We start from the raw sequence: 227075 nt of genomic DNA, 5'->3' as shown, positions 1-227075 counted from the left end.
TCGGCTGCGAACTCGACTGAAGCCCCGGACATCGGCAGCGTCTGGGTGCATGGGTACGACGCGGCCCAGCATCTCGGGCTACGGAAGTGACCAGCTGTCGGCGAACGCACTGGAGGTCGGTCCAGCGGCGCTTTCTCGGTCTCGGGACACCCGGCCAGTCCGCGGCCAGTCCGCGGGACACGCTGTCTCGGGGCGATCTGCACGTGCTCAGAGCTGGGGCTTCCGGGGTGCCGTATGAGGCCGGACAGAACGAAGGGCGCACCTGGGGAGGGGCACGGAAGCCCGGCACGCATGGGGAAGCGGTGCCGGACAGGATGGGGGAGTGGCTGACCTGGTGCGGGATGACGTCAGAGGGTTCCTTGACCCTGATCTGGTGGGCGCGCTGCCGGACGTGCTCGTTTCTGAGGGCCTCGGTCGAGGAGTGGCAGGCTGTCCTCGACCTTGCGAACTGGCGCCGAAGGTGGTGTGAGTCAGGCGACTGGCGACGCGCACGCCAGGAATGGCCCGGCCGCCTTACTCCAGGACTCGCCCCGTGCGAGTGCGGCTGCTCCCTCCGTACGTAGCGACTCGACGACGGGCGAGAGGAAGTCGGTACGCCAGTGTCGTACGGCTTGCTCCTGCATCCCGCTCGCGTCGACGACCGCACCCACCTTCGCTTCGAGCACGGCCACGCCCTCTGCGACGTCTTCACCGGTCCACTCGTCCATGCGGTCGGCCACCAGGGCCCAGGTCAGCTTGATCATGCGCCGGATCGTAGAGGCGACGGCGGCGAGCAGGGAGAGGTTGGTGACGCCGTCGCGCTGACGACCGAGCGGGACGTCCCTGCCCCGACGGGCCCATGGTCGCTCGGCGAGGCCCCTGCGTACGCCCTCGGCCAGGTTCTCGCAAAGGCGGCACTCAGCCCTTTCCCCGTGGGGCAGTGGCCGGGAACCGTCGGGTGTGGGTGGGGCGTGGTTTTCTGGGAAAGCGCGTTGTTGTCGATGTCGGGGAGGCAATGAAGTGCGTGACGAGACTGCGCTCGCCGAGCAGATCGCCGAGCGGCGGGCCGGGACGGGCGATCCGCGGGCGCTCCTCGGGGAGTTGAGACGGGCCCGGGTGCTCGTGCCGCTGGACCGGGGTGGGCTGTGGACGGGGCACTTCGGCGGTGTGCGCTGGGTGTTCGCGTTCACCGGCGAGGAGGCCCTCGCCCGCTTCGCGCGGTCGCGGGCGCGGGAGTCCGGGAACGCCCAGGACAGCGCGCGGCCCTGGGAGTACGCCGAACTGCTCGGCGCCCGGCTGCTCGACGAGATCATCCCGGCGATGGGCGAGCCCGCGGGCATCGCCGTCGACGTCGCCGACCCCGACGGGTCCATGCTCTTCCCGCCCGCCATGGGCATCGTTCCGGACGAGGCCGCCGTCGACACGCCGGACAAGCTCGCAGGGGGTGCCGCCTGATGGGTGACGGGGCGAAGGACCTCGGTATCGACAACTACACCGTCCAGCGGCTCACCCAGGGCCTGCGCAACGCGGTCGGTGAGCTGAAGGAGATCGGTACGAGCACCGGAGCGGTGCTCGGCAAGGGCTTCTCCGAACTGGCGATGACCGGCATGGAAGCCGGGCACCACGGCCTGTCCGTGGACTTCGAGGACTTCTGCGAGCGGTGGGAGTGGGGCGTACGGGCGCTGGTCCAGGACGCCAACACCATCGCGGCGAAGCTTGGCCTGGCCGCGGGCGTGCTGTGGGAGGAGGACCAGTACGTCCAGAGTTCGCTGAAGTTCGGCGTCAACTCGATCGCCGGCGGCAGCCCGTACGCCTCCGAGGAGGACATCGCCAAGCAGGACTGGGGCGATGTGTTCACACCGGACGCGCTGAACCCGGACTGGAGCTCCGAGTCGTGGGACCGCGCCGGTGACGAGATGGCCCAGACCTGGAAGGACACCGGGCGTTCGCTGCTCACCGAGGGGCAGGGCGGCGAGCGGTCGCGGATGCTGAACGACCTCCTCGGCATCGACCAGGAACAGTTCGACGAGGCCGTCGACGACACCTTCGGGCCGTCGCCCGAGGAGCGCGCCCAGCAGCAGGAACAAGAGCCGGAACAACAGCCGCGGAACGACGGCGGGGGGAACTGACGTATGGGCATCGGGGATTTCGTCAGTGACATCACGCCGGATGTCGTCGAGGACGCGGTCGAGGACGGCGTCGAGTGGGTCGGCAACCGCGTCGAGGACGCCGGCAACTGGACGGCGGACCGGCTCGAGGACGTCGGCTGGGAGTCCGGTGCGGACTGGGTGCGCGAGCAGTCGCGTTCACTGGCGAACAGGATGGGCGCCGAGGTCGACGAGATGGACCTCGGGCAGACCGAGGACAAGACCAAGCTCGTCTACGGCTCGCCGAGCAAGCTGCGCTCCACCGCGTCCCACCTGCGCGACTTCACGAATGCGTTCAACGACGTCGGGCTCGGTCTCGAAGGGCTCGACTCGGACTCCCTGCAGGGGCAGGCGGCGGACGCGTTCCGCAGGACGGTGAAACTGGAACCGCCCAAGTGGTACAAGGGCGCGGACGCGTTCGAGGGGGCGGCGAAGGCGCTGGAGTCGTTCGCGGACACGGTGACCTGGGCGCAGAGCCAGGCGCAGCTCGCGATCGACAAGTGGAAGGAAGGCACGAAGGCCTCGGCGGACGCCCTGGACGCGCACAACAACAAGGTCGACGACTACAACAACGCCGTCGACAAGTACAACGCGACGCCCGCCGACAAGCGCGACCCCGCCACACTGCCGGCGAAGCCGGGCGAGTTCTCCGACCCCGGCAAGGCGAAGATGCAGGAGGCGCAGGACATCCTCGCCGAGGCGCGCAAGCAGCGGAACACCGCCGCCGAGACCGCCCGCAAAGCCGTGCAGAAGGCCCGGGACGCCGCCCCGCCCAAGCCCTCCTACGGCGAACAGCTGAAGGACGGGCTCGACGAGCTCGAACTGATGAAGACCCACTTCACCATGGGCGCGGTCAAGGGCACCGCGGGCATCGTGAACTTCGTCCGGGGCGTCAATCCGCTGGACCCGTACAACATCACGCATCCTGCCGAGTACGTCACCAATCTCAACAGCACCGTCGCCGGACTCGTCCAGGTCGCCAACGATCCCTGGGGCACCGGCAAGCAGATGCTGGACAACTTCATGAAGGACCCCGCGGAAGGGCTCGGCACGCTTGTGCCGGACGCGATCCTCACCGCCGCGACGGCGGGCGCCGGAGCGGCCGTGAAGGGCGTGAGGCTCACGGACGAGCTCGCGGACGCCGCCAAGGCGCGCCGCGCCGACGACCTCAGGGAGACCGTCCGCAGGCCCGACGGCAAGCAGTGCGGCCGTGAGCCCGTCGACTTCGCGACCGGCCGCATGTTCCTGCCGCAGGAGGACGTGCTGCTGCCGGGCAGCCTGCCGCTGCTGTTCCGCAGGGACTTCGAGTCCTCGTACCGGGCGGGCCGCTGGTTCGGCGAGAGCTGGTCCTCGACGATCGACCAGCGCCTGACCGTCGACCCGATCGGTGTCGTCTTCCACGGTGAGGACAACCTGCTGGTCCCGTATCCGCACCCCGCCCCCGGCACGCCGGTGCTCCCCGAGGCCGGGCCGCGCTGGCCGCTGGAGCGGCACACCGACGGCAGTTACACGCTCACCGATCCGAACACGGGCATCGTCCGGCACTTTCTCGCCCCGCCCGGCGCCGAGCCGGGAGACGACGGCTCCGCGCCGCTCGCCGAGATCGCCGACCGCAACGGGCGCACGATCACCGCCGAGTACGACGAGGACGGCGCCCCGCTCGCCCTCACCCACTCGGGGGGCTACCGCCTCACGTTCACCACGGAGAACCGCCGGATCACCTCGCTGAGCCTCGGCGGCACCGAGATCGCCCGATACGGATACAGCGAGGAAGGCCATCTCACCGAGGTCACCAAGTCCTCCGGCATTCCCACCCGGTTCGCCTACGACACCGAAGGCCGCATCCTCGCCTGGACCGACACGAACGGCTCCAGCTACAGCTTCGTGTACGACGACAGGGACCGGTGCGTGTCCCAGACCGGTGTCGAGGGGCATCTGGCCTCGGAGTTCCACTACAGCGACCCGCACCCCGACACCGGCCTGACCACGACCACGGTCACCGACTCCCTCGGCCACACCTGGCGCTACACGGTCAACAGCCACCTCCAGGTCGTCGCCGAGACCTGGCCCACGGGCGGGACGATCCGGTACGCCTACGACCGCGACGACCGGCTGTTGTCCCGTACCGACCAGCTCGGCGCGCGCACCGAGTTCCGCTGGGACGACGAGGGTCGTCTCGTCTCGACGACCCGCCCCGACGGCAGTGTGCAGACGGCGGCCTACGGCAGCGACGGCCGCCCGGTCGAGCTGGTCCAGCCGGGCGGGCTGCGCTGGCAGCAGGAGTTCGACGAGCGCGGCGACCGTGTCGCGGTCACCGACCCCGCCGGGCGCACCACCCGCTACACCCACGACGCGCTCGGCCACGTCACCTCGGTCACCGGCCCTCCCCCGCGAGCGGGGGGACCCCCAGGCGCCACGACCCTGCTGCGCCACAACGCCGCGGGCCTTCTCATGGCCCAGACGGCCCCGGACGGCGGTACGACGTCGTACGTGCGGGACGCCTTCGGCCGGATCACCGAGCGCACCGGACCGAGCGGCGGCACCGCCCGCTTCGAGTGGACCCCTGAGGGCCGGCTCGCGCGGTTCACGGGCCCGGACGGGGCCGTGGAGTCGTGGACGTACGACGGCGAGGGCAACTGCCTCAGCCACACCGACCCCGAGGGCGGCACCACGACCTTCGAGTACACCCACTTCGACCTGCTCACGGCTCGCACCGACCCGGACGGCACCCGCCACGAGTTCACGCACGACACCGAACTGCGCCTCACCGAGGTCAGCAACCCGCTGGGCCTGCGGTGGAGCTACACCTACGACGCGGCCGGCAACCTCGTCGCCGAGACCGACTTCGACGGCCGCACCGTCGCCTACGACGTCGATCCGCTCGGCCGGGTGCTGACCCGCACCACCCCGCTCGGCGCGGCCGTCCGCTACGAGCGGGACGTGCTCGGCCGGGTCGTCCGCAAGGACGCCGGCGGCGCCGTGACGACGTACGCGTACGACCCCGCCGGCCGGCTGCTGCGGGCCATCGGGCCCGACGCGGAGCTGACGTACACGTACGACCGCCGGGGCCACGTCAAGACCGAACTGGTCGACGGGCGTGCGCTGTCGTTCTCCTACGACGCGGCCGGGCGCCGCACCCGGCGCGTCACCCCGAGCGGCCATGTCACCTCGTACACGCACGACAGCGCGGGCCGTGCCGCCGCGCTGACCGTCGCGGGCCACGCCATCGTGTTCACGCGTGACGCCGCGGGGCGCGAGCTGACCCGCAGCGTCGGGGAGACGCTGACGCTGACGTCGGACTGGGACGCCGCGGGCCGGCTCACCGCCCAGGAGATCGCGCGTGGCGGCCACCGGCTGAACCTGCGGACGTACGCGTACCGCGAGGACGGCCATCTCGTCGCGGTCGACGACGCCCTGCGCGGCCCGCGCCGCTTCGGTCTTGACGCGACGGGCCGGGTCACCGCCGTCACGGCCGACCAGTGGACCGAGTCCTACGCGTACGACAGCGGCGGCAACACCATCTCCGCCGCCTGGCCGGACCGCCACGCGAGTGGCGACGCGCGCGGCAGGCGCTCCTACACCGGCACCCGGATCACGGAGGCCGGGGCCAACCGCTACGTGTACGACGAGGCCGGCCGGCTGATCCGCCGCACGAAGACCCGGCTGTCGAAGAAGCGTGACGTGTGGACGTACGCGTACGACGCCGAGGACCGGCTCACCGAGGTCAGGACCCCGGACGGCACTCTGTGGCGCTACCGGTACGACCCGCTCGGCCGGCGCATCGCGAAGGAGCGCATGGCCGAGGAGCGCACGGCCGAGGAGCGCACGGCCAAGGAGCGCATCGCCAAGGAGCGCATCGCCAAGGAGCGCCTGGCGGCCGACGGCATGGCGGTGGCCGACGGCGAGGCGGCCGACGGCGAGGTAGCCGACGGCCTGGCGGTGGCCGACGGCCTGGCGGTCGCCGACGGCTTGGCGGTGGCCGAGCGCACGCGCTTCGTCTGGGACGGTCCCGTGCTCGCGGAGCAGACCACGGAGATCCCCGGCGAGCTGCCCCACCACACCACGCTGAGCTGGGACCACGAGGGCCTGACCCCTGTCGCCCAGACCGAACGGCTGACCGACGCGGCCACCCAGCGGGAGATCGACGCGCGGTTCTTCGCGATCGCGACCGACCTCATCGGCACCCCGACCGAGCTCATCGACGAGGACGGGCGCGTCGCCTGGCAGAGCCGCACCACGCTGTGGGGCATCACGACGTGGAACGCCGACGCGTCCGCGTACACACCGCTGCGGTTCCCCGGCCAGTACTTCGACCCGGAGACCGGCTTCCACTACAACCACCACCGCTACTACGACCCGCAGACCGCCCGGTACACCACGCCCGACCCGCTGGGCCTCGCGCCCGCGCCCAACCCGACGGCGTACGTGCACAACCCGCACCGGTTCAGCGATCCGCTGGGCCTCGCGCCGTACGAGGACAACGGAGGGCTCGGCGACCTCATCGAGGTCAACAAGCCCGACGCCGACGCGGACAAGCTGGCCGAGAAGCTCGGCGGAGAGCCCCGAAGGCGGTTCGCGAACGACCCGGACGGACGCGAGTTCGACGCGATCAGCGACGAGTACGTGGCCCAGGCGAAGCCCGCGGACTTCACCCTGAACAAGAAGTTCCGCAAGCAGGCGCAAGCCACGTTCGAGGCGGCGATCCAGAGTGGCCGCACGCCGTACTTCCAGTTCGACGGACCGCCCGGACCAGGCGTGATCGATAAGCTCCAGGAGTACGGACGCCGGTACGGCGTCGAGCCGGTGATCGACACGACTCCGCTGGAGTGAGGGCATGTACGAGTTCCATGGCTGGTTCGGTATCTCGGAGGACCCGTACGAGGACGACTCGCAGTCCCTGAGGGCGGGCATCGAGGAGCTGCGCGCGCGGATCGACGCGGTCCAGTGGTCCTCCAGCTGCAAGGTCGCGCTCGACGTCTTCAACGGGCTCGACGTCGTCACGGCCACCGGCCACACGAACCACATCGGCTACGAGGCCGGGCAGCTGGACGAACTGGTGGCGTACATCGCGCGCCGCTTCCCCGGCTCGTGGGGGCTGCTCCACGACCGCTCCGACGAAGGCGACATCCCGAACGCCGACAACGCGTTCCGGGTACGGGTCATACGCAGGGGGGTCGTCGAGGAGCGCCTGGATCCGTTCCTCTCGCCGTGCAATCCGGTGATCGAGGACTGAGCCCTCCTCCCGGATGCCGTCCGGGCCCGGTCTGGTCGATCCACGGAAAGGGCCGGGCTCTGCCGAGTCCGGCCCTTTCCGTGCCCGTGCCCGTGCCCGTGCCCGTGCCCGTGCCTGTGTCCGTGTGCGTGTCCGGCCGCGGCGCGGTGTCAGTCGCCCATGCCCGGGCCGAGGCCGGGGCCCGGGCGGTGGTGGTCCGGTGGCGGCTGGTGCGGCTGCTGGGCGGGGCCGGCTGGGCGTGCCCTGCGGGCCTGGGGCACGCCCAGCTGCCACAGATGCGCGTCGGGCGCGCCCCGGCCGGGTGCCGGTCCGGGGGTGGGGGGTGCCGGCCGGCGGGGGACCTCGGCCGTCTGTGCGGGGGCCGGGGGCGGCGTGCCGGGACCGCCTCCGGGCTGCTCGGCCTCCGCGGTCGGTTCCGGCCGTTCCGGCCGCTTCCAGCGTTCCGGGACGGTTGCCAGCCGTTGTACGGCGTGCTCGTCACCCGCCTGCGCCGCCGCCACGGCACGCGCTCGCAGCGCGCTCTGCCGGGCGATGGGGGAGAAGCCCGGCGAGGCGTTACCGGTCTCGGCCGGCAGTGCGCGGGCGCCCATCTGGTTCAACTGCCCCTGGGTGCCCGGAGAGAACACCTCACGCGGAAGCTGCCAGGAGGCCGCGCCGTCCACGTCCACCTGGTGCTGCCGGCCGTCCTTGGTACGGAAGGTCAGTCCGTAGCCGATGTACTGGTCGTCCTTGTCGAACAGCAGGTCGCCGTCGATCTCTCCCCCGAGGTCCCGCACCTCGTTGGCGAGCACCTGCAACGCGGGAGGCAGGGGGTTCGTACGGCCCAGGCTGGCGACGTAGCCGTCGGCCTCGAGCGTCTTGCTTTCCTTGGTCTTCTCGTCCACGTAGGGCACCCGGAAGCAGGTCCGGCCGTTCTCGTCCCGGTAGGTGTCGATCGCTCTCACGTCCGCGTTGATCAGTGTCAGGCGGCCGTCTCCTCCCTCCTTTGCGACGTGCTTGCGCTCCATGGCCGGGTACTGGACCTGGTGCGCCAGCGCGGGCGGGGGCGGCATGCGGCCGACGATCGTGACCCTCGCGTGAGGGTTCTCCTTCAGGATGATCTCCGCGTTGGCGACACCGGTGCCGCCCGAACCCGCGATGATCCAGTGCTTCGCGTCCCCCGGGTCGAAGCGGTTCTCGGCGACCTCGTCGCCCATGAGCGCCCGCCCCGGTGCCGCCTCGCGCGCGGCCTCCCATTTCTGGGTCGCCTTGAGGGCGATGAAGCAGTTGTCCATGCGGGTGGCCGCCCCGTCCTCAAGGCCCGCCTTCAGGGCCTCCCGCAGAGGGGAGGGCTCCAGAGTGTCCAACACCGTCGCGGTGTCCGCCCCGCCCCGCTCGGCCTGGGTCAGCGACGCGCGCAGCTCCGCCGCTCCGGTGACGCCCTGCCCCTCCAGGTCCCGCAGCCGCTCGCAGATCAGCCGTACGGCCTCGCCGCGGCTCTCCACCCCGGAGGCGCCGCGCTCCATCCCCGGGACCACCTCCGGCGTCAGGCCGGTCGCGATGCTGGGCGTCCCGTCGCACGCCACCCACAGGGGCTTCGCGCTCGCCTTGCCGTCCTGGTCGAACGGCCTCACTTCCGCGAGCAGTTCGCCGTTCCGGCCGAGCCTCAGCCGGGCGTGGCCGTTCACCACGTCGCCCTGGGTGGCGAGTTGGTCCTCCCAGAGCCGTACCGCCTCGATCGGCACCCGTTGCCTGGGGTCCTCGACAGCCTGGTACGGGTCGACGCCCATCCACTGCGCCAGGTCCCGGTCCTGGTCCGCCGACTGCACGATCCCGGCCCCGGGGTCCAGGTGCCACCGGCCCGCGCCGTCCACCAGCAACGCCTCCGGGTTGCGCCCGGTCAGGCTCGCCCCGCCGCCGATCACCACCTGGCGCAGCGGCATCTGCTGGGCCGCCAGCCGGCCCTCCAACGCCTGCACGGTCCGGTCACTGACCTGCGCGCGGTAGTCGGCCCACTGCTCGGCGGCGGTCCCCAACTGGTCGCGGGGGAGCGGCAGCCCGTTCTGGTCGTATCCGGGCAGGGGCATGGTCATGTTCCGGCGCCCGATGAACGCCTCGACCTGCCGCTGGGCCAGGAGGGCGGCGTCCCGGGAGGCCTGGAGGGCGGCGGCGTCGGTGGGGTCGAGTTGTTCGATGGGGCGGGCGAGATCTCGAACCAGGCGCTTGGCATGGGACGAGAGGAAATCCCTCGACACATAGCGCCGGGATTCGGCCGCTTCGAGCTCGCCCGCATGTGCTTCCAGCTCGGCCATGGGGGCGACCGGTCGAAGACCGCAATGGTCGAGAAGGGCGGAGAGCTCGGCACGTGACTCAGTCCGTTGCTGTTCCGGAAGGCTCATGTCGGCGGCACGGTCGGCAAGCCAGTTCAGTTCACCGATGCGCCCGTGGTCCTGGCTTGACAGCTCATTCCGCGCACCGAATTCCGCTCCTTGTTCCAGGAGGCTCTCGCGTACGGGTGCCATCCCCTGGCTGGACCGGTCGCGTACGGCGACGAGTTCACCCACCTCGTGGGCGAGAACTCGGGTCAGATGCTCGCTCGGCAGACGATCGGATATCTGCACGATGTACTGGTCCGAGGCGGTGTTCGTCACCGTATTGGCGATCGAGCCAGTCGCCATCGGAATGGCATCCACCCAGAGTGTCGCCGAATTGCCTTGGGTGTCCTGCAGGACGAAATACTCCCGCTGGGCCCGGTCCTCCGTCCGTTTCATGTGGAGCGAACCGAACCGCTCTCCCAGGACCACGGAAGCCACATTGCTCAGCTCGCGTCCGGCTGCTGCCACGAGTGCTGCCTGCTGCGCACGCAACTGGTCCTTTTGGGTGGCCTCCTCGGCCTCCGGCGACAGCACATCCGCCGGCAAGCGAGGATCGACCGGCCTGTCCACGTGATGCTCCTCCCCCGCACGCTTCCTGTACGCATTCATCGAACAGCCCGTAGGATCATGTCATGTTGACAGCGCGCTCTTCGTTCGAAGCACATCTGTACATGGATCTGCACCCCTGCGAGTGCGGATCCGGCGACTTCGACCGCCGGCACCGGCTGGAACAGCACGGCGACGACATCGTGGCGGTGTACGAGGGCGCTTGCCGACAGTGCGGTAACACCCGCCGTTTCGTCTTCCGCATGGCGGAGGAAATTCCCCCGCCGCCCCCCGCCTTCGGCGGATCCGAGCCGTCACAGATCATCGACCCCGGGGAGTTCGCCGAGGTCGCTGCCCGCATCTCGCAATCCGCTGGAATCCAGCTCCTCAACACTCCGAAGTCGGAGCACTACAAGCTGCGCGATGCGGTGGCTTACACGGTTGCGGCGTTCGAGGAGATGCTCAAGTTCCTTCCGCCTGGCCAGGATTCCATTCCGGCCAGTGCCTTCACCTCCGAAGTGGGCAAGGCCCGCTACCGGCGTGATCCCGGAAACTTCGACCGCGACATCCTCGAAGGCAACGTCGAGGACGCGCGCGCCGTCCTCGCCAACATCGACGAGGCCGGCCGCCCCCCGCACGCCCCCCGGTGACCCCAGCGGCGGGGCCCCCGCCCCGCCGCTCAAGCCCCCGTCGCGATCAGCCCCTCAGCGCCGCGCCCCCGGGTCGTACGTCGCCAGGGAGTGCTTCACGGACTGGGCGTGCGGGCCCTCCCACCACGGGATCGTCTCGACCAGGACCGGCTTCGTGCCGGAGGCCAGGACCAGGGCGCGGCCCGGAGGCATCGAGCCCAGGTCCGAGACGTGGAGGACGCGTTCGCGGCGTACGGACTCGTTCACGGTGCGGTTGCCGGACCAGTGGCCGTGCTCCGACTCGCGGGTCGTGGAGTACTCGCGCAGCTCGTACTCGCCCGCCAGGTCCGACAGGTCGCCGAGGAAGCGCGTGTCGGACACGCCGCCGCCGTAGACCCGGATGTTGGCGGCGGACCACAGCTTCTCCATGCCGCGGTCACCCCACACCTCGACGCCCTGCGCCCAGGACTGAAGGATCGTCATCAGGATGATGCCGCGCGAGCCGTAGTGCGAGTACAGGTCGGGCAGGGCCCGCCAGCGGCAGACGTTGGCCGCCTCGTCCAGGACGCCGACCAGGGGCTGCGGGAGCCGGCCGCCGCGCTGGGTCGTGGCGTACTCCTCGGCGGCCTCGACCACCGCCACGGTCAGGGCCGTGACCAGGGGGCCCGCCGAGTCGCTGCCCTCACGGGACAGGGAGTAGAGCGTGCCTCCGGTACGGACGAACTCGTGCGGGTCGAACCGGGGGCGTGCGTCCTCCGGACCCGACGGGGTGACCCACTTGTTGATCTCGGGGTTGATCAGGCACGACGCCATCTGCTGGGCCACGCCGTAGATGCCGCTGCGCTGCTTGTCGGGGGCGGTGATGACCCCGTTCAGGGCGTCGGCGGGCATCGTGTGCCCGGCGCCGCGCAGGACGCGCTCCGGGGTGTCGTCCTTGGGGTTGGCCAGCCAGGTGTAGATCTGGGTGACCGGGGCGTTCGCGGTGGCCGCGGCGAGCAGCAGGTTGGCGAGCAGGTCCTGGCCCGCCGGGTCGAAGTACGCGTCGGTGGAGGCGTTCGGGTCGCGCGAGCCGGACGCGAAGTGGTCGGCCATCTTGCGGGCCTTGGCGACATCGGTGACGTACGACAGGGGGTTCCACCACCAGGCGGGCGGCTCCGTCGCCACCTGCTGCGGGTCGAACACCCAGACGGGGCCGCGGGCCTGGCGCGGGCCGCGGGTGGCGTCCACGATGTCCCGCTTGTTGGAGGTCACGAGGACCGCACCGGGGCCGTCGAGGATCGCCGGGATCGCGCGACGCGTGGTCTTGCCCGTACGGGGACCCCAGATGTCGACGTGCATGTCCTCGAAGGAACCGAACAGCGGCTGGCGGCCCCGTACGGAGCGGCCGATGAAGACGCCCGGGATGTTGCTCAGCACGCCGAGACGCTCGGCGATGGCCGCCGCGCCCTTCATCGTGAGCTTGCCGAGCTGCTCGCCCTGCGCGAGGTGGCGGGCGGCCGCGTCGACGTCCGGCTTCCGCTTCGCGCGCTGACGCAGCCGGTAGGCCCAGAGGACGAGGATGCCGAGCAGCAGCGCCTCGCCGGCGGCGACGGCGCTCGCCGCGCTGCCCGGCCAGCTGTAGTCGCCCTTCACGAGGGCGACGGTGAACGAGAAGGGGTTGCCCGGCGGGGCCGGCGCGTCGTCGAAGGACGCGCCGAGGTACGCGGCGCCCCAGGCGCCGCACAGCACGACGAGTACGACGGCGACGAGACCGGCTATCTCGTACGTCCAGTCGTCCTCGGCGCGCGGCTTCTTCTTCTGTTCAGCGGCCATCTTTCTTCCAGACCTTCCTCACGTCATGCATCTTTGTGGCCGCCCTCGCCGCCGGCCTCGGCCGGGTTGGTGCCGGCCGGGATCGGCACCCGGAACACACCGGTGATCTCGCCTTGTACGTCCCAGGTGCTGAACTCGACGTTCTTGTCCTTACGCGGCGCGTGCAGGATCTTCTTGCCCTTCGGGTCCCAGACGATCCCGACGTGCTCCGAGCCGTTGGGGCCGGGACGGAAGAAGATCAGGTCGCCGGGCTGTGTCTTCCCGAGGTCGACCTTGGACGCGGCGAGCTTGTCCTCCTGCACGTACGTCGTCGCCCCGATGTTGATCTTGCCGCCACTCGCCTGGTAGTACGCCCACTGCGTGAAGCTGGAACAGTCGAACGACACGGGGTTGTCGCCCTGGAGGCGCGGCGCGCCCCACACGTAAGGCAGGCCGATGCCCCGCTGTGCCCAGCCGAGCGCCGCGCGGACCACCGGGTCGTCGGAGTCGGGCAGGACGCCCGTCACTCCGGCGCCGTCGGGGGCGACCGGGGTTCCGCCGCTGCCCTTGGCGCACTCGGCGAACTCGGCGTCCCGCCCGTTGCCATCGCCGCCCGGCACGCTGCCGTAGTCGGGATTGGCGGTGATCTTCCCGTTCAGCCAGTCCTCGGGGTCGACCATGCCGGGCCCGCGGTCCTGGCCCGCGACGAACGGGTTGTCGACGCCGGGGACGCGGACCTCCCAGTGCAGGTGGGGTCCGGAGGTGTTGCCGGTGACGCCGACGGCCCCGATCCGGTCGCCGCGCTTGACCTGGTCGCCGACCTTGACGTCGAACCGGGACTGGTGGGCGTACTGGGTGATGACGCCGTTCGCGTGCTCGATGTGGGTCTCGTTGCCGTACGCGCCGCCGCTCCCGGCCTTTACGATCTTGCCGTCGGCCGGAGCGTAGATGGCCGTGCCGACGGAGGCCTCCAGATCGAGCCCGGTGTGGTAGCCGAGGCTCCACATGCTGCCGGTCTTGCGGTACTTGGTGCCGACCGTGTATGTGCCCTCCTTCATCGGCCACTGCCAGTCCTTGCCGGTCGCGGGCGCGGGCTCCAGCGGTGCGGCGGCCAGGGAGAGCGGCACCATGCCGGACCCTCCCTGGGAGTCCTGGAGCCGGTAGGAGGCTGCCATCGCCGTCGTGGTCGTGGCCCCGTCGCCCTTCAGCGGCGGCGTGGACCAGGAGCGGGCCGGGGAGCTCGGGATGCTCAGTGCCGTGGTCGGGTCCGCGTTGTTGCCGACGGGCTCCGGGATGTCCGACTGCTGTCCGAGCGTGGGGAAGGCGGGGTTCTTCTCGACGGTGGCCTTCAGATGCGCGTACCAGTCCTGGATCAGGTCCTTGTCGCCGGTCAGGTTGCCCCGGTAGCGGGCGGCCTGGGTGAGGACGACGCGCATGTAGATGGTGTTGCTGGGGCGGGAGCCCGAGTACACCATCAGCGCCTTCCAGGCGTTGGTCTCCGCCTTCTGGGCGTGCAGGAAGTTGGCGGCGGCGAAGGCCGCGTCGTCGATGTTGTACAGGTCCTTCTTGCCGTCGCCGTTGCCGTCCGCGCCGTAGTCGGTCCAGGCCGGCGTGCCGAACTGGAGGATGCCCATGTACCCGGCGCTGTTCTTGCCGCCGGGCGCCGCCGACGGGTCCTGCCCGTACTTGGTCTCCTGGTACATCTGTCCGGCGATGAGCGTCCAGTCGAGCCCGTCGTAGCGGGCGGCCGCGCGCATGGCGGCGAGGATCATCTTCGGCGGTATCTCGTGCCGGGCCGTCTCACTCGGCATGTACACCTTGCCGGCCGGCATGATCGGCGAAGTGGCGGCCGCGTCGCCGGTGTTGCCGGCCTCGGTGTTCTCGCCGTAGTCACCGCAGGCCGCGGCCGCGGCACCGCCGCCCATGGCGCCGATCAGGCCGCCGATCAGGACGAGGATGACGAAGCCGAGGCCACCGATCGGCAGCAGTCCGCCGCCGCCGAGGAGCAGCCACAGCTTGAGGTTGCTCTTCTTCCCGCCGCCGGGGCCCTGTCCGCCGCCGCCTCCGCCTCCACGTGCGGACTGGGCGACGTCCTTGGCGGCCTTCGCCGCCTTGGCGACCTTGGCGGCCTTGGCGGCGGCCGCGAGAACGGCAGGAGCCACCATCGGTGCCTACTCTCCCGCCTGGTCGGAGGCGCCCACGTTGCCGAGGCCGAAGAGGGAGACCGAGGACACCTGCCAACTGCCGCCGCCGGCGCGGACCGTCACGAGCCAGGAGTTGGTCTCCGTACCGGTCTCCTTGCCGTCCTCGCTCCGGGTCGCCTTCACCTCGACGAGGCTGGAGACCGTCTTGCCACCGCCGCGTACGAGATCGTCGGCGACCATCGCGTCGCGGAGCACGGTGGCCGTACCGCGCGAGGCGCACCGCGTGGCCACGCAGGTCGCCCACGCCTTGCCCGTGGGCAGAGCCGTGTCCTGCTTCAGCTGCGGGTCGCCGTTGGTCAGCGCGAGCAGTGGCTCGGCCCAGGCGGCGCTCTCGTCGGTGTGGGTGTAGGTGTTGATGCCGACCATGTACTCGGTCATCCGCTGGTGCGCCGCGGCGGCCTCGGCCTGGGTGAGGATGGGCTTGACCGCGCCGGAGGCGTCGCTGCCCGAGGGCTTGCCGTCGGAGGATCCGGATGCCCCGGTGTTCCCGTCCGCGGGCGTGCTCGTGACGGCCGGCTCCCCGGCGTCCGAGGACTCGTCGTCCCCGTCGAAGACGGTCAGCACGACGAGGGCGCCGACCATCAGGAGCCCCAGTATCGCCAGGGCGAGTGCCGCAGTTCGCTTGTTGTCGGCAGGTGACTCCACCGTCCCGGGCCTCCCTCAGTCAGGTTGCCGGGACACGGTAGGGGGAGAGGCGGCCGGTCGATCGGTTGTTTTCCTCGCCGGGGAAAGTGGGGGAAAGGCGCAGGGAAACGGGGAGCGGGCGGGGGGAAGCCGGGGAAAGGCAGGCAGGAACGTCGGCGGACATCATGGGGAATCGATTCTTCCCCGCGTGGTTCTCAGAGCAGCGGGTCCTGGCTTGCGTCGTACGGCTCCAGCGGCAGCGGGTCGAAGGGGTAGGCCGTGTGCCCGTCCTTCGGCGAACAGGCTGCGAACGGCCCCATGTCCGGGTCCATCAGCACCCGCAGATGCGGGTCCGCGTGGTGCAGCCACCACGTGGACATGGCCGCGCCCGGCTCCTGCCGAAGCTGCTCCCACGCCAGCCAGAGCGCCGACAGCCGTGCTCCCGCCTCGGGGTGCGCCCACCAGCGGGGACACCAGGTGGCGGAGGAGCCGTTGATCCTGCGGCGGACCATCGGGGAGAGGTACTCGGTGACGAACGCGAAGACGTCCGCGTAGTAGAACTCGGCCTCCTCCGGTGGCTGGGCCGCCGCCGCGGACTCGGTGAGCAGCGGGAAGGCCTGGATCAGGTGCTCCAGGGCGTCGCCGCGGTTGCGGAGTTCGGCCAGAACGAGGGCGCCGAGTTCGGCCTGGAGGGTCGTGTCGGCGGCCGCGTCGCCGGCGGCGCGGGCGGCGAGCAGCCGGGCCTTCCAGTCGTGGAGCTGCCGGCTGCGATGGTCCTCCTCATTGGACGAGCGGGCGCCGGCCAGGAAGAACGTGAGCTTCATGTGCATGGGGTCCCAGGCCTTGGTGTCCGCGAAGAACACCGCCTTCTCCGCCAGGGCCTGCACGATGCGGTCGAATTCGTTGTCGCTGCTCATGAGGGCTGCTTCTCCTGCTGTTCAGCGTTCGACACCCGGCTGTGCCGGGGTGAGGGCGGGTGCCGGCGGTGCGATCGCCGGGTTGTACACGCCGTGTCCCGTGGGGCCGCGGGGGGCTGCGGTGCGGGAGGCGGGGCGGGTGGTCATGCCGGGGGTGAAGGCGGAGGTCTTCTGCTGCGGGATCGCGTTCTGTTCGGCGCGTGTGGTGAGTTCGTCGTAGGTGTTCGCGGTCGAGAGCCGCCACAGCGCGGCTTCGTGCGCTTCCCGTTGGTTCTCGGGGATGTCGAGGGCGGCGAGTTTCGCGGCGAAGTCCTTCGGCGACTTGTCGGGGTCGTGGTCCTCCATGCGCACCTGCGCCCGGAGGGGCGGGTTCGCGATCAACGCGTCTATCTCCGGGGGGAGATGCTCGTGTCGGGGCATCTCCAGGGGGAAGCTCACAGCGTCCTTGCCGACCTTCTCGTGGGCGAGCACGATCGGCATCTCGTTCGCGCCGAGTATGGACCCCTCGGTGATGTCGGTCGCGAAGATCACCACCGGCCCTTCGGCGGCCAGGGCGTAGCGGTCCGAAACGGTCTTCCACGCGTAGCTGTTCACCTTGGCCACGTCCTGCACGTCCACCTCGTAGTCTTTGGCTAACGCGGCCTGCACGAGCGGATTCGAGAGGTGGTACGAGTCGAGCCGTCCGCCTGCCGGAGTCTCCTCAAGCACCTGGTACCCCCTGGTCTGCCCGCAGGCCTGCGCGAGGAACTGGTGCCTCACTGCCCTCGGCGCCCCCTCCGGCTGCGAGCGGTACGACCAGAACGCGCGAATCATTCCGCGATCCGGGTTGGTGACGCTTCCGTTGTCGGCCAGGTCGCGAACATAGGACAGGAGGTCAGGAACCTGGCGGTCCGGGGGGTTGTTCTCCCTGGCCGCCTGCCAGTCGGCGTAGATGCGAGAGGCCACAGCCATGGCCTCGGCGGGGGTGCCGGGCTTTCCCCGGTCGAATTCCTCCTGAAGCCTCAGGGCGTTCTCGATCTCCGCCTGCGTGGGAGGTGCCGCTGTCATCCGTGAGCCGACAGGAACTCGACGGGAGCCCAGAGTTCGAGATGCAGACGGGATCCGCCGGGTGTGGTCGTGGTCCACGTGGGAAAGGACACCGACTGGCTCAGCATGATGTGGGGACGCCCCTGTGCGTCACCGGCAGGCGCCCAGTGAGCGAACTGATACGGCCGGCGGCTCTCGAGCCGGAACGTCCGGTCGGGCCAGTACGCAGGGTGCGGGGGCTCGGGGAAGTCCGCCGCGTCCCACGGTCCGGCCCAGGTCGGCGCGCCGAGCACGGACTCGACGGCCTTCAAATAGACCGGCCAGTCCTCGGCGGCGCGGGCGAGGACGGCGCCGTTCTCGGACGGGTCACCGGCCTTCACGTGCCACGCATAGTGGCTCACGTTCTGGATGCCCCAGAGGGTGCCCAGTCCGATGGTCAGGTGGGCACCCGTGCGGGTGTGCACGGTCACGCTCTCGCGTTCATGGACCGGGACCTCGTACTCCCAGCCGTATGAGTCGAAGAGCCTCCGGAACTCCGGCCCGCCAAGCTGAGGCAGCCCTCGCCACGCCGGCAGCCAGTCCACCGCCAGCTCGTCCTTCAGCTCGGCGACCAGGTCCTGAGGGGTACGCCTCGTGGTCTCTGTCAGCATCTCGATTCCTTGGTTCGATCCACTCACTCGATACACCGGCTCGACCGTAACCCGGTCAGGCCAGGAAGATTCCGATGAGCAGGAGGACGACCACCACGCCGCCCATGATCAGGCGGGCCTTCGGGTCCTCGCGTTCCCACAGGTCGTGGACCACCGCCCAGCCCGTCAGGCGGGCGGCGCGGCCGTCGTGGATGCTCTGGGCGGACGACGCGTCGGAGGTGCCGTCGCCCGCCTGGCCGTCGGACATGTCCGGGGCGTCCTGGGTGAGGTCGCCCGTGATGCCCTGCTGCTCCTGGGCCACCATCACCAGGCCCTCGAGGAGTTCGGGCATCGTGTTCGGGGTGAGGGGGTACGCGACGGTGCCGAACTCGGTCTGGAAGCAGAGGCGCGACTGCCAGGGGTTGCCGGGTTCGTAGCCGTCGATCCAGGCGTGCTGGGCGTTGTACGTGGGTATGGGCGCGGCGGTCGCGGAGGACACGGCCGGATCGGCCGGTGCTGCGGGTGTCTGATCGCTCAACTCTCGTCCTTGGCAAGGTCGGGGACGGTACGGCGCGCCCGGCGCGCGGGCACAACCCCCGCATTGTGCCGAGCCGTCGGGAACGGGGCCCCGAGGCGTCGGTCACGTGACACGTCCGCTTTCCTCGCTCCTCCTCGGCTTTCCTCGCTCCTTCCTCGGCGAGGAAATGGCGGTGTTCCCGTCCGGTCCGTTTGCCACACTGCCCTCCGCACCTGGCCTCACCAGGGCCCGCCGCGTCCGAATCCGGCCGGCCGGGGATCAGGGGATCACACGCGGGGGGAGACCGAGCCGATGACGGACCACAGCAGTCCCGCCGGTGGTGCCGGCGGAAACCAACCGCCCGCGCAGCCGGGCCAGTTCGGGCCGCCTCACATGGCCGCCGGGCAGCAGCCGCCCGCTCCGCAGCAGCCGCACCAGGCCCAGCAGCCGCACCAGGCTCAACCGCCTCAGCAGGCCCAGCAGAAACCGACCCAGGCTCCGGCGCCGTACGGCTACCCGGCGGCCCACCCGCAGGCCGCTCCGGCCCCCGCGGCGGCCCAGCCGCCGATGGCGTCCGAGGCCGCGCGCGCCCAGGTGGCCGCCGCGTGGACGCGACGCGCCCCGCAGGCCGCCGTACCGCCCGCCGAAGCCGCGGTACCGGCCCTTCCGCCGCGCCAGAGCCCGTCCTCGGACGCCGCGAAGCAGAACAAGAAGGACCGCCGCGAGCAGGCCAGGGCCGAGCGGAAGGCCGCGTACGAGGCGAAGAAGGCGGAACGGGAGAGCCGTAAGCGCGGTGGAACCCCGGCGCCCGCGCCCGTCGCCGCCTCCGCCCCGGTCGCCGCCTCCGCCCCGGGCGGCACGCCCGCGCCCGTCGCAGCCTCCGCCCCGGGCGGCACGCCCGCGCCCGTCGCCACCTCCGTACCGGCGTCCGGCCGTGTCTCCGGGCAGGCGCCCGCAGCCGCCGGGTCCGCCTCACCCTCCTCCACGGGTGCCGGATTCGACATACCCCGCCCCGGTGGCCGACTGCCCGCGACGGGCCGTGGCACGCACGTCGCTCTGCGGGCCACCCTCCTCTTCACCACCTGCGCCTTCGCCCTCGGCTCGTGCGGCGTCGTCGGGATCGCGATCGGGAACTCCTCCACCGCGCCGACCGCCGCCCTCGACGCCAAGGACGTACAGCGGTACCGGCTCACCGAGTACCCGACCCAGGCGGCGGGGACGTTCGCCGAGAAGTACGCGACGCTCTGTCTGACGTACGACCCGAAGACGGCCGAACAGCGCCGCGATGAGCTGGCCCGCTACGCCACGTCCGGGGTCGACCGCGACTGCGGCTGGAACGGCCAGGGCGTGCAGACCGTCACGGCCGCCACCTGGGACGGCAGCGTCGAAGAGCTTCCCGAGTACGGAAAGAACGGCCGGTACCTGGGCGTTCAGGTCACACTGTCGACCGGGCGGGTCACCACCGTCTCCGTCCCCGTGTACGTGGCGAACCCGGCCACCGGGTCGGGGCTGCGGATCGTCGGCGACATCGGCGAGATGCCGCTGCCCGGCCGCGGCACCGCGCCCGAGGTCGACCGGGACGCCGAGATCGTCGACGACGTGCTCTCGGACCAGCTCAAGGCACAGGTGATGCCCGGCTACTTCACGGCCTGGGGCGCCTCCGACTCCACCGCGATGTCCCGCTTCACGACCCCCGACGCCACCGCCGCCGCGACCTCCGGACTCTCGGGCGCGCTGTCCGCGCCCGAGGTCGCGACGGTCGAGGCCCTGGCCCCGGCCGGTACGGAGGACGGCGACACGATCACGTACAAGTACGGGCAGTCCGTGCGGGTGCGGGTGACGGTCGTCTGGGGCGGGGCCGGTGCCGGGGACGCCACCGGTGAGGCCTCCGCGCCGCAGGTGAAGCGTTCGTACCGGCTGACCGTCGTGAACACCGCCCAGGGCTGGTTCATCAAGGACGTGCGGGGCGCGGTCCTCGATCCGGCGGGCGGGAGCGGCGCCGGCGACGAGCCGAGCGCCTCCCCGTCCCCGGGACAGGAGACCCCGGCGGCCGGGACCACCACGCCGCCGGCCACGGGGGCCACCACGCCGCCCGCCACCGGCGCCGCCAAGCCGCCGGCCACGAAGCCCGCGACCAAGCCCACCACGAAGCCGGCCGGCCAGTAGTCGGGACGGGGAACCACCGGTTCCCCGTCCCTCCCCGCCTCTTCGGCCGTTCCCTCCTCACCACCCCCATGAGCGGACCCCAGCACTCCGCAGAACGAAAGGACACCCCATGTACCTGGCAGCGACGACGCTGAAGGACATGTTCACGGAGATCCAGGAGATCCTCCGCAACGCAGGAACGATGGTCGCGGTGATCGCCCTGCTCATCCTCGGCATCCGGATGCTGATGTCCATGAAGCGTGGCGACGGCATGCGCGAGGCCTTCCAGGGCTTCGGCATGATCGCGCTGGCCGCCCTGATCATCGGTGGCGCGACCGGCCTCGCCGGTGTGCTGATCGGCCTCGGCGGTCAGATCGGTGGCGGTGGCGGTAGCTGAGCCACCCGACCGGGACCGTGCCGTCCCGGCCAAGGAGTGGACCAGGCCGTCGACACAGGTCGACAGAGGTCGGCAGAGGTCGGCAGAGGTCGAGAGAGGTCGCGAGAGAGAGGGGAGTGACCCATGGCGCAGGAAGTACCGGGCGAGCCGGAGCCGATGGTCGCGTACGACCACACGGATCTGCTCAACCGGCCCAAGCGCATCTGGAACTGGGGCAACATCCCGCTCCCCGGACTGCTGTTGCCCGCGCTCGGCGCGGCGTTCGGCTTCGGTGTGGTGTGGATGGTGGCGCTGCTCTCCCTCTCCGCCTTCGTGCCCTTCCTGGGCATGTCGATACTGACGTCGGTGCTCTACTTCGGGCCGCCCGTCGGCGTGTACTTCGTCTGGGGCCGGCCGCTCCCCTCCGCGCTCACCCTCAGCCAGCAGCTGGTGGTGTGGGCCGACTACTGGTGGCAGCCCAAGCGGCTCCAGGGTCTGGCCGCCGACCGTGAGCCGGGGGAGCTGCACTGGCAGGTGATCCTCTGGCAGCCGGGTTCGCGGCGTTGGCAGCAGAGTTACGAGCAGGCGCTGAGCGAGGCCGCGCGACACGGTTCGTCGTACGGCGGTACGGCACCCCCGATTCCCGCACCCGCCGCGCACGCCGACCCCGCGGGATCCTCCGCATCGGTCGTACCCCCGGCGCACACCGCCGCACCCTCCCCCTCCAAGACCGCAGGATGACTCCTCCATGTTCATGATGATCCTTCTGGGCGGGGCGGTCGCCTTCTTCGTGATCGCCATGATCATGGCCGCCTCCTCCTCCAAGGCCAAGGCCGCCAACGGCAACCAGGGCGGCGACGGAAAGTCCGGCTCCGGTTCACGCGGCGGCTCCGGCAACCGCGGCCGCTCCCAGGGCGACCGCGGGCAGGCCCGGCGCGAGGAGATGCGGCTGCCGTACCGCTACGCCGACGACATGATCTTCGTCCACGGCGACTCGGTCTGGACCGGCATCGTCCTGCCCACCTCCATCGACGAGTACCTCAACGCCACCGAGCTGCAGGCGATGGCCGAGGCCCCGGCCCGCGCCCTGCTCAACCTCGCGCGGGGCGACCGGAACGTCGAGTGCCACTACCGCAAGGTGTACCGGCCGATCACCGCCGTCGGCTGGGCCGAGGAGCTCAACGCCGTCGCCTGGGACCCGACCGAGAACTACAAGGCGTACAACTTCCGCAAGGCGGAGTACCAGGAGCGCATCGGGGCGATGCGCGAGCGGAACATCCTGCTGGTCAAGCTGGGTTCGCTGAAGCGCGGTTCCGGTGACGGCAGCGGTGTGCTGCCCGGCGGCGACGACCCGGTCGAGGAGCTGGCCCTGTCCCGTGCCCTGACCGGCGCGGCCGACAAGGCGGCGGCGAGCGCGACCGGTGTCCACGGCGAGTACCTGTCGCCGGGTCTGCTGGCCCAGTGGACCCAGGTGGCGCGTGAGGTGCACGAGAGCCTGGAGAGCCTCGGCGGTACGCCGCTGGCCCGCGAGGAGCTGGTCTGGCTGATCCGCAAGCCCCTCCACGGCGACCTGCCGGTGCCGCCCGAGCCGGTGCTCGGTTCGCGGTCGTGGGGTCCGGACCAGTTCGACCTGGTGGTCGACTTCTCCGGTGAGAACCGCAAGACGCACATCGTGCTGCACCAGTACGACGAGGTCACCGGCGAGCAGCACACCAGCTACACGACGACGCTGGTCGCCGCCAACTGGCCGACGGAGACCCGGTTCCGCCAGTCGACCGCCTGGGCGCGGTACGCGGCGCAGAACGTGGAGTTCCCGGTCGAGATCGACATGCGCTTCACCCTCATCCCGTACATGAAGTTCAAGGATCGCGCCGGAAAGATCAGCGGCAACCTCCTGGACGAGATGAACGACATGGCCAACTCCGGCCGTTCGCCCGACACCAAGCTCGCCAACCAGGTCACCCGCGCCCAGCACCTCGTCGACGACATCGAGGAGCACAAGATGCCGGGCATGGAGGCGCAGATCCGTTTCACGGTCTCCGCGTCCGACCCGGCGGAGCTGGAGCGGCGCCGGCGCATCCTGGAGATGCAGTTCAAGCAGGACCTGAAGGTCACGCTGCTGCGCCCGACGCGTCAGCAGTGGCGGCTGCTCCAGTCGCAGCTGCCGGGCAACGCCCCGAAGCTGCCCATCGCGCCGTACCTGCGGCTGCAGGAGGTGGAGCAGCTCGGCGCCGGGCTGCCGACGGCCGGCACGGAGCTGGGCGACAACCCCGAGCAGCGGTCCGGCAAGAAGCTCGGCTGGGTGGGCAACCTGGTCGGGTGGGCGGGCAAGATGCCGGTCCACTACTCGCTGCACGTCGGCCCGGCCCGTAACGACGGCGGTGGTCTCGCCATCGTCGGCGCGTCCGGTGGTGGAAAGTCGTCGCTGGCGCTGCAGAAGTTCTACGAGGAGTCGGAGTCGGGCGTCCGTTGCCTGGTCATCGACCCGAAGACGGACTTCGCGCAGCTCTGTTACTACCTGGGCTTCGGCGCCCAGGTGAACGATCCGGAGTTCGCGGCGGACGCGGAGCGGGGTGTGCTCGGGACGCCGGAGAGCCGGTTCCAGCCGGTGAACCCGGAGTTCTGGGCGGAGACGGAGGTCGTCGACCTTCTCAAGGGCCAGGCGGGCGTGCTCGATCCGTGGGTGATCGCCCGCGACGTGCCGTCGGGCCGGCTGCTCGCCGAATCGATGCTGCGGGGATTCCTGGGCGACGAGGACTACCAGCGGGTGCGGCTGCCCGTCATCGAGGCGATGGCGACGGTCGTCGGCTGGTACAACTCGGCGATCCGGCAGGCGACGGAGCAGGGCCTGAGCGCGCGGGACGCCGAGGACCGGGTGCCGAGGCCGACGCTGTGGCAGGTCGTCGACGAGGTCGTACGGGCCTATGACCACGCGGTGGCGACGAACGACCGCGAGGCCGCGAAGGACCTGAAGCTGGCGCAGATGCTGCTGACCGAGCTGAGGACGCTGCCGTACGCGCGACTGGCGTTCGCGGAGAAGCCGCAGACCCTGTCGGCGATGCGGAAGCGTCGTACGGTCATCACCCTGCGCGGATTCCAGTCACCCGCGGCCTCCGACCCGCGCAACTGGAACCCGGCCGAGCGGCTCGCGGCGACGGCGCTGATGGCGGTCGTCGAGCTGGGCAGCCAGATGCTGGACGTCGGGTACGAGAAGAACCCGGTGACGGGCGAGATCGGACTGCGTCCGAAGGCGCTGTTCGTGGACGAGGCGTACGTCGTCACGGCGACGGAGAGCGGCCGGGACCTGATGCGCCGGGCGCTGAAGCAGGGCCGTTCGTACCTGGCGGTGACGGTACTGATCACCCAGCAGGCCATCGACCTGGTCCAGATCGAGGACTCCGAGGCGCGCAGCGGTGGCGCGAACCAGATCCACACGGTGTTCGCGTTCAAGCAGAAGTCCGCTCAGGAGGCGTCGCTTGTGGCGCCATTGCTCGGCCGCCCCGAGACCGACGCGAAGGTCGTCGCCGCTCTGCAGGAGCTCCGCACGGGTGTCTGCCTCCAGCGCGACGCGGACAAGCGGGTGGGGACGGTGGCGGTGGACCTGGTCTTCAAGGAGATCCTCGCGGCCACGGACACGAACGGCACGACCCGCCCGTCGAGGCAGGGCGTGAACCCCCCGCTGAGCGTCTGGGACTGGACGTTCCTGCAGGAGACGAACGACCTGGACCCGACGCCGAGCCCGGCCCAGGAAGCCACGGCCGCGGTCTGACCTGCCCCGGCCCGCGAGACCCGATCCGACCCAAGGAGAATTCCATGCGCCTGTCCAAGACCCTCGCTGCTGGAGCCGTCGCGCTGACGGCGCTCGTGACGCTGACGGGGTGCGGGGACGACGGCGGGGATGCCGCCGCCGGTCCGCTGAGCGGCCTGCCGCAGGCGAACACCATGGCCGAACTTCAGAAGTTCATCACGGGGACCGGGGCCCAGTGCAGTGAGCTTCGGCCGTCCGACGTCGACGGCATGATTGATGAATCCAAGGACCCCGCCTGGAGCATCAAAGAACGCGAAGTCTGCGATGACGATCTGATTCTGCTGTTGATCGACGACATGGCGAAGTTCCAGGAGGCCACCGCGAAGGCAGAGGCGAATGGCGGTTTCGGCAGGGACTTCCTGATCGGCCAGAACTTCGCCCTCACCGCCGTCGGCGACGAGGCCAGCCAGCTTCTGATGCAGGGCGGCCTCACGCGCATGTCGTGCAACCCGGGGGACCGAGAGAGCCTCCCCACCGGCTTCACGGCCAAGGACGGCCTGGCCAAGGGCTGCTTCACCACGGACTACATGCCCGACTAGCCGACGCCCACCCCACCCACACGGAGAAGCCGACTCCGGGCACCTCAGCCGCGGTCCATTCCTCATCGCTTGCCACAACCCCAAGGGGAGTTCCATGCGCCTGTCCAAGACCCTCGCAGCCGGAGCCGTCGCGCTGAGCGCGCTCGTGACCCTGACGGGCTGCGGCGACGACGGCGGGGAAGCCGCCAGCGGTCCACTGAGCAACCTGCCGAAGGCGAGCACGATGGCCGACGTCCAGAAGGCCGTCGTGGAGCGCGGGGTCTCGTGCGACCAGCTTCGGAAGAGCAGCCAGGAGAACGACTACATGGAGGATGAGGCCAAGGACCCCGCCTGGGGAATCCAGGAGCGTGCCCTCTGCCAGGACGGCGCGGGCAGGTGGGTCACCATGCTGCTCATCGGTGACATGGCGAAGTTCCAGGGGGCGCTGGCCAAGGGCAGCGGTTCCTTTTCGGTCGGCCAGAACTTCGCGATCTCTGCCGTGAGTGACTACGCCGGCCAGAGCCTGGTGCAGAACGGTCTGCTCGTACTGTCCTGCAACCCGGATCGTCGTGAAAAGGTGCCCAGCGGCTTCGAGATCCACGAGGGTCTGGTCAAGGGCTGCTTCACCACGAATTACGACCTGTAGCCGCTCCCCGCCCCGGTACCCCGGATCCTGGAAGGAAACCTAACCCGTGCGCCGTAGGGCCATGTCACGCGGAACTCGTACCGTCCCCCGCTCGCCGGGCAACCTGGTGCGCGGTGCCGGGCGGATCGTCAGAACAGGCCTGTTCCTCGTTTTCGCGCTGGTCGCGCTGACGCTCTCCGTCCCGAACACGGCGCAGGCCATCGAATTCGACATCAGCTGCAAGGTCACCGGGGATGACAGCTACACCCGCGACAGTCCGGGTGCGAACGGCGAGTCCATCATTCCCGCGGTCAATCAGTGGGAAAAGGATAAGAGTAAACGCGCCAAGAACCTCAATGACACGAGTGGCATGATCACCGGCGCCGTTGAGATGCGCAACAGCCCCGACAGGTACACGTTCTACGAGATCAACGGCATGCGGGGCCTGAACTGGTCCATGACCTTCCTCGGGAGAGGCAACGCCTCCGAACCCAACCCGGATGGCGACGAGGCCGACAAGTGTTCGGTCATGGACATGGTCAACAATGGTGTCGCCAACATGGTCTTCAACGGCACTAAGATTCTTTCTCGTGCGGCCATCTCCATCAAGGAACTGGCTTCGAATCCGAGCCCTCTCAGTGGTCTGTATACGGGGCGTGACAACGCTATTGGCGCGCTGCGGGACAACCTCTTCAAGCCTGCCGTGCCCGCCATGATCCTGCTCACCGGTATCTGGGTGTTCACCAAGTGGCGCCAGCAGCAGATGCGCGAGGTCTGGTCAGGTGTCGGATGGGCCTGCCTGACGACCATCGCCGTAGTCGCCCTGCTTGCCGGTAGCGGTGACAACCGCGACAGCAATTATCACAAGGTCATCGAACAGGCCGACGTCGGCATCGCCAACTTCAACTCGCTGCTGGCCGAGGCGGTCCTGTCGGGCATGTCCGGAGAGCTGCAGTCGCCTTGCGACCTCAACCAGGATGAGAAGACCAATCGAGGGCTTCGCGCCTCGAGTTGCACCATGTACGACACCCTCGTCTTCCGACCCTGGGCCCTGGGCCAGTTCGGGGAAAATGGTGCGAACTGCATCTTCAAGAACGATGGCGACGGTAAGGTCGAGAACGGCACGTGCTTCCCGGACAGCACGGGCACCGAGTGCGACTACGGTCGAGGCGTGCGCTGCGAGGATCTCAGGGTCAAGCACGCCGTGTCGCAGTCCACGACCAACATCGACGAGTTCCCCGAGGATAAGCCGGAGATCGACAAGGAAAAGGAGCAATGGGTCCCCATTCGGATAGACATCGCCGGCGGCACGGGAAAGGGCTATCCGAATCGGGCGAATTCTGTCGCGGACCAGCACGTTTACCCAGTTCCCTTCAATGACTGGGCAGGGCAAAACGCCGGCACTCGCGTCGGACTCGCCTTCTATTCCCTGGTCGCCGCTCTCATCGCCGGCGTCATGGTCATCGTGCTCAGTGCCCTCACTCTGCTCTGGCACGCGGTGACGCTCATCCTGATCATCATGCTGCCGCTGGTCGCCACGATCGGCATCCACCCCTCCCAGCAGAAGCTGCTCAAAGGCTGGCTGCAGACGTTCATCCACAGCTTCGTGCTACGGGCCGGCTTCGGGATCATCCTCACCGTGCTGCTCGTGCTCTACCAGATGATCCTGCCTGCCCGGATCTCGCTGGGCATGCAGCTCCTCATGCTCATCCTCGTCACCGTCGCCGTCGTGATGATGCTCAAGAAGCTCATCGGAGGGGCGTACAGCCCGAAGATCGCCGGAGCTGAGGATGCCCTCGGCGTGGGCGACATGCCGGGTGCGGTGGCCGCGAAGGCCGTTCCGATGATGGGGTCGGTCGCTCGGGGCGGGGCTTCGGTGACCGGCAGGGTGGCCGCGGGAACCGGGCGGGTCGCGGGGGGCGCCGCGAAGCGTGTCGGAGGCATGGTCGGTCGGGGGTTGGACAAGAAGGTCTTCGACGAGAAGCTGCAGAAGGGTGGCTGGCTCGCGATCAACAACTCCAAGCGCCAGCAGCGCAAGAGCGCCTACCAGGCACGTACGGTCCAGCAGGACTCGTACGACAGGGCGGCCTCGAACGCAGACAACGGTCCCGCTTCGGGGGAGACCGCTCAGCAGGCCCCCCGTCGTACCGGCCGCGTCAGTCAGCGCAACACCACTCCGCCCCCGGCTGCGACGCCGGCGCCGCAGCAGCAGCCGGCACCGCAGCCCGTGCCGCAGCAGTCCGCGCCGCCGGCCGCGGCGCCCCGCCCCCCGCGCGTCCAGCCGCCCCAGCAGCCGGTGGTGCAGCAGCCCGCGCAGCCGAACCCGCCGCAGCTGCCCCCGCAGCGGCCGCCGGGTGACGGCAACCGCATGCCCCGATAGGAGGACCGTTCATGTCACGAACCGACTCGGTCGTCGGGGCCGTACGGCGCCTCGTCCGGCAGGAGAAGAGCGACGCCTGGGCCGTTCGGCTGCTGCCCAGGCTCGTCCTCGGGCTCGCCGGGGCGTACACGCTCTTCCTCCTCGCCTCCTCCAGCATGAGCTCGTTCATCACGATCTGCGCGCTGCTGGTGCTCGGCCTGCTGGTGTTCCTGCTGCGCAGGCGCGGCCAGTTGCTCCTGGCGCTCGGGTCGACGGTCCTGACCGCCGCGTTCGCGGGGTATCTCGCGGCCGTGGCGGACATCGCCCGGGGCATTCCGGCCGGGTGGGCGAGCGGGCAGGCCGTCTTCGGGCACTGGGCGATCGCCGGGATGGCGTTGCTCGGCGCGTGGATGGTCAAGGACCATCCCGGGCGGCGCGGTCTCACCGTCGTGATCGCCGACGTCGTGCTCCTCGTGGCGGCCGGCGTGGGGACGGTCGCGCCCCCGGCCGCCGTGCCGCTCGGGTTCGCGGGCGTGGTCGCCGTGCTCATGGTCCGGGGTGGGGGCGCCGCCGCGCTCCGGCGTGTCACGCGGCGGGCCGTGAGGCGCGTCACGCGGCGCGCCAAGGGAGCCTGATGTCACATCAGAAAGCTTCTGACCATCTTGCTTACAGTTCGGAACCGCTTTGCTGTCGCCATTTGCACTGCTCTAGAGTCCCCAGGTATCAAATTTTGCCACGGGGGGCACTTTCATGGTCACAACCATGCGCAGGACTCACGCTGCGTCCATATCGGCAACGCCAGGCGCGGCCGCCGCTTCGCTGCCCTGCCACCGCCGGCCGGACGTCTTCCGGCATCCGCTTCTGGAGAACCCGCCCGTCAGCTCCGCCGAACTGCCCATCCAGGGACGGCGCATCCAGGCCCTGGCCCACGCGGCTCGGCAGCTCTGCGCCTCCTGCCCGCTCCGGCGGGAGTGCCTGGAGGACTCCGTCCTCCGCCCGGATCCGGGCGGGTACCTCGCCGGGACCACCGAGCAGGACCGGCGGCTCATCCGCCGCCGGCTCGGCATCGGCACCCCGCAAGGGGACCTGACGACCCCGGTGGACCTCAGGCAGCGGTCCGCCGACTTCGAGGCCGAACTCGATGCCGTACTGGACGCGTTCGCGCCCGGACACACGTCCCGGCACCTGCGCCCGCGCCCGCGTACGCCGGTCCGGCCGGGGCCGCGGTCCACGGTCCCAACCCAGAAGACACATCACGTAGCAGAGGTATCAATGGCGGCGCCGGCAGGTGAACGGATCACCTTCGCTCTCGACGATCCCGTGCTCGCCGTGCAGCAGGCCGTCCTCACTCCGCTGCTGCTCGCCGCGCTGCCCGCGCTCGAAGCATCCGAGCGGCTCGCCGGGATGCTGGCGCACGCGCCGTCCGCCGGTCTCGCGCCGGAGCTGGCCGAGTCGTGCCGGCGGGCGCGCCTCGGCCTGGAGGCCTGGCGGGCCGAGCAGCCCGAGGACGCTTCCCGCATTCCGGCGGACACCGGGCTCGTCGGCTCGGTCAGCGTCGAGCTCGCGACCAGCGACCCGATCACCGCACTGCGTCAGGACCTCTTCGAGCCTCTGCTGCGGCGGGTCGCGGACTCGATCGTCCGGATCGAGGAGGTCATGTCGGTTCTCATGACCGGGCCGGACGGCGGCATCGACGCGGACACGGGCATGGACCCGAACGCGGATCGCACGAAGGGCGGCGCGTCCGGACGCGCGATGCTGGCGGACCTCCGGGCCGCGCTGCGCGAACTCGCCGCGCACATCGAGGCGTACGAGGCGGTCGCTCCGGCCGCCGGCTTCCCGGCCTCTGGAGGCCCTGGCCGCCCCGGCGCCCCGGACACCGGGGGCGCGGTGGTGCGCGCCCTCCACCCCTCGACGAGCCTGCGCCAGGCCGTGGACCGGGCTGTCGCCTCGCTGCCCGGTCCGTTCACCGCCCGCGACGTGCTGATCGCGCTGCCCCCGGAGGTGTTCCAGGAGTCGGCGAAGTCGATCAGCAACATCCTGTCCGCCATGGTCAAGTCCGCACGGCTCCGGCGCGTGTCCCGTGGTACGTACACCCTTGACCCCACGGAATCCCCCGTCGTTCCGTTCGCCCGTGACGACCTCGCCGAACACTCCTGAAAGGACCTGAGTCGTGCAGCCCACGCCCCCGGCGGCCGAAGTCCGCATCTTCTCGCCCAACGCCGGCCTGATCGACGGCGTCCCCGTCACGGCGCCCCCGTACGGTGACATCCAGGAGGTCGTCATCTCGATCCTCCAGCAGCGCGCCCAGCAGTTCGGCGCGCCGGCCCCGGCATCCATCACCGACGACCGGTACGGCGGCGCGATCCGCCTCCTCATCCACGCGGACGGCACCACCGAAGCCCTGGACTGACCAGCCCAGTCAGAAGCCGTTGTCATACCGATCATGAAGAGAGGGCGGCAGTCATGACCGACAAGCCATCGCTGCGTGACTACATCGACCGCTACGCGGCAGGCGAGATCCCCCGCGACGAGGCACTGGCGACCATCGCCGCCTGGGACTTCGAGGTGGTGTGGTACGCCCCCGAGCCGCCGGGCCAGGACAACACGATGGCCGTGATCAACGAGGCCCGGGAGCTCGGCAAGCTGACGATCGAGGACATCCACGAGATCCTTAGGCGCATTGCGCGGGGAGGTATCAGGACCGACGGGAAGCCGTCGCTGCGTGCGTACATCGAGCGTTACGCGGCGGGCGAGATCCCGCGCGACGAGGCACTGGCGACCATCGCCGCCTGGGACTTCGAGGAGGAGTGGTTCGACCCGATGCACACGGCGCCGACGCATCAGGACAACACCCTGGCCGTGGTCAACCAGGGCTGGGCGCTCGGCCAGCTGACGGATGAAGACATCGAAGTGATCCGGTCGGTTCTCAAGCAACGTGGGTTCTGACCTCAGAACTCCGGTCTGTCTCGGGCAGCGATAGGAATGAAGAGCTCTTGACGGGGGAATACGCTCAGTTCTACGAGGAGCTGCAGCAGCGGATGGGCCCTGGTGGGGACCTGGCGATGGCAGGGGAGTACGACACCAAGAATCGCCATATGGAAGCGGGAGCGTGGACTCGCCAACGTAAAGGTCTGCACGTCGCGCTCATCGAGCGGTTCAAGGAGCAGTGCAAGGGGAAGTCCCGAGACGGTCACGCCGTGCTCTTCACGGGTGGAGCGCCCGGGTCGGGTAAGGGCAGGGCACAGCGCGGTCTATCGCAGTGGGAGGCGCAGGATTCGGCGCTCGGTGACGAGCTGCGGCGCGTGCACGGTGTGAGCCTCGACGACTACGTCGTCCTCGATCCGGACGAATTCAAGGTGCTGCTCTTCGAGCAGGGCGGCGCACCGCAGCTTCCCGCCGGGCTCGACCGGCTGTCCGACGGCCGCCCGCTGTCCCCTTCGGAGAAAGCGTCCCTGGTCCACCGGGAGTCGGGCCATGTCCAGGACCTGATCGAGAAGTGGGCCCGTGGCGAGGGCTACAACCTGCTCTACGACCAGTCCCTGCGGGCCCTCGGGTGGACCGCGAACCTGCTCACGGAACTTCAGCGCGAGGGCTACGACCAGCGTGTGGTGCTGTCGGTGGAGGTCCCCGAGGAGCAGTGCCTGGAGCAGAACGCGTCCCGCTGGCTGGCAGGCCGCCGCGAGTTCGATGCTGGGCGTGACTGGTACGGCGGCCGCATGGCGCCCGAGGGCTTCATCCGTGGCCTGTACGCGAACAGCGGCACGGGCCGTGGCTATTCCATCGGCCGGGAGAACGCCGAGATACTTGCCGAGCAGGGCCTGGCCACCGGGCTGATCACGACCGACCGGGGCGACTTCGGCCCGAAGCCGGCACCGGAGGCAGCGACTCCGGCCGCGAACCGGGCCTTCCAGCAGGGCGATGCCACGGTACGGGTGAGCAGAGGCGCCCAGTTCATGCCCGGCGTGGACATCACCGCCACCCGCGCCCCGACCCCACGAGGCGTCCCCACCCCGACGACTCCCCCTCCGCCCGCGCCGGGCCCCCGGCGCGGCCCCGGCTTCGGTCTCTGACCGACTTCGACAGGGCCGGTGCCGGCGCTTCGGCAGCTGCCACCGGCGCCCTGGCCGCGTTCGTACCTACAAGTGGTCGGACATGCCGGGTCATCCTGGCTGTAGAGGTATTCGCAGGAGTTTGTTGGTTACCGCTCGATGTCCGTGGACTTGGGGGCGGCCTCGATCGTCGGGTTGATCACGCCGTGGGTGCTGGCGCTCGCGGTGCGGCGGGCCGGGACGGTGATGGCGCGGGGCATGGTCACACCGGGCATGAACGCGTTGGCCGGTGTGGGCTGCTTGACCTCGGGCTGTTTGACCTCGGGCTGCTTGGGCACGGTTTGAGCGGGCGCCGGCACCTTCGTTTCGGGCTCCGTGAGCGCTGGTTCGTTGAGTTCGGGCTGCTTGGGCTCCGCAGTCGGTGCGGCCAGCTCCTCGTATTTCTCGACTGCCGACAGTTGTGCGACGGCGGCGGCGAGCGCTTCCTTCTGGTGTTCCGGGACGTGGAGGGTGGCGAGCTTGGCGGCGAACTGGGCGGGGGTCGACGAGTTTGGTTGGTAGTCCTCCCTGCGCAGGTCGCAGCGAACCGCCGGGTCCGCCATCAGGTCGTGCATGTCCGCCGGCAGATGCGCCTGCTGAGGGAAGTCGATCGGGAACCCCACGGCTTCCCTGCCGACACCCTCGGGGCCGACGACCCTCGGCATCTCCGTCCCGCCCAGGATGGATCCGGCACCGATCTCGGCCGCGAAGACCGCGACTGGTCCGGTGGCCGCTTTGGCGTACTCCGCCGAGGCGGCGTCCCATATCTTCGCGGGGGCCTCGTTGACGTAGTCCTCGTCCAGAGCGAACCGGTCAGCGAGTGTCGCTTTCACGTCCTCATCCCACAGCTCGTACGATTCGAGCCTGCGGCCGACCGGTGTGTCCTCCAGGACCTGGTACCCACGGCTCTCGCCGCATGCCTGGGCCAGGAACCGGTGCCCCACCTCACGTGGCGCTCCCTCCGGTTGGGACTTCCAGGACCAGAGGGCGCGGACTTCCCCGCGGTTCTCAGCGGTGGCCGACTCGGTCTTCGCGACACTGGCGCTGAATGCCAGCACGTCAGGGAACTTCGCCGGACCTCCCGCCGCCTGCCAGTCCCTGTACAGGAGGTCGACGGCCTGCCTGACCTTGGCTGGAGGGAGAGGGTCGCGGCCTGCCTTGTACTCCTCCTCAAGGACCATGGCACGCTCGATCTCGGCTTGTGTCGGCGGAGCGAATTCCGTCACAGGCCGCTCTCCAGGAACTCAGCGGGCGGAACCACCCGAAGTGAGATGGCCGAGCCGCCCGGCATGTCGGTGGTCCAGGTGGGGAACGCAATCGTCTGGGACAGCATGATGAACGGCTGTCCTGGAACGCCACTTTCAGGCGCCCAGTAAGCGAATCGATAGGGCTCGCGGTTGAGCACCCGCTCCTCGCGGTCGTTCCAGCACCGGGGGTGAGGGGGCTCGGGGAAGTCGGCGGCATCCCAGGGGCCGGTCCACGTGGGCGCACCGAAAACGCCCTCGGCGGCCTTGAGATACGCCGGCCACGTCTCGGCCGCAGTGTCGAAAACCGCACCGTTCTCCGTGGCGGCGCCAGCTCGCAGCTGCCAGGTGTAGTGCCTCAAGGTCACCAGCGGGCTCCACATTCCGCCCATCCGGTCGTAGAACGTCCAGCGTCCCCCACCCGGCGTCCGCACGCGCAACTGCCGGTCGAACGTCAGCGGCTCCCAGCCGTACCGCCCGCACCATTCGTTGAACTCGTCCGACCCGCCCTGTGGCGGTCCCGACCACACCGACGGCCAGTCGTCGACGGCCCGCATGTTCGCCAGTTCGGCGGCAAGGTCCTGTGGCGTCCGACCGGTGGTCTCCGTCAGCATCTTCATCTCCCTCGTACGTGGTGTGTTCGACCGTACCTCGCCAGAAAATGAAGATCACCAGCACGAAGGGGAAAGCGCGATCGCGCCCATGATGCTGCGGAACCTCGGACCCCCTCCACTCCTACAGGTCGTGGACCACAGCCCCGCCCGCGCGGCACGGCCGCTGTGCACACCGAGCCCCACCGCGCTCACTCCGCCCGCGACTGGGACCCGTCTGCGCTGAGCGCCGGGGTGTGTCAGTCAGCGGACTCGTCGCCCTCGGGATCGCCGACGGGCTGCAGTACGTCGACGACGCACGAGCCCTTTGGCGGCGTCGCCACCGCAGTGAAGGCGTGTACCGTTCCTGGCCGCCCCGCGTCCACGTTCATGGGAGTGCTGCGAGAGCGCGGAAGGTGAGCCCGGTCCGACCCGTATGAGGGTCCCGAAGAGGGAGATCCGTTGCCCCTCTCACCGTAGGTCGAAGTGGTCAGCCTCTCGACACCCCCGCGGACGTCCTCACCGATGTCGCTCGGGCTATGAGTGGGCGTCGTACGTCTCCAGAGGAAGCGGGTCGAAGGGGTAGGCCGTGTGTCCGCCGACCTTGGGGGAGCAGGCCGCGAACGGACCCAGGTCCGTGTCCATGAGCACCCGCAGGTGCGGATCGGCGTGGTGCAGCCACCACGTCGACATGCCCAGGGCCGGATCGTGGCGCAGATGCTCCCAGGCCAGCCACAGGGCGGAGAGCCGCGCCCCGGCCTCGGGGTGCTCCCACCATCGGGGGCACCAGGTGGCGGAGGATCCGTTCACTCGGCGGCAGATCGTCGGGGAGAGGTATTCGGAGACGAAGGCGAAGACGTCCGCGAAGTAGAACTCCACTTCCTCGCCGGTCTCCGGCCCGTCTTGGGGGATCGTGCTCACGTACTGCCCTTTCGTGGGGAGGCTGTCGGTTACCGCTCGATGTCCGTGGACTTGGGGGCGGCCTCGATCGTCGGGTTGATCACGCCGTGGGTGCTGGCGCTCGCGGTGCGGCGGGCCGGGACGGTGATGGCGCGGGGCATGGTCACACCGGGCATGAACGCGTTGGCCGGTGTGGGCTGTTTGACCTCGGGCTGCTTGACCTCGGGCTGCTTGGGCACGGTTTGAGCGGGCGCCGGCACCTTCGCCTCGGGCTCCGTGAGTGTCGGCTCCATGAGCTCGGGCTGTTTCAGCTCGGGTTGCGTGAGCGCCGGTTCCTTGAGCTCGGGCTGCTCGGTCTCCGCCGACGGTGCGGTCAGCTCCTCGTAGCTCTTGGCTGTCGACAGTCTCGCGACCACGGCTTCGAGGGCCGCCTTCTGCCGCTCGGGGACGTCGATGGCGGCGAGCTTCTCGGCGAACTCTTTCGGCGACGACTTCTTTGGGTCGTAGTCCTCCATCCGCATCTGGCACCGCACGGCCTCGTCCGACATCAACCCATCGACTTCCGCAGGAAGATGCTCATGACGGGGAAAGGGGAGTGCGAACCTCACTCCTTCCTTGCCGACGTTCTTGTGCTTGAGAAGCTCCGGCATCTCGGTTGCACCGAGGACGGAGCCCTGGCCGATATCGGCGGCGAAGGCAACGACCGGCCCCGTGGCCTCTTTGGCATAGTGCAGCGAGGCCGTCTTCCAGACCTCCGGAGCGAATTCCTTCATCTCCGCAATGTCCACGCCGAGGTCTCGGGCCAGCGCCTTCTGCACTTCGGGCTGCCACAAGTGGTAGGAGTCAAGCTGTCGGCCTGCTTCTGTGTCCTCCAGCACCTGGTACTGCCGGGACTCACCACATGCCTGCGCGACGAACCTGTGCCCCACTTCCTGCGTCGCGCCTTCCGGCTGGGACCGAAAGGACCAGAACGCGCGGACGTCACCCCGGCCCTCGATGGTGACCGGTCGAGTGGCGGCGACCTCCCTGATGAACGACAGCAGAGGTGGCCTGGTCTGCTCGTCCGGGTATGCCGCTTCCCAGTCCCCCCATATTCGGGCCGTCACTTCCTCCACCTGGTCCGGTGTGCGCGGCTTCGCTGCCTCGTACGCTTCCTCAAGCGCCACGGCACGCGCGAGCTCGGCCGGAGTGGGCGGCGCCACACCCGTCATCGGCGAGCTTCCCGGAACTCGCCGGGCGCGTACACATCAAGAGCGATCGCCGACCCGCCCGCCATGGTGGAGGTCCAGGTCGGGAACGTCACCGACTGGCTCAGCACGATGTACGGCTGCCCGGGAACGTCTCCGCCCGGAGCCCAATACGCGAACTCGTACGGGCGGCGGCTCCGCATACGCGCTTCGCGTCCCTGCCAGTACGACGGATGGGGCGGCTCCGGAAAGTCGGCGGCGTCCCAGGAACCGCTCCACGTGGGCGCGCCCAGGACGCTCGCAGCCGCCTCCAGATGCGTCGGCCAGATCTCGGCGGCGGTCGCGAGGACCGCACTGTTCTCGGCCGGGGAGTCAGCCCTCACCTGCCACGCGTAGTGCGTCAGGCTCTCCACAGGGCTCCACTCGCCGCCCAAGCGGTCGTAGAACGTCCAGTGACCGCCGCTAGGTGTCAGCACTTCCAACTGCCGGTCGAACGTCTGCGGCTCCCAGCCGTACCGCCCGCACCACTCGTCGAACTCCCCGGACCCGCCCTGCGGCGGTCCCGACCACACCGACGGCCAGTCGTCGACGGCCCGCATGTTCGCCAGTTCGGCGGCAAGGTCCTGCGGCGTCCGACCGGTGGTCTCCGTCAGCATCTTCATCTCCCTCGTACGTGGTGTGTTCGACCGTACCTCGCCAGAAAATGAAGATCCCCAGCACGAAGGGGCGAAGACGTCCGTGAAGTAGAGCTCTACTTCCTCGCCGGTCTCCGGCCCGTCTTCGGGGGTCGTGCTCTCGTACGCCCCTTTGTGGGGAGTTTGTTGGTTACCGCTCGATGTCCGTGGACTTGGGGGCGGCCTCGCGGCTGTTTGACCTCGGGCTGCATGATCTCGGGCTGCTCGGTCTCCGCAGCCGGCGCGGTTAGCTCCTTCAGCACCTGGTACCCACGGCTGTCACCGCATGCCTGGGCCAGGAACCGGTGCCCCACTTCACGTAGTGCTCCCTCCGGGCCCTCCCGCCGCCTGCCCATCCCTGTCCTCAAGGACCATGGCACGGTCGATCTCGGCTTGTGTCGGCGGAGCTATCTCCGTCACAGGCCGCTCTCCAGGAACTCAGCGGGCGGATGCACCTCGAGTGAGATGGCCGAGCCGCCCGGCATGTCGGTGGTCCAGGTGCCGAACGTGACCGTCTGGTCCAGCACCATGTACGGCTGTCCTGGAACGCCACTTTCAGGTGCCCAGTAGGCGAATCGGTAGGGCTCGCGGTTGAGCGCCCGCTCCTCGCGGTCGTTCCAGCACCGGGGGTGAGGGGGCTCGGGGAAGTCGGCGGCATCCCAGGGGCCGGTCCACGTGGGCGCACCGAGCACGCCCTCGGCGGCCTTGAGGAATGCCGGCCACGTTTCGTTCACGGTGTCGAAAACCGCACCGTTCTCCGCGGCGGTGTCAGCTCGCAGCTGCCAGGTGTAGTGCCTCAAGGTCACCAGCGGGCTCCACATTCCGCCCATCCGGTCGTAGAACGTCCAGCGTCCCCCACCCGGCGTCCGCACGTGCAACTGCCGGTCGAAGGTCAGCGGCTCCCAGCCGTACCGCCCGCACCACTCGTTGAACTCCCCGGACCCGCCCTGCGGCGGTCCCGACCACACCGACGGCCAGTCGTCGACGGCCCGCATGTTCGCCAGTTCGGCCGCAAGGTCCTGCGGCGTCCGATTGGTTGTCACCGTCAGCACTTTCATCCCCTCGTACGTGGTGTTTTTGACCGTACCTGGTCAGGAAGGGGAGGTTGCCGACACGAACCGGCCAGCTCGATCATGTGCATGAAGGTGCGAAGGTGCGAAGGTGCGAAGGTGCGGAGGTGCGCGGCCGCGGCTCACTCCCGCCCGCTGCTCAGGCCCGTCTTCGCCCCCGCCCCGCACAGCGGGACCACCGTCAGTCCCGGCCGTTGTGGTGTGGCGCGCACCGCCGCCCAGCAGGCCACGCCCGTCGACTCGACGAAGAGCCCCCGTCGTGCCAGGTCCACCTGGGCGGCGTGGAGCTGATCCTCCGTCACAGTCAGGAAGGTTCCGCCCGTCGCCCGTACCGCCCGCAGGATCTGGGCGGCGCGGGGCGGGTTCGGGATCGCGATGCCCTCGGCGAGGGTGGGGTGTACGGGTGCGGGCGCGAGGAGGGCGTCGGCGCCCGCGTGGAACGCCTCGGCCAGTGGGGACACCGCCTCGGCCTGTACGGCGACCAGGGCGGGGCGCGTGTCGACGAGCCCGTGGCCGTACAGCTCCTCGATGGCCAGGGCGGCGCCCAGGAGCAGGGTGCCGTTGCCGACGGGGACCACGAGCGTGTCCGGGAGCACGCCGCCGAGGTCCTCCCAGAGCTCGTACACGTACGTCTTGGTGCCGTGCAGGAAGTGCGGGTTGTAGACATGCGAGGCGTAGAACGTGCCGGGCTCGTCGGCGGCCGCGCGCGCCGCACGCGCGGTGGCCTCACGGTCGCCCGGGACGAGGTTCAGCAGCGCGCCGTGCGCCCGGATCTGCTCCAGCTTCTTCGGGGAGGTGGCCTCCGGTACGAAGACGGTGCAGTCGAGGCCGGCCCGCGCGCAGTAGGCGGCGATCGCCGTGCCCGCGTTGCCGCTGCTGTCGGCGAGGACGCGGCGTGGGGCCAGCCGGCGGGCGAGCTCGGCGAGCATGACCGCGCCGCGGTCCTTGAAGGACAACGTCGGCATGAGGAAGTCGAGTTTGGCCGAAACCGTATCGGTGAGCGGGACCAGGGGCGTGCGGCCCTCGCCGAGGGTCACCTGCGGGGTCTCGGTCGCCAGCGGCAGCACTTCCTCGTAACGCCACAATGAATTCACGCGTGACGCAAGGGACTCGAGTGACACGGGTGCGCCGGCGAACTCCAGATCCCAGGGGCCTCGGCACTGCGGACAACACCAGGTGAGGGCGTCGGCGGGGGCGTGGACCCGGCATCGCGGGCAGACGTAGGCGGTCATGGTCGTCAGCATGGCAGCGGTGTCGCGCACGTGTTAACGGACGCTCGGAGGCCTTGTGTGATTCCTATGGATCCGTCAATCTTTCGCTCGGCAGCCGGACGTTCGAAACGGTGTGGACACCTCGCGTCGTTTTGACATGTCCCTGCCGTTCCCCCACAGCAACGCACCACCTATGAGGAGGATCCCTCACATGTCAGTGATGCGTGACTCGCGGCGCAGACTCGTCGCCGCCAGCGCCATAGCCGTCGCCGCCCTCGCTCTCGGCACCGCCTCCGCTCTCCCGGCCACCGCGGCCGAGGCCGCCCCGGAAGGCGTCATCCAGAACGCCGGGGCACCCGGGACGATCGCGGGCAGCTACATCGTCACCCTGAAGGAGTCCGCCCCGGCGGAGACCTCCAAGGGCCGGGCGGTCGCGGCCAAGCACGGCGCGACGATCAAGAAGACGTACACCTCCGCGCTCAACGGCTACAACGTCGAGCTCTCGGAGACGCAGGCGAAGCAGCTCGCCGCCGACCCAGCGGTCGAGTCCGTCGTGCAGAACCGCGTCTTCACGGTCAGCGGCACGCAGCCCTCCCCGCCGTCCTGGGGCCTGGACCGGATCGACCAGAAGGCCCTCCCGCTGAACCAGAGCTACAGCTACCCGGACACCGCGGGCCAGGGCGTCACGGCGTACATCATCGACACCGGTGTCCGCATCAGCCACAGCGACTTCGGCGGCCGCGCCTTCAACGGCTACGACGCCATCGACAACGACAACGTCGCCCAGGACGGCCACGGCCACGGCACACACGTCGCGGGCACCGTCGCCGGTTCCTCCTACGGTGTCGCCAAGAAGGCCAAGATCGTCGGCGTCCGCGTGCTCAACAACCAGGGCTCCGGCACGACCGCGCAGGTCGTCGCCGGCATCGACTGGGTGACGCGGAACGCCGTCAAGCCGGCCGTCGCCAACATGAGCCTCGGCGGTGGCGTCGACTCGGCCCTCGACACGGCCGTGCGCAACTCGATCGCCTCGGGCGTCACCTACGCCGTGGCGGCGGGCAACGACAACTCCAACGCCTCCAACTACTCGCCCGCGCGGGTCTCCGAGGCCATCACGGTCGGCTCCACGACCAGCAGCGACGCCCGCTCCAGCTTCTCCAACTACGGCAGCGTGCTCGACATCTTCGCCCCGGGCTCCTCCATCACCTCGGCCTGGAACAGCAGCGACACCGCCACCAACACCATCTCCGGTACGTCGATGGCGACCCCGCACGTCGCGGGCGCGGCGGCGGTCTACCTCGGGGACAACCCGACGTCCACCCCGGCGCAGGTGTCGACGGCGCTGACCAACGCCGCCACGACGGGCGTGGTGACCAACCCGGGTACCGGCTCGCCGAACAGGCTGCTGTTCGTCGGTGGGGGCGGCACGACCCCGCCGCCCGGCCCGAAGTTCGAGAACACCGCGGACTACGCCATCGCCGACCACTCGACGGTCGAGTCCCCGGTCACCGTCAGCGGCGTCGCGGGCAACGCGCCCTCCGCGCTGCAGGTGCCTGTGAACATCGTTCACACGTACATCGGTGACCTGCAGGTGCAGCTCATCGCTCCCGACGGTACGGCGTACACGCTGAAGGGCTTCGGCACCGGCGGCAGCTCCGACAACATCAACACCACCTACACGGTCAACGCCTCCTCCGAGGTCGCGAACGGCACGTGGAAGCTGCGGGTGACGGACAACGCGAGCTGGGACACCGGGAAGATCGACTCCTGGGCGCTCCAGTTCTGAACAGCGGTACGTGAGTGAGGGGGCGGTCGCCGACGGGCGGCCGCCCCCTTCGTCGAGCGCTCTCTGTCACCCGGCGAGCAGGGCGCGCATCGCCTCGACCGGCAGAGCCGGGTTGGCGGCCGCCTCCTTGGACAGCTCGTCATCTTCAAGGAGTTGAAGAAGCCGTTCTTGAGGGAGGGCGGGGTTGCGGGCAGCCCCGGCACGCACGCGTGCGTCCGTATCCCGGGTGAGCGCCTCGGCGAGCCCGGGGTCGAGCCCCGGATCGAGCGTGGCCAGCAGGCGTACGGCGGGGTCCTCGGCGGTCCCGAAGCGGGCGCCGAGCCCGCCGACCGGGAACTGCGGCAGCCCGAGGAGCCGGTCGCGGTTCGCCCCCTCGTACTCCAGGTAGCAGCGCAGGAGCAGCTCCGGGGGCGCATCCGGGTGGTACTGCGCGAGGAGGACACGTACCCCCAGGTCGTCGTCGGCGGCGAGGAGTTCGACGATCTCCTCGGGCAGCTCCGGGTTGTGCGCGACGCGACGGCGCAGCAGGGGATGGGCCGACCGGGCGTAGGAGAGGGGTGCCCGGTAGGGATCCGCGCCCAGCCGGACGATCTCATCCGGCTCGACGACGTAGTCGATGGAGGCCCGCTCGGCCTCCGTGAGCTCGGGGCGTACGGAGACGGTGGTACGGACGGCGGGGTCCGCGTCGCGCGCGAGGAGGTCCACCAGGTCGCGGGGGAGGTCCGCCCGCCCCGCGACCTCACGGCGCGTCTTGGCGTCGGCGACCCGGGCTACGTGCGCCACGACGTCCGGTGGGGTGCTGTAGTTGTGCGCGAGGCACCACAGGTCGTCGTCCAGGCGCTCCTGGAGGAGCTCGTCGACGACCGCCCGGGAGAGCCGGCAGTTGACGAGGATGTGGGTGTGGGCGTGCGAACAGGCCCCGGGCAGCGCCCGCAACTGCCGTTCCATCTCCTCCGCGTCGTCCTCCGCCGCCCTCCGCTCGGCGGAGGCGCGGACGTCGGGGTGCGGGTCGGCGAGCAGGGCGGCGCGCCGCTCCTCGGACAACCCGGACCACATCTGCGTTCCGGTCCGCCTGACGGACGCCATGGGGTGCGTGGCGAGCGCGGAGTAGACCCGGGGCGGGATCTGGCCGGAGGAGAAGAGTGACTGCAGGTCGTCGTTCTCGTACGTCGTGAACATCCGGTCGATCACCCAGTCCGGCAGATACCGGGGCCATGTGTCCCACCCCGGTCCGTCGGCCAGCGTGGCCCGCACGAGCCAGTTCTCGTCGTCGACAAGCCGCCCGCGCACGTCCCCCGCCATGTGCGGGTTGCGGGCGAGGGCGCGCCGCACACGGGGCTCCGGATGGGCGAGGATCGCTTCCACCACCTCGTCCGGGAACGCACGTCGTTGCCGGCACAGAGCGGAGATCACGGCCCCGTCCTCGGAGTCGAGGAGCCTCAGGAGTACGTCAGCGGGTGCCGCCGGATTGAGCGCGAGTCCGCTCAGGACCATCAGCGCTTCCCCTCCCCTTTTCGCATCCCCTTCGAATCCCTTCGAATCCCCTTCGAAGACGTCGCCCGGATCGTCGCAGATGTCACCCGCGTACCGTCCCCGCTCCCGGACCACGTACGATGCGCGCGCCCGTTCGCATGTTCGCATCAGCCGCCCCCAACAGGAGCACCGTACTCGTGGAGCCCTCGCAGCCGCCCCAGGATCCTCAGCCGCCGCAGCAGGGCTGGCCCGCGCCTGAGCCGTCGAACCCGTACGGAGCCCCGGTCGGCGGCGCACTCGGTCCCTACGCGCCGTACGGGCCCTACGGACCCGGCGCCGTTCCCGGCCCCTACGGGACCCCGCCGCCCGGCACCAACGGTCTGGCCATCGCCTCCCTCGTCTCCGGCGTCGTCTGCTGCCTGCCGCCCCTCGGCCTGATCTTCGGCCTGATCGCCCTTCCGCAGATCAAGAAGAAGAACCAGACGGGCAAGGGACTCGCGATCGCGGGCATCGTCCTGTCCTCCATCAGCTGCCTCCTGCTGGTCCTCGGGCTGGTCACCGGCGGCTTCGGTGAGGCGTGGAAGGGCTTCAAGGAGGGCATGGACGAGGCGTCGCGCGCGGATTCCGCCTTCTCGCTGCGTACGGGCCAGTGCTACAACGTCGACGGCGACGTGGAGGCGTACACCTCGGACGTCGAGGTCGTCGACTGCGCACAGCCGCACGAGGGCGAGGTCACCGGCGGTTTCTCGCTCAAAGGCTTCACCAAGTGGCCCGGCGACAAGGCGATCGACGACCTCGCGACGGGGCGCTGCGAGACGATCGGCGCGGCGTACGCGATGGACACCTGGGCGTTCCCCGACGACGTCTACGACTTCTACTACTACCCCAGCAGGGCAAGTTGGCGGGCCGGCGACCGCACCGTCACCTGCTCGTTCATCGTCGACGGGGGCGATCCCCTCAAGGGCTCGCTGCGCAGTGACGCGACCACCCTCGACGCCCATCAGTTCCACTTCCTGCGGTCCGTGAACCCCATCGACACGGCCCTGACGATCGAGCCGGAAGAGGACGCGGACGTCGACCTCGCGGTGAACACCGCCTGGGCTCGGGAGGTCCACACCGCTGTCGTCCGCGCGGCCAGGGACCTGAAGACGCACCAGTGGCCGGGGGCTTCCGCCACTCAGGTCGCCGGCCTCGTCAAGGAGTTGGAGGCGTCCGCAGGGGCGTGGGACAAGCTGGCCCTGGCGGCGGACGAGGACGCCTTCTGGGAGCGGTACGACACCGCGTACGACTCCCTGCCCTCGCCCCTCGGCGGCGACGCGCGTACGGCCCTCGGGCTGGCCGGCGGCGAGGAGAGCGCCAAGACGGTCTGACGCGTCTCGCACAGCGAGCGGCGAGCGGCGCACGGCGCACGTCGAGCGGCGAGCGGCGAGCGGCGAGTGGCGAACGGCCGACGGGGCCGGGTCTCCTTCTTCAGGAGACCCGGCCCCGTCGTGTGCGGGCCGGAGCGGTGTGCCGGGTGCCGGCGGCCCGTGACCAGCCGCCGCCCCGCGGCCCACCGTCGGTGGCGGGCCGGCCCGCGGTCTAGCGGCGCCCGAGCCCCCGGTCGACCGCCGTGATCAGCTCGCCGTCGGGGGTGTCCCCGTCAAGCGACCAGAACATCGCGCCGCCGAGCCCCCGCGCGCGCACGTACGCCGACTTGGTGCGCAGCACCTGCGGGTCGTCGTACGTCCACAGGGTCGTCCCGTCGAACAGCCAGGCGTGGCCGTTCCTCCGGTCGCGGTGCACGGTGTACGTCCCCGAGTCCGCGAGCTTCTTGAGCGCCTTGTAGTCCTCGTAGCCGTTCGCCCAGGTCGCCGGGGCGGGGCCGGTCGCCGGCCGGCCGAGGCCGTCGCCGCCGCCCGTGACGCCCGTCCAGCCCTGGCCGTAGAACGGCATGCCCACGACGAGCTTGTGGGCGGGCGCGCCGCGGCGCAGCCAGTCGTTCACGGTCTGGTCGACGCTGAAGTCGTCCTTCGCGAAGAGCGCGGACTGCTGGGCGGTGGTGGACTCCCAGGAGCCGTGGAAGTCGTATCCCTGGAGGTTCACGAAGTCGAGATCCCGCATGATCCGGGGGACTTCGAAGCCCGCGTCGATCTTGGCGGGGGCGGTGGGGACGAACGCGGTCAGTTCGTAGTGCCCGCGCTTCTTCGTCGACCTGGCGTACGCGTCGAGCTGGGTGCGGAACTCCCGTACGAGCGCGGTGAAGTTCTGCTTGTCCTCGGGGCGGAACACCGTGTCGGTGTCGCCCGCCGAGGCCGGCCACTCCCAGTCGAGGTCGATGCCGTCGAAGAGACCCGCGGCGGCTCCCGCGCCGCCACGGGCGCCGTCGGCGGGCAGGTTGCCCTTGATGTAGAGGTCGATGCAGGAGGCGACGAAGGCCTTGCGGGAGGCGGGGGTGCGGGCCGCGTCGGAGAAGTGGGTCGACCAGCTCCAACCGCCCAGCGAGATCAGCACCTTGAGGCCGGGGTGTTTGGCCTTGAGCTCGCGCAGTTGGTTGAAGTTGCCGGCGAGCGGCTGGTCGGCGGTGTCGGCGACGCCGTCCACGGAGCCCGCCGCGTCGAGCGGGCGTACGTAGTCGGCCCAGGCGTCGGCCTCGCCGGGCACGTTGCCCGTGAAGCACTTTCCGTCCGGACTCACGTTGCCGAAGGCGTAGTTGATGTGGGTCAGCTTGGCCGCCGTGCCACTTGTCTCCAGGTCCTTGACCTGGAAGTTCCGTCCGTAGACGCCCCATTGGGTGAAGTAGCCGACCCGCTTGAGCGCGGGTTTCGCCGGGGTGGGGTGGTGGTCGGGGGCGCTCGCGCCGGCCGCCGGCGCGAGCGTGGCGAGCAGACCGAGGGAGACGGCGGCGATCGTCAGCCGGGAAAGGGTTCTACGACGCATGAGGCTCGTTCCTGTGCGTGTGCCGGAAGGGAGCTGTGCTCACAGGAACGTATTGGTCTGGACCATTGGGGTCAAGGCTTCGGTGCGTCATCGATGACTTTCGGCGGCTATACCTGCGGTAAGCGCAGGCGTAAAGGTAAGTCATCACTTCGGGTGAAACTTTGGCCCATGCTTGCGGCTGGACACCGAGGGTTGTCACTCTGTAGCTGTCCGTCAACCTGAGGGGAGTGTCCAGTGACGTTCGGTGAGCAGCCCGCCTATCTGCGTGTGGCGAGCGATCTCCGGGAGAAGATCGCCAACGGCTCGCTTCCGCCGCATACCCGGCTTCCTTCGCAGGCGCGCATCCGCGAGGAGTACGGGGTCTCGGACACTGTGGCGCTGGAGGCCCGCAAGGTGCTGATGGCCGAGGGGCTCGTCGAGGGCCGCTCGGGCTCGGGGACGTACGTACGGGAGAGGCCGGTGCCGCGCCGGATCGCCCGCTCCGGGTACCGGCCGCCGTCCGGCGCCAACCCCTTCCGGCAGGAGCAGGCGGCCGAGGGCGCGCGCGGCACCTGGGAATCCAGCAGCGAGCAGGAGCAGGCGAGCGCCACCGTGGCCGAGCGGCTCGGCATCGAGCCGGGGGAGCGGGTGATGCGCACGCGGTACGTGTACCGGGACGGGGGCGAGCCGATGATGCTCTCCACCTCCTGGGAGCCGCTCGCGGTCACCGGCCGGACGCCCGTGATGCTCCCCGAGGAAGGTCCGTTGGGAGGCTGCGGGGTCGTCGAGCGGATGGCGGCGATCGATGTGGTGGTCGACAACGTGGTGGAGGAGGTCGGCGCCCGCCCGGGGCTCGCTGAGGAGCTTCTCGCGCTGGGCGGTGTGCCCGGCCATGTGGTGATGGTGGTCGAGCGGACGTACTACGCGTCGGGGCGTGCGGTGGAGACGGCCGACGTCGTCGTCCCGGCCGACCGATACCGGATCGCCTACCACCTGCCGGTGCGGTGAAGCCTGTGGGGTGAAGCCTGTGGGGTGAAGCCCGGGGTGTGAAGCCCCGTGGGGTGAAGCCCGGGGCGCGAAGGCGCCGTTTCCCGGAGTTTACGGGGCGTCAACTGTCGTAACCCTCAGGCAATCGCGCGCTGCGACAGATTGTCATGCCCGGCTCCTACCTTCCACGTCCGTACCCGCAACCGGTCGGACGACAGGAGCCCTCATGACGGAAACGGTCACCACCGCCGAGTCCCCGGCGGCCGCCCCGCCTCCCCGCCGCAGCTACGCCAAACTGGCCGCCGACGAGAGCCGCGAGGACTACTCGCTGCGCTATGCGCCGCACTCCTTCCGGCGCTGGTCGCCCTCCATGGTGGCGGGCACCGCTCTCGGCGGCATCGCGTATCTCGCCGACTTCGCCATCGGCGCCTCGATCGTCTTCACCTACGGCTTCACCAGCGGCCTCGCCTCGATCCTCACCGCCGCGGTGATCATCTTCCTCACCGGCATCCCCATCGCCCGGGCCTGCGCGAAGTACGGCCTCGATATGGACCTGGTCACCCGCGGCGCCGGCTTCGGCTACTTCGGCTCCACCCTCACCTCCCTCATCTACGCCTCCTTCACCTTCATCTTCTTCGCGCTCGAGGGCTCGATCATGGCCCAGGCCATGCATCAGGCCGTCGGGCTGCCGGTCGAGATCGGCTACCTGGTCACGACCCTGATCGTGATCCCGATCGTCTTCCGGGGCATGGGCGCGCTCGCGAAGGTGCAGGCATGGACCCAGCCGATCTGGATCATCGGCATGGTGCTGCCCTTCGTCGTGCTCGCCTTCGAGGCCCCGGACGCCTGGGGCGCCTTCGGCTCCTTCGGCGGTACGGAAGGGGCCGGGGCGGGCTTCTCCTGGATCGGCTTCGGCCTCGGCACGGGCGTCGCCCTCTCCCTCATCGCCCAGATCGGCGAGCAGGCCGACTACCTGCGGTTCATGCCGGCCAAGACCGAGGCCAACAAGCGCCGCTGGAACCTCGCCGTGCTCGCCGCCGGCCCCGGCTGGGTGATCATCGGCGCGGCCAAGCAGCTCGGTGGCGCGTTCCTGGCCTTCGTCGCCCTGGAGGCCGTCGGCAAGACCCACGCCCTGGAGCCGATCGCCCCGCAGATCGAGGCGCTCAAGCCCTGGCTCGGCTCCTTCGCCCTGCCCGCGGCGGCGGTCTTCGTCATCGTCTCGCAGATCAAGATCAACGTGACCAACGCCTACAGCGGCTCGCTGTCCTGGTCGAACTTCTTCTCCCGCATCACGCACAAGCACCCCGGCCGGGTCTGGTACATCTTCCTCAACCTCGCCATCGCGCTGACGCTGATGGAGATGAACATGTTCGCGGCGCTGGGCAAGCTGCTCGGCTTCTACTCCAACGTCGGCATCGCCTGGATCGCCGCCGTCGCCGCCGACCTCGTCATCAACAAGCGGGCCGGCTGGAGCCCGCCGTACATCGAGTTCAAGCGCGCCTACCTCTACGCCGTGAACCCGGCCGGCTTCGGCGCCATGGTGATCGCCTCGACCGTCTCGATCCTCGCCTTCTTCGGTCTCTTCGGTACGTACGCGGAGGCGTTCTCGACGTTCATCGCCGCCGGTCTCGCGCTGGTCCTCTGCCCGCTGATCGCCTGGGCGACCAAGGGCAGGTACTACCTGGCCCGCCCCAACCCGGTGAACGGCCCCGACGTCGAGGTCGCGGAGGTGACGGCGACTCATGTCTGCGCGGTCTGCGAGACGGCGTACGAGCTGCCGGACATCGCCGACTGCCCGGTCCAGTCCGGGCCGATCTGCTCGCTGTGCTGCTCCCTGGACGCCGAGTGCGGCGACGTCTGCCGCAAGGACCCGGCGGCGGCCGGTCCGGTCCTGATGCCGGTGCCGACCGTCCCCAGGAGGGCCCCCGAGACGGCCCCCAAGGCCTGATCTTCGGCCTCCCTTCGTCGGTTCCCGGCCGGATCCGTACCTCTTTGTGAAAACCCGTATCCGCTGTGTAAAGGTCAGGCGTAAGGTCGGGCATATGCGGATTGCCATTTCAGGGAGATCCTTAGAGACGTCCGGACCGGCGGAGGGAGAAGCCCGATGACCGACAGTGGCCCTGTCCTTCCCTGGCTGGTCATACGCCAGGACGACAACGGCAACCGCTATCGCGTCGGGCGGTACGCGACAGAGGACGAGGCGCAGAAGGTGGCCGACAGCCTCGACGACCGCGGACACAAGCAGCTCTACTGGGTGGAGCGCATCGGCCAGCCCGCGATCTGACCACCGCGGGTACTCTCCGGCCATGACAGATCGCAGTGCGAGCGACCGCGTGGGCGACCGCGTGGTCGTGGTCGCCGGAGCCGTGTACGACCGGGGGCGTCTGCTGGCCGCGCGCCGCAGCGCCCCCGCCGAGCTGGCGGGGCGCTGGGAGTTGCCCGGCGGCAAGCAGGAGCCGGGCGAGAGTGCCCAGGAGGCCCTGGTTCGGGAGTTGCGCGAGGAGCTCGGCGTGGAGACGGAGCCGGGTGAGCGCATCCCCGGGGAGTGGCCGCTGAAGCCCGGCTACGTACTCCAGGTGTGGACCGCCCGGCTGCTCTCCGGCGAACCGCGCCCGCTGCAGGACCACGACGAGCTGCGCTGGCTGGCCCGCCGGGAGCTGGACTCCGTCGACTGGCTCGACCAGGACCGGCCCGCCGTCGCCGAGGCCGCGCGGCGGCTGCCGGCCGTCCCCGCGGACGGAGTGCGCGGCTGACGCTCTACGCCGTTCGTGCCACCGTGCGCCCGCTGGTCCACTCCCCGCGATATCCCGCCCTGAATATCGGGTATGTGCTGACTAACCCCCCGAAATAGGACGTGGGCCTTCCTTCTGGTGATGGGCTGGGGAAGTGATCGGGCGTGATCGACACCGAAGGCGACTGCGCCGAGTGGAACTTCCCGGCGGAGGCCAATGCCGTACGTACGGCGCGTCACGCGGTGCGCGACACGCTCCGTGCCTGGCGGATCGACACAGCGGTCGGTGATGTCACGGTCCTGCTGGTGAGCGAGCTGGTGACCAATTCCCTGCGCTACGCCTCCGGCCCCATCGGCGTCCGGCTGGTGCACCTCCAGCCGGACGGGGGCGACACCGCCCACCTCCCCGCCCTTCTCGTGGAAGTCTCCGATCCGCTTCCGGATCCGCCCACCGAACGCGCCGCCGGCCCCGATGACGAAGGCGGTCGCGGACTCCAGCTCGTGGCCTGTTCTGCTCGCCGCTGGGGTACACGCAAGGGCAGGACGGGCAAGACGGTGTGGTTCGAGCTGGCCCTGCCGGGTGAGTAAAGAGGGGTAGGGACGATCAACGGGGGCTCGGCCGGAAATGAACGAGACCAGCCTGTGATCGTGAACGTCGTGCCGTCGGGGGCCGTAGTGCTGAATACTGCGGGCATGGCCGGTCCGGTGCGGTGAGCTGGAGGGGACGGTCGCGTGAGCGAGATACCTGAGACGGCGAGCGGCGTCGTGTGGCAGAGCAGCCCGCCTGGCTCGATCTATGACTACATTCGAGTCGCCTCTTTCTCGATAGGGCCCGACGGGCTCGTCGACCAGTGGAGCCGACGGGCCGTCGAGCTCTTCGGCGTGCCCGCCGAACAGGCGATGGGCAAGGATCCGGTCGAGGCCTTCATGCCCGCCGACCTGCGGGAGCGTGGCCGTCGCCGGGTCGCGCAGATCCTCGACGGCAAGGAGTGGACGGGCCTCGTCCCCTTCCGCATTCCCGGGCAGGACCGCCGCGAGGGAATCGCCGAGATGTACGTCATGCCGAGCCAGACCCCGGCGGGGGAGCGGGCCGCGCTGTGCATCGTCGTCGACGTCCGCGCCCTGCGGCACATCGAGACCGACCTCGCCGCCTCGCAGGCTATTTTCGGCCAATCCCCCTTCGGCTTTCTCCTCTTCGGCACCGACCTCACCGTCAAGCGGGCCAATCAGCGCTTCGCCGCCGTCTTCGGCGGATCTGCCGACGACCACCGGGGCCGTACCGTCCACGACTACCTCACGCGCCCCGAGGCCGAGCGGATGACCGCCGCCCTCCAGCGCGTCCTGGAGACGGGCGAGTCCGTCACCGAGCTGCAGATCGTCGGAGCCCCTCCCGGCACCAGGGAGCGGCGCCACTGGTCGATCAACCTCTACCGCGTGCACAGTGGCTCCGGCCGCCCCGTCGGCGTCGCCGGACTCGGCATCGACGTGACCCGCCGCCACAACGCCGCCCGGGAGGCGGCCAGTGCCCGCCGCAACCTCGCCCTGCTCAACGAGGCCGGCGCCCGCATCGGCAACTCCCTCGACCTGGAGGCCACCGCCCGCGAACTGCTCGCCGTCGCCGTCCCCGGCTTCTGCGACCTGGCCTCCGTCGACCTCTACCAGGGCCTGCTGACCGGAGACGAGGCCCCGCCCGGACGGTGGGGGACCTCCCACGACGTCGGCTACGGGGCCGGCAGCGCCGAGCTGCGCAGGGTCGCCTTCGCCAGCGCCGTCTCCGACACCCCGCTCCGCACGCCCGACCCGGCCGACGGCACCGGCGAGGACGCCGGCTGCTGCGGCCCCGGGCCCGTCGAGGTCGGGTCCGTCCACCGCTACCCGTTCAACTCGCCCTGCGCCGGAGCGCTGCGCACCCGACAGGTGAGGACGGTCCCCGGCGGCGACGGCAGCCTCGTCCACTCCACCCTCGTCGTGCCGATGGTCGCCCACGACACCGTCGTCGGCCTCGTCCAGTTCTCCCGTACCAAGGGCAGCGAGTCCTTCGGGGAACGGGACCGCGCCCTCGCCGTCGAGCTCGCCGCCCGCGCGGCGGTCTGCATCGACAACGCCCGCCTCTACCGCCGCGAACACGAGCGGGCCCTCATCCTGCAGCGCAGCCTGCTCCCGCCCGGCGACCCCGAGGCCGCGGGCCTGGACATCGCCTGCCGCTACCTCCCCGGCACCACCGCCACCGAGGTCGGCGGCGACTGGTTCGACGTCATCGAACTCCCCGGCCACCGCACCGCACTGGTCATCGGGGACGTCATGGGCCGCGGGCTGCGCGCCGCCGTGGCCATGGGCGAACTGCGCACCGCCGTCCGCACCCTGGCCCAGCTCGACCTCGAACCCGCCGAGGTCCTCTCCCACCTCGACGAGATCGCCCGCGGACTCGGCGCCCCCGCGGGCGCCCAGCAGAGCGCCCGCGCCCACAAGGCCCGTGGGCCGGAACTCTCCGAGGTCTACCTCGCCACCTGCGTCTACGCCGTCTACGACCCCGTCACCCGGCGCTGCACCTTCGCCAACGCCGGCCATCTGCCCCCGGTCCTCGTCGAACCAGGCGAGAAGGCCCTGCTGCTCGACGTGCCCCCGGGGATGCCGCTCGGTGTCGGCGGCGAACCCTTCGAGGAGGTGGAGGTCGAACTGCCCGAGGGCTCGCTGCTCGCCCTCTACACCGACGGACTCGTCGAGTCCCGCGACCATCCTCTCGACGAGGGGCTGTGCGCCTTCCGCAGCGCGCTCACGGACGCGGCGCTTCCTCTCGAGGACGTCTGCGACCGCGTCCTGACCACCCTCGACACCCAGCACGGCGAGGACGACATCGCCCTGCTCATGGCCCGTATCCAGGGACTGCCGGGCGACGCGGTGGGGGACTGGCGGCTGTCCAGGGAACCCCGCTCGGTCGGCCGGGCCCGCGAACTGGCCCGCGCCCAGCTCACCGCCTGGGGCCTCGAACCGCTGGTGGACACCGTCGAACTGCTCGTCAGCGAACTGGTCACCAACGCCCTGCGCTACGGCGAGGGCGAGATCCGGCTGCGGCTGCTGCGCGACCGCACCCTGGTCTGCGAGGTCTGGGACGCCGGCCTGGTCCAGCCGAGGCGCCGCCGGGCCCGGGACACCGACGAGGGCGGCCGCGGACTGCAGCTGGTCGGACTCCTCAGCGAGGCCTGGGGCTCGCGCCGCACGCCCCGCGGCAAGACCGTCTGGTTCGAACTGCCCCTGCCGGACGGCGACGACGTCGCCGAACCGACCGTGGAGCAGCTGCTGAGCATGTTCTGACCAGTGCCGCACCATCCCGCGGGCCCGGCCGCACACCGCCCGGGCCCGCCGCAGGGCGACTCCTAGCCCTTGAGCGCCGCGAGCCGCGCCTCGATCTCCGCGCTGTCGCCGAGAGCGTCCAACTGCTCGAACTGGGCGTCCAGCGAGGAGGCGGCCAGCTCCTGCTTGCCCATCGCCTTCGCCTCCTCGCGGCGCACCTTGTCCTCGAACCGGCTCAGCTCGCTCGTCGGGTCCAGGACGTCGATGTTCTTCACCGCGTCCATCATCTGGTTCTGCGCCCGGGCGGACGTGGCCCGCGCCACCAGCTCGTCGCGCTTCGCCCCGAGCGCGTCCAGCTTGGCCTTCATCTGCTCCAGACCGCTCTTGAGCTTCTCCACCACCTCGGTCTGCGCGGCGATCGTCGGCTCGGCCGTCCTCGCCTCCTTCTCCGACTGGAGCTGGCGTCCCAGCGCCACCTTCGCCAGGTTGTCGAACCGGTCCGCCTCCGCCGTCTGCCCGCCGGCCCGCAGCCCGTCCGCCTTCCTGCTCGCGGCCAGGGCCTTCTCGCCCCACTCCTTCGCCGCGTCCACGTCCTCCTGGTGGTCCTGCTCCATCAGGCGCAGATTGCCGATGGTCGCCGCCACCGCCTGCTCCGCCTCCGCGATGTTGCCGGTGTAGTCGCGGATCAGCTGGTCGAGCATCTTCTGCGGGTCCTCGGCCTGGTCCAGCAGGGCGTTGATGTTGGCCTTCGCCAGCTGGGCGACCCGGCCGAGGACGGTCTGCTTGGTCATGCTTGTTCTCCTTGGACGCGATGCGCGTGACATGGTCAGAAACGGCCGCCGCCGCCCAGCCGGCCGCGCGTGCCGCCGCCGCCGAAGCTGCCGGGCCCGCCGCCGAAACCTCCACCCCCGAAACCTCCACCACCGAAACCCCCTCCGCCTCTGCCGGAGCCTCCGGAGCCTCCTCCGGAACCTCCGCCGAACAGTCCGCCGAGGATGATGCCGCCGAGCACCGCACCGCCGAGCCCGCCGCCGCCTCCTCCTGCCTCTGTTACACCGCCCAGGCCGTTCGGGTTCCCGAACATGCGGACGTCCTGCTCGGCGAGGTCCTGTGCCCGCCGCGCCAGCGCGTCCGCCTGCTGGGCCTCGGCGAGCGCGGCCTGCGGGTCCCCGGCGGCCGCGAGGTCCGTGGCCTTCTCCAGCCGGCGCTGCGCCTCGGCCAGCCGGGTACGGGCCTCCGCTCCGACGGCCCCGCGATGCGTCGTGATGTAGTCGGTGGCCGCCCCGATCGTGGAACGGGCGGTCAGCATCGCCTGGTCGAGGAGCGCGCGGGCGCGCCGCGTGCCCGACTCGCGCTCCCGCGCGCCCTCCAGCGCCTCGTCGAGCGCCGCGTCGGCCTCCTCGACCCGGCGCAGCGCGTCGATCGGGTCGTAGTGGCCCGCCTCCACCATCTGCCGTACGTCGGCGACGACCGACTCCGCGCGGGCGATACGGCCCCGCAGGTCGGCGGTGGAGACCCCCTCGGGCGTCCCCTCCAGCAGGCCGTGCGCGTCGGCGAGGTCGGCCTCGGTCTCGGTGAGCGCGTTGGGCAGAGCGCCCACGGCCTCCGCGAGTTCCTGGGCCCGCCGGTCGACGGCCTCGCCGAGCCGGGACGCCTGGTCGACGGCGCCCTCGGCCGCGCGGATGTGGACCGCCGCGACGCCGTTGTCGCCCGTGTCGACGGACTGCCGGGCCTGGTTCAGATGGGTCGTCGCGAACACCAGCCGGTCCTTGGCCTGTTCGACGGCGCTCGCGACGGGGGAGGCCGCCGACTCGGCGTATCGCTCCCGCATCGCGGCCAGCGCCGCCTCCGCCGTGCTCACCCGCCCGGTCTGTTCGCGGAACGCGGCCTCGGCGGTGGTCAGGGCCTGCGGGGCGTTGCGCTCCAGGGCCCGCAGGCGGTCGAAGTCCTCGGACTCCGCGTCCAGCCGGGTGTTCGCCTCGGCGCAGCGCCCGAGGATCTCGTCGAGCATCGAGCGGCGGGTCGCGTCGTCCTCCGGGAACGCGTCGTCGAGCTGCTGCCGCAGCCGGAACGCGGCCGTCAGCTCCTCCTTCGCGAACGCCACCGCCTCGGTGAACGGCTGCACCGCCTCCTCGCCGAACTGGGCGGTCGCGAAGCCGAGTTCCTCCTGGCTCGTACGGACGGCGTCGTCGGTGGCGACCAGAGCGTGCCGGGCCTGCCCGTCCAGATCGGACAGCGGGAGCTCCGCCGGCTCCTTCGGTGTGCCCCGGCCAGGCGCGCCCCGGCCCGGTTCGCCCTTCGGCTTCGTGACGGGTGGCCGGCTCTGCCGGCGGCGCTTGGTCCAGGCGTACGCCGCGACGGCGCCCGCCACACCGACGAGGACGACCGGGAGGATGAGGTCCGACCCGGGGCTTCCCTCGTCGGCCGCGGTGCCGGGGTCGGCGGCGCCGGGGGTGATGGTGGGTGCGGGCACGGGCTCACCGGCGAGCACGGCGTCGTAGCCGTTCGCCGCGCCGATCGCGGCTCCGGCCCAGTCGTTCCGGCGCAGCGCGGGCTCGATCGCGGTCTGTGCCACGTCGTCGAGCTGTGCCTGGGTGAAGCGGGAGCCGGTGTCCGCCGAGTAGCCGTACTGCCGGTCGTGCGTGGCCACCGCGAGCAGGACGTCGTTGACGCCCAGGCCGTTGCGGTCGGCCGTGGCGTCGGCCCAGCTCTGGGCCTGCCGGCCGGAGAAGTCCCGTACGTAGACGACGAAGAGCTGGACCCTCTGGTCGTCGTAGAGCCGGTCGAGGGCCCGGACGACCGCGCTGCGCCGGTCACCCAGCGCGTCCACCGTGTCGGTGATCTGCCCTTCGCGGGACAGCACGACGGGGTCGTCGGCACGGGCGTCGTGAACGGCGGGCACGACCAGCCACCACGCCGCCACCAGCACCGCGAGGAGGGCTCGGGTGGCTATTCGCGTCACATGGGGAGGTTATGTCCCGTACTGTCCCCTCGCGACCCGGCGGAAACCGTTTCGCCGGGCCCGACGTCACTGTCGGTAGCCACATCTAAGGTGGCGATCACACCACGACGACGATCTTGGGGGGCTCCGGTGGGCGGACGTGTACGAGGCTGGTGGCGGCGGGGACGCTGGGTCGTTCTCGGCCTCGTCCTGCTTCTGGTCCTGCCTCCGGCAGGCAGCGCCCTCGCGCTGCGGATCAACTACGCGGGCGACCTGCGCGAGGGGACGCAGAGCCGCGGCAAGGACGCCATCTGGCTGGGCCATGCCTGGGTGGACGGGCGGAAGAAGGACGCCGACCTCGCGGCGTTCGCCGCCCGGATCAAGGGGACCGGGATACGCGACCTCTACGTCCACGCCGGTCCGCTGGAGCACGACGGCACCCTTCCCGCGGCCCGCTACCCCCGCGCGAAGTGGCTGATCGAGAGCGTGCACCGGACGATGCCCGGGATACGGGTGCACGCGTGGCTGGGAGACATCCTGGCCACCGAGGGACCTGAGGGGCTGCGGCTGGAGAACGCGGTCTCGCGGGCGGCCGTCGTGGGCTCGGCCCGGCAGATCCTGGACGCCGGCTTCGACGGCGTCCACTTCGACCTGGAGCCCCTGCTCTCGGACGACGGGAACTACCTGTCCCTGCTCGACGACCTGGGCGAGCTGACGAGGGCCCGCAAGGTGCCTCTCTCCGTCGCCGCCCACCAGATCGACCCGCTGCCGGCCGCCCACACGGTGAACGGCGCGCTCAGCGGCAGCGAGAAGTGGTGGTCGCAGGAGTTCTTCGGGCAGGTCGCCCGCCGCGTCGACCAGATAGCCGTCATGTCGTACGACACCTGGATGCCGCTGGAGAGTCTGTACGGCGGTTACGTCGCCCAGCAGACCAGCCTCGCCCTCGAGGTCACGCCGGAGGACACCGACCTCCTCATGGGCCTGCCGTTCTTCCACGAGGACGACCTCGGCCACCACGACTCGGCGGAGACCGTCGCGGCGGCGATCCGCGGCACCCGGCTGGGCCTGGGGCGCACGGACCCCGACCGCGAACGGTTCGGCGTCGCGCTCTACGTCGACTTCGCCGCGAAGGAGGGCGACTGGGCGGCCTACCGCGAGGGCTGGCACTGACCGGGGGCGGAATGCACCCCGCCAGAGATCCGGCCAGAGATCCGGCCAGAGACCCGGCCAGAGACCCCCGGCCAGAGGAGGCACCCCACCCAAGGGACCCGCGGCCTACTCTCCCCGCCTGCGGATCTTGTTCCCCAGCCACACCAGCGGGTCGTACTTCCGGTCGACGGCCCGCTCCTTCAGCGGGATCAGCGCGTTGTCGGTGATCTTGATGTTCTCCGGGCACACCTCGGTGCAGCACTTCGTGATGTTGCAGTACCCGAGCCCGTGCTCGTCCTGCGCGGTCCGCTTCCGGTCGAGGCCCGCCTCCGGGGCGGCGTCCAGCGGGTGCATGTCCAGTTCGGCCACCCGCATCAGGAAGCGGGGCCCGGCGAACGCCGTCTTGTTCTCCTCGTGGTCCCGCACCACATGGCAGGTGTCCTGGCACAGGAAGCACTCGATGCACTTGCGGAACTCCTGCGAGCGCTCCACGTCCATCTGCCGCATCCGGTACTCGCCCGGAGCGAGCCCCTCCGGCGGCACGAAGGCCGGGATCTCGCGCGCCTTCGCGTAGTTGAAGGACACGTCCGTCACCAGGTCGCGCACCACGGGGAAGGCCCGCAGGGGCGTGACGGTGATGGTCTCCGTACGGTCGAAGACCGACATCCGGGTCATGCACATCAGGCGCGGACGGCCGTTGATCTCGGCGGAGCACGAACCGCACTTGCCTGCCTTGCAGTTCCAGCGCACAGCGAGATCCGGTGCCTGTGTGGCCTGCAACCGGTGGATGATGTCGAGCACGACCTCGCCGTCGTTCACCTCGACCGTGAAATCCCGCAGGTCCCCGCCGCCCGTATCGCCGCGCCACACCTTGAAGGCGGCCTGATAGCTGCTCATTCGTAGAGCTCCTCTTCGGCCAGGTACTTGCCCAGCTCCTCCTTCTCGAAGAGGGCGAGCAGGTCGGCTCGGATGGGTTCCGTACGGGTCCGCTCCAGGGCGACCGCGGCCGGACCGCCGTCGTCCACCAGGTGGCACAGCAGGTTCACCGGCCGCCACTCCCGGTCCATCGACGGGTAGTCCTCCCGGGTGTGCCCGCCGCGGCTCTCGGTCCGCGCCAGCGCCGCCCGGGCCACGCACTCGCTCACCAGGAGCATGTTGCGCAGGTCGAGCGCCAGGTGCCAGCCGGGGTTGAACTGCCGGTGCCCCTCGACCCCGGCCCGCCGCGCCCGCTCGCGCAGCTCCGCGATCCGCTCCAGGGCCTCGGCCATCTCGCCCTCCCGCCGGATGATGCCGACGAGGTCGTTCATCGTCTGCTGGAGCTCCTGGTGCAGCGTGTACGGGTTCTCGGCGGACGGCTCCCCGGACGCGCCGAACGGGGCCAGCGCCTCGGCGGCCGCGGCCTCGATCCCCGCCTCCGCCTCGATCCCCGCCTCCGCCACCACCGTCCGGCCGACGCCGGTCGCGTACTCGGCCGCGTGCCACCCCGCCCGCCGCCCGAAGACCAGCAGGTCGGAGAGCGAGTTGCCGCCCAGCCGGTTGGAGCCGTGCATGCCGCCCGCGACCTCACCGGCCGCGTAGAGCCCCGGGACGCCCACCGTCGCCGCCGTGTCCGAGTCGACCGCGACGCCGCCCATCACGTAGTGGCAGGTCGGCCCGACCTCCATGGCCTCCGCCGTGATGTCCACGTCCGCCAGCTCCTTGAACTGGTGGTACATCGACGGAAGCCGCCGCTTGATCACCTCGGCGGGCATCCGCGTCGACACGTCCAGGAACACCCCGCCGTGCGGCGAGCCCCGCCCAGCCTTCACCTCGGCGTTGATGGCCCGCGCCACCTCGTCGCGCGGCAGCAGCTCGGGCGGGCGCCGGTTGTTCTCCGGATCCTCGTACCAGCGGTCGCCCTCCTCCTCCGTCTGCGCGTACTTCTCCTTGAAGACGTCGGGGACGTAGTCGAACATGAACCGCTTGCCCTCGGAGTTGCGCAGCACACCGCCGTCGCCGCGCACCGATTCGGTGACCAGGATCCCCTTCACGGACGGCGGCCAGACCATCCCGGTCGGATGGAACTGCACGAACTCCATGTTCACCAGCGGCGCGCCCGCGAGCAGCGCGAGGGCGTGCCCGTCGCCGGTGTACTCCCACGAGTTGGAGGTCACCTTGAAGGACTTGCCGATCCCGCCGGTCGCCAGGATCACCGCCGGCGCCTCCAGGACGAAGAAGCGGCCGGTCTCCCGCTCGTAGCAGAACACCCCGGTGACCCGGCCGCCGTCGTCCTTGAGGACCCGGGTGACCGTGCACTCCTGGAAGACCTTCAGCCGGGCCTCGTAGTCCCCGGTCTCGCGGTGGTCCTCCTGCTGCAGGGCGACGGTCTTCTGCTGGAGCGTGCGGATCAGCTCCAGGCCGGTCCGGTCGCCGACGTGCGCGAGCCGCGGGTACTCGTGACCGCCGAAGTTGCGCTGGGAGATCCGGCCGTCCGGCGTGCGGTCGAAGAGCGCGCCCCAGGCCTCCAGCTCCCACACCCGCTCGGGAGCCTCGCGCGCGTGCAGCTCGGCCATCCGCCACTGGTTGAGGAACTTCCCGCCGCGCATGGTGTCGCGGAAGTGGACCTGCCAGTTGTCGTGGGCGTTGACGTTGGCCATGGACGCGGCAATGCCCCCTTCGGCCATCACCGTGTGGGCCTTGCCGAAGAGCGACTTGCAGATCACCGCCGTACGGGCGCCGCGCTCGCGCGCCTCGATCGCCGCGCGCAGCCCGGCGCCCCCCGCGCCGACCACGACCACGTCCCACTGCTGCCGTTCGACTTGGGCCATGTCAGAAGATCCTCGGGTCGTCGAAGGTGCCGGTGGCGAGCAGGTACACGTACAGGTCGCAGAGCGCGACCGTGATCAACGAGGCCCAGGCGAGCAGCATGTGGCGGGCGTTCAGCTTCCCGACCAGAGTCCACAGGCGGTAGCGCACCGGATGCCGGGAGAAGTGCCGGAGCCGCCCGCCGACGATGTGCCGGCAGGAGTGGCAGGAGAGCGTGTACGCCCAGATCAGCACGATGTTGACCAGGAAGATCACGGTCCCCAGGCCCGCGTGGCCCCAGGCGTAGGAGGCGTCCCGGAAGGTCAGCGCGGTGTCGTAGGTGAGGATCGCGGCGACCGGGAGCGCGGCGTAGAAGAAGTACCGGTGGATGTTCTGCAGGATCAGCGGGAAGCGGGTCTCACCGGTGTACGTCGTGTGCGGTTCGGCGACCGCGCAGGCCGGGGGCGAGGCCCAGAAACCCCGGTAGTACGCCTTGCGGTAGTAGTAGCAGGTCAGCCGGAAGCCGAGCGGGAAGACCAGGATCAGCAGGGCGGGGGAGAGGCCCCACCAGCTGCCGAAGATCTCCCAGTTGGGCCCGTCCTTCATCGGGACGCAGTTCTCCGCGAGACAGGGCGAGTAGAACGGCGAGACGTAAGGCGCGGCGTAGTAGTCGCTGTTGGCTAACGCCCGCCAGGTCGAGTAGACGACGAAGGCGAGCAGTCCGGCGGCGGTGGCCGCGGGCGCCAGCCACCAGCGGTCCGTACGCAGATGGCGGGGGGCGATGGCCGCACGTGTCGGACCATGCACCCCCGCGCCGAGAGAAGGCGGTTCGGTTCCTGTGGCCAACGTCGGTCTCCTAGGGGGCGTGCCGGTCGCGTGCTCCCAGGCCCTCGTCGTCCGTATCCGTCCACAGCCCGCTGTCGTACGGGGTGTCGGGGATCGTCACGAGGTTCTCGGCCGGGGCCTTGGGCGGCGGCGAGGTGACGCCCCGCTCCGCCGCGAGGCTGCGTTCGAGCTGTCCGACCGTACGGACCAGGTCTTCCAGGCAGCGCTTGACGGCCGCCAAATCATCCTGAAGGGACATGGATTGCCCTCACTTCCGCGATTGCGGGTGGCGAACACGCGCCTGTGAGTGTCGCGCGTCACATCCCGCTTGTGAAGCCATGTGTACGGGATTCCACTCGTCCGGAGAGCCGCGCCGCCCGGTGATTGGGCCGCACGGGTGGGGTTTGGCCGCCGTGCCGCCGTGTCGCCGTCGCCGGATCCGATCCTTCCTTTTCAGTGTATGAGCAATAGGTGTGATCATCCCCAAATGGCATAAAACTGGACGAAGGGGTACAAGTCATGTCCCAGGTCGGCGCCCCTCGCGGGAGGACATGCTCCAGGAGCCCCCGCTCCCGCACGCTCCGCTCCGTCGCCACCCTCACGAGCGCGGTGCTCGCCGTCTCCGTCCTGGCCGGATGCAGCTCCGGCGACCCGGCCGACGAGGCCCGGCCCGCCGCCCCGGACCACGCGCCCGCGGCGCGCGACCAGGTCGCCGACGGCGGGACGCTGAACTGGGCCGTGGACGCGATGCCCACCACGCTCAACGCCTTCCAGGCCGACGCCGACGGCAGCACCTCGCGCATCACCGGGGCCGTACTCCCCTCCCTCTACACCCTCGACGAGCGCGGCAGGCCCCAGCGGAACCCGGACTACCTGGAGTCCGCCCAGGTGGTCGAGACGGAGCCCAAGCAGGTCGTCCTCTACAAGCTCAACCAGCAGGCCGTCTGGAGCGACGGCCGGGAGATCGGCGCCCCCGACTTCGTCGCCCAGTGGCGCGCCCTCAGCGGCCGGGACACCGCGTACTGGACCGCACGCAACTCCGGGTACGAGCGCATCGAGAAGATCGAGCGCGGCAAGAACGACCTGGAGGTGCGGGTCACCTTCGCCAAGCCGTACGCCGACTGGCAGTCCCTCTTCACCCCCCTCTACCCGAAGGAGGTGATGGGGTCCCCGAACAGCTTCAACGACGGCGCGCGCACGACCCTGAAGTCGACCGCAGGACCGTTCCTGCTGAAGGCGACCGACCGCAAGGCCGGCACCGTCACGCTCGCCCGCAACCCCCGCTGGTGGGGCCAGGCCGCCAAGCTCGACCAGCTCGTCCTGAAGGCCGTACCCCGCGCCGACCGCATCGCCGCGCTCGCCGCCGGCAACCTCGATCTGGCCGAAATCGATCGGGCCGCCGCGGACCGCATCGCGCTCGCGGTACGGGACGCCCGCGCCGGCCGGAACGGCTCGCAGGCGCTCGCGCACGGCCCCGGCGCCGCGATCACCCCGTCGGCGGCCCTGAAGTCCTGGGCGCTCGCGTACGGCTCCGACGAAGAGCGGGCGGAGGTCGTTCAGACCGCCCGGAAGAAGAACCAGCAGGCCATCGAGCGGTACGCGGCCGAGCAGCGGGCGCTCGGGAAGCTCGTGGTGCGCAAGTCGCTGGAGCCCGTGTACACGCAGCTCTCGCTGAACGGCGAGTCCGGCCCGCTCGCCGACGAGCGGGTACGCAGGGCGGTGGCCCGCGCGCTCGACCGCCGGGAACTGGCCGAATCCGTACTCAAGCCGCTGGGGCTGCCCGCCGAGCCGCCCGGCAGTCACCTGGCCCTGGCGGGGCAGGCGGCGTACGCGGACGGCAGCGACGCGCTCGGCGACCAGGACACCAAGGAGGCGCGGGCGCTGCTCGCGGACGCGGGCTGGGTGCCGGGCGGCGCGAACAAGAAGCCGGCCGGGACGAAGGCCGGCAGCGAGGCGGAGGGCGCCGAGAAGAAGGACGCCGAGAAGAAGGACGCCGAGAAGAAGCCGGGCGAGAAGCCGAGCGAGAAGCCGAGCGCGAAGGCAGGGGAGAAGCAGGGCGCCAAGCCCGGCGGGGAGAAGGACCCGGGGGCCGACGCCGCCTCCAACGACGGCCTCTACGTCGTCGGCGACGACAAGCCGGGAGGCACCGCCGCCCGCGAGGACGGCAAGGCCGGCGAGCCCGTCATCGGCGCCGCGGGCCCCGAGAACGGCACCAACATCCTCGCCCCGGCCTCCGGCGCGGCCCTGCAGACCGCAGCGCTGCTGCGCCAGGCCGCCGCTCTGAACCGCGACACCGGTACCGGCAGCGGCACCGACACCGGTGCCGGCACCGCCTCCGGCACCACGACCGAGGCCAAGGGCCAGAACCCGGCCAGGCCCGACCAGGGCGTCCCCGGTGCCTACGCCCCGCGCGGCACCGCCGCCCCCGCCCCCGCCCCCGCCGTCCCGGCGGCCGAGACCCAGGCCCTGGGCAAGGACGGCAAGCCGCTCAGCCTGCGCTTCGTCCTCCCCTCCGGCCCCGGCTCGGAGTCGCTCCGCACGGTCGGCGACAGGATCGTCCGGATGCTCGACGAGGTCGGCATCCGGACCGAGATCACCAAGGTCGCCGACGAGAGCTTCTTCAAGGACCACATCGCCTCCGGCGACTACGACCTGGCCCTCTACTCATGGCCCGCGTCCGCCTTCCCCGCGACCGACGCCCGGCCGATCTTCGCCAAGCCCGAGCCCGCCTCGGACGGCTCCCTCCTGGTCGAGCAGAACTACGCCCGGGTCGGCACCGACCGTATCGACCAACTGTTCGATCAGGCGGTGGCCACGCTCGACGAGGAGGAGGCCCGCGAGCTGGTCCGCCAGGCCGACGCCCGGATCTGGGCCGCCGCCGGATCGATTCCCCTCTATCAGCGCCCCCAGCTGGTGGCGGCCAAGCCCGAGGTGGTGAACGCCGGCGCCTGGGGCTTCGCGGCCCCCCGCTACCAGGACATCGGGTTCAAGAAGCCCGAATCGACCAAGGGCGCGGAGCGCAACACCGGGAAATAGCCGAAAGTTCTGATCACAACCTCAGATGCAGCTCAAGTTCCTTGCCCGCCGGTGATCCCGGCGGGCAGGATCACGTCCGGCCCCTTGACCCGGCCGGCTCGATCACGCATCAGCAGTGCCCCCAGTGCCACCCAGCGCCCCCAGCGCTTCCTTCGCTCCCAGTGCATCGCATCACAGAGGCATCCCAAAACCTCCTAGTAGACCCTCTCGAATCCGGGCGGGGAAGCCCCTTGCGCGGCGGCCCCGTACCATAGGACATAGCCGTGGCGCGTCCGCCCGGCGGGCGTAAGAGGAACTGACGCCGCATCCCACGATCCGAGAGAAGCGCAAGCACCCATGCCCACGCGCCACGACATCCGTAACGTCGCCATCGTCGCCCACGTCGACCATGGCAAGACGACCATCGTCGACGCCATGCTCAAGCAGGCCGGTGCCTTCGCCGCCCACCAGCAGCTCGACGACCGCATGATGGACTCGAACGACCTGGAGCGTGAGAAGGGCATCACGATCCTCGCCAAGAACACGGCGGTGAAGTATCACCCCAAGGACGGCGGGGCCCCGATCACGATCAACATCATCGACACCCCCGGCCACGCCGACTTCGGTGGCGAGGTCGAGCGCGGTCTGTCGATGGTGGACGCGGTCGTCCTCCTCGTGGACGCCTCCGAGGGTCCGCTCCCGCAGACCCGCTTCGTGCTGCGCAAGGCCCTCCAGCAGCGCAAGCCCGTCATCCTCTGCATCAACAAGACGGACCGCCCGGACTCCCGGATCGACGAGGTCGTCAACGAGACCTACGACCTCTTCCTCGACCTGGACGCGGACGAGGACCAGATCGAGTTCCCGATCGTCTACGCCTGCGGCCGCGACGGCATCGCCTCGCTGACCAAGCCGGCGGACGGCACGGTCCCGCAGGACTCCGAGAACCTGGAGCCGTTCTTCTCCACGATCCTGGAGCACGTCCCGGCCCCGTCGTACGACGAGGAGGCCCCCCTCCAGGCGCACGTCACCAACCTGGACGCCGACAACTTCCTCGGCCGCATCGCGCTGCTCCGCGTCGAGCAGGGCGAGCTGCGCAAGGGCCAGACGGTCGCGTGGATCAAGCGGGACGGCACGATCTCCAACGTCCGCATCACCGAGCTGATGATGACCGAGGCGCTGACCCGCAAGCCGGCCGAGGTCGCCGGCCCCGGTGACATCTGCGCCGTCGCCGGTATCCCGGACATCATGATCGGCGAGACCCTGGCCGACCCGGAGAACCCGATCGCGCTGCCGCTGATCACGGTCGACCAGCCCGCCATCTCCATGACCATCGGTACGAACACCTCGCCGCTCGTCGGCCGCGGTGGCACCGGCAAGGGCGCGGACGCCAAGTCCGCCGTGAAGGACCGCAAGGTCACCGCCCGCCAGGTCAAGGACCGTCTGGACCGCGAGCTCGTCGGTAACGTCTCGCTCCGCGTCCTCGACACCGAGCGTCCGGACGCCTGGGAGGTCCAGGGCCGTGGTGAGCTCGCGCTCGCCATCCTGGTCGAGCAGATGCGCCGTGAGGGCTTCGAGCTCACCATCGGCAAGCCGCAGGTCGTCACCAAGGAGGTCGACGGCAAGATCCACGAGCCCGTCGAGCGCCTGACGGTCGACGTGCCCGAGGAGCACATGGGCGCGGTCACGCAGCTCATGGGCGTCCGCAAGGGCCGCATGGACAACATGTCCAACCACGGCTCCGGCTGGGTCCGCATGGAGTTCGTCGTCCCGTCCCGCGGCCTCATCGGCTTCCGTACGGAGTTCCTGACCAACACCCGCGGTACGGGTATCGCCCACTCGATCCACGAGGGCCACGAGCCGTGGTTCGGCCAGCTCACCACCCGTAACAACGGCTCGCTGGTCGCGGACCGCGCGGGTGCGGTCACCGGCTTCGCCATGACCAACCTGCAGGAGCGCGGTGTGCTCTTCGTCGACCCCGGCACCGAGGTGTACGAGGGCATGATCGTCGGCGAGAACTCCCGCTCCGACGACATGGACGTGAACATCACCAAGGAGAAGAAGCTCACCAACATGCGCTCCGCCTCGGCCGACTCCTTCGAGGCGATCGTGCCGCCGCGCAAGCTCTCCCTGGAGCAGTCGCTGGAGTTCTGCCGCGACGACGAGTGCGTCGAGGTGACCCCGGAGGCCGTGCGCATCCGTAAGGTCGTCCTGGACCAGAAGGAGCGCGGCCGCTCGGCCTCGCGCGCCAAGAACGGCTGACGCGTCGCCGACACACGGCTGACATAGCGTCAGAGACAAGGTCCGGCTCCCCGCACGCAGTGTGGGGAGCCGGACCTTTCGTCAAATCGGTTTCAAGGTCACAGTGTCCGGATATCGAGCGTCGCTCTCCGGAACGTGTGTTAACGGTCCGTTTCGCGGGTGTCTGTCTGTGATCGCTTTGTCCGGATTTCGGTCTCAAGGCCCCTGATGATGTTGCCAAAACGAGACCGCTTAAGTGTGGTTTACAGCTCGGCCGTACTTACTGATCGTTTCAGAATGAAGCGCTTGGCCAGAGAGTTAGGCGCTGCGATGATGCGAACTCGACTGGGCGGTGGGGGACGGGGACACCAGATGACGCGGTGGCAGCTCTTGCAGGGAGACGTCCTGGTCGGTGAGCTCAGTGAGTACGGCTGTGATCAGCCGTTCTTCCTGGCGCGCTTCACCCCGGGACCTGGCTGGGAGAGCGTGAGGCCGTTGTTCGAGGCATGGGCGACCTACAGGGGCCCGGACCCGGATGGGCTCAGGTTCGTCTCCCTGGCCAAGCCGTTGCAGGATTTGGGGCTCACACTGGCTCCGGTTGACGGCCAGCAGACTCCGTTGCAGCTCTTCAAGGACTGCATGGTGCGTATCAATGGGGCTGAAGCCCACCTCCGCTACTGACCGAGCAATTGGCCGTTCGTGGGAGTCGGCGCAGGCATATGAGGCTGCAGGCCAGGTCGAGCAGGCCCTGGTGGATGTCAGTGCGTCGTTCGTAGCGGGTGCGGAGTCGTTTGAACTGGTGCAGCCAGGCGAAGGTGCGCTCGACGACCCAGCGCACCTTGCCCAGTCCGGAGCCGTGAGCGACGCCGCGTCGGGCGATCAGCGGTTTGATGCCGCGCTTCCACAGCAGGCGGCGGTACTTGTCGAAGTCGTAGCCCCGGTCGGCATACAGGCGCCGGGGCTTGCGGCGTGGACGTCCCCGCCTGCCCCGGATCGACGGGACGGCGTCGAGCAGCGGCAGGAGCTGGGTGACGTCGTGCCGGTTGCCGCCGGTGAGCGTGACGGCAAGCGGGGTTCCGTGCCGGTCGACGATCAGGTGATGCTTGGAACCGGGGCGGGCACGGTCGACGGGCGAGGGCCGACGTGATCCCCCTTTGAGGGCCCGGACATGTGATCCGTCCACGGAGCAGTCGTCCAGGTCCAGCAAGTCGGCGCGGCGCAGTTCGGTCAGCAGGGCGGCGTGCAGGCGTGGCCAGACGCCGGCCTCGGTCCAGTCCCGCAACCGGCGCCAGGCCGTCACCCCTGAACAGCCCACGGTCTCGGCCGGGACGTCGCGCCAGGCGACGCCGGTCCGCAGAACGTACATGATGCCCGCGAGAGCCGCCCGGTCCGGAACGCGAAGCCGCCCGGGATGCCGGCGGCGCCGTTCGGGGCGGGCGGCAGCAGCGGGGCCACCCGCTCCCACAGGTCGTCAGGAACAAGATCAGCACGCACCCGGACACCCTGCCGACCAAGATCGGCAAGTGCAAGACCCGCAGCTCAACTCATTCTGAAACGATCAGTTAATAGTTGGCTGCATTGAGCTCGGGTCAATGGGTCACGCACTGTGGGGAGTGCCGACTCACGAGCACACTCGGGGCACCTGAGTGAATCGCCGTCAGGGGTGTCGGCGTACTCGAAGTGCCCCCTCTTGTAGTGACAAAAGTGGACTCATGAGGAGGAACCCATGCGCGGTGCCAAGAGCGCCAAGTGGGTAGTGGGCGCGATCGTCGTCGCCCTGGCAGCGACCGCCTGTGGCGGGGGTAAGAGCGACGGTGGCAGCGACGCCAAGGGCGCTGTGGACCCGAACGGGATCTTCTCCATCGAGCTCGGTGAGCCGGAGAAGCCCCTGCTCACCGGTGACACGATGGAGTCCAACGGCTCCGCCGTCATGGCCGGCCTGTTCTCGACCCTGGTCGACTACAAGGCCGACGGCTCGCTGGAGATGATCAACGCCGAGTCGGTCACCACCACCGACTCGAAGACCTGGACCGTCAAGCTCAAGTCGGGCTGGACCTTCCACGACGGCACCCCGGTGACCTCGAAGTCCTTCGTGGACGCGTGGAACTGGAACGCCAACATCACGAACGCCCAGGGTCTGGCGTCCTGGTTCGCCGACATCAAGGGCTTCGAGAAGCTCCACCCGGAGGCGGAGGGCGCCAAGCCGACCGCCGACAAGCTCGACGGCCTCAAGGTCGTCGACGACAACACCTTCACCATCGAGCTCACGAAGGCCGTTCCGTACTTCGGCCACAAGCTCGCCTACATCGTCTTCGCTCCGCTCCCGGAGTCCTTCTACAAGGACCCGGCCGCGGGCGGCGAGAAGCCGGTCGGCAACGGTCCCTACAAGTTCAAGAGCTGGGACCACAAGAAGCAGATCGAGATCGTCCGCTTCGACGGCTACAAGGGCCCGAACAAGGCGAAGAACGGCGGTGTGGTCTTCAAGAACTACACCACCGTCGAGGCCGCCTACGAGGACCTGAAGTCGGGCAACGTCGACGTCCTGCGGACGATCGGCCCGAAGGACCTCCCGGTCTACCGTCAGGACCTCGGCGACCGCGCCGTGGACCAGGCGTACTCCGCCATCCAGACGCTCGCCATCGCCTTCTACGCCGACCAGTGGAAGAAGCCGAAGCAGGTCGACCCGCGCGTCATCCAGGGTCTGTCCATGGCGATCGACCGCGCCACCATCACCAAGACGGTGCTCAACGGCACCCGTGAGCCCGCCACCGGCTGGGTCGCCAAGGGTGTTCTCGGCTACCAGCCGAACGCGGTCGAGGTCACCAAGTTCGACCCGGCCAAGGCCAAGGAGCTCATCAAGGCCGGCGGCGGCGTCCCGAACAACGAGATCTTCATCCAGTTCAACGCGGATGGCGGTCACAAGGAGTGGGTCGACGCGGTCTGCAACAGCATCACGCAGGCGACCCAGGTCAAGTGCACCGGCGACAGCAAGCCGGACTTCCAGGCCGACCTGACCGCTCGTAAGAGCAAGCAGGTCAAGTCGATCTACCGCTCCGGCTGGGTGCTCGACTACCCGGTCAACGCCAACTTCATCAGCGACCTGTTCCGCACGGGCGCGGGTGGCAACCAGGGCGGCTTCTCCAACGCGGAGCTGGACGCCAAGATCGCGGCCGCCGACACCGCCGCCACGCTCGACGAGTCGGTGAAGGCGTACCAGGCCATCGAGAAGGACCTGGTCAACTACATGCCGTCGATCCCGCTCTGGTACTACAAGGTCAACGCGGGCTACTCGGAGAAGGTCTCCGGCGTTCAGTACGGCCAGGACGGCGACCCGATCCTGACCGGCGTCGAGGTCAAGAAGTAATCACCCACACGTAGTCCGCAAGCCGCTGCGGGGCTGACGAACGAACCGTCGGCCCCGCCCCGGCGCCTTACGCAGTGGCTGGGGGGCCCTTCCGTGGTGCCCGCGTCCCATCGGGGCGCGATCGCCGGGGGAGGGCCTGTCGGCTGCCGCCGTCACATCTCAACGGAGGCATGATGGGGCGTTATGTCGCACGACGACTGCTCCAGATGATCCCGGTATTCCTCGGGACGACCCTGCTGATCTTCCTCATGGTCTACAGCCTGCCCGGCGACCCCGTGGCGGGGCTGTTCGGCGACAAGGGTGTCGATCCGGCGACGCTCGCCGCGAAGAAGAAGGAACTGGGACTGGATCTGCCACTCTGGCAGCAGTACTGGAACTACATGACCAATATCATCCTGCACTTCGACTTCGGGACGCAGATCCGTAACGGGCGCCCGGTCACCGAAGTGCTGGGTGACGCGTTCCCCATCACCCTGCAGCTCGCCGCGCTGGCCTTCGCCTTCGAGATGATCTTCGGTCTCGGCCTCGGCGTCATCGCCGGTCTGCGGGCGGGGCGCCTGGCCGACAACGCCGTCCTGATCTTCACGCTGCTGATCATCTCGATCCCGGTCTTCGTGCTCGGCTTCATCGTCAAGATGGTGTTCGCCTTCGAGCTGGGCTGGATCGCGCCGAACGTCAGCAACGAGCAGCTGTGGTCCGAGCTGATCGCGCCCGCCATCGTGCTCGGCGGTCTCTCCCTCGCCTACGTCGCGCGGCTCACCCGCACGTCCATGGCGGAGAACCTGCGCGCCGACTACATGCGTACGGCCGTCGCCAAGGGCCTCCCGAAGCGGCGCGTCATCGGTGTCCACCTGATGCGCAACTCGATGATCCCCGTCGTCACCTTCCTCGGCACCGACATCGGCGCCCTGATGGGCGGCGCGATCGTCACCGAGCGCATCTTCAACGTCAAGGGTGTCGGCGGTCTGATCGCCGAGTCGATCACCCGGCGTGAAGGTACGACCCTGGTCGGCCTCGTCACCATCCTGGTGATCATCTACCTCGTCACCAGCCTGCTCATCGACCTGCTGTACGCGGTCCTGGACCCGAGGATCCGTTATGCCTGACGTGACCAAGACCGCAGCCACCGCTGTCGAGGACGCCGTCGCACCCCCCTCCGCGGCGGAGCCCACCCCGCCGGCGAAGAAGGAGAAGGCCCGCAGCCTCTGGGGCGACGCCTGGGCGGACCTGCGCCGCAACCCGTACTTCATCGTCGCGTCGGTGCTGATCTTCTTCCTGCTGACGATCGCCGCCTTCCCGACGCTGTTCACCAGCGCCTCGCCCACGACCGGCGACCTCGTCAAGCACTTCCTGGGCAAGCCCGAACTGGGCCAGATCGGCTCCGAGGGCTGGCTCGGCTACGACCAGCAGGGCCGCTCCGTCTACGCCCGGCTGATCTACGGCACGCGTGCCTCGGTCATCGTCGGCATCTGCGTCACCGCGATGGTCACCGTCGTCGGCGGCATCATGGGCATGCTCGCCGGCTACTTCGGCGGTGTCATCGACGCGATCCTCTCCCGGATCACCGACATCTTCTTCGGCATCCCGTTCCTGCTCGGCGCCATGGTCGTGCTGCAGTCCTTCGTCGACCGCACCGTCTGGGTGGTCGTCTTCGCCCTGGCGTTCCTCGGCTGGACCCAGATGGCCCGTGTCATGCGCGGTGCCGTGATCACCGTCAAGCAGGCCGACTACGTCCACGCGGCGAAGGCGCTCGGCGCCGGCACGACCCGGATCCTGTTCCGGCACATCCTGCCGAACGCCATGGCTCCGGTCATCGTCGTCGCGACCATCGCCCTGGGCGGCTACATCTCCGCCGAGGCCACCCTGTCGTACCTCGGCCTGGGCCTGGCGGCCCCGACCGTCTCCTGGGGTGTGGACATCTCCACCGGTGTCGACCAGATCCGCGTCGCGCAGCACATCCTGCTGTACCCGTCGATCATGCTCAGCATCACCGTTCTGGCGTTCATCATGCTCGGCGAAGCCGTCCGCAACGCCCTCGACCCCAAGCTGCGCTGAGGAGGGCGTACAACGTGAGCATCATCGACAAGACCGCGAGCGTCCCCGCTCCGCGCGAGGGCAACGAATACAACGGGCCGCTGCTCGAAGTCCGCGACCTGCACGTGGAGTTCCACACCCGCGACGGTGTCGCCAAGGCGGTCAACGGCGTCAACTACAGCGTGAGCGCGGGCGAGACGCTGGCCGTGCTCGGCGAGTCCGGCTCCGGCAAGTCCGTCACCGCGCAGGCCATCATGGGCATCCTCGACATGCCGCCCGGCAAGATCCCGCAGGGCGAGATCTTCTTCCGCGGCGAGGACATGCTCAAGATGTCCTACGAGGAGCGCCGGAAGATCCGCGGCCGGAAGATCGCGATGATCTTCCAGGACGCGCTGTCCTCCCTCAACCCGGTCCTCACCGTCGGCTACCAGCTCGGCGAGATGTTCCGGGTGCACCACGGCCTGTCCAAGAAGGCGGCCAAGGCCAAGGCCATCGAGCTGATGGACAAGGTCAAGATCCCCGCCGCCGCGGCGCGGGTCAACGACTACCCCCACCAGTTCTCCGGCGGTATGCGCCAGCGCATCATGATCGCCATGGCGCTCGCCCTGGAGCCGGACCTGATCATCGCGGACGAGCCCACCACGGCGCTCGACGTGACGGTCCAGGCCCAGGTCATGGACCTCCTCGCGGAGCTCCAGCGCGAATACAACATGGGCCTGATCCTGATCACCCACGACCTCGGCGTCGTCGCCGACGTCGCGGACAAGATCGCGGTCATGTACGCCGGCCGGATCGTCGAGCAGGCGCCGGTGCACGAGCTGTACAAGCGCCCCGCCCACCCGTACACCCGGGGTCTGCTCGACTCGATCCCGCGCCTGGACCAGAAGGGCCAGGAGCTGTACGCGATCAAGGGCCTGCCGCCCAACCTGCTCCGTGTGCCCACCGGTTGCGCCTTCAACCCGCGCTGCCCCAAGGCCGACGACATCTGCCGCACGGAGATCCCGGCGCTCGCGCCGGTGACCGAGCAGGACGGCACGGAGCTGCCGGGCCGCGGCAGCGCCTGCCACTTCTGGAAGGAGACGATCCATGGCTGAGCTCAGCAAGAACGGTGAGGCCGCGGACGCGACTCCGAACGTCACCGAGGTGCACACGGTGGACGCCGCGAGCGAGGCGGAGGCCGTAGCCGCCCTCGAGGCGCCGGTCGAGCGCGGTGAGCCGATCCTGCAGGTGCGCAACCTGGTCAAGCACTTCCCGCTGACCCAGGGCATCCTGTTCAAGAAGCAGGTCGGCGCGGTCAAGGCCGTGGACGGGGTCTCCTTCGACCTCTACCAGGGCGAGACCCTCGGCATCGTCGGCGAGTCCGGCTGTGGCAAGTCCACCGTCGCCAAGCTACTGATGAACCTGGAGCGTGCCACCGCGGGCGAGGTCTTCTACAAGGGCCAGGACATCACCAAGCTGTCCGGGCGCGCGCTGAAGGCCGTCCGCCGGAACATCCAGATGGTGTTCCAGGACCCGTACACCTCGCTCAACCCGCGTATGACCGTGGGCGACATCATCGGCGAGCCCTTCGACATCCACCCCGAGGTGGCCCCGAAGGGCGACCGGCGCCGCAAGGTGCAGGAGCTGCTCGATGTGGTCGGTCTGAACCCCGAGTACATCAACCGCTACCCGCACCAGTTCTCCGGCGGTCAGCGCCAGCGCATCGGCATCGCCCGAGGCCTCGCGCTCAACCCGGAGATCATCATCTGCGACGAGCCGGTCTCGGCCCTGGACGTCTCCGTCCAGGCGCAGGTCATCAACCTGATGGAGAAGCTGCAGGACGAGTTCAACCTCTCCTACGTCTTCATCGCGCACGACCTGTCGATCGTCCGGCACATCTCCGACCGGGTCGGCGTGATGTACCTCGGCAAGATGGCCGAGATCGGTACGGACTCGCAGATCTACGACCACCCGACGCACCCCTACACCCAGGCGCTGCTGTCGGCGGTCCCGGTCCCGGACCCGGAGGCCCGTGAGGGCCGCGAGCGGATCATCCTCACCGGTGACGTCCCCTCGCCGGCCAACCCGCCGTCGGGCTGCCGCTTCCGCACCCGATGCTGGAAGGCGCAGGAGAAGTGCTCGACCGAGGTTCCGCTCCTCGCCATCCCGGAGCGCTTCCAGGGTCTGGACACCCTGGCCGCGCACGAGTCGGCGTGCCACTTCGCCGAGGAGAAGGACGTCGTGCACGCGTCCTGACGCCCGCTCGATCTCCTGATCCGCTGATCTCCTGATCACCAAGGCCGGTCCCCGGCGCCCTCCCGGCGCCGGGGACCGGCCTTTGCGGGTCGTCCAACCCTGAACGGGTGCGGACGGAGTGCGCCGTGTCCCGTTCGAGGTGATATTGGGGCCTAAGTCACGCTCAGGACACTCAGGAGGCACCTCATGCGCGGAGCCACCCACGCCAAGTGGGCCGCACTCGCCGTCGCCGTCGCCCTCACGGCCACGGCCTGCGGCGGGGGAGACGACGGCGGAGGTGGTGGCGCCGACGGCATCGTGAGTTCCTCGTGGGGCGACCCGCAGAACCCCCTGGAGCCGGCGAACACCAACGAGGTCCAGGGCGGCAAGGTCCTCTCCATGATCTTCCGCGGTCTCAAACAGTACGACCCGAAGACCGGCGAGGCCCTGAACATGCTCGCCGAGAACATCGAGACGACCGACTCGACCAACTTCACGATCGTCGTGAAGGACGGCTGGACCTTCTCCAACGGCGAGAAAGTGACCGCCAAGTCCTTCGTGGACGCCTGGAACTACGGCGCCCATCTGAAGAACAACCAGAAGAACGCCTCCTTCTTCGGCCAGATCGAGGGCTACGACCAGGTCCACCCCGAGAGCGGCGAGGCCACCGCCGAGACCATGTCCGGCCTCAAGGTCGTCAACGACACGACCTTCACGGTCAAGCTCACCCAGAAGTTCTCGACCTGGCCCGAGACCCTCGGCTACGCCGCCTTCGCCCCGCTGCCCTCGACGTTCTTCAGCGACCACGACGCCTGGCTCTCCAAGCCCGTCGGCAACGGCCCGTACACCGTCGACTCGTACGCCAAGGGCTCCCAGATGGAGCTGAAGCGCTGGGACGGCTACCCCGGCAACGACAAGGCACAGAACGGCGGCGTGACCCTCAAGGTCTACACCGACAACAACACCGCCTACACCGATCTGACGGCCGGCAACCTCGACCTCGTCGACGACGTGCCCGCCTCCCAGCTCAAGAACGTCCAGGCGGACCTCGGCGACCGGTACATCAACACCCCCGCCGGCATCATCCAGACCCTCGGCTTCCCGTTCTACGACCCCGCCTGGAACAAGCCCGGCCAGGAGAAACTCCGCCAGGGCCTGTCCATGGCGATCAACCGCCAGCAGATCACCGAGACGATCTTCCAGAAGACCCGCACCCCCGCCGTCGACTGGACCTCCCCGGTCCTCGGCGAGGAGGGCGGCTTCAGCGAGCTCTGCGGCGACTTCTGCGAGTACAACGCGGACGAGGCCAAGAAGCTGGTCGCAGAGGGCGGCGGCATCCCCGGCGGCACGATGACGATCTCGTACAACGCCGACACCGGCTCCCACAAGGAGTGGGTGGACGCCGTGTGCAACTCCATCAACAACGCGCTCGGCAACAACAGGGCCTGCGTCGGCAACCCGATCGGCACCTTCGCCGACTTCCGCAGCCAGGTCAGCACGCAGAAGATGAAGGGCCCGTTCCGCGCCGGCTGGCAGATGGACTACCCGCTCATCCAGAACTTCCTCCAGCCGCTCTACTACACCAACGCCTCGTCCAACGACGGCAAGTGGAGCAATCAGGACTTCGACAGGCTCGTCAACCAGGCCAACGCCGAGTCCGACACGGCGAAGGCCGTCGAGACCTTCCAGCAGGCCGAGGAAGTCCTGCGGGACGACATGGGCGCCATCCCGCTCTGGTACCAGAACGGCAGCGCCGGCTACTCGGAGCGGATCTCCGACGTGACCCTGAACCCCTTCAGCGTCCCCGTCTACAACGAGATCAAGGTCTCCTGACGCAGGTCGGCTGCGTACGGCCCGGCCCGGCGCTCCCCAGCGCGCCGGGCCGTACGCCTTCCCCACACCCCCGGAGCCCCTCATGGGACGTTATGTGATCCGGCGTCTGCTGCAGATGATCCCGGTCTTCATCGGCGCCACGCTGCTGATCTTCCTGATGGTGAACGTGATGGGCGACCCCATCGCCGGCCTCTGCGGCGACCGTGCCTGCGACCCGGCGACCGCCGCCCAGCTGGAGAAGGAGTTCGGCCTCGACAAGCCCGTCTGGCAGCAATACCTGATCTACATGGGCAACCTCTTCACCGGCGACTTCGGTACGGCCTTCAACGGCCAGCCGGTGACCGAGTTGATGGCCAGCGCCTTCCCCGTCACCATCCGGCTCACCATCGTCGCGATCCTCTTCGAGATCGTCATCGGCATCAGCCTCGGCGTCCTGACGGGCCTGAAGCGCGGCCGTCCCGTCGACACCACCGTGCTGCTGCTGACGCTCGTCGTCCTCTCCGTCCCGACCTTCGTCACCGGTCTGCTGCTCCAGCTGCTGCTCGGCGTGGAGTGGGGCTGGATCAAGCCCGCCGTCTCGTCCGACGCCCCCTTCAACGAGCTGATCGTCCCCGGCCTGGTCCTCGCCTCCGTGTCCCTCGCGTACGTCACCCGGCTCACCCGGACCTCGATCGCCGAGAACAAGCGCGCCGACTACGTCCGAACCGCCGTCGCCAAGGGCCTGCCGCGCCAACGGGTCATCACCCGCCATCTGCTGCGCAACTCGCTCATCCCGGTGGTCACCTTCATCGGCGCCGACATCGGCGCGCTGATGGGCGGAGCCATCGTCACCGAGCGGATCTTCAACATCCATGGCGTCGGCTACCAGCTCTACCAGGGCATCGTCCGCCAGAACACCCAGACCGTCGTCGGCTTCGTGACCGTCCTCGTCATCGTCTTCCTGGTGGCCAACCTGCTCGTCGACCTCCTGTACGCCGTCCTTGACCCGAGGATCCGCTATGCCTGAGCCGCTTGTGCCGTTCGACGACGGCCGTGCGATCGACCACACCGGTGCCGGAGCCCCGAACGATCTCGCGATGGAGGAAGGCGAGTCCCTGGAGAAGACCCCCGGCGGCCCCCTGGGCACAGGCCCCGCAAGCAAACCCCGCTCCCTTTGGTCCGACGCCTGGCACGACCTGCGGCGCAACCCGGTCTTCATCATCTCGGGCCTGATCATCCTCTTCCTGGTGATCATCGCGATCTGGCCCCAGCTGATCGCCGGCGGCGACCCCCTCCAGTGCGATCTCGCCAAGGCGCAGGAAGGCTCCCAGCCCGGCCACCCCTTCGGCTTCAACGGCCAGGGCTGCGATGTGTACACGCGTACGGTGTACGGTGCCAGGGCCTCCGTGCAGGTCGGAGTGTTCGCCACCCTCGGAGTCACCATCCTCGGCGGCGTCCTCGGCGGCCTGGCCGGCTTCTACGGCGGTGGCTGGGACGGGCTCCTCTCCCGGCTCACCGACGTCTTCTTCGCCATCCCGGTCGTCCTCGGCGGTCTGGTCCTGCTGTCGGTCGTCACCAGCACCACCGTCTGGCCCGTCATCGGCTTCATGGTGCTGCTCGGCTGGCCCCAGCTCTCCCGCATCGCCCGCGGCTCGGTCATCACCGCCAAGCAGAACGACTACGTCCAGGCGGCCCGGGCACTCGGCGCCTCCAACTCCCGCCTCCTGCTGCGCCACATCACTCCCAACGCGCTGGCGCCGGTCATCGTCGTCGCGACCATCGCCCTCGGCACGTTCATCTCCCTGGAGGCGACCCTGTCCTTCCTCGGTGTCGGGCTGAAGCCGCCGACCGTCTCCTGGGGCATCGACATCTCCTCGGCCTCGCCGTACATCCGCAACGCCCCGCACATGCTGCTCTGGCCGGCGGGCGCGCTCGCCATCACCGTGCTCGCGTTCATCATGCTCGGCGACGCGGTGCGCGACGCCCTCGACCCGAAGCTGAGGTAGGCGCCCATGCTGCTCGAAGTGCACGACCTGCACGTGGAGTTCCACACCCGGGACGGCGTGGCCAAGGCGGTCAACGGGGTCAGCTACTCGGTCGACGAGGGCGAGACGCTGGCCGTGCTCGGCGAGTCCGGCTCCGGCAAGTCCGTCACCGCCCAGGCCGTCATGGGCATCCTCGACATCCCGCCGGGGAAGATCACCGGCGGTGAGATCCGCTTCCAGGGCCAGGACCTGCTGAAGCTCAAGGAGGACGAGCGGCGCAAGGTCCGCGGCGCGAAGATGGCGATGATCTTCCAGGACGCGCTGTCCTCCCTCAACCCCGTCATCAGCGTCGGCGACCAGCTCGGCGAGATGTTCCAGGTCCACCGGGGGATGTCGCGCAAGGACTCCCGGGCCAAGGCTGTCGAGCTCATGGACCGGGTGCGCATCCCGGCGGCCAAGGAGAGGGTCGGGCAGTACCCCCACCAGTTCTCCGGCGGCATGCGCCAGCGCATCATGATCGCGATGGCGCTCTCCCTCGAACCGGACCTGATCATCGCCGACGAGCCCACCACGGCCCTCGACGTCACCGTCCAGGCCCAGGTGATGGAGCTCCTGGCCGAGCTCCAGCGCGAGCTCAACATGGGCCTCATCCTCATCACCCACGACCTCGGCGTCGTCGCCGACGTCGCCGACAAGATCGCGGTGATGTACGCCGGCCGGATCGTCGAGACCGCCCCCGTCCACGAGATCTACAAGGCACCCGCTCATCCCTACACCCGGGGCCTGCTCGACTCGATCCCGCGGCTGGACCAGAAGGGCCAGGAGCTGTACGCGATCAAGGGCCTCCCCCCGAACCTGCTGGCCATCCCGCCGGGCTGCTCCTTCAACCCGCGCTGCCCGCTGGCCCGGGACCGGTGCCGCGTCGAGGAGCCGCCGCTGTACGAGGTGTCGGAGGAACGCCGCAGCGCGTGTCACTACTGGCAGGAGGCCATCCGTGGCTGAACCGATTCTCGAGGTCCGGGACCTGCACAAGCATTACCCGCTGACCCAGGGCGTCATCTTCAAGAAACAGGTCGGCGCGGTCAAGGCCGTCGACGGCGTCGACTTCGACCTGGCGGCGGGAGAGACCCTGGGCATCGTCGGAGAGTCCGGCTGCGGCAAGTCCACCGTGGCCAAGATGCTGGTCAACCTGGAGAGCCCGACCTCGGGGTCGATCCGCTACAAGGGCGACGACATCACCAAGCTGGCGCCGCGGGCCCTGCGGGCGGTCCGCCGGAACATCCAGATGGTGTTCCAGGACCCGTACACCTCGCTCAACCCGCGCATGACGGTCGGCGACATCATCGGAGAGCCGTACGAGATCCACCCCGAGGTGGCCCCGAAGGGCGACCGGCGGCGCAAGGTCCAGGACCTGCTGGACGTCGTCGGCCTCAACCCGGAGTACATCAACCGCTATCCGCACCAGTTCTCCGGCGGCCAGCGCCAGCGCATCGGCATCGCCCGCGGCCTGGCCCTCCAGCCGGAGATCATCGTCGCCGACGAGCCGGTCTCGGCGCTCGACGTCTCCGTCCAGGCCCAGGTGGTGAACCTCCTGGCGAAGCTCCAGGACGAGTTCTCGCTCAGCTTCGTCTTCATCGCGCACGACCTGTCGATCGTCCGGCACATCTCCGACCGGGTCGGCGTCATGTACCTCGGCCGGATCATCGAGATCGGCACGGACGCGGAGATCTACGACCACCCGACGCACCCCTACACCCAGGCGCTGCTCTCGGCGGTCCCGGTGCCCGACCCGGACGCCCGGGAGCACCGCGAGCGCATCATCCTCAGCGGCGACGTGCCCTCCCCGGCCAACATCCCCTCCGGCTGCCGCTTCCGCACCCGCTGCTGGAAGGCGCAGGAACGGTGCGCGCTGGAGGTCCCCCTGCTGGCCGTTCCGGCGGTCTTCCGGCTGACGGACTCCCCGGCGAAGCACGACTCCGCCTGCCACTTCGCGGAGGAGAAGCAGGTGGTCCCGACGGAGGAGGAGCCGGAGGAGCCGGAGTAAGCGGCTTAACGCGCAGGCAACTTGGCCGACCCCACTCCGATATACGAACACGCCAAGCTCGACAGCGTACGGCCGTGCGGGTGCCGTAGGCCGGCCGGGACGCGCCATGTCGTCCCGGCCGGCCGCCCGCCCCGCTTTCTTTCGGCTCGGTTCACCTCCGGGGCGCCTTGTGCGTGCGTCGACGGTCGATCGTGCTCGATCCCTCGTTCCTCGGGACCTCCGCGCGTTCTCCCTTTCGACGCACGCGCGCCCCTTCGGCTCACTCGCCAGGGCGCCCCGTCCCTCCGGGGGCTGCGCGCGCTCGGGGCTGTTCCCCCGGCGCTCCCCCTACCTTCGGTGGGGGACCCCATTCGGTTCACTCGCCGGACCGGCGTTCGTACGTGACGGGCACACACCCCGCCCGCATATGCGGAACCGCTTGTTTCGGGCGGACGCAACCGTGAGTATCGGCTTCGTGACAGTGACTCGCGCAGCACGTCTCACCGGCGCCGCCCTCTCCGTCGCGCTCGCCCTGACCGCCGCCGTCTGGATCGTCCGGGATCTCGCCGCCACCGGATCGCCCGCCGAACTCGCCTGGTTATGGGCCGGCGATCACCGCTTCCTCCTGCAGAGCCGGACCGCCACCTCCGGGCTCGACCCGCTCCTCCTCCTCGTCCACCTCGCCACCGCCGTCGCCGCCCTCCGCTCCCCGCTCGCCGCCTCCGCCCTCGCCGCCTCCGGGGCCGTCACGCTCGCGCTGCGGATCCCCGGACTCTGGGCCACGTCCGCCGGCACGGCCGCCCTCGTCACCACGCTCGTCGACCTCGCCCTCGCCGCGGCCCTCCTCGTGACCGCCGCCGTCGGCCGCCGGCCCGCCGATTCCACGTACGAGCCCCTCCCGGCCCGCCCGCGCCCCGGACCCGCCGTCGCCGCCGGCGTCCTCCTGCTGGCCGCCGGCCTCGCCTGGACGGCCTGGGAGGTCCACTGGGCGCTCGAGTTCCCCGCCGAGGTCACCGTCGACCGGTACACCGGCGGCCGCTCCCTGCTCGCGCCGCTGCTCGCACCCCCGCCCGGCTGGCTCAGCGCCGTCCTCGTCCTGCTCCTGCTGACCGCCGCCGGCAGCGCGTTCGCCCGGCCCCCGTACTCCCGCCCGCTCGGCCTCGTCGCCGGGGCGCTGCTGTGGGGCGGGGGACTCATGGGCGTCGCCGTGGCCGTACGGTACGAGCTCTTCGCGCGCTTCCCCGACCTCTCCGGCGTCCAGCAACTCACCTTCCTCACCTCGCTGTTCGAGATGCTCGCCGGAGCCGCCGTGCTCGCCGTCCTGGCGGCGCCGGGCGAGCGCCGGGTCGCGCCCGCCCCGCCCGGCACCCCGGCCCTGGCTCCCGCCCCGCCCTCCCCGCGCCCGCCCGGCTGGTGAGCGCCGTGACGCATGCGACCAACGGACCTACGTGACCTACGGGCCTACGTGACCTACGGACCTACGTGACCTACGGGCCTACGTGACCTACGGGGCCAGTCCCAGCGAGCGCCTCAGGAACTCCACCTGGAGCAGGAGCAGGTTCTCCGCCACCTGCTCCTGCGGCGTCATGTGCGTCACGCCCGTCAGCGGCAGCACCTCATGGGGCCGCCCCGCCGCGAGCAGCGCCGAGGACAGCCGCAGCGTATGGGCCATCACCACGTTGTCGTCCGCCAGACCATGGATGATCATCAGCGGCCGCGCCGGGTCCTCCGGCGCCGAGAGACCGTCGTCGGTGACGAGCGAGTTCGCCGCGTACACCTCCGGACCGTCCTGCGGCATCCCCAGATACCGCTCCGTGTAGTGCGTGTCGTACAGCCGGAAGTCGGTCACCGGCGCCCCCGCGATCGCGGCGTGGAACACATCCGGCCGCCGCAGCACCCCGAGCGCGGCGAGATAACCGCCGTACGACCAGCCCCGGATCGCCACCCGCCCCAGATCGAGCGGGAAGTCCTTCGCCAGCGCGTGCAGCGCCTCGATCTGGTCGTCGAGGGTCGGCGTCAGATCGTCCCGGATCGCCTTCTCCCAGGCGGGGGACCGGCCGGGCGCGCCGCGCCCGTCGGCCACGATCACCGCGAAGCCCTGGTCGGCGAACCACTGTGACGTCAGATGCGGGTTGTGCGCGGCGACCACCCGCTGGCCGTGCGGACCGCCGTACGGATCCATCAGGACCGGGAGAAGTCCGTCACCTTCCCCGTACCCCGAGGGGAGCAGGACGGCGCACGGAATCCGCCGTGCGCCCCCCTCCAGGAGGCGCACCCTGGCGGAGAGCACCGGAGTCTCCGCGTGCGAGGCGATCACCGCCACCTGCTCGCCGTCGCGCAGCACCCGCGCGACGCTCCCCGGCGTGTCGGGCCGGGCGGAGGACAGCACGGTCACCGCCCCGCCGCGCACCGCCGAATGCACCCCGACCCCCTCCGAGACCCGCTCCACGCCCAGCTCGTTGACCCGGTAGACATGGATCTCCCCGGTCTCCGGCTCCGCCGCCTCCTCGCCGGCCGACGCCGCCACCAGGACGTCGTTCTCCCCGATGTCGAGGACGCTTCTGAGGTGGAGCGCCCCACCCGTCAGCGCCCGGTCCCCGACCGCAAGGACCCGGGCGCCCCCCTCGTCGGCGATACGGACCAGCCGCCCGTCCGGAGCCCAGGCCGGCACCCCCGGCAGCAGCTCCAGCCACACCGGGTCCTCGTCCACATGCACCGTCCGGGTCGCCCCGGTCGTCGTGTCCACCGCCAGATGCAGCTGAGTCCGCTGGTCACGCGCCTGTACGAGAATCAGCGGAGCCCCGTCCGCCGACCAGTGCACCCGGGCCAGATACGGATACCGCTCCCGGTCCCACGTGACCTCCGTCCGCTCACCAGCCAGATCCACCACGTAGAGCCACACGTCCGCGTTCGGCGTCCCCGCCGCCGGATACGCCACCACCTGCGGCTCGCGGTCCGGATGCGCCGGGTCCGAGATCCACCACCGCCGCACCGCACGGTCGTGCGCCCGCGCCACCAGCAGCCGTTCCGAGTCCGGTGACCACCAGTAGCCCCGGGAGCGCCCCATCTCCTCGGCCGCGACGAACTCCGCGAGACCGTACGTGGTGTGCGCGTCCTCCGGCTCCGCGAGCGCCCGGTCCCCCTCCCCGTCCGCGCCCGTCACCCGCAGCGCGCCCTTCGCCACGTAGGCCACGTGCCGCCCGTCCGGCGACGGCCGCGGGTCGATCACCGGCCCGGGCACCTCGAGCTCCCGCGCGGTCCCGGCCCGCAGCTCCGCCGCGAACAGCCGCCCCGAGAGCGCGAACGCCGCCAACTCCACGGCGCTGTCCACCGCGTAGGCCACGATCCCGCCCGAGCCCTCCCGGCTCCGTTCCCGCCGGGCCCGCTCCTCGGCCGACAACTCCTCGGCCGCGCCCGCGAGCAGCGTCTCCGGGTCGGCCGCGAGCCGCTCCTCGGGCTCGCCCTCGCGGCCTTCGAGATCGAGGACCCAGAGCGCGTGCGAGCGGTCCGTGCCCGAAGCCGAGCGCAGGAACACCACCCGCTCACCGTCGGGGGAGACCGTGAACGCACGGGGGACGCCCAGGGTGAAGCGCTGCGTCCGGGCGTACTGACGAGGGAACGAGAGCGGGAACGACCGCTGTTGCCTGGAGGTCATGCGACCGAACCTAGCGCTGTGCGCCCCCCTGTGCCCCCGTACACCATCAATGCGGAGCCACACATAGTTATGATCCGTAGCGCTAGGTGGGTAGGGGACACCTGACATCTGGCACATGCTCGCCGACCTGACCGTCCGAATATCCAACCGAAGAAGTGTGGAGGTGAACCGCCGTGGCACTCTCGATTTCGGCGGTGGTGCTGCTGGCGATCGTCGTCTTCCTGCTGATCCGGAAATCCGGGCTCAAGGCTGGACATGCGGCGGTCTGCGCGCTCCTGGGCTTCTACCTGGCGAGCTCGTCCATCGCCCCGTCCATCAGCACCCTCACCACGAATGTGGCGGGCATGATCGGCGGCCTCAAGTTCTGACCTGCCGGGCCGACTGTCGGGCCGGCGTCCCGATCCCGGCCCCGCCTCGTAGGGTGGGGCCATGACGGTTCTCCCAGCCCGTCGTCTGCTCCTGGTGCACGCGCACCCGGACGACGAGTCGATCAACAACGGCGCCACGATGGCCAGGTACGCGGCCGAGGGCGCCCAGGTCACCCTGGTGACCTGCACGCTCGGCGAGGAGGGCGAGGTCATCCCGCCCGAGCTCGCCCACCTCGCACCCGACCGGGAGGACCGGCTGGGCGACCATCGCGTCGGCGAGCTCGCCGACGCGATGAAGGAACTCGGCGTCACCGACCACCGCTTCCTCGGCGGCCCCGGCCGCTTCCGCGACTCCGGAATGATGGGAGTCGAGCAGAACCGGCGCGAGAACGCCTTCTGGAACACGGACGTCGACACCGCCGCCCCGTACCTCGTCGAGGTGATCCGCGAGACCCGCCCGCAGGTCCTGGTGACCTACGACCCCGACGGCGGCTACGGCCACCCCGACCACATCCAGGCCCACCGCGTCGCCATGCGCGCCGCGGAGCTGGCGGCGGACGCCTCGTACCGTCCCGAGCTCGGCCCGGCGCACGCGATCGCGAAGATCTACTGGAACCGGGTCCCGCGCCCGGTCGCCGAGGCCGCCTTCGCCCGGCTGCGCGCCGAGGGCGCCGGCTTCCCCGGCATCGCCGACGTCGGCGACGTACCGGGCGTGGTCGAGGAGTCCCTCATCACTGCCGAGATCGACGGCGGCACGGCGTACGCGGCCCGCAAGACCGCCGCGATGCGGGCGCATGCCACACAAATCGCCGTCGAGGGCCCCTTCTTCGCGCTCTCGAACGATCTGGGACAGCCGATCTTCACCACGGAGTACTACCAGTTGGTCAGTGGTACGCCGGGCGCACCGGCGGGCGCGCGCGAGACCGACCTGTTCGCGGGCGTGACCGCATGAGTATCCGGATTGTCTGGTACGCGGTCTTCCTCGTCCTCGGAGCGCTGGTCGGAGCGGCCGGCTCGCTCGCCCAAGCCGCCTGGGTCCCGGGCGGGTTGATCCTCGCGCTGCTCGCCACCGCCGGCGTCTTCTACGGCGGACTGCGGGCCACCGACACACAGCTCGGGATCGCCGCCCCGGGTGTGGGCTGGCTCGTCACGATCGTGCTGCTCAGCCTCGGACGGCCGGAAGGGGACGGGGTCTTCGGTGGCGGGATCGTCGAGATGATCTACATTCTCGGTGGCATGGGCATCGCTGTGATGTGTGCCACGATGTCGCGGCTTCCTCGACCGGCCCCGTGAACAGGCCGACTTGAGTGGAGCTTCGGCGAAGGGTGCCCGGACTTCGGCCGGAATGCCCCTTGCTCGATCCCCGGCCGTCGGGTGCCTGGCGGCGACGGCCAGTATGGTGGTGCGCGCCGCCGAGCCGCCCGGGTACACGAGCACTAGCAAGAGCGGGCGGTGGAGCCAACCGGGAGAACCTGCTTTGAGTCGTGAAACTGGTCGAGAGACTGACAGTTCGTCCTCCGGCGCCCAGGGGCGCGGTGGAGCCGCGTACCCCTCGGGTACACCGCCGTACGGATCCCGCCAGTATCCGTCGCTCCACCCCACGCAGGACACGCACGAGGAGACCGCGCCCGCCGCGCCCGCTCCGCCGCTGCCGGAGGAGCCGAAGACCGAGACCACGCTGACGACGCGGATCCGGATCAACATCCCGGGTTCGCGGCCGATCCCGCCCGTGGTGGTCCGCACGCCGGTCGCGGAAGCGCAGGCGGAGGCGCAGTCGCAGGCCGCCTCGGAGCCCGAGCCGGTGGTGGAGCCGGAGCCCGAGGCGCCGGCCCCGGTGGAGCCCCCGAAGGCGGAGGAGAAGCCGGCCAGCGACTGGTTCGCCCCGCGCAAGCCGGCCACCCCGGCCGCGCCTGCCGCGCCCTCCGGTCCGGCTGGGCCTTCCGCCCCGGCCGCGCCCGCCGCTCCTTCTGCGTCGGCCGCTCCCTCCGCGCTGTCCTCTCTCGATGCGCCCTCGGGCCCCGGTGCTGGTGCTGGTGCCCGTCCCGGTGCCGGTTCCGGTGCCCGTCCTGGCGCCGGTGCGCCCGGGCGTACGCCTCCGGCCGGCGTGAGGCCCCCGTCCAAGGGTGGCCCGGCCCGCGGCTCCGGTTTCGCCGGCCCCGCGACCGGCGCGATCCCGACCGTCGGCGGCGCCTCGATCTCGGCCACCCCCTCCGCCGGCAAGCCGTCGTACCTCGCGACACCGCAGGACGAGCCCACGTACGGCACGCCCGCGGGCGACCCGTTCTACGCGGGCCCCCCGCAGCCCCCGACCGGCCCGACGAGCGGCCCGGTCACCGGCAGCAGCCCCATCGGCTCCCCGGCGGGCGGCGCACCGCGCATGTCCGACGACACCGCCGTCCTCACCCCGCAGCCCCCGGCGCCCGCCGCCCCGGCCTCCGGGCCGCTGTCCCCGTTCGCCCCGGGCGCCTCGTCCGACGGCGGCCGTGGCCACGTCTCCGGTGACACGCTCACCAGCGGCATCCCGGTCGTGCCCCCGGCCCCGGAGCCCGGCTTCTCGGCCCCGGAGGTCATGGGCGGCGCCCCGGCGCCTGCCGCTCCGCGCCCCGCACGTCCTTCCCCCGCCTCGCGCCCCGCCTCCGCCGCCCCGGCGAAGAAGGGCCGCTCCAAGCTCGTCCTCGTCGGTGCGGGCGTGTTCGGCCTCCTCGGTGTCGCCTACGGCGCCGGACTGCTCCTCAACCACTCCGACGTCCCCAAGGGCACGACCGTCCTCGGCGTCGACATCGGCGGCGGTACGAAGGACGAGGCGGTCAACAAGCTGGAGAGCACCCTCGGCAAGCGCGCCCACGCGCCGCTCCAGCTCAGCGTCGGCGGGAAGAAGGTCGAGCTCGCCCCGGACAAGGCGGGCCTCGCCCTCGACAGCCAGGAGACCGTCCGCGCCGCCGCGGGCAGCGACTACAACCCCGTCTCCGTGATCGGCTCACTCTTCGGCGGAGAGCGCGTCGCCGAGCCGAAGCTCCCGGTCGACGAGGAGAAGCTGGCCGTCGCCCTCAGGGACGTCTCCGGCGCGTCCGGCTCGGCCACCGAGGGCACGATCGTCTTCTCCCCGGGCAAGGTCACGGCGGTGGAGGGCAAGCCGGGCAAGGGCCTGGACGTCGGCCGTTCGATGATCTTCGTCAAGGACGCGTTCCGCGCCCAGGTCCAGACGGGCCAGTCGAACGTCGTCGAGCTGCCCGTGGTCACCCGGCAGCCCACGATCACCAAGACGGAGCTCGACCGGGCGATGAAGGAGTTCGCCCAGCCCGCGATGTCGGACCTGATCACGATCAAGGCGGGGACGAAGGAGATCAAGTTCGGCCCGGCGCGGTCCCTGCCGAAGATCCTCTCCATGAAGGCCGTCAACGGCCGCCTGATCGAGGTCTACGACAAGAAGGCGATCGACGAGCTCCTCGACGGCGTCTTCGACGGCATCATGATCACCAAGGGCGACGGCAAGAAGCACCAGGTCTCCGCCGACGACGTCGCCTTCGTGATGCGCGACGCCCTGATGGGCAAGACCCCGGCCGAGCGAACGAAGACCATCGACCTGGACCCGCAGGGCTGACGCTCCGTACGGGGCGAACGAGAGGACCCACCCGGCACGACCGGGTGGGTCTCGTCGCGCATTTAGACCCGGAGCGGAAGTACCGAGTGGCCGCCGGGCAGCACATCCAGATAGGCCTGGATGTCGTCCGGATCCGACGTGGCGACGGCTGCCGCCCCGACTTGCGTGGCAGTGAGCGCCACCAGCCCGTCAAGGGGATCAGGCCGCTTCTTCGAAGGGAGAGAGGCCTCCCCGATGAGCTCGCCCACGCGGCGCCACTCCGCCTCTGTGTAGCAGCAGATGACCGCGCAGTCTTTGAGGGCGCGCGCGAGGTGGGCTTTGCTGGTGCCGCCCCGCCATGCTTGGGCGATGACGGGAGCGGGGACGACGGGCAGTCCGTGCAGGCCGAATTCTCTGTGTCGGGGGGTCGTGAGGCCGGGCCGAGGGGTCGCGAGGGCGATCAGCATGCCCGCGTCGTAGACGACGTCCCCCAGCGTGCTGAGGTCAGGGCAGGTGGGGCATCCGATGTTCACGCGGCGGCACCTCGGCGGCGAGCGGCTGAGAGGGCCCGGGCCGCCGCGATCTCGGCTTCCACGCGCGTGACTTCCGCCGGGTCGAGGTCTTCCACCGGCGGCCACTCCAGCGATTCCGCTTCGGCCTCGGCCGCCGCGATGCGGGCGTCGATCTCGGCGAAGGCGGCGGCCACCTCGGCCAGCCGCTTGGCCTCCTTGCGCCCCGCCATCACGAGGAAGGCGGACACGTCGAGGCCGTTCTCGGCCGCGATCTTGCGGATCAGCTCGGCGTCTTCGGACTTGAGGCTGATGGAGATACGCGTCTTGGCCATGTCATCAACGTAACACGTCGTATTACGCATCGATAGGGGTTCCTTTCCTGAGTGCGGCGCGGGCGAGAGCCGGGCCGAAGGTGGCGGGGGAGGGGTGGTCGAGCGGGCTGGTCGCGGAGCTCTCGCGGCAGGTCTCGCAGATCTCCTCGTCGGCCAGGGGCCGGAACAAGAACGGCTGGGTGTGCCGGCCGCTCTCGCACTCGCGCAGGGTGGCCAACCGGGGCGGCGGTGCGGGCATGGGCGGTGGGGCGACCGGAGGCACCTCGCGCAGGATGTACCGCAGGAGGCCGCCGGGGCGGTGGATGGTGCTGCCCCGCCCTGGCAGGCAACGGGTGATGGCATCCCGTACGGACTCGGCCACGTGCCCCGCCTCGAGCCAGCGGGCCGCGAGACCCGCAAGCTCGGGCAGCATGGCGCGGGGGATGCTCAGCCGGGCGTCGAGGGACGGCAGGGCCTCCACCAGTCGCCGCGCCTCGGGGACCTCGGGCGGGGGAGGGTTGGAGGTGTTCTCCCCGGAGGTCTTCTCTGGATGACGGCCGACGGCCCGTACCGTCGGCTCACCGGCGGCCGGACGGGTGTCCGCCGGAGGTCCGCACCTCAGCGTCGAGGCCTCGGCCGGGCTGAGCGGCACGTTGGAGACAAGCTGCCGGGTGGCCCAGAGTCCGCGTGCGCCCTGCTCGCGCCACTCGTGGAGATAGCCGGCGGCCTTCAACTGCCCCTTGGCGCGCAGGAAGGCGACCTTGCGGATGCCCGCCCGTTCGGCGGTCTTGGAGAGCGGCTCGTCGACCCCGTCGGGGAGGGAGAGCTGCCAGCAGAGGAGCCGTACGGCGTCCGCGTTGAGGTCCGGGTGGCGCAGGATCTCGTGGGGGATCTGGGTGAAGCGCCGCGCAGGCGCGATAACATGCCGAAGCATTCCGGGTGCTCCTTGCTAAGCACTCGAAGTGAAGGCCCTCGCTGCTGGCTGCAACCAGCTCGGGGGCCGCTTTGCGCTCACCGTACCGCAACCTCCGTGACCGGCCCGTCACTTGATGTGATGAAGCAGCGGGTGCAACGGCACGGCGGCCAGCGCAGAACCGATTCGACCGGCACTTCTCCCCGCCGGGGCGTAAATCTCCTGGTCCCGGACCAGGTCCGGCCCCCGTCCCGGGAGACGCGGAGCGTCATCACCACTCGCCCCCGTACCGCAGCTGCTTCGCCCGGAGCCAGTCCTGGATCTCCTGGGCCTCGACGGGCGAGGCGGCCCGCAGGTCCTCGGCCCGGATCGTCGCGACGAAGTGCGTGAACCGCACGCGCCGATGGGCGCCGTCCACTCCGATGACCTTGCCGGGGCCGTAGACGTCGGTGCCGCGGTGGGCGACGTACGCGCCCGGGGCGTGGGGGCTTTCCATCATGCGCCTTTCGCTCTGTGTGTGGGTCCGGTCACACAGTGGCGTGGTCGGCGTTACGCTCGATAGGGGGCTTTGCGTGACAACGCGACCAGCACATGGGGGTGTTGACCATGGCGATCGAGGACAACCCGGAGTCCCGCCGCAAGTACGGCGAGGAACTGAAGCGGCGGCGGGAGGCGGCGGGCCTGACGCAGGAGAGGCTGAGCGAACTGACGATCATCAGCCGAACCCACCTGGCCCACATGGAGGCGGGGAGACGACGCCCGGACGTGGCGGACGCGAGGCGGCTGGACCGGGTGTTGGAGGCGGGGGGTTTCTTCGAGCGGTTCCTGCCGACGCTGGACGGGAAGGCGGTGGCGGAGCACTTCGCGGAGGCGCTGGAGTTCGAGGGCCAGGCGACGGTGATTCGCGTGTACGGCCAGACGCTGATCCCCGGCATCCTCCAGACCCGGGCGTATGCCGAGGACGTGCTCAGCACGGGACCCGAACCACAGAGCGACGAGGAGCGTGACAAGCTCCTGGTCACAAGGCTTGAGCGAGCGCGCATCCTGGAGAACTTCGACTCTCCGATGGTCTGGACGATCCTGGACGAGGCCGTAATCCGAAGGAACATCGGCGGGCCGGCGGTAATGTGCGAGCAACTGCGGCACATCGTGCGGTTGGCGGAGCGGCGCCGTATCCGCGTGCACGTCCTGCCGTTCAGCGCGGGCGCTCACGCCCTGCTGGAGGGCTTCGTCTCGCTCATGTGGTTCGAGGACCAGCCCCCGATCGCGTACGTGGAAGGGCTCAACAGCGGCCGCGTCTGGGAGAATCCGGCCATGGTTCGCGAATGCCAGCTGGACTACGATCACGCTCTGGGTGACGCGCTCTCCCATAGCGAGTCGCTAGCTCTGATCAGGACTGTCGCGGAGGAATACGAGCATGCAGCACGGTAATTACGCCAACGCCTGGCGCAAGTCCTCGTACAGCGGCGGCGACAGCGGCAACTGCCTCGAAGTGAACGAGGCGTACGCCACCTGGCGCAAGTCCTCCTACAGCGGCGGCAGCAGCGGCGACTGCCTCGAAGTGAACGACGCCTGCACCGCCTGCGTCCCCGTCCGCGACAGCAAGAACCCCACCGGCCCCGCCGTCGTCTTCGCCACCACCGCCTGGGCGGCGTTCGTCGACGGGGTGAAGGGATCACTCGGGCATCGCTGACACGGCGGTCTTGGCGATCGTCCTGGCCTCCTGTTCGCAGGCTCCGTAGGGGTGCCGGTCGCCGGTCAGCATGACCCAGACCACGAGGTTGCCGTCGCGGACGTTCAGGGAGCAGTACCTGTCCGAGGCGGACGCGTCCCAGTGCGCCTCGTCGCCGAAGTCGAGACTCTCGTCTCGGCGGCCCGGGGAGGCCTCCTTGTCGAAGGCCTCGTCCTGGCGTTCCGTCGCGTTCCCGTTCGTGTCGGCGGTCCGTCGCAGGGTCCATCGGACGACCGCGTGCGGGGTGACTGCCCAGTTCGCCACGACATCTTCCTCGTACCAGGAGCAGCGGGTCACCGTGACAGGGCCGTTCTGCACGTTGATGTCCTCGCTCTTCAGCCGGTCCGGCAGGGGAAGCTTCGGGGCCGCGTCCTCGCAGACCGGCACCTTCGCGTACTTGTCGGGCGGACCCTCGTTCCGGAGCATCAGATACGTGCCGACTCCCGCACCTGCCAGGGCGAGCGCACCTGTGGCGACGAGGGCCACGAGCCTGCCGTGCCTTCGATGAGGGCGGGAGGGTGCAGGCGCGGGTGAATGGGCCGTCGCCGTGACGGTCTCGGCGTCCGGGGCGGGTACCGGTTCGGGTTCGGGCGGCGACGGGGTGGACGTACGCTCCTGGGCCACGCTTTCGTCGCCACCCCCGCCCAGCACTGCTTCCAGGCGGTCCTTCTGGTCGGCGATCAGCCGGTGGACCACGGGCGGCCACGGCCGGGCCGCAGGAGAGACCGGGCCCAGCAGGCCGTGGAGCTCGGTCAGGGTCGGTCGGGCCGTCGGGTCCTTGGCGAGGCACCGGGCCACGATCTCGCGCAGTTCCTCCGGCACCTTGTCGAGGTCGGGCTCGGCATGGACGACGTTGGAGAGCGTCTTGAAGACCGAGTCGGCGGCGAACGGCGCGCGGCCGGTCGCCGCGAGGGCGAGGACCGAGCCGAGCGAGAACACATCGCTCGCCGGGGTGAGTTCCGCGCTTTCGGCCTGCTCGGGCGACATGAACGGAGGTGAGCCGATCACCCAGCCGGTCTGTGTCAGCGCGGTCGCCCCCAGGGGCTCCGCCGCCCGGGCGATGCCGAAGTCGATCACGCGGACGCCGTCCTCGGCGAGCAGGACGTTCTCCGGTTTGAGGTCGCGGTGGATGAGGCCCGCCCGGTGGATCTCGTGCAGCGCCGTCACCAGCCCCACCGCCAGTCGGCGCACGGTCTCCGCCGGCAGCGCCCCGGTGGCCTCCACCGCCGCGCCCAGCGAGGGGCCGGCGACGAACACCGAGGCCAGCCAGGGGAGATCGGCGTCCGCGTCGGCGTCCATCACGGCGGCCGTATAGGCGCCCGAGACCTTGCCCGAGGCGGCGACCTCGCGTCGGAACCGGGTTCGGAAGCCGTCCTCGGCGGCGAACCGGTGGTGCACCTGCTTGACGGCGGCGAGGCGTCCGTCAGGAGCCGCGCCGAGAAACACCCGCCCCATGCCGCCACTGCCGAGCTCGGTGAGCAGACGGTACGGCCCGGCTTCCGTCGGCATGGATGCATCGAGCGGCCTCATACCGGGTCCCCCTCGTTCTCCCCTGAACGCGGACGATCTTATGGCCCGTGCCCCTCCGACGGCCGGCCAACCCCCCATCATCCCCCGCTGGTTCCGGGTCGGAACGGTTCGACGGGGGAGCCAGGGTCTCGGGGCGCGTGGTGCTCGTGGGTTTCTGGTTCGGCCGGTTGGGGGGCGTGGCCGCCGGGACGGCCGGGGATCGCTGCCCTGTGTGGGCGGGGTGCGGGTGTGTGGGTGGGGGCCGGGAATTCGGGTCCGGCCGGCCCCGCGTCCGCCTTGATCGCGTGCGGGCTGACAAGGCGTACGCCTCCCGGAAGAACCGGGCATGCCTGCGCCGCCGGGGGATCCGCTGCACCATCCCGGACAAGGCAGACCAGGCGCGCAACCGTCAGAAGCTCGGCTCGCGCGGCGGTCGGTCTCCGCATTTCGACTCGGTGGACTCTCGCGAGCGTCATGCGGTCGAGTGCGGGATCAACCGCCTCAAGAGGAACCGCGCTGTCGCCACCCGGTACGACAACTCGCGGTCCGCTACGAGACGACCGTGGTGGTCGCGGCCATCAACGAATGGCTGTGACCGCCACGTGGCCACATCTCAAGCCCACACCGCTTTGACCACGGCGTGGCCTGCCGAAGCCGCCTGCCCGTAGAACTCTTGGAGGTCCCTGTGGTGGTCGAGGTATTCCTCCCTGGTCCCGCCAAGGACACTGAACCTGGCACCGACAACGTTCCACAGCGCGTCGAAAGAGACAGTCGTAAGAAAACGCGCGGCCTGTGACACCCCCGGCGGCTCCAGAAGCATCAGCGGAGGATCGGAGGGGTCGGCGCCGGCGCTGTGGGGCACGGGGCGGCCGCCGTAGATCGGCAGATTCCAAGGCTCGTCGGCGTCTGCATAGCGCGCATCGGCTACAGAGTAGAGGTCGCTGACAGCGTCCCAGCCCTTGTTGATCGAGTGCGCGATGCCCGCTTCGTACTCGGCGATGTCGTTTTCCCAAGCCTCAGACATGAACGCGGCCAGCCAGGCGTGGTCGTCCCGGATCTCGGACTCAGCCACGGCACGAAAGTGCAGGTAGATGCTCACTACGACGAATCCCTCAGCTCGACGACCCACCTGTCGGGGCGAACGGGCAGAACCTACTTGAGGGCACTGACAACCACGTGTCGCCGATAGCGGCTTGCGCCATCCGGCAGGTCTTTCCCTTCACGGCCTAGTTCAGCAGCGCCCGCGCGGCCTGCGCCCTGTTCCTGATCGACGCCGCCGCGCTCGGTTCGACCGCGTCCACGACCGTGGCGTACGCCTCCATCTCCGCCGCCCCCGCCAGGAACTCGCCCCGCTGCACCAGCAGCTCGGCGTGTTCGTAGCGCAGCCGCGCCGGGTGGGAGGGGAGCAGGAGGGAGAGTTCCACCGCCCACAGCGCGACCTCCGAGCGCTCCGGCCGGGGCGCGGCCCAGGCGCGGATGTTGTTCAGGATGCGCAGCACGATGTCCAGGGGGTCCGTCGGGCGGAGCATCGACGGCTCCAGGGGCTCGCCCGTCGCGCCCGCCACCAGCAGTTCCGCGTCCATGCCCGTCATCGCCCGGCCGCCCGCGAAGGGGTCCGCCAGGACCTGGTCCGCCGGGTCGCCGAAGCCGACCACGAAGTGGCCCGGGAGGCCGAGCCCGTACACCGGCGCACCCGCCCGGCGGGCCACCTCCATCCAGACCACCGAGAGGAGGATCGGCAGGCCGCGGCGGCGCCGCAGGACCTCGTGGAGCAGGGAGGACTCCAGGCGCTGGTAGTCGGCCGGGACACCCTGGAAGCCGTACCGTCCGCCGAGCAGCCGCGCCAGGGCCGCAACCCAGCCCGCCGGGTCCCGCACGCCGTACGGGAGCTCGCCTGCCAGCCGGTCCAGCTCGATCTCCGCCGCGTCGAGATCGGCCTCGGTCACGTCCGGGTCCGCCTCGGCGCCGATCAGCAGACAGAGCCGCGCGAGGTCCGGACGTCGCGAGCGGGCCTCGTTCGCGAACTCCCGCCGCCAGTCGGTCACGCTGGTCACGTCGGTCACGCCTCCGCCGCTCGGTAGTGGTGGTAGTGGTGATGGACCGCGAAGCCCATGCCCTCGTACAGCGCCCGGGCCCCGGCGTTGTCCGTCTCGACCTGGAGCCAGGCCGCCGAGGCGCCCTCGTCCAGGGCCTGCCGGGCGAGCGCCGTCATGACGGCCGTGGCCAGGCCCTGGCGCCGGTACGCGGGGTCGACCTCCACCGCCATGAATCCGGCCCAGCGACCGTCCACCACACAGCGTCCGATCGCCGCCGGTACCTCTCCGGTGCCCGGTACGGACGCGAACCACACACTCGGACCGCTGGAGAGGACGCTCAGCACATGGGGGCCGGGCACATCGGAGCGGTTGTAGAGGTGGAGCCAGGACGCGTCCGGGGACCGGGATAGCCGGACGGTGGAGATGTCCGCGTCGAGGTCGGCGATCGGGGCGAGGCCGGCGATCCGTACCTCCGCCGAGACCTCCCGACGCCAGCCGTGCCGCTCCAGCTCCGCGCAGAGCAGCTCCTGCGTGCCCTCGGCGCCGGTCGCGGCCTGGACGTACGCGGGAAGGCCGCGGGCCGCGTACCAGGCCCGTACCCGCTCAAGGGCCTCGTCCAGCGGCACGCCCGGGTCTCCGAGGGGAAGGACGGAGTTGGCCCGGCGCGTGAACCCCGCCGCCGCCCGCAGCGTCCACGCTCCGAGCGCCTCGCTCTCCACCGGCTCCCACGCGCGCGCGGTGACCCGCGCCAGCTCCTCGAAGGAGGCCGCCGGGCCGCGCCTGCGGGCCGGGGCGGCGGGCACGACCTTGCCCGCGACCAGGGCGGATTCCGCGATCCGGACACGTTCACCGGTCCGGCGTGTGATCAGCAGCACACCTTCGTCCCAGGATGTGAGAACGCCGACCGCGTCGGTGAACTTCGCGCCGGGGGCAGCCACGTCCGTCACGTACCGAACTGAGACACGTTTTCCCACGTCAGCGCGGGTAATACGTACGTCAAGGCGCCCTCCAGCGGTGAATTCCACAGCTTCTCCGCCCCTCCTGTTCGGATCGTCCCCAAGAACGGAGATACTAGGGGCGGGCATCGACGACGCCGCGCTCCCGCGCAGACCAGCCCTACCGAGGAGGAACGACAGCGTGACCTACGTCATCGCGCAGCCTTGTGTCGACGTCAAGGACAAGGCTTGCATCGAGGAGTGCCCCGTCGACTGCATCTACGAGGGCTCCCGGTCCTTGTACATCCACCCGGACGAATGCGTCGACTGTGGTGCTTGTGAGCCGGTGTGCCCGGTCGAGGCCATCTTCTACGAGGACGACACCCCGGAGGAGTGGAAGGACTACTACAAGGCGAACGTCGAGTTCTTCGACGAGCTCGGTTCGCCCGGTGGTGCCTCCAAGCTCGGCCTGATCGAGCGCGACCACCCCTTCATCGCCGCTCTGCCGCCGCAGAACGGCTGATCAACCCGCCCTCGGTCCCGTACGGCCTCGCCCGCTGTACGGGACCGACGCGTTTCCCGTACGTACGAGGAAGTGAGCCAACTCGTGAGCGCAGTCTCGGGCGCCGTCTCTTCGCGCCTGCCCGTCTTCCCCTGGGACAAGCTGGAGCCGTACAAGAAGACGGCGGCCGCCCACCCGGACGGCATCGTGGACCTGTCCGTGGGCACGCCGGTCGACCCGGTGCCGGAGCTGATCCAGCGGGCGCTGGTCGCGGCGGCCGACTCCCCGGGCTATCCCACGGTGTGGGGCACCACCGAGCTGCGGGACGCGCTGACGGGCTGGTGCGAGCGGCGCCTGGGCGCGGTCGGTTTCACGCACCGGAACGTGCTGCCGGTCGTCGGCTCCAAGGAGCTGGTGGCCTGGCTGCCGACCCAGCTGGGGCTCGGGGCCGGGGACAAGGTCGCCTACCCGCGGCTCGCCTACCCGACGTACGAGGTCGGCGCGCGGCTCTGCGGCGCCGAGCCCGTCGTCTACGACGACCCCACCGAGCTCGACCCGGCCGGTCTGAAGCTGCTCTGGCTCAACTCGCCGTCCAACCCGACCGGCAAGGTCCTCGGCAAGGACGAGCTGGTCCGGATCGTGGCCTGGGCGCGTGAGCACGGCGTGCTGGTCTTCTCCGACGAGTGCTACCTGGAGCTTGGCTGGGAGGCCGACCCGGTCTCCGTCCTGCACCCGGATGTCTGCGGCGGCTCGTACGAGGGAATCGTCGCCGTCCACTCGCTCTCCAAGCGCTCCAACCTGGCCGGCTACCGCGCCGCGTTCATCGCGGGCGACGCGGCCGTCCTCGGGGAGCTGCTGCAGATCCGCAAGCACGGCGGGATGATGACGGCCGCGCCGGTGCAGGCGGCGACGGTGGCGGCGCTCGGCGACGACGCGCACGTGGCCGAGCAGCGCGAGCGGTACGCGGCCCGGCGGGCGGCCCTGCGGACCGCCCTGGAGGCGCACGGCTTCCGGATCGAGCACAGCGAGGCGAGCCTCTACCTGTGGGCGACCCGGGACGAGCCGTGCTGGGAGACGGTGGCGTACCTGGCCGAGAAGGGCATCCTGGTCGCGCCCGGCGACTTCTACGGGGCGGCGGGGGAGCGGTTCATCCGCGTGGCCTTCACCGCGACCGACGAGCGCGTCGAGGCGGCGGTCAAGCGCCTGGGCTGAGCAGCCGCGTGTGTGTACGCGAAGGGGCCCGGGGAGCACATGCTCCCCGGGCCCCTTCGCGTACGTGTGACCGGTGGGTCAGCCGCCGATCGGCAGGCCGCCCATCAGGCCGCCGGTGGGCAGGCTGCCCACGGCGCCACCGGTCGGGGCCTCGGCGCTCTCGGTGGCCGCGCCGGCGGTCTCGCCGAGGACCTCGCCCGCCTCGCCCGCGACCTTCTTCGCGGTCGGGGTGGCGCTCTTGCCGGCCTTGCCGACGGTCTTGCCGGCCTTGTCGACGCTCTTGCCGCCGGTCTTGCCGACCACGTCGGTCGTGGCCTGCGAGGCGCCGTCGACGGTGTTGCCGAGGCTCGCGCTGTCGACGGCGGTCAGACCGGAGAGGGCCCCGGTCGGCGCGAGGCTGTGGTCCATGGCGCTTGCGGAGCCGGCCGCACCGACCACGGGGGTTGCTCCGGCCGCGACGAGGAGTGCGGCGCGGGCGATCCGACGGGTCAGGGGGAGGGACATGGTGCTCCTTAGACGGAGAGGACGTTCTGACGTCGTGAACAACCGCCTTGGGGGAGGGAGAGGTTGCGGCGAACAAAGGTAAAGGATCGGTAACGCATCGCATTATCGGGCGGGGAGAAAGCGGACGAAGGCGCCGAAGATCCAACCGTGCCGAACCGTCACTTCCCTTGTCCCGCAAGGGGGTGGAGGAGCGGCGAGAGGGGCGTCGGCGCCGTCGGGCGTGGATGCCCCGGACGGGTGAAGTTCCGTACGGGTGCCCGGATGGCCAAAGCTCGGCCGTCGCACTCCGCCGGCGCGCACTCCGCCGGCGCGCACTCCGCCGGTGCGCGCCCGGCTACCGCGCGAGACGGATGCGGACGGTGCCGTCCCCGGCGGCGGCGGCCGTCTTCGTCCACGTCCCCGAGGCATCGCTCGCGCGCCAGAGCTTGTCCGCGTACGCGACTTCCACGATCCGCAGCGCGTCCGCACGCGCCACCGCCCAGTGGGCGAGCTCCCAGCCGCGCCGCGCGTCCGTGCCGCCGGTCGCGAGGACGGGCACGGAGAGCAGATCGGGGGTGGCGCCCGCGTGCACGCCGGAGCGCCCCGCGCTCCCCGCGCCCTGGGTCGCCGCCTTCGGCGCGGCCTTCTCGCCGAACGCCCGGACCAGCTCCGCCCGCACCTTCGCCGGATCGCCCGGCAGCCCCTTCTTCGCCGGGCTCGCCGTACAGCTGAGGGACGCCGCCGAGCGGCCGGTGAGCGCGGCCGCCAGCAGCGCCGCGTCCGGCTCGTGCTTCGCGTACGCCTGCGGGAAACCGCTGCGCTGCACCTTCTGCGCCGCCACCGTCAGCGGCAGCCGCGAATAGCCCGGAACCTTGTCGAGTCCCTCGTAGAACTTCCCCGAGGAGTACACCGGGTCCATGATCTGCTCCGGAGTGCCCCAGCCCTGCGAGGGACGCTGCTGGAAGAGGCCGAGCGAATCCCGGTCGCCGTGCGCGATGTTCCGCAGCGCGGACTCCTGGAGCGCCGTGGCCAGGGCGATCGTCACCGCCCGCTCCGGCATCCGGCGGGTCGTGCCGACGGCGGAGATGGTGGCGGCGTTCGACGCCTGCTCCGGTGTGAACGTGTAGGTGTGCCCGCCGGTGCCCACGACGCACCGCGGGGCTCCCCTGGAGCCCGTCACGTGGTGCACGGCCACATAGGCGGCCAGACCGAGGAGCACGGCGAAGGCGGCCGTGAACCTGGTCAGGCGGCCGCTGCGGGAGGTACGGGTGGGCTCGGACACGGGCCCACCGTACTGGAGGCCGGGTTAGGGTCGGCACATGGCTGACTACGCACCCCTCGACCTGACGCTGGACGGTCCGGCGCTCACCGCCGCGCTCGTCGACTTCCCCTCCGTCAGCGGGACCGAGAAGCCGCTCGCCGACGCCATCGAGCAGGCCCTGCGCGCCCTGCCGCACCTCACCGTCGACCGCCACGGCAACAACGTCGTGGCCCGTACGCGGCTCGGCCGCGCGGAGCGCGTGGTCCTCGCCGGGCACATCGACACCGTGCCGATCGCCGACAACGTGCCCTCGCGCCTCGACGAGAACGGCATCCTCTGGGGCTGCGGCACCTCCGACATGAAGTCGGGCGTCGCCGTCCAGCTCCGGATCGCCGCCACCGTCCCCGAGCCCAACCGCGACCTCACGTTCGTCTTCTACGACAACGAGGAGGTCGCCGCCGACCTCAACGGCCTGGGGAAGGTCGCCGAGGCGCACCCCGACTGGCTGGAGGGCGACTTCGCCGTCCTCCTGGAGCCCTCCAGCGGCCAGGTCGAGGGCGGCTGCCAGGGCACGCTGCGGGTCTTCCTGCGTACGGAGGGCGAGCGCGCCCACTCCGCGCGCTCCTGGATGGGCTCCAACGCCATCCACGCCGCCGCCCCGATCCTCGCCCGGCTCGCCGCGTACGAGCCCCGCAAGCCGGTCATCGACGGCCTGGAGTACCACGAGGGCCTCAACGCGGTGCGGATCGAGGGCGGCGTCGCCAACAACGTCATCCCCGACGCCTGCACGGTCGTCGTCAACTACCGCTACGCCCCCGACCGCTCCCCGGCCGAGGCCCTGGCGCACGTCCACGAGGTCTTCGCCGACTGCGGGGTCGCCGAGTTCGTGGTCGACGACGAGAGCCCCGGCGCCCTGCCCGGCCTCTCGCACCCGGCGGCGGCCGCCTTCATGAAGGCCGTCGGCGGCACCGCCCAGCCCAAGTTCGGCTGGACGGACGTGTCCCGCTTCAGCGCGGTCGGCGTGCCCGCCGTCAACTACGGTCCCGGTGACCCTCTGTACGCGCACAAGCGCGACGAGCACGTGGCCGTCGAGACGATCAGGCACTGCGAGGACCGGCTCCGCGACTGGCTTACTGCCTGACAGCCGGAATTTCGCTTTTTGTCACGCCTGTGGACCTACGCTGACCGGACTGGAAGATCGATCGTCGGATCGATGGATCGGTGGAGGGAGCAGGCCATGGGTATCCCCGAGGGAGCGTCGAAGCCCGAGGAGCAGCGGCTGGGACCGGTGTTCAGGCGCCGCGATCAGGTCCAGGCGGGCACCACGGATCAGCGTCTGCTGGACACCGAGGGCGACTCGGAGTGGGTGCACACCGACCCCTGGCGGGTCATGCGCATCCAGTCCGAGTTCGTGGAGGGCTTCGGCGCGCTCGCCGAACTGCCGAGCGCGATCAGCGTCTTCGGCTCGGCCCGCACAAAGCCGGGCTCGCCGGAGTACGAGGCGGGCGTCCGTATCGGCCGCGCGCTGGTCGAGGCCGGCTTCGCGGTGATCACGGGCGGCGGCCCGGGGTCGATGGAGGCGGCGAACAAGGGCGCGCGGGAGGCCAACGGCATCTCGGTGGGCCTGGGCATCGAGCTCCCCTTCGAGCAGGGGATCAACCCGCACGTCGACATCGGCGTGAACTTCCGCTACTTCTTCGTCCGCAAGACGATGTTCGTGAAGTACGCGCAGGGCTTCGTGGTCCTCCCCGGCGGCCTCGGCACCCTGGACGAGCTCTTCGAGGCGCTCACGCTGGTCCAGACGCGGAAGGTGACCCGCTTCCCGATCGTGCTCTTCGGTACGGAGTACTGGGGCGGCCTCGTCGACTGGCTGCGCGACTCGGTCGTGGCGGGCGGCAAGGCGTCGGAACGGGACCTGCTGCTCTTCCACGTGACGGACGACGTGGAGGAGACGGTGGCCATGGTGTCGAAGGAGATCGGCCACTGACAGGCCCGTTGTGGGCATCTGTTCCTCCCCCGGACTTCGTCCGGGGGTGCCGCCAGGCGGAACGGGTGGGCACAACCCACGGGACCGGGTGCCATGGCTTGGGCCCCGGCCCCGAGGGCCTGCCTCAGGCGAGGCCCCGCCGCGCCACCGCCGGGGGCCGGTGCCCGGCGATGGACGCGACCATGTCCAGCACCTGGCGCGTCTCGGCCACCTCGTGCACCCGGTACACCCGCGCACCCAGCCACGCGGACACCGCCGTCGTCGCCAGAGTGCCGAGCACCCGCTCCTTCACCGGCCGGTCCAGCGTCTCCCCGACGAAGTCCTTGTTCGACAGGGACACCAGCACCGGCCACCCCGTCCGCGCCATCTCGCCGAGGCGCCGGGTCGCCTCCAGGCTGTGGCGGGTGTTCTTCCCGAAGTCGTGACCCGGGTCGATCATGATCCCGTCCCGGCGCACCCCCAGGTCGACCGCCCGCTCGGCGAGACCCACGGTGACCCGCAGGATGTCGGCCATCACGTCCTCGTACTCGACCCGGTGCGGCCGCGTGCGCGGCTCCGCGCCCCCCGCGTGGGTGCAGACGAGGCCGGCGCCGTACCGGGCGGCGACCTCCGCGAGGCGCGGATCCACGCCGCCCCACGCGTCGTTGAGGACGTCCGCGCCGGCCTCGCAGACCGCCTCGCCGACATCGGCGCGCCAGGTGTCGACGCTGATGACGACGTCCGGGTGGCGCCGCCGTACCTCCGCGACGAAACCGACCGTGCGGCGCGCCTCCTCCTCGGCCGTGACCTCCTCGCCGGGGCCCGCCTTCACGCCGCCGATGTCGATGATGGCGGCGCCCTCGGCCACCGCCTGCTCGACGCGGGCGAGGGCGGGCTCGTCGCGGAAGGTGGCGCCCTGGTCGTAGAAGGAATCGGGCGTCCGGTTCACGATCGCCATGATCACCGGCTCGTGCGGCCCGAATTCACGCCGTCCCAAGCGCAGCATCCCGTATGTCCTCCCTCGCGTCCGTTCGCCTGCGACCCTAACTGTCGGTCGCGCATGGCACGATCGACTCGGGACGGTTTCCACTCCGGGGAGAGGCGCGCTGGTGTTCTGGTTTTTGCTGATCGCGATGGTCGTGGTCGTCGCTGCGGTCACCCTCGCGGTGGTCGGCGGAGGGGACAGCGAGGTGCTGCCCGAGGTGGCGCCTGAGCAGTTGGTGGACCCGCTGCCCACCGGCCGGCCGGTCGACCGCGACGACATCGAGGAGCTCCGGCTGCCGGTGACCGCGCGGGGGTACCGCATGGCGGACGTGGACGACGTCCTGGGACGCCTGGCCGCGGAGCTCGCCGAGCGGGACGAGCGGATCGCGGAGCTCGAGGCGGCGCTGGCCGCGGGCGGCGGCCGGCCGGGACCTTCGATGCGGAAGGACGACGGCCAGTGACCGGCGGGGCGATCCCGGGACCGGACGGGCGGCTCCGCTGCCCGTGGGGCCTGTCGACCGAGGACTACGTCACGTACCACGACGAGGAGTGGGGCCGGCCGGTCCACGGGGATGACGCGCTGTTCGAGCGCCTCTGCCTTGAGGCCTTCCAGTCCGGTCTGTCGTGGATCACGATCCTGCGCCGCCGCGAGGGCTTCCGCCGGGCCTTCGCCGACTTCAAGATCGCCGCGGTGGCGGAGTTCGGCGAGGCGGACCGGGAGCGTCTCCTCGCGGACGAGGGCATCATCCGCAACCGCGCGAAGATCGACGCGACGATGGCGAACGCCAGGACGCTCCTCGGGTGGGCCCCCGGCGAACTGGACGCCCTGATCTGGTCCTACGCCCCGGACCCGGTGACCCGCCCGGTCCCGCGGACGATCGGCGACGTCCCGGCCGTGACGGACGAGTCGACCGCCCTGTCCAAGGCCCTGAAGAAGCGCGGCGTGCGGTTCGTGGGCCCGACGACGGCGTACGCCCTGATGCAGGCCTGCGGCCTGGTCGACGACCACGTGGCCGGGTGCGTGGCCCGGGGCGCCCGCTAAGGCGCTCCCGGGGGCCCCACGCCCCTTCAGGGGCGCGGGGAAGGCGCGACCAGCCACCGGACTGCCCGCACCTTCCGCGGGGCGCTCAGCGGCCCACGTACCGCGGCTTCTCCTTCGCGAGGAAAGCCTGGACCGCGATCGTGTGGTCCTCCGACGCGCCCGCCTCCGTCTGGAGCTCGTCCTCCTTCTCCAGCGCCTCCGCGAGCGAGTGGTCCGCGCCGTACGCCATCGACGCCTTCAGCGCCGCGTACGCCACCGTCGGACCCTCGGCCAGCGCGCGGGCCACCTTCAGGGCCTCCTGCGCGAGGTCGGCGGCGGGCACCAGCTTGTTCACGATGCCGAGCTCGTACGCCTCCTGGGCGCTGATCGAGCGCGGGAAGAGGAGCAGGTCGGACGCCCGGCTCGCGCCGATCAGCCGGGGCAGCGTCCACGACATGCCGGAGTCGGCGGTCAGCGCGACCCCCGCGAAGGACGTGTTGAACGCGGCGGTGTCGGCGACCACGCGGTAGTCCGCCGCCAGCGCGAAGCCGAAGCCCGCCCCCGCCGCGACGCCGTTCACGCCCGCCACCACCGGCTTCTTCATACCGGTCAGTGCCTTCACGATCGGGTTGTAGTGGTCCCGCACGGTGTTCATCGTGTCCCGCGACCCGGACTCCTTGTCCGACATCAGCAGGCCCACGTGCTCCTTGAGGTCCTGGCCCACACAGAACGCCCGGTCGCCCGCCGCCGTCAGCAGTACCGCCCGTACGGCCGTGTCCGCCGCCGCCGCTTCCGCCGCGTCCCGCAGCGCGACCTTCGCCTCGACGTTCATCGCGTTCATGGCCTCGGGCCGGTTGAGCGTGATCGTGGCGAGTCCGTCGGTCACTTCGTACAGCACGGTGTCGGCCATCGCGGCTTCCCTTCGCGTCTTTGCGTCCCTGTCCCGCTCAGCATGGCGGAGATCACGCACCCCGCACATGTGACCTGCGTCAAAGGCCGACGGCGAAGTGGCGGCGAAGTATCGCAGGCCGATCGCCGAAATAGGCGGTTTTGCGGAAGCGCGTTGCGCAAGCGATGCAACCCGATGTTGGTCATCGGGTCCTGTGATGCGGGATAATGACCTGGAAGCAATGTGTTCGATGCCGGTGACGTGTGCTCCCGATCAGGGGCCGTCGGCTGACGAAGAGCTGGTTTCAGGAAGGGGAACAAGCATGGCGGCCATGAAGCCGCGGACGGGCGACGGCCCGCTCGAGGTGACCAAGGAGGGGCGGGGCATCGTCATGCGCGTTCCGCTCGAAGGCGGCGGTCGGCTTGTCGTCGAGCTGACCCCGGACGAGGCCGAAGCACTCGGCGACGCCCTGAAGCAGGTAGTCGGCTGACGCGACAAGCCAGGATTGTCCGCTCCTGCCCCGGCACGGTACCCACCGCGCCGGGGCAGGAGTGTTTACGGGCTCCGGGGCTCTAGCGGTTCCGAGGCTCTACGGGCTCCGAGCCCCGGGGGCGGCACGTCGGCCTCAGCCGCGGCGCACCGCGCACAGCAGACCGTCTCCCACGGGCAGCAGCGCCGGGAGCAGCTCCTGGCTCTCCCGGACCGCCCGCAGCAGCTCCCGTATCCGCAGCACCTCCGCCGGCTGCGCCGCCGAGTCGACCGTGCGGCCGTCCGCGAAGACGCCCTCGAAGCAGACCAGACCCCCTGGTCGCAGCAGGCGCAACGATTCAGCGAGGTAGTCCAGGCTCTCCAGCGGGTCGCCGTCGCAGAAGACGAGGTCGTACCCGCCGTCCGCGAGCCGCGGCAGGACGTCCAGGGCCCGGCCCGGGATGAATCGCGCCCGGTTCCCGGCGAAACCGGCAGCCCGGAACGCCGTCTTCGCGAACTGCTGGCGCTCCGGCTCCAGGTCCACCGTCGTCAGGACCCCGTCCGGCCGCATCCCGTACAGGAGATAGATGCCGGACACGCCCGTGCCGGTACCGATTTCGGCCACCGCTTTCGCGTCCGCCGTGGCGGCCAGCAGGCGCAGAGCGGCGCCGGTGCCCGGTGACACCGAGGGCAGCCCTGCCTCCCGGGCCCGCTCACGGGCCCAGCGCAGCGCGTCGTCCTCGGCGACAAAGGCGTCGGCGAACGCCCAGCTCGTCTGCCGGTTGGCGGTAATGGCCCTCTCCTGTCCCCGTAGTTGGCGCAACGGTGACTGTATCCGCTGCACGCGGGAACCCGCAGATGGGACCGCGCGTTCAGAGAAGGCAGGACGCGATGCGGAGCGCCGGGTGAGCCGACCCCAAATTCGCGTAAAGATTCTTATCCGGAGCTAACGGGCGAGGTGGCTATGGTAGGGGCTCCACTGGACACCACCAGAGCCGACAGGGGAGGTGCGGCTGCGCCTGTGGATCGGGGAGGAGTGCTTCGGCGTCTTCTCAGGTCGGCGGGTGAGCCGAAATCCGTGACCGACACCGCTGACCGAATCCGCACCGCCGACTCCGCTCCCACCACCGCGACCTTCGCATCGGATGCGGAATCGCAGGCGTGGACTCCGCCCACCTGGGAGGAGATCGTCAGCACGCACAGTGGCCGGGTCTATCGCCTCGCCTACCGTCTGACCGGCAACCAGCACGACGCCGAGGACCTCACCCAGGAGGTCTTCGTCCGTGTCTTCCGCTCGCTGTCGACGTACACGCCGGGCACGTTCGAGGGCTGGCTCCACCGCATCACCACCAACCTCTTCCTCGACATGGTCCGCCGCAAGCAGCGGATCCGGTTCGACGCGCTCGCCGACGACGCCGCCGAGCGGCTGCCCAGCCGCGAGCCCTCGCCGCAGCAGGTGTTCAACGACACCCACTTCGACGCCGATGTCCAGCAGGCCCTCGACACCCTCGCGCCCGAGTTCCGTGCCGCGGTCGTCCTCTGCGACATCGAAGGACTGTCGTACGAGGAGATCGCCGCCACGCTCGGCGTGAAGCTCGGCACGGTCCGCAGCCGTATCCACCGCGGGCGCTCGCATCTGCGCAAGGCGCTGAAGCACCGTTCGCCCGAGGCCCGGGCGGAGCGTGCGCTGGCCACCGTCGGCTGGGAGGGCGGAACGGCGTGAGCATCAGTCCTGCCGGCCCGACCCCCGCGGAGCAGCATCTCGGGGACCGGCTCGCCGCGCTGGTCGACGGGGAGCTCGGCCACGACGCCCGCGAGCGGGTCCTCGCGCACCTCGCGACCTGCGCCAAATGCAAGGCGGAGGCCGACGCCCAGCGCAAGCTGAAGAGCGTCTTCGCCTCCACCGCACCCCCTCCGCCCTCGGAGGGGTTCCTCGCACGCCTCCAGGGACTGCCCGGGGGACCCGGTGATCCGGGGGGTGAGGACCGCCGGGGGGGACCTTTCGACGGCCTCTTCGGCCTGGGCGGGGTCGGCGGTGCCAACGGAATCAACGGCGTCGGCGAGGTGAGGTCCGACGGCTTCGCCACGGCCGTACCGGTCTCCCCGCACTCCGGCTTCCGTATCCACGCCGTCGGCGGACGGCCCGACCAGGACCGCTCGTCCTGGCGCGGCCGGCGCTTCGGCATCGCGGCGGCCAGCGCCGTCTCCTTCGCCGCCATCGCGCTCGGCGGCGCCCTGCCGCTGGAGTCGACGGTGACCGCCGGCGCGCGCGGTGACGGCTCGGGCAACAACGTGACTCCGCTGCGGGCCGCGGCCCCCGGCGGCGGCATGGGTACCGGCGCGGGCACGGGCGCGGGGACGAACGCGGGCTCGGCCACCGGGCGCGGCGGGCGCTCGGGGGAGCGGCAGACCACCGACTCCTCGACGACGCGTGGGGGCGCGAGTTCGACCCCCGACACCGTGGTGCCCGGTCCCTTGGTGCCCGGTGAGGACAAGGCCGCGGTGACCGTCCAGCTCAAGGGGGCGGCGGCGCAGTCGGTCCTCGAGCTGTCCCCGTTCATACGACCCACGGGGCCCGCGCTGCACCTGGCGTTCGCGTCCGGGTTCAACCCGGTGGGCAGGCCGGCCGTCGCTCCTGCCGGCACCCCGAGCCCGTCGACGACGCCGCTCACCTCCCACCGCTGACCCGGGACCTGGTTGAATCCAGGGGACGGGCGCCCGACGCAGGCGGGCGCGGCCAGGTCAGCTGTTGCGGGGAGAGCATGAACGACGGGAAGCCCACCGGCCAGAAGCCGAAGTGGTGGAGCCGGCCTACGAGTACGCCGCCGGCTGGGGGTCCTTCCGGACGAAGTCTGGGGGAGATACCGGAGCCGCCGGTCGCGGACGAGGGGGACTTCACCCTGGCCGCACCCGCGGCCCCGGAGGCCCCGGAGGCCCCGGAGGCCCCCGAGACCCCCGAGGTCCCCGAGACCCCGGCCGCCCCACCCGTACCGCAGCAGCAGACGCAGGCGCAGCCGCTGCACGAGCCCGACGAGTACCGGACCCCGCCGTACGGCGAGCCCGGTCCCTGGGCGCCCGCGCCGCCCGTGCAGCGGCCGGTGACGACTCCGGCCCACGGAGTCCCCGTACCGCCGCAGCCGGTTCCGCAGCCGGCCGCCGCCCATCCGGCGCCGCAGCCGGCCGCCCCGCATCCGGCGCCGCAGCCCGCGCAGTGGGTGCAGTACGACCCCTGGGGTGCTCCCGGTGCTCCCGGCGCCCCGCTGACCATCGGCGCCGAGCCGCCCGCCAAGCCGCGCCGGGCGCGGCGCGGGCTCGCGCTCGCGGGCGCCCTGGTCCTCGCCCTGACCACCGGCGTCCTCGGCGGCGTGGTCGGCGCGTTCGTCGAGCGCAACGGCGGCATCAGCACCATCGAGCTGCCCCAGGCCGGCCCCGAGGACTCCGGCCGGGCCCCCGACAGCGTCGCGGGGATCGCGGCCAGCGCCCTGCCCAGCGTGGTCACCCTCCACGTCAGCGGCGGCGGTTCCTCGGGCACCGGCACGGGCTTCGTCCTGGACACCCAGGGCCACATCCTGACCAACAACCACGTGGTCGACGGGGCGGGCACCTCCGGCGGCATCACGGTGACCTTCAGCAGCGGTGAGACCGCGAGCGCCAAGCTGGTCGGCAAGGACAGCGGCTACGACCTCGCCGTCGTCCGGGTCACCGGCGTCTCGGGCCTCAAGCCCCTGCCGCTCGGCAACTCCGACAACGTCCGCGTCGGCGACCCGGTCGTGGCCATCGGCGCCCCCTTCGACCTCCAGAACACCGTCACCTCCGGCATCATCAGCGCCAAGGAGCGGCCCATCACCGCCGGCGGCGAGAAGGGCGACGGCAGTGACATCAGCTATGTCGACGCCCTGCAGACCGACGCCCCGATAAACCCGGGCAATTCGGGCGGTCCGTTGGTCGACTCCAAGGCCCGGGTCATCGGCATCAACAGCGCCATCCGCGCGGCGGGCAACGGTTCGGGCGGCGAGAGCGGCGCCCAGTCCGGCTCCATCGGCCTCGGTTTCGCCATCCCGATCAACCAGGGCAAGCGCGTCGCCGAGGAGCTCATCAACACCGGCAAGGCCACCCACCCCGTCATCGGTGTCAGCCTCGACATGCAGTTCAACGGCGACGGCGCGCGCGTCGGGGAGAAGGGCAAGGACGGCAGCGCCTCGGTCACCCCGGGCGGCCCGGCGGCCAAGGCGGGCGTCCAGGCCGGCGACGTCATCACCAAGGTCGACGGCCAGCGGGTCCACAGCGGCGAGGAACTGATCGTGAAGATCCGCGCCCACCGCCCGGGCGACCAGCTGGAGCTGACGCTGCTGCGCGGCGGCAAAGAGCAGACCAAGACGCTGACCCTCGGTTCCTCGCAGGGCGACTGAGCGCCATGTGAGGGACACCGCGAGGTACCCGCCCGACAGTTTCGGCGGGTACCGTGGAGCGGGCCCCGGACCCCGCGTAAGGAGCAGCAAGGTGTTCAACGACCTAGGCATACTCGAGCTCGTGACGCTCGTGGTCCTCGCCGTGCTCGTTTTCGGCCCGGACAAGCTGCCGAAGGTCATCCAGGACGTGTCGCGGTTCATCCGCAAGGTGCGCGACTTCTCCGAGAGCGCGAAGCAGGACATCCGGACCGAGCTGGGACCGGAGTTCAAGGACTTCGAGTTCGAGGACCTCAACCCGAAGACCTTCCTCCGCAAGCAGCTGGACGGGAACGAGGACTTCAAGGAGTTGAAGGAGCTGCGCAGCAGCTTCGACCTCAAGAAGGAGATGAACGAGGTCGCCGACGCGGTGCACGGTCGTGAGCCGGAGGCTCCGTCGGTGCCGGCGGCCGTCAACGGCTCGCCCGACCTGCTGAAGAAGCCCGGCAAGCCGGCCGCCGATGAGCGTCCGCCGTACGACTCCGACGCGACCTGACACAACCTGGCGCAACCCGGTGGCTATCCTCGTCTGTTGTCCGCCGACGCGGGCATGAATCGAGGAGGCGGCCGAGATGGAGACGACGAGTCGGGTGGAGGGAGTGCCCACAGCCCGGCGTACGGCCGAAGGCTACCTGCGCGCACCCTTCGCCTGGTACGGGCTTGACGAGGCGTTCACCGGACCGCGCTGGCTGATGCAGGTCGGCACGGCGGCGGACGGGACCGTCCAGCACGGGTCGATGGGCCACGGTGACGAGCCGTCCATAAAGTCCGACGCGAGCGGTGCCGAGAAGGAGCGCTTCGCCGTCGTCGTGACGGTCGCGGCGAGCCCCGTACGGCGCACGGGTGACGGTACGGGCGTCCTGGACGCCACCACGGTCGCCTCCGCCGCCTGGCTGGCCGGCTCGGGGCTCCTCGCGTACACGTGGCCCGCGCAGCTGGACCACACGCTGCGGGACGACTGGCTGGACCAGCAGACGGAGACGGCGTTCGAGCTCGCGGACGACCTCGAAGGCCCCGCGTGGTCGACGCTGTCGCTGCCGGTGGACGGCGTCCCGGTGCCGTTCCACTACCGGGAGTCGGAGTTCGGGTGGGTACTGGCCGGCTCCGCGGGTGAGGTGCACATCGGGGCGTTCGGTCGGGGGATGAGCGCGTACGGCTTGGGGTTCTCCGCGGTGGAGGACCTCGGGCTGTACGCCTGACGGCACGACGAAGGGGCACCCCGGACGGGGTGCCCCTTTACGCTGCGCGGTCGCTGCCGGCCGGTGGTCGGCGTTGTGTCCCCCTAGGACTCCGTCCTGGGGGGACCCCCATGCGGAACGATTGCCCACAACCCGCCGGAGGCGGTCCTGGGGTCTAGAACTTGTTCCGGGGGGTGATGCCCAGGCTCATGCCCGAGAGGCCGCGCTGGCGGCCGCCGAGCTTGCCCGCGATGGCGCGCAGGGCCGAGCCCGCCGGGGAGTCCGGGTCCGTCAGGACGACCGGCTTGCCCTCGTCGCCGCCTTCGCGCAGGCGGACGTCGATCGGGATCGAGCCGAGGACCGGGACCGTCGCGCCCGTGGTCCTCGTCAGGCCGTCCGCGACCCTCTGGCCACCGCCCGTACCGAAGACGTCGACCATCTCGTCGCAGTGCGGGCACGGCAGGCCCGACATGTTCTCGACGACACCGACGATCTTCTGGTGGGTCTGCACGGCGATCGAGCCGGCCCGCTCGGCGACCTCGGCCGCCGCCTGCTGCGGGGTCGTGACGACGAGGATCTCCGCGTTCGGGACCAGCTGGGCCACCGAGATCGCGATGTCGCCCGTGCCCGGGGGCAGGTCGAGCAGCAGGACGTCCAGGTCGCCCCAGTACACGTCCGCGAGGAACTGCTGGAGTGCGCGGTGGAGCATCGGGCCGCGCCACACCACCGGGGCGTTGCCCGGGGTGAACATGCCGATGGAGATGACCTTCACGCCGTTCGCGGACGGTGGCATGATCATGTTCTCGACCTGGGTCGGACGGCCGTCCGCGCCCAGCATGCGGGGCACCGAGTGCCCGTAGATGTCGGCGTCGACGACACCGACCTTCAGCCCGTCGGCGGCCATCGCCGCGGCCAGGTTCACGGTCACGGAGGACTTGCCGACGCCGCCCTTGCCGGAGGCGACCGCGTACACCCGGGTCAGCGATCCGGGCTTGGCGAACGGCACCTCGCGCTCGGCCGTCGTGCCCCGCAGGGCCGCGGCCAGCTCCTTGCGCTGCTCGTCGCTCATCACGTCCAGCGACACGTCGACACCGGTCACGCCCTCCACGCGGGAGACCGCGTCGGTGACGCGCTGGGTGATCGTGTCGCGCATCGGGCAGCCGGAGACGGTGAGATAGACCGTGACGGCGACCACGCCGTCTGCTCCGATCTCCACCGACTTGACCATGCCGAGCTCAGTGATCGGCTTGTTGATCTCGGGGTCGTTCACCGTCGCCAGTGCTTCAAGCACCGCGTCTTCCGTAGCCATACGGAGATGGTACGGCGCCGACCACCGGCGCCGGAAAGCCCGTCAGCGGTCGGGTACGTCACTTCTGTGACCCTCACCCGGGGGGAATAGATCCCGGTGCCCGTTCTGGAGCTCCTCCATGTCCTTGATCAGGTCCTGCAGCTCCGAGCGGATCCAGTCACGGGTCGCCACCTCTCCCAGCCCCATCCGCAGCGCCGCGAGCTCCCGGGTCAGGTACTCGGTGTCCGCGATCGACCGCTCGTTCTGCTTCCTGTCCTGTTCGAGGTTGACCCGGTCGCGGTCGTCCTGCCGGTTCTGGGCGAGGAGGATCAGCGGGGCCGCGTACGAGGCCTGGAGCGACAGCGCGAGCGTCAGGAAGATGAACGGGTACTCGTCGAACTTCAGCGAGGCCGGGGCGAAGATGTTCCACAGCACCCAGACGATGATCGTCACCGTCATCCAGACGATGAACCGCCCCGTCCCCAGGAAGCGCGCGATCCGTTCCGAGACCCGGCCGAAGGCCTCGGGGTCGTACTCCGGCAGCAGCCTGAGCCGTCGCTCCCGCGGCAGGTCGAGCCGGATCCGGGGCATGGCCCGCTCTCGTTCTCGCTCCCTCTCCTGAGTGCGCTCAGCTGCCATGCACGGGCCTCCCCTCGTGGAACTCCGTGTCCCGCCAGTCCTCCGGCAGCAGATGGTCGAGTACGTCGTCCACGGTGACCGCACCGAGCAATGACCCGCTCTCGTCCACGACCGGCGCCGCGACCATGTTGTACGCGGCGAGGTAGCTGGTCACGGCCGGCAGCGGGGTGTCCGGGGCGAGCGGCGGCAGGTCGCTGTCGACCAGCGAGCTGACCAGCGTGAACGGCGGATCCCGCAGCAGCCGCTGGAAGTGCACCATGCCCAGGTACTTGCCCGTCGGCGTCTCGTCCGGCGGCCGGCACACGTACACCTGCGCCGCCAGCGCGGGGGACAGATCCTGCTGCCGTACGCGGGCCAGCGCGTCCGCGACCGTGGCGTCGGGCCGCAGCACGATCGGCTCCGTGGTCATCAGACCGCCCGCGGTCCGCTCCTCGTACGCCAGGAGCCGGCGCACGTCGGCGGCGTCGTCGGGCCGCATGAGGGTCAGGAGCCGTTCCTTGTCCTCCTCCGGCAGCTCCGAGAGCAGGTCGGCCGCGTCGTCCGGGTCCATCGCCTCCAGGACGTCCGCGGCGCGCTCCTCCTTCAGCTTCCCGAGGATCTCGATCTGGTCGTCCTCCGGCAGCTCCTCCAGGACGTCGGCGAGCCGGTCGTCGTCGAGGGCGGCGGCGACCTCGGCCCGCCGCTTGGGGGAGAGGTGGTGCAGCACGTTGGCGAGGTCGGCGGGGCGCAGCCGCTCGAAGGTGGCGACCAGGTTCTCGGCGCCCTGGCCCTCCTCCTCCAGCGAGAAGCCGGTGACGGCCGACCACTCCACCGTCAGCGTCTCGCCCTTGCGGCGCAGCGCCCCGCCCTTGCCGCGCCGCACGAAGACCTTGTCGATCTCCCAGTCGCGGCGGGCCGGCAGCTGCTGGATGGCCACGTCGAGGACGGTGACCTCCTCGTCCGACTCGACAAGCCGTACCCGGCGGTCGAGCAGCTCGCCGAGGACGAGCCGCTCGGTGGGGCGCTGCTCGAAGCGGCGCATGTTCACCACGCCCGTGGTGATGACCTGCCCGGACTCGACGCCGGTGATCCGGGTCATGGGGACGAAGACCCGGCGGCGGCTGAGCACCTCCACCACCATGCCGAGCAGCCGGGGCGGGCGGCGGCCCACCCGGAGCATGGCGACGAGGTCGCTGACCCGGCCGACCTGGTCTCCGTTGGGGTCGAAGACCGGGACACCGGCGAGATGCGAGACGAAGATCCGGGGGGCGCCTGCCGCCATGCCACGCGCCTCCTCGGTGTCGCACGATTCGGGTCATTGCTGAGGTATGCCGGATTCAGGCTAGCCCGTGGCCTTCCGTGGCGCCCCGGCAGAGCGCCCGTACGGCTGCCTGCGGCGTTGGCTCCCGGCCCGGGTACGCTGCGGTCTGCCGTCCCCCCACCGACGACGTTCGAGAGGCAGCGCAGGTGACCGCACTTCCCACTGCATCGCGCATCCGCCGGGCCGTCCTGCCCGTGGCACTCTGCGCCGGTCTCGCGGCCGGGCTCACCGCCTGCGCGTCGGATCCGGACGAGGGGACGAACGGGGTCGGGAAGCTCGACGCGACCGCCATCGAGCAGAAGGCGCAGTCCGCGGCCGACGCGGCGAAGGCGGTGCGACTGGCCGGGACCCTGGTCAGCAAGGGCGGCACGTACAAGCTGAACATGCGGCTCAAGCAGGACGGCGCGAGCGGCTCCGTGACGACGAAGAACAGCACCTTCGAGCTGCTGCGGATCGGTGACGCGCTCTATCTGAAGGCCGACGCCGGCTTCTGGGCGCATGGCGCCGACAAAGCGACCGCGACCCCCTCGGAAGCGGACAGTGAGGCCGCCGACAAGCTGGACGACAAGTACGTGAAGGTGCCGCAGGACGACCCCTCGTACAAGCAGCTGCGCGGCTTCACCGACATGGACATGCTTCTCAACGGGCTCATCGGTCTGCACGGGGACATCGTCAAGGGTGACCGCGACAAGATCGGCGGCATCCGTACGGTCAAGGTCAAGGGCGGCCAGGACGGCGAGGGCGGCACGCTGGACGTCGCGCTGGAGGGCCTGCCGTTCCCGCTCCAGTTCGCGCGCGGCGGCGGAGCGGGCGTGGTGGTGCTGTCCGAGTGGGACAAGGACTTCCCGCTGGAGGCCCCGGCGCCGGGCCAGACCCTGGACTACGGCAAGCAGCTGCCGCGTACCTAGCCGAGGGCGGCGCCTGCTCAGGGCAGAGGGCGGCGCCTGCTCAGGGCAGAGGGCGGCGCCTGCTCAGGGCTGGTTCAGGGCTTCTTCAGGGCTGGTTCAGGGCTGCTTCAGCGCTTGCGCCGCTTGAACAGCAGGCGTGGAAGCCCTGCCGGTGCGGGACGCCTCGTGACCGCGTCCGACCGCTGCGGGACCGCCGCGAGGGACCCGTCCGGGAGGTCCGTCGTGGAGTCCAGCGGCTCCAGCCGCAGCACCCGGCACTCCCGCGCCCAGCGCTCCGGCATCGCCTCGCCGTCCGTCGCGTTCAGCCGCTTGCCCTTCAGCTCGGCGACCGCCGCGTCCCACGCCTCCGTACCCGGGGCCAGCTCGCTCACCGCAGCCGTCCAGGCGACGATCCGGCCGCCCTTGTCCTTGCTGCGGACCGTCACCTCGGCCGTGGAGCCCGCGACGAGACCCGGCAGCGGCTGCTCGCCCGGGCCGTCGCCCACGACGTGGGCCGCGCCCTCGTGCCAGACGTGCCACAGCGCCCGGGCCGTGGGGGCGTCGCCCCGGACCCAGATGAGACCGGACTTCTTCGTGGCCTCCTCGACGAGGGCGGGGCCGAGCAGCGTGTCTGTCATGTCCCGCAGCCTAGCGCCAGCCCGGCTACAGCCAGCCGTTGCGCTTGAGGGTGCGGTGGATGGCGAAACAGATCACGGTGATGCCGACGAGCACCATCGGGTAGCCGTACTTCCACTCCAACTCGGGCATGTGCTCGAAGTTCATGCCGTACACGCCGCAGACCGCCGTCGGGACGGCGATGATCGCCGCCCAGGAGGTGATCTTGCGCATGTCCTCGTTCTGCGTGACGGTCGCCTGCGCCAGGTTGGCCTGGAGGATCGAGTTGAGGAGCTCGTCGAAGCCGACGACCTGCTCCTGCACGCGCGCGAGGTGGTCGGCGACATCGCGGAAGTACTTCTGGATGTCCGGGTCCACCAGCCGCATCGGGCGCTCGCTCAGCAGCTGCATCGGGCGCAGCAGCGGGGTGACGGCCCGCTTGAACTCCAGTACCTCACGCTTGAGCTGGTAGATCCGCCCGGTGTCGGTGCCGCGCGTGGAGCCCTTGGCCGGCGGGGAGAAGACGTCGATCTCGATCTGGTCGATGTCGAGCTCGACCGCGTCGGCGACCGCGATGTAGCCGTCGACGACATGGTCGGCGATGGCGTGCAGGACGGCCGAGGGGCCCTTGGCGAGCAGCTCGGGCTCGCCCTGGAGGCGGTGGCGGAGGTTGCGCAGCGAGCCCTGCCCGCCGTGCCGGACCGTGATGACGAAGTCGGGGCCGGTGAAGCACATCACCTCGCCGGTCTCGACGACCTCGCTGGTGGCGGTGAGTTCGGCGTGCTCGACGTAGTGGATCGTCTTGAAGACGGTGAAGAGGGTGTCGTCGTACCGCTCCAGCTTGGGCCGCTGGTGGGCGTGGACGGCGTCCTCCACGGCGAGCGGGTGCAGCCCGAACTCGGCGGCGATACCGGCGAATTCGGCCTCGGTCGGCTCGTGCAGGCCGATCCAGGCGAAGCCGCCGCTCTCCCGCACCTGGCGCATCGCGCCCCGCGGGGTGAGGCAGGCGCGGTCGTCCACGCGGCGGCCGTCGCGGTAGACGGCGCAGTCGACGACGGCGCTGGAGGCGGAAGGGTCGCGCGTGAAGTCGTACGCGGCGTAGGGGGCGCTGGGCTTGCGCAGAGAGGGGCGCAGGGAGGGGCGGACCGCGGCGCGCAGGTCACGGATCATCGACATTTGGCATGCTCCTTCACGGAGAAGCCGCCGGCGAGGCGTGGCACAGCCCGGAATGAGGACGTGGAGCTACGTCGTCCACAAAGCGGGCGGCACCGCGGGATCGCGGTGACGGCGTTCGCTACAGACAGGCAAAGGCGAAGTGCTCTTCCGTCGTGCGAGATGCCGGGTGACCGGGGAAGGCCTCAGATCACCGGGAGGAACGCACCGGGCTCGGGTGCGGGGCGGAAGAGCGGTTGGTACTGCCCGATCGACTTCGATCCACGCAGCCCCACCTCCTCCGGCCGGTCCCCCGTGGGGGATGACGAGTAGTCGGGAGTCCCGACCAGCGGCCAAGACTATCAGCCGACAGAGGGTCAATCCCTTCCTTTGCCCCTTCCATACGCGCTTTATGCTCGCTGCATGGGAGAAGTTCTTGCTCTGGTCGAAGCCCGTCTGCGTTCGGCGCTCGGCGAACCGGACGCGCGGGCCGCGGTGACGTTCCTCGGCACGGACCGGATCGAGGTGCTCCGCTTCATCGACGGCGACGTCGTGCGGTACGCCACGCTCGGCATGTCCGCGCACCCGATGACCGACCCGACGTCCGCGCTCGCCGACCCCGTGAAGGGTCCGCGCGCCGAACTGGTGCTCTCGGTACGGGCCGGGGTCGCCGACACCGACAAGGTGCTGCGCCCGCTCGCCGTCCTCGCCTCGACCCCGCAGGTCGAGGGCGTGGTGGTGGCGCCCGGCGCCTCGCTGGACGTGGGTGAACCCCTGTGGCCCGGGGCCCCGTTCAGCTCGGTGCTCGTCGCGGAGTCGGGCGGCCTGGTGGAGGACCTGGAACTCGACGAGCCCATGGATCCCGTCCGCTTCCTGCCGCTGCTGCCGATGACGTCGAACGAGGCCGCGTGGAAGCGGGTCCACGGGGCGCAGGCCCTGGAGGAGCGCTGGCTGGCGAACGGCACGGATGTGCGCGATCCGCTGCGCAGGTCCGTGACGCTGGACTGACGTCCGGACCGACGTCCGGACCGAGGCCCCTCGACGGTGGTTGCCGCGTACACGAAATGCAGGCCGCATCTATCACTCGGGGTGAACTGGTCGGGCCGGACGGGTGATCGTCCTTGACGCGGGCGCGGAGGGGTAGGACCGTTGGGCTCTATGAGGGGCGAACCCAGTTGCCCGAAGTGCGGTGGCCGGGTCAGGGCGCCCGGTCTCTTTGCCGACTCCTGGCAGTGCGACGTGCACGGCTCGGTGCACCCGCTGCAACCCGTGATCCCGCCCAGCGTCGAGGCCCTCGGTGTCGTCGTGCACCGGGCCCAGGTGCCGGTGTGGATGCCGTGGCCCCTGCCCGTCGGATGGCTCTTCACCGGGGTCGCGTACGCCGGTGACGACCGGAGCGGCGGACGCGCGACGGCCGTCGCCTGCTCCGGCCCCGGGCCGCTCGGCGGGATCGGCGAGCTGCTGCTCATCGCGGAGGAGCTCGGCGTCGGACTCGGCGCGCGCTACGCCGGGATCGACGGGCCCGACCCCGGTGCCGGCATGTCCATAGAGAAGCCGGCCCAGACGAAGGTGCTCGCCGCCGGACGGCCGACACCGCTGTGGCACGTGAACGGCACCCCGCAGGACCGCGCGGTCTTCGCGGGAGAGGCCCGCGGGCTGTGGCTGTGGGCGATCGTGTGGCCCGAGCAGTCCGGGCTGCTGATGTACGACGAGCTGGTGCTGACGGACCTGCGGGACGCGGGCGCGGAGGTGGAACTGCTGCCGTGCGGGGCGCTGACGCCACGTCTGCTGACGTAGAGGCGTGCCGGGGCGGTAGGGCTGGGCGAGGGGCCCGGCCCGGGGGCGGGTGTGTTCGATTCGCCCGTTATGCTGGAGCGTCCCCTTCGTCCGCCCCGAGCCTTGGAGCAACGCGTCGTGCGCATCGATCTGCACACCCACTCCACGGCGTCGGACGGTACGGACACCCCGGCCGAGCTGGTGCGCAACGCCGCCGCCGCCGGGCTGGACGTCGTCGCCCTCACCGACCATGACACGACCCGCGGACACGCCGAGGCGATCGCGGCGCTCCCCGAGGGGCTGACCCTCGTCACCGGAGCCGAGCTGTCCTGCCGGCTCGACGGGGTCGGCCTGCACATGCTCGCGTACCTCTTCGACCCCGAGGAGCCCGAACTGGCCGCCGAGCGCGAGCTGGTCCGGGACGACCGGGTGCCGCGCGCCCAGGCGATGGTCACCAAGCTCCAGGACCTGGGCGTCCCGGTCACCTGGGACCAGGTCGCCCGGATCGCCGGGGACGGCTCGGTGGGCCGCCCGCACGTCGCGGAGGCGCTGGTCGAACTCGGCGTCGTACCGGACGTGTCCGGGGCGTTCACGCCGCAGTGGCTGGCGGACGGCGGACGGGCGTACGTGCGGAAGCACGAGCTCGACCCCTTCGACGCGATCCGGCTCGTCAAGGCGGCCGGCGGCGTCACGGTCTTCGCGCACCCGCTGGCCGTCAAGCGCGGCGAGGTCGTACCGGAGTCCGCGATCGCGCGGCTCGCGGAGGCCGGCCTCGACGGCATCGAGGTCGACCACATGGACCACGACGACGCGACGCGGGCGAGGCTGCGCGGGCTGGCGAAGGAGCTCGGGCTGCTGGCCACGGGCTCCAGCGACTACCACGGCAGCCGCAAGACCTGCCGCCTCGGCGAGTACACCACCGACCCCGAGATCTACGGCGAGATCACCCGCCGCGCCGCAGGGGCCTTCCCGGTCCCCGGCGCGGGAGGACGCGCCTAGCCCTCACGGACTGGCCCCGGTCACTCCAACTCGACCGATGCCAGCTCGGCCCCTCGGGCACCAGCCCGGCCGACCCCGGCGGGAAACCTCCGGCGCGACTCCGGTCAGCCCCCGACGGGAAGCCTCGGGCGGCAGCCCGGTCGGGTCCTCGGCGGGAAGGCCTCGGGCGGCAGCCCGGTCGGTTCCCCGGCGGGAAGGCCTCGGAGGGCAGCCTCAGGCGCCTCCGGCCGGTTCGCCGGCGGGAAGCCTCGGGCGCTAGTCCGGCCGGGTTCCCGGCGGGAAGGCCTCGGAGGCCAGCCTCCGGCGCCTCCGGTCGGGTCCGTCGGCGGGAGCCCTCCGTGGGACCCCGGTCAGGCTCTCGGCGTGAGGCCCTGGGCGGCAGTCCGGTCGGGTTCCCGGCTGGGAGCCTCGGAGGGCAGCCCGGTCGGTTCCCCGGTGGGAAGGCCTCGGAGGGCAGCCTCCGGTGCGACTCCGGTCGTCTGCCGGCGGGAGCCCTTCGTGGGGCTCCTGTCAGGCTCTCGGCGTGGGGCCCCGGGCGGCAGTCCGGCCGGTCCCCCGGCGGGAAGCCTCCGGTGCCACTTCGGTCAGCCCCCGGCGAAGCTCGGCGGGAAGCCTCGGAGGCCAGCCTCCGGCGCTCCGGTCGGGGCTGTCGGCGGGAGTCCTCCGTGGGGCTCCGGTCAGGCTCTCGGCGTGGAGCCCGGGCGCGAGTCCGGCCGGTTCCCCGGCTGGGAGCCTCGGGCACCAGTCCGGTCGGGTTCCCAGCGGGAAGGCCTCGGAGGCCAGCCTCCGGCGCCTCCGGTCGGGTTCGTCGGCGGGAGCCCTCCGTGGGACCCCGGTCAGGCCCCGGGCGGCAGTCCGGTCGGCACGCACCGGAAGGCAGACTCCGGCGGCTCCGGTCGGATCCCCCGGCGGGGAACCTCCGGGGCCGGTCCTGGCGGGGCGTCCCGGAGCCCCGACAGGCCCCTGGAGGCCCGGCCGTGGTCGCCCGGGGCGCCGTCCCGTGAGGGCATCCACACCCCAACCCCCTATCCCCTCGTACACCCCACATCGCAAGGCTCACCGTGTTCGACGTCGCCGTCTTCGGCTCGCTCTTTCTGACCCTTTTTGTGATCATGGATCCCCCCGGGATCACCCCGATCTTCCTCGCCCTCACCTCCGGCCGCCCCGCCAAGGTCCAGCGGCGGATGGCCTGGCAGGCCGTCGCCGTGGCCTTCGGTGTCATCACCGTCTTCGGGATCCTCGGGCAGCAGATCCTCGCCTACCTCCACGTGTCCGTCCCCGCGCTGATGATCGCCGGCGGTCTCCTCCTGCTGCTCATCGCGCTCGACCTGCTCACCGGCAAGACCGACGAGCCCAAGCAGACCAAGGACGTCAACGTCGCCCTCGTCCCCCTCGGCATGCCGCTGCTCGCCGGGCCGGGCGCCATCGTGTCGGTGATTCTCGCCGTGCAGCACGCCGACGGGGTCGGCGCGCAGGTCTCGGTCTGGGCCGCGATCGTCGCCATGCACGTCGTCCTCTGGCTGACCATGCGGTACTCGCTGCTGATCATCCGTGTCATCAAGGACGGCGGTGTCGTGCTCGTGACCCGGCTCGCCGGCATGATGCTCTCGGCCATCGCCGTGCAGCAGATCATCAACGGCGTCACCCAGGTGATCCAGGGGGCCTAGCCAGGGTCCAGGCTCCAGGCTCCACACACCACTGCGCCCCCGTACGGATTCCGGTTCACGGAGTCCATGCGGGGGCGCGGTGCGCTCAAGCGGCTGCCTGTTATGAGGCCGAGGTCTCGGCCGGGCGGATCCAGATGCGCTGGCCGATCGAAGCGGCCTGCTGCACGATCCGATTGACGGAGGCGGCGTCCACGACGGTCCGATCGACAGGCGTGCCGTCGATGTCGTCGAGTCGCAGGATTTCGAAGCGCATGGGCTTCTCCCTTCGTCTGGAGTTGATCCTCCTGTTGGAGAACTGCGGTGCGTGATACGTACAGGTCCAACGAGATGCATCCTGCAAACATTCCCTACGCTAAGGAAATTTTTCGGATGACTAACTACTAACGGGTACGAGGGTTGGCCGCAGGGCCGGGACCGGCGGAGAATGAGGCCGGTATGAACGACGCAGAGACACCTCAGACGACGCCCGGCGACCCGCTCCGCGGCCAGGTCCGTGACCTCGGCGCCCGCCTGGAGCGCACCAATGAGCTCCTCCAGCGGATGCTGGCCGAAGTAGCCAAAACCCCTTCGACTCATGCCATCTTCGTCGACGCAGGTTATGTCTATGCTGCGGCCGGGTTGCTGGTCGCGGGCACCGAGGACCGGCGCTCCTTCGACCTCGACGCCGAGGGGATGATCGAGGCCTTCATCGACAAGGCCCGCACGATCTTCGCGGACAGCCGGCTGCTGCGCGTCTACTGGTACGACGGCGCCCGCCGCCGCATCCACACCCCCGAGCAGCAGTCGATCGCCGAGCTCCCCGACGTCAAGGTCCGGCTCGGCAACCTCAACGCCAACAACCAGCAGAAGGGCGTCGACTCCCTCATCCGCACGGATCTGGAGTCCCTCGCCCGCCACCGCGCCATCAGCGACGCCGCCCTCGTCGGCGGCGACGAGGACCTCGTCTCGGCCGTCGAGGCGGCCCAGGGGTACGGGGCGCGCGTCCACCTCTGGGGCATCGAGGCCGCCGAGGGGCGCAACCAGGCGGAGCCGCTGCTCTGGGAGGTCGACAGCCAGCGCACCTTCGACCTCGACTTCTGCCGCCCGTACGTCACCCGACGGCCCGTCACCACGTACGAGAACGAGGGCGAGCCGCCGCCCTCGCGCGACGAGGTCCGCTTCATCGGCGCCCAGATCGCGGCGACCTGGCTCGCCGAGCGCGGCCGCGACGCGCTGGCGGAGCTGCTGCCCGGACATCCGTATCTGCCGGGGCCGGTCGACCAGGACCTGCTCATCGAGGCGGAGAAGCTCCTCAGCCGCTCCCTGCGCGGGCACGCGGCGCTGCGCCGGGCGCTGCGGGACGGCTTCTGGCAGCACGTTCAGGCACAGTTCTAGTGCTGTGACCGGAAGCGATCACCGGGTTGCTGCTGACTGACCTTGCGACGGTTGGATATGACGACACGTCCGATCGGTGTGGGGAGGCGGAATGGCAGGGCCGGTCAGGGCGCGCCGCGGGCTGACGGAGCAGGAGGGGCAGAAGCTGCAGCGGATCGTGCGGCGGGCGGTACCAGTACGGTGCGGTTCCGCCGGGCGATGATGCAGCTGGCCTCGGCGGGCGGGAACAGCGTCCCGGGTGATCGCGAGGCTCGCGCAGGCGAACGAGGACACGGTCCGCGACGTGATCCATCGCTTCAACGAGATCGGCCTGGCCTGCCTGGACCCTCGGTGGGCGGCAGTCCGTCGCCGCCTGCTGACTCCGGCGATGAGGAGTTCGTCTTCCAGACGGCCACCACCCGGCCGACCAAGCTGGGCAAGCCCTTCACGTGTTGATCGGTCCGCAAGCCTGCCGCTCACCTGCGGCGCAATCGGGCCCGTCCGATACGGATCGGCGACCTTCACCGCACCCACGGAGTGACGTAACCCACCTGGGCCGCGCTCAGGTCGATCCGCGTGGCCCGCCCGGACGGACGGCCACTGGTCGCCTCGGCCTGACGGTCGGCCTGGCCTTTCCCTCACGGGGGTGGGTCGGAGAAGTAGCCACGCAGGGCGCGGGCGACGCGGCCGGGCTGTCCGCCGTTGTCGGCGGCGAGGTGGCCGACGCCGCGCAGCCGGGTTGTGCGGCTGCGGGGGATGGCGGCGTGCAGTGCGTCGAGGGCGTCCTTGAGGTAGCGGGGGCTGCGGCCGCCGCCGAGCAGGAGCACGTCGGCGCGCACGGCCGTGGACGCCGCGATGAGCCCTTCCGCGCCGAGGACGAGCTGGGCGTCGTGGTGCATGGTCGCGATGAGGTCGATGAGCGGTACCTCGTCGGTGTGGGCCTGCCTGGCCTGGGCGCGCATCGCGAAGTCCATCAGGGGCACGGCCACAGGCCTGGGCAGGACCTGCAGGAGGCGCGAGTCTTTGGTGCCCTTGGCGACGGTAACCATGGCGGCACCCGGGCGATTGTGGTGCATCTCGCTGTCGTAGCGGGGCAGCCAGGCGGCGAGCCGTGAGCCGCCCACGGGCAAGGGCGGCTCGTAGAGGGCGATCTTGCACTCCTCCGGTGCGGTGAGTGCCCACTGCAGGACAGCGTTGGCGCCGGCACTGAGGGCGAAGACGCGGCGGGCGTGGGCGGCGTCCATGAGGGCCTGCACGTCCTCGGCGGCCCGCTGCAGTGTGAAGGCCGGTCCGTAGGGCCCGCTCAGGCCCCGGCCTCTGCGGTCGGGAAGGTAGACGGTGAAGTCCCGAGCAAGGGCCGTACCCAACTTCATGAAGTTGTACGAGGACATCATCGATCCGTGCACAAGCACGACCGGCGGACCATCACCCAGCCGCCGGTAGCCGAGGACCGTGCCATCCTTCGAGACCACCGAACCAGTGACGTAGGCGGTCCTGTCGCGATTCATGATCCCTCACACCTGGACTCGGAGCCTCGGGCCGCAGAGCGAATCTACCGTCCGACCACCCGCAAGAGGGCCATGAGGAGCATCAGCCCCAACCCGGTGATCGTTTCCGGTCGCAGCACTAGCGGCGGGCTACGGGCACCGCTCCCAGAACGCGACGAGCCGGTCCGCCAGTTCCTGGGGATGGGACACGTTGGGGGAGTGGCCCGCGCCCACGACCACCGTGTGATGGGCCCCCGTCCGCAGCGCCACCTCCGCGAGGCCGACCACGGGCCAGACCATCTCCTCGTCCCCGTACGCGATGTGCAGCGGCACGGTGAGCTGGGCCAGCTGGGCGTGCCCGTCCCGGTCGCGCCTCAACAGCCGCCCCGCCACCGCGAGTTGGACGACCCGGGTACGCATCCAGCGGCGCCGCAGGAACATCACGATCTCCGGCGGGTCCGTCACCCCGGGCTCCTCGCCGCGGCTGTCCAGCCACCGCGTCGCCCGCCACACCCGCTCCTTGGGCAGCACCGCGAGCGCGCCGCGCAGCACCCGGACCCGGATGCGCTGCGGGCGGGCGACCGGGCCGGGGCCTGAGGAGAGCAGGGTCAGCGAGCGGAACGACTCCGGCGCAAGCAGCGCCGCCCCCCGCGCCACCACCCCGCCGAACGAGTGCCCCAGCAGATGCACGGAACCGTCCCCGAGCGCGGCCGCCTGGGAGATGGCGTCGAGCGCCAGCGCGCGCCGGGTGTACGCGGACCGGTGCCGCGGCCCCGGGCTCTCGTGCTGTCCCCGGCCGTCGACCGCGACCGCCCGGTACCCGGCGTCGCTCAGCGGGCCGAGCAGCGCGAGGAAGTCCTCCTTGCTGCCGGTGTAGCCGGGCAGCAGCAGCACCGTGCCACGGGGCTCGCCCTGGGGCGCGGTGTCCAGGACGGCGAAGTCGCCGCGCGCGGTCACGAGCCGGTAGGCACGGGTGCGCGGTGGCAGTGCCAGGGACCGGGGCTTGCTCATAGAGGGACTTTAACCGCTGTTCAGAAGGGCCCGGACAGCACGGCGGCCCGGCCCCCGGGGAGGGGCCGGGCCGCTGAAGGGCGGTGCGACGACGCGTCAGCTCTCGGTCTTGGCGGCCGCGGCCTTCTTGGTCGTGCGACGGCGCGGGGACTTGGGAGCCTCGGCGGCGGTCCCGGTGGTCTCGGCGGTCTCGGTGGCCTCCGCCGGAGCGGCGGTCGCCTTCTTCACCGTACGGCGGCGCGGGGCCGCCTTCGGCTCCGAGGCGTCGGGGGCCTCGGCGGCGACGGCCTTCTTGGTCGTACGGCGACGGGGGGCCTTGGGGGCCTCCTCGACAGCCTCGACGACCGCGACGGCCTCGGCAGCCTCGACCGCAGGGGCCTCGACCGCAGGGGCCTCGGCGGCGACGGCCTTCTTGGCGGTACGGCGGCGGGGAGCCTTCTTGGGCTCCTCGACGACCGCGACGGCCTCGGCAGCCTCGACGGCCGGGGCCTCGGCGGCGACGGCCTTCTTGGCGGTACGGCGGCGCGGGGCCTTCTTGGGCTCCTCGGCGACCGTCTCGGCCACCGGTGCGACGACCGGCTCGACGACCGGCTCGGCCACCGCGAGGGCGGCGGCGGCCGTCTCCACGGTCTGGAAGGACACGCTCTCCTCGGGCTTCACGACACGCGCACGGCGACGGCGCGGGGCCTTGGGGGCCTCGTCCACCGGCGTGGCCTGCGCGACCACGGAGGCCACCTGAGCCACCTGAGCCACGCGAGTCACCGGAGCGGCGGAGGCCTTCGGGGCCTCGACGACCGGCGCGCTCGACGCGGCGCCCGTACGGGTACGGCGACGGCGGCGCGGGGTGCGCGGCTCCGCGGGGGCGTCCTCCGCGACCGGGGCGGCGGTGGTGGTGGTGACGGCAGCCGCCGACTCCTCCAGCGCGGTGCCTCCACGCGTACGGCGGCGCTGACGCGGGGCGCGCGTACGGGCCGGGCGCTCCTCGGCCACCGGGGCGGCGGCCTGCTTGCGGCCACGGCCACCACGGCCACCGGGCTCGCCCAGGTCCTCCAGCTCCTCCGCGCCCAGACCCGCACGGGTCCGCTCGGTGCGGGGCAGGACGCCCTTGGTGCCCGCGGGGATGTCCAGCTCCTCGTAGAGGTGCGGGGAGCTGGAGTAGGTCTCGACCGGGTCGTGGAAGTCCAGACCCAGCGCCTTGTTGATCAGCTGCCAGCGCGGGATGTCGTCCCAGTCGACCAGCGTCACCGCCGTACCCTTCGCGCCCGCGCGGCCGGTGCGGCCCACGCGGTGGAGGAACGTCTTCTCGTCCTCCGGCGACTGGTAGTTGATGACGTGCGTGACGCCCTCGACGTCGATGCCGCGCGCGGCGACGTCGGTGCAGACGAGCACGTCGACCTTGCCGTTGCGGAACGCGCGCAGGGCCTGCTCGCGGGCGCCCTGACCGAGGTCGCCGTGGACCGCGCCGGACGCGAAGCCGCGCCGCTCCAGCTGCTCGGCGATGTCGGCCGCCGTGCGCTTCGTACGGCAGAAGATCATCGCGAGCCCGCGGCCGTTGGCCTGCAGGACACGGGAGATCAGCTCCGGCTTGTCCATGGAGTGCGCGCGGTAGACGCGCTGCGTGATGTTGGCGACGGTCACGCCCTCGTCGTCCGGCGCGGTGGCGCGGATGTGCGTGGGCTGCGACATGTAGCGACGGGCCAGACCGATGACGGCGCCCGGCATGGTCGCCGAGAACAGCATGGTCTGACGCTTCGCCGGAAGCATGTTGATGATCTTCTCGACGTCGGGCAGGAAGCCCAGGTCGAGCATCTCGTCGGCCTCGTCCAGGACGAGGGCCTTGACGTGCGACAGGTCGAGCTTGCGCTGGCCGGCCAGGTCGAGCAGGCGGCCCGGGGTGCCGACGATCACGTCGACGCCCTTCTTGAGCGCCTCGACCTGGGGCTCGTACGCCCGGCCGCCGTAGATGGCGAGCACGCGGACGTTACGGACCTTGCCGGCGGTCAGCAGGTCGTTGGTGACCTGGGTGCACAGCTCACGGGTCGGAACGACGACCAGCGCCTGCGGGGCGTCGGTCAGCTGCTCGGGCTTGGCCCGGCCGGCCTCGACGTCCGCGGGGACGGTGACGCGCTCCAGGAGCGGCAGACCGAAGCCGAGCGTCTTGCCGGTGCCGGTCTTGGCTTGGCCGATGACGTCGGAGCCGGAGAGCGCGACCGGGAGGGTCATCTCCTGGATGGGAAAGGGGGAGACGATGCCGACGGCTTCAAGCGCCTCGGCCGTCTCGGGAAGGATTCCGAGGTCTCGGAAAGTCGTAGTCAGGGTGCTGCCTCTTCTGTGAGACGCGGCGCGAGGCGAACGCTGGGGGTCGTACCGTGCCGAGTCACTTCCGGCCGGATCGACGAATGGATCACAGCCGGGTGGCGCGGGACCACTGCCGTCGCTCGAGCGTCGTGCCGCTGAGGGTCCCTCCTGCGGGTGCGCGGGGAGGGTTGTCGGGTCGGAGCCAGTCGGGCCACCGACCGGGCATCCTCATTCATGAGTCGGCCCACCGAATACGTCCGAACGTGCGAAAGCATGTCCGCATACTCAGCAGGCGCTTTACCACTGTACCCCGGATTCGCGCATGTGTGTTGGGAGAATTCGTGATGAGGGCGCGGTCACAGTGACTGACCAGGGCCTTCCCCGGGCCGGAGAGCGGGCTATTGTGCGCTTCATGGAGACGTCTGACAACGCCACACCAGCCGAAGAGCCCACCGGGATCGCCGCCCAGGACTGGGCCACGGCATCCGCCGAGCCGCAGTACCGCGCCGCGGTCGTCGACCTGCTCGGCGCGCTGGCCTACGGCGAGCTGGCGGCCTTCGAGCGGCTCGCCGAGGACGCCAAGCTCGCGCCGACCCTCGCGGACAAGGCGGAGCTGGCGAAGATGGCCTCCGCCGAGTTCCACCACTTCGAGCAGCTCCGCGACCGGCTGGCCGCCGTGGACGCCGAGCCGACCGCCGCGATGGAGCCCTTCGCCAAGGCGCTGGACGACTTCCACCGCCAGACCGCTCCGTCCGACTGGCTGGAGGGCCTGGTCAAGGCCTATGTCGGCGACTCGATCGCCAGTGACTTCTACCGGGAGGTCGCGGCCCGCCTGGACTCCGACACGCGCCGGCTCGTGCTGTCGGTGCTCGACGACACGGGCCACGGCAACTTCGCCGTGGAGAAGGTCCGCGCCGCGATCGAGGCCGACCCGCGGGTCGGCGGGCGGCTCGCGCTGTGGGCGCGCCGGCTGATGGGCGAGGCGCTCTCCCAGGCCCAGCGCGTGGTCGCCGAGCGCGACGCGCTCTCCACGATGCTCGTCGGTGGTGTGGCGGACGGCTTCGACCTCGCGGAGGTCGGCCGGATGTTCTCCCGGATCACCGAGGCCCACACCAAGCGCATGGCGGCGCTCGGCCTGGCGGCCTAGCCGTTTCGTCGCAGTCGCAGTCGCAGTCGCAGTCGCAGGCGCAGTCAGCGGCGGCGCGGTTCACGCCGCCGCTGATCGGCGCAGGCGGCGAGCGGCGGGACGGATCAGCAGCGAGAGCAGGACCGCCGCGATCGCGATCGCGCCGATGAGCGTGGCCAGGGCGTGACCCGGGCCCAGGGCTCCATGGGTCACCAGGGCGCCGAAGACGGCGCCCAGCGAGCCCGTCGTGAGGACGACCCCCCGTGCGGGGAGGCGGTCGGGCAGCCGGTGCACGGCGGCCCAGGCCAGGGCGAGTCCGAGCAGGGCGGAGCCGAGGGCTTCCAGGAACACGGGTCACCTCGCGTGCGGTGCGGGGCGGGCAATTCGGTCGTAGGCCGTACTACCCGGGCCGACTCGAACGCAATCCTCTTCCGCCCCCCTCACCAGGACATTCGCCCGAAGCACAGGAACCACGTCCCACCCGGACGGACGAAGGGCCCGGCGGATCGAATCCGCCGGGCCCTTCGCCTTGTCCTGACGTACGTCTCAGAGAGCGCCGAAGCCCACCCGGCGGACCGCCGGCTCGCCGATCTCCACGTACGCGATCTTCTCGGCCGGGACCAGGACCTTACGGCCCTTCTCGTCCGTGAGGCTGAGCAGCTGCGCCTTGCCGGCCAGCGCGTCGGCCACGGCGCGCTCGACCTCCTCGGCGGACTGCCCGCTCTCCAGAACGATCTCCCGGGGTGCGTGCTGCACGCCGATCTTGACCTCCACGGCTATGTCCCTCCGAACGGTCAGCGTTGCGCGTTTCCCCGCGCCGTACGCTGCACACATTAGCCCGGAGAGGGGACAAGCACGGCGCAGCGGCGGAACGCCAGGAGCGAACAGCGGGCGAGCACGCCGGTACGAGGGGTCAGTGGCCCTCGGCGCTCAGCTGACCCTCCGTCGGGTGCAGGGGGAAGCCCGCGATACCCCGCCAGGCCAGCGAGGTCAGCAGCGCGACCGCCTTGTCGCGGGGGATGGCGGACTCGCTGGAGAGCCAGTAGCGCGCCACGACCTGGGAGACGCCGCCGAGGCCCACGGCGAGCAGCATCGACTCGTCCTTGGACAGGCCGGTGTCCTCCGCGATCACGTCCGAGATCGCCTCGGCGCACTGCAGGCTGACCCGGTCCACGCGCTCGCGCACGGCCGGCTCGTTGGTCAGGTCGGACTCGAAGACCAGCCGGAACGCGCCGCCCTCGTCCTCCACGTACGCGAAGTACGCGTCCATCGTGGCGGCGACCCGGAGCTTGTTGTCCGTCGTGGACGCCAGGGCTGTGCGTACAGCCTGGAGCAGCGACTCGCAGTGCTGGTCGAGCAGAGCCAGGTAGAGCTCCAGCTTGCCCGGGAAGTGCTGGTAGAGCACGGGCTTGCTGACGCCCGCCCGTTCGGCGATGTCGTCCATCGCGGCGGAGTGGTAGCCCTGTGCGACGAACACCTCCTGGGCCGCCCCCAGGAGCTGGTTCCGTCGGGCTCGGCGCGGCAGGCGCGTGCCCCGAGGGCGTGCTGCCTCTGTCTGCTCGATGGCTGTCACGCCGCCTCCCAAAAATCGATCCATGCGCGCTGTGGCGCCGCGCCCGCCATCGTACTTTTGGGTAACCCGGCTGTGCGCGGTGCGGACGCAGAATTTCACGGACCGGACGCCCAGGGCGATAGGAGATTCAACATTAAACCGAACAAATCAGCGGTAGTCGTCTTCGTTCTGGACGACCACCCGCGTCTGTTCGGCGGCGTCCGCCGGGTTCGCGCTGTCCTGCTCGACATGCGTGGGCTGCTCGTCCTCCTCCTGCTGGAGGTCCGTGTGCTGCTCGGCGGCGTCGGCCTCAGGAATTTCCTCGTCGAGCACGGCTTCCTCTTCCTCGGCGAATGTGTCCGGCTCGTTCGGATCGACAGTCATGCGGTTCCTTCCGGCATGCGGGTCCTCTCCGAAGGCCCTCTCTACGAGCGTAGGAGCACACTCCGCGCGGCGCACCCGTACCTGTGACGCCACACACACGCGCCGCCGCGTGATCGTCTCGTAATATTGCGGCCATGTCGTCGACCGAGCTGCCGGAAACCCGGACCGCCGCCGCCCCGCCCTCGTCGCGGACCCGCGCCGTGCGGGTCGCCGACGGCGAGGAGCTGCGCTCCGTCGCGCTGCCCGGGCTCACGCTCACCGTGCGCGCCCGGCCCGGCAACCGGCCGGGGCTCGCGCCCGCGCTCTACGTCCACGGCCTCGGCGGCTCCTCGCTGAACTGGTCGGCGCTGATGCCGCTGCTCGCGGACCATCTCGACGGCGAGGCGGTCGACCTGCCCGGCTTCGGCGACTCGCCGCCGCCCGACGACGGCAACTACTCGGTCACCGGACACGCCCGGGCGGTCATCCGGCTGCTCGACGCCGCCGGCCGCGGACCGGTCCACCTGATCGGCAACTCGCTCGGCGGCGCCGTCTCCACCCGCGTCGCCGCCGTCCGTCCCGACCTGGTCCGCACTCTCACCCTGGTCTCTCCGGCCCTGCCCGAGCTGCGCGCCCAGCGCAGCGCCTGGCCGACCGCGCTGCTCGCCCTGCCGGGCGTGGCACCTCTCTTCTCCAAGATGACCAGGGACTGGACGCCGGAGCAGAGGGTCCGCGGGGTCCTCGCCCTCTGTTACGGAGACCCCGGCCGGGTCTCCGACGAGGGCTTCCGGCACGCCGTGGAGGAGATGGAACGGCGCCTGGAGCTTCCGTACTTCTGGGACGCCATGGCCCGTTCCTCGCGCGGGATCGTAGACGCGTACACGCTCGGCGGTCAGCACGGTCTGTGGCGGCAGGCGGAGCGGGTGCTCGCGCCGACCCTGCTCGTCTACGGCGGCCGTGACCAGCTCGTCTCCTACAGAATGGCGCGCAAGGCGGCCGCCGCGTTCCGCGGCTCGCGGCTCCTGACGCTCCCGGACGCCGGGCACGTGGCCATGATGGAGTACCCCGAGACGGTCGCCCAGGCCGTCCGGGAACTGATCGAGGCCGACACGGTCGGCAAAGACGGCACAGACGGTAAACACGGCACAGACGACAGCGGCGGGAGCTGATCCGGGGCGTGGGACGACATAGTCGCAAGGGCCCCGCGCCCGCTCCCCCCGTGGATACGGGGCGGAAGCCGGAGGCGGCCGCGCCGGGGACGGGACGCCGCAGGCGCGCGCCGGGCCAGGACGGGTACGGCCAGAGGCCGAACGGACAGGACGCGTACGGGCAGGACCCGTACGGACAAGGCGCGTACGGACAGACCGGGTACGCCCAGGGGGCGTACGGTCAACAGGGGCCCGGCAGGCAGCCGGGCGCGTACGGACAGAGCCCGAGCCCGAGCCCGAGCCCGTACGGACAGGGCGGCGGCCGGCCCGTCTGGGACACGCCGATGCACGGCACGCCGATGTACACCGCCCCCGCCGACCCGGTTGTACGGGGCGGGCATCCCGAGCACATCGAGACGGCGCCGCGACCGGAGCGGTACGGCGACTGGCAGGGGGCGCGCAGGCCCGCCCCGGACGAGGCCGCCCCGCAGGCCTCCGCTCCACAGGCCCCCTTCATTCCGGCCCCGCGGCGGGAGACCGCCCCTGAGGATCTCCCCGAGGAGCGTCCCGACGAGCCCGAGGAAGCGCCGACCAGGACCGGCGGCAGGGGCCGTACGTTCACCGGTATCGCGGCAGCCGCCGTCACCACCGTCCTCGCCGTCGTCGTGGCCGGTCAGGTGGCCGACCGGGACTCCGGCAACCCCCTCGCCCGCTCGGCCGACGGCTCCGCCGACCGGGCCGTCGAGGACGGCACCGCCTCACGCTCCGACGACCGGCTGACGCCCTCGGCCCCCGCGACGGCCGTGCCGTCCACCCCGCCGCCCACGTACGAGCAGCTGATGACGCGCCAGTTCCCCATCGACCCCAAGCTCAAGGGCTCGGGCGAGTTCGAGGCCGTGGCCGGTTTCGACAAGGCGCCGGGCAAGGGACGCAAGATCCGCTACCGCGTCGACGTCGAGAAGGGGCTCGGGCTCGACCCGAAGCTCTTCGCGCAGGCCGTGCAGAAGACCCTCAACGACGAGCGGAGCTGGGCCGGCAAGGGCGAGATGACCTTCGAGCGGATCTCCAGCGGAGAGCCGGAGTTCGTGATCACGCTCGCCAGCCCCGGAACGACCGGCACCTGGTGTGCGAAGTCCGGCCTGGACACCACCATCGACAACGTCTCCTGCGACTCCGCGTCCACGTCCCGCGTGATGATCAACGCGTTCCGCTGGGCACAGGGCTCGGAGACCTTCGGCGACAAGGCGATGTTCGCCTATCGCCAGATGCTCATCAATCACGAGGTCGGACACCGGCTCGGGCACAGGCATGTGAGCTGCCGTACGCCCGGCGCCCTCGCGCCCGTGATGCAGCAGCAGACCAAGACCCTGGAGATCGACGGCATCGCCTGCCGCCCCAACCCCTGGGTGCACCCGGGGAGCTGACGCCCCGAGCCAGTGCAGGGGCTGGCCGTAGCGTGACGCTCCGTAGGCGAATCACCCCGTAGCGCGACAGAACGCGACCGCGGTGGGAAAGTTACGTGCATTCACCCCTTCCAGTGGCGCGACGGACAACCGTCCATCGCGCCACCGGTATATCCGCTTACGTTCTTCCCGCCGCGAGTCGCCGGGCCACGGCGCCGGCCAGTCAACGGAGATCGGGGGTGTGCTCATGCGGATCGGACTGCTTACGGAGGGTGGCTACCCGTACGCCACGGGTGAGTCCAGGCTCTGGTGCGACCGGCTCGTGCGCGGGCTCTCGGCGCACGAGTTCGACCTGTACGCCCTCAGCCGCAGCGCCCTCCAGGAGGACGCCGGCTGGGTGGACCTGCCCCCGCAGGTCCAGCGCGTACGCACGGCACCCCTCTGGGCACCCGAGGACGACGGCCGCACGTACGGGCGGCGCGAGCGGCGGACCTTCGTCGGTCGCTTCCACGCCCTCGCGACCGACATCTGCGCCGAGGAGGACACGGGTGACTTCGCCGAGGGGCTCTACGGCCTCGCCGAACTCGCCCGCGAGCGCGGCGGTCTCTACGCCGCCCTGCGCTCCGAACTCGCCGTCCGCACACTGGAGTCCGCCTGTCGCGCCCCCGGCGCACGCCGGGGCGTGGCCGCCGCCACCGTCCCCGACTACCTCGCGTTCGTCGACCACGTGGAGCGCGCCCTGCGCCCGCTGTCGCTCGACTGGTACGGCGAGGACGGGCTCGGCGCGGTCGACCTCTGCCACGCCGCGTCCGGCGGATCCGCGGCGCTTCCCGGCCTGTTGGCCAAACGCTTCTTCGGGACTCCGCTGCTGGTCACCGAGTACGGCGTCCAGCTGCGCGCGCACTACCTGGCCGCCACCGACGCGCCGCTGTCCGCGCCGGTACGCGCGCTGCTCGCCGCCTTCCATGGCCGGCTCGCCGCCGAGGTCTACCGGCAGGCCGCGCTCCTCACGCCCGGCAACACGCACGCGCGGCGCTGGCAGGAGAAGTGCGGGGCGGACCGGGCCAAGCTGCGCACGGTCTACCCCGGCATGGAGTCCGAGCGGTTCACCGAGGTCGGCGAGGACGAGGAGACCGGGGACCCGGCCACGCTCGTCTGGGTCGGCCGGGTCGAACCCGCCAAGGACCTGATCGCGCTCCTGCACGCCTTCGCGGAGGTGCGCAAGGCCCAGCCCGACGTCCGGCTGCGGATCATCGCCGCGCCGGTGCGCGAGCCCGGCGCGGACGCGTACGTCGCGCACTGCAGGGCGCTCGCGGCGCAGCTCTTCCCCGACGAGGCGCCGGGGGCGCACGCCGTCGGCGAGAACCCGGTCTCCTTCGAGGAGCTCGGCGGACCGGAGGCCCCGACGCTCGCCGAGGCGTACGCGGCGGGCGCGGTCGTCGTCCTGTCCAGCGTGGTCGAGGGCTTCCCGATCAGCCTGGTCGAGGCGATGTTCTGCGCCCGGGCGACCGTCTCGACGGACGTGGGCGCGGTCGTCGAGGTCATCGGCGGCACCGGGCTCGTCGTGCCCCCGCGCAATCCACGGGCGCTCGCGGACGCGTGCCTCGCGCTGTTGCGCGACCCCGAGCGCCGCTACCGGCTGGGCGCCGCCGCGCGCGCCCGCGCGCTCGAACTCTTCACCGTCGAGCAGAACCTCGCGGCGTTCCGCGGCATCTACCTGGAACTTCTCTCCCACTCACCCGTGCGCCGCCGCGCCGCCGAGGGCGTCCCGTTCGCCCATCCCGCGGAGGCGTACGTGCCCGGCACCTGGGCGGACCAGCCGGTGAGCGCCGCCGCCGGAGCGGGAGACCCCGATGCCTGAAGGAGGCACCCCCATGCGCGGCCCCGCCGCCCCCACGAGCCCCGGCCCCTGGGACTCCCACTCCGAGGCGCTGCTCGAGACGACGGCGCTGACCGTGGCCGTGACAGTCTCCGTGACAACCGACGGACCACCCTCCGAGCCCTCGAAGCCCACCCCTCCGACCCCTGCACGTGCCGCACACTTCGCCACGGACCTCGACCTTCGATCACCGGCCGGACCGGACCGGGCGGGACCCGCCGACCCGCTCACGCTGCACGACACGAGCCGGGTACCACACCCGACGTCCGCGTCCCCCGAGGCCGACCGGCCTCGGGCGGGAACGGTCACCGTTCCCGGCCAGGAGGCCGGCGATGCGCCGCGGGCGCAGCCCGCGCGGGAGTCCGGCGCGGAAGCCCGCGCGGGCTTCGGGCCGGGGGCCGAGGCGGCGCGGCTGACGGCCGCCGCCGTCGAGGAGGGCCGGCCTCGGGCGGGAACGGCCGCTGTTCCCGGACCGGAGGCCGGGGACGCGCCGCGGACGCAGCCCGCGCGGGGACCCGGTGCGGAAGCCGACGCCGGCTTCGTGGCGCCGGCTGAGGCTGCGCGGCCGTCGGCCGCGATCGTCGAGGGCGACTGGCGTCAGGAGGGATCGGCCACCGTTCCCGGACCGGAGGACGGGGACGCGCCGCGGACGCAGCCCACGCGAGGATCCGGCGCGGAAGCCCGCGAGGGCTTCGAGCCGAGGGCCGACGCAGCGCGGCCGTCGGCCGCGATCGTCGAGGACGACCGGCCTCAGGCGCCGGAGGTCGGCGATGCGCCGCGGGCGCGGCCCGCGCGGGGATCCGGCGTGGAGGCCCGCGCGGGCCTCGGGACGCAGGCCGAGGCGGTCGAAGGGGTCAGGCCTGGCGCCCCGGTGGGCGGCGTTGCCGACCGGGTGGAGGCCCAGTCCGCGCCCGTGGTGGGCGGACGGCGGGGGCCCGCTGACCCCGTCAAGGCGCTGATGCATCGGCATCGGGAGCTGTGTGAGCGGGCCGTGGATCCGCTGGAGATCGCCGCGGGGCTCGAAGCCCACGGGGTCACCGACCGGACCGCCGCGCGGTTTCGGCACCGGGACGTGTTCTCGCTCGCCGAGGAGCTGTACGCGCGCGTGCCGCGGGGGAACGGAGCGCCCGTGCGCCCCGCGCGGGAGGACGGGGCGAGCGCCGGGTGGGCGGGGTGGACCCTGGCCGCCCTCGCGCCCGGCGCCGTCGCCGCCCTCACCGTCACCGGACTCGCGCTCACCGAAGGGCCCGTGCGCCTCGCCGTCGGCGCGGCCGGGGCCCTCGGCCTGGCCGCCGCGCTCGCCGTCGCCGTCCGGCGCGGCCCCCTGCGCGCCGCAGGCCGTACCGTCCCCGCCGCCCGCGTCTGGACCCTCTGGCTCCTCGCGTACGCGCTCGGCGGGGACGGCCTTCTCGAAGCGACGCTGGCCGGCGGACCCGACGAGCCCTGGCCCCTCACCCCCGGCCCCCTCCTCGGTCTCGCCCTCGCCGTCGCCCCCGCCGCCTGGTGCGCCCGGCTCTTCGCCGCCAAGGCCCGCCGCAGGCTGGCCGCCAGCCGGGGCCTCGAGGACTTCGCCGCCGGCACCCGCCCCCTGCTCCTCGCCGCCGTCGCACTCCATCTGGCCGTCCTCGCGGGCCTGTTGAGCCTGACCGGCTTCGCCTCCGGCGCCCTCGCGCTCGGCGCCCTGCTCCTGCTCGCCCGGCTCCTCACCGTCCACGGCTTCCCCGAGACCGCCTCCGGCGGCCTCGCCGCCGCCTGCGCCGCCGAGGCCCTCGCCCTCGCGACGGTCCTGGCCGCCCGGGTCCCCGGCTGCGACGTCCTCGCCGTCCCGGTCCGCGCCCTCGTCGACGCCTGGGGCCCCGGCGCCGTCCCCATCCTCGTCTGCGGCGCCGCGGCGCTCGGCCTGCTGGCCCACGCCACCGCCGCCCTCTCCCGGGCCTCGGCCCACGCCAACCCCTAGGGGTGTCATGCCGAACAGCCCGGACCCGCGTGCCCCTGGCCCTCCAGGTGCCCCCACCGCGTCGCCTGCCACCCGCTCGCCCCGCGGCGGCCGAACCGGCCACCCCTGAACCCCGGCGCACCCGCGGAGCCGACGCCGCGGGCGCACCCCTCGCGCAGGACCCATCCCAAGGAGACGAAAGAGACATGACCCCCCAACGCTCAGCAACGGCCGGTCGGCACGAAGGGGCCGCACGATGAGGGTGCTGCTGCTCGGAGGCAACGGATTCCTCGGCCGGTTCGTCGCCGACCGGCTGCTCGCCGACCCGGCCGTCCACCTCACCGCCCTCGGGCGCGGTGACGACGCCGACGTACGGTTCGACCTCGCCGGCGGCAGCCCCGGCGCGCTGACCCGGTTCCTGGACGCCGTCCACCCCGGAGTCGTCGTCAACTGCGCCGGCGCCACCCGTGGCGGAGCCCGCGACCTGACCCGGCACAACACCGTCGCCGTCGCCACCGTCTGCGAGGCCCTGCGCCGCAGCGGCTGCGGCGCCCGGCTCGTCCAGGTCGGCTGCGCCTCCGAGTACGGGCCCTCCCAGCCCGGCTCCTCCACCGCCGAGGACGCCGTGCCCCGCCCCGGAGGCCCGTACGGCGTCTCCAAGCTCGCCGCGACCGAGCTCGTCCTCGGCTCCGGCCTCGACGCGGTCGTCCTGCGGGTCTTCTCCCCGGTGGGCCCCGGCACCCCCGCGGGATCCCCGCTCGGCCGCCTCGCCGAAGCGATGCGCCGCGCCATGCAGGCCGGCGACGGCGAGCTCAAGCTCTCCGGCCTCGGCGTGCAGCGCGACTTCGTCGACGTACGGGACGTGGCGCGCGCCGTCCACGCGGCCTCGCTCTCCGCCGCCCAGGGCGTCGTCAACATCGGCACCGGCCGGGCGGTCAAGCTCCGCGACGCCGCCGCCGTCCTGGCCCGGGTCGCCGGATACGCCGGGACCCTGCACGAAATCGACGGCCCGCCCCAGCGGCCCGTCATCGGCGCCCCGCGCACCGAGTCCATCGCCGAGCAGCTGGCCGCCGCGCCCTACCCGTACCCCGACGGCTGCGGCAGCTGGCAGCAGGCCGACGTCCGCACCGCCCGCGACCGGCTCGGCTGGCGGCCCCGGATCAACCTCGAGGAATCCCTCGCCGACATCTGGATGGAGGCGGCATGCCGCATCTGACCACGACCACGACCGGGGCCGTCGAGGAAGCGGAGATGGGCTTCGGCGTCCCCGGCTACGCACACCCGCTGCTCGCCCCCGTCGAATGGGCCGAACTGGCCCGCCCCGGCACCCCCCTGCACTGGGCCGTGCTCAATGTCGCCGACGGGCCGGGGGCCCGCCCCGACCCGCACTGCCTGGAGGCGGCGGGCCGGCTCAGGAACGCGCGCGTGAAGGTCCTCGGGCACCTGGACCTCTGCCACGGCTCGCGCGACTTCGGCGAGATCGTCTCCGACGCCCACCGCTTCCTCGACTGGTACAAGGTCGACGGCTTCTATCTGGACCGCTGTCCCACGGACCGGGCCGACCTGCCCGAGGTGCGGCGCGTCACGGCCACCCTGGAGGCGGTGCTCGACGGCGAGGCCCACCTCGTCCTGGGCCATGGCACCCACCCGTATCCGGGCTATGCCGAGACCGCCGACCAGCTGGTCACGTTCTCCGGGCCGTGGGCGGACTATCGCTGGTCACAGGTGGCGGAGTGGACGGCCGATCACCCGCCGGAGAAGTTCGTCCATCTCGTCCACGGGGTGCCCCGCAGCCATCTCGACGAGGCGATGCGGATCGCCCGCTGGCAGGGAGCGGGGACGATCTTCTTCACCGACCGCTCCGCCCACACGGAGCACGCCGGACAAACCGACCCATTTCAAACTCTGCCCGGCTACTGGGACGAAATCGTCTCGCGCATTGGACCGGGTGTCTCGGAATGAGAAGGGGCGTGGCAGTGTTACGGGGAGAACAACCGTACTGACATACCGACCAACGGAGCCCCCGTGTCGCTGCCACCCCTGGTCGAGCCGGCTGCCGAGCTCACCGTAGACGAGGTCCGCAGGTACTCCCGCCACCTGATCATCCCGGATGTCGGGATGGACGGGCAGAAGCGGCTGAAGAACGCGAAGGTGCTGTGTGTGGGCGCCGGCGGCCTCGGCTCGCCGGCCCTGATGTACCTGGCCGCGGCCGGTGTGGGCACGCTCGGCATCGTGGAGTTCGACGAGGTCGACGAGTCGAACCTGCAGCGCCAGATCATCCACAGCCAGTCCGACATCGGCCGCTCCAAGGCGGAGTCCGCCAAGGACTCGGTCCTCGGCATCAACCCGTACGTGAACGTGATCCTCCACGAAGAGCGGCTCGAGGCCGAGAACGTGATGGACATCTTCAGCCAGTACGACCTGATCGTCGACGGCACGGACAACTTCGCCACGCGCTACCTCGTCAACGACGCGTGCGTGCTGCTGAACAAGCCGTACGTCTGGGGTTCGATCTACCGCTTCGACGGCCAGGCCTCCGTCTTCTGGTCCGAGTACGGCCCCTGCTACCGCTGCCTCTACCCGGAGCCCCCGCCGCCGGGCATGGTCCCCTCCTGCGCCGAGGGCGGCGTCCTGGGCGTGCTCTGCGCGTCCATCGGCTCCATCCAGGTCACCGAGGCCATCAAGGTCCTGGCCGGCGTCGGCGACCCGCTGGTCGGCCGGCTGATGATCTACGACGCCCTGGAGATGCAGTACCGCCAGGTCAAGGTCCGCAAGGACCCGAACTGCGCGGTCTGCGGCGAGAACCCGACCCTCACCGAGCTCATCGACTACGAGGCCTTCTGCGGCGTCGTGTCCGAGGAGGCCCAGGAGGCGGCGCTCGGCTCGACGATCACTCCCAAGCAGCTCAAGGAGTGGATCGACGCGGACGAGAAGATCGAGATCATCGATGTCCGCGAGGTCAACGAGTACGAGATCGTCTCCATCCCCGGCGCCAAGCTGATCCCCAAGAACGAGTTCCTGATGGGCAACGCCCTCCAGGACCTCCCGCAGGACAAGCGCATCGTCTTGCACTGCAAGACGGGTGTCCGCAGTGCGGAAGTCCTCGCCGTGCTCAAGTCCGCGGGCTTCGCGGACGCGGTGCACGTCGGCGGCGGCGTCATCGGCTGGGTGAACCAGATCGAGCCCGAGAAGCCGGTCTACTAGACCCGCATACGTGTCTCTGTGAGAAGGGGCCCGGACCTGACCTCAGGTCCGGGCCCCTTCTGCTCATGCCCCGCTGCGGGCCGACCCGCTGGAGCAGGTCGTGCCGTACGCGGGGACCTTGCCGTCCAGGAGATACGCGTCGATCGTCCCCGTCACGCAGGACGACGTGCCGTACGCGCCGTGCCCCTCGCCCTCGTTGCCGAGCAGGATGCCGACGCCCTTGCCGAGCTCCTTCGCCATCCGCTCGGCGCCCTCGAACGGGGTCGCCGGGTCACCCGTCGTACCCACGACCAGGATCGGGCCGGCTCCGGGCGCGCTCGCGTCCGGGTTCGCGTGCTCGCCCTTGACCGGCCAGTTCGCGCACCAGCCTGCCGTGTCCCAGGCGAGGAAAGGGCCGAAGACCGGGGAGAGCCCCCGGAACTCCGGCAGCAGGGCCTTCGCCTGCGCGGCCGTGGGCCGCTCCGAGGAGTCGGCGCAGGAGATCGCCCGCTGGGAGTGGGACTGCGTGGAGTAGTGACCGTTCTCGTCCCGGTCGTTGTACCAGTCGGCGAGGCGCAGCAGCTCGGTGCCGTCGCCGCGCTCGGCCTGCTCCAGGGCGGAGGTCAGCAGGGACCAGTTGCTCTGCGAGTAGAGCGTGATCGCGATACCCGTCAGCGCCAGGCCGTCGGTCAGCTTCCGGTCGCCGACGGGCAGCGGCTCCCGGTCCAGCTGCTCCAGGAGCCGGACGATCCGTGCCGTGCCCTTCTTCGAGCCCTCGCCGGTGCTCTTCAGGTAGTTGTCCAGGGCCCGCTGGAAGCCGATCGTCTGGTTGCGGGCGTGGCCCGTGCTGTCGGCGGTCGGGTCGACGACGGCGTCGAGGACGGTCCGGCCGACGTTCCGGGGGAAGAGATGGGCGTAGGCGGCGCCGAGCTGGGTGCCGTAGGAGATACCGAAGTAGTTCAGCTTCTCGTCGCCGAGGACGTGCCGGACCAGGTCCAGGTCGCGGGCGGTGTTGCTCGTCGTCGTGTGCGCGATGACCGTGCCGGAGCGGCGGGCGCACCCGGCGCCGAAGTCGGTGCCGTCCTTGAGGTACGCGGCCTCCTCGGCCGCCGTGTCCGGGGTGAGGTCGACCGAGGCCTCCGCGGCGGCCTGCTCGGCGTCGTCCCGGCACACCACGCCGCTGCTCCGCTCGACGCCCCGGGGGTCGAAGCCGACCAGGTCGTAACGGCCGTTGAGCTTCCCGTACTCGGTGGCGGCGCGCGGCAGGATGTCGACACCCGAGGCGCCGGGGCCGCCGAAGTTGAAGAGCAGCGAGCCGATCCGCCTGCTCTTGTCGCGGGCCTCCTTGCGGATCAGCGCGACCGGGATCGTCTCGCCGTCGGGCTTCGCGTAGTCGAGGGGGACCCGGACGCTCGCGCAGCGCCAGTCCGCGCCGGGCCGCTCGCCGCCCTCGGGGGCCTTGCAGCGCTTCCACTGAGGCTGCTGCCCGGTGAGGGAGGCGGGGAGAGCCGGGGCCTCGCCGGGCTTGGCGTCCGCGGCGGGCGGGGTCGTACGGGGAGTGTCGGTGCCGTTGCCGTTGCCGGCGTCGGTGCTCGTGCAGCCGGTGAGCAGTAGTCCGGTGACGGCCGCCGCGGCCGCCACCCGTATCCGTAGAACCAAGACAACCCCCGTGATCCGGACCCGAAAACCGCCATCCTAGGCGCCGGTCCGCGGGCTACCTGCAGACGGTCCCGGAGGCCGGCACCTTCCCCTCCAGGAAGTACGCGTTGACCGTCTCCTGCACGCACGCGTTGCCGCTGTTGTACGCGCCGTGGCCCTCGCCCTCGTACGTCAGCTCCACGCCGACGCCCTTGCCCAGCGCCTCCGCCATCGCCCGGGCGCCCTCGTACGGGGTCGCCGGGTCGCCGGTCGTGCCGAGCACGAGGATGGGGGCGGCCCCGGGGGCGGAGACGTCCGGGTGCTCCCAGGTGCCGGGGACCGGCCACTGGGAGCAACTCGCCAGCGCCCAGCCCATGAAGTCGCCGAAGACGGCCGAGGCCTCCCGGAACTCCGGGAGCCGCTCCTTGGCCTGGCCCAGCGTGTAGCGCTCCTTGAAGTCGACGCAGTTGATGGCCGCGTTCGCCGCCTGGATGTTGCTGTAACTGCCGTTCTGGTCCCGCCCGTTCATGGAGTCGGAGAGGGCGAGCAGCAGCGCCCCGTCGCCGCCGTCGGCCGAGTCCAGGCCCTGCTCCAGGTACTGCCAGAACTCCTTGGAGTACAGGGCCTGGGCGATGCCGTTGGTGGCCTGCGTCTGGGTGAGCTCGCGGTCGCCGATGCCGGGGATCGGCTTCTTGTCGAGCTCGGCGAGCAGCCCGGTGATGAAGGCCTCGATCTCGGCGACCGTCGAACCGGGCAGCGTGCAGGCGTCGCCGCGGGCCACGCAGTCCTTCGCGAAGTTGTCGAGCGCGAGCTGGAAGCCCCTGGCCTGGCCGAGAGCGCCGTCCTCGGTGCTGGAGTTCGGGTCGACGACCGCGTCGAAGAGCGCCCGGCCGACCTTCTCCGGGAACAAGTGGGCGTACACGCCGCCGAGCTCCGTGCCGTAGGAGATGCCGAAGTAGTGGAGCTTGTCGTCGCCGAGGACCTGGCGCATCAGATCCAGGTCGCGGGCCGCGTTGCTGGTGCCGACGTGGGGGAGCACCGTGCCGGAGTCCTTCTCGCAGCCGGCGGCGTACTTCTTCTGCGCGTCGGAGAGGGTCCGCTCCTCGGCGGCGTCGTCCGGGGTGAAGTCCAGGGCGTAGTACGCGTCCAGTTCCTTGTCGGTCGCGCACTCGACGTCCTCGCTGCGGCCGACGCCCCGGGGGTCGAAGGAGACCAGGTCGTAGCGGGAGCGGAGCTTCTCGTACGCCGGTGCGAAGGACGGCAGACCGGTGATGCCGGAGCCACCGGGACCGCCGAAGTTGTAGATCAGGGAGCCGATCCGCCGGCTCTGGTCGCGGGCCGGGGCGCGGATCAGGGCCAGCTCGATCGTCTCGCCGCCGGGCTTCTCGTAGTCGAGCGGCGCGTCCATGAAGGCGCACTCCCAGGCGGCGCCGCCGGGCAGCGGCGAGGGCGCCGTACCGCCGCCCTCCGCGGCGGACGGGGGCGGGCAGGCGGACCACTCCAGCTCCTGCGCGGCGAGCCCGGCGAGATCGGTGGGGGAGTCGGCGGCGCCGCCCTCGCCTCCGCCGTCCGAACACCCGGCGCATCCGGCGGCGAGCAGCACGGTGGTCGCGGTGAGCAGGGCGGCGCGCTGCGCGGCGGAGATCGGCATGAGCCCATGGTGGGCCGCCCGGGGCGCCCCCGCGCGGGCGAGTGGGCCAGGCGGGGGAGCGTCCCACTGGGGGCGCGGGGAACCGCGCGATCACCCACGACCGGCCCGAGCCTTCGTGCCGAGCGGCGCCCTGTCGTCCCTCTCCTGCCGGACGGCCAGTGCGCGCCCTGTCCGCCCCCGCCCCCGCTCTCGCCGGACGGCTAGAGCGCGTCCTGTCCTCCCGCTCCTGCCGGACGGCCAGTGCGCGCCCTGTCGCCCCCGCTCCCGCCGGACGGCTAGAGCGCCCCCCGCTTCGTCAGCCAGTTGAAGCAGAGCCATCCCGGCAGCACCGGCAGCCACAGCGTCAGGAGCCGGTACAGCAGCACCGCCGGGGTCGCGACCTCCAGCGGGAGGCCGACCGCCACCAGACCGAAGGTCAGCGCGCCCTCGACCGCGCCGACGCCGCCCGGGGTCGGCGCAGCCGAGCCGAGCGCGTTGCCCGCGAGGAAGACGACGGCCACGCTCGCGTAGCTGATCCCCTGGCTCTCGTGGCCGAACGCGCGGATCGACGCGTCCAGGCAGAGCACGAACACACCGGTCAGGAGCAGCATGCCCCCGATGCCGGTGAGCAGCTTCAGCGGCCGCTGGAGCACGTCCAGCATGCGCGGCACGACGCCCGCGAAGAGCGAGCGCAGCCGGGTCGAGACGAACTTGCGCATGAACGGGATCGCGGTGACCACCAGGACCAGGACCGCCACCGTCAGCAGACCGGCGATGACCGTCCTCGACGGGGTGAACGACTGCGACTTCTCCGTACCCGTCAGATAGCCGAAGGCGAGCAGCAGCAGGATGTGCGCGCCCAGACCGAAGAGCTGCGAGGCGCCGACGCTCGCCACCGCGAGCCCCGGCCGCACTCCCGAGCGCTGGAGGAAGCGCGTGTTCAGCGCGACACCGCCGACCGCCGCCGGGGCGACGATCTTCACGAACGACCCGGCGACCTGCGCGATCACGGTCCGCCAGAACCCCACCCGCTCCGGTACGAAGCCGAGCAGGCTCATCGCGGCCGCGACATAGCTGAGCGCCGAGAACAGCACGGCCGCCGCCACCCACCGCCAGTCGGCCTGGCTGATCGTGGACATCGGCGTGCGGGCGATCTGCGAGAGCAGGAAGTACGCGGCGACGGCGCCGGCGATGAGACTGATGAGCGTGCGCGGCTTGATCCGCTCCAGACGGACCGGTTCGACCGGTGCCTGCGGCCGGATCAACAGCACCTGCTGACGGATCTGGGCCAGCAGATCCTCCTCGCGGGCGTCGTCGAGCGCCTCGTCGAGCGCTCGCTTCTCGGCTTGCTTCTCCGCCTTCTCGAGCTTCCGGTCGGACTTGCGGGCAGCCTTCCCGCCGGCCTTCGAGACGTCCGCGCCCTCGTGGGCCTCGACCCGCGCCTGCTTCGCCGCCTCCGAGGCCTTGAGAACGGCCTCGCGCTCCCGCTTCGACCGCTCCCGCGCGATCTTCCGCAGCGTCGCGCGCGTGGAGCGGCTCAGCGCGATCGGCTGGAGGAGGGGGAGACAGTCCGCGATCGCGTCCGGGCCGAGCACCTCCACGGCCGCGGCGACCGCCCGCTGGGCGCCCACCCGCAGACCGAGGGTGGTGAGGAGCTGGGCGATGTCCATCCGCAGGATCAGATCGCCCGCGGCGATCTCGCCGCCCCGCAGATCCGTGAGGATCACCTTGCCGGAACGATCCACCAGAATCGCGTCCCCCGCGAGCCTCCGGTGCGCGATCCGGCGCGACTGCAGCGCCCGCACCTGACGCCAGGCGCTGCGCACCAGCTCGTCGGTGATCTCCTCGTCCTCCAGCGAGTCCAGGCTCCGGCCGCCCAGGTGCTCGTACACGAGCATGACGGCGTCCGGGCCGAGCTCCGAGGTGGCGATCAGCTTCGGCGCGTTGGCCCCGGCGGCGATCGCCGCGTACGCGAGGAGGGCCTCCTGCTCCAGGGCCTGGCGCAGGGAGACGATCGAGCGGCGGGTGGTGATGGCCCGCAGCGTGATCCGGCGCCAGACGCGGTAGAAGAAGCCGTGCGCCTGCTGCTCGCGGTCCACGACCGTGACATCGAGCGGAGGCCCGTCCTCCAGCGTGACGATGTACCGGCGGCCGCGGTCCCCGCTGTCGGCCGAGTCGGGCACCCCGGCGCCCTCGGCGCGCAGCGCCGTGACCGGCCGGAAGCCGACCCTGCGCAGGCCCGCGAGGAGGGTCTGGCCGGTGGGGCGGACGTTGGGGGAGCCGACCGCGTACAGCGTTCCGTACGCGACGGTCCAGCCGATCAGTACGGTCAGGATGATCGAGAACGCGGTGGTGTACCCGGCGACCAGCATGGTGAACGCGTCGAGCAGCAGCACCGTCCACAGGCCCAGCCGCCAGCGTGGCCTGCGGGCCATGCCGACCGCCGTCATGTACGCGATGACGGGGGCGAGGTAGTTGTGGACCGGGTCGGTGAGACCGCCCCCGGAGGCCGGCTGGGTCAGCGCGTCCTGGATGGTGCCGGGCGCGGCCTTGGCGACCCAGAGGTCGGTGGCGAGGGTGACGCCGTGGGCGAGGACGGCGGCGAGGACGCCGTCGGCGATCCGCAGGCCGTCGCGTTTGATGAGCCGCTCGATGGCGAAGGCGACCGGCACGAGCAGGACGGCGATGCTGGAGACCAGGCCGGCGATCTTGACGAAGACGTCGGGGGCGCCGCCGGCGCCCTTGTTGATGTCCTGCTCGAGGCCGGAGGTGGTGCCGTGGGCGAAGGCGGCGATGGCGATGACGAGGCCGATCGCGAGCACGCCGACGAGCAGCCGCATCAGGTCCGAGGGCCGGTGCACGCGGGCGGCGAGCAGGGGCTCGTCCTGGGAGACGCGCTCGTTGGGCTCTCCGTCGGCGGCGGGCATGCCGGGGTGCGCCTCCTCCTCAGGAGGCTGAGCGTCGTGCCCCATCACCATGTCCGTCTCTGCCTGTGCAGCGCGTACCACGCGTGCCGCGCACTCATTGCCTTGTTCGAATTGTTGTTCTTCTTGGTCTTCTTGTCGCTCTTGATCTCGTATCACCAGTCACCGCCCGGACGATGGTGGCACGAAGCAACGCCCGAAGGAGGCATCAGGGCGTTGTCGGTGGGGTGAGGCAGGATGGGGCGGATGAGCGTGGAGGAGCTTCCGGAGTACGCGGAGCGGGTCCTTGAGGTCGCGGAGCTGATCCCGGCGGGCCGGGTGATGACCTACGGCGACGTGGCCGAGTGGCTGGGCGAGGGAGGGCCGCGCCAGGTCGGCCGGGTGATGGCCCTGTACGGGGGTGCCGTGCCGTGGTGGCGCGTGGTGCGCGCCGACGGCACGCTGCTGCCCGGCCACGAGCTGCGCGCCCTCGGCCACTACCGCGAGGAGGGCACTCCGCTGCGCGAGGCGGGGCGCACGGCGGAGGGGCACGTGCCGAAGCTCGACATGCGGCGGGCGCGGTGGGACGGCGCGGGCGCGGACGGCGCGGGCGCGGACGGGGGTCCGCGTGCGGGAACTCACACGTGACAGCTTTGCCCATGGTGGGAGGGGCCGGGCGGCCCGATGACGGTACGGAGCCCCGTACGGAGTACGACTCGGGTGCCCTCCGTTTCCCGTAACGTCGTCGTTCGCCCCGTACACCTCTCCGCCTCTCCACCTCTTCGCTCAGGACCGGTCGATCCACGTGAGTTCCTCCTCCACCACCCGGCGTACGCCGTACCAGGGGCGGACCACGGGCGCGTACCGACTGCTGCGTACCGCCCCGGCCCGGGTGGATCCCCCTGTCCTTGACGCAGCGCAGCGGGAAGTGGTTGACCACGCGGGCGGACCGCTGCTCGTCCTTGCCGGACCGGGCACCGGGAAGACGACGACGCTGGTGGAGGCGGTGGCGGCCCGCGTCGAGAAGGGGGCGGACCCGGAGCGGATCCTGGTCCTCACCTTCAGCCGCAAGGCGGCCGTGGAGCTGCGCGACCGGATGGCGGCGCGGCTGGGAGGTTCGCGGCCCCCGCAGGCGACCACCTTCCACTCGTACTGCTACGCCCTGATCCGCGCACACCAGGACGCCGAGCTGTTCGCGGAGCCGCTGCGGCTGCTGTCCGGACCGGAGCAGGACCTGTTCGTACGGGAGCTGCTGGCGGGCCAGCTCGACCTGGAGAAGTCGGGTCTCGCGGGGATCCGCTGGCCCGACGAGCTGCGGGCCTGCCTGACGACGCGGGGCTTCGCCGACGAGGTACGGGCCGTCCTCGCGCGCTCGCGGGAGCTGGGGCTCGGGCCGCGGGCGCTGGCGGAGTTCGCCCAGCGGGTGGGGCGGCCGGACTGGAAGGCGGCGGCCGGGTTCCTGGCGGAGTACCTGGACGTCCTGGACCTGCAGGGGGTCCTCGACTACACGGAGCTGGTGCACCGGGCCGTGCTGCTGTCGGAGCGCGTGACGCTGCCCGACTACGACGCGGTCTTCGTGGACGAGTACCAGGACACGGACCCGGCGCAGGTACGGCTGCTGCGCGCGCTGGCGGGCCATTCGACAGGGGCCGCCGGAAGGGCGTCCGTGGGGGGCGGTGGTCGGGCGACGGGCGGGAGCACGGTGGTCGCCTTCGGCGACCCGGACCAGTCGATCTACGCGTTCCGGGGCGCCGACGTCAACGGCATCCTCGACTTCCCCGACACGTTCGTGGGGGTGGACGGCAGGCCGGCGGAGGTCCGCGTCCTGACGGCCTCCCGCCGCTCCGGCGCGGGCCTGCTCGCGGCGACCCGCGAACTCACCCGGCGCATGCCGCTGCCCCGGCTGCCCGCCGACAAGGTCCGCGCCCACCGGGACCTGGCGGCGGTGCGCGGGGGCGGCCGGCTGGAGGTGTACACCTACCCGACCGCGTCCACCGAGACCGACAACATCGCCGACCTGCTGCGCCGGGCCCACCTGGAGGACGGCGTCCCCTGGCACGACATGGCGGTCCTGGTCCGCGCCACGTCCTCCGTCCCCTCCCTCCGCCGCGCCCTGACCTCGGCCGGCGTCCCCCTGGAAACCGACACCACCGACACCCCCCTCCGCCACGAACCGGCGGTCGCCCCTCTCCTCCTCGCCCTCCGCGCGGCGGCGACACCCGCTGACGCGGGGGAGTTCCGGGCCGCGCCGCCCGACGTGCAAACCGACGGACCTCCCGGCGGCCAAGGGCAGCCGGTCGTGCCCGCCGATGCGGCGAAGGCCCCCGGGGAGACCTCGTCCGCGTCGCCCGACGTGCCTGCGGGCGGCCAGGAGGCCGGGGCGTCTGCCGGCGACCAGGAGCAGCCGGATGCCGCGCAGCCGGCCTCGTCCGCCGATGTGGGCGCTGACGGCCAGGCCGCGGGCGGAGACGTGCCCCTGGGTGGTTCCGGTGTGCCCGGGCGAAGCCCTGGGCCCGTGGCGGGGGTCGATGGCTCCGTCCCCGCGTCTGCCGACGGGTCTGGCGGCGGCCAGGAGCCGGATGCCGCGCAGCTGGCCTCGTCCGCCGACGTGGACGCTGATGGCCACGCGGCGGGCGTCGATGGCTCCGTCCCCGGAGGGGACGAGATGAGGGCCCGGGGGGCTGCCCCCGCGTCTGCCGACGGCGTCGGCGTCGGAGGGGCCTGGCTCGATGTCGATACCGCGCTCAGCCTTCTCGCGTCGCCCCTCGCCGGGATGGACCCCGCCGACCTCCGGCGGCTCGGGCGGGCCCTGCGGGACGAGGAGCGGGCCGGGGGGAACAAGGTGCCGCCGCCGTCCGACGTTCTGCTCGCACGGGCTCTCGCCGAGCCCGAGCGGCTCGCCGCCCATGACCAGTCGTACGCCCGCGGCGCCAGGCGGCTCGGTGAGCTGCTCCGGCAGGCCCGCGCACGGCTCGCCGCCGGCGGCACCGCCGAAGAGGCCCTCTGGCTGCTCTGGGACGGCACCCCCTGGCCCGGCCGGCTCGAGCGCGCCGCGCTCCGCGGCGGCGCGGCCGGCCGCAACGCCGACCGCGACCTCGACGCCGTCTGCGCCCTTTTCGAGACCGCCGCCCGCGCCGAGGACCGCGTCGGCGGCCGCGGCGCGCTCAACTTCCTCGAAGAGCTCGACGCCCAGGACATCGCCGCCGACACCCTTTCCAAGCGCCAGACCCGCCCCGACGCCGTCCGCCTCATGACCGCCCACCGCTCCAAGGGCCTCGAATGGGGCCTCGTCGTCGTCGCCGGCGTCCAGGAAGGCCTCTGGCCCGACCTGCGCCGCCGCGGCTCCCTCCTCGAAGCCGACCGCATCGGCCGCGACGGACTCGCCGAACCCCTCACCCCCGGCGCCCTCCTCGCCGAGGAGCGCCGCCTCTTCTACGTCGCCGCCACCCGCGCCCGCCACCGACTCGTCGTCACCGCCGTCAAGGCCCCCGCCGACGACGGCGACCAGCCCTCCCGCTTCCTCACCGAACTCGGCACCGAGCCCAAGGACGTCCCCGGCCGCCCCCGCCGCCCCCTCGCCGTCGCCGCCCTCGTCGCCGAACTGCGCGCCACCACCGTCGACCCCGCCGCCTCCGACGCGCTCCGCGACGCCGCCGCCCAGCGCCTCGCCCAGCTCGCCGCGCTCACCGACGACGAGGGCCAGCCACTGGTCCCGGCCGCCCACCCGGACCGCTGGTGGGGCCTGTTCGAGCCCACCCGCAGCCAGGTCCCGCTCCGCGACCGCGACCACCCCGTCGCCCTCTCCGGCTCCGCCCTCGACCAGCTCGCCAACACCTGCGCCCTCCAGTGGTTCCTCGGCCGCGAGGTCAAGGCCGCCGCCCCCGCCACCGCCGCCCAGGGCTTCGGGAACGTCGTCCACGTCCTCGCCGACGAGGTCGCCTCCGGCCGTACCCCCGCCGACCTCGACGTCCTCATGGCCCGCCTCGACTCCGTCTGGGACGCGCTCGCCTTCGACGCCCCCTGGAAGTCCGCGCAGGAGAAGGAGCACGCGCGCGTGGCGCTGGAACGCTTCCTGCGCTGGCACGTCATGGACCGCGGCGGCCGTACCCCCGCCGCCACCGAGCACGACTTCGACGTCACCCTCGAAGCCGGCGCGTACGAGGTCCGTATCCGCGGCTCCATGGACCGCGTCGAGACCGACGAGCAGGGCCGCGCCTACGTCGTCGACTTCAAGACCGGCAAGTCCGCCCCGACCAGGGACGAGGTCGCCCACCACCCCCAGCTCGCCGTCTACCAGCTCGCGGTACGCGAAGGAGCCCTCGACGAGGTCTTCGACGGCCGCCGCCCCGAACCCGGCGGCGCCGAACTCGTACAGCTGCGCCAGCCCGCCCCCAAGAAGGAGGGCGGGGACGCGCTGCCGAAGATCCAGGCGCAGGAACCCCTGGCGGGCGAGTGGGTCGGCGACCTGCTCGCGACCGCGGCCGGCCGGGTCCTCGACGAGCGCTTCACCCCCACCACCGGCCAGCACTGCACCCACTGCACCTTCCGGGCCTCGTGCAGCGCGCAGCCGGAGGGCCGCCACATCGTGGAGTGAGCCGGGACCACCGTGCCCGCCGCGGCTGCCATGGCCGATGTGGGACAGGTCACCCGCCCGCCCGACGCAACCTTTCGGACCGCTCGACAGTCGGTAAGGCCGCGGTAAAGAGAACCTGTGAGAGTGGAGAGCAAGATGACGGTCAACCCCAAGCTCTGGGCCGTGGCGCTGGTCTGCGCGGCGACGGCGGTCGGCGTGACCGGCTGCGGCAAGAAGGCTGACGACGGCGGCGCCAAGGCCGACAAGAGCACGCCCTCTGCCGCGCCGACCCCCACCAAGCCCGCCGACCCGTTCGCGGGGCTGACCGCCGACGAGATCGCCGACAAGGCCGTGAAGGCCACCGAGGGCGCGACCTCGCTCCACATGGTCGGCAACGGCAAGGCCGACGGCCAGAGCATGACGATCGACCTCGCCCTCGACAGCAAGGGCGCCTGCACCGGCAAGATCGGCATCAAGGAGGCCACCGCGGACCTCCTCCGGGCCGACGGCATCATGTACATGAAGGGCGACGAGAAGTTCTGGCAGGTCTCCGCCGGCGAGGAGGGCGCCTCCGCCGAGGAGGGGAAGGCCATGGCCGAGCTCTTCAAGGGCCGCTGGATGAAGATGACCGACAAGAACGCGGGCGAACTGGCCGACCTCTGCGACCTCGACAAGATGGTCAAGGAGATGGACAAGGACCGGGCGGACCGCAAGGGCATGACCAAGGGCGCCGACGCCGACGTCAACGGTCAGCCCGCCGTCACCCTGACCAAGAAGAAGAGCAACGGCGAGACGCTCACCATGTACGTCGCCAAGGAGGGCGAGCCCTACGTCCTCAAGACGGTCGAGGTGGGCGGCGACGAGCCGGGCACCCTCGTCTTCTCCGACTTCAACAAGCCGGTCACGGTCACCGCGCCGCCGGCGGACCAGGTCATGGACCCGGACAAGCTCGGCGGCTGACGTACCGGCCTCCGCTCCGTGCGCCCGCTGCCCCCGAAGTAGCGGGCGCACGCCCCCGGGGTGACCCTGGTGATCAGGGGAATTCCCGCGAGGAGGCTCGCATGGCGCCCCAGCGAAACCCGCGGAGCCGCAAGCTCCGGATCGCGACCACCCTCTGCGCGGCCGTGGTCGTCGGTGCCGGCGCGGGCGCAGGACTGACCGGCTGGACCGCGCCGGCGCCCGCCGCACAGGAGGCCGCGCGGGACGTACGGGCGGTTGCCGCCGCCCCTTCCGACGTACGGGCGGTTGCCGCCGCCCCTTCCCCCTCCCCGGACCCCTTCGAGGACCTGACCGCCGACGAGATCGCCGACCGGGCCGTCACCGCCACCCAGTCCGCGACCTCCCTCCGGATGAGCGGCCGGATCGTCTCCGACGGCCAGCCCCTCGACATCGACTTCTCCGTCAACGACAAGAACCAGTGCACGGGGCGCGTGAAGGTCGAGGGCGGCACGGCGGAGCTGCGCCAGGCCGACAAGATCACGTACATGAAGGGCGACGAGAAGTTCTGGCGCGCCTCCATGACCTCGCAGGGCATGCCGGAGGCGCAGATCGACGCCACCATCGAGCTCCTGAAGGGCCGCTGGCTGAAGATCACGCCCGGCCAGGAGGGCAGCGAGGACCTCAGCGGAGTCTGCGACCTGACCTCGCTCCTCGCCGAGCTGGACAAGGACCCGGAGGAACGCAGGGGCCTGACCAGGGGGCCGGACGCCGAGGTCGAGGAGACGCCCGTCGCCACGCTCGTGAAGAAGAAGACGGACGGCGGCACGACGCCGGACACGACACCCGACACGACGACGCCGGACACGACGACCGTCTCCGTCTCCCAGAAGGGCAAGCCCTACATCCTCAAGATCGTCAAGACGGGCGGCGAGGAGCCGGGGACGATGCTCCTCTCCGACTACGACAAGCCCGTGAAGGTGGTCGTACCGCCCGCGGACGAGACGGTCGACATCTCGAAGCTGGAGCAGGCCACACCGGTCTGAGCCCCGCGGCGGTCCTGGCTGTCGGTGGTCGCCGTTAGCCTCTTTGAGGTGACCGCACGCATCACCGACCCCGAGCAGCTCAAGGAGCTCCTCGGCATCCCGTTCACCCCGGAGCAGACGGCCTGCATCATCGCGCCGCCCGCCCCGCAGGTCATCGTGGCCGGAGCCGGTTCCGGCAAGACGACGGTGATGGCCGCCCGGGTGGTCTGGCTGGTCGGCACGGGTCAGGTCGCGCCCGAACAGGTCCTCGGCCTGACCTTCACCAACAAGGCCGCCGGAGAGCTCGCCGAGCGCGTCCGCACGGCGCTCGTACGGGCCGGGGTCACCGACCCCGACGCCATCGACCCCGACAATCCTCCCGGCGAGCCCCGCATCTCGACGTACCACGCCTTCGCCGGGCAGCTCCTGACCGACCACGGCCTGCGCATCGGCCTGGAGCCCACCTCCCGCCTCCTCGCCGACGCCACCCGCTACCAGCTCGCCGCGCGTGTCCTGCGCGAGGCGCCCGGACCGTACCCCGCCCTGACCAAGTCCTTCCCGACCCTGGTCAGCGACCTCCTCGCCCTCGACGCCGAGCTCGCCGAACATCTCGTACGCCCCGAGGACCTGAAGGCGTACGACTCCGAGCTGCTCACCGCCCTCGCCGGTGCCAAGCTCTCCAACGCCGACCTGCGCAAGGTCCCCGAGACGGCCGCGGCCCGCCGCGAACTGCTCGACCTCGTCGTCCGCTACCGCGCGGCCAAGCGCTCCCGCGACCTGCTCGACTTCGGCGACCAGATCGCCCTCTCCGCCGAGCTCGCCACCACGCGCGCGGAGGTCGGCGCGATCCTGCGCGAGGAGTTCCGGGTGGTGCTCCTCGACGAGTACCAGGACACCTCCGTGGCCCAGCGGCTGCTCCTCTCCGGCCTCTTCGGTTCGGGCACCGGGCACGCCGTGACCGCGGTCGGGGACCCCTGCCAGGCCATCTACGGCTGGCGCGGCGCGTCCGTCGCCAACCTGGACGACTTCCCCGCCCACTTCCCGTACGAGGACGGCAGCCCCGCCACCCGGTACGCGCTCTCCGAGAACCGGCGCAGCGGCGGCCGCCTCCTCGACCTCGCCAACGGACTCGCCGAGCCCCTGCGGGCCATGCACGCGGGCGTGGAGGCGCTGCGCCCGGCGCCCGGCGCGGAGCGCGACGGCTCGGTACGGATCGCCCTCCACGCCACCCACGCCGAGGAGATCGACTGGCTCGCCGACTCCCTCGCCCACCTGGTCCGCACGGGCCGGGAGCCCGGCGAGATCGCGGTCCTGTGCCGGACGGCGACCGACTTCCCCGCCATCCAGGCCGCCCTGGTCGCCCGTGACGTGCCCGTCGAGGTCGTCGGCCTGTCGGGCCTGCTGCACCTGCCCGAGATCGCCGACCTGGTCGCGGTGTGCGAGGTCCTCCAGGACCCCGGCGCCAACGCCTCCCTGGTCCGCCTCCTCACCGGCCCGCGCTGGCGTATCGGCCCCCGCGACCTCGCCCTCCTCGGCCGCCGCGCCCGGCTGCTCGTCCACCGCGCCACCGAGGACCCCGACGCGGACGCCGACCAGCGGCTCGCGGCGGCGGTCGAGGGCGTCGACCCGGCCGAGGTGATCTCGCTCGCCGACGCGCTCGACACCTTCCTCGACTCCGGCGGCGAGGACGACGGCCTGCCGTTCTCCGCCGAGGCCCGGGTCCGCTTCGCCCGGCTCGCCGCCGAGCTGCGCTCCCTGCGCTCCTCGCTCGCCGACCCGCTGATGGACGTCCTGCACCGGGTCCTCGCCACCACGGGCCTGGAGGTCGAACTCTCCGCCTCCCCGAACGCGCTGGCCGCCCGCCGGCGCGAGACCCTGTCGAACTTCCTCGACATAGCGGCCGGCTTCGCCTCCCTGGACGGCGAGGCGACCCTCCTGGCCTTCCTCGGCTTCCTGCGCACGGCCGCGCAGTACGAGAAGGGGCTCGACAACGCGCTCCCGGGCGGCGAGAACACCGTCAAGGTCCTCACCGCGCACAAGTCCAAGGGCCTGGAATGGGACGTGGTCGCGGTGCCGGGGCTCGTCGCCTCCCAGTTCCCGAGCACCAGGTCCCGCGAGTCGTGGACCTCCCAGCCTCAGGTGCTGCCGCACGCCCTGCGCGGCGACGCGGCGACGCTGCCGGAGATCGACACCTGGGACGCCGCCTCTCTGAAGACCTTCAAGGAGGCGATGCGCGCGCACCAGCACACCGAGGAGCTCCGCCTCGGATACGTGACCTTCACCCGCCCCCGCTCCCTCCTCCTCGGCTCCGCCCACTGGTGGGGCCCGGCCCAGAAGAAGCCCCGGGGCCCGTCGGCCTTCCTCCAGGCCCTGTACGACCACTGCGCGGCGGGCTACGGCGAGATCGAGGCCTGGGCGGAGGAACCGGAGAAGGACGCGGAGAACCCGTCCCTCCAGGACCGTACGGCGGACCAGGCCTGGCCCCTCCCCTTGGACGAGACGTCCCTCCAGCGCCGCAGGAAGGCGGCGGAGCGCGTGATGACGGCGTTGTGGGCATACGTTCCGCCGGGGCGGAACGGGTGGGCACAACCCACGGACGCGCTGCCCGCGCAAGGGCCCGCCCCTCAGGACCCCGAGGACCTCTGGCCCGACGAGGAGCCTGTCTGGGACGAGGACCCCGTCTGGGACGAGGAGCCTGCCCGGGGCGGCGAGCCTCACTGGGACGAGGAGCCTCCCCGGGACGAGGAGCCCCCGGCTGACGGGATCCCCGCCCCACGGGCACCGGAGCAGGCGCTCGCCCCCGAGGACCGGAAAACCCTCGCCTCCTGGGACCGCGACCTCACCGCGCTCACCACCGAGCTCCGCCGCGCCCGCGCCACCACCCGCGACGTCCTCCTGCCCGCCTACCTCTCCGCCTCCCAGGTCCTCCGCCTCGCCGCCGACCCCGACGGCTTCGCCCAGGACCTGGCCCGCCCCATGCCCCGCCCCCCACAGCCCGCCGCCCGCCGCGGCACGCGGTTCCACGCGTGGGTGGAGTCCAGGTTCGAGGAGCTCCCGCTCCCCATGCTCGGCCCCGACGAGCTCCCCGGCGGCGAGGACTTCGCCGGCGAACCGGAGATCGCCGACGAGCGGGACCTCGACGCGCTCAAGGACGCCTTCGCCCTCACCCCGTACGCCCACCGCACCCCGTACCGCGTCGAGGTCCCCGTCCATCTCTCCCTCGCCGGCCGGGTCGTCCGAGGCCGGATCGACGCCGTCTACCGGGACCCGGAGTCCGGCGCGTACGAGATCGTCGACTGGAAGACCAGCCACCTGCGCACGGCCGACCCCCTCCAGCTCGCGATCTACCGCCTCGCCTGGGCCGAACAGCACGGCCTCGACCCCGACGAGGTCGCGGCCGCCTTCGTCTACGTACGGACGGGTGACGTCGTACGCCCGCGGCGCCTGCCCGGCCGTGCCGAGCTGGAGGGGATCCTGCTGGGCAGACCCACTCCGGACGCCGGATAGGCTCAGGAGCATGAGCGAGACCCCGGACAGCGCCGTCCAGACCGTACGTACCCAGGCGGTGCGCACGTACATCGAGCAGCACAGTGCCGCCTTCCTCGACGACCTCGTCGAGTGGCTGCGCATCCCCTCCGTGTCGGCGCAGCCCGCCCACGCCGAGGACGTACGGCGCAGTGCGCGGTGGCTCGCCGACAAGCTCACCGAGACCGGCTTCCGTACGGTCGAGATCTGGGAGACGGACGGCGCCCCGGCGGTCTTCGCCGAGTGGCCCTCCGGCGACCCGGACGCCCCGACCGTGCTCGTCTACGGCCACCACGACGTCCAGCCCGCCGCCCGCGAGGACGGCTGGCACACCGACCCGTTCGAGCCGCACATCACCGAAGGACGGATGTACGCGCGCGGTGCCGCCGACGACAAGGGCCAGGTGTTCTTCCACACCCTCGGCGTCCGCGCCCACCTCGCCGCGACCGGACGCACCGCCCCCGCCGTCAACCTCAAGCTGATCGTCGAGGGCGAGGAGGAGTCCGGCTCCCCGCACTTCCGCGCCCTCGTCGAGGCCCACGCGGACCGGCTCGCCGCCGACGCCGTGATCGTCTCCGACACCGGCATGTGGTCCGAGGACACCCCGACCGTCTGCACCGGCATGCGCGGCGTCGCCGACTGCGAGATCGAGCTGTACGGCCCCGACCAGGACATCCACTCCGGTTCCTTCGGCGGCGCCGTGCCCAATCCGGCCACCGTCGCGGGCCGTGTCGTCGCCGCCCTGCACGACGAGCACGAGCACGTCGCCGTCCCGGGCTTCTACGACGGTGTCACCGAGCTCTCCGACGCCGAGCGCGCCCTCATCGCCGAACTGCCCTTCGACGAGGCCGCCTGGCTGAACACCGCCAAGTCCCACGGCACGCTCGGCGAGGCCGGCTTCTCCACCCTGGAGCGCGTCTGGGCCCGTCCCACCGCCGAGGTCAACGGCATCGGCGGCGGCTACCAGGGCCCCGGCGGCAAGACGATCGTCCCCGCCTCCGCCCAGCTGAAGCTCTCCTTCCGGCTGGTCGCGGGCCAGGACCCGGCCAAGATCGAACTCGCCGTACGCGACTGGCTCGCCGGCCTGGTCCCTGCGGGCATCCGGTACGAGATCGTCTTCGGCGCCCCGACCCGGCCCTGCCTCACCCCGCTGGACCACCCGGCCCTCAAGGCGGTCGCGGGAGCGATGAGCCGCGCCTTCGACGGCGCCAAGGTCCGCTACACCCGCGAGGGCGGCTCGGGCCCCGCCGCCGACCTCCAGGACGTCCTGGACGCGCCGGTGCTGTTCCTCGGCATCTCCGTACCGTCCGACGGCTGGCACGCCCCCAACGAGAAGATCGAACTCGGTCTCCTCCTCAAGGGTGTCGAGACCGCCGCCCACCTGTGGGGGGACCTGCCCACCGCCCTCCACACCGCCGTGCGATGAACCCACACACCGATCCGGGGGAGTTGGAAGTACCTGTGTCCACCTTGAACAACGAGTTCGCGGACCGGCCGATCTCGCTCACCGCCCCGAGCGGCATCGACCGGGCGGCCCACCACCGCCTCGACGAGGCCTGGCTCGCGGCCGCCTGGAGCCACCCCACGACCCGCGTGTTCGTGGTCTCGGGCGGCCAGGTGCTGATCGACGACACTCCCGACGGTCGCACGGAGCTCGTCATGACCCCGGCCTTCGAGGCCCCGGTCACCGAGACCCACCGCTACTTCCTGGGCACGGACGCCGACGGCGTCTCCTACTTCGCCCTGCAGAAGGACTCCCTGCCCGGCCGCATGGACCAGTCCGCCCGGCCGGCCGGACTGCGCGAGGCGGGCCTGCTGCTCTCGCCCCGGGACGCGGGCCTCATGGTGCACGCCGTCGCCCTGGAGAACTGGCAGCGGCTCCACCGCTTCTGCTCCCGCTGCGGAGAGCGCACGGTCATCGCCGCCGCGGGCCACATCCGCCGCTGCCAGGCCTGCGGCGCCGAGCACTACCCGCGTACCGACCCGGCCGTGATCATGGCCGTCATGGACGACGAGGACCGGATCCTGCTCGGCCGCCAGGTCCACTGGCCCGAAGGCCGCTTCTCGACCCTCGCCGGCTTCGTCGAGCCCGGCGAGTCGATCGAGCAGGCGGTGGTCCGCGAGGTCTTCGAGGAGGCCGGTGTCACCGTCGGCGAGGTCGAGTACATCGCCAGCCAGCCCTGGCCCTTCCCGTCCAGCCTGATGCTGGGCTTCTTCGCCCACGCCACCTCCTCGGAGATAAGCGTGGACGGCGAGGAGATCCACGAGGCCCGCTGGTTCTCCCGCGAGGAGCTGACCGCCGCCTTCGAGTCGGGCGAGGTCCTGCCCCCGTACGGCATCTCGATCGCGTCGCGCCTGATCGAGCTCTGGTACGGCAAGCCGCTCCCGAAGCCGGGCGACGTCGTCTGACGAACGGCCTGTGACACACAACAGCCCCCGCCCGGCACCGCCGGACGGGGGCTGTTTTCGGCCAGGCGTCAGACGCCGACCTTCTGCTTGACCTGGGCGAGCGACGGGTTCGTCAGCGTCGTCCCGTCCGCGAAGAGCACGGTCGGGACGGTCTGGTTGCCTCCGTTGGCCTTCTCCACGAACGCGGCCGACTCGGGGTCCTGCTCGATGTTGATCTCCGTGTACGCGATGCCCTCGCGGTCCATCTGGCTCTTCAGCCGACGGCAGTAGCCGCACCACTCGGTGCTGTACATCGTCACAGTCCCCTGCATGGCCTGGCGCTCCTCTGTTCGCGGGTGGGTGCCGAGGGAAAGAACGTACGCGGTCGTGCGGCCATTCCCGAATTCGTATGACCGCGGGCACGGGCCTGTGGACAACGCGCCGCACCCACCCCTCCGAACCTGGCAGCATGGCGGGGTGACAGCAGCAACGCACTCCACTCTCTTCCCGCGGGTCCCCGAGTCCGCCGACGCGGTGCTCGACGGGCTCGACCCCGAGCAGCGCGAGGTCGCCCTCGCCCTGCACGGGCCCGTGTGCGTCCTTGCGGGAGCCGGCACGGGCAAGACGCGGGCGATCACGCACCGCATCGCGTACGGAGTGCGGGCGGGGATACTCCAGCCCGGCAGCATCCTGGCCGTCACGTTCACCAACCGGGCCGCGGGGGAGATGCGCGGCCGCCTGCGGGAGCTCGGCGCGGGCGGCGTCCAGGCCCGCACCTTCCACTCCGCCGCCCTGCGCCAGCTTCAGTATTTCTGGCCGAAAGTCGTCGGTGGTGATCTTCCCCGGCTCCTGGAGCGCAAGATCCAGCTCGTCGCCGAGGCCGCCGCGCGCTGCCGCGTCCGGCTCGACCGCAACGAGCTGCGCGATGTCACCGGCGAGATCGAGTGGGCCAAGGTCACCCAGACCGTCCCCGCCGACTATCCGGCGGCCGTCGCCAAATCGGTCCGTGAAGCCCCCCGCGACCCGGCCGAGATCGGCCAGATCTACGGGATGTACGAGCAGCTCAAGCGCGACCGCTCGGTGATCGACTTCGAGGACGTGCTGCTGCTCACCGTCGGCATCCTCCAGGACCGTCACGACATCGCCGACCAGATCCGCCGCCAGTACCAGCACTTCGTCGTGGACGAGTACCAGGACGTCTCCCCGCTCCAGCAGCGGCTGCTCGATCTGTGGCTCGGCGACCGCGACAGCCTCTGCGTGGTCGGCGACGCCAGCCAGACCATCTACTCCTTCACCGGCGCCACCCCCGACCACCTGCTGAACTTCCGCACCCGGCACCCGAACGCCACGGTCGTCAAGCTCGTCCGGGACTACCGCTCCACCCCCCAGGTCGTCCACCTCGCCAACGGACTGCTCAGCCAGGCCCGCGGCCGGGCCGCCGAGCACCGCCTGGAGCTGATCTCCCAGCGCGACCCGGGACCCGAGCCCGCCTACACCGAGTACGCGGACGAGCCCGCCGAGGCCGAGGGCACCGCCCGCCGCATCCGCGATCTGATCGCCGCCGGCGTCCCGGCGGGCGAGATCGCCGTGCTCTACCGCATCAACGCCCAGTCCGAGGTCTACGAGCAGGCCCTCGCCGACGCCGGCGTGCCCTACCAGCTGCGCGGCGCCGAGCGCTTCTTCGAGCGCCAGGAGGTACGGGAGGCCGGCATCGCCCTGCGCGGCGCGGCCCGCGCCGGCGGCAACGACTCCCTCCTCGACGACGCCGAGGACCTGCCCTCCCAGGTCCGGGCCGTGCTCTCCACCAAGGGCTGGACCACCGAGCCGCCCGCCGGCTCCGGCGCCGTCCGCGACCGCTGGGAATCCCTCGCCGCCCTGGTCCGCCTCGCCGAGGACTTCGCCCGGGCCAAGCCCGGCGCCACCCTCTCCGACCTGGTCGCCGAGCTCGACGAGCGGGCCGCCGCCCAGCACGCCCCGACCGTCCAGGGCGTCACGCTCGCCTCGCTGCACGCCGCCAAGGGCCTGGAGTGGGACGCCGTCTTCCTGGTCGGCCTCACCGAGGGCATGATGCCGATCACGTACGCCAAGACCGACGAGCAGGTCGAGGAGGAGCGCCGCCTGCTGTACGTCGGCGTCACCCGCGCCCGGCTCCACCTCTCCCTCTCCTGGGCGCTCTCCCGCTCCCCGGGCGGCCGCGCCTCCCGCCGCCCCACCCGCTTCCTCAAGGGACTGCGGCCCGGCTCCGGCGCCCTCGGCGCCGGCAGCGCGGGCGGTGGCGGCTCCGTCGAGCGCGGCGCCGGCGGCAGCCGGCGCAAGCGGCGCGGCCCGGTGCTCTGCCGTGTCTGCGGCGCCACGCTCACCGAAGCCGGCGAGATGAAACTGATGCGCTGCGAGGACTGCCCCTCCGACATGGACGAGGCGCTCTTCGAGCGGCTGCGCGAGTGGCGCTCCGAGCAGGCCAAGCAACTCGGGCAGCCCGCGTACTGCGTGTTCACCGACAAGACGCTGATGGCGATCGCCGAGTGCGTGCCCTCCACCGACGGTGAACTCGCCGGGATCTCCGGGGTCGGCGCGCGCAAGCTCGACCGGTTCGGAGCCGACGTCCTCGCCATCTGCGCGGGCGAAGAGCCAGGTGAGGAGCCTGGAGGAGACGACGAGGACGCCTGAGGAAAACTCGTCGAAAAAATAGTTTGCGCACGCCCCGTCAAGCCCCATAGGTTCTTAACCACGGAAACAGCGGCTTCTTTGAAGCCCTGTCTTCGTGCTGTACTTGTCCAAATGAACATGAGGGTCCGGCTCACACCGAGCCCTCCGAGACGCCGAGAGGAGGCGATTCCAGTGATCAGCAACATCAACAGCACCAACGTCAGCTTCGTCAGCACCGACAAAATGACCGATCGCTCGGTCGTCTCCGCCTGCTCGCTCGGCCTCTCCGGTTCGGCGTTCATCGGCAGCGGTCTTCCTGGCACCGGTCTGTCCGGCGCCGGTATCGCCGGCCTTGCCTCCCTGCGGCCGGCGGCCGCCCTGGCGGGTCTCCCCGTCATGGAGCGCATCGAGCGACCGACCAAGGCACTGGAAGCAGGAGTAGCAGCAGTCAAGGCCACGGCCTACGGCTTTGCGGCGACCGGTGCCGAAACCAAGCAGCAGACGACGCAGCACCACACGATGTGGGCCTTCCGTGGGCTCGAACCCTGGAGTGATCCAGCCTGATCCAGATCAGGCCGGCGCCTTCAGGGCCGCGGAACCCCACCCGGGATCCGCGGCCCTTCTGTTTGTCCTCGAACGGGGATGACAGAGCGAAGGGGCCTCGGGACCAGCACCACCCGGTACCAGCCGAAACCCCGGCCCAACAGGCCGGAACGACCAGACGAGGAAAGACAACCGTGCAACTCGAAGCGCACGCCCCGTCCGTACCGCCTTCCGAAACGATCCCCCCGCCCGGCCTCACGGAGGACTCCACCTTGACCCCCCTCACCGCGCTCACCGCGCTCGACGACGCCATCGAGAACCTCGGCGTACCCGTCCCCTGCCGCTCGTTCGACCCGGAGGTCTTCTTCGCCGAGTCCCCGGCCGATGTCGAGTACGCCAAGTCCCTCTGCCGCACCTGCCCGCTGATGGAGGCCTGCCTCGCCGGTGCGAAGGAGCGGCGTGAGCCGTGGGGCGTCTGGGGTGGCGAGCTGTTCGTCCAGGGTGTCGTCGTGGCCCGCAAGCGGCCGCGTGGTCGCCCGCGCAAGAACCCGGTCGCGGCATGAACGTCACCGGAACCATCGACCGACCCCTCACGCACGATCCCCAGAAGCAGGCCCCGATGACCTCTTCCACGAGCGAGCCGTCCGGCTCCGCGACCCCAGACGTTTCCATCACCGGCGCGAACGCCTCGCGTCAGAACAGGACCCGCGAGATGCAACTCATTCCAGAAGCCCTGGCTCGTGCGCATATGCACGACCGCATGCGTGAAGCCGACGCGGAACGCCAGGCTCAGCGCCTGGTCGCCGCCCGGCGGATGCAGCGGCGAGCCGAGCGTGTCTCCCTGCGCGCCCGGCGCGCGCTGGCCATGGCCGTCATGCACTGACCTGAAAGAACCCCGCGGGGGCCGGTCCTAACGGACCGGCCCCCGCGGTGCGTTGCGAGGCGCCCCCGGCCTTGTCGGACTATCGTCATGAGCGTGAACGACGCCCGGACACCCGACGAGCCCATCGTGTGCGCCCGCTGCGGCAAGACCGCGCAGAGCGTTCCGGTGACCTGGACCTGCTCAGTGGAGAACGGCACCCGCCAGTACATCTGCGACACGTGCGCCCGGGAGAACATCCGCTCCATCGAGGGCCGCCTCGACTCCTCCTGGTGGTGACGGCGCCTCCGGGCCCGTCCGCTCACTCCGCCGCGACGAAGCCCGGCAGCCACTCCTCCAGTTCGCCGCGCAGCCGCACCGACGCGTTCAGCTGGCAGAGCACGCCGATCGTGCTCAGGGTCACGCGGTGTATCAGCAGGTACGACGGCGGCAGGTTGAGCTGCTTGCCCAGCTGGTGCGCGGGGGAGCGGGGGTCGGCGATCCGGGCCGCCTGCGTACGCATCCAGCCCCGGGTGAAACCGAAGACCTCCGCCTCGGCCGGCTCGATGATCGGCAGGAGATACTCCAGCACCGCGTCCGGGTCGAGAGCGATGGACTCCTTGACGAACCCCTCCTCGCGCAGCAGCTCGTAGACCATATCGGCGTCGCCCTCCAGGGTCAGCCGCAGACACGTGCCGATCGTCTCGGGCAGCCCGCCCGGCAGCCGGTCCACCGTGCCGAAGTCGAGCACCCCGAGCCGCCAGCTCTCCGGACCCTCCTCCTCGCCGGCGCCCGGCAGCAGCCGGAAGTTCCCCGGATGCGGATCGGCGTGGAGGAGGCCCGTACGGGCCGGCCCCGAGAAGAGGAAGCGCGCCAGGAGCTGACCGGCCCGGTCCCGCTGCTCCTCGGTGCCGTCCGCGATCACCTCGGACAGCGGGATCCCGTCGATCCACTCCGTCACCAGGACCTGCTCGCACTGGTGCACCACCCGCGGCACCACCACATCGGGATCGTCCGCGAACTCCTCCGCGTGCTCCCGCTGGGCCTGCGCCTCCAGGCCGTAGTCGAGCTCCTCGGAGACCCGGTCGCGCAACTCGTTGATCAGCGGCTTGATGTCCATGCCGGGGATCAGCGGGCCGAGCAGCCGGGCGAAGCGGCTGAGCTGCGTCAGGTCGGAGAGGAGCGCCTCGCCCGCCCCCGGGTACTGCACCTTCACCGCGACCTCGCGGCCGTCGTGCCACACCGCCCGGTGTACCTGCCCGATGGAGGCCGCGGCGGAGGGCTTGTCCTCGAACTCCAGGAACAGCTCCCGCCACTCGTCGCCGAGCCGCTCCTCCAGCACGCCGTGCACCGTGCGGGTCGGCATCGGAGGCGCCGCCTCCTGAAGCTTGGTCAGCGCCGCCCGGTACGGCCCAGCCACCTCCTCGGGCAGCGCCGACTCGAAGACGGACAGCGCCTGCCCGAACTTCATCGCCCCGCCCTTGAGCTCGCCGAGCACCTTGAACAGCTGCTCCGCCGTGCGCTGTTGCAGCTCGCGCGCGACTATCTCGGCGGACTTGCCGCCGATCCGCTTGCCCAGGCCCCAGGTCGCCCGTCCGGCGAAGCCCAGGGGCAACGCGGCCAACCTGGCGGTCCGGGTGACCGCCTTCCGGGGAAGATCAGACATAAGCCCCTCCAAATCCCAGACTGCCGTGCCGCACAGGGCCGTTACCCCGCCATTGTGTCCTGCGGGGATTCCACCCCCGAGGCATGCTCCCCCTCCGTGCGACGGACCGCGCCGCACGGACACGCCGGGTGCGGTCTCATCCGTTCCACACGCCACTCGAGAAGAGGCAGCGAGACCTCCCATCGTGCCCCCGTACTCGCGGGCAACTCTCCGTCCAGGAAGGCCAGCGCATGGGCCGCGGCCAGCCCCGCCACCGCCGTCGCGAGACCCAGGTCACAGGCCGGCAGGGGGTGGGGAGCTCCCGAGCGCCACTGTGCCAGCATCCGGGGCCACACGGGCTCCCGGTCCGCCCGCTCCTCCTGCAGGCACCGCGCGCACGCCGTGCCGCCCGGCAGCACCAGCGGTCCGACCACGCCGGTGGCCTCCAGCACGCCGGCATAGAGATGAGGAGTGCCGGTGGTGATCCAGCTCTGGGCGGGGACCGGATCGGGGAGGTAGGCGGCGAGGCCGTCCCTCGGTGTCACCACGACGAGTGAGAGCGCGGGCTCGTGTCCGCTCTCACCCGCACCACGCCCGGACGCCCTCGGCGACCGGCCGGCCGGGGCCGAGCGCCCCACGAGCCGGCGTGCCGCCACGGCCCGGCGTTCGCCCACCGCCTCGGGCGGCAGTCCGCCCGGCGACACCTCCCAGGGCTCCACCGATCCGGAGTCCAGCACCTCCACCGTGCCCACCCCGGACGCCGAGAGGAGCGCGGCGACCGCGGCCCCGACCCGGCCCGCGCCCCGGACCTGGACGCGCTGGGCCCGCCGGGCGGCCAGCCGACGTAACGCCCCGTCCGGTTCCGGGTGGACCACGGAGAGTGAGGCCAGGTCGGCGCGGAGCGGATCGAGGGCGCGGTCCGCCGGCCCGGGGGCGCCGGCCTTTCCGGGGCGGCCGGCCGAGGCGTCCGCGATCAGTCCCGCCTCCCCGAGCCTGCGGAGCAGCGCCTCGAGCCGCCCGTCCGGCAGTCCCAGGGCCCGAGCCTCGGCCCGCAGCAGTTCCATGCCGCGGGTGCCGTCGAGCAGGCCGAGCAGGCTGCCCGTGGTCGTGTCGACCGGGCCCACCACCACCGCGTGCGCGGACGTGGCCCCGAACTGCACGCTCTGCAGATTCCGCCAGGCGCGTCGCAGCGCCGGTTTCAGCATCGGATGCATTTCCGCCCCCGTGATCTTGATCGGTCTTCTTCTTCGCTCCCGGCCGTTCCCCTCCGGTGATGTCAGATTGCCCGCGAGTCGAGGCGGACGCGCAAAGTTGTCCACAAGGGCGGGGTATTAATCATTCAAATGGTGCACCGTGTGACGGGATCCCCGCCGAACCGTCCCGGAGGCGGGACTTCCCCCGCTGACAGCGGGTAACGTCGGGCCCGTGCCCGCCGACCCACAGCGCAGCGTGACAAGCAAACCGCCCCGCGGCTCGGGGACGAGTGCGGTCGAGGTCCGCAGAAGCTCCCGGCGGAGCAGAACCGTCTCCGCCTACCGCGAGGGCGACCGGACCATCGTGCTCATCCCGGCCCGGATGTCCGAGGCGGAGGAGCAACGCTGGGTGACGGTCATGCTGGACAAGCTCGCCGCCCAGGAGAGCAAGCGCGTCCTTGGGGACAGCGAACTCACCGAGCGCGCCGAGCGGTTGTCGGACCAGTATTTCGGCGGCCGGGCACGGCCGACGTCCGTGCGGTGGGTGACCAACCAGAACACCCGCTGGGGCTCGTGCACCCCGTCCGAGGGCAGCATCCGCCTCTCGCACCGGCTCCAGGGCATGCCCGAGTACGTCGTCGACTACGTCCTCGTCCACGAGCTGGCCCATCTCCTGGTCCCCGGACACGGACCCCGGTTCTGGCGGCTCCTGGAGGCGTACCCGCGCACCGAGCGTGCGCGCGGGTACCTCGAAGGCGTGGTCGCCGCGGACCGTCTGCCGCACCTGCCCGCCGCGCGCGGAGAGTAGCCGGGACCGCGTCGATCCTGTACCGAATTCGTACCAGCTTGGCTCGATGTCGCAGCCAGCCGTTAGCCTGGCGCGAGGCATTCACATTTCGGGATGGGGGACGGTCGTTACGCATGGCCAGGGAATTCCAACGCGGCCACAAGGCCAAGATCAGTGATCTCACACCGGGGACCGATCTGTACGTGGGTGTGCAGATCGCGGCGCCCGGACTGACCTTCGACATCAGCTGCTTCGGCCTCGACGCCAACGAACAGCTCTCGGACGACCGGTACTTCATCTTCTTCAACCAGCCGAAGTCGCCGGAGGAGTCCATCCAGCTGCTCGGCGCGCAGTCGGGCGACACCGAGTCCTTCCGCGTCACGCTGGACCGCATCCCGGCGAACATCCACAAGCTGTCGTTCACCGCGACCATCGACGGTGCCGGCCAGATGTCGCAGATCGGCCCCGGCTACATCCGGATCGTCGCGGGCGGCGAAGAGGTCGTCCGATACCCGTTCACGGGCACGGAGTTCTCCACCGAGCGCGCCGTCATGCTCGGCGACTTCTATCTCAAGGACGTCTGGCGCTTCGCGGCCATCGGCCAGGGCTTCGACGGCGGCCTGGAGGCGCTGCTGAAGAACTTCGGCGGCGAGGTCGCCGAGGAGCAGCCCGCCGCCCAGGCCACCCCGCAGGCGGCCCCCGGCTTCGGTCCGCCCGCGCAGGCTGCCGCACCGCCCGCGTTCGGTGCGCCCGCCGCGCCGCAGGTGCCCCAGCCCGCCCCGGCGTTCGGCGCGCCGCAGGCCGCTCCGGCGCCCGCACCGCAGGCCCCGGTCCAGCCGATCCACGCGGCGCCCACCATGGCCGCGCCGATGGCCCCGCCCGCCCCGGCCCCGGCCCCCTCGCCGTACGGCCAGCCGCAGCCTCAGCAGCCACAGTTCGGGCAGGTCCCGGGCCAGGTCCCGCCGCCCGGCGCGCCCGCGCCGTACGGCCAGCCCGCCCCGGCCCCGTACGGTCAGCCGCAGTTCGGCCAGCAGCCCCCCGGCATGCCCCCGGGCCAGATGGGCGTCCCGCAGGGCGTCCCCCAGGGCGTTCCGGCCACCGGCGCCGGACTCGCCGCCGCGCTCCAGCCGTACAAGGAGACCGCGACCGGCGCCCGTTGGACCCCGCAGAACCAGCAGCTCATGCGGGTCGACCTGGCCATGGGCGGCGTCCCCGTCCTCGCCCGCCAGGGCAGCATGGTCATGTACCAGGGCAAGGTCGAATTCGCCCACAAGGGCGCCGGGTTCACCGGCCGGATCATCGGCAACGCCACCGGCCAGGAGATGCAGCTGATGCGCTGCACCGGCCGCGGCCAGGTCTTCCTCGCGGAGGAAGGCGCCCATCTCCACCCGATCGAGCTCCAGGGCGACGGCATCTGCGTCTCCGCCGAGAACGTGCTCGCCTTCGACGAGTCCCTGCAGTACGAGGTCCGCCGGATCGAGGGCCACGGCATCCCCGGCGGCGCCCTGTTCACCATGCAGTTCCAGGGCACCGGCACCGTCGTCGTCAAGACGCACGGCATCCCCGTCGTCCTGCCCGTCACGCCGACCACCTTCGCCGACTGCAACGCCGTCGTCGCCTGGTCGTCCGCGTCCCAGGTGATCCTCTCCAGCCAGGTCCGGCTGCGCCGCAACGCGTACCCCGGCCACAGCGGAGAGACCGTCAACCTCCAGTTCCGGGGCGCTCCCGGAAACTTCATCGTCGTCCAGCCGTACGAGGTCTGAGGGAGCCCGAACAATGAACCAGCAACTCGCGGGCTTCGCCCCGACCCCGATGGCGGCCCGGATGGAGAACCACGGCAGCGCGATGCTCAAGGTCGCCATGGCCTCCGGCCAGGACCTGTACGCGCGCACCGGCTCCATGGTCGCCTACGAGGGCTTCATCACCTACGAGCCCAACCCGCCCGCCGCCCGCCAGGTCGCGCAGGCGTGGCTCACCGGCGAGGGCGCGCCCGTCATGAAGTGCTCCGGCGACGGACTGCTCTACCTCGCCGACTACGGCGCGGACGTCGTCGTGATCAACCTCCAGAACGACTCGCTCTCGGTCAACGGCACCAACCTGCTGGCCTTCGACGCCCACCTCCAGTGGGGCGTCGAGAAGGTCAAGGGTCTCGCCAAGTTCGCCGGCCAGGGCATGTTCAACGTCGAGATCGCGGGCACCGGCTGGGTCGCGCTGACCTCGCGCGGCACGCCGATCGTCGTCGACTGCGGCCGCGGCGAGGACGAGACGTACGTCGACCCGGACGCGCTCGTCGCCTGGTCTCCGGCGCTCAAGGTCAAGGGCAAGCGCAGCTTCAAGGCCTCCTCCCTGATCGGGCGGGGCAGCGGCGAGGCGTACCAGATGGCCTTCTCCGGCCAGGGCATCGTCGTCGTACAGCCGAGCGAGGACAGCACCGACCGCCTGCGGGTCCGGGGCTGAGGGGGAGCGAGAACACATCATGCAGAGCCCGCTTTTCAACTACGCCGAGCAGCAGAGCCAGGACCGGTACGTCATCCAGAACCCGCAGCTGCTGCGGGTCGCCCTGACCGGCTCGGACGACGTCCTCGCCCGCAAGGGCGCCATGGTCGCCTACCAGGGGCTCGTCGACTTCGACGGCGAGTACCAGACGCCCAGCCAGCGCCGCGCCCAGGCCCGGACCGGTGAGGGCCTCGACCTCATGCGCTGCTCCGGCCAGGGCACGGTCTACTTCGCCAACCTCGCCCAGTACATCCACGTCGTGGAGGTCGAGCAGGAGGGCATGACCGTCGACAGCGCCTACGTCCTGGCGCTGGACTCGACCCTGCACACCGAGGTCATCGCCGTGGACAGCCAGTACGGCATCTCCGGCTCCGGCAAGTACCAGCTGAACATCTCCGGCCGCGGCAAGGTCGCCCTGATGACCTCCGGTCAGCCGCTGATGATGCACGTCACGCCGGACAAGTACGTCAACGTCGACGCGGACGCGATCGTCGCCTGGTCCAGCGGGCTGCGGGTGCAGATGCAGGCGCAGACGACCAACTCCAGCGTCCGCCGCCGCCGCGGCGACACGGGCGAGGGCTGGGAGCTCAGCTTCCTCGGACAGGGCTTCGCCCTCGTCCAGCCCAGCGAGGTCATGCCGCCGCAGCACGCCGCCATCGGGCAGGGCATCGCCGCCCAGTTCGGTGCCGGCCAGCACGGCTCGCACGCCCAGAACCAGAACAACGTCTGGAACTGAGCATGCGTAAGGGGCGGCCTCCCTGGGGGCCGCCCCTTACCGCTGTCACGCGAGCCGTGCCCGCGTCTCCTCCGTCAGCCGCACCACCGAGGCGTCGGCCACCCCCGCCACCTCGTCGTACGCGAACCAGCGCAGGTCCAGCGACTCCTCGCTGATCGCCTCCACCGCGCCGGCCGGCGCCAGCGCCGCGTACTGCACATCCAGATGCCAGTGGCACGGCCCCGGAATCGGGTGCCGGTCCAGGCGCACCGGGCCGCCCGGCAGCAGCGTCAGACCGGGGATCCCCGACTCCTCCGTCGCCTCGCGCAGTGCCGCCGCCGCGAGCGTCGCGTCGCCCGGCTCGCAGTGGCCGCCCATCTGCAGCCACATGCCCAGCTTCTTGTGCAGCGTCAGCAGCACCCGGCCGCGCTCCGGGTCCACGACCAGCGCACTGGCCGTCAGATGCCCGGCCTCGCACGCCTTCCACATGCCGTCCTCGTGGGCGGCCAAGTGGTCCAGGTAGGTCTGACGCAACTCGTCCTGGCTCTCGTACGCCTTCAGTGCGAGAACCGCGTCGTCGTGCAGGCTCACTTCTCGGTGTCGTCCTCGTCGTCCTCGGCGCGCTCCCGCTTGCCGGCCGCCTCGCCCAGCATCTTGTCGATCTCCGAGAAGTCGAGCTGCTCGCGGTGGACGAAGCCGTCAGGGTCGTCCAGGTCGGACGCCGTCGGCAGCATGTCCGGGTGCTCCCACAGGTCGTCGCGGCCGTCGACACCGCGCGCGTCCGTGAGCGAGGCCCACAGCCGCGAGGCGTCCCGCAGCCGGCGCGGACGCAGCTCGAGACCGATCAGCGTCGCGAAGGTCTGCTCGGCGGGACCACCGCTCGCCCGGCGCCTGCGCAGCGTCTCGCGCAGCGCGTCCGCCGAGGTCAGCCGGGACTTCGCGGCCTCGTGGACCACCGCGTCCACCCAGCCCTCGACCAGCGCGAGCGCCGTCTCCAGGCGCGCGAGAGCCGCCTTCTGCTCCGGCGTGTCCTCGGGCTGGAACATGCCCTGCTGCAGTGCCTCCTGCAGCTGCTCCGGGTGCGTCGGGTCCAGCTGGCCGACCGCCTCCTCCAGCTTCGAGGTGTCGACCTTGATCCCGCGGGCGTAGCCCTCGACCGCACCGAACAGATGCGCGCGCAGCCACGGCACATGCGCGAAGAGCCGCTGGTGGGCGGCCTCACGCAGGGCCAGGTACAGCCGCACCTCGTCCTTCGGGACACCCAGGTCCTTGCCGAGCGCCTCGATGTTCAGCGGCAGCAGCGCCGCCTTGCCGGCCGGGCCGAGCGGCAGACCGACATCGGTCGAACCGACGACCTCGCCCGCGAGCGCACCCACGGCCTGGCCGATCTGCTGGCCGAACATGGCGCCGCCCATCGAGCGCATCATGCCGATCAGCGGGCCCGCCATGGCCTGCATCTCCTCGGGCAGCACATCGCCCATCGCCGCACCGACCCGCTCGGCGACCGGGTCGACCAGCTGCTGCCAGGCCGGGAGGGTCGCCTCGACCCACTCCGCGCGGCTCCACGCCACGGCCGTGTTCGCCCCGGAGGGCAGCGAGGTCACGCCGTCCAGCCACAGGTCGGCCAGGCGCACGGCCTCCTCGACCGCGGACTTCTCCGCCGGACCCACACTGGCGTCCTTGGTGCCGTCGGGCGTGCCCTGCGCGACCACCTGGCGGGCGATCTGCTTGGCCATGTCCCAGTTCACGGGACCGCCCTCGTACGAGAGCATCTGGCCGAGCTGCTGGAAGGCCGCGCCCAGGTCGTTGGGGTTCAGCGAGCCGAACATCGCGGCGAAGGGGTTGTCAGCGCCGCCGGGGCCGCCCATACCGGGCAGACCGCCGAAGCCGAACGGATTGGCGCCGAACGGATTGTCGCCGCCCTGGCCGCCGGACCCCTGGCCACCTCCGGCGGGGTCCTTCTTCTTGCCCTCGTCGCCGTTCTCCGGCTCCTCCGGCGGAAGGCCGAATCCGAATGGGGTGTCACTCACAGGTTTCCTCGGCTCGTAGGGCCGCCGGCCTCCTGCCGACGGCGACTGCCCGCTGCACACCACCAGCGTAGACATCCGGGCCGGATATGGGCTCGGTGCTCCGCCGGGCCGTGGGCTGCGGCAGGATGGACGCCACCTGGTACGTACGCGTCATTCGGGTACGTACTGAAGACAACCGCTGGAGACGCCCGGTGAGTTCCCCAGATCCTCAGGTTCGCGCAGCGCGAAACATCTCAACCCGGTCCGCCGGGCGCGGCCCCGTGGTCGCGGTCACCGGCGCCGCTTCCGGGGTCGGCGACCTGCTGACCAGGCGCCTCGCCGCCTCCGAGGAGATCAAGCAGGTCATCGCCATCGACGAGCGCCGGGGCGAGGTCTCCGAGGCGCAGTGGCACATCCTCGACGTCCGCGACCCGGCGATCGCCGAGAAGCTGCGGGGCGCCGACGTGGTCGTGCACCTCGCCCTCGACCTCGACCTCGAATCGGACGCCGCCGCCCGAACGGCCTACAACGTGCGCGGCGCGCAGACCGTGCTCACGGCCGCCGCGGCCGCCGGCGTGCACCGCGTGGTGCTCTGCACCTCCGCGATGGTCTACGGCGCGCTGCCCGACAACGACATCCCGCTCTCCGAGGACGCCGAGCTGCGAGCGACCGCCGAGGCCACCGGCGTCGGCGACATGCTGGAGATCGAGCGGCTCGGCCGCCGCGCGCCCCGCGCCCACCCCGGTCTGCACGTCACCGTGGTCCGGCCGGCCGTCCTGGTCGGCGGTACGGACACGGCCCTGACCCGCTACTTCGAGTCGCCCCGGCTGCTCGTCGTCGCCGGATCCCGTCCCACGTGGCAGTTCTGCCACGTCGAGGACCTGGTCAGCGCGCTGGAGTACGCGGCCCTTGAGAAGGTCGACGGGGAGTTCGCGGTCGGCTGCGACGGATGGCTGGAGCAGGAGGAGGTGGAGGAGCTCTCCGGGATCCGGCGCATGGAGCTGCCCTCCGCCGTCGCGCTCGGCGCGGCCGCCCGGCTGCACCGGATCGGGCTCACGCCGTCGCCGGCCGGTGACCTCGCGTACACGATGCACCCCTGGGTGGTCAGCGTCGGACGGCTGCACGACGCGGGCTGGCGCCCGCAGTGGACCAACGAGGAGGTGCTCGCGGCGCTCCTGGAGGAGGTCGAGGGCCGGCACACGGTCGCGGGCCGCCGGCTCGGCCGCAAGGACGCCACGGCGGCGGGCGCGGCCGGTGCGACGGTGGCGCTGCTGGGCACGGCGGCGCTGGTCAGGCAGATGCGGAAGCGGCGCGGCATGTAGGACCCTCCTACGGAGGGTCCGTCCCACCGGTCGAAAACGCTATTCCGCGCTGTCCGTGCGGTACGGCACCATGGGCACCATGGCACGCACCCACGAGCACCCCGGCGAGCAGGCCGCAGCCGACCCCATCAAGCTCCTCGCGATCCGCGACACCCCGCTCTCGGTCGACGAGGTCTTCCGCGCCGTCGGCGACGACGCGGCCGGCGGCACGACCCTCTTCGTGGGCACCGTGCGCAACCACGACGGCGGCGCGGACGTCGACGCGCTCGGGTACTCCTGCCACCCCTCCGCCGAGGCCGAGCTGCGCCGGGTCGCCGAGAAGGTCGTCGCCGACTACCCGGTCCGCGCGCTGGCGGCCGTCCACCGGGTGGGCGATCTGGAGGTCGGCGATCTCGCGGTCGTCGTCGCCGTCTCCTGCCCCCACCGCGGCGAGGCCTTCGAGGCCTGCCGCAAGCTCATCGACGACCTCAAGCACGAGGTCCCCATCTGGAAGCACCAGAAGTTCTCCGACGGCACCGAGGAGTGGGTCGGCTCCTGTTGAGCCCCAGGCACGGGTTTGGGGGTCCCCCCGGACGGAGTCTGGGGGAGGGTCGGCTCCTGCTGAGCGCAAGGCGCCGCTCCTGTCGAGCACAAGGCGCCGCGCCGACTCTGGGTAGTCGAACGCCCGATTTGCGTAACCGCCCCCCTGGCGGCAGCGTTGTTGCTGCAGATCGTTAGTCTGCTGATCGGCCGGTTCCGGTCGGTTGCGGTCGCTCATTGGGGATGGGAGGTCGGGATGGCGGCGCTTGCCTGGTTGCTGATTCCGGTTTTCGCGGTCGTCGGCGCGGCGATATGGGGAAGCTGGGCATCGAGGAACAAGACCATCGGGGACGTTGCCGAGCTCGCCGGCTACGCGCGGTTCAGGGACGCCATGGAGCGGTCCCATTCCGGTACCGAGAGCGAGATGGCCCCGGCCACACCGGCGTCCCCCGTACGCAGTAGCCACGTCTCCGGCTGATTTCCCCCCGTCGGGCGCCTCGTACGGACCCGCCCCACGGGTGCACTCACAGACCGGTCCCGTACTGTCGTTCCATGCCACGCCGCACTGCGACGATGCTCGCCTCCACCCTGGTCCTGATCACTCTGCTCTGTGTGGGCGTCCTGGTCCCGGTGCCGTACGCGGAGATGAGCCCGGGGCCCACGTTCAACACCCTCGGCGAGGCCCGCGGGGAGTCCGTGCTCCAGATCTCGGGCACGCAGACGTACCCGACCGACGGCCACCTCAACATGACGACGGTGCGCGTCACCAGTGCCGACTACCGGATGAACATGGTCGAGGCCGTCTACGGCTGGCTCGCCCACGACAACGTCGTCGTCCCCAAGGAGACCCTCTACCCGGACGGCAAGACGGAGGAGGAGTCGAGCCAGGAGAACGCCGAGGAGTTCAGCCAGTCGCAGGAGAGTGCCAAGGTCGCCGCCCTCGGTGAGCTGAACATCCCGGTGACCACCCGGGTCGTCGTCGCCTCCGTCGTGAAGGACAGCCCCGCCCAGGGCAAGCTGCACGCCGGGGACGTCATCAAGTCCGTCGACGGCGTCCCCGTGAAGGAGCCGGGGGACGTCGCCAAGCAGGTGACCAAGCGCGAGCCGGGGGAGAGGGTCGAGTTCACGATCGTCCCCGCCAAGGAGGCCGCCGCGGCCGAGAAGGCCGGCAAGGAGCCCACCGCGACCGAGAAGGTCACCGTCACCACCGTGAAGTCCGAGGAGGGCGACCGGGCGATCGTCGGCATCCAGGCCGGCACCGACCACGTCTTCCCGTTCACCGTCGACATCAAGCTCGCCGACGTCGGCGGCCCCAGCGCCGGTCTGATGTTCGCGCTCGGCATCGTCGACAAGCTGACGCCCGAGAGCCTCACCGACGGCAAGTTCATCGCCGGCACGGGAACCATCGACGAGAAGGGCAAGGTGGGCCCGATCGGCGGTATCGAGATGAAGCTCGTCGGCGCGCGCAACGCCGGCGCCGAGTTCTTCCTCACCCCGGCCGACAACTGCGAGGCCGCCGCCTCCGACATCCCCGACGGCCTCACCCTGATCAAGGTGGACACCATCGACGACGCGAGGAAGTCGCTGGAGAAGCTCAGCAAGGGCGACACGAAGAACCTGCCCAGCTGCTCCACGAGCTAGGGGTACGCAAGCCGAAGGGGCGGCCCCGGTCACCGACCGGGGCCGCCCCTTTGTCACGTATGCCTCAGGACTCGAACGTCGCCGCCAGGGCGTCTGCGAGGCCCGGCACCAGGTCGGCGCCGGTCAGCACCTCGCTCGGGGAGTCCTTCTCCCGCAGCCGGATCGCCGCCTCGCGGGCGCCGTTGCGGAGCACGGCCACGGTCATCCGGACCTCCTGGCGGTCCGGGTGCCGGGCCACCCACTTCGCCAGGCCGGCCTCGTCAAGGCCGTCCGGCACGGACGCCTCGGCCGACGGGGGCAGCATCAGCCGCTCCACCGTCAGCGCGCAGCCGGCCACGGCGTCGGGCCAGGCGATGGTGCCGAGGAACTCGTCGAGGGGCTTCCCGGCCGGCAGCTCCTCCTGTTCGATAGGGGTGAAGGCGGCGGCTTCCGCGCCTTCGAGGCCGAGCTGGGAGGCGAGTCCCGGCTCCTGGGCGCGCAGTCGGGCGGTGTCGACCAGGGCGAAGAGCCGGGCGGGCCGGTCCCAGCCGAGGCCGGAGGCGTACTCGTCGATCTCGAGCACCGCGCGGGTGAGGGGGCTCGCGGCCATCGGGGTGCCGGAGGAGGAAAGGTTGGACATGACCAACATCCTGCCTCCTCTCCCCCCGAAGACGGGAACTAGGTAAAGCCTCAGTAAGTTGCACCAGTGGGCTCTACGATCGCGGGGCCTGCTTATCGACGCATCAACCTCGAGGGGCGCACGTTGGCTTTCCAGATGCCGGACCGCGGAGGCGGCGGAGGCCCGTCCGGGCCAAGGATCAGAGTCGGCCGGCCGTCCCGGCGGGCCCGCACCCTGCTCATGACGCTGGGCGTGCTGGCCGTCCTGGCCATGGCGTTCACCATGTTCGCCGGGTTCTGGACGGACTGGCTCTGGTACCGCTCGGTCCGTTACTCGTCCGTGTTCACCACGACCCTGTGGACCAAGATCGGCCTGTTCGCCGTCTTCGGTCTGCTCATGGGGCTCGCCGTCGGCCTGAACATCTGGCTGGCGCACCGGCTGCGGCCGCCGCTGAGCGCGATGTCGCTGGAACAGCAGAGCCTCGACCGGTACCGGATGGGCCTGGCCCCGTACAAGAAGTGGGTGCTGCTCGCGATCACCGCCCTGGTGGGCCTGATCGCCGGCGCCTCGGCCTCCGGCCAGTGGCGGACCTGGCTCATGTGGGTGAACGGGGTGCAGTTCGGCCAGAAGGACCCGCAGTTCCAGCTGGACGTGGCGTTCTACGCCTTCGACCTGCCCTGGTACCGCTTCCTGCTCGCCTTCGGCTTCGCCGCCACCGTCCTGTCGCTGATCGCCGCCGCGCTGACCCACTACCTGTACGGCGGATTGCGCGTCACCAGCCCCGGTGCGCGCGCCACCGCCGCCGCCACGGGTCACCTGTCGGTGCTGCTCGGCATCTTCGTCTCGCTGAAGGCCGTGGCGTACTGGCTCGACCGGTACGGCCTCGCCGTGAAGTCCAGCGACTTCAAGGCGGCCGGCAACTGGACGGGCCTGCGGTACGTCGACGCCAACGCCTATCTGCCGGCGAAGACGATCCTCTTCTGCATCGCCGCGATCTGTGCCGTGCTCTTCTTCGCGACGCTGTGGCGCCGCACCTGGCAGCTGCCCGTGATCGGCTTCGGCCTCATGGTCCTGTCGGCGATCCTGATCGGTGGCCTGTACCCGGCCATCGTGCAGAAGTTCCAGGTCCAGCCGAACGAGCAGGCCAAGGAAGCGCCGTACATCCAGAAGAACATCGACGCGACCCGCAAGGCGTACGCGATCGACTCGACGAAGCCGGAGAACTACTCCGGCGAGTCCACGGTCAAGAACAAGGACACGCTGCGCACCGACTCCGACACGGCGGCCAGCTACCGACTCCTCGACCCGAACATCGTCTCGCCGACGTTCCAGCAGCTGGAGCAGAAGCGGAAGTACTACCAGTTCCCGACGACCCTCGACATCGACCGCTACAAGGGCCAGGACACGGTCGTCGGCCTGCGTGAGCTCAACATCAAGGGCATCCCGAAGCGGAACTGGATCAACGACCACTTCACGTACACCCACGGCTACGGCGCGATCATGGCCGCGGGTACGCAGACGGACGCCAACGGCTCCCCGGTCTTCACCGAGGCCGGCCTGCCGACCACGGGACAGGTCGGCCCGTACCAGCAGCGGATCTACTACGGCGAGAAGACCGATCAGTACTCGATCGTCGGCGGGCCGCAGAAGGAGCTGGACTACGAGGAGAACGGCGAGAAGACCACCAGCTACGAGGGCAAGAGCGGGATCAACCTCTCCAACGCCTTCAACCGCGCCGCCTACGCCGTCGCGTTCAGCGAGCCGCAGATCCTCTACTCGGGGGCCATCGGCGAGGGCTCGCGGATTCTCTACAACCGCACGCCCAAGGAGCGCGTCGAGGCGGTCGCACCCTGGCTGACCATCGACGGCGACGCCTACCCGGCGGTCGTCGACGGCAGGATCCAGTGGATCGTCGACGCGTACACGACCACCAACGGCTACCCGTACGCCTCGCGTACGACGCTGGGGGAGACCACGGCCGACGCGCTGACGGTCGGGAACCAGCAGCGCGCGGTGGTGGCGCAGCAGAACCAGGTCAACTACATCCGCAACTCGGTGAAGGCCACCGTCGACGCCTACGACGGCACGGTCAAGCTCTACCAGTGGGACGAGGCGGACCCGGTCCTCAAGACGTGGATGAAGGCGTTCCCGGGCACCGTGGAGCCGCGTGAGGCGATCAAGGACAGCCTCATGCAGCACCTGCGCTACCCGCAGGACATGTTCAAGGTCCAGCGCGAGCTGCTGACCCGCTACCACGTCACGAACCCGGCGCAGTTCTACAGCGGTTCGGACGCCTGGCAGGTGCCGGACGACCCGACCAACAAGGACGGCAACGCGGTCCCGCCGTACTACCTGAGCCTGAAGATGCCCGCGGACACGCAGCAGCGGTTCTCGCTCACGACGACGTTCACGCCGAACGGGCGGCCCAACCTGGGCGGCTTCATGGCGGTCGACGCCGACGCGAAGAGCAAGGACTACGGGCGGATAAGGCTGCTGCGCGTGACCTCCGACGTACCCGGTCCCGCGCAGGTGCAGAGCAAGCTCAACGGTCTTCCGGACGTGGCCCAGTTCGTCCGGGACATGAAGGGCGCGGACTCCGACATCCAGTACGGAAACCTGCTCACGGTCCCGCTCGACGGCGGCTTCCTCTACGTGGAGCCGGTGTACGCCCAGGGCCGCAACGCGCTCTACCCGCTCCTGAAGAAGGTCGCGGTGTCGTACGTGGACGCGGACCAGCCGGACGGTGACACGACCAAGGACACCACGGTGTTCAAGGACAACCTCACCGAGGCGCTGAACGCGGTCTTCGGGGTGGAGGGCGTGACGCCGCCGCAGCCGGAGCAGCCCGGCACCAAGCCGCCGACGACGCCGAGCACCAACGACGCGGCCCTGAAGCAGGCCATCGCGGACGCGCAGAAGGCGTACGACGACGGTCAGGCGGCGCTGCAGAAGGGCGACTGGACCGCCTACGGCAAGGCCCAGGAGAGCCTGCAGGAGGCGCTCCAGCGGGCGGCTGACGCCGGCGCCAAGCTGCAGTCGGACCAGAAGCCCGCCGACCAGAAGCCGACGGACCAGAAGCCGACGGACCAGAACCCGGCGGGCAACGCGCCCAAGCCGGGGTCGACGCCGTCGACGAGCGCGAGCCCGCCGAGCGGCTGACGGCCGTGGTCGGGCACCACCCCGCGTCGTGATACCTTTACGGAACAACGACGCGGGGTGGAGCAGCTCGGTAGCTCGCTGGGCTCATAACCCAGAGGTCGCAGGTTCAAATCCTGTCCCCGCTACTGAAGACAAGGGCCCGGATCCATCAGGATCCGGGCCCTTGTCGTGCGCGGGGGGACGCGCCGACGCCCCGAAGACCGGTGGGGATGGGGCGAGTTGGAGTGAGACGTGTTTGACTTATCTCTCTGTGGGCATGTCGACAAAACGCTGAAGTGACCTCACTGGCTGCGGTATACCAGGTGTACGCGCGTTGCGGGTGGTGCGACGATGGATTTTATGGGGGACAGGGCAACTCTGTTGGAGACAGGGCGGTTTGTGCAACGGCATGCCAAGAATGCCGCCGATGACATCATCGAGGCCGTCGTGGCCGTCGATGCGACCGTCGACACCACCGCCGAGACCGATACCGAGACCGAGGCACGCCACCGGCGCGCCGCCGAGAACGGCGACGCCGCTTCGATGAGCGTGCTCGGCGCGCTGCTGCTGCGCCGCGGGGACCTGGACGGCGCGGAGCCGTACCTGCGCGCCGCCACCGCCGAGGGAGACCGCGCGGCCGCCAACAACCTGGGCGTGCTGCTGCACCAGCGCGGCTACGCGGAGGAGGCCGCGGGCTGGTGGCGGGTCGCCGCCGTCGCGGGCTCCGCGCCCGCCGCCCACGCGCTCGGCCGCCACCACCGCGAGCGCGGTGACGAACCCGCCGCCGAATACTGGCTGCGCCAGTCCGCCGAGCAGGGCCACGCCCTGGGCGCCTACGCCCTCGCCGACCTCCTGGAGCACCGCAGCGACGTCGGCGCCGAGCGCTGGCTGCGCGCCGCCGCCGAGCAGGGCCACCGCGAGGCCGCGTACCGGCTCGCCCTGGCCCTGGAGCGCCGCGCCCAGGAGGCGACCCGCGGCCCGTCCGCCGCAGGTGGTCTCTCGGCCCGCGACGCGCTCACCCACGACACGGGGGGCAGCGGCGCCGCCACGGGCACGGCCGCCGCGCCCGGCGGGGAGCTGGGGGAGGCCGAGCAGTGGTTCCGGCAGGCCGCCGCGCGGGGACACCGGAGGGCGGCGCTGCACCTCGGCGTCATCCTGGAGCAGCGGGGCGAACTCAAGGAGGCCGGGCGCTGGTACCTCAGCTCGGCCAAGGAGGGCGAGGCCAAGGCCGCCTGCGCCCTCGGCTTCCTGCTGCGTGACTCCGGTGACGAGGAGAGCGCCGCCGTGTGGTGGCTGCGTGCCGCCCAGGACGGCGACGGCAACGCCGCCAACGCGCTCGGCGCCCTGCACGCCGCCCGTGGCGAGCAGCAGACCGCCGAGCGCTGGTACCGCGCCGCCATGGACGCGGGCGATGTGAACGGGGCGTACAACCTCGGGCTGCTCTGCGCAGCCCAGGACCGCAACCAGCAGGCCGAGCAGTGGTACCGCCGCGCCGCCTACGCGGGCCACCGCGAGGCCGCCAACGCGCTCGCCGTCCTGCTCCTGCAGGCAGGGGACGCGAACGGCGCCGAGCCCTGGTTCTCCAAGGCCGCCGAGGCCGGCAGCGTGGACGCCGCCTTCAATCTCGGCATCCTCTACGCGGGTCGCGACGACGACCGTACGGCGCTGAGCTGGTACGAGCGCGCCGCCGCGGCGGGGCACACCGAGGCCGCCCTCCAGGTCGGCATCGCCAGCCTGCGGGACGGCGACGAGCAGACCGCCGAGCGCCATCTGCGGTGCGCGGCGGGCGGCGGCAGCGCCGAGGCCGCGTTCCGGCTCGCCACCGTCCTCGACGCGCGCCGGCCGGAGCCGGCCGCGCCCGCGCTGGGCGCCCCGCGCGCGGAGGAGAAGAGCGAGTGCGAGGAGTGGTACGAGCGCGCCGCCCAGCAGGGGCACCGGCGTGCACAGGTACGGGTCGGCATGCTGGCCGCCGCACGCGGTGACGTGGCGGACGCGGCCCACTGGTACCGCGAGGCCGCGGAGGCCGGCAGTCGTAACGGCGCCTTCAACCTCGGCCTGCTCCTCGCCCGCGAGGGCAGTGAGCGCGAGGCGGCCCTGTGGTGGACCCGCGCCGCCCGCGCCGGCCACGGCCGCGCCGCGCTCCGGCTCGCGCTGCTCGCGGCGCGGCGGGGAGAGCTGACGGAGGGGCGGCGCTGGTGCGCGCGGGCGGTGGAGCTCGGGCCTGCGGAGGTGGCGGAGCGGGCGGCGCGGCTGAGCGAGGCGCTGCACCAGGAGCTCACCGCTTAAGCGATTTGCGCTGGTGGAGGGGGTCCCGTAAGGTTGGGTTCACCGACGCGGGGTGGAGCAGCTCGGTAGCTCGCTGGGCTCATAACCCAGAGGTCGCAGGTTCAAATCCTGTCCCCGCTACTCAGTAGCAACGAAGGCCCGGATCCAGTCACTGGATCCGGGTCTTCGTCGTAGGCGGCTGCGTGCACGACGGGTACGCGAAAGGCCCCCCGATCGGAGTCGGGGGGCCTTTCGCGTGTCTCAGGCGGACGCCGCGCAGTTCGGGCAGATGCCCCTGTACGTGACCTCGACGTCCGAGATCGTGAAGCCGAAGCGCTCCGAGTCGGGGAGGTCCGCCAGCGGGTTGCCTGCCGGGTGGACGTCACGGATCGCGCCGCAGCGGCCGCAGACCAGGTGCTGGTGCGGGCGGTGGGCGTTCGGGTCGTACCGCTTGGCGCGGCCGTCCGTCGCGACTTCCATGACCTCGCCGAGCGTGACCATCTCACCCAGCGTGTTGTAGACGGTCGCCCGCGAGATCTCGGGGAGCCGCTCCACAGCGCGGGCGTGGACCTCGTCGGCGGTCAGATGCACATGATCCCCGTCGAGGACCTCGGCCACGACACGCCGCTGCGCGGTCATCCGCCAGCCGCGGCCGCGCAGTCGTTCCAACAGGTCGCTCATGAGGACCAGACTAACAGCGGGAGGGTCGGGGTCCCGAACGGGTGTGACTCTGGATGTCCACTGGACTTGGACATTGTCTATTGCGGGATCGAGTGCGGGCAAGCCGTGGGGCTCCGAGGGGGAGGGGGCCGGGCCTCGTGGCTCGACCCCCTCCCCGTGCTCAGCTCGCCATGGGCGCCGCGTGCCGGTGTGCCGGGGACCAGCAGCGGATGATGTCGCGTACGGAGACGATGCCGACCGGTCCATGACCGTCGAGGACGACGAGGTGACGGAAGCCGCCGTGCGTCATGGCCCCTGCCGCCTCCTCCAAAGTCCAGGTGGGGGCGGCGAAGACGATGTCGGTGGTGGTGTGGGAGCCCGCGGTCTCGTGGTCGGGATCCTGGTCCCGGGCGAGTGAGTTGAGGATGTCGCGTTCGGTGAGGATGCCGAGCCCGCCGGCGTCGGTGTCGAGAACGACCGCCGCGCCGACGCGGCGCGCCGACATCAGTCGAGCGGCCTGGCGAAGGGTATGGGCGGGACCGATGGTGAGGACCACCGTACTCATGGCGTCACGGACGAGCATGAAGGGAGCCACCTCCTTCGTGAATCCTTCAATGAGAAGCCCGGCGCCGGAGGCGCCTGAGGAGAGGATGCACAAGTTCACAAGTGGGGGGACTCTCAGAGTGACACCGGGCGAGGGGGCCGACAAGGGGGCGCGCGAGGCGCCCCCGGGGCATGCGGGGCGGTCAGTCCTTCTGGTTGAGGTAGCTCAGCAGCTCACCGTGGAGCAGACCGTTCGACGCGGCCGCGTTTCCGCTGTGCGGGCCGTGCCGGCCGTCCAGGCCGGTGAACGTGCCGCCCGCCTCCTGGACGACGATCGCCGTCGCCGCCATGTCCCAGAGCGAGAGCTCCGGCTCGGCGCAGATGTCCACCGCGCCCTCGGCGACCATCATGTACGGCCAGAAGTCGCCGTACGCGCGGGTCCGCCAGCACGCGCGCGTGAGGTCGAGGAAGCCCTCCAGGCGGCCCCGCTCCTCCCAGCCGCTCAGCGACGAGTACGCGAACGAGGCGTCGGCGAGCTGCGAGACCTTCGAGACGTGGATCCGCGTCGCCGAGGTCAGGCTGCGGCCCGTGTACGCGCCCGCGCCCTTCGCCGCCCACCAGCGACGGCCGAGCGCCGGTGCCGAGACCACGCCGACCACCGGCTGGAACCCGGTGTCACCGGCCTCCATCAGCGCGATCAGGGTCGCCCAGACCGGCACCCCGCGCACGTAGTTCTTGGTGCCGTCGATCGGGTCGATCACCCAGCGGCGCGGGCCGGTGCCCTCCACGCCGTACTCCTCGCCGAGGATCGCGTCGCGCGGCCGGGCACGCTGGAGCTGGCCGCGGATCAGCTCCTCGGCGGCCTTGTCGGCCTCGCTCACCGGTGTCATGTCCGGCTTGGTCTCGACCTTCAGGTCGAGTGCCTTGAACCGGTCCATCGTGGCCGCGTCGGCGGCATCCGCGAGGACATGGGCGAGGCGCAGATCGTCGTGGTAGTCGGCCATGGTCGAAACTCTATCCCTCGAAGGGACATCGCCCCACGGGAGCCCTTGACAGTGTGTGGCGACCCGTCAACTCTGAGCGCAGAACCGTTCTGGCCGGGAGGCGACGATGCCGACTGCCCGTGAGGCCCTGTTGGACGCCGCACTCGCGGCCCTGGCGGGGCTGCCCTGGTCCGCGGTCCGGATGGTCGACGTCGCCGCCGCCGCGGGTGTCTCCCGGCAGACCCTCTACAACGAGTTCGGCAGCAAGGAGGGGCTGGCCCGCGCGCTGGTACGACGCGAGGCCGACGCCTACCTCCAGGGAGTGGAGGCGGTCCTCGCCGAGCCCGCCCCGCCCGCGCGGAACCTCGCCGCCGTCGCGGAGTGGACCGTCGCCGAGGCCGGCACCCGGCCCCTGCTGCGCGCCCTGCTCACCGGCTGCTGGGGCGAGCGGCTGCCCACGCCGCGCCCCGCCAGGACCGGAGCCCGCGCCTCCGTCGTCCCCGCCCAGCGCCGCGCCGACGCGGGGGTGCCGTCCCCCGCCGATCTGCTCGGACTCGCGAGGGACCGGGCCGCGACGGCCCTGGGCCCGGACGACGGCCTGCTGTCGGGCTCGTGCGAGGTCGTCCTGCGCCTCGCGCTGTCGTACGTCGTCGCCCCCGAGCCCGCTGCCACGGACGCTCAGTGGGCGCCGCCCGAGAGCTGGAGGCCGACGATGCCCACGATCACCAGCGTGATCGAAACGATCTTCAGGGTCGACACGACGTCACCGAGGAAGATCATGCCGTAGATCGCGGTCCCCGCCGCGCCGATCCCGGTCCACACGGCGTAGGCCGGACCGACGTCCAGCTTGCGCAGCGCGAGGGTGAGCAGTCCGAAGCTTCCGAGCGCGAAGATCACGAAGGCGATGGTCGGCCAGAGCCGGGTGAAACTGTGCGAGAGCTTCAGGCTCACCGCGAACCCCGTCTCCAGGAGCCCGGCGACCACCACCAGCAGCCACGCCATCGTCAGTGCCTCCCACGCCGTCGGTGACTGCTTCGTCGCACTTGGTGCGAACTTGGTGCGATTATGCACTTACCAACAGCGAGCGGCCGCAAACGTGCTCGACTCAGTCGCCTTCGCGTCGCTCCCGCGTGGCCAGCAGCCGCCGCAGCGAGTTCAGCCGCGCCGGATCGGCGTGCCCGTCGGCCACCCACGCGTCCAGCGCGCAGTCCGGCTCGTCGTGGCCGCAGGCCCGCGGGCAGTCCTCCGTACCGGGGACGAGATCCGGGAAGGCGAGGATCACCCGGGACGGGTCGACGTGGTTGAGCCCGAACGACCGCACGCCCGGGGTGTCGATCACCCAGCCGCCGGCCGGGTCGTTCAGCGGCAGCGCGAGCGCCGAGGTGGTGGTGTGCCGGCCGCGGCCCGTGACCGCGTTGACCACGCCCGTGGTCCGCCGCCGGTCCTTCGGTACGAGGGCGTTGACCAGCGTCGTCTTGCCGACACCGGAGTGCCCGACGAACGCGGTGGTCCGCCCCGTCAGATGCTCGTGGACCCGTTCGGCGGCGACGCCGTCCACGAACTCGTCGCGGGTGGTCACCACATGGGGCACACCGAGCGCGCCGTACATCTCCAGGAGCTCGTCCGGCGGGGCCAGGTCCGACTTCGTCAGCACGAGCAGCGGAGTGAGCCCGCCGTCGTACGCGGCGACCAGACAGCGGTCGATCAGCCGCGGACGGGGCTCGGGATCGGCGAGCGCGGTGACGATCGCCAGCTGGTCGGCGTTGGCGACGACCACCCGCTCGAACGGGTCGTCGTCGTCGGCCGTTCGGCGGAGTACGGAGCTGCGCTCACCGATCCGTACGATCCGGGCCAGCGTGTCCTTCTCGCCGGACAGATCGCCCACGATCGAGACGCGGTCGCCGACGACGGCGGCCTTGCGGCCCAGCTCCCGCGCCTTCATCGCCATGACCACACGGTCGTCGACGAGACAGGTGAGCCGGCCCCGGTCCACGGTGAGGACCATGCCCTCGACCGCTTCCTCGTGCTTGGGACGGATGTTGGTCCGGGGACGGTTGCCCTTGGGGTTGGGACGCTGGCGGATGTCGTCCTCGTCGGTGTGCTTGCCGTAACGCCGCATGACTCAGACTCCGAGCATTTCGGTCCACATCCTGGGGAAGTCGGGCAAGGTCTTGGCCGTCGTCGCCACGTTCTCGATCTCCACGCCCTCGACCGCGAGGCCGATGATCGCGCCCGCCGTCGCCATCCGGTGGTCGTGGTACGTGTGGAAGACGCCGCCGTGCAGCGGGCGGGGGCGGATGTGCAGTCCGTCCTCGGTCTCCGTCACATCACCGCCGAGCTCGTTGATCTCCTTCGTCAGGGCCGCCAGGCGGTCCGTCTCGTGGAGCCGCAGATGGGCGACACCGCGCAGCGTGGAGGGCGAGTCGGCGAGCGCGGCGACCGCCGCGATGCCGGGCGTCAGCTCGCCGACCTCGCTCAGGTCGACGTCGATGCCGTGGATCCGGCCGGTACCGGTGAAGGTGAGGCCCGCGTCGGTCAGCTCGCAGGAGCCACCCATCTCGGTGAAGATCTCGCGCAGCGCGTCACCGGGCTGGGTGGTCCTGGCCGGCCAGTCGGGAACGGTGACCCGGCCGCCGGTCACCAGCGCGGCGGCCAGGAACGGCTGGGCGTTGGACAGGTCCGGCTCGACGACCAGATCCCGGCCGAGGAGCGCGGAGGGGGAGACCCGCCAGACGTTCGGCTCGCCACCGGTCTCCGGCTCGTCGACCTGGGCGCCGACCACGCGGAGCATGTCGACGGTCATCCGGATGTGCGGGAGGGAGGGCAGCTTCGCGCCCACATGGCGTACCTCCACCCCCTGGTTGAAGCGGGGCGCCGAGAGCAGCAGGGCGCTGACGAACTGGGAGGACGACGAGGCGTCGATCTCCACCGGGCCGCCGTCGAGGGCGCCGCCGCCGTGCACGGTCATCGGCAGCGCGCCGCGCCCGTCGTCGTCGATCCGGGCGCCGAGCACGCGCAGCGCGTCGATCACCCCGTGCAGCGGCCGTTCGTGGGAACGGGCGTCCCCGTCGAAGTGCACCGGACCGTCGGCGAGGGCGGCGACCGGCGGCAGGAAGCGCATGACCGTTCCGGCGTTGCCGACGTCGACGGTCGCCGGGCCGCGAAGACCGGCCGGGATGATCCGCCACGCCTCGCCCGTGCCGTCGGGGCCGACGCCCTCCTCGATCTTCACGCCGAGGGTGCGCAGGGCCTCCGCCATCAGGAGCGTGTCGCGGGAGCGCAGCGGGCGGCGCAGCCAGCCAGGCTCGGCGGCGAGCGCGGCGAGGACCAGACCGCGGTTGGTGACCGACTTGGATCCGGGCACGGTGACGGTCGCGTCGACGGCACCGCTCGCATAGGGGGCGGGCCAGAGGTCGTAGGTCGTCGGGTCGGAGTGCGCGGAGCTTTCGGTCATGCCCTCACTTTAGTGGGGCCCACACCGACTAGAGCCCCAGCAGCCAGCGGCCTCCGCCGATCAGGGAGCAGATCGAGACCGCGTGGAAGAGGAACAGCCACATCACCGGGTGGACGTGGGTGAGCCGGGCGAGCTGGTCGGCGTCGGAGTCCGGCGCCCCGCCGTGGCGTCGCTTCCCCTGCAGCTCGAAGACCGGGCGGACGCCTCCGACGAGGAGGAACCAGACGACGGAGTACGCGAACGCCGACTGGACGTCCGGGCCGGTCAGCCAGGAGACCAGGAGGAACGCGGCGCCCGTGAGGAGGACGGTGAAGATCCCGTACGCGTTGCGGACCATCACGAGCATGACCAGCAGGAGCGCGGTGGCGACCCAGAGGAGGAGCGTGATCCGGTGGGCGGCGAGCAGCCAGGCGCCGCCGAGGCCGAGCAGCGGGGCGGCGGTGTAGCCGGCGGCCGCGGTGAGGATCATGCCGAGGCCGCTCGGGCGGCCGCGGGAGACGGTGAGCCCGCTGGTGTCCGAGTGGAGCCGGATGGACTGGAGGCGGCGGCCGGTGACGAGCGCGATCAGACCGTGGCCGCCCTCGTGGGCGATGGTGATGGCGTTGCGGGACAGCCGCCATATCGCGCGGGGGAGGGTGACGGCGAGGGCGGCGACGGCGGTCGCGATCACCAGCCACAGTTCCGGGGCGGGCTGCGTGCCGAGGACTTCGGTCATGTTGTGGACTGTCTCCTCGGGTGGGATCAAGAAGGTGCCGGTGCGGAGCACCGTCGTTGAGGGGTGGTGGTCGGGCGACGGGAGGGAGTGGCAGTGTGGCACGTATGTGCGGACGGTTTGCAGCGAGCAGGCGGCCCGAGGACCTGGTGGGTGTCTTCGAGGTCGAGAAGTGGGAGCCCGAGGAGACCCTGGCTCCGGACTGGAACGTGGCCCCCACCAAGGAGGTCTACGCGGTTCTGGAGCGTCCTCTCAAAGACGCGGATTCGCCGCGGCCGGTTCGCCAGCTGCGGACGCTGAAGTGGGGACTCGTACCCTCCTGGTCCAAGACGCCGGAGGGCGCGGCCCGGATGATCAACGCGCGGGCCGAGTCCGTGCACGAGAAGCCGTCGTTCCGCCGGGCGTTCTCCGCGCGCCGGTGCATCCTGCCGGCGGACGGCTATTACGAGTGGGTGACCGGGGCCGGGGAGCGGGACCTGGAGGTCGAGGGGAAGAAGAAGCGGCCGAGGAAGCAGCCGTACTTCGTGACCCCGGCCGACGGCTCGGTCTTCGCGATGGCCGGGCTCTACGAGTTCTGGCGCGACCGCACCCTGCCGGACGACCACCCGGAGGCCTGGTGGGTGACCTGCTCCGTCATCACGACCGAGGCGGAGACCGGACCCCTGGGAGTGGCTCCTGAGGAAGGCCCCCGGTCGCTCGCGGACATCCACCCCCGGATGCCGCTGATGCTGACCCCGGACCGCTGGGACGCGTGGCTGGACCCGCGGCGCACGGACGTGGAGGAGCTGAAGGGTCTGCTCGTACCGCCGCCCGGGGGACTCATGCGGGCGTACCCGGTGGCGACGGCCGTGAGCAACGTCCGCAACAACGGCCCGGAGCTCCTGAAGGAGCTGGACGGTCCGGAGGTCGGCACGCTGTTCTGAGCGCCGCGCCGGACGGTCCCGCGCGGCAGGATGATCGGGTGACCAAGAGCGAGATCGTATCGACCGAGGCCGGGGACGCCCGGATCACCTGGCACCCCGGGAAGAAGCCGTGGGCGGTCCTGGCCCTCAGCCACGGGGCCGGGGGCGGCATCGAGGCACGCGACCTCCAGGCACTGGCCGGCGCGCTGCCCGCGCAGGGGGTGACCGTCGCGCTTGTCGAGCAGCCCTGGCGGGTCGCCGGGAAGAAGGTGGCGCCCGCGCCGAAGACCCTGGACACCGGGTGGCGCGGGATCTGGCCCGCCCTCGCCGAGCCCGGCCTGCCCGTGATCGCGGGCGGCCGCAGCGCCGGCGCCCGGGTCGCCTGCCGGACCGGGAAGGAGCTGGGCGCCACCGCCGTGCTCGCCCTGAGCTTCCCGCTGCACCCGCCGGGCAAGCCGGAGAAGTCCCGCGCCGACGAGCTCCTCGCCACCGGCCTGCCCACCCTCGTCGTCCAGGGCGGCAACGACCCCTTCGGGAAGCCCGGGGAATTCCCCGAAGGGGAGTACGGATTCGTGGAGGTGCCGTACGGCGATCACGGCTTCGCCGTCGCCAAGCGCGCGCCCCTCGCACAGGACGAAGCCCTCGATCTCATCGTCCGAGACGTCTCCGGGTGGGTCGCGTCACTCCGGGAATGCTGAGCGGGCGTCCACGGTTGTGACCCATGTCGGTGTGAGAGCAAGGAAGAGGGAGTCCGTCGCATGGGTTCGACCATCTGCCCCGAGCGCGCGCAGGCCGCTGACCTCGACTGGACAGTGCTGCCTGCGCCCAAGAACGCCCCTATTCGGGCGGCGGGCGGAGCGGTTCCTCGTCTATCCTCCGAAACGAGCGGGTCCGCATTCGGGTTCGCCGCAGCGCTGGAGGAGGTGGGTCCGGTCACTGGGACCGACACAGGGACCGACGACGGCCCCGAGGAGACGACCGAGGAGCGCAACGCGCGCTTCGAGCGGGACGCCCTCGGATACCTCGACCAGATGTACTCCGCCGCGCTGCGCATGACGCGCAACCCCGCAGACGCCGAGGACCTGGTGCAGGAGACGTATGCCAAGGCGTACGGCTCGTTCCACCAGTTCCGCGAGGGTACGAACCTGAAGGCGTGGCTGTACCGCATCCTCACCAACACCTTCATCAACTCGTACCGCAAGAAGCAGCGCGAACCCCAGCGCAGCGCTGCCGAGGAGATCGAGGACTGGCAGCTCGCCCGCGCCGAGTCGCACATGTCGACCGGGCTGCGGTCCGCCGAGTCACAGGCCCTCGACCACCTGCCGGACTCCGACGTGAAGGAAGCGCTTCAGGCGATCCCCGAGGAATTCCGCATCGCCGTCTATCTGGCGGACGTAGAGGGCTTTGCGTACAAGGAGATCGCGGACATCATGGGTACACCCATCGGTACGGTGATGTCCCGACTGCACCGGGGCCGCCGCCAGTTGCGCGGCATGCTCGAGGACTACGCCCGCGACCGCGGGCTCGTTCCCGCGGGCGCCGGAGAGTCGAACGAATTGAAAGGCTCGGGCTCATGAGCTGCGGAGAGCCGCACGAGACGGATTGCTCAGAGGTCCTGGATCATCTCTACGAGTTCCTCGACCACGAGATGCCCGACAGTGACTGCACCAAGTTCGAGGTGCACTTCGAGGAGTGCTCCCCGTGCCTGGAGAAGTACGGCCTGGAGCAGGCGGTGAAGAAGCTCGTCAAGCGCTGCTGCGGCAGTGACGACGTGCCCACCGATCTGCGGGCCAAGGTGATGGGCCGCATCGACCTGATCCGCTCGGGGCACCTGGTGCCCGAGCAGGACGTGACGGATATGACGGACGTGACGGATGTGACGGCGACCGCCCAGGAGTGACCGCCGTCCCTGTCCCCCCTGCCTGAAGGGCCGCCGCGACACGATCGCGGCGGCCCTCATGCATACATCAGCTTGTATCACCCGATGGTGCGAATCGGCCGCCGACCGCCCGCGCTCCCCGCCCAACTCGCTAGCGTGACAGGCGTGATGGGCGTGATGGTGATTCCACGAGCGGCACGCGTGTTCATCGGCTGCGCCCTCCTCGGCGCCGCCGGGTGCGCGCTTCCCGCGCTGCGCGCCGGCGCGCAGACCCCCTGGGGCACCCTCGCACTGCTCGCCACCCTGTACGCCGTGTGCGAGCTGCCCGCCCGCTGCCGGCTGCTCGGCCGGGTCTTCAGCGGCTCTGTGCCCATGGGCGCCGGCTCCTTCTTCCCCGTCCTGCTCGCCTCGGCGCTGCTCCTGCCGCCCTCCGCCGCCGCCCTCACCGCGGTGCCCGGAGCGCTGCTCGCCCGGGTCGATCAGCGTCCGGCGGGGGTACGCCGGGCGTGGCGTACGGCCCAGCTGACGATCGCCGTCTGGGCCGCCGCGCTCGTCGCGCAGGCCCTGGGCGCCGACGACGCCCTCGGACGGGGGCCGCACACCCCCGACTTCCCGTACGTCCTGCTCCCGGCCGGGGCCTCCGCGCTCACCTTCTGCCTGGTCCTGACCGCCCTCGACGGCGGGATCCGGGCCACCGCGGAGAGAGTGCCGCCGCGCACCGCCTGGCAGGGGACCCTCGGCCGGGCCCTCGCCCCGCACGCCGTGCACGGCCTGGCCGGGCTGATGATGGCGGTGCTGTGGCGCAGCACGTACGGCCCCGTCGCCGCGCTCTTCGTGCTGCTCCCCATGTACATCTCCTGCTGGGTCTTCGCCCAGTACCACCGCGAACGCGCCGCCCACCAGGCGACGATCCGGGCCCTGGTCCAGGCCGTCGACATCAAGGACCGGTACACGCGCGGACACAGCGAACGGGTCGGCCGTGCCTCCGTGTTGATCGCCCGTGAGCTCGGGATGGCGGAGGAACGCCTGGAGATCGTCCGCTTCGCGGGCATCCTGCACGACGTCGGCAAGCTGGGCGTGCCGACCCGGGTGCTGAGGAAGGACGGGCCGCTGACGCCCGAGGAGCGCCGGGTCATCGAACTGCATCCGGAGTACGGACACGAGATGGTCCGCGGGATCGGGTTCCTCGGCGAGGCGCGGGCGGCGATCCTGCACCACCACGAACGGATGGACGGGAGCGGCTACCCGTACGGGCTCAGCGGGGGCCAGATCCCGGAGTTCGCCCGGGTGGTGGCGGTCGCCGACGCCTTCGACGCGATGACCTCGACCCGCTCCTACAGCCGGGCGCGGCCGGTGGCGACGGCGGTGGCGGAGCTGGAGCGGTGCGCGGGCACGCACTTCGACCCCCGGATGGTACGAGCCCTGGTCCGGGCGCTCGACCGGTACGGCTGGCAGACGACGGTCACGGCGGACGAGCCGGCGGGGCCCGGGGCGACCGTTCCGATGCCACCGATGCCACCGATGCCATCGACGCCACCGGTGCCCGGGCGCCGCGACGCCGGCGCGGACGAGCCGGCCCCCGCCGGGCAGGTCCGCGGGTCGACGCCCGCCGACGACGACCGGCCGCAGGGCGAGGAGGCGGCGGCGCGAGCGACCCGGTCCGTGCCTGCCGGGAGGGCGACCCGTCGCGCCCGCGCCACCCCCGGTGCTCCGGGGGACCGCGTCCCGGTGCCGGGGGCGGACGCCGGTCCGCGATCGGTCACCTCCACGTCCACCTCCACGTCCACGTCCACCTCCACCGGCGACGGGGACGGGGACGGGGACGCGCTGCCCCTCACCCGCCCGCAGGGCCACGCATGAGGCCCGGGGCCGTCACTGTCGGGACGGTCCACGGGGCCGCGCTCGCGCTCACCGTCGCCGGGTTCGGCTCCACGCTCTGGTACGGGCTCAGCGAGCCCAGGAGCGCCCTCGCGTTCGGCGTCCTCATCGCGCTCGGCGAGCTCGCCCGCTGGGGCGCACCACGAAACACGGGGGTCCCTCCCGTGCTCGAAGAGCTCCGGGGGAGGGAGCCCGCGCCGCTCGCCGCCGCCGGAGCCCTCGCGTACGCCCTGCTCGGCGAGAACGCGGGCCGCACCACCACCCACGGCGTCCTCCAGATCGTCGCCGTCGTCGTCGCCGCCGGACTCGCCGGGGTCGTCCCGCACATCGCCCGCGGCAAGGGCCCCGACCTCGACGACCTGGCCCGGCGCATCCTCACCGTCGGCTTCGCCGCGCTGCTCTTCCAGCCGCTCTACAACGCCGGCAACGTCACCGAATACCTCGGCCAGGGTCCTCCGTACGCCCTCTTCCTGCTGCTCCTGCTCGTCCTCACCGCCCTGTGCGACGCCGTCCTCGCCGCCCTGATGCTCCGCGCCCGCACCCTCCCCCGTGGCGCCAAGCGCACGGGAGGGACCCCCATCCCGTACGGCCCCCTCCTCCGCGACGAGCTGCGCGCCCTGCTCGGCATCGGCTCCGCCGTCTGCGCCACCGGCGCCGTGATGGCCCTCGGCGTCGCCGTCGCCGGGCTGTGGGCGCTGCCCGTCTTCTGCGTACCGCTGCTGCTCACCCAGGTCTCCCTCCGGCGCTACACCGCCGTGCGCACGACCAACCGGCAGACGATCGCCTCGCTCGCCCGCGCCACCGAGATCGCCGGCTGCACCCCACCGGGGCATGCCCGCAGGGTCGCGGCGCTCAGCGGCGCCGTCGGGCGCGAGCTGGGCCTCTCCGGGGCCGAGCTGACCGTCCTGGAGTACGCGGCGCTCATGCACGACATCGGGCAGCTCTCCCTCGTCGACCCCGTCCCCGAGGGCGCCACCGCCCTCCTCCCGCCCGAGGAGCAGCGCCGGATCGCGCTCCTCGGCGGCGCGGTCGTCCGCCAGACCGGCGTCCCCGCGGCCGTCGCCGTCGTCGTGGAACGGCAGGCCGACCCGTACCGCGAGCAGCCCCTGCCCGCCCGGATCGTCCGTACCGTCAACGCCTACGACGACCTGGCCGGAGACACCGCGGCAGGCGGCCTCGGAGCCCTCGAACGCCTGCGCCTCGGGACCGCCCGCGACTACCACCCGGAGGTCGTCGAGTCCCTGGCCAGAGTCCTCGCGCGAGGCGGCGTCGCGTCGGCCCCCGCTGGGTAACCCATGGGTAATGAGCGCGCGTCCAACCGGGCATGGTTGGATGCGAACAAGAGGGTGAAGCGACCGGCAGGCGGGAATCGTGAGGATCTTCGGGAAGGTACGGCATCGGCCCTCCGCCTCGTGGCGGCAGGCCACCGACCGCGCGTTCACGCTGATCGGCGACGGCCGGTACGAGGACGCGGGCGCGCTGCTCACGCGCGCGGCGGATCTGGAGCCCTGGCTCTCGGAGTCCTGGTTCAACCTGGCTCTGCTGCACAAGTTCCGGCACGACTGGGAGCAGGCCCGGGCCGCCGGGCTGCGCGCCGTCGCGCTGCTCGACAAGGAGACCGGCGCCCCCGACTGGTGGAACGTCGGCATCGCCGCCACCGCGCTCCAGGACTGGCCGCTGGCCCGCCGCGCCTGGCAGGCGTACGGGCTGAAGGTGCCCGGGGCCTCCGCGGCGACGGGTGAGCCCGCCGGGATGGAGCTGGGCAGCGCGGCCGTCCGGCTCTCGCCGGAGGGCGAGGCCGAGGTCGTGTGGGGCCGCAGGCTCGACCCGGCCCGTATCGAGGTGCTCTCCATCCCGCTGCCGTCCTCCGGCCGGCGCTGGGGCGAGGTCGTCCTGCACGATGGCGTGCCCAACGGCGAGCGCACGACGACCGCGGGCCCGTCCTACCCCGTCTTCGACGAGATCGAGCTGTGGGCCCCGTCGCCCGTCCCCACCTGGGTGGTCCTCCTGGAGGCCGCGACCGAGGCCGACCGGGACGCACTGGAGCAGCTCGCCGCCGACGCCGGCTTCGCCGCCGAGGACTGGTCCTCGTCGGTCCGGCTGCTGTGCCGTGCCTGCTCCGAGTCGACCATGCCCAGCGCCGAGGGCGAGGGCGAGCACCTCGACCCGCACGACCACAGCGAACCGGGCCACCCCGGCCCCCTCGGCCACCGCTCGCCCGGCGAGCTCTGGGTGCCCGAGCGCGAGTGCGGTATCGCGGCGCCCGTGGGCCTGGTCCGGGGCCTACTCGACGGCTGGGTGGCGGACAGCCCCGACAGCCGTGAGTGGCGGGATCTCGAAGAAGTCTGCTGACCACAGCCCGTAGGCTGTACGGGACCATCGACTGGGGTTCTGAGGAAGGCGTGCGGCGGAATGGCGCAGCAGGAGACTGACGAGCAGATCAACGACGGGTTCGTCGTCGACACGGAGGACTGCGAGGCGCGCGAGCTCGCGTACCGCGAGCGCGGCACGGTGCGCCCGATCACGGTCGTCGGCAACCCGGTGCTCCACAAGGAGTGCAAGGACGTCACCGAGTTCGACGACAAGCTCGCGGCGCTGATCGACGACATGTTCGCCAGCCAGAAGGCGGCCGAGGGCGTGGGCCTGGCCGCGAACCAGATCGGCGTCGACCTGAAGGTCTTCGTCTACGACTGCCCCGACGACGAGGGCGTGCGGCACACCGGCGTGGTGGTCAACCCGGTGCTCCAGGACCTGCCGGCCGACCGCCGCCTGCTGGACGACTCCAACGAGGGCTGCCTGTCGGTGCCGACCGCGTACGCCTCGCTGGCCCGCCCGGACTACGCCGAGGTGCACGGCCAGGACGCCCAGGGCAACCCGATCAAGGTCCGCGGCACCGGCTACTTCGCCCGCTGCCTCCAGCACGAGACGGACCACCTGTACGGCTACCTGTACATCGACCGCCTCTCCAAGCGCGACCGCAAGGACGCCCTGCGCCAGATGGCCGAGGGAACCCCGCGCTACGAGACCGTCCCGAACGACTGATCCTCGCGGACGCGTCCTGCCACGGCGCGGTGGACGGCCCAGCCGACCGCCGCGCCGATCGCGTACCAGAACAGGTCCGGCGCGTTGAACGACGTACCGAGCACGAGCCGCGCGAGCGTGCTGTGCTCGGCCAGCTCCGCTGGTACGCCGCTCAGTTGGAACAGCTCCACCGCGCAGCTGAAGCCGAGGGCGATCCCCGCCGCCGTGACGGGCCGCACCCGGGGTGCGAGCAGCACCACCAGGGTCAGGATCAGCACCGTGTAGAGCGCGTCCCCCGCGTACTTGGCGACGAGGCCCGACGCCACGGACCTGATCCCCAGGCCGACGGCGACGGTGAGCACGGCCGCGGCGCACGCCACGAGGCGCGTACGCGCGTGAGAACCCATGGCGGGCAGCCTATCGGGCCTGGGGGATGCCCTTCCGCATGCGGCTGAGGACGGCCTTGGCCGCCGGACCGGTGGGGCCGCCCGCCGGCCAGGCGAGGGCGATCCGCCCGCGCAGGGCGGGAGAGGTCAGGGGGAGAGTGCGCAGGCCGAGGGCGGCCGCGGCTTCGGGCGGGTCCTCCCGGAGGATGGCGACCCCGAGGCCGCGGGCGGCGAAACGTGCCAGCAGGGTCGGTGCGGCGGCCTCGAAGGCGACGCGCGGCTGAAAACCGGCCTGCCTGCAGGCGCGTTCGAGTACATCGCGTATATCGGTGCCCCGCGGAAGGCTGATGAGCGGGCGATCGGCGAGCGCGGTCAGGGGGAGCGCGGTCCGGCCGGGGAGGAGCAGGGGGTCGTCCGGTGCCATGGCGGCGACCAGGGGAGTGTCGATCAAGATCTCAAGGTTGATGTTCGGCGGGGAGTCGTCGTCGGCGAGGCCGACGACGGCGAGGTCGAGTTCGCCCCGGCGCAGGGCGGTGAGCATGCGTTCCGACGTGTCCTCGATGAGGGAGATCTCGACCTGCGGGTGCTCGTCGTGGAAGTCGGCGAGCAGGGTCGCCATGTCGTACTCCTCGGTGGCGGCGCCCGAGACGAGGCCGAGGGTGACATGTCCCCGGACCAGTCCCGTGAACTCGTCCACCGTCTGCCGCATCCCCTCGACCGCCGCAAGTGCCGCCCGCGCGTAGGGAAGGACCGCCTCGCCCACCTCGGTCGTGGTCACCGTGCGGCCGGAGCGGTCCAGCAGGGGCTGCCCGAACTCCCGCTCCAGCTGCCGGATCTGCGCACTCACCCCCGGCTGCGCCACATGCAGGGCGGTGGCGGCGCGGGTGAAATTGGCTTCCTCGACGACGGCGACGAAGTACCGCAGCTGACGGAGTTCCATAAGCAGAGATGCTAGTTGCGAGAACAGCTGTCTCTTGGACTTCTGGGAGAGGGGACGAGACGCTGGTGATCATGGAGAGCGCGGTGAGAGGAGCAGACACGATGACGTACTCGCACGACGACGCGGAGCTGGTGAACCAGCCGATCGGGTACTGGACATGGGCCGCGAACAAGACGCTGACCGCGTACGTCAGGGGGCGGCTCGCGGCGATCGGGATCACACAGCCCCAGTGGTGGGTGCTGCACCAGGTGCTGCACAGCGAGACCGGTGCCACCCGGGACGAGGTGATCACCGCCCAGCAGGCCAACCTGGACGTCGGCGCCGGCCTGGCCCCCGACATCGACCTTCTGGTCGAGCGGAAGCTGCTCGTCGCCGACGCGGCCGGCCGACTGCGGATCACCGAAGAAGGCCGGGCGCTGCACCAGCGCGCGGCCGAGACCCAGCGGGCCAACCGGGAGCGCGTGCACGCGGGCATCCCCGACGAGGAATACCTGATCACCCTGAAGGTACTGCAGCGCATGATGGGCAACGCGGGCGGAGACGTGTCCCAGGGCTGAGGGTCACGCACAGCCGAGGGCTGCCCGGCACGACGTGCGGGCAGCCCTCAGAGGTGAAGCGTCAGAAGTCCTCGTCGAGGTCCACCGAGCCCTCGACCGCCACCTGGTACGCGGACGGGCGGCGCTCGAAGAAGTTCGTCAGCTCCTGGACGCCCTGGAGCTCCATGAACGCGAACGGGTTCTCGGAGCCGTACACCGGGGCGAAGCCCAGGCGCTGGAGGCGCTGGTCGGCGACGCACTGGAGGTACTCGCGCATCGACTCGGTGTTCATGCCCGGCAGGCCGTCGCCGCACAGGTCGCGGCCGAACTGCAGCTCCGCCTCCACGGCCTCCCTCAGCATGTCGGTGACCTGCTGCTGGAGCGCGTCGTCGAACAGCTCGGGCTCCTCCTTGCGGACGGTGTCCACGACCTCGAAGGCGAAGTTCATGTGCATCGTCTCGTCGCGGAACACCCAGTTGGTGCCGGTCGCCAGGCCGTGCAGCAGACCGCGGGACCGGAACCAGTACACGTACGCGAAGGCGCCGTAGAAGAACAGGCCCTCGATGCACGCGGCGAAGCAGATCAGGTTCAGCAGGAAGCGGCGGCGGTCGGCCTGGGTCTCCAGGCGGTCGATCTTCTCGACCGAGTCCATCCACTTGAAGCAGAACTGCGCCTTCTCGCGGATGGAGGGGATGTTCTCGACGGCGGCGAACGCGGCGGCGCGGTCGTCCGGGTCGGGCAGGTAGGTGTCGAGCAGCGTCAGATAGAACTGGACGTGCACAGCCTCCTCGAACAGCTGGCGCGAGAGGTAGAGGCGCGCCTCGGGGGAGTTGATGTGCTTGTAGAGCGTCAGCACGAGGTTGTTCGCGACGATCGAGTCACCGGTCGCGAAGAACGCGACCAGGCGGCCGATCATGTGCTGCTCGCCCGGCGTCAGCTTCGCGAGGTCGGCGACGTCGGAGTGGAGGTCGACCTCCTCCACCGTCCAGGTGTTCTTGATCGCGTCCCGGTAGCGCTCGTAGAAGTCCGGGTAGCGCATGGGACGCAGAGTCAGCTCGAAGCCCGGGTCGAGCAGGTTCTTCTCGGTGGAGCTCATTACTGGCAGGCCTCGCAGGACTCGGGGTTCTCAAGGGAGCAGGCGACGGCCTCTTCAGGGGTCGCCTGGACGGGGATCGGGGTGGCGGCCACGGTCGACGCCTGGGCCGCGCGGGCGATCCGGGTCGCCGGGCGCGAACGCAGGTAGTACGTCGTCTTCAGCCCCTGCTTCCAGGCGTACGCGTACATCGACGACAGCTTGCCGATGGTGGGGGTCTCCAGGAAGAGGTTCAGGGACTGGCTCTGGTCCAGGAACGGGGTCCTCGCCGCCGCCATGTCGATCAGGCCGCGCTGCGGGATCTCCCACGCCGTCCGGTACAGCTCGCGCACCTCGGCCGGGACCCAGGTGAAGCCCGCCACCGAGCCGTTGGACTCGCGCAGCGCCTCACGGGTCTGCGCGTCCCACACGCCCAGCCGCTTCAGCTCGTCGACGAGGTACGAGTTGACCTGGAGGAACTCGCCGGAGAGCGTCTCGCGCTTGAAGAGGTTGGAGACCTGCGGCTCGATGCACTCGTACACGCCCGCGATCGAGGCGATGGTCGCCGTCGGCGCGATGGCCAGGAGCAGGCTGTTGCGCATGCCGACGGCCGCGATCCGCTCGCGCAGCGCCGTCCAGCGCTCCGGCCAGTTCAGCTCCACGTCGTAGTGGTCGGGGTGCAGGACACCGCGGGCCGCGCGGGTCTTGTCCCAGGCCGGCAGTGGGCCGTTGCGCTCGGCGAGGTCGGCGGACGCCTCGTACGCGGCGAGCATGATCCGCTCGGCGATACGGGTCGACAGCGCGCGCGCCTCGGGGGAGTCGAAGGGCAGCTTCAGCTGGAAGAAGACGTCCTGGAGGCCCATCGCGCCCAGGCCCACCGGGCGCCAGCGGGAGTTGGAGCGGCCCGCCTGCTCGGTCGGGTAGAAGTTGATGTCCACGACCCGGTCGAGGAACGTGACGGCCGTACGGACGGTCGCGTCGAGCCGCTCCCAGTCGATGTCGCCACCGGCCACGAACGCGCCGAGGTTGACCGAGCCCAGGTTGCAGACCGCGGTCTCGCCGTCGTCCGTGACCTCCAGGATCTCCGTGCAGAGGTTGGAGGAGTGGACCGTGTGGCCTGGCTCGGCGGTCTGGTTGGCCGTACGGTTCGAGGCGTCCTTGAAGGTCATCCAGCCGTTGCCGGTCTGGGCCAGGGTCCGCATCATCCGGCCGTACAGGTCACGGGCCGGCATGGTCTTGCGGGCCAGGCCCGCCGCCTCCGCCTTGCGGTACGCGGCGTCGAACTCCTCGCCCCACAGGTCGACGAGCTCGGGCACGTCCGCCGGGGAGAACAGCGACCACTCGGCGTCCGCGTTCACGCGGCGCATGAACTCGTCCGGGATCCAGTGCGCCAGGTTCAGGTTGTGCGTACGCCGGGCGTCCTCACCGGTGTTGTCGCGCAGCTCCAGGAACTCCTCGATGTCCGCGTGCCAGGTCTCCAGGTAGACCGCGGCCGCGCCCTTGCGCCGCCCGCCCTGGTTCACGGCCGCGACGGAGGCGTCCAGCGTCTTCAGGAACGGCACGATGCCGTTGGAGTGCCCGTTGGTGCCACGGATCAGCGAACCGCGGGAGCGGATACGGGAGTACGACAGGCCGATGCCGCCGGCGTGCTTCGACAGGCGCGCGACCTGGTGGTAGCGGTCGTAGATGGAGTCCAGCTCGTCCTGCGGCGAGTCCAGCAGGTAGCAGGAGGACATCTGCGGGTGGCGGGTGCCGGAGTTGAAGAGCGTGGGGGAGGAGGGCAGGTAGTCGAGCCGGCTCATCAGCCCGTACAGCGCCGCGACCTCGTCCAGCGCGCGGGTCGAGTCGTCCTCGGCGAGGCCGGCGGCGACGCGCAGCATGAAGTGCTGCGGGGTCTCGATCACCTTGCGGGTGATCGGGTGACGCAGCAGGTAGCGCGAGTAGAGGGTGCGCAGACCGAAGTAGCCGAAGCGGTCGTCTGCCTTCGCGTCGATCAGCGCGTCGAGCCGGGCGGCGTGCAGCGTCACGAACTCGGCCGTACGGTCGGCGATCAGGCCCTCGCGGTGCCCCACGGCGACCGAGGCGGAGAAGGTGACCGAGCCCTGGCCGGCCGCCTCGTCCGCGATGGTGATCGTCAGGAGCCGGGCGGCGAGCCGGGAGTACGCCGGGTCCTCGGCGATGAGACCCGCGGCCGCCTCGGTGGCCAGCTCGCGCAGCTCCGCCTCGTCCGAACCGGCGTTGCGGCCGCGCAGCGCGGCGGCGGCGACCTTGCCGGGGTCGGTGTCGGGGAGGTCGGCGGTGAGATCGGTCAGGGTCCGCAGAAGCACGGTCCCGGGTCCGTCGCTCTCGTTACCGTCGCTCTCGATCGCTGCGGCCGGATCGGCGGGCGCGATGGTCACGTGGGGGCTCTCCCTCGCTCGGCTCGGGGCCGGCGGGGAGGCGGGCGGCGGGCACCCGTACGCAGGGATGCGCCGCGCCACGGCCCATTCCGCGAGGCCCGGACGTCTGTGGCACCCGGAACGGACGGACCGGGCGCGCTGTCCACAGGTCTTCGGACTCGGCAGGCGTGCAAGTACGCCGAAACCACACCGTTGCGGGACAGTTCCGGATTTCCACCGGATTCCCCTGCGAGGACAGCGAGCATGAGCATACATGTGGGGGGCGCCCCTCGAAGCACCCCCCACATGTTGTGTCGTTGGCGCTCAGAGCTCCAGGCCGTAGGTGAGCAGGGGGTCCATGTCCGGAATCGGCTTCCAGTCCCTTTCGGGGGTGCGGACGAAGCCCATCCGCTCGTAGATCCGGTGCGCTGAGGCCATGCCGGGCTGGGTGGAGAGCCGGATCCGTACACAGCCCTCCAGGGCCCGTGCCCGCTCCACACAGGCCCGTACGAGCGCCTCGCCGACACCCCGGCCGCGCGCGTCCTTCGCGACCGCCAGCATCCGGAACTCCGCCTCGTCGTCGGCGGCGATGTCGGCCCACGGCCGGCCGCCCGGCGTGAAGGTCACCCCGCCCAGGACCGTGCCCGCCGCGTCCACGGCCACGAGCACCTCGGCCTCACCGGCCCGCCGGGCCACGTCGCGCAGCACGTGCAGGTACGTGTCGTCCTCGCCGAAGTCCAGGTGCCCGTCGTCGAGATAGGCCCGCGCCGTGAGTTCGCCCAGAGCGTCGTACTCCTCGGGCCGTACGGCCCTGATGATGATGTCCATCCCGGCAGTCTGCCGCCGGCGCGAACGCGACGGGCCGTCGCGCTCCCCACGAGGAGGAACGCGACGGCCCGTCGATCTGCCGCTGCCGAACCGGAGACGGATCAGCAGCAGCGGAACCCGTCGCGCGGATCCGCCTCCCGCGCGTCGGTGCGGCTGCGCTCGAACTCCCGCCGGGTCATGACCTCGGCGGCCGGGTCGCAGCTTCTGGCGTGGGCGACGTACTTGTCGTACACCGCCTCGCCGGACAGCTCGCGCACGTACCAGCGGACCCGGCTCCACGCGTACCGCAGCAGGCCCACCGCGCCCGCGCCCGTTCCCGCGCCCGTTCCCGCGCCCGTTCCCGCGCTCGTGCTCGCCGGGCTCATGCCGAACCGGTCCCGGCCGGCACGTCGTCGCCGTGGCTCTCGCCGCGCTGCGCGCCGATGGTGCGGAGACCGCCGCCGCTGCCGAGGCCCGCGGCCACCAGCTCGGCCTTCTCCTCCTGGGTCGGGAACATGCCGGCCGGAGCGACCAGCTTCGACTCGGTGTGCGGGACCTCGGAGAGCCGTACGGTCTCAGGGTTGTTGATGGCCTTGAGGCAGACCCGGGCCGCGTCGGCGATGACCACGACGATGAGGATCGCGAAGAGGGCGGAGAGGATGCCGTCGACGGTGGAGTTGGTGACGACGGTGTGCATGTCGTCGAGCGACTTGGCGGGCGGCAGCACCTTGTCGGCGTCGATGCCCGCCTGGTACTTGTCCCGCTGGGCGAAGAAGCCGACCCGCGGGTCCTCCGAGAAGATCTTCTGCCAGCTGGCGGTCAGGGTGACGGCGACGTCCCAGGCGAGCGGGACGCCCGTGACCCAGGCCCACTTCAGGCGGCCGGACTTGATCAGCAGCGTGGTGCAGACGGCCAGTGCCACGGCGGCGAGGAGCTGGTTGGCGATGCCGAACAGCGGGAAGAGCTGGTTGATGCCGCCCAGCGGGTCGTGCACGCCGACCCAGAGGAAGTAGCCCCAGCCGCCGACGACGACCGCGCTGGCGAACCAGACGCCCGGCTTCCAGCTGACCTGGCGGAACGGCTTGTAGACGTTGCCCAGCATGTCCTGGAGCATGAACCGGCCGACACGGGTGCCCGCGTCCACCGTGGTGAGGATGAACAGCGCCTCGAACATGATGGCGAAGTGGTACCAGAAGGCCTTCATCCCGACACCGCCGATGACGGCGGAGAAGATCTCCGACATGCCGAGCGCGAAGGTCGGTGCGCCACCGGTACGCGAGAGCAGGCTCGCTTCCTCGACGTCCTTGGCCGCCTGGGCCAACGCGTCGGGGGTGATGGTGAATCCGAGGTTCGCGACCGCTTCGGAGGCGGACTGGACCGTGGTGCCGACCACGCCGCCGGGGGAGTTGATCGCGAAGTACAGACCGGGGTCGATGATGCAGGCCGCGATCATCGCCATGATGGCGACGAAGGACTCGGTGAGCATGGCCCCGTAGCCGATCATCCGGACCTGGGTCTCCTTCTGGATCATCTTCGGGGTGGTGCCCGAGGAGACCAGGGAGTGGAAGCCCGACAGCGCGCCGCACGCGATGGTGATGAAGACGAACGGGAACATCGAACCGGCGAAGACCGGCCCGTCGCCGCGGGTCGCGAAGTCCGTGACCGCGTCCATCTTCATGGTCGGCAGGGCGATGACGACGCCGAGGGCGAGCAGCGCGATCGTGCCGACCTTCATGAACGTCGACAGGTAGTCGCGCGGTGCCAGCAGCATCCAGACGGGGAGTACGGAGGCCACGAATCCGTACACGACCATCCAGACGACCAGCGTGCCCGGCTCCAGGGTGAAGGTGTCGGCCCAGGAGGACTCGGCCACCCAGCCACCCGCCACGATCGACAGCAGCAGCAGGGCCACTCCGATGACCGAGACCTCGGTGACCCGGCCCGGCCGCAGGACGCGCAGGTACACGCCCATCAGCAGCGCGATCGGGATCGTCATGCCGATGGAGAAGACACCCCACGGCGAGTGGGACAGGGCGTTGACGATGACCAGGGCGAGCACCGCGAGCAGGATGATCATGATGGCGAAGACCGCGATCAGCGCGGCCGCTCCGCCGAACGGTCCGATCTCGTCCCGGGCCATCTGGCCCAGCGACCGCCCGTTGCGCCGGGTGGAGAAGAACAGCGTCACCATGTCCTGGACCGCGCCGGCGAAGATGACACCGACGATGATCCAGATCGTGCCGGGCAGATACCCCATCTGGGCGGCGAGGACCGGGCCGACCAGCGGACCCGCGCCCGCCACCGCCGCGAAGTGGTGCCCGAAGAGCACCCGGCGGTCGGTCGGATGGAAGTCGACACCGTTGTCGAGCCGTTCGGCGGGGGTCGCCCGGGTCTTGTCCACCTTCAGTACGCGCCGCGCGATGAACAGCGCGTAGAAGCGGTAGGCGATCGCGTACGAGCCGAGCGCGGCCGCGAGCATCCAGGCGGCCGAGATCTCCTCGCCGCGGGAGAGCGCGAGGACGCCCCAGCCCGCCGCGCCCACGAGGGCGACGAGCGACCAGATGGCGATGGACTTCGGAGTGAGGCCCCTACGAGGCGTGCTGGGTGGTGCTTCCGGCTCTGGCATGCTGCAACCGTCCCCTCGCTGATCACGTCGTAATGCGCAGGAAATCTAGGCGTTGACTTCGGGCAGCGTCACCCCCCGTCCGCATATCGGTACGGCAACGCTTTTGTGTTCAACCGCCGTGCCAGGGCAGCGAAAAGGCCCCAGGGAGCATGCTCCGTGGGGCCTTGACGTACGCCTCTCGGCGACCTACGTGCCTCGCTCAGCCGTTGGGGCGCTGGAGTCGCGCCACGAACTTGTACCGGTCGCCGCGGTACACCGAGCGCACCCACTCGACCGGCTCGCCCTGGGCGTCCAGCGAGTGGCGGGAGAGCATCAGCATCGGCAGGCCCACGTCCGTACCGAGCAGGCCGGCCTCGCGCGGGGTGGCCAGCGAGGTCTCGATGGTCTCCTCGGCCTCGGCGAGGTGCACGTCGTACACCTCGGCCAGCGCGGTGTAGAGCGAGGTGTACTTCACCAGCGAACGGCGCAGCGCGGGGAAGCGCTTGGCCGACAGGTGCGTGGTCTCGATCGCCATCGGCTCGCCGCTCGCCAGGCGCAGCCGCTCGATGCGCAGCACGCGCCCGCCGGGCGAGATGTCGAGCAGCCCCGCGAGCGTGTCGTCGGCCGTGACGTACCCGATGTCGAGCAGCTGCGAGGTGGGCTCGAGTCCTTGGGCCCGCATGTCCTCGGTGTACGAGGTGAGCTGCAGCGCCTGCGAGACCTTGGGCTTGGCCACGAACGTGCCCTTGCCCTGGATCCGTTCCAGGCGGCCCTCGACGACCAGCTCCTGCAGGGCCTGGCGCACGGTGGTGCGCGAGGTGTCGAACTCGGCGGCGAGGGTGCGCTCCGGCGGGACCGGCGTGCCGGGCGGCAGGGTCTCCGTCATGTCGAGCAAATGCCGCTTCAGTCGGTAGTACTTGGGCACGCGCGCGGTGCGGGTGGCGACCCCGCTGTCTTTCTCCGTACTGCCCGCGTCCGTGGCCATGGCCTGCCTTCCCGACTCCTGTGCTGCTGCCGTCACCGGCTCCTCCGTCTGTAGCGGCTCACATGGTGGCACGGACCGGTCACGGGTCGTCGCCCTCCCTCAGGTGTCGGTCCGATAACGGACCCGACTGCCCTTCTTATACACCCTTGACACCCCTAAAGGTCTAGGCCAAGCTCCGGGTACTGGTCTAAACCATTAAAGACCAGGTCCCAGCCCCACGAGCACTACTCGACGTATGTCTTCGCGCGGTGGGCAGGGGTTTGCAGGCATCCCTGAGGAGGGTGGCGTGAAGCGCAAGCTCATCGCGGCGATCGGCGTCGCGGGCATCATGGTCGGCATCGCTGCGTGTGGCGGTACGGACAGCGGGGACAACGCCGGCGGCGACGCCAAGGAGCTCACCGTCTGGCTGACGGTCGACGCACAGAACAACTGGCCGGAGCTGGTCAAGGCCGCCGACGACGCGGTGACCAAGAAGCACCCGGGCATCAAGATCAAGCACGAGTACTACGGCTGGCCGGACAAGAACACCAAGCTCGACGCCGTGCTCGCCACGGACAAGGCCCCGGATGTTGTCGAGATGGGCAACACCGAGATGATCAGCTACATGGCGAAGGGTGCCTTCGCCGAGGTCGACGCCTCGAAGTTCGACAACTCGGACCAGTGGCTCGACGCCCTCAAGGACTCGGTCACCTACAACGGCAAGACCTACGGCGTCCCCTACTACGCCGGTGGCCGCGTGGGCACCTGGCGCAAGGACGTCGCCGCCGAGGCGGGCGTCAAGGCCGCCCCGAAGACCTGGGCCGAGCTGACCGCAGCCCTCGACGCCATCCAGAAGAAGAAGGGCGACAAGTTCAGCGCCTGGTACCAGCCGTCGCCCGACTGGTACGCGGCGATGTCCTTCGTCTTCGAGGCCGGCGGCTCCATCGCCAAGCAGGACGGCGAGACCTGGAAGGCGAACCTGTCCTCGCCGGAGTCCGTCAAGGGCCTCACCGAGTACAAGAACATCGTCGACAAGTACATGCACGGCGACAAGACCAAGGACGAGGCCGACCGCCCGGTCGTCTTCGGCCAGGGCAACGCCGCCATGATCTTCGGCGCCGGCTGGGAGGGCGCCACGGCGGCCGCCCCGGAGAGCGACAAGGTCGGCGGGCTGAAGGACAAGCTCGAGAACTTCGTGATGCCCGGCCCGTCCGGCAAGAACCTCCCGGTCTTCCTCGGCGGCTCCGACCTGGCCATCCCGGTCAAGTCCAAGGCGCAGGGCGTCGCGGCCGAGTGGATCGCCGCCTACACCGGCGCCGAGGGCCAGAAGGGCCTCATCGCCAAGGGCAACCTGCCCAACAACAAGACGGCCCTCGCCCCGCTGAAGGCCGACCCGGCCACCACGGTCGCGGCCACCGCGGCCGAGTCCAGCTGGTTCGTCCCGACCGCCCCGGGCTGGGGTCAGGTCGAGAAGGCCCAGATCCTCAAGACGATGCTGATCGAGATCGCCAACGGCAAGAAGTCGGTCGAGGCCGCCGCGAAGGACGCGGACACCGCGATCGACAAGGTCATCAACACCAAGTGACCTATGGCAGGGCCCCGTCACGGCGACGGGGCCCTGCCGCCCGTACCACGAGAGGGATCGCTGAGGAGCACGGGATGAGTGCCGCAGACACAACCACCGCGAAGGTGCCGCCGGTGCGGCAATCGCCACCATCCGGCTCCGGAGCCGGTACCCCGAAGCCGGGGAAGAAGCCGACCGCGGGCGGGGGTGGGGTGCCCTGGCTGCTCCTCGCACCGTGCCTGCTCGTCCTGGTCCTGGTGCTCGGCTATCCGCTCGTGCGCCTGGTCACCCTCTCCTTCCAGAACTTCGGGCAACCGCAGCTCTGGGGCTTCCAGGAAGCGGAGTGGTCGGGCTTCGCCAACTTCACCAAGATCCTCGGCGACGGCGAGTTCTGGGCCGTCGTCCTGCGCACCGTGATCTTCGCGGCCGGCGCGGTGATCCTCACCATGGTCCTCGGCATGCTGATCGCGCTGCTGCTGCAGAAGGTCTCCGGCTGGGTCAAGGCCCTCGTCAACATCGTGCTCGTGGCGAGCTGGGGCATGCCCATCATCGTCGCCACCGCCATCTTCAAGTGGCTCTTCGACGCCGACTACGGCGTCCTCAACTGGCTGATGAGCAAGCTCCCCGGCGTCGACATGATCGGGCACAACTGGTTCGCCAGCGGCCCCGAGGGCCTCGCGGTCATCATGCTGCTCGTCGTCTGGGGCGCCGTGCCCTTCGTCGTGATCACCCTGAGCGCCGGCCTGACCCAGGTCCCCAAGGAGCTGGAGGAGGCCGCCCGCCTCGACGGCGCCGGAGCCTGGGGCGTCTTCCGCTTCGTCACGCTGCCCATCCTCAAGCCGATCATCGTCATGCTGACGACCCTCTCGGTGATCTGGGACATGGGCGTCTTCCCGCAGGTCTACGTGATGCGCAACGGCCACCCCGAGGCCGAGTTCCAGCTGCTCACCACGTACTCGTTCGACAAGGCGTTCGTCGTCAACGACTACGGCACCGGCTCCGCGATCGCGCTCGTCACGGTCGTCCTGCTGCTCGGAGTGGTCGCCGTGTACATGCGTCAGATGCTCAAGATCGGAGAGGTGGAGTGACCACGACCACCGCGACCACCGCGCCCGCCGCGACCGACGCGGCGCCGGCGTCGCCAGCCGTCACCCGCCGCCGCAAGACCAAGCTCGGCTGGAACCTGCTCGGACTCCTCGTCTTCGTCACGGCCGGCTTCCCGGTCTACTGGATGGTGAACACGGCGTTCAAGCCGGCGAAGGACGCCATCGACCCGAACCCGCACTTCTTCCCCTCCACCTTCACGCTGGAGAACTTCAAGCGTGCGCTGGAGATCGCGGACTTCTGGGGCCCGGTCACCCGCAGCCTGATCGTCTCGTCGGTCGTCGTCGTCATCGGCATCGTCGTCGGCATGCTGGCCGCGCTCGCCATCTCCCGCTTCGCCTTCCGCGGCCGCAAGATCGTGATCGTCGGCATCCTCGCCGTCCAGATGGTCCCGCTCGTCGCGATGATCATCCCGGTCTTCCTGATGCTCAACGACCTGGGCCAGTACGACAAGATCAGCGGCCTGATCATCACGTACCTGACCTTCATCCTCCCCTTCACGGTGTGGACGCTGCGCGGCTTCATCGTCAACATCCCCAAGGAGCTGGAGGAGGCCGCCCAGGTCGACGGCTGCACCCGCACCGGCGCGTTCGTCCGGGTCGTCTTCCCGCTGCTCGCCCCGGGCATGGTCGCCACCTCCGTCTACGGCTTCATCCAGGCGTGGAACGAGTACCTCTACGCCCTGATGCTGATGAGCCAGCAGAACCAGACGGCCACCGTCTGGCTCGGCAACTTCATCACGAAGAACGGCACGGAGTACGCCCCGATGATGGCGGGCTCCACGATGATGGCCGTCCCGATCGTGATCCTCTTCCTCCTCGTCCAGCGCAAGATGGCCGCCGGCCTGACGGCCGGCGCGGTGAAGGGATAACGCCGCCCCATGACCACTCTCGTAAGCGCCACGGACACCCTGACCCGGGACGCGCTCACGGTCCTCCAGCCGGGCTTCGTCGGCACGACCGCCCCGGACTGGCTGCTCCGCAGGATCGGTGAGGGGCTCTCCTCCGTCGGCCTGTTCGGCCGGAACATCGCCTCCCCCGAGCAGCTCGCCGCGCTCACGGCGCGCCTGCGGGCCGAGCGGGACGACGTCCTGGTCGCCATCGACGAGGAGGGCGGGGACGTCACGCGCCTCGAGGTGCGCCACGGTTCCTCGTTCCCCGGCAACTACGCGCTGGGCTCGGTCGACGACGTCGACCTCACCCGGGCCGTCGCCCAGGAGCTCGGCCGCCGGCTCGCCGCGTGCGGCGTCGACCTCAACTGGGCGCCCTCGGCCGACGTGAACTCCAACACCGACAACCCGGTCATCGGCGTCCGGTCCTTCGGCGCCGGCCCCGAGCTGGTCGCCCGGCACACCGTGGCGTACGTCGAAGGCCTCCAGGCCGTCGGAGTCGCCGCCTGCACCAAGCACTTCCCCGGACACGGCGACACCAACGTGGACTCGCACCACGCGCTGCCCCGGATCGATGTGGATCTGGACACACTGCACGCCCGTGAGCTGGTACCTTTCCGCGCCGCGATCGCCGCGGGTTCCAAAGCGGTCATGAGCGCGCATATTCTGCTCTCCGCGCTCGACCCCGACCGTCCGGCCACCCTGAGCCCGCAGATCCTGACCGGTCTGCTCCGCCAGGAGCTGGGCTTCGAGGGGCTGATCGTCACCGACGGCATGGAGATGCAGGCCATCGCGTCGACGTACGGCATCGAGCGCGGATCCGTCCTCGCGATCGCCGCGGGCGCCGACGCCATCTGCGTCGGCGGCGGGCTGGCCGACGAGGACACCGTACTGCGACTGCGCGACGCGCTGGTCGACGCGGTACGGACCGGTGAACTGCCCGAGGAGCGGCTGGCCGACGCCGCGGCGCGTGTACGCGCCCTGGCGGCCTGGACCCAGTCGCACCGGGCCAGGGGGGCTGGATCGGAGCCGGGCGCGGCAGTGCAGGAGGGGACCGCGCCCGGCACCGAGATCGGACTCGTCGCGGCGCGCCGGGCCCTGACCCTGACGACGGGGGAGCGGCCCTACACGCCGCTGACCAGCGCTCCCTACGTCGCCGCCTTCACCCCGGTCGCCAACATCGCGGTGGGCGACGAGACGCCGTGGGGCGTCGCGGCGGAGCTGGAGCGGCTGCTTCCGGGCACCGAGACGGACGCGTACGACGAGCCCTCGGTGGACGCGGCGCTCGCCGCCGCCGGGGAGCGGCGGATCGTCGCGGTCGTACGGGACGCCCACCGGCACCCGTGGATGACCCAGGCCCTGGACGGCCTGCTGGCGGCCCGCCCGGACACGGTCGTGGTGGAGATGGGCCTGAACCAGGCGGAGCCCCGTGGCGCCCTGCACATCGCCACGCACGGCGCGGCCCGGGTCTGCGGCCGGGCGGCGGCGGAGGCCATCGCCGGGATCTGAGACCGGTACGCGAGAGGTACGCGAGAGAGGTGCGCGAGAGAGGTACGCGAGAGGGGCCCGGCACCTGAACCAGGTGCCGGGCCCCTCTCGTGTACCTCTCAGATGCTCTGCCAGGAGGGCTTGTTGGCGAAGGTGTGGCGGAAGTAGTCCGCGAGCTTCAGCTTGGAGGCGGCGGCCTCGTCCACGACGACCGTGGCGTGCGGGTGCAGCTGCAGCGCGGAGGCCGGTACGAGCGCGGCGACCGGGCCCTCGACGGTCTGGGCCACGGCGTCGGCCTTGCCCTCGCCGGTGGCCAGGAGGACCAGGTGACGGGCCTCCAGGATGGTGCCGATGCCCTGGGTGATGACGTGGTGAGGGACCTGCTCGATGTCGTTGTCGAAGAAGCGCGCGTTGTCGACCCGGGTCTGCTCGGTGAGCGTCTTGATCCGCGTGCGCGAGGCGAGCGAGGAGCACGGCTCGTTGAAGCCGATGTGCCCGTCGGTCCCGATGCCGAGGATCTGCAGGTCCACCCCGCCGGCCTCGCGCAGCGCCCGGTCGTAGGCCTCGCAGGCGGCCTGGACGTCCTCGGCCGAGCCGTCGGGGCCCATGAAGGCCTCCGGGGAGAGCCCGAGCGGCTCGACGACCTGGCGCAGCACGGTGGAGCGGTAGGACTCCGGGTGGCCGGTGGGGAGCCCGACGTACTCGTCCAGCTGAGCGATCCGGGCGCGCGAGGCGTCCACGGACCCGGCCTCGACCTGGGCGATCAGGGCCTCGTAGATGGGCAGCGGAGTCGAACCCGTGGCAACGCCGAGCAGCGCGTCGGGCTTGCGGCGCAGGAGGCCGGCGATGCCGTCCGCGATGAGCTCTCCGCCTGCCGTGGCGTCCGGGACGATGACAACTTCCACGCTGTTCCTGCCGATCTGGTGAGGGGCTGGGGAGGGTCTGTGTGGTATAGACCAATCTAAGCCCAATCTAGCAGAGCGGGCACCGTCTCCTCATGCCCTTCCAGCCTGCGGACGGGTCGCTTTCATCGTCGGCCGGGAACCTCGGCGCAGCCACTGGGGAACCGCTGGGGGAACCGCGCCTGTGAGGGCCGGGGGCTCAGAGCGCGAGGAGCAGGCCGCCCGTCGCGTCCAGGTGCTGGCCGGTCACCCAGCGGGCGTCGGTGGAGGCGAGGAAGGCGACCACGTCCGCGACCTCGCTCACCGTGCCCAGGCGGTTGAAGACCGAGCGCGAGGAGGCGTGGGCGCGGGCCCGCGGGTCGGCGAGCCAGGCGGCGTTCAGGTCGGTCTCGATGATCCCGGGCCCCACCGAGTTCACCGTGATCCCGCGCGGCGCGAGCTCCGCGGCGAGCGAGCGGGTCAGGGCGTTCACCGCGCCCTTGGCCGTGATCGTGGCGAGGATCGGCGGCAGGGCGATGTCCGGGGTCCCCGTCACGTTGACGATGCGCCCCTCGTCGCGCAGCCGCCCCAGGCCGTGCTTGATGATGAAGAACGGCGCCTTGGCGTTGAGCGCGTGAATCCGGTCGTACGACTCCTCGTCCGTCTCCGCGATCGTCGCGAAGGTGGCCGCGCCGGCGTTGTTGACGAGGATGTCGAGCCCCTCGGCGTGCTCGTCGAAGGCCGCCCACAGCGCCTCCGCGTCGCCCGGGACCCCCAGCTCGGCGCGGATCGCGAAGGCCTCGCCGCCCGCCGCCTCGATCGCGGCGACCGTCTCCTTCGCCGCCGCCTCGTTGTGGCCGTAGTGCACGGCCACCCGCGCCCCGTCCCGGCCGAGCCGTTCGGCGACGGCCCGTCCGATGCCCCGGCTCGCGCCCGTGACCAGTGCCGTCCTGCCCTTGAGCGTGCTCATGGCGACGCCCCCCTTTATCTAGTGGTCGCTACAGAAAGCACGTTAGCAGATTCTCTAGCGCCCGCTATAAAATGAGCCGCATGGCGACGAGACAGCGCGGCCGACCCCGCTCCTTCGACCGGGACGCGGCCCTGGAGAAGGCGACGATGGCCTTCTGGAAGCACGGCTACGAGACGACGTCCGTCGCCGACCTCACGCGCGCGATGGGCATCGGCGCCCCCAGCCTGTACGCCGCCTTCGGCGACAAGAAGGCGCTCTTCGCCGAGGTGGTCGAGGTCTACGCCCGGCGCTACGGCTCCTTCGGCACCCGCGCCATCGAGGAGGAGCCCACGGCCCGTGCGGCCCTCGGCCGCCTCCTGCGCGAGGCCGCCGCCGAGTACACCGACCCGTCCCACCCGTACGGCTGCCTGATGATCAGCGCCGCGATCAACTGCGCCTCGCCGGAGGTCGCCCAGGCCCTGGCCGACCGGCGCAACGAGACACTGCGCGGCTTCGAGTCCCGTATCCGCGCGGACATCGCCGCGGGCGCCCTCCCGCCGGAGACCGACGCGCGCGCCCTGGCCCGGTTCAGCGGCGCCGTGATGCAGGGGATGTCCCAGCAGGCGCGCGACGGGGCGACGAAGGAGGAGCTGGAGGCCGTGGCGGAGGCGGCGATGCTCGCGTGGCCGCAGGCGCAGGCGCCGGCCGCGGGGTGAAGGTCCCCGAACGCACCCGCGGGCCGCGGCGCCCGACGGGACCCTCAACCCGTCCGGCACCGCAGCCCGGAGTTGCCCGGCCGGGGGTGTGCGGTCCCGCGGCCGTCAGGGAGGCCTCGGCGCAGTCAGGGCAGAGAGCGCCGGGTGCCTCGTCCGCCCTCCTGTGCGGGGAGAGCGGAGGTCTTCATGTGATGGTGTCCATGGTGCCCTGTCATTGTGGACTAGACCATTCTCGTCTGTCCATCCATAAGGACACTGGTGTTCACCGGCCCATCCTCCAACACGAACGCCGCGAGATCCAGGTTCATCGCCCCTCAATTCCGCAGGTACGCTCGCACATGTGCCCTCCATGAACGACCTCGTCCGCCAGCACACCGCTCTGAGTGAGTCCGACCTCGAGTGGCTCCACCTGCTGGTGTCGGAGTGGCAGCTGCTCTCCGACCTCTCCTTCGCCGACCTCGTGCTCTGGGTTCCCACCCTCGACGGCACCCGTTACGTCTCCGTCGCCCAGATGCGCCCCAACACCGGCCCCACCTCCTACCAGGACGACATGGTCGGCCACCTGGTCCCGCGCGGCCGCCGCCCGCTGCTCGACGCCGCCCTGGACGAGGGCCGGATCGTGCGCGAGGGCGACCCCGAGTGGCGCGAGGAGGTCCCGGTCCGGGTCGAGTCCATCCCCGTACGCCGCGAGGGCCGCGTCCTCGGCGTCATCGCCCGCAACACCAACCTGCTCACCGTGCGGACCCCCTCCCGGCTGGAGCTCACCTACCTCCAGTCCGCCTCCGACCTGGCCCAGATGATCGCCGCCGGAGCCTTCCCCTTCCCCGGCGAAGCGGTCGACATGGACGCCTCGCCGCGGGCCGGCGACGGACTGATCCGCCTCGACGCCGACGGCATCGTCCAGTACGCCTCGCCCAACGCCCTCTCGGCCTACCACCGGCTCGGGCTCGCCGCCGACCTCGTCGGCCAGCACCTCGGCCAGATCACCGCCGAACTCGCCCCCTCCCGAGGCCCCGTCGACGAGGCCCTGGTCAAGCTGGCCTCCGGCTACGCCCCGCGCGAGGCGGAGGTCGAGGGCAACGGCGGCGTGATCCAGCTCCGGGCGATCCCGCTCAAGCCCAAGGGCACGCGCATCGGTTCACTCGTCCTGCTCCGCGACGTCACGGAACTGCGCCGCCGCGAGCGCGAGTTGATCACCAAGGACGCCACCATCCGGGAGATCCACCACCGGGTGAAGAACAACCTGCAGACCGTGGCCGCGCTCCTGCGCCTCCAGGCCCGCCGGATGGACTCCGACCAGGGACGCGAGGCCCTCAACGAGGCCGTGCGCCGGGTCGGTTCCATCGCCATCGTGCACGAGACGCTCTCCCAGAACCTGGACGAGCGCGTGGAGTTCGACGAGATCGCCGACCGGGTGATCGCGATGGTCGCCGAGATCTCGCCCGGCAAGGTGACCTGCCGGCGCAACGGCCGCTTCGGCATCCTCGACGCCGAGGTCGCCACGCCGCTCTCCATGGTCCTCACCGAAGTGCTCCAGAACGCCCTGGAGCATGCCTTCGCGCCGGGGGAGCAGGGCACCGTCGAGGTCACGGCCGTCCGCGGCGAACCCCGCGCCGACGCCCGCCTGCTGATCACGGTGAAGGACGACGGCCGCGGTCTGCCCGAGGGCTTCGACCCGCAGCGCGCCGGCAACCTCGGTCTGCAGATCGTACGGACGCTGGTGGAGGGGGAGTTGGGCGGCACGTTCGACATGCAGCGGGGCGCGGAGCGCGGGACCAAGGTCGTCCTCGACATTCCCGTACAGCCCCAGAAGTAGCCTTCGCGGAGCTTTCGCGACCGGTGCACCGCCGGTGCACAGCAGCGAGCCCCGGACCGAAGGAGATCGGTCCGGGGCTCGAATGCTGTGGGTTACTGCTGCGCGCTGCGGCTCGGGGGCGGTGATTGCGTACGCGATGTACGCGCCGCTTGCCTCAGGCTTGTCAGGGTGTTCAGGCGGTGGCGTTGCGCGCCCGGTTGCGAGCGGCGCGGCGCTTCATAGCGCGACGCTCGTCCTCGCTGAGGCCACCCCAGACGCCGGAGTCCTGGCCGGACTCGAGCGCCCACTGCAGGCACTGCTCCATGACGGGGCAGCGGCGGCAGACGGCCTTGGCTTCCTCGATCTGCAGCAGCGCAGGACCGGTGTTGCCGATGGGGAAGAAGAGCTCGGGGTCTTCCTCGCGGCAAACGGCGTTGTGACGCCAGTCCATGGCTGCTACCTCTCTTGGTATTACGTGCAGGTTGCTTGTGAATGTGAACGCTTTCACGAATCCCCCCGCAAGGGAAGGGCCGACCGCCAGACGAACTGGCGTGGTCCTTGAAGTGAGGAGGGGTTCTGGCTCTCAGTGGAGGCCGGTCTTGCGGGCCGTCCCGATCGCCAAGAAGAGACTCGCAAACCTCGGCAGCGGATACAACCCCTTCAGGAAAGTTTTTTTTGATTCCTCGGTGTCGGCTAGGTCACAGCCGTACTTCTAAGGGGTGGATGGCAGCCTAAACGTTCGAGTGAAAGGACTTTCGGCCCTTCCACTCACACAATCACACGCAGTGCACGGCGTACGCCTGTGAACGTCACGCTCGTACGCAGCCCAAGGTGGTCGCCGTCCATCTGCAGGGGGAGCGGAACCTTCGAATGCAAGGTGAAGTCCGTCAGATCATGCAGAGACAGGGCGTGCTTGCCATGGGGGCCGCGCTCGGGGCTCGAAGTGAGCAGCTGAGTGGCGTACCGGGCCACCGCGGGGGTCGAGAGCCGGCTCAGCCCGAGGACGTCCAGGGCGGTTTCGAAGGATGCCTCCGGGGACGCGTACACCGGACGATTGCCCAGGTAGGTCCAGGGGGAGGTGTTGCAGATTATCGACAGGACCAGGTCCTCGACCGGGTCCTCGCCGGGGCGCTCCAGGGTGATCGTGCCGTGCCGGCGGTTGGGCTCCTCCAGGAACTGGCGGACCACCTGGCGGAGGTAGAGCGCGTGCGTGGATCTCTTGCCGCGCTCCCGCTGCTGTTCGACCCGGCCGATGACACTGGCGTCGAAGCCGAACCCGGCGCAGAACGTGAACCAGCGCGGCGGGACCGCCTCGTCCTCGGTCCCCGGCGTGCCGGAGGCGAGACCCAGGCTCACGGTGCGTGTCCGGCGCTCACGGAGCGCGTCGAGCAGCGCCCCGGTCGCCTCGACCGCGTCGTTGGGCAGTCCGAGCGCGCGGGCGAAGACATTCGTGGAACCGCCGGGCACGACCGCGAGGCCGGGAAGCCGGCCGGGATCCGGCCCGTCGTGCAGCAGTCCGTTGACGACCTCGTTCACGGTGCCGTCGCCGCCGAGGGCGACGACCAGCTCGATCTCCTCGGAATCGGCCGCCCGGCGGCCGAGGTCACGGGCGTGGCCGCGGTACTCGGTCGTGACGACCTCCAGCTTCATCTCGCTCGCGAGGGCGTGGATGAGGACGTCACGCGTGCGGGCACTGGTGGTGGTGGCTGCCGGATTGACCACAAGAAGTGCGCGCATGGCCGCCAGCGTACCTACCCGGCGGTACCGATCCCAGTCCCGGCCACCTGCCGGACGGCCCCGCGCCCGACCCCCGCTACCCTGCCAGGTATGAGCAGTACGGAGCAGACTTCCCGCCCTGTCCGGTTGATCGCCGCGGCGGCGGTGGCCGGAATCGAGGCGCTGGCGCTGGCGATCGGGGGCGTGTACGTCCTGGTGTCCGGCCTCACCGGCAACCCCGACAGTCTGACCCAGGCGGTCACCGGCGGGGCGACGCTGATCGCGCTCGGCCTGATCCCGGGCATCGCGGCGCGCGGCCTGCTGCTGCGCCGCGGATGGAGCCGCGGGCCGGCGATCATCACCCAGATCCTGGCGCTGCCGGTCGCCTGGCAGCTCCTCCAGGCCGACAGCGCCATGATCCCGGCGGGCATCGCCCTCGCCGCCCTCGCCGTCACCGGGCTCGTGCTTCTGGTGAGCCCGGCGACGACCGAGGCCCTGGGCATCGGCCGCCGCGGCGAGGCCTGACGTACTGGGCCTGACGTACTAGGCCTGACGTACGGCGAGACCTGACGTACAGGTCGTGAGGTGACGGTTACTCCTCGACGAGGAGCTTCTCCCGCAGCTGGGCCAGCGTGCGCGCAAGGAGACGGGAGACGTGCATCTGCGAGATGCCGACCTCCTGTGCGATCTGCGACTGGGTCATGTTGCCGAAGAAGCGCAGCAGCAGGATCCGCTTCTCCCGCGGCGGCAGGTCCTCCAGGAGCGGCTTGAGCGACTCCCGGTACTCGACCCCCTCCAGCGCCTCGTCCTCCGCGCCCAGCGTGTCCGCGACCGCCGGGGACTCGTCGTCCGTGTCCGGGACGTCCAGGGAGAGCGTCGAGTAGGCGTTCGCCGACTCCAGGCCCTCCAGGACCTCCTCCTCCGAGATCCCGAGCCGCTCCGCGAGCTCGTGCACCGTCGGCGAGCGGCCGTGTAGCTGCGAGAGCTCCGCCGTCGCCGTCGTCAGCGAGAGCCGCAGCTCCTGCAGACGCCGCGGCACCCGGACCGCCCAGCCCTTGTCCCGGAAGTGCCGCTTGATCTCGCCGACGACCGTCGGCGTCGCGTACGTCGAGAACTCGACGCCCCGCTCCGGATCGAACCGGTCCACCGACTTGATCAGGCCGATCGTCGCGACCTGCGTCAGGTCGTCGAGCGGCTCGCCGCGGTTGCGGAAGCGCCGCGCCAGGTGCTCCACCAGCGGCAGATGCATCCGCACCAGCTGATTGCGCAGCTCCGCCTTCTCCGGAGAGCCCTCCGGAAGCTTGCGCAGCTCGACGAAGAGCGCGCGCGCCCCGCTCCGGTCGTGCGGATCCGGAGCCTCCTGGTGCTCGGATGCCACCGAAACCTCGGGGACCCCGGGCGCCTCGGAGGTCCCGGGTGCCTTGGGAACCTCGTTGTGCTGCTCGTGCTCGCTCATGTGGACCGCCTGCTCCGTAGCGACCTCGACCTCGACCTCCGGATGCGGCCGCGCCTGCTGCTCAGGGATGCCGGCCGTCGCGTCCCCGCTCCTCACGCCGGGCCTGGCCCCGCGCCGCGCTGTTTGTACAGGCTGATGGAGACCGTACGGTCCTCCGCCACGGACGACTCGACCTTCCCGGCCAGCGCGGAGAGCACCGTCCAGGCGAACGTGTCCCGCTCCGGCGCCCGCCCGTCCGTCGTCGGGGCCGAGACGGTCACGTCGAGCGAGTCGTCGACCAGGCGGAAGACACAGCTGAGGACGGATCCCGGTACGGCCTGCTGGAGCAGGATGGCGCACGCCTCGTCGACCGCGATCCGCAAGTCCTCGATCTCGTCGAGGGTGAAGTCCAAGCGCGCCGCGAGGCCGGCCGTGGCCGTACGCAGCACGGACAGGTAGGCACCCGCAGCGGGCAGCCGGACTTCCACGAAGTCCTGGGTCCCGGGCTCGCCTGCGATCTGGGACACCCTCACCTCCAAGGTGGCACAAGCTCATTCGGGGCCCGGGGGGAGAAACCCCCCGAACCGGGCGGTACGCAGTCGGTTGCGCAATCCGCCGTGACGCTATCGCGATCCATGCTGCCGTGTCGCCGTGGGCCCCGGTCAGGACCCCGCCCCCGTCTGTCACTCATGGTAAGGCCTTGAGTGCGCACAGTGGCTAGAGGTCTGCGGCACCCAATTGCGAGCGACCGGCGGAGGATTGTCGTACCCAACCCTCAGACGATCGAACCGTCCACGAAGCACCAGCGCCAACGCTCGTTCGGTTCGAAGGTCCGCATCACCGGATGCCCGGTGGTCGAGAAGTGCCCGGTCGCGTGCCGTCCCGCCGAGGAGTCGCAGCACCCCACGTGCCCACAGCTGAGGCAGAGCCGCAGCTGGACGGGGTGCGTGTCCGCGGACAGGCACTCCGAGCAGGTGTCGGTCAGCGGCGCCGGTTCGGGGCGCGGCATTTCGGCAACGTGCGGGCACTCACTCATGATGGCCAGGTTACGTCGTGGAGCGAGACGGGGACGGGGACCAAGGGATGGACGCACTGCAGCTGGTGGCGCTCGTCGCGGCGAGCGCCGCGGTGGCGGGCCTGGCCCGCAGGACGCCGGTGCCGGCGCCGCTGCTCCTGGTCGCGGCCGGGCTCGCGGCCAGTTACGTCCCGGGCGTCCCCGACTACACCCTCGACCCGCACATCGTGCTCCCGCTCATCCTGCCCCCGCTCCTCTACACGGCCGCGGTGGACTCCTCGTACCTCGATCTGCGGGCCAACATCCGGCCCGTCGCCCTGCTCTCCGTCGGGTACGTCCTCTTCGCGACCGTGGCCGTCGGCTGGCTCGCGTACGTCCTCGTCCCGGACCTGCCGCTGACCGCCGCGCTCGTGCTCGGCGCGGTGGTCGCGCCGCCGGACGCGGTCGCCGCGACGGCGATCGCCCGCAAGCTGGGGCTGCCGAACCGCATCACCACCATCCTCCAGGGCGAGTCCCTGGTGAACGACGCCACCGCCATCACCGCCTACAAGGTCGCGCTCGCCGCGGCGGTCGGCGAGGGCATCAGCTGGGCCGGCGGCATCGGCGAGTTCGCGCTCGCGGCGGTCGGCGGGATCGGCGTCGGCCTCGTCCTCATGGTCCCCATCCACTGGCTGCGCCGCCGGCTCCGCGAAGCCCTGCTCCAGAACACCCTCTCGCTGCTCGTCCCCTTCGTCGCCTACGCGGCGGCGGAGGAGGTCGGCGCCTCCGGCGTCCTCGCGGTGGTCGTCGTCGGCCTCTTCCTCGGGCACCGCAACTGGCAGGTGGACTTCGCGACCCGCCTCCAGGAGGAGGCCGTCTGGAAGATGGTCGCCTTCATCCTGGAGTCCGCCGTCTTCGCCCTGATCGGGCTGCAGCTGCCGTACGTCGTCCAGGGGCTCGGGCGGTACGGGATCGGCGAGGCGGTCGGGTACGCCGTGGGGGTCTTCGCGGCCGTGGTCGTGGTCCGGTTCGTCTGGGTCTACCCGGCCACCTTCCTGCCGCGCTGGATGTCGGAGCGCATCAGGGAACGGGAGCCGGGGGTGGACTGGAAGGCACCGCTCGTCGTCGGCTGGGCCGGCATGCGGGGCGTGGTCTCCCTCGCCATCGCCTTCTCGATCCCGGTCGTGACCGACGGCGTCGAGTTCCCCGCGCGGAACCTCGTCCTCTTCCTCACGTTCACCACCGTGATCGGCACGCTGGTGGTGCAGGGCCTCACCCTGCCGCCGCTGATCAGGATCCTGAACCTGCCGGGACGCGACGCGTACACGGAGACCCTGGCGGAGGCACAGGCCCAGAGCGAGGCCTCACGGGCCGCCGAGGAGCGCCTCGACGCCCTGCTGAGCGACGAACGCAACGCCCTGCCACAGCCCCTGGCCGACCGGCTCCGCACCGTCCTGGAGCGCCGCCGCAACGCGGTCTGGGAGCGCCTCGGCGCGGTCAACGAGCTCACCGGCGAGACGGCCGACGACACCTATCGCCGGCTCGCCAGGGAGATGATCGAAGCCGAGCGCGAGGTCTTCGTCCGGCTCCGTGACGAGCGCCGCATCGACGACGAGATGCTGCGCACCCTGCTGCGCCGCCTGGACCTGGAGGAGGCCGCGGCATACCGCGAGGAGCCAACCTGACCCCACCGCTCTGCGCGGGCCGAGCCCACACGCACGCGACGCGGAACCGGGACGGCCCTCGGCTCAGCCCCGGGCTTTGGCAGGGGACACCGGCTGCTGGGCCGGGAGGCCGGTCACGCGGGCGTGGCGCTCAGGAGGGGCTGCCGGCCTGCCCGGCTGCCGGCCGGGGCGGAACATGGCCTCTGCCCTGGCTACCGGGCCGGGGGGCCCGCACGCGGGCGTTGCCCTTGGCAAGGGGATACCGACTGCCCGGCTACCGAGTCGGTAGGCCCGCACGCGGGCGTGGTGCTCAGGGGCACCGGCCTGCCCGGCCGCCGGGCGGGGCAGACCGGTCGCGACGCGGTGGTGTTGGGCAGGGGGCGCACCGCCTCAGCCCTGGCTACCCGGCCGGTAGGCCCGCACGCGGGCGTGGTACTCAGGGGCACCGGCCTGCCGGCTGCCGGGCGGGGCAGACCGGTCGCGCGGGGCGGGACACGGCCTCTGCCCTGGCTGCTGGGTTGGTAGGCCCGCGCGCGGGCGTGGCGCTCAGGACGGGACACCGGCCTGCCCGGCTGCTGGGCGGGGTGGCCGGTCGCGCGGCAGTGATGTCGGGCAAGGGACTTCGCCGCTGCCGCGGCTGCTGTGCGGGGCGGCGCAGGGGGACACCGGCCTGGCCCGGCTGCCGCCCCGGGCGGCCCCCACGCGCGCGTGGGGGCTACTCCGGCGCGCCCGTGATCACTGCCGTGACGCGCGTCCCCCGGGCGAACGCGCCCTCCTCGGCCAGGGTGACAAGTCCGTAGAGCATTTTGGCGACATACAGTCGCTCGATGGCGAGCCCGTGCCGCGCCTCGAAATCCTCGGCGAACGCGTCGAGCGACGGGGTCGTGCGGCCGTAGCCGCCGCCGTGGAAGCGCTCGTCCAGGGTCCAGTCGCCGCGGGGGCCGCCGAAGGCGGCGCGTTGCAGGGAGCGGATCTCGTCGCCCAGGAAGCCGCCCTTGAGGACGGGGACACCGAGCGCCCGCTGCCCGGGCCCGAGGCCGGCGGCCAGGCCCGCGAGCGTGCCGCCCGTGCCGCAGGCGACGGACACCACGTCCACGGCCGCCTCGCGCAGCTCGCGCCCCAGTTCCGTACAGCCCTCGACGGCGAGCGCGTTGCTGCCGCCCTCGGGGACGACGTAGGGGGCGTCCGTGGCCGCGAGCCGCAGGATGCGGCCGAGCACCGCCGGGTCCTTCTTCGCCCGGTACGTGGACCGGTCCACGAACACCAGCCGCATCCCGTCCGCCGCGCACCGCGCAAGCGAGGGGTTCAACGGGCGGTCGGCCAGCTCGTCCCCCCGTACGACCCCGATCGTGGCGAAGCCGAGCAGCCGGCCGGCCGCCGCCGTCGCACGCAGATGGTTGGAGTACGCGCCGCCGAAGGTCAGCACCGGACGCCCGCCCGCCGCCCGCAGATTGAGCGCCAGCTTGCGCCACTTGTTGCCCGGCAGGTCCGGATGAATCAGGTCGTCGCGCTTGAGCAGCAGCCGCAGGCCGCGCCGGGCGAAGCGCTCGTCTTCGACCGGCTCCAGGGGGGACGGGAGCCGGGGCCGGAGCCGGGAGAGCGCGAGGTCGAACGTGGTCACCCGCCCATTGTCGGGCGGGGCTCCGCGTGCCGCGCGGGGCGGGGGCCGGCCCCCGGGTGGGCCCACGCGACACGACCGGTGCCTACGCGCGGGCTACCGCAGGCGCTCCGCGATCCGCTCCCGCATCGAGGCCATCGTGAAGCCCCGCGGGTCCACCTTCCCCGGCTGCCACTCCAGGTGCCCGATCACCGAGCGCTGGTTCCAGCCGTGCACCCGGCACAGCGCGGCCGCGGCCTTCTCGATGGCCTCCAGCTGGACCTTCGGCCACGGGTCCCGCCCGTCCCCGAGGTTCTCGCACTCGAAGCCGTAGAAGTGGCGGTTGCCGTCCGTGTTGGCCTCGTTGTCCGGCGGGAGGCCCTGCTCGGCGATGACCGCCCGCAGGACATCGTCGTCGCCGGCCCCCGCGTGGTTGGCGCGGCCGTATCCGACGAGATGGACCGTGCCGTCCTTGGCGATCACGCCATGGCAGAGCGGTCCGGGCAGGGACGCGTAGCCGTCCCGGCAGATCCGGACCGTGTTCGCGGTGCCGCGAGTGACCGTGTGATGGATCATCACGCCGTGGACAGGGCCCCAGGGGCCCTTGTGGTTGCGGTTGTGCGTACGCCAGTCGCCGACCTCGACGACCGAGAGGCCCTCGCCGCGCAGTGCGGAGAGGAACCTGCTCGCGGACATGGGTGGGGCCATGGCCGACTCCTTCGGACAGGCGGAACGGGACAGGTGTGCAGTACCGGAGTACCGGAGCGAGTGGCTCCGCGGCTATCCGTTCGGACGGTGTGCGACTCGATCCGGACATTGCGCCAAGTGGTGCCCATTGCTCGGCTGTTCGAGTGGAATCCGAATGACATGCCCAGCTGAAAGCGATCCACTCCCACTCATTTGTGTAATGGCGCGCGCACTCTCCGTGCTGAAAGGCTTCCTCTCGCAGGTCATTCACTTCGAGAGGGAGTTCCATGTCCGTAGGTTCGGTTGGCGACGAGGTCCGCGCGGAACAGGCAGGCCCGCAGCAGAGTCTCGGTACCGCCGCCGCGCGGAACCTGGCGACCACCACCAAGTCCGCCCCGCAGATGCAGGAGATCACCTCCCGGTGGCTGCTGCGGATGCTGCCGTGGGTGCAGGTGCAGGGTGGTACGTACCGCGTGAACCGGAGGCTCAGTTACTCCGTGGGTGACGGCCGCGTCACCTTCGTGCAGACCGGCGAGCGCGTCGCGGTCATCCCCGCCGAGCTCGGCGAACTCCCCGCCCTGCGCGGCTACGAGGACGAGGAGGCCCTCGCCGAGCTCGCATCGCGGTGCAGCCAGAGGGAGTACGCGCCGGGAGAAGTGATCGCCGCGGCCGGCGAGCCCACCGACCGCGTCCACCTCCTCGCCCACGGAAAGGTGGAGCAGATCGGCGAGGGGCCGTACGGCGACGAGACGGTCCTCGAAGTCCTCGCCGACGGCGCGTACTTCGGCGACAGTTCACTGACCCACGACAACGCCACCTGGGAGTGCACCGCGCGCGCGGCCACCGCCTGTACCGTCCTCGAGCTCACCCGCGACGACGTGCGCAACCTCGCCGAGCGGGCCACCTCGCTCGCCGCCCACCTCGCGGGCGTCGCCGCGCTGCCCCATCAGCGCACGAACAAGTACGGCGAGGCCGCGATCGACCTCTCCGCCGGTCACGTCGGCGAGGCGATCGTCCCGCACACGTACGTGGACTACGACGCCTCGCCGCGCGAGTACGAACTGTCGGTCGCGCAGACCGTGCTGAAGGTCCACAGCCGGGTCGCCGATCTCTACAACCAGCCGATGAACCAGACCGAGCAGCAGTTGCGGCTCACGGTCGAGGCGCTGCGCGAGCGCCAGGAGCACGAGCTGATCAACAACAGGGAGTTCGGTCTTCTCTCCAACTGCGACTACGGGCAGCGCCTCCAGCCCCACGACGGCGTACCCAGCCCGGACGACATGGACGAGCTGCTCTCCCGCCGCCGGGGCTCCAAGATGTTCCTCGCCCACCCGCGCGCCATCGCCGCCTTCGGCCGCGAGTGCAACCGGCGCGGTCTCGTCCCCGAGTCCATCGAGGTGAACGGCAACAGGATCCCCACCTGGCGCGGGGTGCCGATCTACCCGTGCAACAAGATCCCGATCTCGGACGCCCGGACGACGTCGATCATCTGCATGCGTACCGGCGAGTCCGACCAGGGCGTGATCGGTCTGCACCAGACGGGCATCCCGGACGAGATCGAGCCGAGCCTGTCCGTGCGCTTCATGGGCATCGACGAGCAGGCGATCATCTCCTACCTGGTCACGGCCTACTACTCGGCGGCGGTGCTCGTACCCGACGCGCTGGGAGTCCTGGAGAACGTGGAGGTCAGCCGCTGGCGCTGACCCGGTGACCGGGGCGGGGCCGCTGTGCCCCGCCCCGGCCCCGCGCCGACCTCCGCGCCGGCCTCCGCGCCGCGAACCGAGCCCTCAGGAAAGAAGGCGGAAACAACGTGACCATGACCCGGGCGGATGCCGCGACCGACACCCAGGGGCAGGGCGCCATGGCACTCCTCGACCAGACACGGACCGTCGTCAATCCCCAACTGCGTTCCACCGTGGAGTCGTTGCCGGACTCCATACGGAGAGTGGCGATGTACCACTTCGGCTGGGAACACGCCGACGGCACCCCGGCCGCCGGCCAGACGGGCAAGGCGATCCGGCCCGCGCTGGTGCTCGCCGCGGCCCGCGCGCTCGGCGGGGACCCGGCGCCGGCGGTACGGGCGGCCGCCGCCGTGGAGCTCGCCCACAACTTCACGCTGCTCCACGACGACATCGTGGACGAGGACCCGACCCGCCGGCACCGGCCCACGGCCTGGACGGTGTTCGGCATCCCCGACGCGCTGATCGCGGGCGACGCCATGCTCGCGCTCGCCCTGCGGCTCCTCGCCGAGGACGGCCATCCGGCCTCCGCCGCGGCCTCGGCCCGGCTCGCGGCCTGCGTCATCGAGCTGTGCGCCGGCCAGCAGGCGGACTGCGCCTTCGAGCAGCGCGGTCCGCACGAGGTGTCCCTGGACGAGTGCCTGGCGATGGCCACCGCCAAGACGGGCGCCCTGTTGGGGTGCGCGTGCGCGCTCGGCGCGCTGTACGCGGGCGCGGGCGAGGAGGAGGTCGCGGCGATGGACGCGTTCGGCCGGGAGGCCGGGCTCGCGTTCCAGCTCATCGACGACCTGATCGGGATCTGGGGCGACCCAGAGCGCACGGGCAAGCCGGCGGGCGCGGATCTCGTCGCCCACAAGAAGTCGCTCCCGGTGGTGGCGGCGCTCGCCTCGGGGACGGCGGCGGGGGAGGAGCTGGCGGCGCTGTACGCCCGTAAGGAACTCGACGCCCCGGCCGTACGGGCGGCGGCGGACGCGATCGAGCGGGCGGGCGGCAGGGACTGGGCGCAGACCCAGGCGGCCGACCGGATGGGCCGGGCGGTCCAGCAGCTCGCCCGGGCGGTGCCGGATCTGACGGCGGCGGAGGATCTGCTGGCCCTCGCGGAGTTCGTCACCCGCCGCACCCGCTGAGGGGCCGGGCCCCGGCCCCACGGCCCCCGGCCCGGCCGTCGGCCGCCGACCTCAGGCCTCAGACCTCAGGCCGCCGACCTCAGGCCTCAGACCTCAGGCCGCCGACCTCAGGCCTCAGGCCGCCGATCTCAGCCTCAGGCTTCCGGCACGATCCGGCTGACCACGGTCTCGATGAGATCGTCCAGGTCCCGGTCGTCGTGCAGGCCGGGGACCGTGAAGTGGTCGAAGAGCAGCCCGGTGAGGGCGAAGTAGAGCAGCCGGACCGTGTCCGCGTCCCCCGGCATCCCGGACTCGACGTGCAGGCGGATGTTGTAGTCGAGATCGGCGCGCAGCACCTTCGTGAGCTGGGTGCGCAGCTCCGGGCGGCGCGTCGCCTCCAGGCGGAGCTCGAAGAGGCCCAGATAGCAGGTGCGCTCGGCCGCCATCCGCCGGGCGAGCCAGCGCATCAGCTCCACCACCAGCTGCCGGCTGGGCTCGGGCCGCAGGGCCGAGTCCAGGGAGCCCGGCTCCGGGGTCAGCCGGACGAAGATCCGGTCCCCGACCTGGGAGAGCAGCTGGTCCCGGTCGGTGAAGTAGTTGGACGAGGTGCCCGTGGGGACGCCCGCCCGGGCGTCGACCGCCCGGAAGGTCAGCCCACGGGCGCCCTCGTCCGCGAGCACCTCGATCGCCGCGTCGAGCAGGGCCGCACGCCGCTCGGGATTCCTCGCCATCGCCGGTTCCTTCCGTTCTCTTCGAGCTGTCCTCGAGCTCTCTTCGAAAATAGGGCTTGCGTAACCACTACAGGTGAAGCACTATAGCCGTCGTGGTTGCGACCGCAGTCCACATCCCAGAGACAAAGAGGACCGGTTTGCGCAAGCTCACCTACTTCATCGCCTGCACCATCGACGGCTTCATCGGTGACCCCAAGGGCGATGCCTCGTCCACGTTCGGCTACGTGACCGGGGAGTACCTGGAGTACATGAAGGCCGAGTACCCCGAGACCATCCCCGCCCACGGATGGCCCGTGGTCGGCATCGAGCCCGGCACCGAGAACCGGCGCTTCGACGCCGTGATCCAGGGCCTGAACTCGTACAAGGTCGGCCTGGACGTCGGCATCACCAGTCCCTACTCCCACCTGCGGGAATTCGTCGCCACCCGCTCCCTGACCGGGTCGCCCGACCCGAACGTCGAGCTGATCGCCGACGACCTGGTCGGCCGGGTCCGCGAGCTCAAGGCGGAGGACAGCCCACTCGACATCTGGCTCTGCGGCGGTTCCACGATCGCCGGCGAGCTGATCGACGAGATCGACGAGCTGGTCATCAAGACGTACCCGCAGGTCTACGGCTCCGGCATGCCGATGTTCGGCGCCGACTTCGAGCCGCGCGAGTTCGAGCTGGGGGCGGTGCGCACCTTCGACAACGGTGTGCTCGTCCGTACGTACACCAGGAAGCGGTGACGAGGGGGCCGCTCTACCCTTGACGGTATGGGCAGCCAAGCGCGCTACACCGGCCACGACCCCGAGGCCGAGCCGGTGTGCCCGGCCTGCGGACAGCCTGTCGGCACGGCCGTCAAACGACACAAGGTCCTCGGGGCCTGGGTGCCGTTCTGGGAGCCGCAGCCGTGTCACAACCCCGACTGCGAACTCTTCGGCAGGAAGGCGGACGGCACCAGGCCGCCGGGCGAGCCGTCGGCCGGGGATCCGTCGGGCGAGGCGTCGGGCGTCGTGCCGGAGGACACATCGGGCGAGCCGCCGGCCGTGGCTCCGTCGGGCGAGGCTCCGTCGGGCGAGGCTCCGGGAGGCGGGGCGCCGGGTGGTGCGGAAGCCACTACCACGCACGTGACCGGCAAGAACGGCGAGACCGGGAGAAGTCCGGCCACGGGGTGACCGGCCGCGCGAAGAAGCCGGTCAGACCGCTACAGTCCGCGCATGTCATCGGAGTCGACGGAAGTGTGGACCGGCTGGTACCGGGACCGCAGCGGCGCGGAAGCGATCGTGATCACAGCGGACGGGCGGCGCGTGTCCACCCGTATCAGGGGAATCGAGTACGCCGGCGCGAGCTTCGCCGCCCTGTGCGCGGCGGAGGAGGGCGGCGAGGCCCTCACCGGCTGCGTACTGGAGTGGGACCTGCCGCTCCCGGTCGTCGTGGACGGCGGCGAGCAGCAGGCCACCCTCAGCTGCCTGCTGACGCTCGGTGAGCGCGTGGACCTGAGCCTGACGCTGCACTACGGCGGCGCGGCCTTCGAATCGGGCATCGCGGGCGGCGACTTCGACGAGGCTCTCGACCGGGTGAGGCGGCAGCTTCCGCCCGGCGCCGAGTTCGCCCGCCGGCTGCTCCACGCCGCCGCCTGACCGTCAGGCGAGACCGTTCCACCCCCAGCGCGGGGTGGGGCCGGGATCGCCCAGATCCGTCCCCGGCTCCGAGGCCGAGACGTCCTTGGCGATCCGGGTCCCCCAGTCGAAGTACTCCACCACCCGGCGGCGCAGCGTCGGGTCGTCGGGCAGTTCCTTCTCCACCGCCGCGGTCATCAGCTCCATCCAGCGCAGCCGCTGTTCCTCGGTGATGGAGAGCCCGAGGTGGGCGCGGAGCAGGGCCTGGTGCCCGCCCAGCTCCGCCGTGAACTCCGCGGGCCCCGAGAAGACCTCGGCCAGCCAGACGGCGACATGCTCGACATGGGCGGGGGTGAAGTCGGCGAAGACGGGCGCGAGCAGGGGGTCGGCCAGGACCGACTCGTAGAAGGTGTCCGAGAGCCGGCGGAGCGCGTCGGCGCCGCCCACGGCCTCGTACAGGGTGTTCTCGTGCTCCGCGGTCATGGAACGCCTCCGGGGTCCGTGATGTGTCCCCCCAGCATTCACGCAACCCGGCCTGGATCCAAGGACGTTCGCTCTCGGTGTCAGTGGGGCCGGGCATGATGGACGGCATGACGGATCTCGTGGACGAGGCGGCGCTGCTGGCGCTGGCGCGGGGGCATCACGCCCGGACCGCCCGGGCGTGGGGGACACGGGAGGCCGGCGGGCAGCTCGTGAAGGTGTACGCGATCGAGGCACCCGGCCGTACGGTCGGTGAGGCCGAGCTCGCGCCCGCCCTGCGGGTGGCGGCGGACCAGCTGGCGCTCGGCCGGCATGCCGGAGCGCTGGGCCTCGCCGTGCTGATCCTGCACGCCGGCGGCGACGGGGACTATGTGCTCGTCCACAGCTGGATCGAGGGGCACATGTCCGAGCTGGCGATCTGGACGGGCCCCGCGGGGCGCCCGGAGGAGCTGCGCCCGGGGCGGCGGGGCCTCGCGCCCTGCGTCTGGGAGGCGGCCGTCCTCGCGCACGAGCGGGAGGCCTTCGTACGCCGGATCCTGGACGGTACGGGAACGGCCGCGGAGCGCGTCCGGGCGTGGGCGGACGACGTCACCGAGGGCGAGATCCGTTGAGCGCCGCCGCCGCCGCCGCCGCCGCCGACGACGACGACGCCGCACGCGTCCGCCACGCGCGGGCGGAGGACCTGGAGCGGGTGGCCGAACTGGCCGCCGAGCACGCCGCGTACGAGAAGGCCACGCCCCCCGCCCCGGGCCTCGCGGACCGCCTCGCCCGCCTCCTCTTCGGCCCCGAACCGCCCCGCCTGCGCTGCCTGGTGGCCGAGCTCCCCGACGGCCGCCTCGTCGGCTACTCGACCTGCGCCCCCGAACTCTCCACCTGGGAGGGCACCGAGTACCTCCACATGGACTGCCTCTACCTCGCGGAGACGGAGCGCGGCCTGGGCCTCGGCCCCCTCTTCATCGCCGCCCTGCGCGCCGAGGCCCGCGCACTGGGCCTGACCGAGATCCAGTGGCAGACCCCGACCTGGAACGAAGGCGCGATCCGCTTCTACGACCGCCTGGGCGCCACCGCGAAGCAGAAGCTCCGCTACTCCCTCCCGGTGGGACCCGGAACCTTCGGGCCGGCGTAGCGTCCGGGGGTGACGCCCACGAGCCGTTTGAAGTGCCGGGTCAGATGGGGCTGGTCGTAGAAGCCGGCCGCGGCTGCCACCTCCGCCGGGGGCAGGCCGTCGAGAAGCAGCTGCCGGGCCCGGTCGATCCGGCGGG

Annotated in this window: 207 protein-coding genes, 2 tRNA genes, 2 pseudogenes and 1 riboswitch (2 of these 212 only partly in view); of the genes and pseudogenes, 123 read left to right on the top strand and 88 right to left on the bottom strand. The window is 71.2% G+C overall.

What is annotated here, in order from left to right:
* On the top strand, positions 1-20 hold the 3' end of the coding sequence (locus FDM97_RS36660) for an excalibur calcium-binding domain-containing protein (RefSeq protein ID WP_254705802.1). The gene continues 646 nt to the left of window position 1, outside the view; the window shows 20 of its 666 coding nt (coding positions 647-666); its start codon lies beyond the left edge, outside the window; it ends in the stop codon at positions 18-20.
* 450 nt (positions 21-470) lie between these two features.
* Here the strand turns inward: FDM97_RS36660 and FDM97_RS36060 are convergent, their stop codons facing one another.
* A complete protein-coding gene (locus FDM97_RS36060; RefSeq protein ID WP_175439277.1) occupies positions 471-743 on the bottom strand; it encodes a hypothetical protein in 273 nt (90 codons plus the stop codon).
* Between the two features lie 256 nt (positions 744-999).
* Between FDM97_RS36060 and FDM97_RS29800 the strand changes: the two genes are divergently transcribed.
* From FDM97_RS29800 to FDM97_RS29785, 4 genes are read left to right on the top strand one after another with little or no spacing between them, the layout of a single operon-like run.
* The gene (locus FDM97_RS29800) at positions 1000-1434 is read left to right on the top strand and encodes an SseB family protein (protein WP_137993586.1); all 435 of its coding nucleotides are present in this window, start codon (positions 1000-1002) and stop codon (positions 1432-1434) included.
* The gene (locus tag FDM97_RS29795) at positions 1431-2108 is read left to right on the top strand and encodes a hypothetical protein (protein ID WP_137995106.1); all 678 of its coding nucleotides are present in this window, start codon (positions 1431-1433) and stop codon (positions 2106-2108) included. Before FDM97_RS29800 ends, FDM97_RS29795 begins: the two co-directional genes overlap by 4 nt.
* 3 nt (positions 2109-2111) lie before the next feature.
* Positions 2112-6956 carry a putative T7SS-secreted protein gene (locus FDM97_RS29790; RefSeq protein ID WP_137993585.1) on the top strand — a complete coding sequence of 1615 codons (4845 nt, stop codon included), beginning with the start codon at positions 2112-2114 and terminating at the stop codon, positions 6954-6956.
* A 4-nt stretch (positions 6957-6960) separates the two neighbouring features.
* The gene (locus tag FDM97_RS29785; RefSeq protein ID WP_137993584.1) at positions 6961-7359 is read left to right on the top strand and encodes an Imm7 family immunity protein; all 399 of its coding nucleotides are present in this window, start codon (positions 6961-6963) and stop codon (positions 7357-7359) included.
* Positions 7360-7508: 149 nt separating this feature from the next.
* On the opposite strand, the gene FDM97_RS29780 is transcribed toward FDM97_RS29785, so the two are convergent.
* Entirely contained in the window at positions 7509-10283 is a 2775-nt protein-coding gene (locus FDM97_RS29780; RefSeq protein ID WP_137993583.1) for a hypothetical protein, read from the bottom strand.
* Between the two features lie 62 nt (positions 10284-10345).
* Here FDM97_RS29780 and FDM97_RS29775 point away from each other — a divergent pair, with 62 nt between their 5' ends.
* A complete protein-coding gene (locus FDM97_RS29775) occupies positions 10346-10909 on the top strand; it encodes a hypothetical protein (protein WP_137993582.1) in 564 nt (187 codons plus the stop codon).
* A 54-nt stretch (positions 10910-10963) separates the two neighbouring features.
* Here FDM97_RS29775 and FDM97_RS29770 read toward each other — a convergent pair whose 3' ends face one another.
* From FDM97_RS29770 to FDM97_RS29740, 7 genes are all read right to left on the bottom strand, one after another.
* Positions 10964-12700 (bottom strand): type IV secretory system conjugative DNA transfer family protein, encoded by a 1737-nt coding sequence (locus FDM97_RS29770; RefSeq protein WP_137993581.1) that lies wholly within the window; start codon positions 12698-12700, stop codon positions 10964-10966.
* A 23-nt stretch (positions 12701-12723) separates the two neighbouring features.
* The gene (locus FDM97_RS29765) at positions 12724-14844 is read right to left on the bottom strand and encodes a peptidoglycan DD-metalloendopeptidase family protein (protein ID WP_137993580.1); all 2121 of its coding nucleotides are present in this window, start codon (positions 14842-14844) and stop codon (positions 12724-12726) included.
* A 6-nt stretch (positions 14845-14850) separates the two neighbouring features.
* The gene (locus FDM97_RS29760; RefSeq protein ID WP_137993579.1) at positions 14851-15528 is read right to left on the bottom strand and encodes a hypothetical protein; all 678 of its coding nucleotides are present in this window, start codon (positions 15526-15528) and stop codon (positions 14851-14853) included.
* A gap of 194 nt (positions 15529-15722) precedes the next feature.
* Positions 15723-16424, bottom strand: a complete 702-nt coding sequence (locus tag FDM97_RS36655; RefSeq protein ID WP_254705801.1) for a DUF4913 domain-containing protein — start codon at positions 16422-16424, stop codon at positions 15723-15725.
* Positions 16425-16445: 21 nt separating this feature from the next.
* Entirely contained in the window at positions 16446-17471 is a 1026-nt protein-coding gene (locus FDM97_RS29750; RefSeq protein WP_137993578.1) for a hypothetical protein, read from the bottom strand.
* Positions 17468-18100 (bottom strand): hypothetical protein, encoded by a 633-nt coding sequence (locus FDM97_RS29745; RefSeq protein WP_137993577.1) that lies wholly within the window; start codon positions 18098-18100, stop codon positions 17468-17470. The genes FDM97_RS29750 and FDM97_RS29745 overlap by 4 nt, the downstream gene beginning before the upstream one ends.
* 55 nt (positions 18101-18155) lie before the next feature.
* Entirely contained in the window at positions 18156-18617 is a 462-nt protein-coding gene (locus tag FDM97_RS29740) for a hypothetical protein (RefSeq protein WP_137993576.1), read from the bottom strand.
* Positions 18618-18908: 291 nt separating this feature from the next.
* Here FDM97_RS29740 and FDM97_RS29735 point away from each other — a divergent pair, with 291 nt between their 5' ends.
* From FDM97_RS29735 to FDM97_RS29680, 12 genes are all read left to right on the top strand, one after another.
* Positions 18909-20762, top strand: a complete 1854-nt coding sequence (locus FDM97_RS29735; RefSeq protein WP_254705800.1) for a conjugal transfer protein — start codon at positions 18909-18911, stop codon at positions 20760-20762.
* Positions 20763-20871: 109 nt separating this feature from the next.
* Entirely contained in the window at positions 20872-21138 is a 267-nt protein-coding gene (locus FDM97_RS29730; protein WP_137993575.1) for a hypothetical protein, read from the top strand.
* Between the two features lie 123 nt (positions 21139-21261).
* Positions 21262-21858: a hypothetical protein gene (locus tag FDM97_RS29725; RefSeq protein ID WP_254705799.1), complete on the top strand. Its 597-nt coding sequence runs from the start codon at positions 21262-21264 to the stop codon at positions 21856-21858.
* 7 nt (positions 21859-21865) lie between these two features.
* Positions 21866-24886, top strand: a complete 3021-nt coding sequence (locus FDM97_RS29720; protein ID WP_137993574.1) for an ATP-binding protein — start codon at positions 21866-21868, stop codon at positions 24884-24886.
* Positions 24887-24930: 44 nt separating this feature from the next.
* Positions 24931-25464 carry a hypothetical protein gene (locus FDM97_RS29715; protein ID WP_137993573.1) on the top strand — a complete coding sequence of 178 codons (534 nt, stop codon included), beginning with the start codon at positions 24931-24933 and terminating at the stop codon, positions 25462-25464.
* A 94-nt stretch (positions 25465-25558) separates the two neighbouring features.
* Positions 25559-26089 (top strand): hypothetical protein, encoded by a 531-nt coding sequence (locus FDM97_RS29710; RefSeq protein ID WP_137993572.1) that lies wholly within the window; start codon positions 25559-25561, stop codon positions 26087-26089.
* Positions 26090-26150: 61 nt separating this feature from the next.
* A complete protein-coding gene (locus FDM97_RS29705) occupies positions 26151-28448 on the top strand; it encodes a PRA1 family protein (RefSeq protein WP_137993571.1) in 2298 nt (765 codons plus the stop codon).
* A gap of 11 nt (positions 28449-28459) precedes the next feature.
* Entirely contained in the window at positions 28460-29062 is a 603-nt protein-coding gene (locus FDM97_RS29700; protein WP_137993570.1) for a hypothetical protein, read from the top strand.
* A gap of 127 nt (positions 29063-29189) precedes the next feature.
* The gene (locus FDM97_RS29695; protein ID WP_175439276.1) at positions 29190-30587 is read left to right on the top strand and encodes a WhiB family transcriptional regulator; all 1398 of its coding nucleotides are present in this window, start codon (positions 29190-29192) and stop codon (positions 30585-30587) included.
* A gap of 13 nt (positions 30588-30600) precedes the next feature.
* A complete protein-coding gene (locus tag FDM97_RS29690) occupies positions 30601-30840 on the top strand; it encodes a hypothetical protein (RefSeq protein WP_137993568.1) in 240 nt (79 codons plus the stop codon).
* Positions 30841-30893: 53 nt separating this feature from the next.
* Positions 30894-31376, top strand: coding sequence for a hypothetical protein (locus FDM97_RS29685; protein WP_137993567.1), 483 nt, complete (start codon positions 30894-30896; stop codon positions 31374-31376).
* A 47-nt stretch (positions 31377-31423) separates the two neighbouring features.
* Positions 31424-32500, top strand: coding sequence for a zeta toxin family protein (locus FDM97_RS29680; protein WP_137993566.1), 1077 nt, complete (start codon positions 31424-31426; stop codon positions 32498-32500).
* Between the two features lie 128 nt (positions 32501-32628).
* Here FDM97_RS29680 and FDM97_RS29675 read toward each other — a convergent pair whose 3' ends face one another.
* The 7 genes from FDM97_RS29675 to FDM97_RS29645 form a co-directional block, all read right to left on the bottom strand.
* The gene (locus FDM97_RS29675) at positions 32629-33462 is read right to left on the bottom strand and encodes a hypothetical protein (RefSeq protein ID WP_137993565.1); all 834 of its coding nucleotides are present in this window, start codon (positions 33460-33462) and stop codon (positions 32629-32631) included.
* A 278-nt stretch (positions 33463-33740) separates the two neighbouring features.
* Positions 33741-34376, bottom strand: a complete 636-nt coding sequence (locus FDM97_RS29670; protein WP_137993564.1) for a hypothetical protein — start codon at positions 34374-34376, stop codon at positions 33741-33743.
* Positions 34377-34889: 513 nt separating this feature from the next.
* Entirely contained in the window at positions 34890-35273 is a 384-nt protein-coding gene (locus FDM97_RS29665) for a DUF4913 domain-containing protein (RefSeq protein WP_254705798.1), read from the bottom strand.
* A gap of 29 nt (positions 35274-35302) precedes the next feature.
* Positions 35303-36463, bottom strand: coding sequence for a hypothetical protein (locus FDM97_RS29660; RefSeq protein ID WP_137993563.1), 1161 nt, complete (start codon positions 36461-36463; stop codon positions 35303-35305).
* Positions 36460-37095, bottom strand: a complete 636-nt coding sequence (locus FDM97_RS29655; RefSeq protein ID WP_137993562.1) for a hypothetical protein — start codon at positions 37093-37095, stop codon at positions 36460-36462. The genes FDM97_RS29660 and FDM97_RS29655 overlap by 4 nt, the downstream gene beginning before the upstream one ends.
* A 434-nt stretch (positions 37096-37529) precedes the next feature.
* Positions 37530-38156, bottom strand: a complete 627-nt coding sequence (locus tag FDM97_RS29650; RefSeq protein ID WP_137993561.1) for a hypothetical protein — start codon at positions 38154-38156, stop codon at positions 37530-37532.
* Positions 38157-38305: 149 nt separating this feature from the next.
* Entirely contained in the window at positions 38306-39415 is a 1110-nt protein-coding gene (locus tag FDM97_RS29645) for a threonine synthase (RefSeq protein ID WP_254705797.1), read from the bottom strand.
* A 190-nt stretch (positions 39416-39605) separates the two neighbouring features.
* Here FDM97_RS29645 and FDM97_RS29640 point away from each other — a divergent pair, with 190 nt between their 5' ends.
* Complete coding sequence (locus FDM97_RS29640; RefSeq protein WP_137993560.1) at positions 39606-41180, top strand: S8 family peptidase; 1575 nt, start codon at positions 39606-39608, stop codon at positions 41178-41180.
* A gap of 66 nt (positions 41181-41246) precedes the next feature.
* Here the strand turns inward: FDM97_RS29640 and FDM97_RS29635 are convergent, their stop codons facing one another.
* Positions 41247-42674 carry a translation initiation factor 2 gene (locus FDM97_RS29635; protein WP_137993559.1) on the bottom strand — a complete coding sequence of 476 codons (1428 nt, stop codon included), beginning with the start codon at positions 42672-42674 and terminating at the stop codon, positions 41247-41249.
* A 176-nt stretch (positions 42675-42850) separates the two neighbouring features.
* On the opposite strand from FDM97_RS29635, the gene FDM97_RS29630 reads away from it, so the two are divergent.
* Entirely contained in the window at positions 42851-44023 is a 1173-nt protein-coding gene (locus FDM97_RS29630) for a DUF4190 domain-containing protein (RefSeq protein WP_175439275.1), read from the top strand.
* A gap of 211 nt (positions 44024-44234) precedes the next feature.
* Here FDM97_RS29630 and FDM97_RS29625 read toward each other — a convergent pair whose 3' ends face one another.
* On the bottom strand, positions 44235-45572 hold the full coding sequence (locus tag FDM97_RS29625) for a glycoside hydrolase family 18 protein (protein WP_137993557.1): 1338 nt from the start codon (positions 45570-45572) through the stop codon (positions 44235-44237).
* 234 nt (positions 45573-45806) lie between these two features.
* On the opposite strand from FDM97_RS29625, the gene FDM97_RS29620 reads away from it, so the two are divergent.
* The 6 genes from FDM97_RS29620 to FDM97_RS29595 all read left to right on the top strand — a co-directional run bounded on the left by FDM97_RS29620 (position 45807) and on the right by FDM97_RS29595 (position 52581).
* Complete coding sequence (locus FDM97_RS29620) at positions 45807-46559, top strand: GntR family transcriptional regulator (RefSeq protein WP_137993556.1); 753 nt, start codon at positions 45807-45809, stop codon at positions 46557-46559.
* A gap of 205 nt (positions 46560-46764) precedes the next feature.
* On the top strand, positions 46765-48486 hold the full coding sequence (locus FDM97_RS29615; RefSeq protein WP_137993555.1) for a purine-cytosine permease family protein: 1722 nt from the start codon (positions 46765-46767) through the stop codon (positions 48484-48486).
* 156 nt (positions 48487-48642) lie between these two features.
* Complete coding sequence (locus FDM97_RS29610; protein ID WP_137993554.1) at positions 48643-48822, top strand: SPOR domain-containing protein; 180 nt, start codon at positions 48643-48645, stop codon at positions 48820-48822.
* A gap of 22 nt (positions 48823-48844) precedes the next feature.
* A complete protein-coding gene (locus tag FDM97_RS29605) occupies positions 48845-49291 on the top strand; it encodes a (deoxy)nucleoside triphosphate pyrophosphohydrolase (protein WP_137993553.1) in 447 nt (148 codons plus the stop codon).
* Between the two features lie 143 nt (positions 49292-49434).
* Positions 49435-49857: an ATP-binding protein gene (locus FDM97_RS29600; protein ID WP_137993552.1), complete on the top strand. Its 423-nt coding sequence runs from the start codon at positions 49435-49437 to the stop codon at positions 49855-49857.
* Between the two features lie 144 nt (positions 49858-50001).
* Complete coding sequence (locus FDM97_RS29595; protein ID WP_137993551.1) at positions 50002-52581, top strand: SpoIIE family protein phosphatase; 2580 nt, start codon at positions 50002-50004, stop codon at positions 52579-52581.
* Between the two features lie 62 nt (positions 52582-52643).
* Here FDM97_RS29595 and FDM97_RS29590 read toward each other — a convergent pair whose 3' ends face one another.
* Both FDM97_RS29590 and FDM97_RS29585 read right to left on the bottom strand, forming a co-directional pair.
* On the bottom strand, positions 52644-53351 hold the full coding sequence (locus tag FDM97_RS29590; protein WP_137993550.1) for a PspA/IM30 family protein: 708 nt from the start codon (positions 53349-53351) through the stop codon (positions 52644-52646).
* A gap of 35 nt (positions 53352-53386) precedes the next feature.
* The gene (locus FDM97_RS29585) at positions 53387-55522 is read right to left on the bottom strand and encodes a TPM domain-containing protein (RefSeq protein WP_137993549.1); all 2136 of its coding nucleotides are present in this window, start codon (positions 55520-55522) and stop codon (positions 53387-53389) included.
* Positions 55523-55651: 129 nt separating this feature from the next.
* On the opposite strand from FDM97_RS29585, the gene FDM97_RS29580 reads away from it, so the two are divergent.
* Positions 55652-56671, top strand: a complete 1020-nt coding sequence (locus tag FDM97_RS29580; protein ID WP_137993548.1) for a glycoside hydrolase family 18 protein — start codon at positions 55652-55654, stop codon at positions 56669-56671.
* Between the two features lie 105 nt (positions 56672-56776).
* Here FDM97_RS29580 and FDM97_RS29575 read toward each other — a convergent pair whose 3' ends face one another.
* The 4 genes from FDM97_RS29575 to FDM97_RS29560 are packed head-to-tail and all read right to left on the bottom strand — an operon-like array spanning position 56777 to position 60518.
* Positions 56777-57547 (bottom strand): succinate dehydrogenase/fumarate reductase iron-sulfur subunit, encoded by a 771-nt coding sequence (locus FDM97_RS29575; protein WP_137993547.1) that lies wholly within the window; start codon positions 57545-57547, stop codon positions 56777-56779.
* Positions 57544-59457 (bottom strand): fumarate reductase/succinate dehydrogenase flavoprotein subunit, encoded by a 1914-nt coding sequence (locus FDM97_RS29570; protein WP_137993546.1) that lies wholly within the window; start codon positions 59455-59457, stop codon positions 57544-57546. The genes FDM97_RS29575 and FDM97_RS29570 overlap by 4 nt, the downstream gene beginning before the upstream one ends.
* Position 59458: 1 nt before the next feature.
* A complete protein-coding gene (locus FDM97_RS29565) occupies positions 59459-60280 on the bottom strand; it encodes a hypothetical protein (protein ID WP_137993545.1) in 822 nt (273 codons plus the stop codon).
* 10 nt (positions 60281-60290) lie between these two features.
* Positions 60291-60518, bottom strand: coding sequence for a hypothetical protein (locus tag FDM97_RS29560; RefSeq protein ID WP_137993544.1), 228 nt, complete (start codon positions 60516-60518; stop codon positions 60291-60293).
* 260 nt (positions 60519-60778) lie between these two features.
* Here FDM97_RS29560 and FDM97_RS29555 point away from each other — a divergent pair, with 260 nt between their 5' ends.
* Both FDM97_RS29555 and typA read left to right on the top strand, forming a co-directional pair.
* On the top strand, positions 60779-63295 hold the full coding sequence (locus FDM97_RS29555) for an ABC transporter family substrate-binding protein (protein WP_137993543.1): 2517 nt from the start codon (positions 60779-60781) through the stop codon (positions 63293-63295).
* Between the two features lie 336 nt (positions 63296-63631).
* Positions 63632-65533 carry a translational GTPase TypA gene (typA, locus tag FDM97_RS29550; RefSeq protein ID WP_137993542.1) on the top strand — a complete coding sequence of 634 codons (1902 nt, stop codon included), beginning with the start codon at positions 63632-63634 and terminating at the stop codon, positions 65531-65533.
* A 628-nt stretch (positions 65534-66161) separates the two neighbouring features.
* On the opposite strand, the gene FDM97_RS29540 is transcribed toward typA, so the two are convergent.
* A protein-coding gene (locus tag FDM97_RS29540) for an IS5 family transposase (RefSeq protein ID WP_137993541.1) occupies positions 66162-67006 on the bottom strand; the annotation gives its coding sequence in 2 pieces (ribosomal slippage) (positions 66162-66946 and positions 66946-67006; 846 coding nt in all).
* A gap of 232 nt (positions 67007-67238) precedes the next feature.
* Here FDM97_RS29540 and FDM97_RS29535 point away from each other — a divergent pair.
* The 11 genes from FDM97_RS29535 to FDM97_RS29485 all read left to right on the top strand — a co-directional run bounded on the left by FDM97_RS29535 (position 67239) and on the right by FDM97_RS29485 (position 80361).
* On the top strand, positions 67239-68876 hold the full coding sequence (locus FDM97_RS29535) for a peptide ABC transporter substrate-binding protein (RefSeq protein WP_137993540.1): 1638 nt from the start codon (positions 67239-67241) through the stop codon (positions 68874-68876).
* Between the two features lie 173 nt (positions 68877-69049).
* The gene (locus FDM97_RS29530; RefSeq protein ID WP_175439438.1) at positions 69050-69982 is read left to right on the top strand and encodes an ABC transporter permease; all 933 of its coding nucleotides are present in this window, start codon (positions 69050-69052) and stop codon (positions 69980-69982) included.
* Positions 69975-70931: an ABC transporter permease gene (locus FDM97_RS29525; protein ID WP_137993538.1), complete on the top strand. Its 957-nt coding sequence runs from the start codon at positions 69975-69977 to the stop codon at positions 70929-70931. Before FDM97_RS29530 ends, FDM97_RS29525 begins: the two co-directional genes overlap by 8 nt.
* A 14-nt stretch (positions 70932-70945) precedes the next feature.
* A complete protein-coding gene (locus FDM97_RS29520; protein ID WP_137993537.1) occupies positions 70946-72004 on the top strand; it encodes an ABC transporter ATP-binding protein in 1059 nt (352 codons plus the stop codon).
* Complete coding sequence (locus tag FDM97_RS29515; RefSeq protein WP_137993536.1) at positions 71997-73145, top strand: ABC transporter ATP-binding protein; 1149 nt, start codon at positions 71997-71999, stop codon at positions 73143-73145. Before FDM97_RS29520 ends, FDM97_RS29515 begins: the two co-directional genes overlap by 8 nt.
* Before the next feature lie 186 nt (positions 73146-73331).
* Entirely contained in the window at positions 73332-74957 is a 1626-nt protein-coding gene (locus tag FDM97_RS29510; RefSeq protein WP_137993535.1) for a peptide ABC transporter substrate-binding protein, read from the top strand.
* Positions 74958-75039: 82 nt separating this feature from the next.
* Entirely contained in the window at positions 75040-75963 is a 924-nt protein-coding gene (locus FDM97_RS29505) for an ABC transporter permease (protein WP_137993534.1), read from the top strand.
* Positions 75956-76942 carry an ABC transporter permease gene (locus FDM97_RS29500; RefSeq protein WP_137993533.1) on the top strand — a complete coding sequence of 329 codons (987 nt, stop codon included), beginning with the start codon at positions 75956-75958 and terminating at the stop codon, positions 76940-76942. The genes FDM97_RS29505 and FDM97_RS29500 overlap by 8 nt, the downstream gene beginning before the upstream one ends.
* A 6-nt stretch (positions 76943-76948) precedes the next feature.
* Positions 76949-77923, top strand: a complete 975-nt coding sequence (locus FDM97_RS29495) for an ABC transporter ATP-binding protein (RefSeq protein WP_137993532.1) — start codon at positions 76949-76951, stop codon at positions 77921-77923.
* Positions 77916-78965, top strand: a complete 1050-nt coding sequence (locus FDM97_RS29490; protein WP_137993531.1) for an ABC transporter ATP-binding protein — start codon at positions 77916-77918, stop codon at positions 78963-78965. The genes FDM97_RS29495 and FDM97_RS29490 overlap by 8 nt, the downstream gene beginning before the upstream one ends.
* A 454-nt stretch (positions 78966-79419) precedes the next feature.
* Positions 79420-80361, top strand: a complete 942-nt coding sequence (locus FDM97_RS29485) for a hypothetical protein (RefSeq protein ID WP_254705796.1) — start codon at positions 79420-79422, stop codon at positions 80359-80361.
* Positions 80362-80448: 87 nt separating this feature from the next.
* Here the strand turns inward: FDM97_RS29485 and FDM97_RS29480 are convergent, their stop codons facing one another.
* Positions 80449-82599 carry a prolyl oligopeptidase family serine peptidase gene (locus FDM97_RS29480; RefSeq protein WP_137993530.1) on the bottom strand — a complete coding sequence of 717 codons (2151 nt, stop codon included), beginning with the start codon at positions 82597-82599 and terminating at the stop codon, positions 80449-80451.
* 173 nt (positions 82600-82772) lie between these two features.
* Between FDM97_RS29480 and FDM97_RS29475 the strand changes: the two genes are divergently transcribed.
* From FDM97_RS29475 to FDM97_RS29460, 4 genes are all read left to right on the top strand, one after another.
* Positions 82773-82967: a hypothetical protein gene (locus FDM97_RS29475; RefSeq protein ID WP_137993529.1), complete on the top strand. Its 195-nt coding sequence runs from the start codon at positions 82773-82775 to the stop codon at positions 82965-82967.
* 61 nt (positions 82968-83028) lie between these two features.
* On the top strand, positions 83029-83919 hold the full coding sequence (gene mshB, locus FDM97_RS29470; RefSeq protein WP_137993528.1) for an N-acetyl-1-D-myo-inositol-2-amino-2-deoxy-alpha-D-glucopyranoside deacetylase: 891 nt from the start codon (positions 83029-83031) through the stop codon (positions 83917-83919).
* Positions 83916-84260 carry a DUF6113 family protein gene (locus FDM97_RS29465; RefSeq protein ID WP_137993527.1) on the top strand — a complete coding sequence of 115 codons (345 nt, stop codon included), beginning with the start codon at positions 83916-83918 and terminating at the stop codon, positions 84258-84260. The genes mshB and FDM97_RS29465 overlap by 4 nt, the downstream gene beginning before the upstream one ends.
* A gap of 184 nt (positions 84261-84444) precedes the next feature.
* On the top strand, positions 84445-86568 hold the full coding sequence (locus tag FDM97_RS29460) for a hypothetical protein (protein ID WP_175439274.1): 2124 nt from the start codon (positions 84445-84447) through the stop codon (positions 86566-86568).
* Positions 86569-86630: 62 nt separating this feature from the next.
* Here the strand turns inward: FDM97_RS29460 and FDM97_RS29455 are convergent, their stop codons facing one another.
* The 4 genes from FDM97_RS29455 to FDM97_RS29440 form a co-directional block, all read right to left on the bottom strand.
* Complete coding sequence (locus tag FDM97_RS29455; protein ID WP_254705795.1) at positions 86631-87080, bottom strand: hypothetical protein; 450 nt, start codon at positions 87078-87080, stop codon at positions 86631-86633.
* Entirely contained in the window at positions 87077-87391 is a 315-nt protein-coding gene (locus FDM97_RS29450; RefSeq protein WP_137993526.1) for a hypothetical protein, read from the bottom strand. Before FDM97_RS29450 ends, FDM97_RS29455 begins: the two co-directional genes overlap by 4 nt.
* Before the next feature lie 22 nt (positions 87392-87413).
* Positions 87414-88304 carry a hypothetical protein gene (locus FDM97_RS29445; RefSeq protein WP_175439273.1) on the bottom strand — a complete coding sequence of 297 codons (891 nt, stop codon included), beginning with the start codon at positions 88302-88304 and terminating at the stop codon, positions 87414-87416.
* A 250-nt stretch (positions 88305-88554) separates the two neighbouring features.
* On the bottom strand, positions 88555-88782 hold the full coding sequence (locus FDM97_RS29440; RefSeq protein ID WP_254705794.1) for a hypothetical protein: 228 nt from the start codon (positions 88780-88782) through the stop codon (positions 88555-88557).
* A gap of 107 nt (positions 88783-88889) precedes the next feature.
* Between FDM97_RS29440 and FDM97_RS29435 the strand changes: the two genes are divergently transcribed.
* Positions 88890-89714, top strand: coding sequence for a helix-turn-helix domain-containing protein (locus FDM97_RS29435; protein WP_137993525.1), 825 nt, complete (start codon positions 88890-88892; stop codon positions 89712-89714).
* The gene (locus tag FDM97_RS29430; protein WP_137993524.1) at positions 89701-89976 is read left to right on the top strand and encodes a DUF397 domain-containing protein; all 276 of its coding nucleotides are present in this window, start codon (positions 89701-89703) and stop codon (positions 89974-89976) included. The genes FDM97_RS29435 and FDM97_RS29430 overlap by 14 nt, the downstream gene beginning before the upstream one ends.
* Here FDM97_RS29430 and FDM97_RS29425 read toward each other — a convergent pair.
* Positions 89959-91524, bottom strand: coding sequence for a serine/threonine-protein kinase (locus tag FDM97_RS29425; RefSeq protein ID WP_254705793.1), 1566 nt, complete (start codon positions 91522-91524; stop codon positions 89959-89961). The genes FDM97_RS29430 and FDM97_RS29425 overlap by 18 nt on opposite strands.
* Positions 91525-91796: 272 nt before the next feature.
* On the opposite strand from FDM97_RS29425, the pseudogene FDM97_RS37155 reads away from it, so the two are divergent.
* Positions 91797-92119: pseudogene (locus FDM97_RS37155) on the top strand (transposase); the annotation flags it as partial.
* 18 nt (positions 92120-92137) lie between these two features.
* Here the strand turns inward: FDM97_RS37155 and FDM97_RS29415 are convergent.
* The 3 genes from FDM97_RS29415 to FDM97_RS29405 form a co-directional block, all read right to left on the bottom strand.
* Positions 92138-92623, bottom strand: coding sequence for a DUF1877 family protein (locus FDM97_RS29415; protein ID WP_137993522.1), 486 nt, complete (start codon positions 92621-92623; stop codon positions 92138-92140).
* 127 nt (positions 92624-92750) lie between these two features.
* On the bottom strand, positions 92751-93587 hold the full coding sequence (locus tag FDM97_RS29410) for a transglutaminase family protein (protein WP_137993521.1): 837 nt from the start codon (positions 93585-93587) through the stop codon (positions 92751-92753).
* The gene (locus tag FDM97_RS29405; RefSeq protein ID WP_137993520.1) at positions 93584-94585 is read right to left on the bottom strand and encodes a GNAT family N-acetyltransferase; all 1002 of its coding nucleotides are present in this window, start codon (positions 94583-94585) and stop codon (positions 93584-93586) included. Before FDM97_RS29405 ends, FDM97_RS29410 begins: the two co-directional genes overlap by 4 nt.
* A 112-nt stretch (positions 94586-94697) precedes the next feature.
* Here FDM97_RS29405 and fdxA point away from each other — a divergent pair, with 112 nt between their 5' ends.
* Positions 94698-95018 carry a ferredoxin gene (gene fdxA, locus FDM97_RS29400; protein WP_003985062.1) on the top strand — a complete coding sequence of 107 codons (321 nt, stop codon included), beginning with the start codon at positions 94698-94700 and terminating at the stop codon, positions 95016-95018.
* 84 nt (positions 95019-95102) lie between these two features.
* Complete coding sequence (locus FDM97_RS29395; protein ID WP_137993519.1) at positions 95103-96209, top strand: bifunctional succinyldiaminopimelate transaminase/glutamate-prephenate aminotransferase; 1107 nt, start codon at positions 95103-95105, stop codon at positions 96207-96209.
* A gap of 78 nt (positions 96210-96287) precedes the next feature.
* Here the strand turns inward: FDM97_RS29395 and FDM97_RS29390 are convergent, their stop codons facing one another.
* Both FDM97_RS29390 and FDM97_RS29385 read right to left on the bottom strand, forming a co-directional pair.
* Entirely contained in the window at positions 96288-96713 is a 426-nt protein-coding gene (locus FDM97_RS29390; protein ID WP_137993518.1) for an ATP-binding protein, read from the bottom strand.
* A 334-nt stretch (positions 96714-97047) separates the two neighbouring features.
* A complete protein-coding gene (locus tag FDM97_RS29385; protein WP_137993517.1) occupies positions 97048-97974 on the bottom strand; it encodes a hypothetical protein in 927 nt (308 codons plus the stop codon).
* A 37-nt stretch (positions 97975-98011) separates the two neighbouring features.
* Between FDM97_RS29385 and dapE the strand changes: the two genes are divergently transcribed.
* Together dapE and FDM97_RS29375 are read left to right on the top strand one after the other, a co-directional pair.
* The gene (dapE, locus tag FDM97_RS29380) at positions 98012-99094 is read left to right on the top strand and encodes a succinyl-diaminopimelate desuccinylase (protein WP_137993516.1); all 1083 of its coding nucleotides are present in this window, start codon (positions 98012-98014) and stop codon (positions 99092-99094) included.
* A gap of 96 nt (positions 99095-99190) precedes the next feature.
* Positions 99191-99940 carry an LOG family protein gene (locus FDM97_RS29375; RefSeq protein WP_137993515.1) on the top strand — a complete coding sequence of 250 codons (750 nt, stop codon included), beginning with the start codon at positions 99191-99193 and terminating at the stop codon, positions 99938-99940.
* 124 nt (positions 99941-100064) lie between these two features.
* Here the strand turns inward: FDM97_RS29375 and folP are convergent, their stop codons facing one another.
* Positions 100065-100925 carry a dihydropteroate synthase gene (gene folP, locus FDM97_RS29370; protein WP_137993514.1) on the bottom strand — a complete coding sequence of 287 codons (861 nt, stop codon included), beginning with the start codon at positions 100923-100925 and terminating at the stop codon, positions 100065-100067.
* A 103-nt stretch (positions 100926-101028) separates the two neighbouring features.
* On the opposite strand from folP, the gene FDM97_RS29365 reads away from it, so the two are divergent.
* Both FDM97_RS29365 and FDM97_RS29360 read left to right on the top strand, forming a co-directional pair.
* Positions 101029-101364 carry a DivIVA domain-containing protein gene (locus FDM97_RS29365; protein WP_137993513.1) on the top strand — a complete coding sequence of 112 codons (336 nt, stop codon included), beginning with the start codon at positions 101029-101031 and terminating at the stop codon, positions 101362-101364.
* Entirely contained in the window at positions 101361-101945 is a 585-nt protein-coding gene (locus FDM97_RS29360) for a DNA-3-methyladenine glycosylase I (protein ID WP_137993512.1), read from the top strand. The genes FDM97_RS29365 and FDM97_RS29360 overlap by 4 nt, the downstream gene beginning before the upstream one ends.
* Positions 101946-102030: 85 nt before the next feature.
* Here the strand turns inward: FDM97_RS29360 and chcB are convergent, their stop codons facing one another.
* The gene (chcB, locus tag FDM97_RS29355) at positions 102031-102834 is read right to left on the bottom strand and encodes a 2-cyclohexenylcarbonyl CoA isomerase (RefSeq protein ID WP_137993511.1); all 804 of its coding nucleotides are present in this window, start codon (positions 102832-102834) and stop codon (positions 102031-102033) included.
* Positions 102835-103135: 301 nt separating this feature from the next.
* Between chcB and FDM97_RS29350 the strand changes: the two genes are divergently transcribed.
* Complete coding sequence (locus FDM97_RS29350) at positions 103136-103303, top strand: DUF3117 domain-containing protein (protein ID WP_006346801.1); 168 nt, start codon at positions 103136-103138, stop codon at positions 103301-103303.
* A 135-nt stretch (positions 103304-103438) separates the two neighbouring features.
* On the opposite strand, the gene FDM97_RS29345 is transcribed toward FDM97_RS29350, so the two are convergent.
* The gene (locus FDM97_RS29345) at positions 103439-104104 is read right to left on the bottom strand and encodes an O-methyltransferase (protein WP_137995095.1); all 666 of its coding nucleotides are present in this window, start codon (positions 104102-104104) and stop codon (positions 103439-103441) included.
* A 141-nt stretch (positions 104105-104245) separates the two neighbouring features.
* On the opposite strand from FDM97_RS29345, the gene sigE reads away from it, so the two are divergent.
* The 5 genes from sigE (at position 104246) to FDM97_RS29320 (ending at position 108925) form a co-directional block, all read left to right on the top strand.
* Entirely contained in the window at positions 104246-105004 is a 759-nt protein-coding gene (gene sigE / locus FDM97_RS29340; RefSeq protein WP_137993510.1) for an RNA polymerase sigma factor SigE, read from the top strand.
* The gene (locus tag FDM97_RS29335) at positions 105001-105966 is read left to right on the top strand and encodes an anti-sigma factor family protein (RefSeq protein WP_432816256.1); all 966 of its coding nucleotides are present in this window, start codon (positions 105001-105003) and stop codon (positions 105964-105966) included. Before sigE ends, FDM97_RS29335 begins: the two co-directional genes overlap by 4 nt.
* A gap of 77 nt (positions 105967-106043) precedes the next feature.
* Complete coding sequence (locus tag FDM97_RS29330; RefSeq protein ID WP_137993509.1) at positions 106044-107690, top strand: S1C family serine protease; 1647 nt, start codon at positions 106044-106046, stop codon at positions 107688-107690.
* A gap of 91 nt (positions 107691-107781) precedes the next feature.
* On the top strand, positions 107782-108222 hold the full coding sequence (locus FDM97_RS29325) for a sec-independent translocase (protein ID WP_137993508.1): 441 nt from the start codon (positions 107782-107784) through the stop codon (positions 108220-108222).
* A gap of 76 nt (positions 108223-108298) precedes the next feature.
* Positions 108299-108925, top strand: coding sequence for a hypothetical protein (locus FDM97_RS29320; RefSeq protein ID WP_137993507.1), 627 nt, complete (start codon positions 108299-108301; stop codon positions 108923-108925).
* Between the two features lie 154 nt (positions 108926-109079).
* Here the strand turns inward: FDM97_RS29320 and FDM97_RS29315 are convergent, their stop codons facing one another.
* The 3 genes from FDM97_RS29315 to FDM97_RS29305 are packed head-to-tail and all read right to left on the bottom strand — an operon-like array spanning position 109080 to position 112092.
* A complete protein-coding gene (locus tag FDM97_RS29315; protein WP_137993506.1) occupies positions 109080-110213 on the bottom strand; it encodes an Mrp/NBP35 family ATP-binding protein in 1134 nt (377 codons plus the stop codon).
* Positions 110214-110255: 42 nt separating this feature from the next.
* On the bottom strand, positions 110256-110831 hold the full coding sequence (locus FDM97_RS29310; protein WP_137993505.1) for a DUF1003 domain-containing protein: 576 nt from the start codon (positions 110829-110831) through the stop codon (positions 110256-110258).
* On the bottom strand, positions 110821-112092 hold the full coding sequence (locus FDM97_RS29305; RefSeq protein WP_137993504.1) for a magnesium transporter MgtE N-terminal domain-containing protein: 1272 nt from the start codon (positions 112090-112092) through the stop codon (positions 110821-110823). Before FDM97_RS29305 ends, FDM97_RS29310 begins: the two co-directional genes overlap by 11 nt.
* A gap of 185 nt (positions 112093-112277) precedes the next feature.
* Between FDM97_RS29305 and FDM97_RS29300 the strand changes: the two genes are divergently transcribed.
* Positions 112278-113039, top strand: a complete 762-nt coding sequence (locus FDM97_RS29300) for a hypothetical protein (RefSeq protein ID WP_137993503.1) — start codon at positions 112278-112280, stop codon at positions 113037-113039.
* A 107-nt stretch (positions 113040-113146) separates the two neighbouring features.
* Here FDM97_RS29300 and FDM97_RS29295 read toward each other — a convergent pair whose 3' ends face one another.
* Positions 113147-113656, bottom strand: coding sequence for a hypothetical protein (locus FDM97_RS29295; RefSeq protein ID WP_137993502.1), 510 nt, complete (start codon positions 113654-113656; stop codon positions 113147-113149).
* Positions 113657-113681: 25 nt separating this feature from the next.
* Positions 113682-114809 carry a magnesium and cobalt transport protein CorA gene (locus FDM97_RS29290; protein ID WP_137993501.1) on the bottom strand — a complete coding sequence of 376 codons (1128 nt, stop codon included), beginning with the start codon at positions 114807-114809 and terminating at the stop codon, positions 113682-113684.
* Positions 114810-115208: 399 nt separating this feature from the next.
* Here FDM97_RS29290 and FDM97_RS29280 point away from each other — a divergent pair, with 399 nt between their 5' ends.
* From FDM97_RS29280 to FDM97_RS29265, 4 genes are all read left to right on the top strand, one after another.
* Positions 115209-115793: a suppressor of fused domain protein gene (locus FDM97_RS29280; RefSeq protein ID WP_137993500.1), complete on the top strand. Its 585-nt coding sequence runs from the start codon at positions 115209-115211 to the stop codon at positions 115791-115793.
* Positions 115794-115943: 150 nt separating this feature from the next.
* A complete protein-coding gene (locus tag FDM97_RS29275; protein ID WP_137993499.1) occupies positions 115944-116582 on the top strand; it encodes a DUF6758 family protein in 639 nt (212 codons plus the stop codon).
* A gap of 117 nt (positions 116583-116699) precedes the next feature.
* Positions 116700-117560 (top strand): PHP domain-containing protein, encoded by an 861-nt coding sequence (locus FDM97_RS29270; RefSeq protein ID WP_137993498.1) that lies wholly within the window; start codon positions 116700-116702, stop codon positions 117558-117560.
* Positions 117561-118621: 1061 nt separating this feature from the next.
* Positions 118622-119227 (top strand): MarC family protein, encoded by a 606-nt coding sequence (locus tag FDM97_RS29265; RefSeq protein ID WP_137993497.1) that lies wholly within the window; start codon positions 118622-118624, stop codon positions 119225-119227.
* Between the two features lie 100 nt (positions 119228-119327).
* Here the strand turns inward: FDM97_RS29265 and FDM97_RS29260 are convergent, their stop codons facing one another.
* Positions 119328-119480, bottom strand: a complete 153-nt coding sequence (locus FDM97_RS29260; RefSeq protein ID WP_086024648.1) for a hypothetical protein — start codon at positions 119478-119480, stop codon at positions 119328-119330.
* 182 nt (positions 119481-119662) lie between these two features.
* On the opposite strand from FDM97_RS29260, the gene FDM97_RS29255 reads away from it, so the two are divergent.
* Both FDM97_RS29255 and FDM97_RS29250 read left to right on the top strand, forming a co-directional pair.
* Positions 119663-120601 carry an NYN domain-containing protein gene (locus FDM97_RS29255; RefSeq protein ID WP_175439272.1) on the top strand — a complete coding sequence of 313 codons (939 nt, stop codon included), beginning with the start codon at positions 119663-119665 and terminating at the stop codon, positions 120599-120601.
* A gap of 91 nt (positions 120602-120692) precedes the next feature.
* Positions 120693-121096 (top strand): annotated as a pseudogene (locus tag FDM97_RS29250) (helix-turn-helix domain-containing protein); the annotation flags it as partial.
* A gap of 122 nt (positions 121097-121218) precedes the next feature.
* Here FDM97_RS29250 and FDM97_RS29245 read toward each other — a convergent pair.
* From FDM97_RS29245 to FDM97_RS29235, 3 genes are all read right to left on the bottom strand, one after another.
* Positions 121219-122088 carry an alpha/beta fold hydrolase gene (locus tag FDM97_RS29245; protein WP_137993496.1) on the bottom strand — a complete coding sequence of 290 codons (870 nt, stop codon included), beginning with the start codon at positions 122086-122088 and terminating at the stop codon, positions 121219-121221.
* 129 nt (positions 122089-122217) lie between these two features.
* The gene (locus FDM97_RS29240; protein WP_137993495.1) at positions 122218-123078 is read right to left on the bottom strand and encodes an alpha/beta fold hydrolase; all 861 of its coding nucleotides are present in this window, start codon (positions 123076-123078) and stop codon (positions 122218-122220) included.
* 96 nt (positions 123079-123174) lie between these two features.
* On the bottom strand, positions 123175-125301 hold the full coding sequence (locus FDM97_RS29235; protein WP_137993494.1) for a DEAD/DEAH box helicase: 2127 nt from the start codon (positions 125299-125301) through the stop codon (positions 123175-123177).
* Between the two features lie 487 nt (positions 125302-125788).
* Between FDM97_RS29235 and FDM97_RS29230 the strand changes: the two genes are divergently transcribed.
* Positions 125789-126523, top strand: coding sequence for a ferritin-like fold-containing protein (locus FDM97_RS29230; RefSeq protein ID WP_137993493.1), 735 nt, complete (start codon positions 125789-125791; stop codon positions 126521-126523).
* A 60-nt stretch (positions 126524-126583) separates the two neighbouring features.
* On the opposite strand, the gene FDM97_RS29225 is transcribed toward FDM97_RS29230, so the two are convergent.
* From FDM97_RS29225 to FDM97_RS29210, 4 genes are all read right to left on the bottom strand, one after another.
* Positions 126584-126853, bottom strand: coding sequence for a hypothetical protein (locus FDM97_RS29225; protein WP_137993492.1), 270 nt, complete (start codon positions 126851-126853; stop codon positions 126584-126586).
* Between the two features lie 195 nt (positions 126854-127048).
* Positions 127049-127276 (bottom strand): DUF3107 domain-containing protein, encoded by a 228-nt coding sequence (locus FDM97_RS29220; RefSeq protein ID WP_217510274.1) that lies wholly within the window; start codon positions 127274-127276, stop codon positions 127049-127051.
* A gap of 139 nt (positions 127277-127415) precedes the next feature.
* Positions 127416-128075, bottom strand: coding sequence for a TetR/AcrR family transcriptional regulator (locus tag FDM97_RS29215; RefSeq protein ID WP_137993490.1), 660 nt, complete (start codon positions 128073-128075; stop codon positions 127416-127418).
* A 147-nt stretch (positions 128076-128222) separates the two neighbouring features.
* The gene (locus FDM97_RS29210; protein ID WP_137993489.1) at positions 128223-128438 is read right to left on the bottom strand and encodes a hypothetical protein; all 216 of its coding nucleotides are present in this window, start codon (positions 128436-128438) and stop codon (positions 128223-128225) included.
* Positions 128439-128572: 134 nt separating this feature from the next.
* On the opposite strand from FDM97_RS29210, the gene FDM97_RS29205 reads away from it, so the two are divergent.
* From FDM97_RS29205 to moeZ, 7 genes are all read left to right on the top strand, one after another.
* Complete coding sequence (locus tag FDM97_RS29205; protein ID WP_137993488.1) at positions 128573-129586, top strand: alpha/beta fold hydrolase; 1014 nt, start codon at positions 128573-128575, stop codon at positions 129584-129586.
* A 50-nt stretch (positions 129587-129636) separates the two neighbouring features.
* Positions 129637-130989, top strand: a complete 1353-nt coding sequence (locus tag FDM97_RS29200; RefSeq protein WP_254705791.1) for a DUF3152 domain-containing protein — start codon at positions 129637-129639, stop codon at positions 130987-130989.
* Between the two features lie 226 nt (positions 130990-131215).
* Positions 131216-132829, top strand: coding sequence for a DUF3492 domain-containing protein (locus tag FDM97_RS29195; RefSeq protein WP_137993487.1), 1614 nt, complete (start codon positions 131216-131218; stop codon positions 132827-132829).
* A gap of 13 nt (positions 132830-132842) precedes the next feature.
* A complete protein-coding gene (locus FDM97_RS37150; protein ID WP_432816255.1) occupies positions 132843-134804 on the top strand; it encodes a hypothetical protein in 1962 nt (653 codons plus the stop codon).
* Between the two features lie 235 nt (positions 134805-135039).
* Positions 135040-135999 carry an NAD-dependent epimerase/dehydratase family protein gene (locus tag FDM97_RS29185; protein ID WP_137993486.1) on the top strand — a complete coding sequence of 320 codons (960 nt, stop codon included), beginning with the start codon at positions 135040-135042 and terminating at the stop codon, positions 135997-135999.
* Positions 135987-136745 carry a spherulation-specific family 4 protein gene (locus tag FDM97_RS29180; RefSeq protein WP_137993485.1) on the top strand — a complete coding sequence of 253 codons (759 nt, stop codon included), beginning with the start codon at positions 135987-135989 and terminating at the stop codon, positions 136743-136745. Before FDM97_RS29185 ends, FDM97_RS29180 begins: the two co-directional genes overlap by 13 nt.
* A 63-nt stretch (positions 136746-136808) precedes the next feature.
* The gene (gene moeZ, locus FDM97_RS29175) at positions 136809-137987 is read left to right on the top strand and encodes an adenylyltransferase/sulfurtransferase MoeZ (RefSeq protein ID WP_137993484.1); all 1179 of its coding nucleotides are present in this window, start codon (positions 136809-136811) and stop codon (positions 137985-137987) included.
* Positions 137988-138050: 63 nt separating this feature from the next.
* Here the strand turns inward: moeZ and FDM97_RS29170 are convergent, their stop codons facing one another.
* The 3 genes from FDM97_RS29170 to FDM97_RS29160 form a co-directional block, all read right to left on the bottom strand.
* On the bottom strand, positions 138051-139625 hold the full coding sequence (locus FDM97_RS29170) for an alpha/beta hydrolase (RefSeq protein WP_137993483.1): 1575 nt from the start codon (positions 139623-139625) through the stop codon (positions 138051-138053).
* Between the two features lie 55 nt (positions 139626-139680).
* Positions 139681-141255 carry an alpha/beta hydrolase gene (locus FDM97_RS29165; RefSeq protein ID WP_137993482.1) on the bottom strand — a complete coding sequence of 525 codons (1575 nt, stop codon included), beginning with the start codon at positions 141253-141255 and terminating at the stop codon, positions 139681-139683.
* A 275-nt stretch (positions 141256-141530) separates the two neighbouring features.
* On the bottom strand, positions 141531-144161 hold the full coding sequence (locus FDM97_RS29160) for a lysylphosphatidylglycerol synthase transmembrane domain-containing protein (RefSeq protein WP_137995091.1): 2631 nt from the start codon (positions 144159-144161) through the stop codon (positions 141531-141533).
* 234 nt (positions 144162-144395) lie between these two features.
* Here FDM97_RS29160 and FDM97_RS29155 point away from each other — a divergent pair, with 234 nt between their 5' ends.
* The 7 genes from FDM97_RS29155 to nudC all read left to right on the top strand — a co-directional run bounded on the left by FDM97_RS29155 (position 144396) and on the right by nudC (position 156605).
* Entirely contained in the window at positions 144396-144785 is a 390-nt protein-coding gene (locus tag FDM97_RS29155; protein WP_137993481.1) for an MGMT family protein, read from the top strand.
* 157 nt (positions 144786-144942) lie between these two features.
* On the top strand, positions 144943-148731 hold the full coding sequence (locus FDM97_RS29150; protein ID WP_137993480.1) for an ATP-dependent helicase: 3789 nt from the start codon (positions 144943-144945) through the stop codon (positions 148729-148731).
* Positions 148732-148866: 135 nt separating this feature from the next.
* Positions 148867-149670 carry a hypothetical protein gene (locus FDM97_RS29145; RefSeq protein ID WP_254705790.1) on the top strand — a complete coding sequence of 268 codons (804 nt, stop codon included), beginning with the start codon at positions 148867-148869 and terminating at the stop codon, positions 149668-149670.
* 101 nt (positions 149671-149771) lie between these two features.
* Positions 149772-150692 carry a hypothetical protein gene (locus FDM97_RS29140; protein WP_137993479.1) on the top strand — a complete coding sequence of 307 codons (921 nt, stop codon included), beginning with the start codon at positions 149772-149774 and terminating at the stop codon, positions 150690-150692.
* A gap of 48 nt (positions 150693-150740) precedes the next feature.
* Positions 150741-154178 carry an ATP-dependent DNA helicase gene (locus tag FDM97_RS29135; RefSeq protein WP_137993478.1) on the top strand — a complete coding sequence of 1146 codons (3438 nt, stop codon included), beginning with the start codon at positions 150741-150743 and terminating at the stop codon, positions 154176-154178.
* Between the two features lie 10 nt (positions 154179-154188).
* Complete coding sequence (locus FDM97_RS29130; RefSeq protein ID WP_137993477.1) at positions 154189-155622, top strand: dipeptidase; 1434 nt, start codon at positions 154189-154191, stop codon at positions 155620-155622.
* A gap of 35 nt (positions 155623-155657) precedes the next feature.
* On the top strand, positions 155658-156605 hold the full coding sequence (nudC, locus tag FDM97_RS29125) for an NAD(+) diphosphatase (protein ID WP_137993476.1): 948 nt from the start codon (positions 155658-155660) through the stop codon (positions 156603-156605).
* Positions 156606-156673: 68 nt separating this feature from the next.
* Here nudC and FDM97_RS29120 read toward each other — a convergent pair whose 3' ends face one another.
* Positions 156674-156916, bottom strand: coding sequence for a mycoredoxin (locus FDM97_RS29120; protein WP_137993475.1), 243 nt, complete (start codon positions 156914-156916; stop codon positions 156674-156676).
* Between the two features lie 145 nt (positions 156917-157061).
* Between FDM97_RS29120 and FDM97_RS29115 the strand changes: the two genes are divergently transcribed.
* The 5 genes from FDM97_RS29115 to FDM97_RS29095 all read left to right on the top strand — a co-directional run bounded on the left by FDM97_RS29115 (position 157062) and on the right by FDM97_RS29095 (position 160932).
* Complete coding sequence (locus tag FDM97_RS29115; RefSeq protein WP_175439270.1) at positions 157062-159251, top strand: ATP-dependent DNA helicase UvrD2; 2190 nt, start codon at positions 157062-157064, stop codon at positions 159249-159251.
* Between the two features lie 171 nt (positions 159252-159422).
* The gene (locus FDM97_RS29110) at positions 159423-159794 is read left to right on the top strand and encodes a hypothetical protein (protein WP_137993473.1); all 372 of its coding nucleotides are present in this window, start codon (positions 159423-159425) and stop codon (positions 159792-159794) included.
* A 173-nt stretch (positions 159795-159967) separates the two neighbouring features.
* A complete protein-coding gene (locus tag FDM97_RS29105) occupies positions 159968-160336 on the top strand; it encodes a WhiB family transcriptional regulator (RefSeq protein ID WP_137993472.1) in 369 nt (122 codons plus the stop codon).
* A complete protein-coding gene (locus FDM97_RS29100) occupies positions 160333-160656 on the top strand; it encodes a hypothetical protein (protein WP_137993471.1) in 324 nt (107 codons plus the stop codon). The genes FDM97_RS29105 and FDM97_RS29100 overlap by 4 nt, the downstream gene beginning before the upstream one ends.
* Before the next feature lie 87 nt (positions 160657-160743).
* Complete coding sequence (locus FDM97_RS29095; protein ID WP_137993470.1) at positions 160744-160932, top strand: hypothetical protein; 189 nt, start codon at positions 160744-160746, stop codon at positions 160930-160932.
* A 22-nt stretch (positions 160933-160954) separates the two neighbouring features.
* Here the strand turns inward: FDM97_RS29095 and FDM97_RS29090 are convergent, their stop codons facing one another.
* Positions 160955-162298, bottom strand: a complete 1344-nt coding sequence (locus FDM97_RS29090; RefSeq protein ID WP_137993469.1) for an ABC1 kinase family protein — start codon at positions 162296-162298, stop codon at positions 160955-160957.
* A gap of 41 nt (positions 162299-162339) precedes the next feature.
* Positions 162340-163491: a TOMM precursor leader peptide-binding protein gene (locus FDM97_RS29085; protein WP_137993468.1), complete on the bottom strand. Its 1152-nt coding sequence runs from the start codon at positions 163489-163491 to the stop codon at positions 162340-162342.
* A 211-nt stretch (positions 163492-163702) separates the two neighbouring features.
* Between FDM97_RS29085 and FDM97_RS29080 the strand changes: the two genes are divergently transcribed.
* From FDM97_RS29080 to FDM97_RS29065, 4 genes are all read left to right on the top strand, one after another.
* Entirely contained in the window at positions 163703-164278 is a 576-nt protein-coding gene (locus FDM97_RS29080; protein WP_137993467.1) for a M48 metallopeptidase family protein, read from the top strand.
* A 113-nt stretch (positions 164279-164391) separates the two neighbouring features.
* Positions 164392-166020, top strand: a complete 1629-nt coding sequence (locus FDM97_RS29075) for a TerD family protein (RefSeq protein ID WP_137993466.1) — start codon at positions 164392-164394, stop codon at positions 166018-166020.
* Between the two features lie 13 nt (positions 166021-166033).
* Positions 166034-166714, top strand: a complete 681-nt coding sequence (locus FDM97_RS29070) for an AIM24 family protein (protein WP_137993465.1) — start codon at positions 166034-166036, stop codon at positions 166712-166714.
* A gap of 19 nt (positions 166715-166733) precedes the next feature.
* A complete protein-coding gene (locus tag FDM97_RS29065; protein ID WP_137993464.1) occupies positions 166734-167489 on the top strand; it encodes an AIM24 family protein in 756 nt (251 codons plus the stop codon).
* A gap of 45 nt (positions 167490-167534) precedes the next feature.
* On the opposite strand, the gene FDM97_RS29060 is transcribed toward FDM97_RS29065, so the two are convergent.
* On the bottom strand, positions 167535-168059 hold the full coding sequence (locus FDM97_RS29060) for an NUDIX hydrolase (RefSeq protein WP_137993463.1): 525 nt from the start codon (positions 168057-168059) through the stop codon (positions 167535-167537).
* A complete protein-coding gene (locus tag FDM97_RS29055) occupies positions 168056-169498 on the bottom strand; it encodes a zinc-dependent metalloprotease (protein ID WP_137993462.1) in 1443 nt (480 codons plus the stop codon). The genes FDM97_RS29060 and FDM97_RS29055 overlap by 4 nt, the downstream gene beginning before the upstream one ends.
* Positions 169499-169689: 191 nt before the next feature.
* On the opposite strand from FDM97_RS29055, the gene FDM97_RS29050 reads away from it, so the two are divergent.
* The 4 genes from FDM97_RS29050 to FDM97_RS29035 all read left to right on the top strand — a co-directional run bounded on the left by FDM97_RS29050 (position 169690) and on the right by FDM97_RS29035 (position 172959).
* Positions 169690-170799, top strand: a complete 1110-nt coding sequence (locus FDM97_RS29050) for an SDR family oxidoreductase (RefSeq protein WP_137993461.1) — start codon at positions 169690-169692, stop codon at positions 170797-170799.
* A 79-nt stretch (positions 170800-170878) separates the two neighbouring features.
* The gene (locus FDM97_RS29045) at positions 170879-171340 is read left to right on the top strand and encodes a molybdenum cofactor biosynthesis protein MoaE (RefSeq protein ID WP_137993460.1); all 462 of its coding nucleotides are present in this window, start codon (positions 170879-170881) and stop codon (positions 171338-171340) included.
* Positions 171341-171574: 234 nt separating this feature from the next.
* Entirely contained in the window at positions 171575-171796 is a 222-nt protein-coding gene (locus FDM97_RS29040) for a hypothetical protein (protein ID WP_137995089.1), read from the top strand.
* A 74-nt stretch (positions 171797-171870) separates the two neighbouring features.
* Positions 171871-172959, top strand: coding sequence for a YlbL family protein (locus FDM97_RS29035; protein WP_137993459.1), 1089 nt, complete (start codon positions 171871-171873; stop codon positions 172957-172959).
* Positions 172960-173023: 64 nt separating this feature from the next.
* On the opposite strand, the gene FDM97_RS29030 is transcribed toward FDM97_RS29035, so the two are convergent.
* Positions 173024-173578: a PPA1309 family protein gene (locus tag FDM97_RS29030; RefSeq protein ID WP_137993458.1), complete on the bottom strand. Its 555-nt coding sequence runs from the start codon at positions 173576-173578 to the stop codon at positions 173024-173026.
* Between the two features lie 135 nt (positions 173579-173713).
* Between FDM97_RS29030 and FDM97_RS29025 the strand changes: the two genes are divergently transcribed.
* The 4 genes from FDM97_RS29025 (at position 173714) to FDM97_RS29010 (ending at position 179101) form a co-directional block, all read left to right on the top strand.
* The gene (locus FDM97_RS29025; protein WP_137993457.1) at positions 173714-176716 is read left to right on the top strand and encodes a UPF0182 family membrane protein; all 3003 of its coding nucleotides are present in this window, start codon (positions 173714-173716) and stop codon (positions 176714-176716) included.
* 51 nt (positions 176717-176767) lie between these two features.
* Positions 176768-176841, top strand: a tRNA-Met gene (locus tag FDM97_RS29020).
* Positions 176842-177046: 205 nt separating this feature from the next.
* Positions 177047-178981: a tetratricopeptide repeat protein gene (locus FDM97_RS29015; protein ID WP_137993456.1), complete on the top strand. Its 1935-nt coding sequence runs from the start codon at positions 177047-177049 to the stop codon at positions 178979-178981.
* Positions 178982-179027: 46 nt separating this feature from the next.
* Positions 179028-179101, top strand: a tRNA-Met gene (locus FDM97_RS29010).
* A 120-nt stretch (positions 179102-179221) separates the two neighbouring features.
* Here FDM97_RS29010 and FDM97_RS29005 read toward each other — a convergent pair.
* The 3 genes from FDM97_RS29005 to hisN form a co-directional block, all read right to left on the bottom strand.
* Positions 179222-179641 (bottom strand): Fur family transcriptional regulator, encoded by a 420-nt coding sequence (locus FDM97_RS29005; RefSeq protein ID WP_137993455.1) that lies wholly within the window; start codon positions 179639-179641, stop codon positions 179222-179224.
* Positions 179642-179801: 160 nt separating this feature from the next.
* Positions 179802-180203: a CBS domain-containing protein gene (locus tag FDM97_RS29000; RefSeq protein WP_137993454.1), complete on the bottom strand. Its 402-nt coding sequence runs from the start codon at positions 180201-180203 to the stop codon at positions 179802-179804.
* A 163-nt stretch (positions 180204-180366) separates the two neighbouring features.
* Positions 180367-181167, bottom strand: coding sequence for a histidinol-phosphatase (gene hisN, locus FDM97_RS28995; RefSeq protein ID WP_137993453.1), 801 nt, complete (start codon positions 181165-181167; stop codon positions 180367-180369).
* 106 nt (positions 181168-181273) lie between these two features.
* Between hisN and FDM97_RS28990 the strand changes: the two genes are divergently transcribed.
* A complete protein-coding gene (locus tag FDM97_RS28990) occupies positions 181274-181933 on the top strand; it encodes a TetR/AcrR family transcriptional regulator (protein ID WP_137993452.1) in 660 nt (219 codons plus the stop codon).
* Here the strand turns inward: FDM97_RS28990 and FDM97_RS28985 are convergent.
* The 4 genes from FDM97_RS28985 to FDM97_RS28970 all read right to left on the bottom strand — a co-directional run bounded on the left by FDM97_RS28985 (position 181825) and on the right by FDM97_RS28970 (position 185315).
* Positions 181825-182148 (bottom strand): DMT family transporter, encoded by a 324-nt coding sequence (locus tag FDM97_RS28985; RefSeq protein ID WP_137993451.1) that lies wholly within the window; start codon positions 182146-182148, stop codon positions 181825-181827. The two genes, FDM97_RS28990 and FDM97_RS28985, sit on opposite strands and share 109 nt — an antisense overlap.
* 103 nt (positions 182149-182251) lie before the next feature.
* On the bottom strand, positions 182252-183265 hold the full coding sequence (gene rsgA / locus FDM97_RS28980) for a ribosome small subunit-dependent GTPase A (RefSeq protein ID WP_137993450.1): 1014 nt from the start codon (positions 183263-183265) through the stop codon (positions 182252-182254).
* Between the two features lie 3 nt (positions 183266-183268).
* Positions 183269-184600, bottom strand: a complete 1332-nt coding sequence (gene aroA / locus FDM97_RS28975) for a 3-phosphoshikimate 1-carboxyvinyltransferase (protein WP_137993449.1) — start codon at positions 184598-184600, stop codon at positions 183269-183271.
* A gap of 28 nt (positions 184601-184628) precedes the next feature.
* Positions 184629-185315 carry a M50 family metallopeptidase gene (locus FDM97_RS28970; RefSeq protein WP_137993448.1) on the bottom strand — a complete coding sequence of 229 codons (687 nt, stop codon included), beginning with the start codon at positions 185313-185315 and terminating at the stop codon, positions 184629-184631.
* A 104-nt stretch (positions 185316-185419) separates the two neighbouring features.
* Between FDM97_RS28970 and FDM97_RS28965 the strand changes: the two genes are divergently transcribed.
* The 8 genes from FDM97_RS28965 (at position 185420) to def (ending at position 193013) form a co-directional block, all read left to right on the top strand.
* Positions 185420-186235, top strand: a complete 816-nt coding sequence (locus tag FDM97_RS28965) for an SOS response-associated peptidase (RefSeq protein ID WP_137995088.1) — start codon at positions 185420-185422, stop codon at positions 186233-186235.
* Positions 186236-186273: 38 nt separating this feature from the next.
* The gene (locus FDM97_RS28960; protein ID WP_137993447.1) at positions 186274-186912 is read left to right on the top strand and encodes an alpha/beta hydrolase family protein; all 639 of its coding nucleotides are present in this window, start codon (positions 186274-186276) and stop codon (positions 186910-186912) included.
* A gap of 225 nt (positions 186913-187137) precedes the next feature.
* The gene (locus FDM97_RS28955; protein ID WP_217510273.1) at positions 187138-187791 is read left to right on the top strand and encodes a sigma-70 family RNA polymerase sigma factor; all 654 of its coding nucleotides are present in this window, start codon (positions 187138-187140) and stop codon (positions 187789-187791) included.
* On the top strand, positions 187788-188114 hold the full coding sequence (rsrA, locus tag FDM97_RS28950) for a mycothiol system anti-sigma-R factor (protein WP_137993445.1): 327 nt from the start codon (positions 187788-187790) through the stop codon (positions 188112-188114). Before FDM97_RS28955 ends, rsrA begins: the two co-directional genes overlap by 4 nt.
* Positions 188115-188261: 147 nt before the next feature.
* Positions 188262-189953: an HD-GYP domain-containing protein gene (locus FDM97_RS28945; RefSeq protein ID WP_137995087.1), complete on the top strand. Its 1692-nt coding sequence runs from the start codon at positions 188262-188264 to the stop codon at positions 189951-189953.
* On the top strand, positions 189950-191263 hold the full coding sequence (locus FDM97_RS28940; protein ID WP_137993444.1) for an HD-GYP domain-containing protein: 1314 nt from the start codon (positions 189950-189952) through the stop codon (positions 191261-191263). Before FDM97_RS28945 ends, FDM97_RS28940 begins: the two co-directional genes overlap by 4 nt.
* A 79-nt stretch (positions 191264-191342) precedes the next feature.
* On the top strand, positions 191343-192323 hold the full coding sequence (locus tag FDM97_RS28935) for a tetratricopeptide repeat protein (protein WP_137993443.1): 981 nt from the start codon (positions 191343-191345) through the stop codon (positions 192321-192323).
* A gap of 60 nt (positions 192324-192383) precedes the next feature.
* Complete coding sequence (def, locus tag FDM97_RS28930) at positions 192384-193013, top strand: peptide deformylase (protein ID WP_137993442.1); 630 nt, start codon at positions 192384-192386, stop codon at positions 193011-193013.
* Here def and FDM97_RS28925 read toward each other — a convergent pair.
* Together FDM97_RS28925 and FDM97_RS28920 are read right to left on the bottom strand one after the other, a co-directional pair.
* Positions 192989-193399, bottom strand: a complete 411-nt coding sequence (locus FDM97_RS28925) for a ribosomal maturation YjgA family protein (protein WP_137993441.1) — start codon at positions 193397-193399, stop codon at positions 192989-192991. The genes def and FDM97_RS28925 overlap by 25 nt on opposite strands.
* 10 nt (positions 193400-193409) lie before the next feature.
* The gene (locus FDM97_RS28920) at positions 193410-194318 is read right to left on the bottom strand and encodes a LysR family transcriptional regulator (protein WP_137993440.1); all 909 of its coding nucleotides are present in this window, start codon (positions 194316-194318) and stop codon (positions 193410-193412) included.
* Positions 194319-194419: 101 nt separating this feature from the next.
* Between FDM97_RS28920 and FDM97_RS28915 the strand changes: the two genes are divergently transcribed.
* Positions 194420-194875, top strand: coding sequence for a MarR family winged helix-turn-helix transcriptional regulator (locus tag FDM97_RS28915; RefSeq protein WP_137993439.1), 456 nt, complete (start codon positions 194420-194422; stop codon positions 194873-194875).
* 61 nt (positions 194876-194936) lie between these two features.
* Here FDM97_RS28915 and FDM97_RS28910 read toward each other — a convergent pair whose 3' ends face one another.
* From FDM97_RS28910 to FDM97_RS28885, 6 genes are all read right to left on the bottom strand, one after another.
* Complete coding sequence (locus FDM97_RS28910) at positions 194937-195950, bottom strand: ribonucleotide-diphosphate reductase subunit beta (RefSeq protein WP_137993438.1); 1014 nt, start codon at positions 195948-195950, stop codon at positions 194937-194939.
* Positions 195950-198325, bottom strand: a complete 2376-nt coding sequence (locus tag FDM97_RS28905) for a ribonucleoside-diphosphate reductase subunit alpha (RefSeq protein WP_137993437.1) — start codon at positions 198323-198325, stop codon at positions 195950-195952. The genes FDM97_RS28910 and FDM97_RS28905 overlap by 1 nt, the downstream gene beginning before the upstream one ends.
* 126 nt (positions 198326-198451) lie before the next feature.
* Positions 198452-198576, bottom strand: a riboswitch (cobalamin riboswitch).
* A gap of 52 nt (positions 198577-198628) precedes the next feature.
* The gene (locus FDM97_RS28900; protein WP_137993436.1) at positions 198629-199132 is read right to left on the bottom strand and encodes a GNAT family N-acetyltransferase; all 504 of its coding nucleotides are present in this window, start codon (positions 199130-199132) and stop codon (positions 198629-198631) included.
* A gap of 101 nt (positions 199133-199233) precedes the next feature.
* Positions 199234-199431, bottom strand: a complete 198-nt coding sequence (locus tag FDM97_RS28895) for a YbdD/YjiX family protein (RefSeq protein ID WP_254705976.1) — start codon at positions 199429-199431, stop codon at positions 199234-199236.
* A gap of 62 nt (positions 199432-199493) precedes the next feature.
* Positions 199494-201737 (bottom strand): carbon starvation CstA family protein, encoded by a 2244-nt coding sequence (locus tag FDM97_RS28890; protein ID WP_137993434.1) that lies wholly within the window; start codon positions 201735-201737, stop codon positions 199494-199496.
* A 199-nt stretch (positions 201738-201936) separates the two neighbouring features.
* Positions 201937-202701: a GntR family transcriptional regulator gene (locus FDM97_RS28885; RefSeq protein WP_137995086.1), complete on the bottom strand. Its 765-nt coding sequence runs from the start codon at positions 202699-202701 to the stop codon at positions 201937-201939.
* Between the two features lie 286 nt (positions 202702-202987).
* Here FDM97_RS28885 and FDM97_RS28880 point away from each other — a divergent pair, with 286 nt between their 5' ends.
* The 4 genes from FDM97_RS28880 (at position 202988) to FDM97_RS28865 (ending at position 207746) form a co-directional block, all read left to right on the top strand.
* Complete coding sequence (locus FDM97_RS28880; RefSeq protein ID WP_137993433.1) at positions 202988-204265, top strand: extracellular solute-binding protein; 1278 nt, start codon at positions 202988-202990, stop codon at positions 204263-204265.
* A gap of 74 nt (positions 204266-204339) precedes the next feature.
* Positions 204340-205332 (top strand): carbohydrate ABC transporter permease, encoded by a 993-nt coding sequence (locus FDM97_RS28875; protein WP_137993432.1) that lies wholly within the window; start codon positions 204340-204342, stop codon positions 205330-205332.
* A gap of 95 nt (positions 205333-205427) precedes the next feature.
* Positions 205428-206219, top strand: coding sequence for a carbohydrate ABC transporter permease (locus FDM97_RS28870; RefSeq protein WP_254705975.1), 792 nt, complete (start codon positions 205428-205430; stop codon positions 206217-206219).
* A gap of 9 nt (positions 206220-206228) precedes the next feature.
* Complete coding sequence (locus FDM97_RS28865; protein ID WP_137993430.1) at positions 206229-207746, top strand: glycoside hydrolase family 3 protein; 1518 nt, start codon at positions 206229-206231, stop codon at positions 207744-207746.
* Positions 207747-207844: 98 nt separating this feature from the next.
* Here FDM97_RS28865 and nagB read toward each other — a convergent pair whose 3' ends face one another.
* Positions 207845-208630 carry a glucosamine-6-phosphate deaminase gene (gene nagB, locus FDM97_RS28860; protein WP_137993429.1) on the bottom strand — a complete coding sequence of 262 codons (786 nt, stop codon included), beginning with the start codon at positions 208628-208630 and terminating at the stop codon, positions 207845-207847.
* Positions 208631-208826: 196 nt separating this feature from the next.
* Positions 208827-209576 carry an SDR family oxidoreductase gene (locus FDM97_RS28855; protein WP_137993428.1) on the bottom strand — a complete coding sequence of 250 codons (750 nt, stop codon included), beginning with the start codon at positions 209574-209576 and terminating at the stop codon, positions 208827-208829.
* An 80-nt stretch (positions 209577-209656) separates the two neighbouring features.
* Here FDM97_RS28855 and FDM97_RS28850 point away from each other — a divergent pair, with 80 nt between their 5' ends.
* Both FDM97_RS28850 and FDM97_RS28845 read left to right on the top strand, forming a co-directional pair.
* Positions 209657-210271: a TetR/AcrR family transcriptional regulator gene (locus FDM97_RS28850; RefSeq protein WP_137993427.1), complete on the top strand. Its 615-nt coding sequence runs from the start codon at positions 209657-209659 to the stop codon at positions 210269-210271.
* A 349-nt stretch (positions 210272-210620) separates the two neighbouring features.
* Entirely contained in the window at positions 210621-212087 is a 1467-nt protein-coding gene (locus FDM97_RS28845; RefSeq protein WP_137995085.1) for a sensor histidine kinase, read from the top strand.
* A 172-nt stretch (positions 212088-212259) separates the two neighbouring features.
* On the opposite strand, the gene FDM97_RS28840 is transcribed toward FDM97_RS28845, so the two are convergent.
* Positions 212260-212517, bottom strand: coding sequence for a WhiB family transcriptional regulator (locus tag FDM97_RS28840; RefSeq protein ID WP_004937597.1), 258 nt, complete (start codon positions 212515-212517; stop codon positions 212260-212262).
* Between the two features lie 317 nt (positions 212518-212834).
* Positions 212835-213803: a diacylglycerol/lipid kinase family protein gene (locus tag FDM97_RS28835; protein ID WP_137993426.1), complete on the bottom strand. Its 969-nt coding sequence runs from the start codon at positions 213801-213803 to the stop codon at positions 212835-212837.
* A gap of 90 nt (positions 213804-213893) precedes the next feature.
* Here FDM97_RS28835 and FDM97_RS28830 point away from each other — a divergent pair, with 90 nt between their 5' ends.
* On the top strand, positions 213894-214307 hold the full coding sequence (locus tag FDM97_RS28830; RefSeq protein WP_137993425.1) for a hypothetical protein: 414 nt from the start codon (positions 213894-213896) through the stop codon (positions 214305-214307).
* A 67-nt stretch (positions 214308-214374) separates the two neighbouring features.
* On the opposite strand, the gene FDM97_RS28825 is transcribed toward FDM97_RS28830, so the two are convergent.
* From FDM97_RS28825 to FDM97_RS28815, 3 genes are all read right to left on the bottom strand, one after another.
* Positions 214375-215334 carry an RNA polymerase sigma factor SigF gene (locus FDM97_RS28825; protein WP_137993424.1) on the bottom strand — a complete coding sequence of 320 codons (960 nt, stop codon included), beginning with the start codon at positions 215332-215334 and terminating at the stop codon, positions 214375-214377.
* The gene (locus FDM97_RS28820; RefSeq protein WP_015036094.1) at positions 215331-215744 is read right to left on the bottom strand and encodes an ATP-binding protein; all 414 of its coding nucleotides are present in this window, start codon (positions 215742-215744) and stop codon (positions 215331-215333) included. The genes FDM97_RS28825 and FDM97_RS28820 overlap by 4 nt, the downstream gene beginning before the upstream one ends.
* Before the next feature lie 248 nt (positions 215745-215992).
* Entirely contained in the window at positions 215993-216253 is a 261-nt protein-coding gene (locus tag FDM97_RS28815; RefSeq protein WP_137993423.1) for a UBP-type zinc finger domain-containing protein, read from the bottom strand.
* A gap of 47 nt (positions 216254-216300) precedes the next feature.
* Here FDM97_RS28815 and FDM97_RS28810 point away from each other — a divergent pair, with 47 nt between their 5' ends.
* A complete protein-coding gene (locus FDM97_RS28810) occupies positions 216301-217896 on the top strand; it encodes a Na+/H+ antiporter (RefSeq protein WP_137993422.1) in 1596 nt (531 codons plus the stop codon).
* Positions 217897-218590: 694 nt separating this feature from the next.
* On the opposite strand, the gene FDM97_RS28805 is transcribed toward FDM97_RS28810, so the two are convergent.
* Both FDM97_RS28805 and FDM97_RS28800 read right to left on the bottom strand, forming a co-directional pair.
* Positions 218591-219496: a 1-aminocyclopropane-1-carboxylate deaminase/D-cysteine desulfhydrase gene (locus FDM97_RS28805; protein ID WP_137993421.1), complete on the bottom strand. Its 906-nt coding sequence runs from the start codon at positions 219494-219496 to the stop codon at positions 218591-218593.
* 93 nt (positions 219497-219589) lie between these two features.
* A complete protein-coding gene (locus FDM97_RS28800; RefSeq protein WP_137993420.1) occupies positions 219590-220180 on the bottom strand; it encodes an N-acetylmuramoyl-L-alanine amidase in 591 nt (196 codons plus the stop codon).
* 266 nt (positions 220181-220446) lie between these two features.
* Here FDM97_RS28800 and FDM97_RS28795 point away from each other — a divergent pair, with 266 nt between their 5' ends.
* Together FDM97_RS28795 and FDM97_RS28790 are read left to right on the top strand one after the other, a co-directional pair.
* Positions 220447-221862: a family 2B encapsulin nanocompartment shell protein gene (locus FDM97_RS28795; protein WP_137993419.1), complete on the top strand. Its 1416-nt coding sequence runs from the start codon at positions 220447-220449 to the stop codon at positions 221860-221862.
* Positions 221863-221975: 113 nt separating this feature from the next.
* Complete coding sequence (locus FDM97_RS28790) at positions 221976-223025, top strand: family 2 encapsulin nanocompartment cargo protein polyprenyl transferase (RefSeq protein ID WP_137995084.1); 1050 nt, start codon at positions 221976-221978, stop codon at positions 223023-223025.
* Between the two features lie 134 nt (positions 223026-223159).
* Here the strand turns inward: FDM97_RS28790 and FDM97_RS28785 are convergent, their stop codons facing one another.
* Entirely contained in the window at positions 223160-223735 is a 576-nt protein-coding gene (locus FDM97_RS28785; protein WP_137993418.1) for a TetR/AcrR family transcriptional regulator, read from the bottom strand.
* 137 nt (positions 223736-223872) lie between these two features.
* Between FDM97_RS28785 and FDM97_RS28780 the strand changes: the two genes are divergently transcribed.
* The 3 genes from FDM97_RS28780 to FDM97_RS36220 are packed head-to-tail and all read left to right on the top strand — an operon-like array spanning position 223873 to position 225354.
* Entirely contained in the window at positions 223873-224460 is a 588-nt protein-coding gene (locus FDM97_RS28780) for a dihydrofolate reductase family protein (RefSeq protein WP_137993417.1), read from the top strand.
* A 27-nt stretch (positions 224461-224487) separates the two neighbouring features.
* Positions 224488-224889, top strand: coding sequence for a hypothetical protein (locus FDM97_RS28775; protein ID WP_137993416.1), 402 nt, complete (start codon positions 224488-224490; stop codon positions 224887-224889).
* 42 nt (positions 224890-224931) lie between these two features.
* Positions 224932-225354, top strand: coding sequence for a DUF6304 family protein (locus FDM97_RS36220; RefSeq protein ID WP_217510272.1), 423 nt, complete (start codon positions 224932-224934; stop codon positions 225352-225354).
* Between the two features lie 3 nt (positions 225355-225357).
* Here FDM97_RS36220 and FDM97_RS28760 read toward each other — a convergent pair whose 3' ends face one another.
* On the bottom strand, positions 225358-225816 hold the full coding sequence (locus FDM97_RS28760) for a group II truncated hemoglobin (RefSeq protein WP_137993415.1): 459 nt from the start codon (positions 225814-225816) through the stop codon (positions 225358-225360).
* Positions 225817-225923: 107 nt separating this feature from the next.
* On the opposite strand from FDM97_RS28760, the gene FDM97_RS28755 reads away from it, so the two are divergent.
* On the top strand, positions 225924-226424 hold the full coding sequence (locus FDM97_RS28755; RefSeq protein WP_254705789.1) for a hypothetical protein: 501 nt from the start codon (positions 225924-225926) through the stop codon (positions 226422-226424).
* Positions 226421-226939, top strand: a complete 519-nt coding sequence (locus FDM97_RS28750; protein ID WP_137993414.1) for a GNAT family N-acetyltransferase — start codon at positions 226421-226423, stop codon at positions 226937-226939. Before FDM97_RS28755 ends, FDM97_RS28750 begins: the two co-directional genes overlap by 4 nt.
* Here the strand turns inward: FDM97_RS28750 and FDM97_RS28745 are convergent.
* A protein-coding gene (locus tag FDM97_RS28745; protein ID WP_137993413.1) for a helix-turn-helix transcriptional regulator crosses the window boundary here: on the bottom strand, positions 226897-227075 show its 3' portion. 643 nt of this gene lie beyond the right edge of the window; only the last 179 of its 822 coding nucleotides appear in the window; its start codon lies off the right edge, out of view; the stop codon is at positions 226897-226899. The two genes, FDM97_RS28750 and FDM97_RS28745, sit on opposite strands and share 43 nt — an antisense overlap.

The organism is Streptomyces vilmorinianum (assembly GCF_005517195.1).
Lineage (GTDB): Bacteria > Actinomycetota > Actinomycetes > Streptomycetales > Streptomycetaceae > Streptomyces > Streptomyces vilmorinianum.
The sequence above is the reverse complement of the archived record's forward strand: the minus strand, read 5'-3'. Positions and strand labels throughout refer to the sequence as shown.

What these genes read in the sequence shown, in the direction of transcription:
- FDM97_RS29090 (WP_137993469.1), bottom strand. Translation starts at nt 162,298, where the DNA reads ATGTCTGATCTTCCCCGGAAGGCGGTCACCCGGACCGCCAGGTTGGCC.
- FDM97_RS29435 (WP_137993525.1), top strand. Translation starts at nt 88,890, where the DNA reads ATGGCGATCGAGGACAACCCGGAGTCCCGCCGCAAGTACGGCGAGGAA.
- FDM97_RS29145 (WP_254705790.1), top strand. Translation starts at nt 148,867, where the DNA reads ATGACGGTCAACCCCAAGCTCTGGGCCGTGGCGCTGGTCTGCGCGGCG.
- FDM97_RS29710 (WP_137993572.1), top strand. Translation starts at nt 25,559, where the DNA reads ATGCGCCTGTCCAAGACCCTCGCAGCCGGAGCCGTCGCGCTGAGCGCG.
- FDM97_RS29785 (WP_137993584.1), top strand. Translation starts at nt 6,961, where the DNA reads ATGTACGAGTTCCATGGCTGGTTCGGTATCTCGGAGGACCCGTACGAG.
- dapE (WP_137993516.1), top strand. Translation starts at nt 98,012, where the DNA reads ATGGCTGACTACGCACCCCTCGACCTGACGCTGGACGGTCCGGCGCTC.
- FDM97_RS29120 (WP_137993475.1), bottom strand. Translation starts at nt 156,916, where the DNA reads ATGCAGGGGACTGTGACGATGTACAGCACCGAGTGGTGCGGCTACTGC.
- FDM97_RS29440 (WP_254705794.1), bottom strand. Translation starts at nt 88,782, where the DNA reads ATGATGGAAAGCCCCCACGCCCCGGGCGCGTACGTCGCCCACCGCGGC.
- FDM97_RS29510 (WP_137993535.1), top strand. Translation starts at nt 73,332, where the DNA reads ATGCGCGGAGCCACCCACGCCAAGTGGGCCGCACTCGCCGTCGCCGTC.
- FDM97_RS28775 (WP_137993416.1), top strand. Translation starts at nt 224,488, where the DNA reads ATGGGCAGCCAAGCGCGCTACACCGGCCACGACCCCGAGGCCGAGCCG.
- FDM97_RS29000 (WP_137993454.1), bottom strand. Translation starts at nt 180,203, where the DNA reads ATGCTCGTCCGTGACGCCATGAGTACGGTGGTCCTCACCATCGGTCCC.
- rsgA (WP_137993450.1), bottom strand. Translation starts at nt 183,265, where the DNA reads ATGCGGCGTTACGGCAAGCACACCGACGAGGACGACATCCGCCAGCGT.
- FDM97_RS29180 (WP_137993485.1), top strand. Translation starts at nt 135,987, where the DNA reads ATGCCGCATCTGACCACGACCACGACCGGGGCCGTCGAGGAAGCGGAG.
- FDM97_RS28835 (WP_137993426.1), bottom strand. Translation starts at nt 213,803, where the DNA reads ATGCGCGCACTTCTTGTGGTCAATCCGGCAGCCACCACCACCAGTGCC.
- FDM97_RS29560 (WP_137993544.1), bottom strand. Translation starts at nt 60,518, where the DNA reads ATGTCCCTTCAGGATGATTTGGCGGCCGTCAAGCGCTGCCTGGAAGAC.
- FDM97_RS29765 (WP_137993580.1), bottom strand. Translation starts at nt 14,844, where the DNA reads ATGGTGGCTCCTGCCGTTCTCGCGGCCGCCGCCAAGGCCGCCAAGGTC.
- FDM97_RS28840 (WP_004937597.1), bottom strand. Translation starts at nt 212,517, where the DNA reads ATGGACTGGCGTCACAACGCCGTTTGCCGCGAGGAAGACCCCGAGCTC.
- sigE (WP_137993510.1), top strand. Translation starts at nt 104,246, where the DNA reads ATGGTAGGGGCTCCACTGGACACCACCAGAGCCGACAGGGGAGGTGCG.
- FDM97_RS29645 (WP_254705797.1), bottom strand. Translation starts at nt 39,415, where the DNA reads ATGACCGCCTACGTCTGCCCGCGATGCCGGGTCCACGCCCCCGCCGAC.
- FDM97_RS29375 (WP_137993515.1), top strand. Translation starts at nt 99,191, where the DNA reads ATGGGTATCCCCGAGGGAGCGTCGAAGCCCGAGGAGCAGCGGCTGGGA.
- FDM97_RS29185 (WP_137993486.1), top strand. Translation starts at nt 135,040, where the DNA reads ATGAGGGTGCTGCTGCTCGGAGGCAACGGATTCCTCGGCCGGTTCGTC.
- FDM97_RS29040 (WP_137995089.1), top strand. Translation starts at nt 171,575, where the DNA reads ATGGCGGCGCTTGCCTGGTTGCTGATTCCGGTTTTCGCGGTCGTCGGC.
- FDM97_RS29255 (WP_175439272.1), top strand. Translation starts at nt 119,663, where the DNA reads ATGAACGACGCAGAGACACCTCAGACGACGCCCGGCGACCCGCTCCGC.
- FDM97_RS29310 (WP_137993505.1), bottom strand. Translation starts at nt 110,831, where the DNA reads ATGGCAGCTGAGCGCACTCAGGAGAGGGAGCGAGAACGAGAGCGGGCC.
- FDM97_RS29245 (WP_137993496.1), bottom strand. Translation starts at nt 122,088, where the DNA reads ATGAATCGCGACAGGACCGCCTACGTCACTGGTTCGGTGGTCTCGAAG.
- FDM97_RS29350 (WP_006346801.1), top strand. Translation starts at nt 103,136, where the DNA reads ATGGCGGCCATGAAGCCGCGGACGGGCGACGGCCCGCTCGAGGTGACC.
- FDM97_RS36060 (WP_175439277.1), bottom strand. Translation starts at nt 743, where the DNA reads ATGATCAAGCTGACCTGGGCCCTGGTGGCCGACCGCATGGACGAGTGG.
- FDM97_RS29500 (WP_137993533.1), top strand. Translation starts at nt 75,956, where the DNA reads ATGCCTGAGCCGCTTGTGCCGTTCGACGACGGCCGTGCGATCGACCAC.
- FDM97_RS29140 (WP_137993479.1), top strand. Translation starts at nt 149,772, where the DNA reads ATGGCGCCCCAGCGAAACCCGCGGAGCCGCAAGCTCCGGATCGCGACC.
- FDM97_RS29505 (WP_137993534.1), top strand. Translation starts at nt 75,040, where the DNA reads ATGGGACGTTATGTGATCCGGCGTCTGCTGCAGATGATCCCGGTCTTC.
- FDM97_RS29770 (WP_137993581.1), bottom strand. Translation starts at nt 12,700, where the DNA reads ATGGCCGCTGAACAGAAGAAGAAGCCGCGCGCCGAGGACGACTGGACG.
- FDM97_RS29635 (WP_137993559.1), bottom strand. Translation starts at nt 42,674, where the DNA reads ATGGTCCTGAGCGGACTCGCGCTCAATCCGGCGGCACCCGCTGACGTA.
- FDM97_RS28850 (WP_137993427.1), top strand. Translation starts at nt 209,657, where the DNA reads ATGGCGACGAGACAGCGCGGCCGACCCCGCTCCTTCGACCGGGACGCG.
- FDM97_RS29445 (WP_175439273.1), bottom strand. Translation starts at nt 88,304, where the DNA reads ATGCTTCGGCATGTTATCGCGCCTGCGCGGCGCTTCACCCAGATCCCC.
- hisN (WP_137993453.1), bottom strand. Translation starts at nt 181,167, where the DNA reads ATGGCCGACTACCACGACGATCTGCGCCTCGCCCATGTCCTCGCGGAT.
- FDM97_RS29295 (WP_137993502.1), bottom strand. Translation starts at nt 113,656, where the DNA reads ATGACAGACACGCTGCTCGGCCCCGCCCTCGTCGAGGAGGCCACGAAG.
- FDM97_RS29165 (WP_137993482.1), bottom strand. Translation starts at nt 141,255, where the DNA reads ATGCCGATCTCCGCCGCGCAGCGCGCCGCCCTGCTCACCGCGACCACC.
- FDM97_RS28915 (WP_137993439.1), top strand. Translation starts at nt 194,420, where the DNA reads ATGACGTACTCGCACGACGACGCGGAGCTGGTGAACCAGCCGATCGGG.
- FDM97_RS29695 (WP_175439276.1), top strand. Translation starts at nt 29,190, where the DNA reads ATGCGCAGGACTCACGCTGCGTCCATATCGGCAACGCCAGGCGCGGCC.
- FDM97_RS29735 (WP_254705800.1), top strand. Translation starts at nt 18,909, where the DNA reads ATGACGGACCACAGCAGTCCCGCCGGTGGTGCCGGCGGAAACCAACCG.
- FDM97_RS29515 (WP_137993536.1), top strand. Translation starts at nt 71,997, where the DNA reads ATGGCTGAGCTCAGCAAGAACGGTGAGGCCGCGGACGCGACTCCGAAC.
- FDM97_RS29320 (WP_137993507.1), top strand. Translation starts at nt 108,299, where the DNA reads ATGGAGACGACGAGTCGGGTGGAGGGAGTGCCCACAGCCCGGCGTACG.
- FDM97_RS29430 (WP_137993524.1), top strand. Translation starts at nt 89,701, where the DNA reads ATGCAGCACGGTAATTACGCCAACGCCTGGCGCAAGTCCTCGTACAGC.
- chcB (WP_137993511.1), bottom strand. Translation starts at nt 102,834, where the DNA reads ATGGCCGACACCGTGCTGTACGAAGTGACCGACGGACTCGCCACGATC.
- FDM97_RS29720 (WP_137993574.1), top strand. Translation starts at nt 21,866, where the DNA reads ATGTTCATGATGATCCTTCTGGGCGGGGCGGTCGCCTTCTTCGTGATC.
- FDM97_RS28790 (WP_137995084.1), top strand. Translation starts at nt 221,976, where the DNA reads ATGACCCGGGCGGATGCCGCGACCGACACCCAGGGGCAGGGCGCCATG.
- FDM97_RS29775 (WP_137993582.1), top strand. Translation starts at nt 10,346, where the DNA reads ATGTTGACAGCGCGCTCTTCGTTCGAAGCACATCTGTACATGGATCTG.
- FDM97_RS29030 (WP_137993458.1), bottom strand. Translation starts at nt 173,578, where the DNA reads ATGTCCAACCTTTCCTCCTCCGGCACCCCGATGGCCGCGAGCCCCCTC.
- FDM97_RS29705 (WP_137993571.1), top strand. Translation starts at nt 26,151, where the DNA reads ATGTCACGCGGAACTCGTACCGTCCCCCGCTCGCCGGGCAACCTGGTG.
- FDM97_RS29095 (WP_137993470.1), top strand. Translation starts at nt 160,744, where the DNA reads ATGAGCGTGAACGACGCCCGGACACCCGACGAGCCCATCGTGTGCGCC.
- FDM97_RS29450 (WP_137993526.1), bottom strand. Translation starts at nt 87,391, where the DNA reads ATGGCCAAGACGCGTATCTCCATCAGCCTCAAGTCCGAAGACGCCGAG.
- FDM97_RS29045 (WP_137993460.1), top strand. Translation starts at nt 170,879, where the DNA reads ATGGCACGCACCCACGAGCACCCCGGCGAGCAGGCCGCAGCCGACCCC.
- FDM97_RS28945 (WP_137995087.1), top strand. Translation starts at nt 188,262, where the DNA reads ATGGGCGTGATGGTGATTCCACGAGCGGCACGCGTGTTCATCGGCTGC.
- FDM97_RS29730 (WP_137993575.1), top strand. Translation starts at nt 20,872, where the DNA reads ATGTACCTGGCAGCGACGACGCTGAAGGACATGTTCACGGAGATCCAG.
- FDM97_RS29130 (WP_137993477.1), top strand. Translation starts at nt 154,189, where the DNA reads ATGAGCGAGACCCCGGACAGCGCCGTCCAGACCGTACGTACCCAGGCG.
- FDM97_RS29570 (WP_137993546.1), bottom strand. Translation starts at nt 59,457, where the DNA reads ATGGCCCAAGTCGAACGGCAGCAGTGGGACGTGGTCGTGGTCGGCGCG.
- FDM97_RS28795 (WP_137993419.1), top strand. Translation starts at nt 220,447, where the DNA reads ATGTCCGTAGGTTCGGTTGGCGACGAGGTCCGCGCGGAACAGGCAGGC.
- FDM97_RS29205 (WP_137993488.1), top strand. Translation starts at nt 128,573, where the DNA reads ATGTCGTCGACCGAGCTGCCGGAAACCCGGACCGCCGCCGCCCCGCCC.
- FDM97_RS29100 (WP_137993471.1), top strand. Translation starts at nt 160,333, where the DNA reads ATGAACGTCACCGGAACCATCGACCGACCCCTCACGCACGATCCCCAG.
- FDM97_RS29465 (WP_137993527.1), top strand. Translation starts at nt 83,916, where the DNA reads ATGAGTATCCGGATTGTCTGGTACGCGGTCTTCCTCGTCCTCGGAGCG.
- FDM97_RS37150 (WP_432816255.1), top strand. Translation starts at nt 132,843, where the DNA reads ATGCGCGGCCCCGCCGCCCCCACGAGCCCCGGCCCCTGGGACTCCCAC.
- FDM97_RS29480 (WP_137993530.1), bottom strand. Translation starts at nt 82,599, where the DNA reads ATGACCTCCAGGCAACAGCGGTCGTTCCCGCTCTCGTTCCCTCGTCAG.
- FDM97_RS29015 (WP_137993456.1), top strand. Translation starts at nt 177,047, where the DNA reads ATGGATTTTATGGGGGACAGGGCAACTCTGTTGGAGACAGGGCGGTTT.
- FDM97_RS29195 (WP_137993487.1), top strand. Translation starts at nt 131,216, where the DNA reads ATGCGGATCGGACTGCTTACGGAGGGTGGCTACCCGTACGCCACGGGT.
- mshB (WP_137993528.1), top strand. Translation starts at nt 83,029, where the DNA reads ATGACGGTTCTCCCAGCCCGTCGTCTGCTCCTGGTGCACGCGCACCCG.
- FDM97_RS29305 (WP_137993504.1), bottom strand. Translation starts at nt 112,092, where the DNA reads ATGGCGGCAGGCGCCCCCCGGATCTTCGTCTCGCATCTCGCCGGTGTC.
- FDM97_RS29575 (WP_137993547.1), bottom strand. Translation starts at nt 57,547, where the DNA reads ATGAGCAGCTATCAGGCCGCCTTCAAGGTGTGGCGCGGCGATACGGGC.
- FDM97_RS29240 (WP_137993495.1), bottom strand. Translation starts at nt 123,078, where the DNA reads ATGAGCAAGCCCCGGTCCCTGGCACTGCCACCGCGCACCCGTGCCTAC.
- FDM97_RS29605 (WP_137993553.1), top strand. Translation starts at nt 48,845, where the DNA reads ATGACAGATCGCAGTGCGAGCGACCGCGTGGGCGACCGCGTGGTCGTG.
- FDM97_RS29670 (WP_137993564.1), bottom strand. Translation starts at nt 34,376, where the DNA reads ATGCTGACGGAGACCACCGGTCGGACGCCACAGGACCTTGCCGCCGAA.
- FDM97_RS28970 (WP_137993448.1), bottom strand. Translation starts at nt 185,315, where the DNA reads ATGACCGAAGTCCTCGGCACGCAGCCCGCCCCGGAACTGTGGCTGGTG.
- FDM97_RS29065 (WP_137993464.1), top strand. Translation starts at nt 166,734, where the DNA reads ATGCAGAGCCCGCTTTTCAACTACGCCGAGCAGCAGAGCCAGGACCGG.
- FDM97_RS28925 (WP_137993441.1), bottom strand. Translation starts at nt 193,399, where the DNA reads ATGGGTTCTCACGCGCGTACGCGCCTCGTGGCGTGCGCCGCGGCCGTG.
- FDM97_RS29615 (WP_137993555.1), top strand. Translation starts at nt 46,765, where the DNA reads ATGACGGAAACGGTCACCACCGCCGAGTCCCCGGCGGCCGCCCCGCCT.
- FDM97_RS28990 (WP_137993452.1), top strand. Translation starts at nt 181,274, where the DNA reads ATGCCGACTGCCCGTGAGGCCCTGTTGGACGCCGCACTCGCGGCCCTG.
- FDM97_RS28875 (WP_137993432.1), top strand. Translation starts at nt 204,340, where the DNA reads ATGAGTGCCGCAGACACAACCACCGCGAAGGTGCCGCCGGTGCGGCAA.
- FDM97_RS29700 (WP_137993570.1), top strand. Translation starts at nt 28,460, where the DNA reads ATGTCACGAACCGACTCGGTCGTCGGGGCCGTACGGCGCCTCGTCCGG.
- FDM97_RS28815 (WP_137993423.1), bottom strand. Translation starts at nt 216,253, where the DNA reads ATGAGTGAGTGCCCGCACGTTGCCGAAATGCCGCGCCCCGAACCGGCG.
- FDM97_RS29685 (WP_137993567.1), top strand. Translation starts at nt 30,894, where the DNA reads ATGACCGACAAGCCATCGCTGCGTGACTACATCGACCGCTACGCGGCA.
- FDM97_RS29155 (WP_137993481.1), top strand. Translation starts at nt 144,396, where the DNA reads ATGGGGCGGATGAGCGTGGAGGAGCTTCCGGAGTACGCGGAGCGGGTC.
- typA (WP_137993542.1), top strand. Translation starts at nt 63,632, where the DNA reads ATGCCCACGCGCCACGACATCCGTAACGTCGCCATCGTCGCCCACGTC.
- FDM97_RS29025 (WP_137993457.1), top strand. Translation starts at nt 173,714, where the DNA reads ATGCCGGACCGCGGAGGCGGCGGAGGCCCGTCCGGGCCAAGGATCAGA.
- FDM97_RS29555 (WP_137993543.1), top strand. Translation starts at nt 60,779, where the DNA reads ATGTCCCAGGTCGGCGCCCCTCGCGGGAGGACATGCTCCAGGAGCCCC.
- FDM97_RS29070 (WP_137993465.1), top strand. Translation starts at nt 166,034, where the DNA reads ATGAACCAGCAACTCGCGGGCTTCGCCCCGACCCCGATGGCGGCCCGG.
- FDM97_RS29235 (WP_137993494.1), bottom strand. Translation starts at nt 125,301, where the DNA reads ATGACCCTCCCGGTCGCGCTCTCCGGCTCCGACGTCATCGGCCAAGCC.
- FDM97_RS29230 (WP_137993493.1), top strand. Translation starts at nt 125,789, where the DNA reads ATGGAGACGTCTGACAACGCCACACCAGCCGAAGAGCCCACCGGGATC.
- FDM97_RS28760 (WP_137993415.1), bottom strand. Translation starts at nt 225,816, where the DNA reads ATGACCGCGGAGCACGAGAACACCCTGTACGAGGCCGTGGGCGGCGCC.
- FDM97_RS28940 (WP_137993444.1), top strand. Translation starts at nt 189,950, where the DNA reads ATGAGGCCCGGGGCCGTCACTGTCGGGACGGTCCACGGGGCCGCGCTC.
- FDM97_RS28855 (WP_137993428.1), bottom strand. Translation starts at nt 209,576, where the DNA reads ATGAGCACGCTCAAGGGCAGGACGGCACTGGTCACGGGCGCGAGCCGG.
- FDM97_RS29495 (WP_137993532.1), top strand. Translation starts at nt 76,949, where the DNA reads ATGCTGCTCGAAGTGCACGACCTGCACGTGGAGTTCCACACCCGGGAC.
- FDM97_RS29005 (WP_137993455.1), bottom strand. Translation starts at nt 179,641, where the DNA reads ATGAGCGACCTGTTGGAACGACTGCGCGGCCGCGGCTGGCGGATGACC.
- FDM97_RS28755 (WP_254705789.1), top strand. Translation starts at nt 225,924, where the DNA reads ATGACGGATCTCGTGGACGAGGCGGCGCTGCTGGCGCTGGCGCGGGGG.
- FDM97_RS28885 (WP_137995086.1), bottom strand. Translation starts at nt 202,701, where the DNA reads ATGGCCACGGACGCGGGCAGTACGGAGAAAGACAGCGGGGTCGCCACC.
- FDM97_RS29075 (WP_137993466.1), top strand. Translation starts at nt 164,392, where the DNA reads ATGGCCAGGGAATTCCAACGCGGCCACAAGGCCAAGATCAGTGATCTC.
- FDM97_RS28985 (WP_137993451.1), bottom strand. Translation starts at nt 182,148, where the DNA reads ATGGCGTGGCTGCTGGTGGTGGTCGCCGGGCTCCTGGAGACGGGGTTC.
- FDM97_RS29610 (WP_137993554.1), top strand. Translation starts at nt 48,643, where the DNA reads ATGACCGACAGTGGCCCTGTCCTTCCCTGGCTGGTCATACGCCAGGAC.
- folP (WP_137993514.1), bottom strand. Translation starts at nt 100,925, where the DNA reads ATGCTGCGCTTGGGACGGCGTGAATTCGGGCCGCACGAGCCGGTGATC.
- FDM97_RS29725 (WP_254705799.1), top strand. Translation starts at nt 21,262, where the DNA reads ATGGCGCAGGAAGTACCGGGCGAGCCGGAGCCGATGGTCGCGTACGAC.
- FDM97_RS28865 (WP_137993430.1), top strand. Translation starts at nt 206,229, where the DNA reads ATGACCACTCTCGTAAGCGCCACGGACACCCTGACCCGGGACGCGCTC.
- FDM97_RS29745 (WP_137993577.1), bottom strand. Translation starts at nt 18,100, where the DNA reads ATGCTGACAGAGACCACGAGGCGTACCCCTCAGGACCTGGTCGCCGAG.
- FDM97_RS36655 (WP_254705801.1), bottom strand. Translation starts at nt 16,424, where the DNA reads ATGAGCAGCGACAACGAATTCGACCGCATCGTGCAGGCCCTGGCGGAG.
- FDM97_RS29525 (WP_137993538.1), top strand. Translation starts at nt 69,975, where the DNA reads ATGCCTGACGTGACCAAGACCGCAGCCACCGCTGTCGAGGACGCCGTC.
- FDM97_RS29330 (WP_137993509.1), top strand. Translation starts at nt 106,044, where the DNA reads ATGAACGACGGGAAGCCCACCGGCCAGAAGCCGAAGTGGTGGAGCCGG.
- FDM97_RS28910 (WP_137993438.1), bottom strand. Translation starts at nt 195,950, where the DNA reads ATGAGCTCCACCGAGAAGAACCTGCTCGACCCGGGCTTCGAGCTGACT.
- FDM97_RS29640 (WP_137993560.1), top strand. Translation starts at nt 39,606, where the DNA reads ATGTCAGTGATGCGTGACTCGCGGCGCAGACTCGTCGCCGCCAGCGCC.
- def (WP_137993442.1), top strand. Translation starts at nt 192,384, where the DNA reads ATGGCGCAGCAGGAGACTGACGAGCAGATCAACGACGGGTTCGTCGTC.
- FDM97_RS28965 (WP_137995088.1), top strand. Translation starts at nt 185,420, where the DNA reads ATGTGCGGACGGTTTGCAGCGAGCAGGCGGCCCGAGGACCTGGTGGGT.
- aroA (WP_137993449.1), bottom strand. Translation starts at nt 184,600, where the DNA reads ATGACCGAAAGCTCCGCGCACTCCGACCCGACGACCTACGACCTCTGG.
- FDM97_RS29625 (WP_137993557.1), bottom strand. Translation starts at nt 45,572, where the DNA reads ATGCGTCGTAGAACCCTTTCCCGGCTGACGATCGCCGCCGTCTCCCTC.
- FDM97_RS29210 (WP_137993489.1), bottom strand. Translation starts at nt 128,438, where the DNA reads ATGACTGTCGATCCGAACGAGCCGGACACATTCGCCGAGGAAGAGGAA.
- FDM97_RS36220 (WP_217510272.1), top strand. Translation starts at nt 224,932, where the DNA reads ATGTCATCGGAGTCGACGGAAGTGTGGACCGGCTGGTACCGGGACCGC.
- FDM97_RS29315 (WP_137993506.1), bottom strand. Translation starts at nt 110,213, where the DNA reads ATGGCTACGGAAGACGCGGTGCTTGAAGCACTGGCGACGGTGAACGAC.
- FDM97_RS29160 (WP_137995091.1), bottom strand. Translation starts at nt 144,161, where the DNA reads ATGCCCGCCGCCGACGGAGAGCCCAACGAGCGCGTCTCCCAGGACGAG.
- FDM97_RS28830 (WP_137993425.1), top strand. Translation starts at nt 213,894, where the DNA reads ATGAGCAGTACGGAGCAGACTTCCCGCCCTGTCCGGTTGATCGCCGCG.
- FDM97_RS29590 (WP_137993550.1), bottom strand. Translation starts at nt 53,351, where the DNA reads ATGACCAAGCAGACCGTCCTCGGCCGGGTCGCCCAGCTGGCGAAGGCC.
- rsrA (WP_137993445.1), top strand. Translation starts at nt 187,788, where the DNA reads ATGAGCTGCGGAGAGCCGCACGAGACGGATTGCTCAGAGGTCCTGGAT.
- FDM97_RS29280 (WP_137993500.1), top strand. Translation starts at nt 115,209, where the DNA reads ATGGGAGAAGTTCTTGCTCTGGTCGAAGCCCGTCTGCGTTCGGCGCTC.
- FDM97_RS29535 (WP_137993540.1), top strand. Translation starts at nt 67,239, where the DNA reads ATGCGCGGTGCCAAGAGCGCCAAGTGGGTAGTGGGCGCGATCGTCGTC.
- FDM97_RS29790 (WP_137993585.1), top strand. Translation starts at nt 2,112, where the DNA reads ATGGGCATCGGGGATTTCGTCAGTGACATCACGCCGGATGTCGTCGAG.
- FDM97_RS29085 (WP_137993468.1), bottom strand. Translation starts at nt 163,491, where the DNA reads ATGCATCCGATGCTGAAACCGGCGCTGCGACGCGCCTGGCGGAATCTG.
- FDM97_RS29530 (WP_175439438.1), top strand. Translation starts at nt 69,050, where the DNA reads ATGGGGCGTTATGTCGCACGACGACTGCTCCAGATGATCCCGGTATTC.
- FDM97_RS28785 (WP_137993418.1), bottom strand. Translation starts at nt 223,735, where the DNA reads ATGGCGAGGAATCCCGAGCGGCGTGCGGCCCTGCTCGACGCGGCGATC.
- FDM97_RS28900 (WP_137993436.1), bottom strand. Translation starts at nt 199,132, where the DNA reads ATGGACATCATCATCAGGGCCGTACGGCCCGAGGAGTACGACGCTCTG.
- FDM97_RS29275 (WP_137993499.1), top strand. Translation starts at nt 115,944, where the DNA reads ATGAGGGGCGAACCCAGTTGCCCGAAGTGCGGTGGCCGGGTCAGGGCG.
- FDM97_RS28800 (WP_137993420.1), bottom strand. Translation starts at nt 220,180, where the DNA reads ATGGCCCCACCCATGTCCGCGAGCAGGTTCCTCTCCGCACTGCGCGGC.
- FDM97_RS28920 (WP_137993440.1), bottom strand. Translation starts at nt 194,318, where the DNA reads ATGGAACTCCGTCAGCTGCGGTACTTCGTCGCCGTCGTCGAGGAAGCC.
- FDM97_RS29035 (WP_137993459.1), top strand. Translation starts at nt 171,871, where the DNA reads ATGCCACGCCGCACTGCGACGATGCTCGCCTCCACCCTGGTCCTGATC.
- FDM97_RS29750 (WP_137993578.1), bottom strand. Translation starts at nt 17,471, where the DNA reads ATGACAGCGGCACCTCCCACGCAGGCGGAGATCGAGAACGCCCTGAGG.
- FDM97_RS28810 (WP_137993422.1), top strand. Translation starts at nt 216,301, where the DNA reads ATGGACGCACTGCAGCTGGTGGCGCTCGTCGCGGCGAGCGCCGCGGTG.
- FDM97_RS29290 (WP_137993501.1), bottom strand. Translation starts at nt 114,809, where the DNA reads ATGTCGATGATCCGTGACCTGCGCGCCGCGGTCCGCCCCTCCCTGCGC.
- FDM97_RS29660 (WP_137993563.1), bottom strand. Translation starts at nt 36,463, where the DNA reads ATGACGGGTGTGGCGCCGCCCACTCCGGCCGAGCTCGCGCGTGCCGTG.
- FDM97_RS28890 (WP_137993434.1), bottom strand. Translation starts at nt 201,737, where the DNA reads ATGCCAGAGCCGGAAGCACCACCCAGCACGCCTCGTAGGGGCCTCACT.
- FDM97_RS29715 (WP_137993573.1), top strand. Translation starts at nt 24,931, where the DNA reads ATGCGCCTGTCCAAGACCCTCGCTGCTGGAGCCGTCGCGCTGACGGCG.
- FDM97_RS29390 (WP_137993518.1), bottom strand. Translation starts at nt 96,713, where the DNA reads ATGTCCCTCCCCCTGACCCGTCGGATCGCCCGCGCCGCACTCCTCGTC.
- FDM97_RS29260 (WP_086024648.1), bottom strand. Translation starts at nt 119,480, where the DNA reads ATGCGCTTCGAAATCCTGCGACTCGACGACATCGACGGCACGCCTGTC.
- FDM97_RS29655 (WP_137993562.1), bottom strand. Translation starts at nt 37,095, where the DNA reads ATGCTGACGGAGACCACCGGTCGGACGCCGCAGGACCTTGCCGCCGAA.
- FDM97_RS29425 (WP_254705793.1), bottom strand. Translation starts at nt 91,524, where the DNA reads ATGCCGACGGAAGCCGGGCCGTACCGTCTGCTCACCGAGCTCGGCAGT.
- FDM97_RS28845 (WP_137995085.1), top strand. Translation starts at nt 210,621, where the DNA reads ATGAACGACCTCGTCCGCCAGCACACCGCTCTGAGTGAGTCCGACCTC.